Source organism: Acinetobacter sp. V91_7 (assembly GCF_031799075.1).
Classification (GTDB): domain Bacteria; phylum Pseudomonadota; class Gammaproteobacteria; order Pseudomonadales; family Moraxellaceae; genus Acinetobacter; species Acinetobacter calcoaceticus.
Window position 1 is genome coordinate 173015 of sequence record NZ_JAVQNT010000031.1, and the last position, 230686, is coordinate 403700.

The 230686-nt window shown below is 38.1% G+C and carries 224 protein-coding genes, 2 tRNA genes, 4 pseudogenes and 1 riboswitch (2 of these 231 cut by a window edge); of the genes and pseudogenes, 92 read left to right on the plus strand and 138 right to left on the minus strand.

The genetic code is table 11. The features are described from left to right. Together RMB03_RS07280 and RMB03_RS07285 are read left to right on the plus strand one after the other, a co-directional pair. On the plus strand, positions 1–153 hold the end of the coding sequence (locus tag RMB03_RS07280; RefSeq protein WP_056479072.1) for an ABC transporter permease. Its footprint begins 792 nt before the window's first position; the window shows 153 of its 945 coding nt (coding positions 793–945); its start codon lies off the left edge, out of view; its stop codon occupies positions 151–153. Continuing rightward, the gene (locus RMB03_RS07285; protein ID WP_192833610.1) at positions 153–1034 is read left to right on the plus strand and encodes an ABC transporter ATP-binding protein; all 882 of its coding nucleotides are present in this window, start codon (positions 153–155) and stop codon (positions 1032–1034) included. Before RMB03_RS07280 ends, RMB03_RS07285 begins: the two co-directional genes overlap by 1 nt. Before the next feature lie 51 nt (positions 1035–1085). On the opposite strand, the gene RMB03_RS07290 is transcribed toward RMB03_RS07285, so the two are convergent. The 5 genes from RMB03_RS07290 to RMB03_RS07310 all read right to left on the minus strand — a co-directional run bounded on the left by RMB03_RS07290 (position 1086) and on the right by RMB03_RS07310 (position 5076). After that, positions 1086–2108, minus strand: coding sequence for an ABC transporter substrate-binding protein (locus RMB03_RS07290; protein ID WP_311075022.1), 1023 nt, complete (start codon positions 2106–2108; stop codon positions 1086–1088). Then, positions 2105–3916 carry an allophanate hydrolase gene (atzF, locus tag RMB03_RS07295; RefSeq protein ID WP_311075024.1) on the minus strand — a complete coding sequence of 604 codons (1812 nt, stop codon included), beginning with the start codon at positions 3914–3916 and terminating at the stop codon, positions 2105–2107. Before atzF ends, RMB03_RS07290 begins: the two co-directional genes overlap by 4 nt. A 12-nt stretch (positions 3917–3928) precedes the next feature. Continuing rightward, positions 3929–4363 (minus strand): CopG family ribbon-helix-helix protein, encoded by a 435-nt coding sequence (locus RMB03_RS07300; RefSeq protein WP_001118705.1) that lies wholly within the window; start codon positions 4361–4363, stop codon positions 3929–3931. A 4-nt stretch (positions 4364–4367) separates the two neighbouring features. Next, complete coding sequence (locus tag RMB03_RS07305) at positions 4368–4493, minus strand: hypothetical protein (RefSeq protein WP_311075026.1); 126 nt, start codon at positions 4491–4493, stop codon at positions 4368–4370. A gap of 199 nt (positions 4494–4692) precedes the next feature. After that, positions 4693–5076 (minus strand): helix-turn-helix domain-containing protein, encoded by a 384-nt coding sequence (locus tag RMB03_RS07310; protein WP_311075028.1) that lies wholly within the window; start codon positions 5074–5076, stop codon positions 4693–4695. Between the two features lie 93 nt (positions 5077–5169). Here RMB03_RS07310 and RMB03_RS07315 point away from each other — a divergent pair, with 93 nt between their 5' ends. Next, positions 5170–5706 carry an NAD(P)H-dependent oxidoreductase gene (locus tag RMB03_RS07315; RefSeq protein WP_045125275.1) on the plus strand — a complete coding sequence of 179 codons (537 nt, stop codon included), beginning with the start codon at positions 5170–5172 and terminating at the stop codon, positions 5704–5706. Positions 5707–5746: 40 nt separating this feature from the next. Here RMB03_RS07315 and uca read toward each other — a convergent pair whose 3' ends face one another. From uca to RMB03_RS07335, 4 genes are all read right to left on the minus strand, one after another. After that, positions 5747–9352, minus strand: coding sequence for an urea carboxylase (gene uca, locus RMB03_RS07320; RefSeq protein ID WP_311075030.1), 3606 nt, complete (start codon positions 9350–9352; stop codon positions 5747–5749). A 2-nt stretch (positions 9353–9354) separates the two neighbouring features. After that, complete coding sequence (locus tag RMB03_RS07325; RefSeq protein WP_311075032.1) at positions 9355–10008, minus strand: urea amidolyase associated protein UAAP2; 654 nt, start codon at positions 10006–10008, stop codon at positions 9355–9357. Positions 10009–10023: 15 nt separating this feature from the next. Continuing rightward, positions 10024–10764, minus strand: a complete 741-nt coding sequence (locus RMB03_RS07330; protein ID WP_284089391.1) for an urea amidolyase associated protein UAAP1 — start codon at positions 10762–10764, stop codon at positions 10024–10026. Between the two features lie 28 nt (positions 10765–10792). After that, positions 10793–10888: riboswitch (guanidine-I (ykkC/yxkD leader) on the minus strand. Between the two features lie 295 nt (positions 10889–11183). Further along, on the minus strand, positions 11184–12134 hold the full coding sequence (locus RMB03_RS07335; protein WP_311075035.1) for a 3-hydroxyacyl-CoA dehydrogenase NAD-binding domain-containing protein: 951 nt from the start codon (positions 12132–12134) through the stop codon (positions 11184–11186). Positions 12135–12338: 204 nt separating this feature from the next. On the opposite strand from RMB03_RS07335, the gene yddG reads away from it, so the two are divergent. After that, positions 12339–13265 (plus strand): aromatic amino acid DMT transporter YddG, encoded by a 927-nt coding sequence (gene yddG, locus RMB03_RS07340; protein ID WP_311075037.1) that lies wholly within the window; start codon positions 12339–12341, stop codon positions 13263–13265. A 32-nt stretch (positions 13266–13297) separates the two neighbouring features. Here yddG and RMB03_RS07345 read toward each other — a convergent pair whose 3' ends face one another. Continuing rightward, entirely contained in the window at positions 13298–14371 is a 1074-nt protein-coding gene (locus tag RMB03_RS07345; RefSeq protein WP_311075039.1) for an alpha/beta hydrolase, read from the minus strand. A gap of 230 nt (positions 14372–14601) precedes the next feature. Here RMB03_RS07345 and RMB03_RS07350 point away from each other — a divergent pair, with 230 nt between their 5' ends. Together RMB03_RS07350 and RMB03_RS07355 are read left to right on the plus strand one after the other, a co-directional pair. Beyond that, on the plus strand, positions 14602–15033 hold the full coding sequence (locus RMB03_RS07350; protein ID WP_045125272.1) for an SRPBCC family protein: 432 nt from the start codon (positions 14602–14604) through the stop codon (positions 15031–15033). A 371-nt stretch (positions 15034–15404) separates the two neighbouring features. Next, on the plus strand, positions 15405–15638 hold the full coding sequence (locus tag RMB03_RS07355; protein WP_017390345.1) for a hypothetical protein: 234 nt from the start codon (positions 15405–15407) through the stop codon (positions 15636–15638). Between the two features lie 53 nt (positions 15639–15691). On the opposite strand, the gene RMB03_RS07360 is transcribed toward RMB03_RS07355, so the two are convergent. The 15 genes from RMB03_RS07360 to RMB03_RS07430 form a co-directional block, all read right to left on the minus strand. Beyond that, positions 15692–16246 (minus strand): TetR/AcrR family transcriptional regulator, encoded by a 555-nt coding sequence (locus RMB03_RS07360; protein WP_311075043.1) that lies wholly within the window; start codon positions 16244–16246, stop codon positions 15692–15694. A 601-nt stretch (positions 16247–16847) separates the two neighbouring features. Next, complete coding sequence (locus RMB03_RS07365) at positions 16848–18935, minus strand: DUF3732 domain-containing protein (protein ID WP_311075044.1); 2088 nt, start codon at positions 18933–18935, stop codon at positions 16848–16850. Between the two features lies 1 nt (position 18936). Then, on the minus strand, positions 18937–19428 hold the full coding sequence (locus RMB03_RS07370) for a three component ABC system middle component (RefSeq protein ID WP_311075045.1): 492 nt from the start codon (positions 19426–19428) through the stop codon (positions 18937–18939). A 1-nt stretch (position 19429) separates the two neighbouring features. After that, entirely contained in the window at positions 19430–20638 is a 1209-nt protein-coding gene (locus tag RMB03_RS07375; RefSeq protein WP_311075046.1) for an ABC-three component system protein, read from the minus strand. 347 nt (positions 20639–20985) lie between these two features. Next, positions 20986–22206 carry a chloride channel protein gene (locus RMB03_RS07380; protein WP_127491280.1) on the minus strand — a complete coding sequence of 407 codons (1221 nt, stop codon included), beginning with the start codon at positions 22204–22206 and terminating at the stop codon, positions 20986–20988. 303 nt (positions 22207–22509) lie between these two features. Beyond that, on the minus strand, positions 22510–24228 hold the full coding sequence (locus RMB03_RS07385; RefSeq protein WP_311075408.1) for a biotin carboxylase N-terminal domain-containing protein: 1719 nt from the start codon (positions 24226–24228) through the stop codon (positions 22510–22512). Further along, positions 24228–25811, minus strand: coding sequence for an urea amidolyase family protein (locus RMB03_RS07390; RefSeq protein WP_311075047.1), 1584 nt, complete (start codon positions 25809–25811; stop codon positions 24228–24230). Before RMB03_RS07390 ends, RMB03_RS07385 begins: the two co-directional genes overlap by 1 nt. A gap of 32 nt (positions 25812–25843) precedes the next feature. Beyond that, complete coding sequence (locus RMB03_RS07395) at positions 25844–26659, minus strand: putative hydro-lyase (RefSeq protein ID WP_080592901.1); 816 nt, start codon at positions 26657–26659, stop codon at positions 25844–25846. Positions 26660–26661: 2 nt separating this feature from the next. Continuing rightward, positions 26662–27426, minus strand: a complete 765-nt coding sequence (locus tag RMB03_RS07400; RefSeq protein WP_000496072.1) for a LamB/YcsF family protein — start codon at positions 27424–27426, stop codon at positions 26662–26664. A gap of 34 nt (positions 27427–27460) precedes the next feature. Further along, positions 27461–28714, minus strand: a complete 1254-nt coding sequence (locus tag RMB03_RS07405) for an NRAMP family divalent metal transporter (RefSeq protein WP_003650999.1) — start codon at positions 28712–28714, stop codon at positions 27461–27463. A gap of 342 nt (positions 28715–29056) precedes the next feature. After that, entirely contained in the window at positions 29057–29968 is a 912-nt protein-coding gene (gene mumR / locus RMB03_RS07410; RefSeq protein ID WP_017390332.1) for a LysR family transcriptional regulator MumR, read from the minus strand. A 95-nt stretch (positions 29969–30063) separates the two neighbouring features. Beyond that, on the minus strand, positions 30064–31008 hold the full coding sequence (locus RMB03_RS07415; RefSeq protein WP_311075052.1) for a DUF4424 family protein: 945 nt from the start codon (positions 31006–31008) through the stop codon (positions 30064–30066). A gap of 124 nt (positions 31009–31132) precedes the next feature. Next, on the minus strand, positions 31133–31477 hold the full coding sequence (locus RMB03_RS07420; RefSeq protein WP_005041708.1) for a hypothetical protein: 345 nt from the start codon (positions 31475–31477) through the stop codon (positions 31133–31135). A 312-nt stretch (positions 31478–31789) separates the two neighbouring features. After that, complete coding sequence (locus RMB03_RS07425; RefSeq protein WP_004642270.1) at positions 31790–32248, minus strand: hypothetical protein; 459 nt, start codon at positions 32246–32248, stop codon at positions 31790–31792. Positions 32249–32498: 250 nt separating this feature from the next. Continuing rightward, the gene (locus RMB03_RS07430) at positions 32499–32693 is read right to left on the minus strand and encodes a hypothetical protein (RefSeq protein WP_311075055.1); all 195 of its coding nucleotides are present in this window, start codon (positions 32691–32693) and stop codon (positions 32499–32501) included. Between the two features lie 514 nt (positions 32694–33207). On the opposite strand from RMB03_RS07430, the gene RMB03_RS07435 reads away from it, so the two are divergent. Together RMB03_RS07435 and RMB03_RS07440 are read left to right on the plus strand one after the other, a co-directional pair. Further along, positions 33208–34551, plus strand: coding sequence for an MFS transporter (locus tag RMB03_RS07435; protein ID WP_311075057.1), 1344 nt, complete (start codon positions 33208–33210; stop codon positions 34549–34551). Positions 34552–34590: 39 nt separating this feature from the next. Then, positions 34591–35454: an alpha/beta hydrolase gene (locus tag RMB03_RS07440; protein WP_311075059.1), complete on the plus strand. Its 864-nt coding sequence runs from the start codon at positions 34591–34593 to the stop codon at positions 35452–35454. 96 nt (positions 35455–35550) lie between these two features. On the opposite strand, the gene RMB03_RS07445 is transcribed toward RMB03_RS07440, so the two are convergent. From RMB03_RS07445 to RMB03_RS07475, 7 genes are all read right to left on the minus strand, one after another. Further along, positions 35551–35868 carry a hypothetical protein gene (locus RMB03_RS07445; RefSeq protein WP_005041709.1) on the minus strand — a complete coding sequence of 106 codons (318 nt, stop codon included), beginning with the start codon at positions 35866–35868 and terminating at the stop codon, positions 35551–35553. 160 nt (positions 35869–36028) lie between these two features. Then, complete coding sequence (locus RMB03_RS07450; protein ID WP_311075062.1) at positions 36029–36721, minus strand: hypothetical protein; 693 nt, start codon at positions 36719–36721, stop codon at positions 36029–36031. A gap of 2 nt (positions 36722–36723) precedes the next feature. Then, on the minus strand, positions 36724–37281 hold the full coding sequence (locus RMB03_RS07455; RefSeq protein ID WP_311075064.1) for a hypothetical protein: 558 nt from the start codon (positions 37279–37281) through the stop codon (positions 36724–36726). A 191-nt stretch (positions 37282–37472) separates the two neighbouring features. Continuing rightward, entirely contained in the window at positions 37473–38177 is a 705-nt protein-coding gene (locus tag RMB03_RS07460; protein ID WP_311075066.1) for a hypothetical protein, read from the minus strand. 268 nt (positions 38178–38445) lie between these two features. After that, positions 38446–39000, minus strand: coding sequence for a TetR/AcrR family transcriptional regulator (locus tag RMB03_RS07465; protein WP_311075409.1), 555 nt, complete (start codon positions 38998–39000; stop codon positions 38446–38448). 655 nt (positions 39001–39655) lie between these two features. Continuing rightward, the gene (locus tag RMB03_RS07470; RefSeq protein ID WP_311075068.1) at positions 39656–40819 is read right to left on the minus strand and encodes an MFS transporter; all 1164 of its coding nucleotides are present in this window, start codon (positions 40817–40819) and stop codon (positions 39656–39658) included. Next, positions 40816–42006 carry a serine hydrolase domain-containing protein gene (locus RMB03_RS07475; RefSeq protein ID WP_311075069.1) on the minus strand — a complete coding sequence of 397 codons (1191 nt, stop codon included), beginning with the start codon at positions 42004–42006 and terminating at the stop codon, positions 40816–40818. The genes RMB03_RS07470 and RMB03_RS07475 overlap by 4 nt, the downstream gene beginning before the upstream one ends. 116 nt (positions 42007–42122) lie before the next feature. Here RMB03_RS07475 and RMB03_RS07480 point away from each other — a divergent pair, with 116 nt between their 5' ends. Then, on the plus strand, positions 42123–43019 hold the full coding sequence (locus RMB03_RS07480; protein WP_311075070.1) for a LysR family transcriptional regulator: 897 nt from the start codon (positions 42123–42125) through the stop codon (positions 43017–43019). A gap of 113 nt (positions 43020–43132) precedes the next feature. Here RMB03_RS07480 and RMB03_RS07485 read toward each other — a convergent pair whose 3' ends face one another. After that, positions 43133–43732 (minus strand): TetR/AcrR family transcriptional regulator, encoded by a 600-nt coding sequence (locus RMB03_RS07485; RefSeq protein ID WP_311075072.1) that lies wholly within the window; start codon positions 43730–43732, stop codon positions 43133–43135. 180 nt (positions 43733–43912) lie between these two features. Between RMB03_RS07485 and RMB03_RS07490 the strand changes: the two genes are divergently transcribed. Genes RMB03_RS07490 through RMB03_RS07500 form a run of 3 tightly spaced genes read left to right on the plus strand, consistent with a single transcriptional unit; the run spans position 43913 to position 46782 of the window. Beyond that, positions 43913–44965 (plus strand): sugar phosphate isomerase/epimerase family protein, encoded by a 1053-nt coding sequence (locus RMB03_RS07490; protein ID WP_311075074.1) that lies wholly within the window; start codon positions 43913–43915, stop codon positions 44963–44965. Between the two features lie 19 nt (positions 44966–44984). Beyond that, positions 44985–45884 (plus strand): alpha/beta hydrolase, encoded by a 900-nt coding sequence (locus RMB03_RS07495; RefSeq protein WP_311075077.1) that lies wholly within the window; start codon positions 44985–44987, stop codon positions 45882–45884. Beyond that, positions 45868–46782 carry an alpha/beta hydrolase gene (locus RMB03_RS07500; protein WP_311075079.1) on the plus strand — a complete coding sequence of 305 codons (915 nt, stop codon included), beginning with the start codon at positions 45868–45870 and terminating at the stop codon, positions 46780–46782. Before RMB03_RS07495 ends, RMB03_RS07500 begins: the two co-directional genes overlap by 17 nt. A gap of 121 nt (positions 46783–46903) precedes the next feature. Here the strand turns inward: RMB03_RS07500 and RMB03_RS07505 are convergent, their stop codons facing one another. Then, positions 46904–48850, minus strand: a complete 1947-nt coding sequence (locus RMB03_RS07505; protein ID WP_311075080.1) for a phosphatase PAP2 family protein — start codon at positions 48848–48850, stop codon at positions 46904–46906. 363 nt (positions 48851–49213) lie between these two features. Here RMB03_RS07505 and RMB03_RS07510 point away from each other — a divergent pair, with 363 nt between their 5' ends. After that, a complete protein-coding gene (locus RMB03_RS07510; RefSeq protein WP_017390317.1) occupies positions 49214–49636 on the plus strand; it encodes a DoxX family protein in 423 nt (140 codons plus the stop codon). Positions 49637–49783: 147 nt separating this feature from the next. Here RMB03_RS07510 and RMB03_RS07515 read toward each other — a convergent pair whose 3' ends face one another. Then, positions 49784–51163, minus strand: a complete 1380-nt coding sequence (locus tag RMB03_RS07515; protein ID WP_311075082.1) for an EAL domain-containing protein — start codon at positions 51161–51163, stop codon at positions 49784–49786. Between the two features lie 369 nt (positions 51164–51532). Between RMB03_RS07515 and RMB03_RS07520 the strand changes: the two genes are divergently transcribed. From RMB03_RS07520 to RMB03_RS07535, 4 genes are all read left to right on the plus strand, one after another. Continuing rightward, a complete protein-coding gene (locus RMB03_RS07520; protein WP_004642252.1) occupies positions 51533–52039 on the plus strand; it encodes a sigma-70 family RNA polymerase sigma factor in 507 nt (168 codons plus the stop codon). 30 nt (positions 52040–52069) lie between these two features. Beyond that, on the plus strand, positions 52070–53026 hold the full coding sequence (locus RMB03_RS07525; protein WP_311075085.1) for a FecR family protein: 957 nt from the start codon (positions 52070–52072) through the stop codon (positions 53024–53026). 68 nt (positions 53027–53094) lie between these two features. Continuing rightward, positions 53095–55626, plus strand: a complete 2532-nt coding sequence (locus RMB03_RS07530; RefSeq protein ID WP_311075087.1) for a TonB-dependent siderophore receptor — start codon at positions 53095–53097, stop codon at positions 55624–55626. Between the two features lie 153 nt (positions 55627–55779). Then, positions 55780–56478 (plus strand): DUF1826 domain-containing protein, encoded by a 699-nt coding sequence (locus tag RMB03_RS07535; protein ID WP_311075088.1) that lies wholly within the window; start codon positions 55780–55782, stop codon positions 56476–56478. 43 nt (positions 56479–56521) lie between these two features. Here the strand turns inward: RMB03_RS07535 and RMB03_RS07540 are convergent, their stop codons facing one another. Further along, positions 56522–56992, minus strand: a complete 471-nt coding sequence (locus tag RMB03_RS07540) for a spore coat U domain-containing protein (protein ID WP_311075089.1) — start codon at positions 56990–56992, stop codon at positions 56522–56524. A 510-nt stretch (positions 56993–57502) separates the two neighbouring features. Between RMB03_RS07540 and RMB03_RS07545 the strand changes: the two genes are divergently transcribed. Then, a complete protein-coding gene (locus RMB03_RS07545) occupies positions 57503–57940 on the plus strand; it encodes a DUF2147 domain-containing protein (protein WP_017390310.1) in 438 nt (145 codons plus the stop codon). A 103-nt stretch (positions 57941–58043) separates the two neighbouring features. On the opposite strand, the gene RMB03_RS07550 is transcribed toward RMB03_RS07545, so the two are convergent. Next, complete coding sequence (locus RMB03_RS07550; protein WP_151745392.1) at positions 58044–58994, minus strand: AraC family transcriptional regulator; 951 nt, start codon at positions 58992–58994, stop codon at positions 58044–58046. Positions 58995–59416: 422 nt separating this feature from the next. Here RMB03_RS07550 and RMB03_RS07555 point away from each other — a divergent pair, with 422 nt between their 5' ends. From RMB03_RS07555 to RMB03_RS07605, 11 genes are all read left to right on the plus strand, one after another. After that, positions 59417–60466 (plus strand): phenylacetaldoxime dehydratase family protein, encoded by a 1050-nt coding sequence (locus tag RMB03_RS07555; RefSeq protein WP_311075093.1) that lies wholly within the window; start codon positions 59417–59419, stop codon positions 60464–60466. An 86-nt stretch (positions 60467–60552) separates the two neighbouring features. Beyond that, complete coding sequence (locus RMB03_RS07560) at positions 60553–61431, plus strand: transporter (RefSeq protein WP_045435736.1); 879 nt, start codon at positions 60553–60555, stop codon at positions 61429–61431. Positions 61432–61571: 140 nt separating this feature from the next. Continuing rightward, entirely contained in the window at positions 61572–63086 is a 1515-nt protein-coding gene (locus RMB03_RS07565) for an amidase (RefSeq protein ID WP_311075095.1), read from the plus strand. Between the two features lie 84 nt (positions 63087–63170). Continuing rightward, positions 63171–63770, plus strand: a complete 600-nt coding sequence (gene nthA, locus RMB03_RS07570) for a nitrile hydratase subunit alpha (protein WP_311075097.1) — start codon at positions 63171–63173, stop codon at positions 63768–63770. A 42-nt stretch (positions 63771–63812) separates the two neighbouring features. Then, a complete protein-coding gene (gene nthB / locus RMB03_RS07575; RefSeq protein WP_311075099.1) occupies positions 63813–64460 on the plus strand; it encodes a nitrile hydratase subunit beta in 648 nt (215 codons plus the stop codon). Between the two features lie 42 nt (positions 64461–64502). Then, positions 64503–65714, plus strand: coding sequence for a GTP-binding protein (locus tag RMB03_RS07580; protein WP_311075102.1), 1212 nt, complete (start codon positions 64503–64505; stop codon positions 65712–65714). 289 nt (positions 65715–66003) lie between these two features. Then, entirely contained in the window at positions 66004–67083 is a 1080-nt protein-coding gene (locus tag RMB03_RS07585; RefSeq protein ID WP_045435749.1) for an ABC transporter substrate-binding protein, read from the plus strand. 9 nt (positions 67084–67092) lie between these two features. Beyond that, on the plus strand, positions 67093–67872 hold the full coding sequence (locus RMB03_RS07590; RefSeq protein ID WP_017390301.1) for an ABC transporter permease: 780 nt from the start codon (positions 67093–67095) through the stop codon (positions 67870–67872). Further along, a complete protein-coding gene (locus RMB03_RS07595) occupies positions 67872–68663 on the plus strand; it encodes an ABC transporter ATP-binding protein (protein ID WP_045435758.1) in 792 nt (263 codons plus the stop codon). The genes RMB03_RS07590 and RMB03_RS07595 overlap by 1 nt, the downstream gene beginning before the upstream one ends. A 17-nt stretch (positions 68664–68680) precedes the next feature. After that, positions 68681–69703: a D-cysteine desulfhydrase gene (locus tag RMB03_RS07600; protein WP_045435759.1), complete on the plus strand. Its 1023-nt coding sequence runs from the start codon at positions 68681–68683 to the stop codon at positions 69701–69703. Position 69704: 1 nt separating this feature from the next. After that, a complete protein-coding gene (locus RMB03_RS07605) occupies positions 69705–70430 on the plus strand; it encodes an amino acid racemase (protein WP_311075106.1) in 726 nt (241 codons plus the stop codon). A 169-nt stretch (positions 70431–70599) separates the two neighbouring features. Here RMB03_RS07605 and RMB03_RS07610 read toward each other — a convergent pair whose 3' ends face one another. Continuing rightward, entirely contained in the window at positions 70600–70716 is a 117-nt protein-coding gene (locus RMB03_RS07610; protein ID WP_080592926.1) for an AraC family transcriptional regulator, read from the minus strand. After that, positions 70713–71183, minus strand: coding sequence for an Lrp/AsnC family transcriptional regulator (locus tag RMB03_RS07615; protein ID WP_003650920.1), 471 nt, complete (start codon positions 71181–71183; stop codon positions 70713–70715). Before RMB03_RS07615 ends, RMB03_RS07610 begins: the two co-directional genes overlap by 4 nt. 109 nt (positions 71184–71292) lie before the next feature. On the opposite strand from RMB03_RS07615, the gene rarD reads away from it, so the two are divergent. Beyond that, positions 71293–72192 (plus strand): EamA family transporter RarD, encoded by a 900-nt coding sequence (gene rarD / locus RMB03_RS07620; protein ID WP_311075109.1) that lies wholly within the window; start codon positions 71293–71295, stop codon positions 72190–72192. Positions 72193–72303: 111 nt separating this feature from the next. Here the strand turns inward: rarD and RMB03_RS07625 are convergent, their stop codons facing one another. The 5 genes from RMB03_RS07625 to RMB03_RS07645 all read right to left on the minus strand — a co-directional run bounded on the left by RMB03_RS07625 (position 72304) and on the right by RMB03_RS07645 (position 75286). Next, on the minus strand, positions 72304–72882 hold the full coding sequence (locus RMB03_RS07625) for a TetR/AcrR family transcriptional regulator (protein WP_311075111.1): 579 nt from the start codon (positions 72880–72882) through the stop codon (positions 72304–72306). A gap of 689 nt (positions 72883–73571) precedes the next feature. Further along, positions 73572–74198, minus strand: a complete 627-nt coding sequence (locus RMB03_RS07630) for a hypothetical protein (RefSeq protein WP_005047927.1) — start codon at positions 74196–74198, stop codon at positions 73572–73574. 39 nt (positions 74199–74237) lie between these two features. Beyond that, on the minus strand, positions 74238–74426 hold the full coding sequence (locus RMB03_RS07635) for a hypothetical protein (RefSeq protein WP_080592924.1): 189 nt from the start codon (positions 74424–74426) through the stop codon (positions 74238–74240). 145 nt (positions 74427–74571) lie between these two features. Then, on the minus strand, positions 74572–75042 hold the full coding sequence (locus RMB03_RS07640) for a hypothetical protein (RefSeq protein WP_003650913.1): 471 nt from the start codon (positions 75040–75042) through the stop codon (positions 74572–74574). A 94-nt stretch (positions 75043–75136) separates the two neighbouring features. Then, positions 75137–75286 carry a hypothetical protein gene (locus RMB03_RS07645; protein ID WP_005041751.1) on the minus strand — a complete coding sequence of 50 codons (150 nt, stop codon included), beginning with the start codon at positions 75284–75286 and terminating at the stop codon, positions 75137–75139. 477 nt (positions 75287–75763) lie between these two features. Here RMB03_RS07645 and RMB03_RS07650 point away from each other — a divergent pair, with 477 nt between their 5' ends. Next, positions 75764–75913, plus strand: a complete 150-nt coding sequence (locus tag RMB03_RS07650) for a hypothetical protein (protein WP_311075114.1) — start codon at positions 75764–75766, stop codon at positions 75911–75913. A gap of 114 nt (positions 75914–76027) precedes the next feature. Here the strand turns inward: RMB03_RS07650 and RMB03_RS07655 are convergent, their stop codons facing one another. Both RMB03_RS07655 and RMB03_RS07660 read right to left on the minus strand, forming a co-directional pair. Continuing rightward, complete coding sequence (locus RMB03_RS07655) at positions 76028–76267, minus strand: hypothetical protein (RefSeq protein ID WP_003650908.1); 240 nt, start codon at positions 76265–76267, stop codon at positions 76028–76030. A gap of 183 nt (positions 76268–76450) precedes the next feature. Next, the gene (locus RMB03_RS07660) at positions 76451–76675 is read right to left on the minus strand and encodes a hypothetical protein (protein WP_056478911.1); all 225 of its coding nucleotides are present in this window, start codon (positions 76673–76675) and stop codon (positions 76451–76453) included. A gap of 280 nt (positions 76676–76955) precedes the next feature. Between RMB03_RS07660 and RMB03_RS07665 the strand changes: the two genes are divergently transcribed. Continuing rightward, positions 76956–77189: a hypothetical protein gene (locus RMB03_RS07665; protein WP_003650898.1), complete on the plus strand. Its 234-nt coding sequence runs from the start codon at positions 76956–76958 to the stop codon at positions 77187–77189. 153 nt (positions 77190–77342) lie between these two features. Here the strand turns inward: RMB03_RS07665 and eat are convergent, their stop codons facing one another. After that, positions 77343–78758 (minus strand): ethanolamine permease, encoded by a 1416-nt coding sequence (eat, locus tag RMB03_RS07670; RefSeq protein WP_056478907.1) that lies wholly within the window; start codon positions 78756–78758, stop codon positions 77343–77345. 181 nt (positions 78759–78939) lie between these two features. On the opposite strand from eat, the gene RMB03_RS07675 reads away from it, so the two are divergent. From RMB03_RS07675 to RMB03_RS07685, 3 genes are all read left to right on the plus strand, one after another. Further along, a complete protein-coding gene (locus RMB03_RS07675; RefSeq protein ID WP_311075117.1) occupies positions 78940–79941 on the plus strand; it encodes a phosphotransferase in 1002 nt (333 codons plus the stop codon). A gap of 75 nt (positions 79942–80016) precedes the next feature. Continuing rightward, positions 80017–81342 carry a haloacid dehalogenase-like hydrolase gene (locus tag RMB03_RS07680; protein ID WP_311075119.1) on the plus strand — a complete coding sequence of 442 codons (1326 nt, stop codon included), beginning with the start codon at positions 80017–80019 and terminating at the stop codon, positions 81340–81342. A gap of 308 nt (positions 81343–81650) precedes the next feature. Next, a complete protein-coding gene (locus RMB03_RS07685; protein ID WP_311075413.1) occupies positions 81651–82685 on the plus strand; it encodes an AraC family transcriptional regulator in 1035 nt (344 codons plus the stop codon). Between the two features lie 154 nt (positions 82686–82839). Here RMB03_RS07685 and RMB03_RS07690 read toward each other — a convergent pair whose 3' ends face one another. Together RMB03_RS07690 and RMB03_RS07695 are read right to left on the minus strand one after the other, a co-directional pair. Next, positions 82840–84180, minus strand: a complete 1341-nt coding sequence (locus RMB03_RS07690) for an aspartate aminotransferase family protein (protein ID WP_002157177.1) — start codon at positions 84178–84180, stop codon at positions 82840–82842. A gap of 245 nt (positions 84181–84425) precedes the next feature. Beyond that, positions 84426–84980, minus strand: coding sequence for a TetR/AcrR family transcriptional regulator (locus tag RMB03_RS07695; RefSeq protein WP_311075121.1), 555 nt, complete (start codon positions 84978–84980; stop codon positions 84426–84428). Between the two features lie 815 nt (positions 84981–85795). On the opposite strand from RMB03_RS07695, the gene RMB03_RS07700 reads away from it, so the two are divergent. Then, positions 85796–86410, plus strand: coding sequence for a hypothetical protein (locus RMB03_RS07700; RefSeq protein WP_311075123.1), 615 nt, complete (start codon positions 85796–85798; stop codon positions 86408–86410). 30 nt (positions 86411–86440) lie between these two features. Continuing rightward, positions 86441–87637: a reverse transcriptase domain-containing protein gene (locus tag RMB03_RS07705; protein WP_311075125.1), complete on the plus strand. Its 1197-nt coding sequence runs from the start codon at positions 86441–86443 to the stop codon at positions 87635–87637. 80 nt (positions 87638–87717) lie between these two features. Here the strand turns inward: RMB03_RS07705 and RMB03_RS07710 are convergent, their stop codons facing one another. The 15 genes from RMB03_RS07710 to paaA all read right to left on the minus strand — a co-directional run bounded on the left by RMB03_RS07710 (position 87718) and on the right by paaA (position 99865). Beyond that, positions 87718–88050 (minus strand): hypothetical protein, encoded by a 333-nt coding sequence (locus RMB03_RS07710; protein ID WP_311075126.1) that lies wholly within the window; start codon positions 88048–88050, stop codon positions 87718–87720. A gap of 24 nt (positions 88051–88074) precedes the next feature. Further along, entirely contained in the window at positions 88075–88335 is a 261-nt protein-coding gene (locus tag RMB03_RS07715; RefSeq protein WP_311075128.1) for a hypothetical protein, read from the minus strand. 161 nt (positions 88336–88496) lie between these two features. Continuing rightward, positions 88497–88880, minus strand: a complete 384-nt coding sequence (locus tag RMB03_RS07720) for a PaaI family thioesterase (RefSeq protein ID WP_311075129.1) — start codon at positions 88878–88880, stop codon at positions 88497–88499. Positions 88881–88957: 77 nt separating this feature from the next. Further along, positions 88958–89563: a DapH/DapD/GlmU-related protein gene (locus RMB03_RS07725; RefSeq protein WP_311075131.1), complete on the minus strand. Its 606-nt coding sequence runs from the start codon at positions 89561–89563 to the stop codon at positions 88958–88960. Beyond that, positions 89550–90515 (minus strand): phenylacetic acid degradation operon negative regulatory protein PaaX, encoded by a 966-nt coding sequence (paaX, locus tag RMB03_RS07730; RefSeq protein ID WP_000062822.1) that lies wholly within the window; start codon positions 90513–90515, stop codon positions 89550–89552. Before paaX ends, RMB03_RS07725 begins: the two co-directional genes overlap by 14 nt. A gap of 53 nt (positions 90516–90568) precedes the next feature. Continuing rightward, positions 90569–91858: a phenylacetate--CoA ligase PaaK gene (gene paaK, locus RMB03_RS07735; RefSeq protein WP_017390397.1), complete on the minus strand. Its 1290-nt coding sequence runs from the start codon at positions 91856–91858 to the stop codon at positions 90569–90571. 40 nt (positions 91859–91898) lie between these two features. Further along, positions 91899–93107 (minus strand): 3-oxoadipyl-CoA thiolase, encoded by a 1209-nt coding sequence (pcaF, locus tag RMB03_RS07740; RefSeq protein WP_000390396.1) that lies wholly within the window; start codon positions 93105–93107, stop codon positions 91899–91901. A gap of 12 nt (positions 93108–93119) precedes the next feature. Further along, complete coding sequence (locus RMB03_RS07745; protein ID WP_311075135.1) at positions 93120–94658, minus strand: 3-hydroxyacyl-CoA dehydrogenase; 1539 nt, start codon at positions 94656–94658, stop codon at positions 93120–93122. 2 nt (positions 94659–94660) lie between these two features. Next, the gene (gene paaG, locus RMB03_RS07750) at positions 94661–95452 is read right to left on the minus strand and encodes a 2-(1,2-epoxy-1,2-dihydrophenyl)acetyl-CoA isomerase PaaG (protein ID WP_311075137.1); all 792 of its coding nucleotides are present in this window, start codon (positions 95450–95452) and stop codon (positions 94661–94663) included. Then, positions 95452–96225, minus strand: coding sequence for an enoyl-CoA hydratase-related protein (locus tag RMB03_RS07755; RefSeq protein ID WP_311075139.1), 774 nt, complete (start codon positions 96223–96225; stop codon positions 95452–95454). The genes paaG and RMB03_RS07755 overlap by 1 nt, the downstream gene beginning before the upstream one ends. Before the next feature lie 9 nt (positions 96226–96234). Then, positions 96235–97296 (minus strand): 1,2-phenylacetyl-CoA epoxidase subunit PaaE, encoded by a 1062-nt coding sequence (gene paaE, locus RMB03_RS07760; RefSeq protein ID WP_311075141.1) that lies wholly within the window; start codon positions 97294–97296, stop codon positions 96235–96237. 23 nt (positions 97297–97319) lie between these two features. Further along, positions 97320–97820 carry a 1,2-phenylacetyl-CoA epoxidase subunit PaaD gene (gene paaD / locus RMB03_RS07765; protein WP_005041603.1) on the minus strand — a complete coding sequence of 167 codons (501 nt, stop codon included), beginning with the start codon at positions 97818–97820 and terminating at the stop codon, positions 97320–97322. Positions 97821–97836: 16 nt separating this feature from the next. Further along, entirely contained in the window at positions 97837–98592 is a 756-nt protein-coding gene (paaC, locus tag RMB03_RS07770) for a 1,2-phenylacetyl-CoA epoxidase subunit PaaC (RefSeq protein ID WP_311075144.1), read from the minus strand. 11 nt (positions 98593–98603) lie between these two features. Continuing rightward, positions 98604–98894, minus strand: a complete 291-nt coding sequence (gene paaB / locus RMB03_RS07775) for a 1,2-phenylacetyl-CoA epoxidase subunit PaaB (RefSeq protein WP_004642197.1) — start codon at positions 98892–98894, stop codon at positions 98604–98606. Between the two features lie 32 nt (positions 98895–98926). Next, positions 98927–99865, minus strand: a complete 939-nt coding sequence (gene paaA / locus RMB03_RS07780) for a 1,2-phenylacetyl-CoA epoxidase subunit PaaA (RefSeq protein WP_017389019.1) — start codon at positions 99863–99865, stop codon at positions 98927–98929. 264 nt (positions 99866–100129) lie between these two features. On the opposite strand from paaA, the gene paaZ reads away from it, so the two are divergent. The 5 genes from paaZ to RMB03_RS07805 all read left to right on the plus strand — a co-directional run bounded on the left by paaZ (position 100130) and on the right by RMB03_RS07805 (position 107455). Beyond that, entirely contained in the window at positions 100130–102232 is a 2103-nt protein-coding gene (paaZ, locus tag RMB03_RS07785; RefSeq protein ID WP_311075147.1) for a phenylacetic acid degradation bifunctional protein PaaZ, read from the plus strand. 470 nt (positions 102233–102702) lie between these two features. Next, on the plus strand, positions 102703–105342 hold the full coding sequence (mutS, locus tag RMB03_RS07790) for a DNA mismatch repair protein MutS (RefSeq protein WP_003650856.1): 2640 nt from the start codon (positions 102703–102705) through the stop codon (positions 105340–105342). 61 nt (positions 105343–105403) lie between these two features. Further along, on the plus strand, positions 105404–105934 hold the full coding sequence (locus tag RMB03_RS07795; protein ID WP_311075151.1) for a GNAT family N-acetyltransferase: 531 nt from the start codon (positions 105404–105406) through the stop codon (positions 105932–105934). A 343-nt stretch (positions 105935–106277) separates the two neighbouring features. Further along, positions 106278–106601 carry a ferredoxin FdxA gene (gene fdxA / locus RMB03_RS07800; RefSeq protein WP_003650851.1) on the plus strand — a complete coding sequence of 108 codons (324 nt, stop codon included), beginning with the start codon at positions 106278–106280 and terminating at the stop codon, positions 106599–106601. A 131-nt stretch (positions 106602–106732) separates the two neighbouring features. After that, positions 106733–107455 carry a D-Ala-D-Ala carboxypeptidase family metallohydrolase gene (locus RMB03_RS07805; RefSeq protein WP_198078827.1) on the plus strand — a complete coding sequence of 241 codons (723 nt, stop codon included), beginning with the start codon at positions 106733–106735 and terminating at the stop codon, positions 107453–107455. A 45-nt stretch (positions 107456–107500) separates the two neighbouring features. Here the strand turns inward: RMB03_RS07805 and RMB03_RS07810 are convergent, their stop codons facing one another. Beyond that, entirely contained in the window at positions 107501–107947 is a 447-nt protein-coding gene (locus RMB03_RS07810) for a GNAT family N-acetyltransferase (RefSeq protein ID WP_311075155.1), read from the minus strand. 198 nt (positions 107948–108145) lie between these two features. On the opposite strand from RMB03_RS07810, the gene RMB03_RS07815 reads away from it, so the two are divergent. Next, positions 108146–108814, plus strand: coding sequence for an O-methyltransferase (locus RMB03_RS07815; protein ID WP_311075156.1), 669 nt, complete (start codon positions 108146–108148; stop codon positions 108812–108814). A gap of 116 nt (positions 108815–108930) precedes the next feature. Here RMB03_RS07815 and RMB03_RS07820 read toward each other — a convergent pair whose 3' ends face one another. The 11 genes from RMB03_RS07820 to RMB03_RS07875 form a co-directional block, all read right to left on the minus strand. Next, positions 108931–109773 (minus strand): universal stress protein, encoded by an 843-nt coding sequence (locus RMB03_RS07820; RefSeq protein ID WP_005041766.1) that lies wholly within the window; start codon positions 109771–109773, stop codon positions 108931–108933. Between the two features lie 155 nt (positions 109774–109928). Beyond that, complete coding sequence (locus RMB03_RS07825) at positions 109929–110540, minus strand: chloramphenicol acetyltransferase CAT (protein WP_004642188.1); 612 nt, start codon at positions 110538–110540, stop codon at positions 109929–109931. Continuing rightward, positions 110533–111132, minus strand: a complete 600-nt coding sequence (locus RMB03_RS07830) for a YigZ family protein (protein WP_311075159.1) — start codon at positions 111130–111132, stop codon at positions 110533–110535. The genes RMB03_RS07825 and RMB03_RS07830 overlap by 8 nt, the downstream gene beginning before the upstream one ends. A 94-nt stretch (positions 111133–111226) precedes the next feature. Then, entirely contained in the window at positions 111227–112417 is a 1191-nt protein-coding gene (locus RMB03_RS07835) for an HlyD family type I secretion periplasmic adaptor subunit (protein ID WP_311075161.1), read from the minus strand. Continuing rightward, positions 112414–114552 carry a type I secretion system permease/ATPase gene (locus RMB03_RS07840; protein ID WP_311075163.1) on the minus strand — a complete coding sequence of 713 codons (2139 nt, stop codon included), beginning with the start codon at positions 114550–114552 and terminating at the stop codon, positions 112414–112416. Before RMB03_RS07840 ends, RMB03_RS07835 begins: the two co-directional genes overlap by 4 nt. Further along, positions 114549–116015 carry a TolC family protein gene (locus RMB03_RS21060; RefSeq protein WP_155120865.1) on the minus strand — a complete coding sequence of 489 codons (1467 nt, stop codon included), beginning with the start codon at positions 116013–116015 and terminating at the stop codon, positions 114549–114551. The genes RMB03_RS07840 and RMB03_RS21060 overlap by 4 nt, the downstream gene beginning before the upstream one ends. 273 nt (positions 116016–116288) lie before the next feature. Beyond that, positions 116289–117035: an LPS export ABC transporter ATP-binding protein gene (lptB, locus tag RMB03_RS07855; RefSeq protein WP_003650837.1), complete on the minus strand. Its 747-nt coding sequence runs from the start codon at positions 117033–117035 to the stop codon at positions 116289–116291. Next, a complete protein-coding gene (lptA, locus tag RMB03_RS07860) occupies positions 117035–117583 on the minus strand; it encodes a lipopolysaccharide transport periplasmic protein LptA (RefSeq protein WP_005041776.1) in 549 nt (182 codons plus the stop codon). The genes lptB and lptA overlap by 1 nt, the downstream gene beginning before the upstream one ends. Continuing rightward, entirely contained in the window at positions 117567–118115 is a 549-nt protein-coding gene (gene lptC / locus RMB03_RS07865; RefSeq protein WP_005041778.1) for an LPS export ABC transporter periplasmic protein LptC, read from the minus strand. The genes lptA and lptC overlap by 17 nt, the downstream gene beginning before the upstream one ends. 37 nt (positions 118116–118152) lie before the next feature. Next, positions 118153–118692: an HAD family hydrolase gene (locus RMB03_RS07870; RefSeq protein WP_003650830.1), complete on the minus strand. Its 540-nt coding sequence runs from the start codon at positions 118690–118692 to the stop codon at positions 118153–118155. A 3-nt stretch (positions 118693–118695) separates the two neighbouring features. After that, positions 118696–119673 carry a KpsF/GutQ family sugar-phosphate isomerase gene (locus RMB03_RS07875; protein ID WP_151768336.1) on the minus strand — a complete coding sequence of 326 codons (978 nt, stop codon included), beginning with the start codon at positions 119671–119673 and terminating at the stop codon, positions 118696–118698. Between the two features lie 213 nt (positions 119674–119886). Between RMB03_RS07875 and cysS the strand changes: the two genes are divergently transcribed. The 5 genes from cysS (at position 119887) to RMB03_RS07900 (ending at position 125327) form a co-directional block, all read left to right on the plus strand. Then, positions 119887–121308: a cysteine--tRNA ligase gene (gene cysS / locus RMB03_RS07880; RefSeq protein WP_311075169.1), complete on the plus strand. Its 1422-nt coding sequence runs from the start codon at positions 119887–119889 to the stop codon at positions 121306–121308. A gap of 63 nt (positions 121309–121371) precedes the next feature. Next, positions 121372–121447, plus strand: a tRNA-Gly gene (locus tag RMB03_RS07885). 687 nt (positions 121448–122134) lie between these two features. Continuing rightward, positions 122135–123142 carry a hypothetical protein gene (locus RMB03_RS07890; RefSeq protein WP_311075171.1) on the plus strand — a complete coding sequence of 336 codons (1008 nt, stop codon included), beginning with the start codon at positions 122135–122137 and terminating at the stop codon, positions 123140–123142. A 10-nt stretch (positions 123143–123152) separates the two neighbouring features. Then, positions 123153–124076 carry a hypothetical protein gene (locus RMB03_RS07895; RefSeq protein ID WP_311075173.1) on the plus strand — a complete coding sequence of 308 codons (924 nt, stop codon included), beginning with the start codon at positions 123153–123155 and terminating at the stop codon, positions 124074–124076. 18 nt (positions 124077–124094) lie between these two features. Further along, positions 124095–125327, plus strand: coding sequence for a hypothetical protein (locus RMB03_RS07900; RefSeq protein ID WP_311075175.1), 1233 nt, complete (start codon positions 124095–124097; stop codon positions 125325–125327). Positions 125328–125501: 174 nt separating this feature from the next. Here the strand turns inward: RMB03_RS07900 and RMB03_RS07905 are convergent, their stop codons facing one another. Then, on the minus strand, positions 125502–125831 hold the full coding sequence (locus RMB03_RS07905; RefSeq protein ID WP_311075177.1) for a hypothetical protein: 330 nt from the start codon (positions 125829–125831) through the stop codon (positions 125502–125504). Positions 125832–125915: 84 nt separating this feature from the next. Continuing rightward, a complete protein-coding gene (locus RMB03_RS07910; protein WP_311075179.1) occupies positions 125916–126362 on the minus strand; it encodes a helix-turn-helix domain-containing protein in 447 nt (148 codons plus the stop codon). Positions 126363–126473: 111 nt separating this feature from the next. Here RMB03_RS07910 and RMB03_RS07915 point away from each other — a divergent pair, with 111 nt between their 5' ends. Further along, positions 126474–127724, plus strand: a complete 1251-nt coding sequence (locus RMB03_RS07915) for an MFS transporter (RefSeq protein ID WP_311075181.1) — start codon at positions 126474–126476, stop codon at positions 127722–127724. Positions 127725–127807: 83 nt separating this feature from the next. After that, on the plus strand, positions 127808–128212 hold the full coding sequence (locus RMB03_RS07920; protein WP_311075183.1) for a hypothetical protein: 405 nt from the start codon (positions 127808–127810) through the stop codon (positions 128210–128212). A 51-nt stretch (positions 128213–128263) separates the two neighbouring features. Here RMB03_RS07920 and RMB03_RS07925 read toward each other — a convergent pair whose 3' ends face one another. The 6 genes from RMB03_RS07925 to RMB03_RS07950 form a co-directional block, all read right to left on the minus strand. Further along, on the minus strand, positions 128264–128743 hold the full coding sequence (locus RMB03_RS07925; RefSeq protein WP_311075186.1) for a DUF6632 domain-containing protein: 480 nt from the start codon (positions 128741–128743) through the stop codon (positions 128264–128266). Positions 128744–128784: 41 nt separating this feature from the next. Next, positions 128785–130026: an NADH:flavin oxidoreductase/NADH oxidase family protein gene (locus RMB03_RS07930; protein ID WP_311075187.1), complete on the minus strand. Its 1242-nt coding sequence runs from the start codon at positions 130024–130026 to the stop codon at positions 128785–128787. Positions 130027–130048: 22 nt separating this feature from the next. Next, positions 130049–130945 carry an alpha/beta fold hydrolase gene (locus tag RMB03_RS07935; protein WP_311075188.1) on the minus strand — a complete coding sequence of 299 codons (897 nt, stop codon included), beginning with the start codon at positions 130943–130945 and terminating at the stop codon, positions 130049–130051. A 1-nt stretch (position 130946) separates the two neighbouring features. Then, positions 130947–131888: a metal-dependent hydrolase gene (locus RMB03_RS07940; protein WP_281831678.1), complete on the minus strand. Its 942-nt coding sequence runs from the start codon at positions 131886–131888 to the stop codon at positions 130947–130949. A 265-nt stretch (positions 131889–132153) separates the two neighbouring features. Then, positions 132154–134475, minus strand: a complete 2322-nt coding sequence (locus RMB03_RS07945; RefSeq protein WP_311075191.1) for a TonB-dependent receptor — start codon at positions 134473–134475, stop codon at positions 132154–132156. Positions 134476–134793: 318 nt separating this feature from the next. After that, a complete protein-coding gene (locus tag RMB03_RS07950; RefSeq protein WP_311075193.1) occupies positions 134794–136041 on the minus strand; it encodes a mechanosensitive ion channel family protein in 1248 nt (415 codons plus the stop codon). Between the two features lie 257 nt (positions 136042–136298). On the opposite strand from RMB03_RS07950, the gene RMB03_RS07955 reads away from it, so the two are divergent. Then, positions 136299–136661: a DUF3592 domain-containing protein gene (locus RMB03_RS07955; protein WP_311075195.1), complete on the plus strand. Its 363-nt coding sequence runs from the start codon at positions 136299–136301 to the stop codon at positions 136659–136661. Positions 136662–136665: 4 nt separating this feature from the next. On the opposite strand, the gene RMB03_RS07960 is transcribed toward RMB03_RS07955, so the two are convergent. The 4 genes from RMB03_RS07960 to RMB03_RS07975 are packed head-to-tail and all read right to left on the minus strand — an operon-like array spanning position 136666 to position 139676. Then, complete coding sequence (locus tag RMB03_RS07960) at positions 136666–137310, minus strand: glycosyltransferase family A protein (RefSeq protein ID WP_311075197.1); 645 nt, start codon at positions 137308–137310, stop codon at positions 136666–136668. Further along, entirely contained in the window at positions 137307–137906 is a 600-nt protein-coding gene (locus RMB03_RS07965) for a class I SAM-dependent methyltransferase (protein ID WP_311075199.1), read from the minus strand. The genes RMB03_RS07960 and RMB03_RS07965 overlap by 4 nt, the downstream gene beginning before the upstream one ends. Beyond that, on the minus strand, positions 137881–138675 hold the full coding sequence (locus RMB03_RS07970; RefSeq protein WP_311075201.1) for a PIG-L family deacetylase: 795 nt from the start codon (positions 138673–138675) through the stop codon (positions 137881–137883). Before RMB03_RS07970 ends, RMB03_RS07965 begins: the two co-directional genes overlap by 26 nt. Further along, the gene (locus tag RMB03_RS07975; RefSeq protein WP_311075203.1) at positions 138663–139676 is read right to left on the minus strand and encodes an acyl-CoA dehydrogenase; all 1014 of its coding nucleotides are present in this window, start codon (positions 139674–139676) and stop codon (positions 138663–138665) included. The genes RMB03_RS07970 and RMB03_RS07975 overlap by 13 nt, the downstream gene beginning before the upstream one ends. A 249-nt stretch (positions 139677–139925) precedes the next feature. On the opposite strand from RMB03_RS07975, the gene RMB03_RS07980 reads away from it, so the two are divergent. Continuing rightward, on the plus strand, positions 139926–140159 hold the full coding sequence (locus RMB03_RS07980) for a DUF2171 domain-containing protein (protein WP_005041820.1): 234 nt from the start codon (positions 139926–139928) through the stop codon (positions 140157–140159). A 244-nt stretch (positions 140160–140403) separates the two neighbouring features. Further along, complete coding sequence (locus RMB03_RS07990; RefSeq protein ID WP_311075206.1) at positions 140404–141348, plus strand: metal-dependent hydrolase; 945 nt, start codon at positions 140404–140406, stop codon at positions 141346–141348. A gap of 67 nt (positions 141349–141415) precedes the next feature. On the opposite strand, the gene RMB03_RS07995 is transcribed toward RMB03_RS07990, so the two are convergent. From RMB03_RS07995 to RMB03_RS08010, 4 genes are all read right to left on the minus strand, one after another. Then, positions 141416–141970, minus strand: a complete 555-nt coding sequence (locus tag RMB03_RS07995; protein ID WP_311075207.1) for a TetR/AcrR family transcriptional regulator — start codon at positions 141968–141970, stop codon at positions 141416–141418. A 642-nt stretch (positions 141971–142612) separates the two neighbouring features. Next, positions 142613–143242, minus strand: coding sequence for a class I SAM-dependent methyltransferase (locus tag RMB03_RS08000; protein ID WP_311075416.1), 630 nt, complete (start codon positions 143240–143242; stop codon positions 142613–142615). A 244-nt stretch (positions 143243–143486) separates the two neighbouring features. Then, on the minus strand, positions 143487–143825 hold the full coding sequence (locus RMB03_RS08005) for a hypothetical protein (RefSeq protein ID WP_080026617.1): 339 nt from the start codon (positions 143823–143825) through the stop codon (positions 143487–143489). Between the two features lie 283 nt (positions 143826–144108). Continuing rightward, complete coding sequence (locus RMB03_RS08010) at positions 144109–144876, minus strand: class I SAM-dependent methyltransferase (protein ID WP_004642069.1); 768 nt, start codon at positions 144874–144876, stop codon at positions 144109–144111. Positions 144877–145241: 365 nt separating this feature from the next. Between RMB03_RS08010 and RMB03_RS08015 the strand changes: the two genes are divergently transcribed. Both RMB03_RS08015 and RMB03_RS08020 read left to right on the plus strand, forming a co-directional pair. Continuing rightward, on the plus strand, positions 145242–145727 hold the full coding sequence (locus RMB03_RS08015) for an Lrp/AsnC family transcriptional regulator (RefSeq protein WP_311075210.1): 486 nt from the start codon (positions 145242–145244) through the stop codon (positions 145725–145727). 178 nt (positions 145728–145905) lie between these two features. Beyond that, on the plus strand, positions 145906–146022 hold the full coding sequence (locus RMB03_RS08020) for a hypothetical protein (RefSeq protein ID WP_004793556.1): 117 nt from the start codon (positions 145906–145908) through the stop codon (positions 146020–146022). A gap of 15 nt (positions 146023–146037) precedes the next feature. Here the strand turns inward: RMB03_RS08020 and RMB03_RS08025 are convergent, their stop codons facing one another. The 4 genes from RMB03_RS08025 to RMB03_RS08040 all read right to left on the minus strand — a co-directional run bounded on the left by RMB03_RS08025 (position 146038) and on the right by RMB03_RS08040 (position 149170). After that, entirely contained in the window at positions 146038–146847 is an 810-nt protein-coding gene (locus tag RMB03_RS08025) for a pyrroline-5-carboxylate reductase dimerization domain-containing protein (protein WP_311075215.1), read from the minus strand. Between the two features lie 384 nt (positions 146848–147231). Further along, positions 147232–147456, minus strand: a complete 225-nt coding sequence (locus RMB03_RS08030) for a hypothetical protein (RefSeq protein WP_311075217.1) — start codon at positions 147454–147456, stop codon at positions 147232–147234. A gap of 221 nt (positions 147457–147677) precedes the next feature. Then, a complete protein-coding gene (locus RMB03_RS08035; RefSeq protein WP_003652601.1) occupies positions 147678–147893 on the minus strand; it encodes a cold-shock protein in 216 nt (71 codons plus the stop codon). 344 nt (positions 147894–148237) lie between these two features. After that, positions 148238–149170 carry a lauroyl acyltransferase gene (locus RMB03_RS08040; protein WP_017390248.1) on the minus strand — a complete coding sequence of 311 codons (933 nt, stop codon included), beginning with the start codon at positions 149168–149170 and terminating at the stop codon, positions 148238–148240. 257 nt (positions 149171–149427) lie between these two features. Here RMB03_RS08040 and RMB03_RS08045 point away from each other — a divergent pair, with 257 nt between their 5' ends. Beyond that, positions 149428–150045 (plus strand): LysE family translocator, encoded by a 618-nt coding sequence (locus tag RMB03_RS08045; protein WP_311075220.1) that lies wholly within the window; start codon positions 149428–149430, stop codon positions 150043–150045. Positions 150046–150142: 97 nt separating this feature from the next. On the opposite strand, the gene RMB03_RS08050 is transcribed toward RMB03_RS08045, so the two are convergent. The 3 genes from RMB03_RS08050 to RMB03_RS08060 form a co-directional block, all read right to left on the minus strand. Then, a complete protein-coding gene (locus tag RMB03_RS08050) occupies positions 150143–150688 on the minus strand; it encodes a glycosyl hydrolase 108 family protein (RefSeq protein ID WP_311075222.1) in 546 nt (181 codons plus the stop codon). 30 nt (positions 150689–150718) lie between these two features. After that, complete coding sequence (locus tag RMB03_RS08055; protein ID WP_151799165.1) at positions 150719–151108, minus strand: hypothetical protein; 390 nt, start codon at positions 151106–151108, stop codon at positions 150719–150721. A 209-nt stretch (positions 151109–151317) separates the two neighbouring features. Next, positions 151318–151572 (minus strand): hypothetical protein, encoded by a 255-nt coding sequence (locus RMB03_RS08060; protein WP_017390244.1) that lies wholly within the window; start codon positions 151570–151572, stop codon positions 151318–151320. Positions 151573–152246: 674 nt separating this feature from the next. Between RMB03_RS08060 and RMB03_RS08065 the strand changes: the two genes are divergently transcribed. Then, on the plus strand, positions 152247–152918 hold the full coding sequence (locus RMB03_RS08065) for a LexA family transcriptional regulator (protein ID WP_017390243.1): 672 nt from the start codon (positions 152247–152249) through the stop codon (positions 152916–152918). A 150-nt stretch (positions 152919–153068) separates the two neighbouring features. On the opposite strand, the gene RMB03_RS08070 is transcribed toward RMB03_RS08065, so the two are convergent. Together RMB03_RS08070 and RMB03_RS08075 are read right to left on the minus strand one after the other, a co-directional pair. Beyond that, entirely contained in the window at positions 153069–153302 is a 234-nt protein-coding gene (locus tag RMB03_RS08070) for a hypothetical protein (protein WP_017389051.1), read from the minus strand. Between the two features lie 173 nt (positions 153303–153475). Beyond that, positions 153476–153552: transfer RNA gene (locus tag RMB03_RS08075), tRNA-Met, on the minus strand. Between the two features lie 254 nt (positions 153553–153806). On the opposite strand from RMB03_RS08075, the gene xseA reads away from it, so the two are divergent. Together xseA and xseB are read left to right on the plus strand one after the other, a co-directional pair. Continuing rightward, complete coding sequence (gene xseA / locus RMB03_RS08080; RefSeq protein WP_311075232.1) at positions 153807–155072, plus strand: exodeoxyribonuclease VII large subunit; 1266 nt, start codon at positions 153807–153809, stop codon at positions 155070–155072. After that, on the plus strand, positions 155062–155256 hold the full coding sequence (gene xseB / locus RMB03_RS08085) for an exodeoxyribonuclease VII small subunit (protein ID WP_003652614.1): 195 nt from the start codon (positions 155062–155064) through the stop codon (positions 155254–155256). Before xseA ends, xseB begins: the two co-directional genes overlap by 11 nt. A 269-nt stretch (positions 155257–155525) precedes the next feature. On the opposite strand, the gene RMB03_RS08090 is transcribed toward xseB, so the two are convergent. Continuing rightward, positions 155526–155744 carry a hypothetical protein gene (locus RMB03_RS08090; RefSeq protein ID WP_003652616.1) on the minus strand — a complete coding sequence of 73 codons (219 nt, stop codon included), beginning with the start codon at positions 155742–155744 and terminating at the stop codon, positions 155526–155528. Positions 155745–155792: 48 nt separating this feature from the next. Beyond that, positions 155793–156386 (minus strand): LysE family translocator, encoded by a 594-nt coding sequence (locus RMB03_RS08095; RefSeq protein WP_056478799.1) that lies wholly within the window; start codon positions 156384–156386, stop codon positions 155793–155795. A 442-nt stretch (positions 156387–156828) separates the two neighbouring features. On the opposite strand from RMB03_RS08095, the gene RMB03_RS08100 reads away from it, so the two are divergent. Both RMB03_RS08100 and RMB03_RS08105 read left to right on the plus strand, forming a co-directional pair. Further along, positions 156829–157161, plus strand: coding sequence for a hypothetical protein (locus RMB03_RS08100; protein WP_080026608.1), 333 nt, complete (start codon positions 156829–156831; stop codon positions 157159–157161). 487 nt (positions 157162–157648) lie between these two features. Next, entirely contained in the window at positions 157649–157999 is a 351-nt protein-coding gene (locus tag RMB03_RS08105) for a four-helix bundle copper-binding protein (protein WP_080026607.1), read from the plus strand. A 660-nt stretch (positions 158000–158659) separates the two neighbouring features. Here RMB03_RS08105 and RMB03_RS08110 read toward each other — a convergent pair. The 3 genes from RMB03_RS08110 to RMB03_RS08120 form a co-directional block, all read right to left on the minus strand. Next, positions 158660–159073 (minus strand): GFA family protein, encoded by a 414-nt coding sequence (locus RMB03_RS08110; protein WP_004642048.1) that lies wholly within the window; start codon positions 159071–159073, stop codon positions 158660–158662. 28 nt (positions 159074–159101) lie between these two features. Beyond that, complete coding sequence (gene cueR, locus RMB03_RS08115; protein WP_004642046.1) at positions 159102–159503, minus strand: Cu(I)-responsive transcriptional regulator; 402 nt, start codon at positions 159501–159503, stop codon at positions 159102–159104. Between the two features lie 75 nt (positions 159504–159578). Further along, a complete protein-coding gene (locus RMB03_RS08120) occupies positions 159579–162050 on the minus strand; it encodes a heavy metal translocating P-type ATPase (protein ID WP_311075234.1) in 2472 nt (823 codons plus the stop codon). Positions 162051–162216: 166 nt separating this feature from the next. On the opposite strand from RMB03_RS08120, the gene RMB03_RS08125 reads away from it, so the two are divergent. After that, complete coding sequence (locus RMB03_RS08125; protein WP_080632537.1) at positions 162217–162417, plus strand: heavy-metal-associated domain-containing protein; 201 nt, start codon at positions 162217–162219, stop codon at positions 162415–162417. A gap of 51 nt (positions 162418–162468) precedes the next feature. On the opposite strand, the gene RMB03_RS08130 is transcribed toward RMB03_RS08125, so the two are convergent. Beyond that, positions 162469–163428 (minus strand): LysR family transcriptional regulator, encoded by a 960-nt coding sequence (locus RMB03_RS08130; RefSeq protein ID WP_205469597.1) that lies wholly within the window; start codon positions 163426–163428, stop codon positions 162469–162471. A 44-nt stretch (positions 163429–163472) separates the two neighbouring features. Then, positions 163473–163602: pseudogene (locus RMB03_RS08135) on the minus strand (hypothetical protein). Positions 163603–163708: 106 nt separating this feature from the next. On the opposite strand from RMB03_RS08135, the gene benA reads away from it, so the two are divergent. From benA to RMB03_RS08170, 7 genes and pseudogenes are all read left to right on the plus strand, one after another. Further along, on the plus strand, positions 163709–165091 hold the full coding sequence (benA, locus tag RMB03_RS08140; protein ID WP_281831630.1) for a benzoate 1,2-dioxygenase large subunit: 1383 nt from the start codon (positions 163709–163711) through the stop codon (positions 165089–165091). Beyond that, positions 165088–165607: pseudogene (gene benB, locus RMB03_RS08145) on the plus strand (benzoate 1,2-dioxygenase small subunit). Before benA ends, benB begins: the two are co-directional and overlap by 4 nt. 52 nt (positions 165608–165659) lie before the next feature. Beyond that, positions 165660–166676 (plus strand): benzoate 1,2-dioxygenase electron transfer component BenC, encoded by a 1017-nt coding sequence (benC, locus tag RMB03_RS08150; RefSeq protein WP_311075238.1) that lies wholly within the window; start codon positions 165660–165662, stop codon positions 166674–166676. Positions 166677–166697: 21 nt separating this feature from the next. Then, positions 166698–167483: a 1,6-dihydroxycyclohexa-2,4-diene-1-carboxylate dehydrogenase gene (locus tag RMB03_RS08155; RefSeq protein ID WP_311075240.1), complete on the plus strand. Its 786-nt coding sequence runs from the start codon at positions 166698–166700 to the stop codon at positions 167481–167483. A gap of 57 nt (positions 167484–167540) precedes the next feature. After that, positions 167541–168734 (plus strand): benzoate/H(+) symporter BenE, encoded by a 1194-nt coding sequence (gene benE / locus RMB03_RS08160; RefSeq protein ID WP_311075242.1) that lies wholly within the window; start codon positions 167541–167543, stop codon positions 168732–168734. 477 nt (positions 168735–169211) lie between these two features. Further along, the gene (locus RMB03_RS08165; protein ID WP_311075244.1) at positions 169212–170570 is read left to right on the plus strand and encodes an aromatic acid/H+ symport family MFS transporter; all 1359 of its coding nucleotides are present in this window, start codon (positions 169212–169214) and stop codon (positions 170568–170570) included. Positions 170571–170615: 45 nt separating this feature from the next. Then, on the plus strand, positions 170616–171872 hold the full coding sequence (locus RMB03_RS08170) for an OprD family outer membrane porin (RefSeq protein WP_311075246.1): 1257 nt from the start codon (positions 170616–170618) through the stop codon (positions 171870–171872). A gap of 102 nt (positions 171873–171974) precedes the next feature. Here the strand turns inward: RMB03_RS08170 and RMB03_RS08175 are convergent, their stop codons facing one another. Continuing rightward, positions 171975–173081, minus strand: coding sequence for a beta-ketoacyl-ACP synthase III (locus RMB03_RS08175; RefSeq protein WP_311075247.1), 1107 nt, complete (start codon positions 173079–173081; stop codon positions 171975–171977). Positions 173082–173175: 94 nt separating this feature from the next. Beyond that, on the minus strand, positions 173176–177033 hold the full coding sequence (gene hrpA, locus RMB03_RS08180; protein ID WP_311075249.1) for an ATP-dependent RNA helicase HrpA: 3858 nt from the start codon (positions 177031–177033) through the stop codon (positions 173176–173178). 352 nt (positions 177034–177385) lie between these two features. On the opposite strand from hrpA, the gene ahpC reads away from it, so the two are divergent. Both ahpC and RMB03_RS08190 read left to right on the plus strand, forming a co-directional pair. Beyond that, entirely contained in the window at positions 177386–177949 is a 564-nt protein-coding gene (ahpC, locus tag RMB03_RS08185; RefSeq protein WP_311075417.1) for an alkyl hydroperoxide reductase subunit C, read from the plus strand. Positions 177950–178201: 252 nt separating this feature from the next. Further along, complete coding sequence (locus tag RMB03_RS08190) at positions 178202–178411, plus strand: KTSC domain-containing protein (protein WP_004793625.1); 210 nt, start codon at positions 178202–178204, stop codon at positions 178409–178411. Between the two features lie 50 nt (positions 178412–178461). On the opposite strand, the pseudogene RMB03_RS08195 reads toward RMB03_RS08190, so the two are convergent. Then, positions 178462–179654, minus strand: a pseudogene (locus RMB03_RS08195) (alkane 1-monooxygenase). 120 nt (positions 179655–179774) lie between these two features. On the opposite strand from RMB03_RS08195, the gene RMB03_RS08200 reads away from it, so the two are divergent. Beyond that, complete coding sequence (locus RMB03_RS08200) at positions 179775–180824, plus strand: AraC family transcriptional regulator ligand-binding domain-containing protein (protein WP_311075251.1); 1050 nt, start codon at positions 179775–179777, stop codon at positions 180822–180824. Here the strand turns inward: RMB03_RS08200 and RMB03_RS08205 are convergent. Next, a complete protein-coding gene (locus RMB03_RS08205; RefSeq protein WP_311075253.1) occupies positions 180801–181388 on the minus strand; it encodes an O-methyltransferase in 588 nt (195 codons plus the stop codon). The genes RMB03_RS08200 and RMB03_RS08205 overlap by 24 nt on opposite strands. A 45-nt stretch (positions 181389–181433) precedes the next feature. After that, positions 181434–181652 carry a DUF1653 domain-containing protein gene (locus tag RMB03_RS08210; RefSeq protein WP_003652655.1) on the minus strand — a complete coding sequence of 73 codons (219 nt, stop codon included), beginning with the start codon at positions 181650–181652 and terminating at the stop codon, positions 181434–181436. A gap of 268 nt (positions 181653–181920) precedes the next feature. On the opposite strand from RMB03_RS08210, the gene ahpF reads away from it, so the two are divergent. Beyond that, positions 181921–183486, plus strand: a complete 1566-nt coding sequence (ahpF, locus tag RMB03_RS08215) for an alkyl hydroperoxide reductase subunit F (RefSeq protein ID WP_311075256.1) — start codon at positions 181921–181923, stop codon at positions 183484–183486. Between the two features lie 174 nt (positions 183487–183660). After that, positions 183661–184005, plus strand: coding sequence for a hypothetical protein (locus RMB03_RS08220; RefSeq protein ID WP_311075258.1), 345 nt, complete (start codon positions 183661–183663; stop codon positions 184003–184005). A 59-nt stretch (positions 184006–184064) separates the two neighbouring features. On the opposite strand, the gene RMB03_RS08225 is transcribed toward RMB03_RS08220, so the two are convergent. Next, positions 184065–184676, minus strand: a complete 612-nt coding sequence (locus RMB03_RS08225) for a glutathione binding-like protein (protein WP_003652661.1) — start codon at positions 184674–184676, stop codon at positions 184065–184067. A 207-nt stretch (positions 184677–184883) separates the two neighbouring features. After that, the gene (locus RMB03_RS08230; RefSeq protein ID WP_311075261.1) at positions 184884–187322 is read right to left on the minus strand and encodes an ExeM/NucH family extracellular endonuclease; all 2439 of its coding nucleotides are present in this window, start codon (positions 187320–187322) and stop codon (positions 184884–184886) included. 145 nt (positions 187323–187467) lie between these two features. Between RMB03_RS08230 and trmB the strand changes: the two genes are divergently transcribed. The 3 genes from trmB to RMB03_RS08245 all read left to right on the plus strand — a co-directional run bounded on the left by trmB (position 187468) and on the right by RMB03_RS08245 (position 189662). After that, positions 187468–188184 (plus strand): tRNA (guanosine(46)-N7)-methyltransferase TrmB, encoded by a 717-nt coding sequence (gene trmB, locus RMB03_RS08235; protein WP_004642023.1) that lies wholly within the window; start codon positions 187468–187470, stop codon positions 188182–188184. Between the two features lie 172 nt (positions 188185–188356). Then, on the plus strand, positions 188357–188731 hold the full coding sequence (locus tag RMB03_RS08240) for a hypothetical protein (protein WP_005041909.1): 375 nt from the start codon (positions 188357–188359) through the stop codon (positions 188729–188731). A 304-nt stretch (positions 188732–189035) separates the two neighbouring features. After that, positions 189036–189662 (plus strand): glutathione S-transferase, encoded by a 627-nt coding sequence (locus tag RMB03_RS08245; RefSeq protein ID WP_311075266.1) that lies wholly within the window; start codon positions 189036–189038, stop codon positions 189660–189662. A gap of 14 nt (positions 189663–189676) precedes the next feature. Here RMB03_RS08245 and RMB03_RS08250 read toward each other — a convergent pair whose 3' ends face one another. The 5 genes from RMB03_RS08250 to RMB03_RS08270 all read right to left on the minus strand — a co-directional run bounded on the left by RMB03_RS08250 (position 189677) and on the right by RMB03_RS08270 (position 194928). Next, a complete protein-coding gene (locus RMB03_RS08250; RefSeq protein ID WP_311075267.1) occupies positions 189677–190456 on the minus strand; it encodes a DUF2520 domain-containing protein in 780 nt (259 codons plus the stop codon). Positions 190457–190559: 103 nt separating this feature from the next. Then, positions 190560–191981, minus strand: coding sequence for an OmpA family protein (locus RMB03_RS08255; RefSeq protein ID WP_198496206.1), 1422 nt, complete (start codon positions 191979–191981; stop codon positions 190560–190562). Positions 191982–192194: 213 nt separating this feature from the next. Further along, a complete protein-coding gene (locus tag RMB03_RS08260; protein ID WP_311075271.1) occupies positions 192195–193430 on the minus strand; it encodes a dihydroorotase in 1236 nt (411 codons plus the stop codon). A 12-nt stretch (positions 193431–193442) separates the two neighbouring features. Next, positions 193443–194459: an aspartate carbamoyltransferase catalytic subunit gene (locus RMB03_RS08265; protein WP_003652674.1), complete on the minus strand. Its 1017-nt coding sequence runs from the start codon at positions 194457–194459 to the stop codon at positions 193443–193445. Between the two features lie 124 nt (positions 194460–194583). Further along, a complete protein-coding gene (locus RMB03_RS08270) occupies positions 194584–194928 on the minus strand; it encodes a hypothetical protein (RefSeq protein ID WP_311075274.1) in 345 nt (114 codons plus the stop codon). Positions 194929–195167: 239 nt separating this feature from the next. Between RMB03_RS08270 and rlmKL the strand changes: the two genes are divergently transcribed. Next, positions 195168–197378, plus strand: a complete 2211-nt coding sequence (gene rlmKL / locus RMB03_RS08275) for a bifunctional 23S rRNA (guanine(2069)-N(7))-methyltransferase RlmK/23S rRNA (guanine(2445)-N(2))-methyltransferase RlmL (RefSeq protein ID WP_311075276.1) — start codon at positions 195168–195170, stop codon at positions 197376–197378. 18 nt (positions 197379–197396) lie between these two features. Here the strand turns inward: rlmKL and RMB03_RS08280 are convergent, their stop codons facing one another. Further along, positions 197397–197813, minus strand: coding sequence for a hypothetical protein (locus RMB03_RS08280; protein WP_017391580.1), 417 nt, complete (start codon positions 197811–197813; stop codon positions 197397–197399). Positions 197814–198083: 270 nt separating this feature from the next. Between RMB03_RS08280 and RMB03_RS08285 the strand changes: the two genes are divergently transcribed. Beyond that, the gene (locus tag RMB03_RS08285) at positions 198084–198563 is read left to right on the plus strand and encodes a CinA family protein (RefSeq protein WP_281835414.1); all 480 of its coding nucleotides are present in this window, start codon (positions 198084–198086) and stop codon (positions 198561–198563) included. 66 nt (positions 198564–198629) lie between these two features. Here the strand turns inward: RMB03_RS08285 and clpB are convergent, their stop codons facing one another. Further along, on the minus strand, positions 198630–201209 hold the full coding sequence (gene clpB / locus RMB03_RS08290) for an ATP-dependent chaperone ClpB (RefSeq protein ID WP_311075282.1): 2580 nt from the start codon (positions 201207–201209) through the stop codon (positions 198630–198632). A gap of 302 nt (positions 201210–201511) precedes the next feature. Here clpB and RMB03_RS08295 point away from each other — a divergent pair, with 302 nt between their 5' ends. Beyond that, positions 201512–202321, plus strand: coding sequence for a peptidoglycan DD-metalloendopeptidase family protein (locus RMB03_RS08295; RefSeq protein ID WP_311075284.1), 810 nt, complete (start codon positions 201512–201514; stop codon positions 202319–202321). Here the strand turns inward: RMB03_RS08295 and RMB03_RS08300 are convergent. From RMB03_RS08300 to RMB03_RS08310, 3 genes and pseudogenes are all read right to left on the minus strand, one after another. Then, complete coding sequence (locus RMB03_RS08300) at positions 202318–202743, minus strand: GNAT family N-acetyltransferase (RefSeq protein WP_311075286.1); 426 nt, start codon at positions 202741–202743, stop codon at positions 202318–202320. The genes RMB03_RS08295 and RMB03_RS08300 overlap by 4 nt on opposite strands. Positions 202744–202835: 92 nt before the next feature. Continuing rightward, positions 202836–203258, minus strand: a complete 423-nt coding sequence (locus RMB03_RS08305; RefSeq protein WP_005041936.1) for an OsmC family protein — start codon at positions 203256–203258, stop codon at positions 202836–202838. A 135-nt stretch (positions 203259–203393) separates the two neighbouring features. Next, a pseudogene (locus tag RMB03_RS08310) lies at positions 203394–203456 on the minus strand (hypothetical protein); the annotation flags it as partial. A gap of 241 nt (positions 203457–203697) precedes the next feature. On the opposite strand from RMB03_RS08310, the gene crp reads away from it, so the two are divergent. Both crp and RMB03_RS08320 read left to right on the plus strand, forming a co-directional pair. Further along, positions 203698–204405 carry a cAMP-activated global transcriptional regulator CRP gene (gene crp / locus RMB03_RS08315; protein WP_311075289.1) on the plus strand — a complete coding sequence of 236 codons (708 nt, stop codon included), beginning with the start codon at positions 203698–203700 and terminating at the stop codon, positions 204403–204405. A 159-nt stretch (positions 204406–204564) separates the two neighbouring features. Continuing rightward, positions 204565–205614, plus strand: a complete 1050-nt coding sequence (locus RMB03_RS08320) for an NADP(H)-dependent aldo-keto reductase (protein ID WP_056478713.1) — start codon at positions 204565–204567, stop codon at positions 205612–205614. A gap of 56 nt (positions 205615–205670) precedes the next feature. Here the strand turns inward: RMB03_RS08320 and RMB03_RS08325 are convergent, their stop codons facing one another. The 6 genes from RMB03_RS08325 to RMB03_RS08350 form a co-directional block, all read right to left on the minus strand. Continuing rightward, positions 205671–206450, minus strand: a complete 780-nt coding sequence (locus RMB03_RS08325) for a M48 family metallopeptidase (protein ID WP_005041942.1) — start codon at positions 206448–206450, stop codon at positions 205671–205673. A 116-nt stretch (positions 206451–206566) separates the two neighbouring features. After that, a complete protein-coding gene (locus RMB03_RS08330) occupies positions 206567–206884 on the minus strand; it encodes a hypothetical protein (protein WP_311075293.1) in 318 nt (105 codons plus the stop codon). A gap of 121 nt (positions 206885–207005) precedes the next feature. After that, positions 207006–208325, minus strand: coding sequence for an adenylosuccinate synthase (locus tag RMB03_RS08335; protein ID WP_003652692.1), 1320 nt, complete (start codon positions 208323–208325; stop codon positions 207006–207008). A 63-nt stretch (positions 208326–208388) separates the two neighbouring features. Next, a complete protein-coding gene (locus RMB03_RS08340) occupies positions 208389–209555 on the minus strand; it encodes an ATP phosphoribosyltransferase regulatory subunit (RefSeq protein WP_311075296.1) in 1167 nt (388 codons plus the stop codon). Positions 209556–209744: 189 nt separating this feature from the next. Further along, positions 209745–210827 carry a hypothetical protein gene (locus tag RMB03_RS08345; protein ID WP_311075298.1) on the minus strand — a complete coding sequence of 361 codons (1083 nt, stop codon included), beginning with the start codon at positions 210825–210827 and terminating at the stop codon, positions 209745–209747. A 187-nt stretch (positions 210828–211014) separates the two neighbouring features. Then, positions 211015–212034, minus strand: a complete 1020-nt coding sequence (locus RMB03_RS08350; RefSeq protein WP_017391588.1) for a type I glyceraldehyde-3-phosphate dehydrogenase — start codon at positions 212032–212034, stop codon at positions 211015–211017. A 270-nt stretch (positions 212035–212304) separates the two neighbouring features. Between RMB03_RS08350 and alaS the strand changes: the two genes are divergently transcribed. From alaS to csrA, 3 genes are all read left to right on the plus strand, one after another. Next, the gene (gene alaS / locus RMB03_RS08355) at positions 212305–214941 is read left to right on the plus strand and encodes an alanine--tRNA ligase (protein ID WP_311075418.1); all 2637 of its coding nucleotides are present in this window, start codon (positions 212305–212307) and stop codon (positions 214939–214941) included. 65 nt (positions 214942–215006) lie between these two features. After that, positions 215007–216287, plus strand: coding sequence for an aspartate kinase (locus RMB03_RS08360; RefSeq protein ID WP_003652700.1), 1281 nt, complete (start codon positions 215007–215009; stop codon positions 216285–216287). Between the two features lie 245 nt (positions 216288–216532). After that, positions 216533–216787 carry a carbon storage regulator CsrA gene (gene csrA / locus RMB03_RS08365; protein ID WP_003652701.1) on the plus strand — a complete coding sequence of 85 codons (255 nt, stop codon included), beginning with the start codon at positions 216533–216535 and terminating at the stop codon, positions 216785–216787. A gap of 67 nt (positions 216788–216854) precedes the next feature. Here csrA and rnhB read toward each other — a convergent pair whose 3' ends face one another. Both rnhB and RMB03_RS08375 read right to left on the minus strand, forming a co-directional pair. Further along, the gene (gene rnhB / locus RMB03_RS08370; protein WP_005041957.1) at positions 216855–217421 is read right to left on the minus strand and encodes a ribonuclease HII; all 567 of its coding nucleotides are present in this window, start codon (positions 217419–217421) and stop codon (positions 216855–216857) included. Positions 217422–217491: 70 nt separating this feature from the next. After that, on the minus strand, positions 217492–217881 hold the full coding sequence (locus RMB03_RS08375) for a hypothetical protein (protein WP_005041960.1): 390 nt from the start codon (positions 217879–217881) through the stop codon (positions 217492–217494). Between the two features lie 238 nt (positions 217882–218119). Between RMB03_RS08375 and RMB03_RS08380 the strand changes: the two genes are divergently transcribed. Then, a complete protein-coding gene (locus RMB03_RS08380; RefSeq protein ID WP_005041962.1) occupies positions 218120–218677 on the plus strand; it encodes a cytochrome b in 558 nt (185 codons plus the stop codon). A 42-nt stretch (positions 218678–218719) separates the two neighbouring features. Here the strand turns inward: RMB03_RS08380 and RMB03_RS08385 are convergent, their stop codons facing one another. The 3 genes from RMB03_RS08385 to RMB03_RS08395 all read right to left on the minus strand — a co-directional run bounded on the left by RMB03_RS08385 (position 218720) and on the right by RMB03_RS08395 (position 221703). Further along, complete coding sequence (locus RMB03_RS08385) at positions 218720–219718, minus strand: adenosine deaminase (RefSeq protein ID WP_005041965.1); 999 nt, start codon at positions 219716–219718, stop codon at positions 218720–218722. Positions 219719–219834: 116 nt separating this feature from the next. Then, positions 219835–221154, minus strand: a complete 1320-nt coding sequence (locus RMB03_RS08390) for an NCS2 family permease (protein ID WP_003652707.1) — start codon at positions 221152–221154, stop codon at positions 219835–219837. A gap of 321 nt (positions 221155–221475) precedes the next feature. Further along, on the minus strand, positions 221476–221703 hold the full coding sequence (locus tag RMB03_RS08395; RefSeq protein WP_004641992.1) for a hypothetical protein: 228 nt from the start codon (positions 221701–221703) through the stop codon (positions 221476–221478). A gap of 570 nt (positions 221704–222273) precedes the next feature. Between RMB03_RS08395 and RMB03_RS08400 the strand changes: the two genes are divergently transcribed. Continuing rightward, the gene (locus tag RMB03_RS08400; RefSeq protein ID WP_311075304.1) at positions 222274–222996 is read left to right on the plus strand and encodes a pirin family protein; all 723 of its coding nucleotides are present in this window, start codon (positions 222274–222276) and stop codon (positions 222994–222996) included. 77 nt (positions 222997–223073) lie between these two features. Here the strand turns inward: RMB03_RS08400 and RMB03_RS08405 are convergent, their stop codons facing one another. After that, complete coding sequence (locus RMB03_RS08405; protein ID WP_004641989.1) at positions 223074–223694, minus strand: TetR/AcrR family transcriptional regulator; 621 nt, start codon at positions 223692–223694, stop codon at positions 223074–223076. A 525-nt stretch (positions 223695–224219) separates the two neighbouring features. Between RMB03_RS08405 and RMB03_RS08410 the strand changes: the two genes are divergently transcribed. The 4 genes from RMB03_RS08410 (at position 224220) to RMB03_RS08425 (ending at position 228613) form a co-directional block, all read left to right on the plus strand. Then, on the plus strand, positions 224220–225179 hold the full coding sequence (locus tag RMB03_RS08410; RefSeq protein ID WP_017391594.1) for a metal-dependent hydrolase: 960 nt from the start codon (positions 224220–224222) through the stop codon (positions 225177–225179). Between the two features lie 65 nt (positions 225180–225244). Next, on the plus strand, positions 225245–226078 hold the full coding sequence (locus RMB03_RS08415; RefSeq protein ID WP_017391595.1) for an SDR family oxidoreductase: 834 nt from the start codon (positions 225245–225247) through the stop codon (positions 226076–226078). Positions 226079–226100: 22 nt separating this feature from the next. Next, the gene (locus tag RMB03_RS08420; protein WP_311075307.1) at positions 226101–227624 is read left to right on the plus strand and encodes an NAD(P)/FAD-dependent oxidoreductase; all 1524 of its coding nucleotides are present in this window, start codon (positions 226101–226103) and stop codon (positions 227622–227624) included. Positions 227625–227737: 113 nt separating this feature from the next. Beyond that, entirely contained in the window at positions 227738–228613 is an 876-nt protein-coding gene (locus RMB03_RS08425; protein ID WP_311075309.1) for a class I SAM-dependent methyltransferase, read from the plus strand. Positions 228614–228615: 2 nt separating this feature from the next. Here RMB03_RS08425 and RMB03_RS08430 read toward each other — a convergent pair whose 3' ends face one another. Beyond that, on the minus strand, positions 228616–229638 hold the full coding sequence (locus tag RMB03_RS08430; RefSeq protein WP_311075311.1) for an AraC family transcriptional regulator: 1023 nt from the start codon (positions 229636–229638) through the stop codon (positions 228616–228618). A gap of 136 nt (positions 229639–229774) precedes the next feature. On the opposite strand from RMB03_RS08430, the gene RMB03_RS08435 reads away from it, so the two are divergent. After that, positions 229775–230686 carry the 5' portion of an NAD(P)/FAD-dependent oxidoreductase gene (locus RMB03_RS08435; protein WP_311075313.1) on the plus strand. It continues 576 nt past the right edge of the window, so only the first 912 of its 1488 coding nucleotides appear in the window; its start codon is at positions 229775–229777; the stop codon falls past the right edge of the window.

Consider the following 230686-nt stretch of genomic DNA (forward strand, 5'->3'; position numbering starts at 1 on the left):
ATTACTTGGTTTATTACCCAACAGGCACGCTATCAGAACTTTGACAATGTCTATGCGGCTATTTTGATTATTGGGGTGATTGGTCTGGTCTGTGATTGGGTATTAATGAAGTTAGGTGAGCGAATGTTCACTTGGAAAGTAGGAGCAAAATAATGAACGATTCAACATTTAACGCACATGAATACTTTCAAAAAATTTATGAACGCCCTGTTATTTTAGAAGCCAAACAACTGAGCCAAGTCTTTAAGCATGGTCAAAGCGAACGTACGGTTTTAAATAAACTTAATTTGAAAATTCACAAAAGAGAATTTATTTGTGTGATTGGTCCTTCTGGCTGCGGTAAATCGACACTGAGCCGTGTCATTGCGGGTTTAGACCCATACCATAGTGGAGAAGTTTTAGTAGACGGCGAATGCATTACTGGACCATGTCCTGAACGCGGCATGGTGTTTCAGGGCTATACTCTTTTCCCTTGGAAAACTGTAAAAGAAAACGTGATGTTTGGCCCGCAAATGCGCGGTGCTAGTCAAATGACAGCCGAAGCTCAAGCCCGCGAATGGATCAATATTATTGGTTTAGAAAAATATGAAAATCAGTATCCACATCAACTTTCTGGTGGCATGAAACAGCGCGTTGCAATTGCGAGAGCCTTGGTCAATCAACCTAAAATTTTACTTATGGATGAACCTTTTGGTGCGCTCGACCCTCACACTCGCCAAAAAATGCAAAAACACTTAATGGATTTATGGCAGAACATTGATATCACCATTATTTTTGTGACCCATGACATGGATGAAGCTATTTTACTGGCAGACCGAATTGTGGCACTCAAAGCCAATCCGGGTGAAATTAAGGAAATCATTGAAGTTAATTTACCTCGCCCACGCTCACTCGATTTAATGAGTACGCCTGAGTTTAAACAGCTCCGCTCACGGGTTGATTATTTGGTACATGCTGAAGAGGACGAGCTTGACCCAGCTTTACAAGACTTACCAAAAATTCCGCGTATGACTCAGGTCAGTACAGAGAAATAAGTAAGACATTAAAAAGCCCAAGCTGAACTTGGGCTTTTTAATTTATTGGGCTTATTTGAGTTGTTCTATCAGTGTTGGATAAATCAGCCCATCTACGTTTTGTTCAGTTTTATAAATACCGTTTTCAACGTTAAATTTATTGACGTGATAGGTCGAACCATAAATTGAGTCAAACCCTTCAGATTTAACAAATACTTTTTTATTAGCATTGATATCTAAGAGATGCGTACCGCTGACCATCAACTCATATTGTTTCGGCTCAACCCCTGAACGGTTTGCCATGATTTTGACCGCATCGGCATGAGTCGCAGGGTCATTAATATATTTAACTGTTTTGTCCCACACCTGAATGATTTTTTTCCATTCTTCTTGATGGGCAGTTAAATGACTCATATTGACAGTCAGTGTGTCATAAATTAAACCTGGCTTGTCTTTAGAGGTATAGATAATTTTAGAACCAGCTACTGCTTTTAATGCTTGACCTGCAACAGGTTGCCAAACAGCAATCGCAGAAATATCTGGGCTATTAAACACTTGAGGTAATTGGTTGGTTGCTGAGTTTACCAGCATCACCTCACTCGCTTTAATGTTATGGTCGGTTAAAGCAGTTGCTAGCAAAAGATGATCAACCAAGCCTTTTTCGACACCGATTGATTTTCCCTTTAAGTCTTGAATGGTATTAATACCCTCTTTAGCAATAATGACATCATTACCCGCAGAATAATCTGTTGCCATGATCATCATGCCTTGCGTGCCACCCGAAGCGGTTACCAAGTTATCGCCATTGGTGACCAAAACGGCATCAAGCTGATTTGCTGAAAAGGCCGAAAGAGAAGCCGAATAATCAAACCATTTAAATTCTACATTTAACCCTGCTTCTTTTAACCAGCCTTTTTCAATGGCTACTTGCCAAGCCACCCAGCCCGGCCAATCACTATAGCCAATGGTAATTGGTTTTGTATTCGTGGCTGCCTGAGCATCTTGTTTAGCTTCAGGCACTTTAGCCGTATTGTCACACCCACCCAATACAACTGCCGATAAAATAGATACGGATAAAAACGCTTTTTTCATCATATAGAAACTTCCCCAACATTTTTATTAACAACACTTTGAGCGGTTTGATTGAATGACTGTATATAGGCTCGCCAGCCTCCAAAATGGCTAATATCGGTTGCATCTTGAATGGCATACGCTTCACAAATAAAGCCTTTGACCCATGTGCCATCTTTTAGTTTGAGGTTACCAATACCAAGTGGTGCGGGTACTTCAGCCACAATGGCTCCAAAATTTGCTAATGGAACATCCCAAACTTCAACTTCAATAGAAGTACCTGTTGCATCGCATTGCAGGCCGGGTTTTGGTGGTGTGGTATTTTTTAAGGCAAAGAGCTTATAAGTATCTGCTGTCTGGGTTTTCTTGAGTAAAGTGGCATTGCGGCTAGTGAGCTGAAAATTCAGTGGCATACCTGTTAAGTGCGCTCCCACAACAGCTAGCTGCACTGAATGATTCGACTGAATCTCTATATTTTTTTGATAATGTTGAGTTGATTTACCCAAGCTTAGCAATGTTTCGGTTTGCCAGAGCTGCGCAAAATTTGCCAATGCCTCATCGTGCCAAGCTGATGCAATAAAGGTTACTCCACTTGGTAAACCATCTTCACGCAGTGCATTTGGTAAGGCTAAAGCAGAAAGATCGGCAAAATTAACAAAGTTGGTATAGGCCCCCATGTGCGCGTTTTTAGTCAACGGGTCGGCTTCAACTTCGGCAATGGTATAAATGGTTGGTGCTGTTGGAACCATTAAGGCATCAAAAGGCTGTAACGCCAAATTAATTTTTCGAGCCAGAACGGCGCGGTTATATTCCGCTTGAAGTGCATCTGTTGCTTTGAATTTATCTGCCTGAGAAATAATCTGAGCAATGACTGGATGAGCCTTTTCACGCGTTGTCATGCGTTCAACGGCGATTGTTCTTTCCGCTACCCATGCATCATTATAAAGTGCAGCAGCAAGCTCATTAAACAAGCTGAAATCTATACTCTCAACTTCATAGCCCAGCTTTTTTACGCGCTCAATTGCAATTAAAAAGGCCTTTTCAGATTCAAGATCGCCATAAAACTCAAGCTGGGCAGGAATGGCAATTTTTCGTTTAGAAAACTGAGTTGGTACATTGGCTGGATGTGCTCGTGAATATTCATCTGTTTCATCATAGCCTTGCATTAAGTTGGCAACGGTCCACGCATCATCAATATGCAGCGCAAAAATAGAAATGACATCAATAGTCCGACATGCAGGAATTAAACCTGTAGTAGAAAACCAGCCCTTTGTCGGTTTTAGGCCTACAATATTGTTATGGCCCGCAGGAACACGCCCTGATCCTGCCGTGTCTGTTCCTAAACTAAAAGGCACTATACCGTTAGCCACTACTACAGAAGAACCAGAACTTGAACCGCCGCTAATATATTCAGGGTTAAAACTATTTTTTACTGCGCCATAGGGAGAACGAACACCAACCAGTCCAGTCGCAAACTGATCTAAGTTCGTTTTGCCCACCACAATCGCCCCTGCTTTTTTCAACTTGGCAACTACGACAGCATCTTGCTTAGCTAAATATTGAACCTCTTTACAAGCAGCAGTCGTGTGAAAGCCAGCGACATCAATGTTGTCTTTGACTGCAAATGGCACGCCGTATAGAGGTAGGTCAGCAATATTCTGGTCTTTTAAAACATCAATTTGCGATTGAATCTGCTCGCTCGATGCAATTTCGATCCATGCGTGGTCATCATTTTTAATTTCTGCAACATAAGCAATCAGATCTTCAAAATGGATTTGCCCGTTTTGATATGCTGTTTTCCAGTCTTGAATTGTCCATAAATTTTTCAACACGCTACTCCTCATTTAGTCATTTTGCTGTATAGGCGGCATCACGGCATCCATCAATTCTAAATGCCCTTTAATCACCCCTTTAAGCACAATAAATTGCTGGCTAATTTGTCTGAGTTCAGAGCTCGCACCCTGCATTAACATGACTTGCAATATCTTTTGTTGGTCGAGCTGGATATGAAGTGAACTAATCACTTGTGCTAAAAACTGTTGTTGTAAATCGACCAATTGATTGCGTAGGGTCATTTGGCTAGCGTCATAAAGCAGCGTCAAGGTGCCTACCATAACTTCATTGGCCTGTGCTTGCTCTGCAATCAGATGTTTATTAATCATGTCGACAATGGCTTGCGAGCGACTTTCATAGTTCTGCTCAACAATTTTTTGGTCGAGTGCGTTGAGGGTCGTTTCAGGTACGGTAATACTGATTCGAGCTAACTTTTGTTTTGCCACTGTCTTATCCTTTTGTTTTAGTCGGATAATGGTTTTGTTTGATATATACGCCTGCACGTACACTGAGTAGTTCGACTAAAAAGGCTTTTAAAGTTTGCTTTGGTTGAACCACGGGTTTTACATCGTTCATATCGCACCTCTAGCTTGGTATTACCAAATTCAGTTTTTGTATTACTGATAAGAGATGCAGAAAATGTGCCAGTTTTTAAACGTGGTTTTGATGGATTGGGCGGGTATTTATGAGTGATTTTTGGGCAAAAAAAAGCCCCATGCACAGGGATGGAGCTAATTTATGTGAACAATAAAACCAATCTTCTATATTAATTAAATCACAATAAATTGAGTTTTGATTTTGACTCTTCAGATAGATGAATCAAACTATGCGCCCATACATATAACGAATCTAAAACTAGTCTAAAAGTTTTTCCAAACTCTGTCATTTCATAGACAACTTTGATCGGTGCTTTTTCACCATAAACCGTTCTAGAGATTAAGCCGCTTTGCTCTAACTGCTTGAGTTGAAGACTTAACGTCATTTCAGTAATTGTAGGAATGAGTTGCTTGATTTCATTAAAGCGTTTCGACCCATCTTTTAAATAATACAAAATAACGCATTTCCATTTTCCACCAACTAAGTCCATAGCCATACTGATATGACATGGATAAGTTTTTCCATTTACCGTGACTTCACATGTATTTTCAGTATTAGCCATTTTTAAACGCTACCTATCAACTTTGATAGTTATTGTACGCCAATACTATAAAAATTATAGTGGCTATTATTTTTATAGTTTAAAGGCACTCTCATGGCTTTACTTATTTTGGCTCATCCCTACTACGCTCAATCAATTGCAAATAAAGCAATTGTAGAGGAGCTTGTTAAAACCTATCCAGATCTCGAAGTCCGAGATATTTTCCAGCTCTATCCGGACTATCAAATTGATGTAAGTGCTGAACAAGAAGCCTTGTTACGCCACGACACGATTATTCTGCAATATCCAATGTTCTGGTTTAATATGCCGGCAATTTTGAAATTATGGTTTGATGAAGTTTTTACTTATCAGTTTGCTTACGGCTCTCAGGGCGATAAATTAAAAGATAAAAAAGTCATTATTAGCATGACGGTCGGGCAAAAAGAAGCTGACATGGTGAACGACCGAGAAAACTTAGCCGATAGCTTTTTAAAAGCGGTTCAATATTCAATTCAATATACGCAAATGCAGTTAAGCGCCACTTACTTGCTTTATGACGTATCACCGTTATCAGGCAATCCAGAGTCGAAAATTAAATTAGAAGCTGTTGAACATGGTCATAAAGTATTAAAGCATTTGACCGAAGCATAAAATTTAAAGAGAGCATCAATATCGATGCTCTCTTTTGGGTTTAAGCGACAGGTGCCAAGGTAAAGAGTACTTGTCCCGTTTTTACGGTTTGCCCTTTTTCAATGGTAATGGTTTCTACCTTCATGCGTTCAGGCGCAATAATCGGGATTTCAATTTTCATTGCCTCAATCACCGCAAGGGTTGCACCTTCTTCAACAATATCTCCCGATGCACATTCAATTTTCCAGATTGACCCCGGCATATGCGACTCAACTGCACAGCCCCCTTCAGGAATAACTACGGTCTCACCTTCATCGACAGCATCTAGGCTTTCAGAGATATATTCTTGCAAACCGGCTTCATGCCAACGGCGTCGTTCAGCCTCAAAATTGGCTTGTTGCGTGTCTTTAAAGGCTTGAATGCTGTCTTGATGTGTTTTTAAAAACTCGTTGTATTCTTTTAAATTGAGTACGCCATCTTCAATGCGAAGTTGTAGACGGCCCGCCTTAAAGTCTTCGCGCATTTGCAGAAGTTCAGTCTCAGAAACTTCATAAAACTTAACTTGGTCAAAGAACCGCAATAACCATGGTTTACCTTCTTCGAAGTCGGCATTTTTACGGTAACGGCTCCACATTTGGGTGGTACGGCCAACGAACTGGTAGCCACCCGGCCCTTCCATGCCGTAGACACACATATAAGCACCACCGATACCTACGGCATTTTCAGGTGTCCAAGTTCGCGCAGGATTATATTTTGTGGTGACTAAACGCTGACGTGGGTCGAGTGGTGTCGCAACAGGTGCGCCTAAGTACACATCGCCTAAACCCATCACTAAATAATTCGCACTGTAAACCACATCTTTAACCGCTTGCTTTGAAGCTAAACCATTAATACGGCGAATAAACTCGACGTTATCTGGGCACCACGGTGCATCTGGACGAACAATTTGTGTGTAACGCTCAGTTGCAAGTTGAGTCTGCGAATCTTCCCAAGCTAAAGGCAAATACACAGTCCGTGAAGACACCTGCATATTTTGAATGTCGGGTAACTCGGCTTCTGCTTGTTGAAGTTTCTGTAAAAGCTCAAGTTGATCGAGCTGGATTGAATCAAAATGAATTTGTAGTGAACGGATGCCCGGTGTTAGGTCAATAATGCCCTGAATGTTTTGATCTTTGACCCATTGCATGAGTGCATGAATACGGAAGCGTAAATTTAGATCGAGTACTAACTCACCATATTCCACCAACAAATAGCTATTTCCTGCTGGACGATAGGTCACGCTTGGTAAGTCGGCTTCACCTTCTAAAGTTGCCAAAACCGCATCTTTTAAAGTGTCAGGTTCTGCCTGAATGGCTGGATTAAAATCGATATGCGTTGTATCAGCCGCAATTAAACTTTGATGATATTTTTGATCGAGTGCTTTTGCTTGTGCATAACTCACAGGCACAAATTTGACTTTATCGCCTGCTTTAAGTTGCCCGATTTTCCAAAGCTCAGAATGAATGACTACCGCGGGACATACAAAGCCACCTAAGCTCGGACCATCTGGACCCAAAATAATTGGCATATCGCCGGTAAAATCAATCGCACCAATCGCATAGGCATTGTCATGAATATTGGAAGGATGTAAACCTGCCTCGCCGCCATCTTCACGTGCCCACTCAGGTTTTGGGCCAATTAAACGAATGCCTGTACGGCTTGAGTTATAGTGAATTTCAAAATCATTGGCAAAGAACGTATCAATATCTTGTTTGGTGAAAAAATCTGGCGCGCCATGTGGGCCATACATCACAGCAATTTTCCAACTTTGGGTAAAGTGAGGAATTTGCGCTTGAGCTAAAGCCGTGGTTGATTGAACTGAATATTCCGTAATCGGCAGCATATCGCCAATTAATAAATTACGGCCTGCGTGTCCACCAAATTGCCCCAAAGTAAAAGTCGCCTGTGATCCTAAATAGTCAGGAACATCGAAACCACCTTTAACGCCTATATAGCTGCGGCAACCTGAACGGATAAGCCCACATTTTAAAACTTGGCCTTTTTTCACGTTGATGGTTTGCCACATCGGCACAAGTTCACCATCAAGTTTTGAAGGCATATCACCGCCGGTAATGACAATTTGGCTATCGCAATGAAACTTTAAAGTTGGCCCTTGCAAGGTACATTCAAGCCCTGCCGTATTTGGCCCATTGGCTAGAAGCTGGTTTGCCACAGTTAAACTGAGTGGGTCGATGGCACCTGATGGCGGCACACCAACATCCCAATAACCTAGTCGACCTGTTACATCTTGAATGGCAGTTTGAATACCAGACTGCAACACCTCAATTTTTTGAGTTTTCCATTCAAATGTATTTAAAAATCGAGTGGTTTGGGTACCTAAAGCAAACACATCGCAAGCAATAATATTTTGCAAATATTCCAGATTAGTTTCGATGCCTGCGACTTGTGTGTTGGCAAGACTAGCACTCATTGCCTGAATGGCTTGATCTCGTGTTGCTGCAGTCACAATAATTTTGGCAATCATTGGGTCATAAAAAGATGATACCGTTGAACCTGTTTCTACCCATGTTTCGACTCGTGCTTGCGGGTCAAATTTAACATGTGTGAGTAGGCCCGCACTCGGCTGGAACTGTTTAATCGGGTCTTCGGCATAAAGACGAACTTGAATAGAGTGGCCTGTTGGCTCTAACTGTTTAGTCGGTGCTGACCAGTCTCCACTTGCCAAGGTGATCATCCATTCAACTAAATCGACACCGAACACTTGCTCGGTCACGCCGTGCTCGACTTGCAAACGAGTGTTGACCTCTAAGAAATAAAATTCTTGGGTTTCGGTATCCATGACAAACTCAACCGTGCCTGCCGAGCGATAGTTCACCGACTGCATCAGTTGAATAGCAACTTTTTGAATGTATTCGCGTTGCTGTTCATTTAAATGTGGTGCGGGTGTTTCTTCAATGACTTTCTGATTACGGCGTTGCACCGAACAATCACGCTCACCCAACGCTAAAACTTGCCCTTGTCCATCACCAAAAATTTGTACTTCGATATGGCGTGCATGTTGTACAAATTTCTCTAGGTACAAACCAGCATCTTTAAAATTGACCTGCGCTAAATAAGACACAGTTTGATAGGCATCTTTTAATTCGGTTTCATTCCAGACCAGACGCATGCCAATACCACCGCCACCCGCGGTACTTTTAAGCATGACCGGATAACCAATACGGGCCGCTTCGGTCAAGGCCTCAGCTTCATCTGCAAGTAGTGAACTGCCCGGAAGTAAAGGCACGTTGCTTTTAATAGCGAGTTCACGTGCAGTATGTTTTAAACCAAAATCGAGCATTTGGCTTGAGGTTGGCCCAATAAAAGCAATGCCTTGGCTTTCACATAAATCACAAAACTCGGCATTTTCAGACAAAAAACCATAACCAGGGTGAATGGCTTCTGCACCCGACTGTTTTGCAACCTCAAGGATTTTTTCAATATTTAAATAACTTTGATGGGCAGGTGCAGGGCCAATTAGGAAAGCTTCATCGGCCAAAGTCACGTGTAAAGAATCACGATCGGCCTCAGAATAAACTGCAACCGAAGCGATCCCGAGTTTTTTAAGGGTACGAATTACACGACAGGCAATTGCACCGCGGTTGGCAATCAGAACTTTTTTAAACATGCTTACACCCCTTCCGCTTCACGGACAACCAATTGAATTTTGGTTGGGTTATAGGCATTACATGGGTTGTTTAGCTGAGGACAATTGGAAATTAAAACAATTAAATCCATTTCTGCCCGAACTTCGACGTATTTCCCCGGTCCTGAAATGCCGTCATCAAATTTAAGCTGACCGTCTGGCGTTACTGGCACATTCATAAAAAAGTTAATGTTTGGGCCGATGTGACGCACATTTAAGCCATGCTTTTTTGCAATGGGATGTTTTGCCAAGGCATACATAAAGTTGTTACGGCAACTATGCATAGGGTACGTTTCATGTGCATAGCGAACCGTATTACTTTCACATGAACAGGCACCGCCAATGGTGTCATGGCGCCCGCAGTTATCATCATGAATAACGGCAATTGGACGACCAAAGTTACTATAGAGCTTGGTGCCGTTTTCTAAATAGATTTGTTGGTTGATAGCCAAAGTGTCCATTGCGCTATAACGCTCAGTTGGATTTTCGGCACTCATAAACAAAGTATCGACCGCTTGGTTTCCCTCAAGGTCAATAATTCGAAAATATTGGCCCTTTTTAACCTCGCACATCCACGCTTCACCCGCAGGACAAACTTCATTTAAAACTGCTTTTTCAAATGATTGTAAAACTGTCATGATGCTTCTCCTGATTTAAATATTGCTAAGCGCGTAGTAGCGGGCTGTGTTTTGAAACGCACGCTGATTTTGCGAACACGCATCACGACAAATATCGCTGTCTGTTAGAGAGTTGGCTTTAAATAGACTGAGTTGAATATCAGCAGGTTGATAGATTGGGCTGGTGTCTAAACCATGCGGCGCGGCAGATAAAAATATCAAGCAGTCCATTTCAAAGCGCAATTCAATGCTTTGATTGGTGTTGTCAGAACTGACATAAGACAAAGCGCCGTTTTCATCTGGCACAACTTTAGAAAATAGGTTAACCGCAGCACTCAGGTCTTGGCTGGCAAGTCCGTATTTACACATTTCAATGAGTAAACTGTCTAAGCCGTTTTGGTACATATCATTGCGGGCATCTTGAAATGTACGCGCACCAAATTGCTTTTCAATTTGCTCAGGTCGGCTCGGGCCACAAAGTGCATCGTTCCAACCATGGTCATCATGAACAATGGAAGCCATCACACGGCCAAGGTCTGAATACAGCACATTGGAAGCTTTTAAATAGGCGGTGTGTTGCCCTTTTAAACTGTCGGGCATGTTAAAACGTTCAAGCACATCGGCAGCATTTACACAAAACAAAGAAACATTTGCCTGAGCGCCAAGCGATGTAAATCTAAGAATAGTTCCCTTTTGAATACGACCTGACCAGTGATGTCCGCCGGGTAAAAGTTCGGTCCAAATCGCCTGATTGTTATGATAACTTGCAGTGTTCATAGCTACTCCTGTCGGATAGTTTTAGACTTCCTCCCGGGCTTTTATCCCTCCGTGTAGTTCGCTAGGAACCGTGAACTCTCGGTCCAGACATACTGTAAGTATCGGAACCCTAGATCACTTTTGATTGCTTAAGACTATGCAAAGGACATGCCAGCTTAGTATTACGTTTTTGGTTAAAAGTAATACTAAACTTGGGCAATTTGAGTGCGTTTTAAGTTCAAAAATAAAAAGCTGCACTAAAAATTGTGCATTTCATAGCAGCAATACAGCATCGACACCGCAGTAATTATCTCTATAGAGATTTGAGTAACAATTAACGAATGCACAGCAATTTTAATTAGGAATGTTTTTCTTATTGATCTAACAAAAAGCCAATCATCTCTATATTAAAATGATTGGCTCTATTATGGAGACTGGTCTTAATCTAACTTGAGCTGCTGTCTGAGCTTTAAGATATCCACCAATCCTTTATCTCTGGTTTGGTATAAATCGGTATCTTTATATTGAGTTAACAGCTGATTGGTTTCTGCTTCCAATAACTCTGTTGTCTCGTCTGAATGTTGAAATGCTTGCATATCGTTCCACCATTCTGTCATTGGAGGACCTAAATGATGGATCGCCTCTTTAAAACCCTTTTGGTTTGCAAGCTGCATATTAATATAGGGACCAAATAACGCCCATCTTAAACCCGGCCCACTGGTAATAGCGACGTCAACATCTTCGGCAGAACACACACCTTGTTCAACCAGTGAGAAGGCTTCTCGCCATAGCGCAGCCTGCAAGCGGTTTGCTACATGCCCTTTGACTTCTTTATTTAAAACGATTGGGTTCTTACCTAATTGTTTATAGAACTCGGAAGCCTGTTTCAAAACTTGTGGAGATGTCAAAGTACCACCCACAATCTCGACCAAAGGTAAGAGATGAGGCGGATTAAAAGGATGACCTAGTAAAATACGTTCAGGATGTTGTGCCTCTTTTTGAAAATCAGATACTTTTAAGCCCGATGAACTTGAAGCAATAATAGTATGTTGAGGACAATATGCTGTGATTTCTTGATATAGCTGTTGTTTGATATCGAGACGTTCAGGTGCATTTTCTTGAATAAAATCAGCTTCTGAAACTGCATCTTTCAAATGATTAGAAATTTCCAGATGAAGCAGTACATCTTGTAGAGAATGGCTATGCTCAGAGTTTCCATCCAAAGCCAATAAATCATTTAAATTTGCAGATATTCTTTTTTTAAAAATCGCTTCATCTATAGGATACGGGTCATAAACCTTAACTTTAAATCCTTTATATAAAAATAAGGCCGTCCAACTTGCTCCAATTACACCTGCACCTACCACACCAACCGTCTTAATAACTTCCATATTTTCCTCGTAACAATGTTGTTTTATTCGAAATTTCTTTACCCAATTGAATGCTTAAATAAACATAGCAGATTCAACCAATCAATAAATTTAATTGTTTATATTTTATATAATTTGTCCTATATTCCCTATCTTGAAAATTTATTCCTTTCGCCAGTCTGACTTAATCTTTTACCATTTTCTAACCGTTATTTACTGAATTTTATGTCAAAAAATCTAGCAACATTGATTGGTTTAAGCGCCATTCTCATGTGGGCATCTATGGTCGGTCTGATGAAACAAGTCAGTGCCGCCATTGGACCTGAGCTAGGTGTTACGCTTATTTATTCTTTAAGTGCGCTACTGTTGCTTGCCATTTTCAAAGTTCCAGACTTTAAGCAGATTTCCAAAAAATACTTAATATTGGGTACAGTCCTGTTCGTTGCTTACGAGTTGTGTTTTTCATTTGCGATTGCTTACTCTCAAAGCCCTCAACAAGCAATTGAAGTCAGCATTGTTAACTATCTGTGGCCGAGTTTAACGGTTTTGGCTTTTGTTATTTTTAAGGAATTAAAGTTTAATTTTCTTATTATTCTCGGCTTACTTATTTCAATTTCTGGCATTATTTTTATTCAAACTGGCAGCGGTGATTTTAGTCTAAGTAGCATTGTCGATAATTTTCATAGTAACCCTCTGAGCTATATTTTGGCATTTGTAGGTGCCATTATCTGGGCTTTTTACTGTGTACTCACCAAAAAAATGAGTAATGGGCAAAACCCGATCTCTATTTTCTTTGTTTGTGTCGCACTAACACTATGGCTCAAGCTGCTTCTCTCTGGGCAATTTGCCATTCCTTCAATGGATATTCCAACTGTAATCACCCTTTTAATTGCATCCACTGCAATTGGCTTTGGCTATGCGGCATGGAACATTGGCATCATTCATGGAAACATTACCATGCTTGTGGTTGCCTCTTATTTCACCCCTATTATTTCGTCTATTTTGGCGATGTTTGTTTTACAAACTCAATTATCCTTAAGCTTTTGGCAAGGAACAGCCATGGTTACGGCTGGTTCATTTATTTGTTGGATTTCAACCAACTGGTCTGTGATTCAACCTTTCTTTAAAAAATTACGAAATAAAAAACCGTAACGAGCAGAATTAAAACGGGTCACAATTACTCGTTATTTCACCGTAGTGCTGTAAAAGCCATCAATGGCATCAACCATTTGAGATAAACCCGGCTGCTCTAATGGGTAATGCCCTGCATTTTCCAATATTACGGTTTTTACAGGTACTTTCTGAATACGGCTAAGAAATGGTGTACTTAAATCAAGTGGGGTCCAACGGTCTTTTTCTGGTTGAGTTAACAAGACTGGACACACATCAAACTCTTCAGGCATCACTTCAGGTTTGTAATGTATATATGAGTCTAAAAATGTGAGTGAAACCGAGTTACCAGCCGAGGTTTTATCTTTCATAAAGGCCTTTAAAGCGTCTTTATTGTTCACCAAAGTACTCATTTTACTTGCCCAGCTCATTGGAATCCGCATTGAGGCCAGAGGTGTTTTTGCAGTCAAATGCGCAATTGGTGTCCCTACTCGACTCATAAATAAGTTACTTGCTACTGTGTCTGTAACCTTCTGACTACTTGTGTCAAGAAAGGTCATTCCCACAATTGCTTTCACTTTTTTATTCTTTGCCGCAACGTGATACGTCAGCATTCCACCTGCGCTTAAGCCATAAAGCACAACCGGACGACTATCTTTTGCTAATTCAATATCAATTAAATCACTACCAGCCTGTACCCAATCGTTATAGCTAATAACCTTGCCTTTGCTAACTTGAGTGACACCATAGCCCGGCATATCGACTGCAATTGTTTCATATCCCCGATCAGCCAATGGTTTACCTAAAATCATCGACATTTGTCGGCCATTCGTACCTACACCATGAAATAAAATCACTTTAATTTTTGCATTTGGATTTCGATAAGTATCCAAATGGATGTTATTACCATTCCAAGCCCACCATTCTTCTTTTGGTAATTGGTCTTTGGGAATATGAAATTCTTGAGGAAGAAATTGTTCAATTTGTTGCCAAGCAGCTTGATTTTGATAACCCATTGCTGAATCTCCTGATTTTATTTCTTTAGCGGTAGATGCACTTGTGACACAGACTACAAGGCCTATTACACTCAGTTTACTTATTAAATACCGCATAACGCCTGCGGGCTTTGTTGGTTGAACAGCATTCATTTTTGTTGTACTCGTTCTTATCCCAAGCATAGATATTAGGCGTTTAAATTTTAATTAACCATGTTAGGTTAAAACAGATGTTTTAGTATTTAGGTCAATTGATCAATTCAGGCTCTGATTGCTGAAGACTCAAAACTCCGATGAAGTAGAATTCCCCCCATTGCCCAAAGCGTGCTAATATCCAAAAACTGACAATCACCAATGTCAAAATTATTTTCAGAGGGAATAAGATGTTAAAAACTCAAAAAATCAACATCGTACAAGAATTTGATGCACCCGTAGACAAGGTCTTTGCCGTCTTGAGTGAACATGAAAACCTGAGCAAACTTTTCGCTCCTGCTAAAGTGACTCGCATTAGTAACGGAAAAGACGCTCGTAATGGTGTGGGTTCTGCTCGTAAAATGTCTATTCCATTTACACCTTCTTTTGTAGAAACTAATTTAGTCTACAAAGAAAATGAACTGATCGAATATGCAATTACAAGCGGCATTAGCCCAATTAAAGGTCACCGTGGTGTGATGAAGTTTATTGATTTGGGAAACAACCGTACTCGTTTGGATTACACCATTAGCTTTAAAGGACGAGTGCCTTTTCTTGGCCCGATCATTAAAGCAGCTCTACAAAATGGCGTAAGTCGTGGACTTAAAAAACTTAAGTTTTAATCACTAACTTAAAAAGTAAAAGGCCCGATCTAGGGCTTTTTATTTGTCCACAAAAACAAAAGCCGACTCGTTAAAGTCAGCTTAATACCACAGTGTGAGAAAATTGCTTAAGTAATTATTGTTCGTGGCAATCTTCTATCTATTTTCTTTTTCTAACATTAATTTACACCTTGGTTATGACTGTTTGATTAAAAAGAAATCAGAAATACCAAATAAAATGCAAATTAATTCACTCTTAATAAAATAAATGCAAATCAATTAACATTTATTAAAAGTGATGTATATCAACTACATCTTTTACATCTTTAGAAATTTTCTAAAGTTTAGTATGCTGAAAACAACTTACTAATTAATAGAAATTAAGCAATACAATGGAACATCAGAGTTTGTTAAAGGAATTAAATTCGCTTATTGAATATTATTCCAGAAGAACAGATTGTCCACCTACCAGAATCCGTATAGGTTACAGAGCCTATGCCAAACTCATGCAGAATCCAAAATTTGCTGATGAAGTGACAAACTCTGCTTTAGATCCAAACAAGCGTAAATATAAAAAGTTGAAAATCAAAGTCACGAAAGATGACGATCAACTAGAGCTCGAATAAATAAAAAGCCCAATTACGGGCTTTTTTCTTTTAGATTATGTTTGGGTTTATCGCTAAGACAGCATTATTAAAAAATACTCGAGTAGCTTGTCTCTCTCATCTACACTGTTTTTACTTAAAAGCTGAACCATTGCCCCATCAATCACAAACAAAAACATGTGCGCATCTTTCATTGAAGCCGTAGTTTTGACGGTTAAAAGCAGTTTATAAATTTCGCTGATTAGCCAAGTTCTATATTCAATCACCACGCTATAGGCTTTTGGGTAGAGCTTTTCAATTTCAAAAATTGCTTTAAAGGGCAAATGATAAAAGCCATTTAAGTCGGCATGTAAAAGGTAAATCTGCTTGAGTTTATCAAGCACCATTTGCTCTTTGTATGAATTAAGAATGGAAAATACTTTTACTTTGAGCGCATCTTTTTGAAAAGTGAGACACATCTCGATCAGTCGGGCTTTTGAGTGAAAGTCGTTATAGAAAGTAGCTTTGGGAATTTTGGCTTCTGCAATAATTCGGTCGACACCGACCTTATGAAAGCCATCTTGATTAAATAAATCTTTTGCTACGTGAAGCACGCGCAGCGCTCTAAATGAAGATTCTAAATTTGTCATGTATACCGCTTAAAATAATTTTTTGTTGTATCTAAAAGAGATAGAAATGCCGTCACTCTTAAAATGAGTGCTAAAAACAGGCATGCAAAAGCGGCACAAAACTGTGCCCTAAGCTATCTCAGGTTTTATTGTTGCTATGATTTTTTAGTCGTAACGATTCTTAAGGCGTAGAAAACCTAGAGTCGATTAAACCGTTTTATAGACTGTTTAATTGGTATGGGCGGAGAGATTTTGGAAAAGGCCAAAAATTGAGAAGAATTAGTACGCATAGCGGACTCCTTTGTTAACAAAAGAAATCCTACCGATCACTGCTAAATGATGGTGGCAGGACGAAAGAGGGTTAGCAGACTGGCAACAAAGAAACCAGCACACCCGAAGGTGTCCCCCTTCCGCCCTACCGTAGAGAAAAAGGGGGCGAACGAGATCACGATACACAAAACTAGGTTTCGTATATCGTCTTTGTTAGATAGGGTCTGCTAAAACCCGCTAGCAATGTAGGCCAGCCCGCAAAGGATAGTATTCGCACTTGTTGGCGTCAAGCGTGCGAAATGACAATCGTATTAAAGTAGAGCGGTTGCGAAGGTAATTTTTTAAATTAAATTCATGTTCTAACCCATTCTTTTGGTATTAGACCATCTTCTTGCTTCTTCCAGTTTCTTATCTCAACGGTATTATTAAAACCACCCCAAATAGATTGATCTGCATGCTCTAATACAATAATTTGATAACCAAAATTTGATCTTTCCAAACCAAGTTCAAGCATCTCAAAGATACGTTTAGTTGCAGCGATATCATAATTTCGATCAATTTCTTTAGAAGTGAGCTGTAGATCAATATCATTTAACTTATTTGTCTCAGTAACATTAGTAGACAAATGCTCTTCACTTGATTGATCAATTTCTTGAGTAATAAGCTGTAACTTCTCAATATCATCTAACTCATTATAACCAGAGACAGTAGTAGGAAAATACACTTGGCTTGGCTGATCAATTACTAAAAAGTTAAAAACTGGAGAATTTTTCTTCTGTGAGAAATATTCATGTAAAGCTAAAAAGGTAGAAATATGGTAACCCATCCAATTTTCACCACTACCTACCTCCCATAAATACTCTTTTATCCCGTTATCTAATTGATCAAATCTCAAAGTTAACTCTGACTTATCTAAAGAAATATTCCCTCTTTGATCCAATTTAAACTCTTTAGAATATATTTCTATTAAATTACCAATTTTTTCATATGCAGTAGTTTCTAAATTAATTTTCCTTGAATTCATAAAAAAATTATCTAAATCTTGAATCTCTTTTGCCAGTTCCTTTATTTTCAAACTAAGATCATCTTCATTTCTATTTTCTTGATAATTTATTAAAAGTGCTTCTATTCTTCCTAATAAAATATAAATTTGGCTTAAGGAATCATTTTTTTTATTATGTTCGACTTCTAAGACCAAATTTTCTTTTCTTATTTCATGAAGGTTATTTTGTGCACATACCAATTCCTTTTCAAGCTTTTCAATTTCTAAATCTACAACAGGATTTTCATACAAAACACCAGACAGTTCATTCAATTTATTTACTTTTACCTCTAAATTACTGATTAAATCATTTAACTGATTACTCTCAGAACCACAGGCTATACAATGATTTTTTTCAGCTAAATTTTCTTTAAACCATTCAAAATTTACTGTACGATTTTTTTCTATATCAACAGCGGAACTAAAGTTAGTAGCAGTAGTAGACAAAGATCTAAAATTTCTTATTTTTACTCTTAACTTATCGACTTCTTGTTGAAACTTTATTTCAATTTTTTTATTTTTTTGATAAATTTCATTAGAATATAAATAATTTGGATTTTTAATTAATTTTAAAAGATTATTATTTTTCATATTTTCACATAAAAATTGAAAATTCTTGATTTTATCTTCAGTAGACTCTAAATCTTCTTTTACTATTAATCCTAATTCTATTGCCTTTAACCACAACTTATTTACATCAGCTTGCCATGCATTAATATCTCTTTGGGTTGTCTGTTGTTTTTTTATCAAGCTATCTAACTCACGTTGCTTAATTGCTCTTTGTCTCTCCTTAAGCAAATATTCATTATTAACAACACCTAATGCAAAAGGAAAAATTTTCTTTAATCTATCCTTATGTTCATAAGAATCAGCTTTATAAAAAAGTGTATTAGGATTTGCAACTATATGCTGAGGCAAGAAATTAAAAGCTGAAAGATCTCTATAAGAAGCCCTTCCATCAAATCCCCTAGTTTCCTCTTCTACTGTTTGTGGTAAATTACTAATTTTTAAAATTCTATTATTAAATAAGTCTTTTAGTTTTAAATCATTGTAATTTGAAACAAACTGATCAGGCAGTATATCTTGATTTGTTAAGTTCTTTACATAAAACTCTTTGCTTGCCTGCTTACTTTTCGGTGTTCGTCTAGCAATTAGAATATTAATTTCATCAACTACTAACACTACGCCGAACCAATCTACCTCATCTCGTATTAATCCTACTGGTATGGAGCATCTACTAGCTCCTAAACAGTAATCTATTATTGAAAGAATAGAAGATTTTCCAGTTCCACTTCTACCATGAACTATATTAATTTTATCTTTATGAAATTCAATTTCTTCAATACTATTTTCTTTATTTGTAGGCCATAAAATTAATTTTTTTAAATAAAATCGCATCTCATTTCCCCATCAACATAAAATATAATTCTTCAGTACTATGATTTTTAAACCAGTATGCTAATCTATTAATGGTATAAAGCATCTCTTTAGGTAATACTTTATAATTATAATTAGATGGCCATTTTTTAAAATTACAGATAAATAAAGTATTTTCTTGAGATTTTACAACAGAGATTAATTTTGTCGAATTTGCTAAATTTAGCCCTTGTATAGCTATTGGAGAAAATTCTAAAACTCTTTTTTCAAAATTTGCTTTTATTAAACTGTTTTCAGTTAGTATTTGGTTCAAAGATGTTGTTAATTTCCTTTTACAAATTAAGTTACAGCTTTCTTTGTGCCAAACAAGTGGCAACACTAAAAGCAACTTTAATAAATCAACACTATCTGTGTGTGAGTTTAAATCTTCATATTTTTTTATAAAACAAGTCAACAATGTACTTGCTAATAAACTATTTTGAATAAGACTTTTATCTAAATAACCTTTATTCATTTTAAGCATCCTTTTTTGCATACATTGAATGCCAATAAATATAATATTGATGTTCAGGTAAGTTAGCTAAATAATGATAATTACCAATTGTGAAATAAGGATGCATAGTTTTATTTTCACCTATAGGTGCTAGATAATTTGGATCTAATGTTTTTTGAATTGTTTGCTTGCAAGTATAAACATCATCTGTAGAAGTTGAAAAAGTCTGAACATCATTATTAATATAGGTCCATCTATTATGAAGTGCAGAATTACGTGCATCCCATTGAGAAAGTAAAACTTCTCCCTCATCTTCTAATCTAACTTTTTCAGAATAAAATCCCCAATATGCCTCTAAAGCATTATTACAATAATTTTCAGGCAATCCTAAATAAATCAATTGCTCAATAAATAAATGAGAACCTTTACTAGCACTCAAGTATTCTTTATATTTAGTTGAAATCAACGGTTGTTCAACATATTTTTGGAATTTTATATTACTTATTTCTTGATAAAGCCTATTAGATATCTGATCTTTATCAATCCATGCTGCTTCTTTTGATTTCCATCTTTCTTGACAAAAATTAGTCAAATAACCCAAGAGATTCTCATATATAAAAGTTTTATAATTTTCAAAATCTTTAGGCAGATGGAATAAATTTATAGTTGCTTCTTTAAGCTTCTCTTCATCTTCCGTCGCATTACAATCTTTTAGCTCAAGATTTTGAATTAAAAATTTTAATTTCTCCTCACTGTAGGTTAAAACCGTTTTAATAACATTAGAATTCCCGACACCTTCCTCATACTCATCTGCAATTTTTCTCATTGACGCAATACATTCATCAATTTCTTTATTTTTCATTGCTTCGGATAATGTATGAACTAAAGAATTCCTATTAACTAAACTATTAGTTACTAAACAATAATTTATCTTCGAATGGGTTTGCTGCATTTTTTCCATAGATTCTAGCCAGATATGGAGTGTATGCCATAAATTTTTACTACTATCTTGATAAGGATTTTTAGTTGGATTAACTGAATGTTTGTCTTGTTCTAATGTAATTTCTGATAAAGAGCCATGATCTGAGGATATTTCTACGACATCATCATCTGTTTCAATACCAATAACTAAATTAGAAGCATCACTCTTTAAAATTCTATAAAGTGCTCTTTGAATTTGAAAGATATAACCTGCTATTTTGGCACTAGCCTCTTTTGTTACATCTCCCATAAACAAACCTCTTTTCAGCTTTTTTCTACTAAATTTATAAATCTCACACTAATAAATTATCAAAATTTAATTTTTTATCAAGCCTTATGCTACAGATGACTTTTATTTACATAAAATCTATTTTATCTTATCTCCAAGAATATATATTAATTTATATACAAATATTTTAGATCTTCATAAACACAGAACCAACAAACGAAATAATTATTAGTGATATTACCTAAATTCAACGTATATTTTACAAAGCTTTTAATATACCAATTTTTATCTTTAATATTTTATAATAAAACCTCTATGCAGACCCGACTGAACCAAAGCCCAATCAAGCCCTATCTATAAACCACCCACTAATCCATCAACTTTTTACGGCGATACAACCCACAATTTCCGGAAAATAACGCTGCCAATAAACAGGTAATGATGGCATAAGTCGCAACATTCATTCCAAATAGCTCAACAGCTAAAATAATAGACGTTAACGGCGCCTTACTCGCTCCAGAAAATAGGCTTACCAAGCCTAAGCCTGCAAGCAATGAAATTGGCAAGTTTAAAACCGCCCCTAAAGCATTACCTAATGTCGCACCCACATAAAATAACGGCGTAATCTCGCCACCTTTAAAGCCTGAACCTAAAGTGATGGCAGTAAAAATAGTCTTGTTAAAAAAGTCGTAAAACTCAATCGGCACATAAAAAGATGAAATGATTTTATCTGTACCCAAACCATTGTATTGCTGATGCGCAGTGAACAAAGTAAGTAGCATAATCACGATACCGCCCACCATCGTTCTTAATGGCAAATAGCGAATGTATTTATAAAAGATGTCACTGGCAAAATGAATTGCGGCAATAAAGAACCGTGCAATCAAACCAAAGATCAGCCCTGCCACAATTAAGTTCATGAGCGTGCCGAAATGAATAGGCGGAAACTCACTAATCACATAAAAAATGTGTGGGTGAACGATATCGAATAGTTCAGGAATGGTCGATGCAACAAGGGCAGACACAAAACATGGAAAAATGGCTGAATATCGTAAATTACCCAAAGCAGTAATTTCCAAGCCATAAATTGCACCAGCCAAAGGCAAACCAAAGACCCCAGCAAAGCCCGCACCAATACTGGCGATTAAACAAATTTTTCGGTTATCTTCCGAGACTTTTAATATATGGCTCAAGTGGTCAATTAAGGCACCCGAAAGCTGAACTGCTGGTGCCTCACGCCCAGCCGAACCACCAAACAACTGCGTTAAAATTGAGGTGATAAAAATGATGGGGCTCATTCGTTTTGGAATGAACGATTTAGGCTGATGAATTTCATCAATCAGTAAATGCGTTCCCCGTTCAATGGGTGAACCATATTTTTTAATGAGATAACCAATACCAAAGCCCACAAAAGGCAAGAAATAGATGAGCCAGTGATGCAGACTTCTAACTTTATTTGAAATATCAAAAGCCACAAAAATTAAAGTCGAGGCCAGCCCCGCAACGACTCCAATCACAATTGATATGGCGAGCCAATAGACACTGTATTTTAGAATTTGATCATATTCAGATGAAGGTAGAATTTTCATTCGCGTTCTTCAATTCGCCTTTGAGTGAGTGCCAAATTCTCAAATTGTTTTTATGCTGCCAGCTCATTAAGTGAGAAATGCTTAAACTGGGCTAAAAATTAAAGCCCGCATAAGCGAGCTTTCGATACAGTGATTAATTTTGATATCACTAAACTGTGATAAATATCTCACAATTAGGGCTGATTTTCAAGCTGAAAATGGTTAACGAGTACTGTGAAAAATAACAAACTGAGTGAATAAATAAGCATTCGATTTGACCCAATTAAACTAATGCTTAAGTGAGCCAAATCATTTATTCAAAACTTAATTAATACTCGCAATCATAGTTTCTGCATGGCAGGTCGCACCCTTCTCTGCGCCAATCTGAATAACACCACTGCGATGTGCCAGTACCTGTACTTCCATTTTCATGGCTTCCATAATGGCAACTACTTGGCCTTCGGTGACTTGCTCTCCATTTTCGACTTTCCAAGCGCTTATCACTCCATTAATTGGGGCAAGTAAATGCTCAGCGCTCACTTCTGGCTCGGCTGTTTGCGCTTGAACGGCGGTTGCTGGGCCTTGTGCAAACATGCCCGCAGGTAAACCTAAACGGTGTAACTTGCCATCAATTTCAATGTAGCTAAGCAGCATTGGCTGTTGATGGTTTGGAATGCCACGTTTGGTTGGCTTTAACTCTTGTTTAAAGTCATTTTCAATCCAGCGCGTATGTACATTAAATTCATCTGTAAAGTCAGGTTCATTAAGTACCGCACGGTGAAAGTCTAAAACCGAAGCTACACCTTCAATTTTAAATTGTTTTAAAGCACGTTTAGCGCGGGCAATTGCAACTTCACGGGTTGGACCAGTCACAATCAGTTTTGCCATGAGTGAGTCAAAGTGGCTAGACACTAATGAGCCAGTTCGAACGCCTGTGTCGACTCGTACACCATGACCAAACGGCGCTTCAAACAAACTCAACACCCCAAACGCTGGAATAAAACCACGCGCTGGGTCTTCGGCATTAATACGAAACTCAATCGCATGGCCTTGGGCTTTTGGTGTTTCTTTAATAGAAAGCGCTTGGCCCTGCGCGACACGAATTTGCTCTACCACCAAATCAACTTTTGACGTTTCTTCAGTAACTGGGTGCTCAACTTGCAAACGCGTGTTTACTTCTAAAAATGAAAGCTTTCCATCACGACTCAGTAAATATTCAACTGTTCCTGCACCAACGTAATTTGCAGCCTGACAAATGTCTTTTGCCGAGGTTAAAATTTGTTGGTAAATCTCATCGCTAATAAACGGAGCTGGTGCTTCTTCGACTAACTTTTGGTTACGGCGTTGCAATGAACAATCACGTGTACCAAGCACGACAATGTTGCCATGTTGGTCAGCAATCACTTGCGCTTCTACATGGCGCGGTTTATCTAGATATTGCTCGACAAAACATTCACCACGACCAAAGGCAGCTTTTGCCTCTCGTACTGCCGACTCATAAAGCTCTTTTACTTCTTCGAGTTTCCACGCGACTTTTAAACCACGGCCACCGCCACCAAATGCAGCTTTAATGGCAATCGCTAAGCCAAATTGTTTGGCAAACTCTAAGGCTTCATCTGCATTGTTGAGTGGGTCTTGCGTACCTTGAACTAAAGGCGCGCCCACTGAAGCTGCAATTTTACGCGCTTCGATTTTATCGCCTAGTTTTTCAATGGCACTTGGTGATGGCCCTACCCATTTTAAGCCTGCATCAATCACGGCTTGAGCAAATTCGGCACGTTCAGATAAAAAGCCATAACCCGGATGAACCATAGTCGCTTTCGATTTTTTTGCAACTTCGATAATGGCAGGAATATTTAAATAGGTTTCGCTTGCGGTAGCACCAGCCAAGCCCCATGCTTCATCTGCAAGTTCGACATGCATGCTGCCAATGTCGTCATCTGCATATAACGCGACCGATGCAATTCCCATATCACGACAAGCATGAATAATACGAACGGCGATTTCACCACGGTTAGCAATCAATAATTTTTCTGTATTCATCATTCATTCTCAAAATCTGTAAATTCGGCAATTTTTTTAAATTTGATGCGGCAATCTGCTGGTATCTGTGCCACCAAATCCCAATGGTGTTTAGCAACAGCGCCAATAACCGGATATCCGCCCGTTAAAGGGTGATCATTCATAAACAAAACCGGCTGACCACTCGGTGGAATCTGCAAAGCACCAATGCATGTGCCTTCGCTTTCCAGTTCATGGGTAATTTTGCGCGTTAAAGGCTGCTCCCCTGAAAGTCTTAGCCCAACGCGGTTGCTTTCATTGGTCACAAGCCATTCTTGCTGACAGAGCAGTTCAATACTGCCTTGTTCGAACCAATCTGTGCGTGGCCCCATCACAATATCTAGCTCAACCACTTCACCAGCTCGTGGCAAATCGTTTTTACCCACTTCATTTACGCTAATATTGGCTGCTTTGACCTGTCCTTGATAAATGGTATCTCCAAGCTTTAAAGGCTCTGGCCCTAATACTGCCAAGCTGTCAAACGAAGCACTATTGAGTACAGGTTCAACGTCTATGCCACCACGAATAGCCAAATAATTTCGAAGCCCTGCTGTCGGTGGCTGAATTTGAAATTCATCACCTTCATCCAGATCAATCGGTTGATAGCTTTCAAAGTCTACGGTTTGACCATCAGCAAATTTCACTCGAATGTTTGAAATAGCACCTGCAACTGCAATAACGCCTGCATGCTGCATTTTGGCTTTTAGGCCGCCATTTAAAACTTCAATGACGGGTGTATCGGTTGGATTACCCACAACACGGTTAGCACTGTGCATGGCCGACAAATCCATTGCACCAGCCACGCCAACTCCAATATTGGTCTGGTTTAAACGCCCTTCGTCTTGAATGAGCATCTGTAGACTTGGCGCAGTGATCTTAAACAGTGGTGTAGATTGCTTAGGCTCAACTATACGAGTAATTTGGTGCGGTACATTCACTGTCGTTGGACGATGCGTAACATCTTCAAAATGTACAGTCATGCCCGGTAAAAGTAGTGCTGGATTTTTGCGCTCTAAATCCCACATTTTTTCCGATGTTGTACCAATAAGCTGCCAGCCACCCGGACTGTCTTTTGGGTAAATACCAGAGTATTTTCCAGCCAAGCCCAAAGAACCTGACGGTATTTTTTTACGTGGAACCGTTAAGCGTGGAATATCGGTAAAAGGCCGATCGGGACTGCTCATATAAGCAAAACCGGGCGCAAAACCAATAAAAGCGACATTCCACACGCTTTGGTGATGTTTTCTAATCACATCAGCCACAGACAAACCTTGTAACTCAGCAACCTGAGCAAGGTCTTCACCATCGTAACGAATCGGTACAATCACCTCTTGTCCGCTACGCTCAAACCCTGAATCAATCTTGAGGCTCTGAATTGAAGCAACCAGCGTTTTAAAATTGGTTTCGATCTCGTTGAAAAAAACCAAAATTGTTTTTGCAGCGGGGACTAAGTCTTTAATTCCATTCAATTGCGTATTTTGCAATTTATTGTACAACGCCAATGTTTCTTCTAGGCTCGCAAGCTCAATCAGAAAACAATCGGCGTTTACCGATAAAAAACGCATTTGCTTATCCTTTTAATTCTTCTTTAGTCCAATTAGCCAATCCAAGCGCGGTCAGGAATGTCGGTAATAAACATGTAGCCCGGTGCATGACTAATGGCAAAAGGAATTTTTGAGTTCATGACTGCCGCTTGAGGCGTTACACCGCAAGCCCAAAACACTGGAATTTCACCCGCTTCTATGCGAGAAGCATCACCAAAGTCAGGTTTGTTTACGTCCAAAATTCCTAAGCTTTCAGGGTGCCCAATATGTACAGGCGCACCATGCACACTTGGCATACGCGCGGTAATTTTCACAGCTTCACTAATTTGATGAGATGGAATTGGTCGCATGGAAACCACCATATTTCCAGAAATACGCCCTGCTGGCTGGCACTGAATATTGCTCAAATACATCGGTACATTAGTGTCATCATGAATATGGCGAACTTCAATACCCGCTTCTTGCAAAGCCGTTTCAAATGAAAAACTACAACCAATTAAGAAAGTCACCAAATCTGGATGCGCATTATAAATCTCACTTGCATCGGTCACTTCATCAACCATTTCACCATCTTTCCAAACGCGATAACGTGGGAAATCGGTGCGGATGTCTGAGTCTGCAGCAAGCTTTGTTGCATAGATGCCTTCTTCGAGCACATCAAGCACTGGGCAGCTTTGCGGGTTACGATGTGCGTAAAGAAGGAAATCGTAAGCCCACTCTTTTGGCACCGAAATCATGTTGACCTGTGTCATGCCCGCAGCCATCCCTGCTGTCGGTTTATCAAAACCAGCACGGATTTTTAAACGCGCATCTAAAGCGGCTTCAAGCTGAGCTGGGTCGACTTTAATATCCTTATACATTGTGCTCATCCTTATGCTTTGTTTACAAACGGGCGGATTTCAATATTGTTTTTTACAAGCTCGGCTTTAATGGCTGCCGACATTTCTAAAGCACCGTCGGTGTCGCCATGTAGGCAAATGGTGTCGGCTTGAATTGGGGTAAATACACCGTCAATTGACTCAACTCCACCGTTTTTAAGCATTGAAACCACACGACTGGCAACAAATGCCGAGTCATGTAAAACCGCACCTTCTAAACGTCGAGATACCAATGAACCATCGCTGTTATACGCACGGTCAGCAAATGCTTCAGACACGACTTTTAAACCAGCCGCTCGTGCTTGTTCCACTAAGTTTGATCCAGCCAAGGCCACTAAAACCAATTCAGGGTTATACATTTTAATTGCATCAATCACTGCGGCTGCCTGAGCTTGGTCGTGTGCAATGGTGTTATAAAGTGCGCCATGCGGTTTAACGTATTGCACTTTTGAGCCTGCCACTTTTGCCAAACCATCGAGTGCAGAAATTTGGTAAAGCACATCGGCAATCAATTCGTCACGTGACAAATCCATATTACGGCGGCCAAAACCAACAAGGTCTGGGTAAGACACGTGAGCACCAATGGTCACACCAAGCTCCACTGCTTTACGAACTGTTTTTAAAATGCCGAGCGGGTCGCCAGCATGGAAGCCACAAGCAATATTGGCACTGGTCACGACAGGTAAAATCTGGTCATCATTACCCATTTTCCATGAGCCAAAGCTTTCACCCAAATCACTATTTAAATCTACAAACATGGCATTATTCCTTTATCACTTAACAAAGTCTGGCTTAAAGCTTCGTCAAATAGTTAAACACTGTCGTAAACGACATATAGCCCATCCACCACGTCAACAGACATGTTAATCCACCCAAAATAAGCAACCATTTTGGATAGTTATAATTACCCATTAAATCTTTACGGCATGCGGCAACATACACAAAAATTGTAAGACCAATTGGCAACACTAAACCGTTAAAACCACCCACAAAAATGAGTAGCCCTGCTGGAGTTGCGCCCAATAACACATAGAGCAATAAAGCCAATGCGATAAAAGTAATGGTCGTATAGTTGTTTTGTTTTGGTGTTAAGTTCTTTTTAAACACATTAAAGAACGACACTGAAGTATATGCTGCGCCAATGGTGCTACTAATACCGGCTGCCCAGAAAATCAAACCAAATAATTTAAAACCAAATGTGCCCGCTGCATATTGAAATGCTTGAGCTGCTGGGTTGGCATCATGGCTGGCTAAATCAATATTTGCACCACTCACCACTACACCTAAAAATGCTAAAAACAATACATAGCGCATGATGCCGACAACAATAATGCCCTTGGTCGCAGCTTTAGCAACTTCATCAATATTTTCAGGGCCAACAGCACCTTTATCGAGTAAACGGTGTGCGCCTGCATAACAGATATAACCACCAACCGTACCGCCGACAATGGTCGTAATAATGGCAAAGTCAATCTGATCTGGAGCAAAGGTTTGATGTACAGCTTGACCAACAGGTGGCATTACGATGACGGCAACAATAATAATCAGGAGGATTTTAAGCAATCCCAACACGATCATGCTTTTATCCATGGCAAGCGTTGCTTTTCTTGAAGCAAAAATCAAAATGGCTAACGCACCACTTAAAATACCACCCCACTTTGTGTCTAGGCCAAAAAGCGCATTTAGACCTAAAGCCGCACCTGCAATGTTACCGATACTGAAGAAAAAACCACCAAGAATGACCAGAAAAGCCAGTAAGTAACCACTGCCAGGAATTGCTTTATTGGCAATATCCGATGCACGCATTTGAGTAAGTGTCACCACTCGCCAAATGTTTTGTTGAACCACATAATCAATCAGAATGGAAACTAAAATGGCAAAGCCAAATGCCGCCCCTAACTTCACTGTAAATACAGCAGTTTGGGTTAAAAATCCGGGCCCCATTGCAGAGGTCGCCATCATAAAGATTGAGGCAACAATGGCCCATTGGCGATCTGATAAAAAAGAAGATTTCAGTAAAGACATATTAATGCGTTCCTCATCCATTTGAGCTTAACAACGCTATTTGCAAGTTGAACCAAGAACACCATTTCGTTCCCAAACGATATTCTTTAATCCTTTTAAATGACAAAGATTCCCTGTTCCCCAATCAACACAATCGGTGATCAAATCTTGTAACTAAAATAAAAACATAGCTAATCCCTACGGACAATAAGACTTTTTACATAAAATAAAAAAATCAAATATTTGATTTTAAATGATTTAATGTTTATTAAAAAATCAGGATAAGTTTTACTTATCAAACTTCATAAGCTGCTTTTATGACTTTGCATGCAAGCAGCCTATTTAAAATAAGAAAAAATATTTTATAAAAAATAATAACAGCGCTTATTTTTGGATTTTTTCATTGAGGCTTTTCATGGCACTTTCCGAGACTTTAACGGCAACCTCTGTCAATTTTTCTTTCAAGGCAACGTCATTTCCTTGAATGTAGATTGAGGTGAAATGAAAGGTTTTTAATTGAATAGGTGTATTTAATATTTCTAGTCGGCCATCAGTAATTTCTTTTAAAGCGGTTAAGGTCGGCACGACAGCAATGCCTAAGCCCTGCTCAGCTAAACGCAACAGAGTTGCCAATGAATAACTGGTAATTGAAAGTGGTTCATCAATCCCTTGTTCTTTCATTCTGGCTTTCAATTCTTTATAGGGATAGGTAATTTTTGGATAAGTTAAAATGGTATGAGACATGAGAGTTTTAAAAGACATTTGAGCCACACAGCCCTTAAATGACGGTGAAGCCAAAAAGCTCAGCTCAAAGTCACACAATGCCTGTTCAATACATTCAAAAGCCAACGTTGGTCCAAGTAAAAAGGCCATGTCTAAGTCCCCTGTCCGCACACCTTCTTGTAAGTTAGGTGTCAGGTCCACCACAATTTCTACTGAAATTTTTGGAAACTCTTGTTGAACCTTTTCGATATATTCGACTAGCCATGTATAGACAATCGTTTCAGAAACGCCTAAACGAATTGTACCCGTCAGATGCTGATTTTCAGTGAGTTCAGCCACCAGATCTGTTTCTAGTCGCATAAATTTTTCGGCGTACTTAAACAAAGTTAAGCCTTTGTGCGTTGGTTTAAACTGCCGATAGTTTCGATCTAAGACTTTAAAGCCTAATTCATTTTCAAGAGATGTGATTTTTTGAGATACCGCAGGCTGGGTGGTTTGCAATTTAGTTGCAGCCTTATTGAAGCTATTTAAAGTCACAACCCAATAAAAAGCTTCCAGATTCTTTAAATTCACGTTTCATCCCGCATTAGAAATCCCTCTACTTTTATAGTATGGAATTTCTTAGCGTGATTAGGCTAGCCATTTATTCATTTTTATTTGAGTTTGGCTTATTTCACTCTCACAAAAATAATATCTAGGTCTTTTTTGGGTACAAACTTGGTTTTGGTCATCTGAAATTGAGTTGGACTAATCTTTTTAACTTGGCCATCCCAGCAAAAAGAAACCAGCTCATCTTTATCACGCTCAATGGTTAACTTAAAGTTTTCAATCGGCTTTGCCCAATTTGCACCCGTCGTCAAAATATAGCCCAAAGCACTAAATGGTGAATTTTCTGCACTGGCTTTTTTTAAGCCCTGCTTAAATTGACTATCCATACAAAATTGTCGGCTATCTTCCTCGGGATATAAGGCAACAGAACCACCCACCAAAGGTTTATATTCATGGTGAATTTTAGTCAAACTATTGGCTTTAAAGGTTTGCTTCCAACTATAGATCACTTGAGATGACCACGGGATTACATCATCTTTTTTAAAATTGGCTAAAATTTTCTGTATTTGTGGCTTATTACATTGTTTTAGCTTATCTACATAATATTCATAATCATAGTTATTACGTAGCCACGGGTTGAGCATATCTTTTTCACTAAAACCGCATTGCTTAAACTCGTCTGTTGCATCAATTAGCGGTGATTTTTCATCTTTTTGAATAAACGTTCTGACATGCATTTCCGGTTTTATATTTTTCCCATCCACCACTATCTTAAAACTTTTTAGAAGTTCTTCGGTATGGGCAAAATCAGACTCAAAAAAATTATCAATGCGCGGTAAGGGAAATAAAATGGTTTCAGTGACCTCTTTATTGCTTAGGTTTTTATAGAGGTAATCGACCTTAATCAGTTTTTTACTAATAAATAGATCTTCGCTTTGCATGGCAATCTGCGAATTTTTGAGATATTGAATTCCACCCGTACCGACATAGCCCGTAGAATCATTGGCTACGCTATAGGTCGATAGTTGAATGAATACAGCAAAAGTCATTACAAGCTTTTTCATTTTAAAGCGCTCTATGTCATTTTCTAATTATGGAGTGTCAATCTGTGGTAAATCATATTATATATTTCACCCACAAAAAACCGTCTAAAGACGGTTCATTCACACATTTAAAATCCAATTCTTTTTAATGATAATTTAGTTTCTGCCTTATCATCCTTTTTTGCACACTAATTTTTCCAATAAAATTGGTTAGCCATAAAATGCATTCATCACGATGTTCAAAATGAGGAATCAAACTTAAATCAACTTTTATATCTCTATCTGCCAAAGGCAAACTCAGGCAATATTCAAAATCGATAGAGTTATACTTTAATTTTAGATCCTTTTCTTCGGCTTGCTTTTTGATTTCAGCCATAATTCGATTGAGGTTAACAATCAAGTTATTTGAAACTTGGTTATTTTCATAAATACGTTCATATACATTTTCAGCAACATCTATGTATTTAATTAGCTCGGCATTTTCGTTCATATTATTTATATTCCCCTTTTTTTAAAGATTATGAACAGCTAAATGTTTAATTGCGTTACTTGACACATTGCTTATGTGAAAAACGTATATTTTTCTTTATTAACAAATACACTTAAGATATTGTTATTTATTATAATTCAATAGATATTTGCACATTTGTATACATTTAATATTTTCTAAAATCTAAATTTAGACAATATTAAATGTTAGTTAGGATGGGATTAAGACAAAAAAAACCGCCCCAGAAGGCGGTCGCTGAAGTTAAACCAGCAGTATATAGAAGTGTGGTGGACGGTCACTTCTATATTCTTTTTATGAAGGAGTTTTATTGGTTTTACTAAAATCTTCAGATTTAAAATAATTGATAATCATGTCTGCATGCTCTTCTTTTTGAGGAGCTACAGATACAGGAAATGCATCTTTCGACATCTTAAAACCTGGTGGAAGAAATTGCGAAATTGGTGGCAATTTAGGTTTTCCACCTTCCGTAATTCGTTCAATAAAACCAGCTAACCATAGAAGATACTCTCCTTCATTTGCAAATTTTGGCATGACACTCAAGTCAATTTGAACTTTGCATTCACTTAAAGGTTTGGTTAAGTTCTCTTCAAAATCTATATAGTTGAACTTGAGTTTAAAGTCAGTTCCCTTGATCGCTTTTCGAATCTGACTAATTAAACAGTTAAGATTCTGAGTAATGTCATCAGTGAATAAGCTATCTTTTTTAATATTTTTATAAACCTTTTCGGCTACAGCTAAATACTTTGGCATTAACCTCTCTCCGTACTATTGTTATAAAGTGCTGATCTAAAAATCTTTTATGACTTTGATTATGCTCAAAGAAGTGTAAGTAAAGGTAATCTTATAGGTGCAGTTTGTAAGTAATTAGCATCTTATGTAAAGACAGCCTAAAAAACACCTAAAAAAATTATGGTTTTGATAACTCATCCACAAAATGAATGGTTGAATAGAGATAATTAGAAACATTTACTTTCATATTATTTTTTACCAATTGGTAAAATTAATATGTTTTCATCTGTTTATCACGTCGCATCAAACCCAAAACAGATCTACGCACTCTTATTTCTTCCTCAGAAAAAGGCAAGTGTTCTGTGAGTTCGTGAATTGGGAGAGAATTATTTTCTATCAAGAAACAGTCTTGCTCTGTTGTCCAATTAGTCATAGCCGATTCAGTTTGTTTTAAATAGCGTTTCATATTTCCTAGCAGACTTGTTTGCAATCTCAAGATGCCTGTCTTTCAGACGAGCTTATCCCTTAGATTTTGTGGTGATCTTAAGCGATTATAGCAGCCTGTAGATTGGATGTTCAGTTGATCCTGTCGCTTATCTTCATTGCCTCTACCAAACAGTTTTTTTGATATTTTAAGTGCATAGAATTTCATTTAGTAAATTTAGTTAAAAGTGCAAGAACCAAGAAGACCGCTAAAATAATAAAAACAATGAGCATAATTAAATTCTAATAAAAGTATTGTGAAAATTATAAATGATGAAATCAAAAAACCCACCTTTAGATGAACTTCTGTCTAACTCCAATGGTGAGATCTAGTGAATATTCGGAATTACTGGATATAGATACGGATGAAATGGATATTTTTCATCATTGATAAAAATAAGAATAAATCTTGAACACATACGAATATCCAAAACTTATGGAGCATGCCAAAACTTCTTTGTTTCACAATAATTTTAAAATCAATTTCAGGGATGTATATGAATAAAATAGATGTGAATACTATCGTAGATAGAGAGAAATTATCTCCCCTCCAATGGGTTGTCTTTGTTTTAGGTTTTTTAGTATTTTTCTGTGATGGTCTAGATACTGGAATCATAGGTTTTATAGCACCATCTTTATTAGATGAGTGGCAAATTTCAAAGGCCGAATTAGCTCCTGTATTTGGAGCAGCTTTAGTAGGTATGAGTATTGGAGCTTTAATATCAGGTGTTTTTGCTGATAAATTTGGTCGAAAGAAAATAATGATTATCAGCATGTTAATCATATCTGTATTTACAATAATCTCGGCTTATTCGACAAATACAAGAGAACTCATTATCTATAGATTTATAACTGGGCTTGGATTAGGTGCTACTATGCCTAACGTAAGTACAATCGTTTCAGAATACATGCCTAAAAAGCATAGAGCCTTTCTTACAGGTTTAGCTGGTTGTGGATTTCTAATGGGAGTATCATCTGGAGGTTTTCTTTCGGCCTATTTATTAAAAATTTTTAGTTGGTCTGAATTGTTAATTATTATTGGCTTAATACCTGCCGTACTTACCTTTATATTAATTTTTAAACTCCCAGAATCCACACAGTTCCTTATTATTAATAATCAAAAGAAAAAAGCACTTTCAATTTTAGAAAAGATACATGGTAAAAAAATTGAAAAAGAACTTGTCTTATTATCAGTCGAAGAGAAATTTATTGAGCAGAATAATCCACTTAAGGATATTTTTAGCAAATATTTATTCGGTTCATTAATGTTATGGCTCTGCTCCTTTATGAGCTTATTAGTGTTTTATCTTTTTACTAGTTGGATGCCTACTATTTTAAAGACAGTTGGTTTTGATCTACAACAACTAAGTCTAATGTCTACGTTATTCCCGTTCGGTGGAGTAATCGGAGCCATAATCATGTGTAGATTTATGGATAGATTAAATCCAACTAAAGTGATTACTTTTTCGTATTTCTCTGCATTTTTGTTGTTCATTCTTCTCAGCTTTACCCATACCAACATCACCCTATTTTCAATTCTGATCTTTATGATTGGAGGTTTATTAGCTGGCGCCCAAACCGCATTGTTTCCTTTAGCTACTCTCTTTTATCCTACGAACTGTAGAGGGTCTGGTGTTTCTTGGATGCATGGAATAAGCCGCATTGGTGCAATTTTAGGATCATTATTAGGCTCGTTAATTTTTACTTTGAAGTTAGATCTAAGTTCAATTTTCTTAAGTTTAGCCATACCTACCCTTATTGCTTTTATTTGTTTGGCACTTAAATGGTATCGAGAACTAAATATCTCTAAGCAAAAATTTAAGGTCATCAGTACTGATTGATCACTACTCTCTATTAAGTTAAATGTTATTGAGGTTTATATGGCAGATCTATTTTTTTCTAATCTTCAAGAAAGAGAAATTCAGTACAACGCGCGAAATTCCGTAGCAGATTTTGATTCTTGTATGAAGGAATATGCACGACTTGCACAGAAGTCCAAAGACTCTATTACAGGCTTATATAATTTACATTATGGCTTAGCTAAAAGAGAAACCTTAGATATCTTTCCAGTAAAGAGGCAGCCCTCTCCGCTTTTTATCTATATTCATGGTGGATATTGGCGTGCGCAAAGTAAAGATGATGCCTGCTCTATGGCGGAAAATTTTGTCACACATGGAATAGCCGTATCTACAATTGAATATAGTCTTTGCCCTCATGCATCACTTTTTGAAATTGTACGAGAAGTAAGATCATCGATTGCTTGGATCTATCATAATGCTAAAGCCTATGGCATAGATCCTGAGCAAATATATATAGGGGGTAGTTCTGCTGGGGGGCATTTAGTTGCTATGCTTTGGAGTGATCGTTGGCAAGAAGAATTTAACTTGCCCAAAAATGTCATTAAGGGCGCTCTTGGCTTAAGTGGCCTGTATAATTTATTACCTTTATGCGATACCACTATTAATGGATGGCTTAAACTCACTCCAAATCAGGCAACAGGACTGAGTCCTTATGAGAATTTACCACTACCAGAAAACTCTGCTCCACTCCTACTGAGTGTAGGTGAGCTAGAGACGCAAGGTTTCCATAATCAAACAGATTTTTTCTACTCTATTTGCAAAGAAAAGGGTTTAAACGTTTCATTAGTAAAAGACCATGGACATAATCATTTTGATATTGTGAATACTCTTGCTGACAAAAATAGTGTGTTATTTAAAAATATGTTGGAACTTATTCATAAATAATATCTGAGCCATTTGATATTCTGCTTGTGCTTCGTCAATTTTTGTAGAGTTATGCCAAAGCATTAAAAAGCCCACACACTGTGGGCTTCCTACTTATTATTTTGCGGCATTCACCCCAACAATAAACTGACTACAATTAGAGCCTTCAGATGCGTTACCTAATTGCTTTTCAGAGAATTTGAATTTGGATGCAACAGACTCATAATCTTTTTTAAGGCTTTGACCTGTTAGCTCACCTAGCTCTTTCACTTGTTCAGGTTTCAAGATCCCATGCTCAACCGCTTGGTTTACCATTACACATGCTGTGGTCATGGCGTCATAACGTGCAGCAGTTTTAGAGTAGCCTAGAGCGCCGATTACTCCACCAACAATTAAGCCAATAATTACCGCTAAAGTTACGTGCATTTTATTCATTTTTTAAATACCTAAAAATCTAACCATAAAGAGGAGCACTTCAAAAGGTTGTGCTCAAGTTCAGTTAGGATAAATGTATTTATCTGATATCAAAAGTTAGAATGTGTCAGATTTTTTGATAGATAAAGTGAAATTTGCAGCCTCCATTAAAAGAGAAATATCATATCTTCCTACTTCGTTTTTGTTTTTTGCTTGGTACTTTTATAGGAATAGTCACCTTGCCCGTTCCTAATCCGCGGAAAAAATAATTAATGATATATAGGAATAAAAGACCAAAATAAAAAATCGGAAAAATACTAAATAAGCTGACTGCTATTTCCCAGAACATAACCCCCACTCTATAGTTATAACTAAATGCTATAAGTCCACCTTTACGTCTAGGCCTGTGCTGAGAAATATCATCATCAATAAAGTGAAAAATTCCCATAATCAAACATATTGCGAATGTACTTGAGACTAAAGTCTTTTTAATTAGAGGATTTTCTAACCAAGGATATTTTTTTGAAGATTCAAATTCGGCTTTGAAAAGGAATTTATAAATTTCTTCTTGATAGACTTTATTAATTCCATATTCTTTAATAAAAAAATAACATACTGTACAGCCTAGAAAGAACATGACTATGGTTATGTAAATGCTATAAAGAATCGTAAAAAACGGTAATGGGCCTTTCGTACCAATAGTCACATGCATAATTTGTGTGATGTATTGATATAGCTCGTACTGCCATTCGTTTTTAGGATAGGCAGGAAATACAAATAAAGGAATAATAAAAAGAATGGAACATATAGCTATACTTCCTTTGTTCTCCTTACTTTTCATTGCAATCGTAGACAGAAAGTTTTTAGAGGCCATATCTATATCTTACAATTTGGAATCATGTGTTTAGCTTTATAAAACTCGTCAAAAGCCTTCATGTCACCTAACCATGGGGTTATAGTTTCTAGATAAAGTTGATTGATATTTTTTAATGCCACTAGCCTTGGTGAAGAATAATTTTGTTGCTGAATTTTTTGATTATATTGTTGTACAAACATGAGCTTTAAACATAATCCTCGAATAGCATCTTTATCAAAAGAGGGATAGTCTGAATATTTATTCAGAATATAGTTCATTTCTGTATGTCTATTATTCCAACTATAAAATAGATTCAAAACCTTTAAATCTTTAATATATATCTCATCATTAAGAGGGCTTAATTCTAGTCCTCGTTTTAAAATAAGACTATGAATTTCACTATCCTCAGCTAGATCTAACCAAAAGAAGGAAGATAAAATTTCTTCGCCAATTTGAACTCTATTTCTTTCTGTATGCTTAGGATATAGAATAAAAAAATAATATAATCCCAGAAAAATTATAAAGAATAATATAAGAGAAAGTAATCTCCAGGAATTAGTACCTTTTATAATATTCATAACAATCCATTCATTTTATTTAATATCTTGTGAGGCAACTTTACTTCTTGTTTTAGATGAAATCAAAAATTAATGAAAAAATTTCCTTGAAAGAAATATGTGCTCATCCTTTTTAAATTTCTTTGTTTGTGCCCTTTCCTGTTCAAAAGAGCACTTTTTTGAAAGTAGCTTGTTAAGATATTTCTAAACCATTAAGGTAAAAACGGCTTTGTTAGAAATACAAATCCGACAGAGAAAAAAGTATTATCGTGATGAGACATTTGATTGCCATAACTTGCGTTTAATTGCACAAAGTCTTTATAGACCATGTATCGAAAACCTGTTTGGTAAAAGGCATCATTTCGGTCATTACCATATACTTCGGCAGTGAGCGTTAATGGATGAGTAAGTTGTGTTTCGGTTCCAATTCCCCACGTGGTCTGGTTTTTATGCGTGGTATTTTCACGTAACCAACCAAGGTTGGCATGGATTAAAAATTTATCATCGAAAGTAGAAATACTTAATGGAACATTGACCGTCCAATCTTTCTTTGAAGAATCTTTAGTATTTATTTGAGTGCCAAAAGAAAAACCAACTCCCCAATTATTGGTTTCTAAAGGCTTTAATAAGGTTTTACCTTGTAAGGTTGCATAGCTGACGTGCTCAGTATCATCACTTACTCTTCCCAACCCTACAGCAAATTCAAAATTACCCCCAAAATTACAGGCAGGCATTGCCCAATATTCTTTGTTGTCAGGATTATGCTGCATCCAAGATTCTAGTTGGCAGGTTTTTGGTGAAACAAGAGCTGCATCGTCAACAACCATAGGTCGTCCACTATGGCTAGCGTTAGATAAAGACAATAAACAGAAACCTGAAATAAGTGAGCGTTTCTTTAAAGTAAATACCACTGGCATCACTCCCATAAGTTATGGAGCATATGCGAGTACTGCAACCCGTCATGATTAAATCATGGGCTAATAATAGAAATGAAAAGATAAAAATAAAAACCTCTTCTTGCATCCACAAAAAGAGGTCTGTAAGGACTTCAGTGGATACTTAGACTATTACCGATCGACTATTGTCACTCGAACAAGTACTCACATTGAAGCTCCTAAAAATTAGTTGGGCGGATTCTAAAATTACCTTTGTTAAATATCAAGTTAAAATTTAGTGACAAACTCATCACCCAACCCCCAACAAAAAATATTCAAGCAACCGCTCTCTTTCATCTGGTTTGTTAGGATCTAAAAGCTGAACCATTGCTCCATCAATCACAAACAAAAACATGTGGGCATCTTGTTTTGAAGCATTTTCATTGGTGGTTAAAAGCAGTTTATAGATTTCATTAATGAACCAGTTCCGATATTCAACTACGGTCTGATAGGCCTTTGGATGTGTTTTCGCAATTTCAAAAATAGCCTTAAATGGCAAATGATAAAGCCCTTCTAAGTCGGCATGTAAAAAGTAAATCTTGCGCAGTTTTTCAACTAGAGTTAATTCTTTTTGAACATGGATGATTGAAATTACCTCTTGTTTAAGGCCATCTTTCTGAAAAGTTAGGCTCATTTCAATCAGCCTTTCTTTTGAATGAAAGTAATTATAAAAAGTCGCTTTGGGCACTTTTGCGGAATCAATAATTCGGTCTACTCCGACGTTATGAAAGCCGTATTTATTAAAAAGAAATCTTGAAGTGTGAAGCACGCTTAAAGCACGAAATGGAAGATCTGAATGTGGCATAGTTTTACCATTATAGAAAATTATTTTTGTATATAAATGAGATATAAAAACCGCTACCGTTTTTTGGGAGAAAAAAGGCATAGCAAAGCCCATAAAGACTGTGCGTGGCACATCTCAAGTTTTATTGTTGATTAAGTTTTTAGACGAAATAATTTAAAGCCTGAAAACCTTACGGCGATCAAACTGCTTTAAAAGTTTAAGTTGTGTCGTTATAGCTTTTGACAAAGGCTGCCAAGAAATAATGAATGTGCAAAGCCAACTCCTTTTTATTTGGAGTTCTGCCAAAACATTATAAATTATGGTGGCAGAACGGAAGAGGGTTCGCAGACTGGTCACACAACCAGCACACCCGAGGGTGTCCCTCTCCCGTCCTACCGCAACGGGAGGGAACGAGAAGGCCGCACAAAATTATTCCTCAGAGAAATAATCCTGATACGGGTGTGAATCGGTCTGCGACAACCGACTGGCAATGTAGGCCAGCACGCAAATGTTAATCTTCAATATTTGAGGTGTCAATGTGAAATTGTCTAGAAAATATTTGAATAATTATTGTTTTTCATTAAATTACATATTTAAGTAAAAGCTTAATTAAATATAGTTAATAAAAATTAAATGATCAGTTACCCTCCACATTTTTATAATGAAATATATAATTTTAGCGAAACCCATATTGCTTAGCCCGCCAAACTACAATGAATGTAATAAATAACAATATTAAAAGTACTAGAGGGAAAGAACTCACCCCGAAATTACTGAGTAAGAAGCCACCAATAATTCCCCCACCAGCAATAGCGATATTCCAAACAGTCACTAACATGGATTGAGCAATATCAGCCATATTGGTTGTAGTCTTCGCTAATGCAGTTTGAAACAATGTCGCAGCGCCACCAAACGCGATTCCCCAAATTCCGATTGCCACATAAACGATAACCGCATAATTACCCATGACCGCAAGTAAAAGAGCGGAAAAGCCAAATAACATGATGCTAGTGAGTGTTAATAGGCGTGAATGTTGGTCAATCAACACACCTGTAATGAAGATGCTGAATAATGATAAACAGCCGAATATCAGTAAAATAATGTCCGTATTTTTAGCTAAATCAGCAATTGATAAAAATGGAGCTATGTAGGTATATAGAAGATTATGGGCAAGCACAAAGCTTAGAACAGTCAATAAGATGGGTCTGACACCAGGTAAAATGAATACCTGTTTTAAAGAGATGTGTTTATCAGTAGCCTGCCCCTCAAAGTCAGGTAGTGTGAGGCTTCCCCACACCACTAAAATAATCGCAAAAATACTCATAACACCAAAAGCCATTCGCCAACCGAACAATTGACCAAGGTAAGTACCCGCTGGCACACCTAGAGACAAAGCCAATGGTGTTCCTAACATTGCTATTGCTATCGCACGCCCTTTTAAGTGCTCTGGTGCCATTCGTGTTGCATATCCAGCGAGCAAAGCCCAAAGTAACCCTGCTGAAACACCTGCCAAAAATCGGGCAACCATTGTTAAAAGATAACTGGTAGATAGCGTTGTAATTAGATTTGTCAGAGCAAAACCCGCTAGAGCAATTAATAACAAGGGTTTACGTCGAATACTTTGGGTAGCATTCGTTAATGGAATGGCTGTTAATAAAGACCCAATCGCATATATCGTGATTGTTTGTCCTGCTAAGGGTTCAGATATATTTAAACCCAAAGCTAATTGAGGTAATAACCCCGCAGGTAATGCTTCTGTCAAGATCGTAACGAATGCTCCCATAGCGAGGATGAGTAAAGGAACGATAGGCAACCGATCATTTGAGTACGAGCTGCTCATTCGACTACTCCTATCGCTTTATAAACTGCATCGCGTAGGTCTGTGACAAACTTTCCAGACATACCTTCATAAAGTGTGTTTGTAAATGCGATGACACTCAGATTATGTTTTTTATCGACAAACCATGAATGACCGTAGGCTCCTCCCCAACGCCATGTTCCCTCTGACTCTGGTGATAGTGCTTGCTGAGCATTTCTGAGTACTGAAAATCCGAGACCAAAACCAAAGCCCGGTGCATTAGGTAACTCATAACCACCCGTTTGATCTTTTGTCATTTCAGCGATTAATTCAGTGGGTAAAAATAATGAGTCTTCCTGACGAAGAGCTTCTAATAAGCTAAAAAAATCCTCAACGGTTCCGGCCATTCCTGCGCCACCTGAGAAAAATGCTTGCGAATTAAAAATACGGCGTGGACTAAAACTAATTCCAACACATCCTTCAAATGGTGAAACAACCTCTTCTTCTAATAAAATATGAGGTTCAGGACTATCACTCACATAAGCAGTTGCTACATGTTGGTTATCTGGTACAGCGAAACCAGTATTGTTCATTTTCAACCGATCAGTGACTAATTCTTTAACTGCTTGATCTAAAGGCTTGCCATATACTTTTTCGATTAATGCGCCTAATACATCTGTTGCTAAAGAATATCCCCACCCTTTCCCTGGTTCATAAAGTAAAGGTACGGTAGCAATTCGACGTACGTTCTCTTCCAAACTAATATTGGATGAATCCATACCATCAGATACATCTGCCTGTGAATATGCACCGCCGTTATCTGGTTCAAGAAACCGATAACCCAAGCCTGCCGTATGACTGAGGAGTTGGCGTAGAGTAATGGGAACAAACTTTCCATTTTCTAATTTAGGCTGAAAATATGGCAATTGGTGATGAATCGACTCATCTAAACTCAATTTATTTTGAGCAACTAAAACTAAAGCAGCTGTTGAAACAATAACCTTACTCACTGACGCTAAACGGAAGACAGTATCCATGGTCATGGACATTGATCGCTCCCGATCAGATAGTCCTAATGCTTCACGATGTATCACTTTCCCGTGTTGAGCCACAATAACCGCAGCACCTACTAACTGGTTATTGTCTATAGCTTTTTGAACAACATTTTGAACTAGGCTTAAAGAGGTCGATGCTACAGTAGTACTTGATTCAAACGCTTTGGAATTCATATTAAAAACTTCTTTTCATATTCGAGATTTATATAGTAGGAAGACTCCTATTAAAGAAAAAGTCGGTTATAGTTCCTTGTTATACGGAAGTTTTGTTCCGTAATAAGGAGAAAAGAATGGATAGCCTGAATGGATTTACAGTATTCGTTAAAATCGCTGAGACTGGAAGTATTGTGGCAGCGGGGCGTTCATTAGGAATCTCTGCTTCTGCTGTAGGTAAAAGCTTGATTCGCCTTGAAGAAAAGATTGGTGTACGACTTTTTCATCGTAATACACGCAGTATTAATCTGACTGCTGAAGGAATATTATTTTTAGAGCGTAGTCGACGCATACTGGCTGAAATTGAAGCAGCAGAAATGGAGTTATCGCAAGCAATCAAGTCTCCACAAGGACGATTACGTGTGAGTTTGCCTTTAGTGAGTTCACTGGTATTACCTGTACTGGGTGACTTTATGCAGGAATATCCAGAAATAGAATTAGATCTTGATTTTACAGACCGCTTGGTCGATGTGATTGAAGAAGGATTTGATGCTGTTGTTCGGACAGGTGTTCCAACAGATTCACGCTTAAAAGCCTTGAAACTGGGGACTTTTAGACAATTACTTGTAGCCTCTCCTGCCTATTTACTTCAACGTGGAACCCCGATAGTACCTGCTGATTTATTAGAACACTCTTGTTTACATTATCGATTTTCTCATAGCGGCAAGCTTGAAAAATGGCCCTTAAAAACAACCGAAACCGAACCGGACTTACAACTGCCAATATCGATGATTTGTAATAATATTGAGACACGAGTTTGTTTTGCACTGAAAGGTCGAGGAATTGCTTGCCTACCTGACTTTTCTATCAAAGAATTGTTGAGTACCAATCAACTAGTTCAAGTATTACCGGAGTTTATCGATAGAACTGGCGTATTTAATGTACTCTGGCCTGCAAGTAAACATCCCTCTCCGAAAGTTCGAGCATTTGTTAATTTCTTGTCTGAACGTATGTTTGAAAAATCAAGAATGTGATGTGCTAGAAAGATGGTTCTAGACACAATCTTCGTTTTAATTTCAAAAATAATATACTTTATGTTTTAAGCATTTAATGATGACTTATTTCCATTAAAGTAAACACCAACTTATTAAACGCTTACAACATATTGATCTAGATTTTTTAATGCAAAATGAATCACTTGAGAAAGCTCTTCTTGCGAATATCCATCTCTTGCCTGAACCGATAGCCCATGCAGAACGAGCGCGTAATATTGCCCTAAGATTTTAGGGTCAGCATCTGTAACCAATTGACCATCTGATTTTGCTTGAACAAATCGTTCGACCAGACTTTGGCCCCGTGCAATACGCTGTGCTTTCATCCAGTCTAAAACAGCTTGGTTTTCTTCGCCTAGCACACTCGCTGCCGACACAACCATGCACCCATACGAGTGATTGGCTTGCGTGTAAAGCGTTAGCGCATCTTGAAATAATTGGCTGATTGCATCCTTAATATTTTTTTGCTTTAAAGCATTTAACGCGAAATTACCTTCGTTCTTTTCATAGTGATTTACAGCCTCTCTAAACAAAGCCTCTTTTGAGCCAAATGCTTTATAAATTCGAGCTGAGGCAATCCCCAAAACTTCAACTAAATCTGACATTGATGTGCCTTCATAGCCGTGAAGCCAGAAGAAATCTCTCGCTTTTACGAGGGCTTCTTCTCGATCAAACTCTCTTGGTCTGCCAGCCATAATGACCCTTTATCAAACTTAGTACGTGTTTTCATTATTATTCGAAAAAAATATTTTCACAAATAAATCAAAGAGATTTATTCAAAATAGTCCAGTTTTGTTTTGATTTTCAAATAAAAAGTTGTTTTTATCCAAAATTCAGCCTATTGTTTGTCGATCGACAACTAATTAGGTTTTATTATGAAAACCATCAAAGGCCCTAGTATTCATCTTGCTCAATTTAGCGATGATGTTTTCCCTTTTAACCGTCTAGAAGATATTGCTGCTTGGGTAGCAAACCAAGGCTTTGAAGCGGTACAACTTCCTGCTTGGGATAAGCGTTTATTTGATGTCAATTTGGCAGCAGAAAGCCAAGATTATTGCGATGAAATATTAGGTACTTTAAACAATAATGGCTTAAAAATTAGTGAGTTAACAACTCATATCTTTGGGCAGTTAATGGCTGTGCACCCTGCTTATGACTCAATGTGCGATAACTTTGCCCCATCTCATTTGCATGGCAATTCAGCGGCTAGAACCGAGTGGGCAAAACAGCAAATGCTCGCTTCAATTCAAGCTTCTGCCCGCTTAGGACTTAAAGACATGGGGACATTTTCAGGCTCTTTGGCGTGGCCTTATGTATTTCCATTTCCTCAAAGACCGTCAGGACTCATCGAAACGGCGTTTGATGAATTAGCGCGTCGCTGGCTTCCTATTTTGAATGCTTGTGATGAACAAGACGTCAACCTTTGCTATGAAATTCACCCCGGTGAAGATTTGCATGACGGCATTACATTTGAAATGTTTTTAGAGCGAACTCATAACCACCCACGTTGCAACATTCTTTTTGACCCAAGCCATTTTGTTTTGCAGCAACTGAACTATGTGGAATATATCGATATCTATAAAGATTTCATTCGCATGTTTCATGTTAAAGATGCCGAATTTAATCCAACAGGCCGCCAAGGAATGTATAGCGGCTATCAAAGCTGGGGAAATCGAGCAGCTCGATTCCGTTCTACGGGTGATGGTCAAGTTGACTTTAAAGCGATTTTTTCCAAGTTAGCGCATTACGACTACGAAGGCTGGGCAACGTTGGAATGGGAATGCTGCCTGAAAAATAAGGATGATGGCGCACGCGAAGGTGCCGAATTTATTAAGCAAAATATTATTCATGTCACCGATAAAGTGTTTGATGACTTTGCGGCTGCCCCTGTGAATCAGACTCAAATTAATCAGTTATTAGGTATTTAAGGAATCGTAAGAGATCAACATGAAAACTCAATTATTCAATGAAAACTCACATAACGAATTCCAACATCATTACATTCACATCGAAAGTAAAAAATTACACTACGTCACCTTAGGGGAAGGTCCAGCTGTATTGCTTATTCCAGGCTGGCCGCAGACATGGTACGCGTGGCACAAAGTCATGGTTGAACTGGCGAAACAGGGTTATCAAGCAATCGCAGTTGATTTACCCGGAACAGGAAATTCAGCTCCACTGGATGGAAGTTACGATACTGGGCGTATTGCTAAAATTTTATCGATGCTCATGACTGAACTTGAATATCCAACTTATTCGGTTGTGGGTCATGATATTGGGATGTGGGTTGCCTATGCGCTTGCATCTGACTTTCCTGAGTCAGTGACTCGTCTTGCGGTAACAGAAGCTGTAATTCCCGGTTTGGCACCTGCACCTCCTATTTTTGTTGAGCCTAGTGAAAATATCTTTCTTTGGCATTTCATGTTTAATCAAACGCTAGATTTACCCGAAGCTTTAATCACAGGCCGTGAAGATACTTATTTAAATTATATGTTTGATAAATGGTCGTGGCACAAAGATAAAGTGGCGATTGAAACTTATATTGAAGCCTATAAAATTCCGGGTCGATTAACGGCTGGTTTTAATTATTACCGCTCTATCCCAGAGACCATTCGTCAAAATAAAATCAGAGAAACTAAAAGCTTAGACATGCCTGTTTTAGCTATAGGCGCTGAACATGCCACAGATAATGCACCTTATGAAACCATGAAAAAGGTTTCACCGCATTTAACCAGTGCGATTGTAAAAGACTGCGGTCATTTCATTATGGAAGAACAGTCAGAAACATTTAGCTCTCTCATTTTAGATTTTTTACAGCAGGAAAAAAGCGATGCCTCTACTTGCTGAAATTGAAAGCTGGCTTAAGTCCAGACCAACCACACAGGCTGTAAACTCGTTGCAAGAGCTAAGGGAACAAGTAAATAAAGACATTATTGATCAGCAAGGCATTCATCATGATGCAAGCTATCAGCACAGTTTTTATGTTGCTGTTTCAGATGATATGGAAATTGAAGTTCGTGTTTATGTTCCCTATTCACTAGAAAACGCTGAGCAACGGCCCGCTTTAGTTTTTGCTCATGGTGGAGGCTGGTGTCTGGGAAGTTTAGATGCATGGGACCGCTCGTGTCGGTTATTAGCAGAATCCACTCAACTGGTTGTGTTTTCTGTGGACTATCGATTGGCTCCAGAGTTTAAGTTCCCAACACCTTTAAATGATTTTTTTACGGCCTTCCGTTATATCAGCGAAAATGCTTCACTGTTTGGAATTGACCAAAACCGTATTGCTGTAGGTGGAGATAGTGCCGGCGCAAATATAGCTGCCGCCTCATGTCTCATGGCAAAACAACATCCAGAAATTAAGGTGAGCCATCAACTTCTTTTCTACCCAGCCTTAGATGCCACGATGAGTAGCAAGTCTTATAAGCAATACGCCGAAGGTTATGGTTTGGACTCATCCACAATGGTTTATTGCTGGGATCAATATGTGCCGCATGAAAGTGAAAAACAGAATGAACTTGTAAGCCCATTACTCGCTCAGTCTTTAGATGGACTGCCAGATGCAACCATTTTTATTTGTGAATATGATCCCGTTCGCGATGACGGTGAAAGATATGCTCAAAAACTGTGGGATGCTGGTATTCAGGTGAATTTTCATTTGTTAGACGGAATGATTCATGGCGCGATTCACATGCTGGCAATCAGTCCCGAGAATGTAAAATCTATCTATAGCAAAATTCGTATGTAGATATATTTTTCCATTATTCAAACATGTTGCTTAGTCTGGCCACTCTTCAAAATTGTTTAATTACACTTCTGGAGTGGCCCAATTAAATTTTAACTATGGATGTCGATTATCTCAGTTAAGCTTATGACACCGTGAACTTAACGCTATTATTTTGATAGATTGGCGTAATATCCTTGCCATTCAGTGTCACTTTTTTGTAGGTGCCTTGGACTTTTTTAGCTGATAACACCGTATAAGTTCCTGCCGCTAAATTGTCTTTTGTGACGAGCTGCAATGTTCCATTTAAAGTCAGGGTATTTGCCACCTGAACTGCTGGAAGTACATTCGATTTAAACGTGATGTTGAATGTGGTCCCTGCAAGCTGAGTTAAGCTACCCGCAATATTAACGGTTTTAGCTGAGTTGGTTTTTAATAGGCTATTTTCATACATATAAATATCGCCTTGACCAGCACCATGCTCAGACAATATTTCTAAACCACCCTGCTTTAAATCAATACCGCCCGTAAATGCGTTATTTCCTGTCAGTGCTAAAGTTCCCGTGCCTAATTTGGTGAGTTTACCTGCACCCGTAATATCATTACTCCATTGGTCATATTGGCTAAAGCCACCTAAACTTGCATCCATGGTCAGATTTACGTCACCATCAAAGCTGCCATAACCTGCGCCCGCTCTAAACAGGTTTAAACGACCATATCCTTCTACGTCATCCATGACAGGATAACCCGAAGCAAGAGCAGTCGATTTCAAAACTACACGGCGCTGATCGGCTGTTAAATAAGGAAGTCGGGTTTCCAGTAAAACCTCTGCGCCTTTAGGTACTATGGCTATTTTTGTTTTATCGCCAATTTGGTTAAAATCATAGGTCATCCAGTGATTCACCTGCTGTTTTAATTTTTCAAGATCGGCAAAACGGTCATTAGCGTCATACGGTGTTTTAGACAAACTATTAAACGATTCAAATGTTGAGCTATTGGTTTCTTTCATAAGCTGTGTTTGAGCTTGTAAATAAGCTTCTTTTCGTTGCTCGACAGTCATGGCATTTAAGTTTGCAACATCTGCGGCAATCGACTGAAGTCGTCCACCAATCACGTCCATCGCTGAATGCATGCCCGCAATAATACGTGAATCGCCAAGATCTAAACCACGCGCGATCAGTTCCTGATAACGTTGAGGCACTAAATAAGCCATTGCAATTGCATTTCGGCCAGCTTCGGCTGTGTGCCCACTCGGGAATCCACCGTCAGTTGCAGGCGTACTACTTTTTGCAGACTCTAAACTCGGTACAACAATAACTTCTGAACCCCAACGCCACGGGCGAGCATATTTATAAAAGCGTTTTGCTGACTCCGTCGATGAGTTATTCCCCATCGCTTGAACAAATTCAACGACTTTTCCAAAGTTGGCGTTTCCATCAGCCGTCGTCAGCCCACTATTATTTCCTTTGTCATCATATTTTACTTGTGCGGCATCAGCTGGCACTGAATTGATTGTGGTGGTCTGCCCAGTAAGTTTTCGCCACGGATCGGTCAATGCTCCCATCCCTGTCGTTACGCTATAACTTTTTCCGCGTCTATCATCTAAATAGGCACGTATAGCTTCTTCTTCTGTACGTTTATGGGTGGTCTGAATTGAATAATTAATATTGTAGTTCAATACATCTGCATTCTTTTTTGTACCGTCCGTTCTGTCACCCGGTAAACCTGTCCAGTTTGATGCGACTACAGCCGGAAAGCCATCTTTTGCCTCAGCAGATTGGCCTGCATCTACAAATAAACTTGAGGGCGTCCATACATCTAAAAAGCCACTCAGCACACGTACCCCAGCATTTGTTTCAACCGTGGCATAACGTGCATCGCCACGTTGATTGGTCACCCATGAATCTACAATGGTGGTGATATTTGATGGGACTGGAGCAGTATCCTCAAAACCTACACCCTTTGGCGCTGCGGGTATTTCTTGATTTGCTGTCGAATTATCATCAGAAGAATTGCTGTCATTACACCCTGTAAAAAAGACCGAACAAGAGATAAGAGAAAGTAAAAGTGTATTTATTTTAAAGCTTGACATGATGTGACCCGTTTAATAAATATCCGTATCTTTCATCATTAATGTTTAGTTGTTATTACATATCACCAGTTAATTTAAATTTATTCTAAATAATATCTTTTCAGTTTTATAGGTCGGAATTGCCCATAAGCAAATGGATAAGGAAATTCTTTAAAGACAAGAATATCTAGATTCAGAGGGTGCAATTGTGAAACATTCTTGGTGATACTATACTCATACTCAGGAACACCATGTTTGGTATGGGCTGATTCGGCTATCGATATAGAATTATAAGAGTGCAGCCACTCTAATTAGAACTATCAAAAAGGATTAAAGGTGCTCTCTATCACACTATCAACAATATACATATAAGGTGTATTTCATATGAATAACTTACAATATTTTGAGCTAAAAAGTGCCAGATCAATTTTATTATTACTTGCACGCATACTGCTAGTTGCTCTTTTTCTCATCTCAGGCATACCCAAATTGATGGGGTTTGAGGGCACTGTGGGTTACATGCAATCATTACATACCCCTCTTCCTGTTCTTGCAGCCGCTATTGCTGTAGCAATGGAAGTAGGCGGATCTCTTCTTATTGTGCTTGGCTTCTTTACCCGTCCAGTTGCTTTAATTTTTGCTTTATACACATTAGGAACTGCAATTATCGGCCATGCATATTGGAATATGACAGGTGATGCCGTTCATCCTAATATGATTAATTTTTACAAGAATATAAGCATTATTGGGGGATTCATTTTATTAGCGTTCACTGGTCCTGGAACTATCTCTTTGGATAAAAAGTAAGATCCTTAAATTATCAGCTAATTTAAGAAGCATTGAGCTAAACGCAATAAACAAACATAACAAAGTTAAGAAAAAAGAGAGCTCAAGCTCTCTTTTTTTATTTTAAAAACTCATAAGAATAAGAATAAAATCCAATTAAATCAAAAACTAATCCAAACTATTCAGATATGACACTTGTTTAAGAAAATCTTTTAAAGGCATGGGGCATCCCCATAAATAGCCTTGAAACTCCGTGCAGCCATTGTTTTTAAAAGCGCTAAACTGTTCAGCAGTTTCAATTCCTTCTACTAACACTTGTAGGTTCAAATCTAGTCCAATTTTAATAATACCAGTGACTAATTTATTACTACGTTTATCATCCAAAGCTGCTTGTACAAAGCTACGATCAATCTTGATTTGTCTAATGGGCATCTTCTGTAAATAGCTTAAAGATGAATAACCTGTACCAAAATCATCAAGAGAAAGCTGAATTCCATTTTTAGACAAGAAATGCATTTTTTCAATCATGCTTACACAATTCGTTAAAGCAATATTTTCAGTGATTTCTAATATGAGTCGAGATGGATTTATCTCATACTGCTGAATCAGCCCGATCACACTCTGCTCAAAGTTTGGTTGCATGAAGTGATCAGCACTAATATTGATTGAAAGCGTAAGATCTTTGGTCTCGTCTTTTTTACTCCAATCTTTTAAAACTTTGCAGGCTTGAACCAATACCCACTCCCCAATCTCTGGCATTAACCCAAAAGTTTCAGCCGCGGGAATAAAATCTTTCGTGGGAACATAACCTAAAACTGGATGTTGCCATCGTAATAAAGCTTCTGCGCCAATTAGCGTTTCAGAAGCATTAATTTGCGGTTGATAAAAAAGCTCAAATTGTTCTTTAGCCAGTGCTAAACGTAGGTCTTGCACCATGGTATTTTCTGTTTGTATCTCTAATTGCATGGTGTAAATTGAAATACAAATCATGAGCGTAGCGACACAAGTTGCAATCCATCCACCATGGTCACGAATATCTTCAGGCAAAGGTATAGCGCTATCAAGATTAAAAGAGCTGCCACTAAAAAATATAAAGCACCCGATCGACAATAGAATTAAAACGATTTGTAAAAAGCTTGGATTTCTACGGTAATTTAAATACCCCAATATCGCCCCAGCAGGTAAAAACAATTGAGCAACCTGCGGACGGTCATTTGTAGCTACATCAAAAAATAAGCAAAAAATGACTGGGAAAACAAGCAAAACGACTTGAGATAAAAGAATGCCCGCTGAAACACGGTTTATATAAATGAGAAAAAGACTAAATATGGAGATCAGTGTAAAAAAGATATCCATACCAACAATCAACCACATTTGAGAAAATGCGAAATATATGGTCCAAAACAAGCAAAAAATAATGCAAATAAAGATATTCGCTTTTGCTGCGATTGTAAGCTGCTGATCCTTTACGGCGCGGTAATTTTTCTGACGTTTTTTAAAGTAAGACGGAGCTATCATAAATAAATCAACCGTAAAATATTTCTTCATAGACCCCCATCTTGATCATTGATTTTCCTTTTCAATATTCACCAATAAAACTTCATGTTTTATTCCCTTGTTCTTTATATGATTCGACTTGAGATCAGTGTTGTTTTAATTGTGGTGGTACAGTCCAGTTGTTTAATTGAATGATGTTGCTTTTTCAATCACCCTATAATTTTAAAGTATTATTCCCTAACGATACATGCCTCAGCGACTAAGGTACAGGCTTTAAATAGTGAAAAATTAGAACATTACCATTTTTAGAATATATCGTTTCAATGATTGATATTAATAATAATTATCATTACTATTTAAGAATATCTTAAATGTTTGTTTAATTGTGCTACTCATTTCCAATTTGTGGGCTCCTCTGCTATGAACCTGAATGTAGATAAACAAGTATGGTTTAGCCAAATTTACCGTTCTCAGCAAACCACGCTCTTGTCATGGTTTAAACATAAACTTCAGCACCATCATCAATCTGAAGACCTGAGTCAGGAAGTGTTTTACCGTGCTTTAAAAAGTGAATATAGTTTTAAACAAATTAAAGAGCCACAAGCATGGCTAATGGGGATCGCCAAGCATGTCATTATTGACCATTGGCGTCGTCAACATATTGAAAATCTCTATCTCGATGCCCTACAACATCTTCCAGAAGAATATTATCCCTCTGCCGAACATGAAGTTTATATTCAAGAAACCTTGTATCAGGTTCATTTAATTTTAGAAAAACTCCCCACCCGAACGGCTCAAGTGTTTTTGATGTCGCAACTAGATGGCATGACTTATCGAGAAATTAGTGAAAAAATCAATATTTCTGAGGCCACAGTAAAAAGAGATATGAAACAAGCTTTTTTGGCATGTATAGACCTCTATAATTAAACCCGTTAAACGCACTTAAATTGCTACCCTATGTCAGATATTACGAAAATCCCTCACCATGTTTTAGATACAGCCGCAGATTGGTTGGTACTTTTGCATTCAGAGGAAATGACAGCGTTACAGCAGCAACAGTTTGAGCAATGGAAAGCTGAAAAAAAAGAACATCAATTAGCACTCCAGCAAATGGAAAAGTTTAGCCATGGTTTAACAAACCTTGCAGGTAACTTCCCTTCCGAAGCTTTAGTCCAGTCCAATCAAAAATTTAACCTCGCTGCTAAACGCAATATGCTGTTAAGTCTTTCGGGCTTAGCCATTGTTGGTTTGTCGGTATATTTCATCCCTTGGGAAAAATGGCAGTCCGACTATCACACCAAAGTCGGTGAAATTAAAAAAGTATCATTAAAAGATGGTTCACAACTCATTATGGCAAGTAATTGCTATATCGATATAAATTTCACACAAGAGACACGCCAGATAAAACTGATTGATGGGGAAATTTATATTGAAACAGCAAAAGATGCTCAACATCGGCCATTTATTGTCGAAACCAAGAATGGTTCGGTAGAAGCCTTAGGAACTCAATTTTCAGTGAGACAAGAAAATAGCGAACAAACAAAAGTTAAAGTGTATAAGCACGCAGTAGCCATTGAGCCAGAGCACTCATCTAAACGGCAGATATTAAAACAAGGTCAGCGTGCTTTTTTTGATGAAAAATATATTTCAAAATCACTTCCACTCGATAATGATCAGCCTTACTGGACCCAACAACTTTTAGTCGTAGATCAATGGCCACTACAAAAAGTGTTGGATGAACTATTCCGCTATAAAAAGGGAACCTATAGCCTCGATCCAGAATTGAAAGATATTAAGATTTCTGGCGTGTTTTCTCTAAAAAATCCTGAGCAAAGCTTAGAAACTTTGGCCTATGGCCATCAACTTGAACTGACCTATTACAGTCCTTATCTGTTAAATATTAAAAAAAGATAAAAAAACATGACCCTTTTTTTGATCTGATTCGACTTATAGAGAAATACACTCTCTGTCGAGAAGACCACATGAAGGATTATCAAGCAAAAAGTAAACTGGCTTTGGCTATACGTGCAGTGCTGTGGAGTACGCCATTGGTGGTCACGGCGCTTACCACAACTTCTGCTTACGCTGCGCAAACTTATCGCATTTCAATTAATCAAAGCACACTTGATCAGGCCATTAAGCAACTAGCGATTCAAACGGGTACAACCATTAGCTACGATAATGCCAGCCTTTCAAAAACAAAAAGCAAAGCGCTTAAAGGGAATTACGCTGTTGATGATGCCTTAAACCTTTTATTGCAAAGTCACCCATTTGAAGCCGTTAAAGTCAACAATGGCGGCTATAGCATTCGAGTGAAGTCTTCTCCCGCTCCGATTGAACCCAAAGTCTTTCAGTTGGAAACGATTAAAACCAAAGCAAATAACAATAATGAATTTGATACGGCGGGCGGTGAAGCAGGTACAGCCCATTTAGCAACAATTCATGTTAATGCTGATCATGGCGAAAACCTAACAACCGAAGGTTCAGGTTTATATACGGCGAAAGCAACCACCGCTTCTACTGGCTTAGCATTAAGTCTGAAAGAAACGCCTCAACTGGTCAGTGTAATCACCAATCAACAAATGAAAGATCAGAACCTGACACAACTAACCGATGTTGTAAGTCAGGCGGCAGGCCTCTCAATTAAACAAGGCGGAAATATTGGTAGTGATAATTCCCCTATTTATGCTCGCGGTAAAGAAGTGGATAGTTATTTACTCGATGGCGTGAAGCTCATGAGTTCATATTCAAGTATTTTCCAAAGTCAGGATATGGCTTTATTTGACCGTGTCGAAGTCGTGCGCGGTGCAAATGGCTTAATGACAGGTGCTGGAAGTGCAAGCGCAAGTATTAATCTGGTCCGCAAAAAACCATTACAGGACTTTAAAGCTTCGGTGAGTGCTGACATTGGTTCTTGGGATTCTTACCGTACCGATATTGATGTTTCCACACCACTTAATGAATCTGGGACTATTCGTGGTCGTACCCTATTTGCCTACCAAAAATCAGACTCTTATATCGACCGTTACAACGAAGAGCGTAAAGTGGCTTATGCCGTAGTAGAAGCTGATTTAACCGACCGAACCAAAGCAAGTTTGGGTGCAAGTTACCAACAAATCGATTTGACTGGTGTCGCTAGAGGTGGTTTACCAAGCTTTTATACAGATGGCACACTCATTAATTGGTCCCGTTCAGATTCAGCGGCAGCGAGTTGGACGGGTTCAGACCGTTCAACGACATCTTACTTTGCTGATATTGAGCACCAGTTTAATGACCGCTGGAAATTAAAAGGTGTGGTGTCTAGAACCATTACCGATTCAGATGAAATTGTAGGCTATACCTACTCGAGTGAAGGAATTGATAAAGTCACTGGTAGTGGAGCAATGTTATACGCAACCCGTTGGGATTATCGTCCTACTCAAGACTTATTTAATTTAACTTTAAATGGTTCATTTGATTTATTTAATCAAACTCATGATGTAGTACTCGGCACAACCTACACAAAAAGTAAAAATAAACGCCCCACCTATTCTGGCTGGAATAACGGAATGACATGGGACGGCACTCTAAAAAACATTTTTGCGTGGGATGGCAGTACACCTAACCGCCCCGAAACAAAAATAGATGGTTGGTACAGCGGAGATGACCGTAGCCAATCTATTTTTGGTGCCATTCGTCTTAAAGCAACCGACAATCTTGCAGTCATTTTAGGTACTCGAATTGAAGACTGGGAACGCGTAACGGGCAACCATTCAGATGCTAACAATAAGACCACCTACACAACACAAGAAGAAAGTGGCAAAGTGATTCCATATGTCGGCATTACCTATGATTTCACTGACAACTGGACTGCATATGCAAGTTATACCAATATTTTTTCACCACAAGATAAGAAAGCTGTTACAGGCGAATACATAGATCCATTAATAGGCAATAGTACCGAGCTGGGGATTAAGGGTGAGTTTTTTGATAATCAGTTAAATGTCGGCGCTGCTATTTATCAAACTAAAGAGGACAATACAGCGATTGCATTAACCAATGTATTTGCCCCAGATGGTTCTCAAGCCTATCGAACAGAATCTGGCACAAAAAGCCGAGGTTTTGAAATTGAAGCGACAGGTAAGTTGACTGATTTATGGCAAGTTTCAACAAGCTTTAGCCGTAACTTATCAAAAGATAGCCAAGACAACCGATTAAATACTGGTGTGCCAAATAACACAGCCAAACTGTTTACTACCTATACTCTGCCTTATCTTGATGAAGCGCTTACCATTGGGGGCGGCATTCGTTGGCAAAGCGAAATTTATGAGAAAAATGCAGTCTCTGCAACGGGTAGATTTACTCAAGAAAGTTACGCTTTAGTCGACTTAATGGCACGTTATAAGGTGAACAATAATCTTATGCTCAACTTCAACCTTAATAATTTATTTAATGAGAAATACCATTTAGCCACCACAAATAGCTATTACGGCGCTCCAACTAATTTTCGAGTGGGTGTGAAATATGAGTGGTAAATAAATTACTCGACTTTTAAAGACCTTACTTCAGAGGCAAATAATGTTCTTCTGAAGTAAGGTTAAATCTACTTAATAAGCTGGACTAGAATATTTTCGACTAAGCTCAGGTTATAATATTAGACATGCTCTATTATTTTATTTAATTCTCATATGAAGAATACGTTTTCTGACAGCAATCAAATTAGACAAGTGTCTAGCTTCCCTGAACTTATAAATACAAAGTTTCAAGGAGAGGCAAATGCGATGTGTTGGCACAGAAATTTGGTTGGTGACTTTAAAGAAATTGTGAATAAACTTCATTTAAAAGAAAATATTACAGAAGTTTCTATTGAAGACCTTTTAGCGCTAAACCTTTCAGAACAAGGCAATCTGGCAAGGGAAACTATTTTAGAAGATATCGAGCAGTTAACTGAATTTGGCGCATCACCTGTACTTAATTTGCTTAAACATTATGAGCGCGATGAAGAGCTAGATTTCATTTCAACAGACGTATATTCATTTCATGTTGATCGCTCCCCCATTGAAACAGACACCTTTTTATGTACCTATCACGGCGCTGCTAGCGATATTGTGCCCAATGATCAGGTTGAACAAAAAGTTTTAATCCCAGAAATTAGAGAAAAGCTCAAAGAATTACATGATGGCCCAGATGTTGAATTTGAAGCCTTCTTGGCAGAGTATTTTTTTGATTTGCATTATCAGCCTAAATCTAACGCCCAACCTGTAAATTTAGGCACGGGACATTTGTGGCGTCTGGCGGTAGACCATCCTACACAACAGGTTTTACCGTGTGTTCATCGAGCACCTGTTGAAAAGGATGGCGAGTATAGATTGCTGTTGATTTGTTAAATGTTTCGGTGGTTCTTATATTCATCATTACTTTTTTCTACTCTTAATATATGACATTCACACGAACCCAATCTTCATACTTGGTTGCCTGAACATTGGTACTCGATGTAATTGCCCCATGAATAGGAATAGTTTCTTTCATTCCTGTTGCGACTCCTGAACGTACTTTACTTCCTGACCCTCCCCAAATTTGGGTATGACCAGCATCTTGATAGAGTACATATGCAACAGATGCTGTGCTTGCAGCAGATTTAAGTTCAAAGTTATTGTCTGAAGTTACCGCCAATTGATACGGTGTATTTTGACTACATTGGACAGATACATCCGTTCTTGCACCAGCAACTGGCTGAGAGCGAACAACTGAACCAAAATCTAAATTTCCTTGTGTGGAAACTTCACACGTTTCTACAATAGTTAAACTGACCTTTAATGCTGTAGATGTATTTCCGGCATCTGCACTATTTATTATCAGCATTCCCATAAGAGAAAATAAGGCGTATTTAATGACTTTCATTTCTTCTCCTTATATTTTCGTTCTAATATCTATTCGTCTTTATATTGTTATTTCTCTGTTCTGGTTAAAGAAACAGTTTTCAGGATCTTTTAGTTATAAAACTTAATATTAGGTAATGTCAATCAATACCAAACACATGATTTCCATCTTGTTTTTATAAATTGTGATGAATTACACGCAATCTAGTTAATTTTAAAAGTAGTTGATGTTTTTTATTTCTTTTAAGCAGATATTTTGTCAACATTGATCACCATGTATACCAGCCTACTCGCCCTACTTCTAAAGATTATTAATAATCTGATCATCGGCTTTTAAGGCCATATTTAATAATTATGTCTATTATCGCAATTGCATAAATAAATTGATCAAAATAATATCTCGATAAATAGATTATAACTTTACATATTATTTATCTTATTGATTCAATATAAAGAAGATTGTGAAGTTAAATTTAAAATGAATCATTCTGGCGATTAAAGCCACCCGTTTTTAATTAGAGAAACTATTGATATGAAAAAATATTTATTATTACTTTTACTCAGCTTTTATTCGATTCATTCATTTGCTTCAGACAAACTACATGGCAGTGTTTGGAAAACAATTGATGATGCAACCAATGAACCCAGAGCACTGGTAAGATTTAACGAAGATAAAAATGGTAACCTCTCTGCTAACATCGAAAAAATACTCGTTCCGAGTGAAGCCAATAAATGTACGATGTGTGAAGGCACCTACAAAAACAAATCTTTAATTGGTTTAACCATCGTCAAAAATTTAAAAAGTGTAGGTCAAAATAAATATGACAAAGGATCTATCCTCGACCCACAGTCAGATAAGACATATCGTTTTAGTGCAACAATGTCACCAGATGGGAGCAAACTTATCGCTCGTGGATACATTGGTATCTCTGCAATTGGACGGAACCAAACATGGTATCGAATTAAATAAGCTTCGAGGTCTTTAAAAGACTTTGTTTATAAATTGCATGGTTTTTTGACATAATCATTTATCTCAAGAGCCATGCAATTTTTTCAAAATTGTCTGAATATTCTTAAGACTTTTTAAAATATTCTCGAGGTGTTACACCAAAAGCCTTTTTGAATGCATGGCTAAAATGTGAAAAATCAGTAAAACCATAATCTAAAGCTACTTCAGAAATGCTAGCCACCCTACCACTTTTTAGTGCGTCACGACTTGCTATTAAACGTTCAGACCAAATGACTGACATGACCGTCTTTTGATGTCTTGCAAATGCCCTACTCAATGTTCGTGTTGATACACAATGTGTCTGTGCAATCTTTTCTAAGTTAAGTTCAGGATTTTGTAAATTTCTTAAAATAAAACTCATCGCTTTACTATATAAATCCCGCTCAATATTTACCTTCGCAATATCCTGTACTTCTAAACTTAATACCAATAATTCTAAAGCTGATTTAGCAAAGCGTTCAGCAAAATCTATGTTGGAAAAATCAAATGCTTGATCTACTGATTGTCGTAGCATCTCACGCAAAGGAATAATTCCAGGCCGAGTTTCATCCAAAACTTGAGCAGTTAAATGTTCAATATTAGGAACACGATTGATTAATAAATAGCGAGGAATTCGGATTAAGTGATTTTTGTTTCCAGCCAAATTAAACTGAAAGGTTTGTGCAGCATCGTATAGCATGAGGCTATTATTTCGGTATTGTGTTGTTCTGCCACCTTGAGCTAATTGTCCACAACCATTTTCCATAAATCCAAGCCACAAATCATCATTTGGCCCAAACCGTAGATGCTTTTCAGTGCGTTCCCAAAAGTGCATAGTTGATGAAACAGTGCATATATCTATCAAACCAAGATGACGTACACTTAATTCACCATTAAAAGATTTTTCATCTTCAGGCTTGCTTTGAGCTGGAATACAGTGCCTTAACACAACATCATTCCAATATTCGAAACGTTCAGATGCATTTATATCTTGAGTTGAATAATGAATCGGATTTAATGACTGATAATGATTCATGGCAATTTAATCCCTTATACGACTACGCAAGATGTCAAAAAATATGGTCTTGCTTTTATCAAGCAACTTTCATACCACTACTCTTCTGTTATCTCTTTGCACAGTTAAAGTCTTTTCCATAAGACTCGTTTGTTTTATTCATCTACTTATACTTTTTTACATGCTGATCGAGCAATCCTGCAACATCAACAGCTCACTATAAATTAAACGATATATTTTTTTTGATCAAACTAAAACCTGTCTTTTTTAAACAAGCGATTGTCCATTCTGACCAAGTTTCGTTTTATGCCTTGCGTAATATCAATATAACAACGGTGCTCCCCCAACATAAACAACCGTTAAAACAACGCCTAATTGTTTTGATTAAGGCAATACGAATTTTGCGATCGAAACACTGCAATAAGAGATGTAGGAGAAAAGAAATGGAATCAGCAATCGACAAACATCTAAAATGTCCTCGCACACTTAGCCGCCGAATTCATGATGAATATGAACCCCCATTTGCCATGTGGGTAGCTCGGGCTGATGCAGATCTTCAGCAAGTTGTGATGGCTTATTTAGGTATACAGTTTAAACCAGACCAAAAAGCTGCGGCTGTAAAAGCGATGCAGCACATCGTAAAAAGTTTTGGTTTAGAAAACGGACCATTAAACCACGATATAACACATCATACTGATAATCAGAACTATGAAAATTATATTGTGGTTGGTTACTGGCGTGATCCCGCTGCCTACTGTCAATGGGCACGTTTAGCAGAGGTCAATGACTGGTGGAACTCAGATGAACGTCTAAATGATGGCATCGGTTATTTTCGTGAAATTGTTTCGCCACGGGCTGAACAATTTGAAACCTTATATGCATTTAAAGAAGATTTGCCTGGTGTGGGCGCGGTCATGGATCGTATCAGCGATGATATTCAAGAACATGGATATTGGGGATCTGCACGAGAACGCTTTCCGGTTTCACAGACAGATCGCATGTTAGCCAACGGCGAATTACAGATACTTTCAGGTGATCCTCAAAAAGGTGGACGTGTAATCGTACAGGGCCATGACAATATTACGTTAATTCGTTCTGGTCAGGACTGGGTCAATGCAGATGAACAAGAAAGAGCATTATATTTTAATGAAATGCTTCCTTCATTGCAGGATGGCATGGATTTCCTTCGCGATGAAGGCCAATCTGTAGGATGCTATAGCAACCGTTTTGTTCGGAATGTTGATCTGGACGGTAACTTACTCGATATCGCTTACGATATAGGCTACTGGCGCTCATTAGATAAACTAGAACGCTGGGCAGAATCACATCCCACACATCTCAGAATTTTTACCACTTTTTTCAAAGTTGTTACCGGCTTACAAAACTTGCGTCTTTATCATGAAGTTTCAGTCAGCGATGCCAAACATCAAATATTTGAATACATCAATTGCCACTCCCAAACAGGCATGATGCGGGACGCACAAACCACCTAAATAACCCTAAAAATTATTTTATTTCACAAGAATACAGGCACAGTCTGACTGTGCTCATGGCTGGTTATTGCCTAAAGGAAATGCAAATGAATTCAAAATATTATAAATATTACATGATGTTAATAGCCCTACTGGCTGCATATGCTGAAACACATGGGGCTGAAGTTATGCCAGGTGATTATGAGCAAGCTCCCGGTGGCCTAACTCTCGGTGCAATATATTATCAACATGCCACGACCGATGCACTTTATAGCAATGGTTCAACTGCCGCAAAAGATATGAAAGTCGAATCAAACATAGGAATCGCAAGGATGATCCATGTATTCGAACTCAGCGATCGCGTCACCATTGAGCCACAGTTCTTATTACCCTTTGGTCGCGTTGAAGGTAAAGACAATGCAAGCGGACTTGGGAGCACCTCTGGTATAGGAGATCTTGTTTTAACCGCTCCTGTCCGCTATCGCTTAAATGATGCTAAAGATGTTCTTGCAGGAACGCTTTATCTTAATGCTCCGACCGGAGATTACGACAATGATAAACCGTTAAATTTGGGGAGTAATCGCTGGAAATTTGATTTACAGGGTGCATATGTTAAACATTTCACACCAAACTGGGCATTAGATCTGGTGGGTGATGTGGTCTTTTACACCAATAACGATAATTACGGAGCAAATTCTGACACCCTTAAACAGGATATCTCGTTTGAAACACAAGTCATGGGACGCTATATGCCAAATGCCACAACCTCTTTGGGATTAGGCATCGGGCATAACTGGGGTGGTGAAACCAAAATCAATAATGTTTCACAAGATAACTCAACCGAAACCACCAACATTCGCTTTGCTATTAGCAAATTTATGACGCCTAAAGACCAGTTCGTAGTGCAATTGGGACGTGATCTTTCAGTAGATGATGGCCTTAAAGAAGATTTTCGTCTGAACTTGCGTTATTTACGCATTTTTTAAAAGTTAGCCCCTATCAGGATAACTGCTCATGTTGTCCTTTTCGAACAATTGTCTGGCGCTTTAAATCAAGTTTTCAAGAAAAGAACAGACTAATTTAAAACATATCTTCAGTCAGAATAACAAGTGACGGGTAAAAAATTATGGCAATTCAAAGACCAACTATCGACGATTTAAAACAGATTGCAAACAACCTGCACATGCAGTTGACTGACGTAGAAGCCGAGGAATATCTAAGTGTTATGCAGGCTAATTTTGATGCATACGATTTGATTGATGAACTGGCTGATGAAATTCCAGAAGTTCACTACCCACGTACTGAACCTTATCGCCCTGATACAACCGAAAATTATCTCAATGCATGGTATTACAAAACTGAAGTCAAAGGTGCACCCACTGGAAAACTCTCAGGGAAAACCGTTGCTCTGAAAGATAATGTCTCACTTGCTCAAGTTCCAATGATGAATGGTTCATCTACATTGGAAGGTTTCATACCCGATTATGATGCCACTGTAGTGACTCGTATGCTTGATGAAGGTGCTACGATTTTAGGTAAGGCTACCTGTGAACATTTCTGTCTATCAGGTGGTAGCCATACCTCAGACCCTGCCCCAGTACACAATCCATATCGTCACGGTTATTGTGCAGGTGGTTCATCATCTGGGAGTGCTGCACTTGTTTCAAACGGCGATGTCGATTTAGCAATCGCTTGCGATCAAGGCGGCTCAATCCGTATTCCGGCTGCTTTTTGCGGTGTTTATGGGATGAAACCCACCCATGGATTGGTTCCATATAGTGGGATCATGCCTATTGAAAATACTATTGATCATGCAGGGCCAATAAGCCGTTCGGTTCAAGATAATGCACTACTGCTTGAAGTCATCGCAGGCATAGATGGGCTGGATCCACGTCAATATGCTGTTCACGTTGAAAACTACACAAGTTATTTAAATCGCGGTGTGAAGGGTTTAAAAATCGGTGTTGTTAACGAAGGCTTTGCTCTACCCAATATGGACATAAGAGTGGCAGAAAAAGTCCGCCAAGCCGCAGCTGAGTTTGAAAAACTCGGTGCTATTGTTGAAGAAATTTCCTTGCCTGAACATCAACTCGCAGGTGCATTATGGACACCAATAGGCTGTGAAGGCCTGACTGCACAAATGATGCATGGGAATGGCATGGGCTTCAATTGGGAAGGCTTATACGATGTCAAACTACTCGATAAACATAAAGACTGGCGCCAAAAAGCCGATCAGCTTTCTCCAACATTAAAAGTCTGTATGTTTGTGGGCGAATACGGCATTCGAAACTATTCAGGTCGTTACTACGCTAAAGCACAAAATATTGTACGACGTGCCCGTGCAGGTTATGACCAAAAATTGGCTGAATACGATCTTCTATTAATGCCAACTCTACCTATTGTTGCCCAACCTCTGCCCGACTCAGACAGTTCATTAACGGAATATATTACCCGTGCATTTGAAATGATTGGAAATACAGCCCCACAAGATATTACAGGCCATCCAGCGATGAGTGTGCCATGTGGTCTCGTAGATGATCTACCTGTTGGCATGATGCTCATCGGACGTCACTTTAACGAAGGCACTATTTATCAAGCAGCAGCAGCTTTTGAAGCAGCGGTTGACTGGAAAACTTTTTAAGCAAAATCAAAACGTTCATTCAATCAAACCATTTCTTCATGAATATGGTTCGTTGACACTCATCTCTACCAAGGAGTATTACACGTGAGTACATCTGTTTCTAAAACATCAAACTCCACCCCAGACGAGAGAGCATGGGCATTACACAAAGTGCTTAGCAATAAAGGATTAATACCAGAAGGATTTATCGAAGGTTTAACCGATCTGCTTGCCAATAAATTTGATCCGGCTAACGGCGCTCATGTGGTTGCTAAAGCGTGGACTGACCCAGCCTATCGCGAACTGTTATTAAGTAATGGCACAGCTGCATGTGAAATGTTTGGTTATACCGGCCCACAGGGTGAATATATTGTTGCCCTTGAAGATACACCAACAATCAAAAATGTAATTGTTTGCAGCCTTTGTTCTTGTACTAACTGGCCCGTGTTGGGCTTACCACCGGAATGGTACAAAAGTTTTGAATTTCGGGCGCGATTAGTGCGTGAAGGCCGCACGGTACTAAAAGAACTGGGCACAGAATTACCCGAAGATATCAAAATCAAAGTATGGGATACCTCTGCCGAAACACGTTATCTGGTATTACCAATGCGTCCTGAAGGAACTGAGCATATGACTGAAGAAGAACTTCAACAGCTCATCACCAAGGACGTACTTATTGGTGTTGCATTGCCAAAATTGCCTTAGTTTTTAGTAACGCTTTATCAACTATATAGTGGAGTAATGATAATGGATGGTTTTCATGATTTAGGTGGTATGCAAGGTTTTGGCTCAATTGATCACCAAATAAATAGCAAGAGTTACAAACCTGTATTTAAAAAAGATTGGGAACACCTCGCCTACACATTAATGTTTTTAGGTGCAGGACATCTCAATAAATTTAATATTGATCAGATTCGTCATGCTGTAGAGCGTATTGGTTTACGGCAACATGTTGGAACTGAATATTACGAGCGTTATGTGATTGCAACAGCAACTTTGCTTACAGAGACTGGTGTGATTACGCAAGAAGAATTAGATGACGCTTTAGGATCTCATTTTCAACTCGCTAGCCCAAATCATTCAAATGGCCGCGCTGCAATTTCAGGACGTCCACCATTTGAAGTTGGAGACCGAGTTACAGTCCGTGATGAATATATTTCTGGTCATATTCGTGTACCTGCCTATGTAAGAGGAAAAACAGGTGTTGTCCTTCACCGCACCACAGAAAAATGGCCATTTCCAGATGCTGCGGGTCATGGTCATTCTGATGCATTACCACAACCAACGTATCATGTGGAATTTTCAACACAAGAATTATGGGGAGATGCAGGTCTTGAAGGTTCTGTAGTCGTTGATTTATTTGAGAGCTATTTAGATAAAGCTCAGACCTCTTAACCTGATTTTCTATATTAACTATCACGAACTATGAGGTCATGCATGACAGCAATATCATTAAAATCAGAATTTGAACTTAATTCCTCTCGTATTCCTGTGACGGTTTTATCTGGCTTTTTAGGTTCAGGTAAAACCACCCTACTGAACTATATTCTGAATCATCAGCAGAATATGAAAGTAGCAGTAATCGTCAATGATATGAGTGAAATTAATATTGATGTTGAAGATGTGCGCCGTCATGTAGATCTCAGTCGTGGTACTGATGAATTAATTGAAATGAGCAACGGATGTATCTGTTGCACCTTAAGGGCCGATTTACTCGAACAAATTAGTACAATCGCGCGCAAGTCACAGTTTGACTATATTTTAATAGAATCAACGGGTATTTCAGAGCCCATGCCTGTTGCCGAAACTTTTGCTTTTCTTGATCAAAATGGTTTTAGCTTAAGTGAGCTGGCCCGTTTAGATACGCTGGTCACTGTAGTAAATGGTGAAAACTTTGCTCAAATGATTCAATCCAATGACAAAGTAGAAACAGCTCATCAAGAAGAAGAGTTGTCGACAACACGCCCTTTATCGGATCTTTTGATCGAACAAGTGGAATACGCTAATGTTATTTTAGTCAGTCGTGTTGATGTGATTGGACAAGAACAATTCTATCAATTGCGATCACTGCTCAATGAACTGAACCCAGCAGCAGAAATTTTACCCATGGCCTTTGGGGAAATTGATTTGGAAAAAGTTCTAAATACTCACAAATTTAATTTACCTGATTTAGTGAAATCCCCAGGATGGATGAAACAGATGGATCCGAATGAGAGTATTCATTCTGAATCTGAAAATTATGGTATTTCTTCATGGGTATATCATGAGCGTCTTCCCTTTCATCCTCACCGTTTTCAGAGCTTTTTACAGCAAGCATGGAATAACGGTGCTTTATTGCGTTGTAAAGGCTACATCTGGTTTGCCAACAGTTATCAGGATATTGCGATGCTCGTGCAAACAGGAAATCAATTTGCATGGGAATATGTAGGCAAATGGTGGAATTTTATTAATCAGGCTGACTGGCCTCAGGATGCTTATCGTCGTAATAGTATTTTTGAAAAATGGGATGAACATACAGGCGACTGTCGACAGGAAATTGTTTTTATCGGTCAAAATATTGACTCGGAACAACTTCAACAGCAACTTGATCAGTGTTTATTAACATTAGATGAAATCGAAGACGGACCTGACGTTTGGACAAATTATTAATGTTTATCAACCCACTTTTTTTTAGAACAGGGTTGATTTTCATAAGATCAAATCTAGGACCTAATAGTTAAAAATTTTTATATAAATAATTTAATTTCACAGTTAGTTCACCCTATTTAAGTACCGATTTTAACTAAAAGGACAACTATCAAGTTTAAGTGATAAATAATGCTTTTTTATTGATAAATATAAACTCATCTTTGCATATATCCATTCCACTTTTTCATATTTTTATTAATCATAAATTTTCACTAAGATCGAGTAAATTTCGAAAATTACTGGAAATATAATGTTGTTTGCAACACATTTTCACTTTAAAAATGCGGTCTTATCATTAGGGGTTCTCAGCTTTGCACTTTTAACGGGTTGTGGAAATAATTCACAGCAAAATAATGAAACTAAGGTAGAAGCTTCTCAAACTGCGTCTGCTGCTGAACTTCCAAAAGAAGTACGTTTTGCTTGGGGCGGCGGCCCACGAGTTTGGGTTCTTGGTAAAGCTGATGGAGATTTTGAAAAAGCTTTAGGTACAAAAATTAAGTGGGTCGAATTTGCTTCGGGTGCGGATGTAATTAATTACTTCGCCGCAAATGAAATTGATATTGCTCGTTTTGGTTCAAGTCCGGCTGTTGCAGGCATCACTCGCGGATTACCAATTGAAATCATTGGTTTGGAAGGTCTAATTTCTGGTGCAGAACGTTTAATCGTCCGTCCTGACATTAAAAACCTGCAAGATCTGGTAGGTAAAAAAGTTGCCTTCCCCGCAAACTCCACTGCGCAATATGCTTTAGAACAGGCCCTTGCATTAAATAAAATTGATAAATCAAAAATCAAATTAATCCCACTTAAGCCTGCTGAAATTGTTTCTGCATGGACACGTGGTGATATTGATGCAGCCTATGTTTGGGGACCATTTACTCAGCAGCTAGAAAAAGAAGGCGGTAAAGAAATTTATCGTACAACGACGCTAAATGAAAAAGGCATTTTGGTTTACAACAACTTTGCTGTCCGCAAAGAGTTTGCAGAAAAACACCCTGATCTTGTAATTAAATTCCTGAAAGCTTACCAAGAACAAGTTGATGAATATAAACAAGATCCTAAAGCTGCTTCCCAAAAAATTTCTAAATATTTAAGCCTTCCATATGATCAAGTCGAAACCACACTTGCTGGTATTGAGTACATTCCTCTGAAAGATCAAGCCTCTGAAAAATATTTAGGTGCGACACCAAACGATGAAAACTCTGGCTTAGCTAAAGCAACTCAAGATATTGCTAAATTCTTAGTCAATATTGGCGAGTTGAAACAATCGGATGTTCCAAAGAGCTATGCGCCTAATATAAACAGTAAATACCTTATTGAAGCGACAAAATAAGGTTATGAGATGATTCAGTTGAACCCGTTTAAATTAAAAGTGATTAGTGCATTATCGCTAATCACTTTTGTGATTATTTGGCAGCTTGTGTGTACATTCAAACTTGTATCACCAATTTTGTTGCCCTCTCCACTACAAATTATAGATACAGTTTTAGATTTATTTAAAAACGGTTACCGTGATGCTCCTTTTTACCAACACATTTTAGTAAGTACGGCGCGTGCATTCTTTGCATTCTTCGTTGCAATCATTATTGGTGTGCCTTTGGGATTATTAATGGGTCGTAGCCCTGTACTTAATGCCGTTTTAGATCCATTTGTACAATTCTTACGCCCTATTCCCAAAATTGCCCTCATTCCATTAGTTGTTGTGTGGCTAGGGATTGGTGAGGAATCTAAATTTTTCCTTATTTTTATTGCGACTTTGCTTAGTGTCATTGTGGGTGCAACCGCAGCAAGCCAAAACGTTCCATATGGTTTGATTCAAGCAGCACAAACGATGGGCTTAGGAAAAACAGCAATCTTATTTCGTGTCATTTTACCCTCTTCGCTTCCTGAAATTTTCACCACCATTCGTTTATCTATTGGTATTGGTTGGACATCATTAATTGCAGCGGAAATGGTTGCAGCAACTTCTGGTTTAGGCTGGATGATTATTAATGCTGGCTCTTATTTGCGTACAGATGTTGTGATTGTCGGAATTATTTTACTTGGAACAATTGGCTTTATTTTAGATTGGCTCATTGTGAAAGCACAGCAAAAATGGGCCCCTTGGACAGGAAAAGCATAATGACTCAACCATTTATTGAGCTAAATAATGTTCAGAAAATATTTAAACAAAACAAAACGGAAAATACGGTCTTAGAAGATATTAATCTGAAAATTCCTGAAGGTCAGTTTGTTTGCTTACTTGGGCCTTCTGGCTGTGGTAAATCAACTATTTTGAACTTACTTGCTGGTTTTGAAAAACCAACTTTAGGTGACATTTATGTAGATGGTCAAACCATCTCAGCACCGGGCATTGACCGAGCTGTTGTATTTCAACAGGCTCAGTTATTTCCTTGGCTCACAGTAAAAGAGAATATTCAATTTCCACTTAAGCAATCAAAAGCTGAAGCTAAATATATTGCTGAGCAAACTGAATACTATTTAGAAAAAACGGGCTTGAAGAAATTCGAAAATCATCGAATTTGGCAAATCTCAGGTGGTATGAAGCAACGTGTTGCCCTTGCCCGTGCGTGGGTTATGAAGCCAAAGATTTTATTGATGGATGAGCCTTTTGGGGCTTTAGATGCTCAAACACGTATTTTGATGCAAGAAACACTGACTCAGCTTTGGCAAGATAATAAAACTACCGTTTTATTTGTTACTCACGATATTGATGAATCTCTACTTTTAGCAGATCGCATTATTTTAATGGCAGGCCATCCTGGGCGTATTGCTGAAGATATTCAAGTAAATTTACCTCGTGCCCGCAGCATTGAAAATATTGCGCCACAGCAAGAATTTATTGAAACCAAAAAACATATTTTAGAAATTATGCGCAAAGAAGTAAGTCGCATGATTGATTACATACACTAAAATTTTAGGACACTATTATGTTATTAAGTCATTTGCCGCGCGTTCAACTGGTTCATGCGCCTACTCCTCTAGAGTTTTTACCTAACTTAACTAAAGCGTTAAATGGTCCCCAGATTTACATCAAACGAGACGATGCTACAGGTCTGGCTACAGGCGGTAATAAAACCCGTAAATTAGAGTTTTTAATTGGTGATGCACTTGCGAAAGGTGCAACACATGTAATCACTCAAGGTGCAACTCAATCTAACCATGTTCGCCAAACGATTGCAGCAGCAAATAAATTTGGCTTAAAGGCATCTGTTTTACTCGAGCAACGCGTTAGTGATGGTACAGATGAATATTACAATAATGGAAACTTATTGCTCGACGAGATTTTAGGCGCAGCATCGATTGAGGTTGTTCCTGGTGGCACAGATATGGTGGCGGCTTTAGAAGCCAAAGCAAAAGAATTAGAACTACAAGGTGAACGTCCGTACATTATTCCGGGCGGTGGCTCAAACGCTATTGGTGCTTTAGGTTATGTATCAACAGCAATTGAATTAATTAACCAACTTAACCAGATTCAATTGGCTCCGACTCATCTTGTACATGCAACAGGTAGCACGGGTACTCAAGCTGGCCTTTTAGCGGGTATTGCGGCAACTCACTCAAACTTACCAGTACTCGGTATTAGCGTTCGTGCTGAAAAATCTAAACAAGAAGAAAATGTTTATAAACTTACTCGTGCAACTTTAGAACATCTTGGTTTAAGCGCAGATCTTATTGCCCGTGAAAAAGTAATTGCAAATAGTGACTATGTTGGCGATGGCTATGGTATTCCAACCGATAGCATGGTTGAGGCAGTCGAACTGCTTGCTCGAACTGAAGGTATTTTGCTTGACCCTGTTTACTCAGGTAAAGGTTTTGCAGGTTTAGTCGACCTCATTCGTCAGGGTCATTTCACTAAAGATGACAAAGTGATCTTCCTTCATACAGGCGGTGCCGTAGGCTTATTCGGTTATCGTAAAACCTTCTCTAGCAAAGATGCATACCGTTTGTAAGATGACAGAATTTTCAGAACTCCCCACCCTTGGAATTTTGGGTGGTATGGGACCGGGCGCTGCTGTCGATTTTCAACAGCGTCTGCTCGATGCAAGCCCTGCCACTAAAGATCAGGAACATATTCCAACAATCGCTTGGAATCATGGTGGTATTCCTGACCGACAACTTGCACTTAAAAACTTAGGTGAAAGCCCTTTAAATGCAATGATACATGGACTAAAAATTTTAGAGCGTAGTGGCGTTTCTAAAATCGCAATTCCATGTAATACCGCACATTTCTGGCATTCTGACTTACAGCAACATACCCATATTGAAATCTTAAATATGGTTGAAATTACGGTGCAACAGATTTTAAAGAACTATCAATCTGGTGATAAGGTTGGAATATTGGCAACTAAAGGTGCCCTTTCTACTCAGTTGTATCAACTTGAGTTAAGCAAGCATAACATCCCTTTTGTCATTAATTCAGATGAAGAGATAGAACAGGAATTTATGCCGGCTGTTTATGCTGTAAAACGCAATGAATCGGCTAAAGCGGGTAGCGTTTTTCAAGAATTAAGCCAAAGACTCATAGATAAAGGTGCTGGTTCGATTATTTTAGCTTGTACAGAAATTCCGATTGGGTTACATGCAATCCAATCTCCAATTTTAGATGTGAGCTTTGATACCACACAAATTTTGGCGGATGCTTGTGTAAATTGGTTTTATCGAAATACGCAACTCTAAAATGATGTTCTCCAAATCTAAAAAGCTGAATAATTGGACGGAACCAAACATGGTATCGAATTAAATCAGCTTCGAGGTCTTAAAAGACTTTATTTATAAATTGCATGGTTTTTGACGTAATCCTTTATCTCAAGAACCATGTAATTTTTTCCTAATTTTCTAAATATTCTTAAGACTTTTTAAAATATTCTCGAGGTGTTACACCAAAAGCCTTTTTGAATGCATGGCTAAAATGTGAAAAATCAGTAAAACCATAATCTAAAGCTACTTCAGAAATGCTATTTATAACTTTTTATCTATTTCTGGAACTTCTAATGTAACTTTTACTCGATCTAGTACAACAGTTGTCTTGAACCACTCTACATTAGAATTATTGTGAAATAGCTCATCACAAATCTTTTGAAAACGACTCATACTCGGTACTAACAGCACCAACATAAAGTCTGCCTCACCAGTGACATAATAACATTGCTGAATTTCTGGCCCAGAGAAGCTTTTTTTTAGATCATCTAGATCAGTCGCATGAGTTTTGTTTACTCGAATCTCGACCAGAATTGTAATCACTTGATTTAATTTATCAGGGTCTAGAACAGCAATATTTCCAATAATATAGCCATTTTCACGTAGCTTTTGGATTCGACGCTGCACTGAAGCGGTAGATAAATGAATAGCATCTGCTAATTCACGTAATGGGATATGGCAATCTTTTTGAAGAAGTTCAAGTAAAGCTAAATCAAATTTATCTAATGTCATCACAAACCATACGGTGAGAAATTTTCTCATTTATATTAAGAAATAAGAGCCTAATTATCAATCAACCTGAAATAAAATATCAATTAAAAGACTCTGCTATTAAATATCTATGCATACTCAATCGAATACGGCTCTTGGTATAACTCTCAATGTAATTGGCTCTATCCTATTTGCTTTAATGTTTGCCTATACATCTTTACTACACTCATTACAGGGTAACGAAATGTATGGTTGGCGTATATTGCTGACTTTTCCCTGTTTAACTCTTTTTATTATTTTGAAAGGAAATTGGCAACAAGTGCGTGATATATACACTCGTATATTTCTAGACCGCTTTTTCTTTTTAACTCGTATATTTTCTGCGTTTCTTATTGGATTACAACTTTGCTTATTCATGTGGGCCCCTACCAATGGTTACGGCCTCGATGTATCTCTTGGATATTTTTTAATGCCCATCATTATGGTAATTGTAGGGCGAATCGCATTTAAAGAAAGAATGTCGAGATTGCAAAAAATATCATGTATTTTTGCCATCCTTGGAATTATTAACATGTTGGTGATATCAAAAACACTGACATGGCCAACTTTACTTATTTGTTTAGGTTATCCGATTTATTTTTGGTTAAGACAAAAGACTAATACTAATCATATTGGAGGGCTTTGGTTCGATATGATCCTGAGTTTACCTATTAGCCTATTCTTTATTTTTAACGGGAATATTGGCTCAAATGAATTGATGAGCAACCCTGATACCCTTTGGTTAATTTCAGGTCTTGGTTTGATCAGTGCTCTTGCTTTAGGCTTTCAATCTCTTTCAGCACCGCATCTAAATTTGACTCTTTTTGGGCTTCTTGTATATGTTGAACCAATCCTATTATTAGCTGTATCTATATTACTTGGTGAAACCATTAAAACTGATGAATGGCCCACTTATATTGCGATATGGTTAGCGGTTTGTACTCTTATCATTGAAGGGGTAAATAGCATAAAGAAAAATACTTATGCTTAACTTTCGAGATTTATAGCTGTCTTTTAAAAAGATTACGACCCAGTATCCAACATGCACGATGAATGGGCCTAAAGTGGTTGCAATTAATCGTGCAGGATATCGCTGAACTACTCAGACATTCTGGGATAGGTATTTACATCCATAGTTGATTAAAAAACAATCCAACGCCCTTTTCCTCTGGTCCGCCCCATCCGAACTTAAAAGCTGAATAATTGCCCCTTCAATCATATATAAAAATAGTTTTGCATCCTGAAAAGTCGCATCGGTTTTAAATGCTCTAAGTTGGCTATAGATTTCATTGATTAGCCACGTTCTATATTTAATCGCAACTTGATAGGCGTTTGGATAGGTCTGTTTCGTTTCAAAAATTGCTTTAAATAATAGATAGTACAGCCCTTCTAAATCGGTGTGTAAGAAATAGAGCTTCTTAAGCTTATCAACCACATTAGTGTTACAGTCATACTCAGCAATTGAAACCACTTTTCCTTTCAAACGTTCTTTTTGCACAATCAAACAGATTTCAATAAAACGCTCTTTAGAGTGAAAATAATTATAAAAAGTCGCTTTGGGAATTTGAGACTCTTGCACGATTTGGTCGATTCCAACAACATGAAATCCGCGATGGTGAAATAAATCGATCGACTTATTTACGACTTGTATAGCACGTGTTGGAAGAACTAACTTTGGCATAGTTTTACCGTTATAAAAATTCTTGTTGTTTCTAAATGAGATACTTTTTTGGGAGAAAAAAAGGCACAGCAAAGCCGTAAAGACTGTGCGTGGCACATCTCAAGTTTTATTGTTGATGCAAGTTTTTTTGAGCCGTAATGACTTAAAGCCTGAAAACTCTAAAGGTCGTCAAGCTGCTTTATTTTTTAAGCTGTGTCGTTATAGCTTTTGGCAAAGGTTGCCAAGAAATAATGGATGTGCAAAGCCAACTCCTTTTTATTGGGAGTTCTGCCTAAACATTAAAATTATGGTGGCAGAACGAAAGAGGGGTTGACGGACTGGTCTCAGAGGCCAGCACACCCGAGGGTGTCCCCCCTCCCGTTCCACCTTAGAGGGGGGCACGAGGGGCTAAACACTAAAAGAAAGCTCTTTTAATGCTCTGAGAAGCGGTCCGTCAAAACCGACTGGCAATGTAGGCCAGCACGCAAAGGATAGTGTCCAACCCTTTTGCAGTCAAGCACACGAAATGACATTTGCTTTAAAATAGATCATTAAAAAGTAAGGATAAATAATGAGTGAGTTATTGTTAAGTGGGGGTTATAAAGCAGGCATAAATTAAAACAGCCAAGTGCAGATAAGTCTTGAGCTGAATATACACAGATGTTGTGTATGTTGCCGATTTGAACCAAGAAAATAATTTACTCTTAAATTTATTTTTTCATAGGTAGTAGTAAAACAGGGTCTTCAACATCATAACCAGTTTCTTCTGGAACCCCCAGATATTTAACGACAACTAACCTCTTATTTTGTTTAGGCACTCTATAATTTTGGGAAATTTTTATTGCTTTGGTGTAATGAACCGCAATATGGGTCTTACTTTGTAAAGACGGCGATTTTACAACATATTCAGTTTTATATTGTGTCATCTTTTCTGAAGGATCAGACCAAGCTGATATTTGATTCTGATGACTTTTTAATCTTTGAATTTTTACAGTCTTACTATTACTTACGATCAAAGGGGTTAAATTCTTTTTAATTTTTTTTATAGCCTTATTAAATCCACTACTATCTTGATCATAATCAATCTTATGGGTTTTTGGATTGATATATAGAGATCGAACTTCAATAAGTTTATCGGGTGATTTACTATTTAACAGATAATAATATAATTGTGGTAGACGTCCTCGACCATCCTCATAATGTCTTAATACATAAAGTTTCTTGTCTTTTTCCTGATAACCCAATACTTCAATTTTTTGTCCACCACCCACTGTCGCATAAGTATGTGCGGATAACGTAAAAATAGCACTAAAACTTAGAATTTTTAGAAACTTCATTAGCTGATATCCTTGTGATTTTTTAGACGGGAAAATTAATTAACGAACATAGAGTGGATCTTCTTCAACAAAAAACACTTCACCCGATGAAGGTAGAATCCATTGATAAGTTCCGTCTATTTTCTTCATTTTTTCTTTAAAAATATTATATATCGCTACAAGATCATGTTTTTCATCATATTCCCCTACATAGCCAAGCGCCTTTTCATCATGAAACTCTTTAAACATTTTATGCATTTTGACAGCTCTAAGTTCCATATCTTTTCTCCTTTTTATTATCCATACAATAATTATGATCTCTTTTTATTTTCAATACTAAAAAAAATGTACCAAAATATATCTTATAAAATATCAATCAAATATTTATTGGATTTTAATATTTATCAAACCTAAACTTTTCCATATCGTATGGTATGTCTAGCTTCACACTCCACTGGCTTAATTCTTCACTCATTATAACGGCATCAACTTCAAAGGCATCTCGCTCACTAAAACCTTTTATTTTTAAAAAATTAACAAAACTAGAGGAGTTTATTTTATTAAGATATCCGACTCTTAAAGTATCGATATATACTGCGATTTTATTTGTTTCTTTTTCGAGGCAGATTACAGCATTTTTAAAGACCTTCACGCTACCACCATTTTGGTTACCGACTAAAGTTATCAATTCTTCTTGATATAAAATTACAATTATTTCATGTTCAAAAAAGTTTTTGTTCTCTGTAAATATTTTTCCAGCTATTTTTAGGGTGCTTTCTGGGAGCTCTAGATTAACTGTAGAAAAAACCTTAAACAAAATATAAGCAAAAATAAATAAGATAAAAAGTATTATTATAAAATACATATTAAAATATTCCTCTTAATTTTATAAATTGGCAAAAAGAATAGTTATTCTTTCTACCAACCAATATTTTTAAGAAAAAATATAAATTTCTATATTATGATTTTTTCTCATTTTTATCATTTTGATTGACTTTTTCTACGTCATTTTGCTCAGGAGTTTTAGGTTCAAACTCTTTACCATCTTGTTGTTGCTGTTGTTGCTCTTTTGATTTGTCTTGATCGCTTTTAACTTGGTCCTGAGACATTAGAGTCTCTCCTATTTAATGGTGTGCAGATGATTATCTAGCACTTAGTTAACATAGTCTCTTTACCTTTATATAGATACAACGCAAGTGTATCTGAATGTGATACTGTTGTTTATTATCACAATAATATATATATTTTAATCACCACATAAAATAAATACTTCACATTAACACCCTAAGTAAAAATTCAACCCCCAAAAATAATATCATAAAGTTTTTATATTTTTGGATACAGATGCGAATATCATATTTTTTTGCAGACTATATAAATAAAATAGATTTAAAATATTTATTAATTCGCTTCCTTTATTTAAATTTTACTATTTAAATCAATGCATAAGATATTTTTTAAAAAATTATATCGATATTAAAGTATATAAAGGAACATATCTCTACATACCACTCCCATAACTACCGTAATGTAACTCAGTGAAAGGTATACTATCAAACTTCACTACTCTTATTAAGAAGCTTAAAATGTCTGATTTTAAAGACTTTTCAAAAAAAGCAACTCAGAACCAAAATGACTCCGATCCAAAACCAAATGAGGATAAAGTTGAAAAACCAGCCCAGCCATCTGAATCAGAAGATTCTTCCCCAATTAAAAATAATGAAGAAAAAAAATAAATAAAAAGATACAGTTTTAATTAATATGAAAGAAGTCCATTTTTCGGGCTTCTTTCATATTAATTTTTTATAAGCAAATCTTCCAATCAGAGCCTTTAAAAACTCAAAAACTAATTAATTTTTAAATTTACTTAAATCTTTTGAATTAAAATCTGGATCGACATGTGTTTGTATTAATAAAATGAGTTCTTCATTTACTTGTCGAATTAGCTGTGCTTGTAATCGGTTATCTTCAAGCTCATCAATTAACCGAATAATGATATTCCTCAACCATTCACACTCTATTTCTTTCTCTGCATTTTTTTGGGCAAGATAATTTAAAAGTTTATCTTTTTCAATCAATTTATCTCCCATATAGACACCTATAATCCAAACTAAATTATTTTCTTTAGATTACAGGATAAAAGAATAGATTCATGAATAATTATGTATTTATAAATTTCAAAAATTAAATCTACAAAATATTTAAATTTTATTTTAATGAAGAGGATAGCTTCAAAAACCCACCCTCTTTTATAATAAATTATTTATTTTAATTTAGGTAACTAAAAGTTTCGTATTCAGTATTAATTCAGCTCTTTTTTGTGCTTCATAAAAGTCAAGTTCTTCACTTATCCAAAAAGAATGAAGTTGCCCATCTAAATGAAAATACTCTTTATTATATTGAGAACCATGATCCGAATAATGGTTGTCTACTTTGAAATGAGTTTGATCATTCTTTCTTTTTTGACCATCAAGTATGCCGCCAATACAGATATCCATTTTAATGCCAATTATTAATCGAAATTGACTATAACACACATAGATCGGTTGCTCTAAAAAGAGTTGTTACCCGTAATTTTTCTACCATTTATCAATATATTATGGCTTTAGTGTATCTGCTTAAATTTACAGGTAATAAAAAATAATTTATATGTTTAGGATATTTAAATACGCAATATTAGTGTTTAATTTTCCAAATTTCATATTAGTGAAAATAACCCTTCTTTGATTAGATAAATCTCTATATGCTGCAATGAATCACTTAAAGAAAATTATTCGAATGGCCGAACAGACCCTGCTACAAGAGCTTAACTCGCGAATCGAATATTATTCTTCAAGAACGGACTATCCACTACGCAGAATTTTAATAGGCTACCGTGCATACGCAAAATTAATGTTATGCGCCTCTTTCTCAGATGAGGTCATAAATTCTGCAATTGATCCCAATAAACGCAAATATAAAAAGTTAAAAATTAAAATTACGAAAGACGATAATCAACTTGATCTTGAATAAATTAATTCATTCATTAGTTTTTATAGATAACTGATTTAATGAGATAAAAAAGTACAATCTATTTAAAAATAAAAAACTTTCAAATCTGGAAATACTTAGAAAAATGGACAAATAAAAGAGGCCGAAACCTCTTTATTCTTATTACTATAAAAATCAGTCATCAATCATGGCGAACTCTTGCTCAGGAGTACCTTTAACCAAATGGTGACGGCTATATAACAGATAATAAAGTATAAATCCGACATAAATCAGCGCGGCTAATAACCAAACTTTCGGATTCACCATTAGCCCTGCAACTACAGCAACGGCGGCAAGAATCAAGGCAATACAAGACGTCCAAACTCCTCCAGGCGTTTTATAAGGGCGTGGTAACTCAGGACGAGATACGCGTAATTTGATATGTGAAAGCATCATCAAGACATAAGAAATTGTTGCACCGAATACTGCCATTAAAATGAGCAAGTCGCCCTCACCTGTTAAAGAAAGTAAAAAACCAATAATGCCCGGAATAATAATTGCCCAATATGGCGCTTTATTTTCATTGGTAAGCGATAAGTTTTTTGGCAAATATCCCGCACGTGACAATGCAAAAATCTGGCGTGAATAGGCATAAATAATTGAGAAGAAACTTGCGACAAGTCCAGCAAGACCGACAAAGTTAACAAAGCTTGCCAACCATGTGTGCTGTCCATACACCGCAATGAGCGCATCAACCAAAGGTGCTCCTGAATTTTTTAAAGCATTTGAACCCGCAGCGCCTGCACCCAAAAATAAAATTAAAAGCGCAAACGATGCCAATATCAACATTGAACCAATCAAACCTCGTGGCAATGAACGTACTGGATCTTTTGCTTCTTCAGCAGCAAGTGGTACCCCTTCAACTGCAAGAAAGAACCAGATGGCATAAGGTACTGCTGCCCATATTCCCATATAGCCAAACGGCAAAAAGCTACTTGCACCTGCATGTGAGCTCACTGGAATATCAAACAACCGTGCGCTGTCAAAATGTGGAAGCATCGCGACGATAAATACGACAAGTGCAATACAAGCAACTGCGGTAATTCCAAACATGATTTTAAGCGCTTCACCTGCACCTTTAAGATGAATACCCATGAAAACTAAATAGCAAATTAAATAAACAGCCCAGCCGCCAATCCCAAAAAGTGATTCGCAATATGAACCGATAAATACGGCAATCGCGGCAGGTGCAATTGCGTATTCAATTAAAATCGCAGTTCCTGTGAGGTATCCTCCAAAAGGACCAAATGCAACACGGGCAAAACTATAGCCACCGCCAGCAGTGGGCAACATTGTTGACATCTCAGACATTACAAAGCTCATGCAGAGATACATAAACGCGACGATAACTGTTGCAATAAAGAGTCCGCCCCATCCACCTTGTGCCAGCCCAAAATTCCAACCCGCAAAGTCACCCGAAATGACGTAAGAGACACCTAGCCCCACTAAAAGTAACCAACCTACTGCCCCCTTTTTTAACTGACGTTTTGCAAAATACTCTGCGTCCTGTTGTAGAGCGCCAACATCTACACTTAATTCTGACTCTTTCATTGCCGTATTGCCTTATCGACTAAATTTACACCACCAATAGTTGCGCAAAAGATATTCATAAAACTTGACAGCAAAACATCTCCCCGACCACTTGAAGTCAAGTTGATTCATTTTTTCTTTTATAAGATCGACGGCATCTCAACACAAAACGTGTTTAAAAATTAAATTGAGGAGATGGGTTATGTCTGTAGAACAAAATGAATTTTTAAGCCAAGTTCAATTACAAATACTGGCAGAACAAGCAATTAAGCAATATCCATCAGACTATCAAGGACAGGTCAAACTACTGTGTCAGTCTGAAAATGCAACCTATCAAGTTTCGACTGGATCTGCCCGATATGCACTTCGAATTCACCGTCCCAACTATCACAGCAAACTCGATATACAAAGTGAGCTTGAATGGTTAGATGCTTTAAATGCGAGTGGTATTCAAGTTCCTGTTGCGATTGCAGATCAATCGGGTGAACGCGTAATTACCTTGAAACTATCGAATGATATTTATCGTTATGCAGTCCTTTTTAACTGGGTTGAGGGCGATATGCCGACTGTTGAAGTCGACCCCACTGCATTTGAACAATTAGGACAAATTACCGCAAAGTTGCACGTACATAGCAAAACATGGCAAGCGCCTGAAAACTTTCAACGTATTGTGTGGAATCATGAAACCATGATCGGTGCGGATGGACACTGGGGAAACTGGAAAAATGCACCTCACTTGAGACAACAAGATCACGGCGTGATTGAAGAAGCCATTGTACAAATCGCGAAAGATTTAAATTCTTTTGGCAAAACACAGGAGCGTTATGGCCTGATTCATGCCGATTTGCGTTTAACCAATCTATTACTACAACAAGAACGTATTGGCGTGATCGATTTTGATGACTGTGGAATGAGTTGGTTTATGCATGACCTCGCCGCTGCGATTAGCTTCAATGAACATTATGCAAATGCACCTCATTGGGTTGATCACTGGTTAAAAGGCTACGAACGTGTAGGTCATATTCAGTCTGAAGAATACGAAATGATCCCGACTTTTATCATGCAACGCCGCATTCAAATGATGGCTTGGAATGGTTCGCATGCGCAAACAGAAATGGCTCAAAGTCTTGGCGATCAATGGTCCAATGAAACTGTGCGTCTCTGTAAAAAATATTTAAACGGACAAATGCCTGTAGGAATTTGAAAAGTGATTTAGATCGCTTTTCCCTCATTTCCAATTTTTAGTTTTTAAATTTTATAGAATTTAAAGGAAGGGTTTATGCAAGCTACCCATCAACTGAGCCGAGTTGCCAAAGCACTATTACTCACCAGTAGTCTGGCAAGTATGATTGCGCTAAGCGCATGTAACTACAACCCTTTGCAAAGCGCATCTCCCCCAGTCGCTATTCCCAAAAAGGAATATATACAAAAAGGTCAATGGGATGCTTTTAACTTTGACCAACTTAATCAATTGATTGCTAGCTATGGAAAAGATAGCCCTAACTATAATCCTGACAAGCGTCCGTATATTGTCACTGACTTTGACAATACCTCAGTATTTTTAGACATCGAAGAAGCAACGTTAATTTATCAACTTGAACACTTAGCGTTTAATGTTACGCCAGAGCAGCTTAATCAAATTATTCGTAAAGGAATTAGCTCGCAAAATTTTGAAGCCGCCTACAATAACCAGCAAGGCCAAGCAGTCAATATTGATAAAATCGCCCCAGATATTATTGCCAGCTACACATGGCTTTATCACCACTATAGCGGTCTAAAAGGTAAGCAAAGTCTGGAGCAAATTAAACAAGATCCGCATTATCTCGATTTCATTACTAAAATGAGATATCTATATGCGGCGATTGGAGACACGTTTGATCATGAAGTTGCATATCCGTGGGTCACTTATTTGTTTACTGGGCTTACCGAACAACAAGTCCGTAATTTGGTAAAAGCAACGGTTGCTTGGCAAATGCAGCAACCGATTGGACCTGTAACATGGACCTCACCCGCAGCGCTTTCGGGCCAAGCAGGCGTTGTGAAAACCACTTGGGAAAATGGTTTAAGACCATACCGTGAAATGCAAAATCTATTTAAGGCCTTTCAGGACAATGGCATTGATGTCTATGTCTGCTCGGCGTCTTTTATTGATGTGATTAAGGAAATTATTTCTAATCCAGAGATCGGCTATAACATTAATGAAAAAAATGCCTACGCGATGGAGTTAGAACGAGATGCACAAAATCGAATTTTACCTGAGTTTCGTCATGGCTATGCTCAAACTCAAGGTAAAGGCAAAACTGCAACCATCCAGCGTTTTTTAGTCTCTAAATATGGTTACGGGCCAATTTTTATCGCAGGTGACAGTGAAGGCGATCAAAATATGATGCAAGATTTTGCGACGACTCAGAAAGTACTGATTATCAACCGATTGCGCAGTCCGAGTTCTGATATCGGAAAGTTTTCTCAGCAGGCTGTGCAGGGCTATGGGCAAGCCAATCCTAAGTTTTTACTACAAGGTCGCGATGCCAATACAGGTCAATTTAGACCTTCAATGGCCAGTTTAAGTTATGGCGCACAAACGGCAAAAACTACAAAAAATTAATATTTCACTTATTTTCTCATGCCTACAATACATGTTGTATGCATGAGAAGCCGCTTAATTTTTTGTTTTAGTTCTGCCCTTTTTGCCTATCTCTAATGCATTTTCTGCCTTCTTTTAGTTCGCTACCCAACCTTAAATACAACTCTTGATCTCTTCTTAAAGAATCAAGCCTGAAACTTAAAACAGCAACACATAAGTCATTATTTTATAAAAACTTTTAATAACACAAAATCATGGATGTAAGTAAAAACTGGTATGGCTTTTGCTTAATATAAGAATAGTTAGGAATAAATATCATGAGACTTGACATGTTACATCTCAACCCAGCTCATCTTGTCGATTCAAATATGTGTAATCAAGGTGTATTGTCTGCAGCTGCCTCTGGATTAAGCGAGTTTATTCGTCAAAAAGGTGCAGATGTTGATCGTGTTTTAGGAATTAGTGGTATTAATCCTGAACTTTTAATCAGCCCAACTTTAAGCTTACAACTGCCCAATTATTGCAAGGTGCTAGAGCAAGCAGCACTGGTTTCTGGTTGTGATAATTTTGGTCTGCATTATGGTCAACAGTTTCAACCGAAATCATTAGGACTCATTGGGTACATTGGTCTTTGCTCAAACACCTTAGAGTCTGCACTCATGAACATGACCAATAACTTTTATTTGCATCAGAAAGATACACTCAATCGAATGGTCGATTTGGGAGATAGCTGGCGCATAGATTATCAGGTTCAACACGGCGCGATTTTAACTCGCCGCCAAGATGCAGAACTGACCATGGGCATGTTTATGAATGTGATTCGTGAAGTGATGGGTCCTCATTATTCACCACGCGCGATTCACTTTGAGCATACTCGACCTGAATTCTGGCAAGAGCACAGCAAATTATTTAACGCGCCTGTTTATTTTGATCAACCTTTTAATTCCATCATCATTTCAAAAAAAGACGTCCAACATAATATGCCGGGGCGTGATTCTATTTTGTTAACAGTGATTCTAGATACACTACTCTTACTCAATCGTTCTTCACCAAGTCAAAGTCTTGCAGATCAGGTTCGCTCTCACATCCAACTTGAACTGAGTGAAGGTGAACCAAACCTTGAAAAAATCGCTCATGATATTGGTTTAACGAGTTGCACCCTTACCCGCCGTTTAAAAAATGAAGGACTCACCTTTACCCATTTAGTCGATCAGGTCCGTTGTGAGTTGGCCGAGCATTATATTAAACAAAAAAATATTCCAATTTCAGAAATGGCATTCTTATTAGGTTATTCAGAAGTAAGTGCTTTATCACGTGCATTTAAGCGCTGGTTTGGTGTGACTCCACGTCAATTAAGACACTAAAACATTGCAAATACAGGCCTTGAATAAAGGCCTTTTTATTATTTAAGTAATTCGAGATATCTTCTAAAGACGTATAAGATAATTGAACAAAAAAATACCCCTCAAATTAGATTTAACATCCAACTTGAAGGGTATTTTTTATATTTAGAGTGACTTACTTTAATTTTGTTAATGCTTGATCCAAAGCACCGACTAACCAATCGATATCTTTTATTTGGAAAGCCAAAGGTGGGCGCAGTTTTAATACATTGCCATAAGGACCTGCAACTGAGGTTAAAACTCGATGAGTATTTCTGAGCTCTTCAATAAGGTTCAAAGCCAACGCTTTATTCGGCTCTTTTGTGGCTCTATCTTTAACCAGTTCAAATCCTATAAATAAACCAGCGCCACGGACATCGCCCACCATCTCATGTTTGTCCATAAGTTTAGTGAGTTCTTTGAGAAGTAGCCCTCCCACATATTTGCTATGGGTTTGCAATTCTTCTTCCTGAATGACTTTAAGTACAGCCTGTGCCGCTGCCATAGAAACAGGATTACCACCAAAGGTATTAAAATATGGAATTTTATCGCTAAAAGCAGCGAGGACTTCACTCTTGGCTAAAAGCCCTGACACTGGAACTCCGTTACCCATTGGTTTACCTGTGGTAATGATATCAGGCACAACATTGTGACGACCAAAGCCCCAGAAAGAATCACCAGTTCGTGCGAAACCCGGTTGTACTTCATCAGCAATAAAGATACCGCCATTGGCATGCACAACATCAACCGCTTTTTGTAAGAACCCAACAGGATTAGGCATCACACCATCAGAAGAGAATATTGAGTCCGCTAAAAAACCTGCAAACTTGATGCCTTTTGCATTCATATCATCAATTTGTTGCTGGATCTGCTGAGCGAACCATGTGCCTAAATCATCAGTTTGAATCCGATAATAATCAGGTGCCGGAACTAGACGAGTTGTCGCATCTAAAGGTTGTTCAGTTCCAAGCGCTGGAGAGCATCCTGAGGTTAAGCTACTGGTCCCATGATATGACTCTTGAGACACAATAATTCCTGTGCCACCGCTATATTCACGTGCAATACGAATCGCTAAATCATTCGCTTCTGAGCCGGTACACATATACATGGCACGGTCAATTTCATCAGGAGTGGTTTGCAAGAGTTCTTCGGTATAATCCAAAATATTTTCATGTAAATAACGGGTATGCGTATTGAGCATTTTCATTTGCTCATTTACCGCTTCAATCACCGCAGGATGACAATGTCCGATACTGGCAACGTTATTGTAAACATCTAGATATTGATGACCTGCTGCATCCCATAAATATTGCCCCTGACCTTTCACCAGATGCACGGGATTACGATAAAACAAGCGATAGGATTCACCTAAAATTTTATTTCTTTTATCGGTCAGTTTGCGGGTAGCATGGTCCAGCTCAGCAGCATGTTCTGGACGAAAGCTATTGGTATCCATAATGGTTGAACGCGTACCCATGAATGACTCCTCTATTTATATTCAGCATACTTTTGCACAAGACGATGACTGACGTAGGCAACTCATACGCTGATTCGAAATATTTCAGTATTTGATTGAAGTTACGCAAACCATATTGCTGAAGTATCTTTAAAAAAACTTGACCTCAGACCACTTAAGCCACGATTTGAAGTCAACTCTCAATGTTCATCCAATAGCTATTTTAAAATTAGAGTTATATCTTTCCCCCAAATAAGCTGAAACGTCTAAAGAAAGACATTAGAAATCATATTCCAGTAGCTTTCTCTGTCGTCTGCTCCATCTGAGCTTAAATGCTGAATAATTGCGCCTTCAATCATATATAAAAATAGTTTTGCATCTTGAAAAGTCGCATCGTTTTTTAGTTTTATAAGCTGGCTATAGATTTCATTGATTAGCCAAGTTCTATATTTAATTGCGACTTGATAGGCTTTTGAATAGCTCAGTTTCGTTTCAAAAATGGCTTTAAATAATAGGTAGTAAAGCCCCTCTAAATCTCTATGTAAAAGATAAAGCTGTTTGAGTTTATCCTTCGCACTTATGCCTTGGCCGTACTCAGTAATTGAAACCACTTTTTCTTTTAAACGTTCTTTTTGTACGATCAAACAGATTTCAATAAACCGCTCTTTTGAGTGAAAGTAGTTATAAAAAGTCGCTTTTGGAACTTCGCACTCTTTCACAATTCTGTCGATTCCAACCGTATGAAACCCGTAATGGTGAAATAAATAAATCGACGTATTAATAACTTGTATAGCACGTGTTGGAAGAACTAACTTTGGCATCGTTTTACCGTTATAAATTATTGTTGTTTCTAAATGAGATACTTTTTTGGGAGAAAAAAAGGCACAGCAAAGCCGTAAAGACTGTGCTTGGCACATCTCAAGTTTGTTATTACTAAGTTTTAAATAAAAAAGACTTAAAGCCTGAAAACCTTAGGGCAATCAAGCTGCTTTAAAATTTTTTAAGCTGTGTTGTTATAGCTTTTGGCATTGAAAGCCAAGAAATAATGGATGTGCAAAGCCAACTCCTTTTTATTGGGAGTTCTGCCAGACATTAAAATTATGGTGGCAGAACGAAGGGGGTTCGCGGACTGGCCTTAAGACTCCAGCACACCCAAGGGTGTCCCCCTCCGTTCCACCATAGAGGGGGCACGAGGGTGTACACACTAAAAGTATAAAACCTTTAATGCTCCTAAGGGACGGTCCGCGACGACCGACTGGCAATGTGGCCAGCAGGCAAAGGATAGTGCTCTGTACTATTGCAGTCAAGCATGCAAAATGACATTTGTTTTAAATTAAATCGTTAGGAAAGTAAGGCTAAATAATGAGTTGGTTATTGTTAAGTGGGGGTTGTAGAAGGAGGATAAAAATTAAGTTTATTCTAAAGGATTAAATCGATTTTATCTTAGTATTAATGAAAAACCCTTTTTCTAAATAGCTTTGATAACTTGGCAGCAGAGCAATATATAATCAACTTCTTTGATTTATAAAGGGTTTTTTAATAGGCGCATTATATTACTTTTAGTACCTCTTAATATTTTTAACTAACATTTAATATGCTACAAAAATTCCAATTAAATCTATGCCTTTGATTAATTATGGTTTATAATTTTTTTGTTGAATCTGAAGCGATGCCAAAACACGGCAAAAACTTCAATGATGCGACCCGAGTACAGCACATCACACCGATTTCAGCAGGGTCCTTGACAGGATCATATACGTTCATCGAGTTATTAGTGAACAGCAGTGATGGTGTGATGCGTAGAATACTCATTCCTCTTGCTACCATTCTTAAAGAGGAATCCAACATAAATTCGGAGGTCGTGGCTATGAAGGCTCAGCAGATTCAGCATAGTGGAGATGTTTCTCAGAACATATTTCTGGCAGTAATGATTTTAATCATGATAATTGTGCTATTAATTAGCCCTTTTAGCATCGGGACACTACTGTCATGTTTTGTTACAATTTTCTGCTTGGTAAATGACTTAGTAAAATGCTATAATAAACAGGCTGTAAGTTATTTGCAAAACTGCACTCAGGTTGAATCTGAAGCGATGCCAAAACACGGCAAAAACTTCAATGATGCGACCCGAGTACAGCACATCACACCGATTTCAGCAGGGTCCTTGACAGGATCATATACGTTCATCGAAAAATTAGTGAACAGCAGTGATGGTGTGATGCGTAGAATCACTTCGTACCTGTATGGGTAGCTGCATTATAAGCATACAGAGAAAGAGTTAATGAATTTTGAGACTTACGTGAAAGAGAATTTCATTGCAACTTTCAACAAATTATTTAGAAAACAATCATCTAACCTATTAACTATTAAGTACTATCCAGAAGATCTATCTTTCACTGAATTCAATTTAAAAAAAGAAAAAATTTTAGCTGAAGTTTTAAATGACTTGGCTACTAAAACATATTCACCTAAATCCCTACATCCTAGCTTTCTAGAAAAGTCGGATGGATCATTAAGATTAATCTGTATTCCCTCTATAAAAGACCGAGTCATACAAAAACTCATTTTAAAATATATTAAAGAACATCACGAAAGTAAGTATATTTTGGCAACTAATCATGATTTCTCAGCTAAAATTTCAGAAGCTGGAGCAATAAAAGCAAGAACTAAGGCTTTAATTTTGAGAAACCAACATCCATATGTGTTAAAAACCGATATTTCATCTTTTTTTGATAATTTAGATCGTCGATTAGCTATCAAAACTGTCAAAGAAAAGCTTGATATACCTGAAATAAATTATTTACTAGAAAGAATTATTAAGGTCGAAACAAGATTTCAAAAAGATAATTTAAACAATGAAAGGGAAAATGCTCTTTTGAAATCTAAAAAGGGCAAAGGGATTAGACAAGGTATGCCCATGTCATCATTTCTCGCATCACTTTATCTACATGATTTTGACAACTTTATTGAGAAAGAAAATATTAAATGTGTAAGATATGCAGACGACTTAATTATTTTTTGTTCATCTCGTAAACAAGCCTTAGATTATCTAGAAAAAGTAACTATAGAGTTAGAAAAAATAAAACTAAATATTCCTCCTTTGGAGGATAAATCAAAAACTCAAATAGTAAAAAATAAACCTATTGATTTCTTAGGGCTGGAGTTTAGATTTGGTGGTACTAAATTTAAAGCTTATGTGCCGGATGTAGTTTTTAAAACAATTCATCGTAAATTAGAAATCTATGATTCTCTAAACAAAAATCTTAAAAATAAAAAAGATTTTTCTGATGTAATTCAAGATATAAAATACATCTCGAATGGATATAGTGCAGCTTTCCCTGATGCTTGTAATATTAGTGAACTAGAATATGAAATAAATACAAAGAAAATAATTATTTTTTCAAAGCTTTTAACATCACTTGGATTAGATATAGAACGCCTTAGTGCTCGTCAAAAGAAATTCTTTTTTAGCATATAAAATAGATATATCCCCCCCCTCAACGATTCCAAATCAATTTGAGTCCATTCAAAATAAAATCTAATTTGCAATAATTTATACTATTTATAAATTTGATAGTTCTCAATAAGATTTTTGATCGTTAAAGCACTAAATATAATTTGAAATATTAATGCAAAAGCATCTAAAATATTTTGATTAAATGATAAGTTATTTAATAGAATTATTGATATACCTACTGAGCAAGTAGCTTTAACTATTTCAGAATTAACTCCACGAAAATATTTAATACATAAAACTGTCGTATTAAATAAAACCATTAAAATCCAAGCTACCATTGGGGATAGACTCATCATTTTGACAATAATCGTGAAACCTGTTGGAATTAAAAGTCCAACTTCGACCAAAAGTGGTATATTAAAATTTCTAATCATTTGCTCAAATCCTTATTTAAGCACTTAAATTTTAATAAAAAAAATATTAAAATTAAGTCTATAGTAAAGAAAATTTTCTCGACATACTTTTTTTAGTTGCTCTTTAAATAGTGTCTTATAACCAAGAATCGTCAAAGTTATTGCGGTAGCTTCAGTCACTAAAAGAGCAATTTTTTCGGGTGCTATAAAATTTACTGATCTAAAAATTATAGTATCAAGTAAAGAAAAAAAAGTTGCGCTTAATACAGTTGCTAAAACTGCAACTAAAAATTTCCAATAATTCAAGATTAATACTCCTTAGATTATGGTGAATAATTATGAAAATAGCACAACTTCAAATTATTTTTTTGAATATGTTAAAAATTCTGAAAATTAATTTATTTACTCGTAATAAGTAAAAATGAGCATAAACAAACTCAACCACTCTGCTCAAAAACGACCACATCTTACGGCGCAAGTCTGTAACACGTAGATGTAAATAAAGCGACTCTATTATTCAAACCGTCTGTTATCAACACTTCATAATGTGCGAATTTTTTACTACTTCCGACCTTGGTTGCCGTTGCAAATAACACCCTATCTTTCGCACCGCTCATATAGCGAATATCAGCCTGTAGGCCTGTATATGGCGCATCCCCTGCATTACAAGCCATCGCAAAAGCAATATCGGCTAAAGAAAATATCACGCCACCATGCACGCCGCCCAATGCATTCATGTGTTCGTCTTTCACATTAAGCTGACAACGTGCTTCATCAAAACTGCGATGCAGCACTTGTACACCCAATAGCTCTGCGAATTGATCAACCGCAGTGGTTTCATTTTTTTGCACAAACGTCTCCCTACTCGTGCGAGTATTCCTTAAGTGTTATGAACTCATGTGTATTGAAATCGACTGATTAAAAGCCGTTAAACACTATCTTGTTTAATCTGATAGTTTGAAGAACTAAAGTCCTTATAGGTCAGGCGGTCATCCAACTCTGAGGCTAAAGGCTGAACTTCTTGCATTGAATTTAAGCAGCGCTGTGCAAGCTCAATGTATTCTTGCGTGCCTCTGGTTTTCCACTTTTTTTCTTGTTCTGATAACTCACGTGCAACCTTGGCAGGACTGCCCATTGCCAATACATTTGCCGGAATAATGTCTTTGGTTTTAACCAAACTATTTGCACCAATAATGGTGTTTTCACCAATTTCTGCATAGTCCAAAATTACGCTATTCATGCCCACCAAAACATTTTTACCAATGCGGCAACCATGTAAAGTTGTGCCATGCCCAATGTGTCCCATTTCCTCCACTAAAGTCACGCTTTGCGGAAAACCATGTACGGTGCAGTTATCTTGTATATTGGCATTTTGCTTAATATGAATACGACCAAAATCGGCACGTAATGAGGCAAATGGCCCGACATATACACCCGCTTCAATAATCACATCACCAATTAAAACAGCAGTTGGGTGTACAAAAGCCTCTGGGCTGACCACTGGAATAACACCGTCAATACTATAACAAGGCATGATTTAACCTCTCATTTGTCGCCACCAAACCTCCGAAACGGCGCCAATAATGTGCTGTAGCATTTGGCATTGGCCCTTCTGCTGTTGCGGCAACAGACAAGAAGTATTCATCCGCAGGTTCAAATACTTTTTTATAAATATTCATTGATAAAGTTCGTGCACTAATCGCAGGCCAGTCTGTAGGCAATAACTCAAGCGGTAATGCAGGGTCTTTCAATAAAATCCGTCGATAATAATGAATCAGCAAAGTTCGAATTTGAAAGGCCTGAACTGGTTCGAGTTGTTCGTTTTCTTGCATAAGCAAGACGCCAATTTCTCTAAAAATATCGAGAAACTGTAGGTATCTTTGACGTAATTCATCGATGGGCCAGTTGGTTCTGAGCATACGACCAATGGTATCGACCGAATTATTAAAGAGCTGCAATGTTTCGGCTTTAAACACCACCACTTGCTCACTCATATTTAAGTCAACTAACAAGCGTTGCAGTTCAATACGGTTACAACCCGGATAAGCCATTAAGTTTGTCGAAATATTGGCAAATCCTAACCATTCGAGTTCTTTCTTTAGCAACGCTTTATTTTCAGTGTCGAGGCTAGACATCAGAATAAGATCCCAATAATGATCCCACTCTTTCATCTGGTCATTATAAATGCGTTGCTCGGCTTGCAAATAGGTCGAACGGCTTGAATCGGTAATACGATAAAAACTGGTTCTGCCGATTTTGTCTGAACATAACCAATCATTTTTAACTAAACGAAAAACAGAGGTTCTTACAGCACGGTCATTAAAACCAAATAGCTCTAATAACTGAATCAGGCTTGCAAGACTAATGTTTCCACCCCGATGAAGTACAGAATCTCCAAAAATTGTCGAAATAAGCGAAGTTCCACTTAAGGTCTCATTCTTTACAACAGAATCAATTATTTGCTGTATTTTTGCACTCATACTCATGTCTTGGCGTTTAGTTTCAGGGTATAGATTCTATACCCTGAATGATCTTGATGTTAAGCAATCTGACGCATATCGATTACCCGCTTTGCCTTACCTTCCGAACGAGGTAAGGTCGCTTCTGTAACAACTTCTACAGTAACGCTAATCCCAATCATGGTTTTAATACGTTTCATCAACTCCTGAGCAAGTTGATTGGCCTGTATAGTACAGTTATGACACATCTCTGTACGAATATGCAAAGTATCCATATGTCCTTTTTTAGTCACCAAAATTTCATAATTTGGAACTAAATGCGGAACTTGCAAAATTTGCTCTTCAATCTGAGTCGGGAAAACATTCACGCCGCGAATAATAAGCATGTCGTCACTTCGGCCCACAATTTTATCCATTTTACGCATCGCCAGATTTTCACCCGCCAGTAAACGGGTCAAATCACGGGTACGGTAACGAATAATCGGTAAGCCTTCTTTGGTAATGGTCGTAAAGACTAACTCACCAAGTTCACCATCTTTACAGACTTCACCCGTTTCAGGGTTAATAATTTCTGGGTAGAAATGATCTTCCCAAATGGTTAATCCCTCGCCCTCACCTAAGCACTGCATGGCAACGCCCGGCCCCATCACCTCAGACAAACCATAAATATCGAGTGCTTTAATATTGAGGCGTTCTTCGATTTCACGGCGAAGTTCATTGGTCCATGGTTCAGCACCAAAAATACCGACTTTTAAAGACGTATTACGTGCAGTACCAAATTGTTGTTCCAGCTTTTCAATAATGCTGACGCAATACGATGGCGTAACCATAATTGCAGTAGGTTTAAAGTCTTGAATGAGCTGAACTTGCTTTTCAGTTTGTCCGCCAGACATTGGAATAACCGTTGCACCTAAGCGCTCAGCGCCATAATGTGCGCCTAGACCACCTGTAAAGAGTCCATAGCCGTAAGCAACCTGAATCATATCTTTGGCACTTAAACCTGCCATGCGTAAGCAACGCGCAACAATGTCTGACCAAGTATTAATATCTTTTTGGGTGTAACCCACTACGGTCGGTTTACCCGTTGTGCCTGATGATGCATGTAAACGCACAATTTGCTCTTGCGGTACGGCAAACATTCCAAACGGATAGTTGTCTCTTAAATCCTGTTTGGTTGTAAATGGAAACTTTGCCAAATCGTCTAAAGTCACGAAGTCGTCAGGATGTACACCTGCTTCATCGAACTTTTTCTTATAGACCGGACTATTTTCATATACAAAAGTCAGGGTTTGTTTTAACCGTTTAGTTTGCAGCTCTCTAAGCTCTGCAAGTGTTAATTGTTCAACATTATCCGTTGTAAGGCTGTCCATCGCCTCTCTCCTCATTATGTATTTTTAAAAACCGTCTGAATTAATTTAAGTTTTCCAAAATCAGTGCGACGCCTTGTCCCACACCTACACACATCGTGCAAAGTGCATAGCGTCCACCTCTTTTTTTTAGCTCACGTGTTGCAGTAATCACCAAACGAGTACCACTCATACCTAACGGATGCCCTAATGCAATCGCACCGCCATTTGGGTTAACGCGTTCATCGTCATCTTTTAAACCAAGTTCACGCATACAAGCCAAAGATTGGGCTGCGAATGCTTCATTCAGCTCAATCACATCCATCTGATCTAGCGTTAAACCTGTTTGCTTTAAAATTTTTTGCACAGCCGGAACAGGACCTATACCCATATATTTGGGTTCAACCCCTGCACTTGCAATGCCAATTACTCGTGCTAAGGGTTTTAAACCATGTGTATCTGCAAATTCACGGTTAGTAATTAACACACACGCGGCACCATCATTTACACCAGAGGCATTTCCGGCAGTCACCGAACCGCCTTCTTTCTTAAACGGCGCTTTTAGTTTTGCGAGCGCTTCAAGTGTCGTTTCACGCGGATGTTCATCGCGGTTCACCACAACCACGTTTTTCTTACGGTCTACAATCTCGACTGGCAAAATCTCGTCGTTAAAGAAACCGTTTTGTTGTGCCGCAGCCGTTTTTTGTTGACTACGCAATGCAAACGCATCTTGGTCTTCACGACTAATCTGATATTTTTCAGCTACATTTTCGGCAGTTTCAGGCATGCTGTCGGTGCCATATTGTGCTTTAAGTTGTTTATTTACAAAACGCCAGCCAATGGTCGTGTCATAAATTTCAGGTGTACGGCTAAACGCTTCGGTCGGTTTAGCTTGTACAAATGGTGCACGGCTCATTGACTCAACACCACCTGCCAAAACGAACTGTGCTTCACCTGCTTTAATTGAGCGTGCTGCAAGCCCTACCGCATCTAAGCCTGAAGCACACAAGCGATTGACGGTCATGGCTGGTACAGTATCAGGTAAGCCTGCCAAGAGTGTTGCCATACGTGCAACGTTACGGTTGTCTTCACCTGCTTGGTTAGCACATCCTAAAAACACTTCGTCTACCGTATTCCACGGCAAGTTCGGGTGTTTATCTTTTAAATATTTGATGGGCAATGCAGCTAAATCATCTGCACGTACAGCACTTAGGGCACCTGCATATCGTCCAATTGGGGTACGAATAAAATCGCAAATTAAAACGTCTTCCATATTGACTCCTGATTATGCAAATTCGGTCATATCACGTGAATATTGAGTAGCAATGTTTTGAGTTTTCGCTACATATTGTTTGAGGTAGATACTCGCGCGATATTTTTCCTCTCCATACAGTGCATATAAGTTATTTAAAGTTTGGAGCACATAAGCACCGCCCATTTGTGTCAACCACTGGTAAGGACCTTTAGGATAATTCACTCCATATTTCATGGCATTATCAATATCTTCCAGACTCGCAACACCATGTAAACTTGCTTCGCATGCTTCATTAATGAGTAAAGCGATGGTGCGTAAGGTTAACAGTGCTGGATGGTCCTTAATCCACATGACGCTCATGCCAAATTGCGCAAAGTAAGCTTCAATTTTAGCCAGATCACTTGCTTCACAGAGCTCGTTATGGCTGAGTACCACAGCCTCCGCCTGCTCAAAATCATGATGCCAATCCATCAAAACCACTTTACGGCTTAGGTAATGAATATTGGCTGACTCACCTTGGCTTAAACGTAAGTCGATATCATCAATTTGAAGAATATTGTCGTCGCTCGCAGATCCGCTTTTTAAACCCAAACGCGTTAGAAAAGCAGGTAGCTGAGACCAAGTCCCTTTTAGCTGAATATGGGCATCAACTGGTTTGGCGACCACAGCTTGAGGTTGAAATGTCTCGTACTGATTTTTTTCGTTATAACTATAAAAGCCCTGTTTTGACTTACGGCCCCAAGCACCTGCATCGACCAATTCTTTTTGAATAAGGCTTGGACGATAGCGTGGCTCGTAAAAGAACTCTTGATAAACGCTTTGCGTCACCGAAAAGTTAACATCTTGCCCAATGAGGTCGGTAAGTTCACATGGCCCCATCGCAAAACCGCCGCATTGCTTTAAAGCATAGTCTAGCTGGTCGTAGCTGGTAACTTGTTCTTGCAGTGCTCTAAAACCTTCTGCATAAAATGGACGTGCAATTCGGTTAACAATAAAACCGGGAGTCGACTTGGTGAGTACTGGAATTTTTTTCCAGCCGAGCATCAAGTTTTTTAAAGCCAAACATAAGCTGTTTGAGGTTTTTAAGCCTTGTACAATTTCAACCAGTTTCATGACTGGCGCAGGGTTAAAAAAGTGTAAACCCACCACGCGCTCAGGGTGAGCAATACCAGCCGAAATTGCAGTCACTGAAATTGAAGATGTGTTACTTGCAAAAATAGTTTGCGCACTACAAATTTCAGCGAGTTGTTTAAATAAAGACTGTTTAACTTCTTTTTTCTCAACGACCGCTTCAATGACCAAGTCAGTATCACGCAGCGCTTCAACTTGATTGACCACAGTTAAACGCGCTAAGGCTTCATCAGCTTGCTGTTGTGTGAGCTTGCTCTTTTCAACCAGCTTTTTAAATGTCTGCCCTAAGCCGTGAACGGCTTGTTGCGCTTTTTGAGCGTCCAGATCATATAAAACGGTCGAGTGTCCATTGACGATGGCTAACTGGACAATGCCGATGCCCATGGTGCCAGAACCAATGACGGCAATTCGGGCCCGAGATAAGTCTAAATCTGTCATGCTTAGCGCCCTTTAAAATTTGGTTCACGTTTATTCATAAAGGCTTGTACACCTTCACGATAATCTTCTGAACGACCAGCAATGCGTTGTAAGTCACGCTCTAATAGCACTTGCTCATCAAAGGTGTTGTTGCTTGACTGATGAATTGCTTTTTTAATGAGAGATAAACCAAAAGTAGGCTGTTTCGCTAAACGTTCAGCCAGTTCAGTGACTTTTGTTTTAAGCTCAGCGTCTTCAACGACATCCCAAATCATGCCCCATTCTTTTGCGGTTTCTGCAGGTAGCTTGTCGCCTAATAAGGTCAAACCCATCGCACGCGCATGGCCTACAGCACGTGGTAAAAACCATGTACCCGCAGAGTCTGGAACCAAACCTAAGCGGCAAAATGCTTGTACAAAATTTGCCGATTTGGCTGCAATCACCAAATCACATGCCAGTGCAATATTTGCTCCTGCACCTGCTGCTACACCATTTACGGCGCAAATCACAGGCTTTGGCATATTTACAATCGTTTTAATGAGCGGGTTATAGTAAGTTTCAATGGAATATCCTAAATCTGGAGCTTCAACATTTGGGTCAACTACACGGTCGCCTAAATCTTGCCCTGCACAAAAGCCACGGCCTTCGCCACTAATCACAACACAGCGAACATCTGGATTTTTGGTCCACTGGTTTAAAACCTCAGCCACTTCACGGTGCATATCAACGTTGAAGCTATTCAGTGCTTTTGGGCGGTTAAATGTTAAGTAGCCAACACCATTTTTTTCTTCAGCAATAATATTTTGATAGTCCATCACTCACCTCTAAACACTGGCTTTCTTTTCTCAAAGAAAGCATTAATCCCTTCGTTTCGATCTTTTGTAGCCGCCAGCCAGACAAAGTTTTGACGTTCAAACTTGAGTCCCTGACTTAAAGTCGTTTCATGAATACTTTTAATTGATTGTTTAATTACACGAATCGCTAAAGGCGCTTGTTTGGCAATTTTGGCTGCAAGTTGAACCGCATATTCAACAGTTAATTCAGTCGGCACCACTTGACTGCAAATGCCGTGTTGCTCTGCCTGTTTTGCCGAAATCATCTCACCTGTCATGGCCCAGCGCATGGTGAGTTGTTGCCCTACCAAGCGCGCTAAACGCTGTGTTCCACCTGCACCCGGCAACATTCCAAGGCCAATTTCAGGTAGTGCAAAACGGGCATTTTCACCGCAAACGACCATATCTGAATGCAAAACCAACTCAAACCCAGCACCTAAGGCATAGCCATTGACTGCGGTAATGAGCGGCTTACTAAATGCGTCAATTTTTTGCCAAAGCTTCGGGCGAATATCGAGTTGCAAAGACACGGCGTCCATTGCAGCTAATTCGCTAAGATCTGCTCCAGCCGCAAAACATTGAGCGTTACCCGTTAAAACCACCGCTTTGACTTGAGCATTGTGCTCAGCTTCTTCGAGTAATTCGCATAAACATTGCAATGTTGCATTGTTTAAAGCATTTCTTTTTTCTGGACGGTTTAGTGTTAATAACAAAACACCGTCAGTTGCTGTGCTGGCTTTAATCAACTCTTGCATGAGAGGCCTCTATTCATCAAAACTCAAACGAACATTTGGGCCTTTTGGTAAGGTCTGGCAACTGAGCACATAGCCTCTTTCGACTTCATCTTTTTCAAGGCTGTAGTTAAGAAACATATCGACTTCACCAGAAACAACTTTACAACGACAGGTCGCACACACCCCACCTTTACAGGCATACGGTAAATCAGCACCAGCACGTAAAGCCGCATCAAGAATACTTTCATCATCCTGAGCCACAGAAACAATCAGCTCACGACCATCTAAAATGATGTTTACTTTTTCTTCTTTGCGGTTTGCATCAGCTTCAGCGCTACGTTTACGAGCTTGCCCTGTATGGAAACGTTCAGTGTGAATTTTATCTGCTGCAATCCCATAATTTGGTAACGTGCTTTCTACAGCATTCATCATTTCGTCTGGACCACAGGCAAAAACATGGTCAAAACTTGTTTCAAGTACATCAAAATCAAAAAGCTGTTTTAGCTTTTCTGCATCAATGCGACCATTCATTAGTTCACTGTCGTTGAACTCACGAGAAAAAATATTGATGAGTTGAAAACGCTCTTTAAACTGATCTTTCAAATCCATAATTTGCTCGGCAAACATGGTTTGTTTCCATGAGCGATTGCCATAAAGCAACGTAAATTTAGCTTCATGCTGTTCAAATAGAACTTGCTTAACAATCGATAAAATTGGGGTAATACCACTGCCCGCAGCAACGCCTAAAAAGTTTTGTCCGCCAACCTTGGCTGCTTTTTGAAAAAACACGCCTTGTGGTGGCATTACTTCTAGCACATCGCCTACTTTCAAATGGTCATTTGCCCAGTTTGAAAATTGACCCTGATCAATTTTTTTAACCGCAATACTGATGTCTTCTTTACCTGCATAGCTACAAATTGAATAACAACGGCGGATTTCACCAGCGTCTGTTAAATGGCGAATTGTTAAATGTTGACCCGGTTGAAATTGAAATTGTTCTTGTTGTTCCGCTACAACGTCAAATGCAATACAAATTGCCTGATCGGTTTGAGGCGTAATACTTTTTACTTTTAATGGTACAAATTGGCTCATGGCTGATTTCCTTATCTAAAGACTTAAATACATTTGAAGTAATCAAAAGGCTCAAGACAGTCCTGACATTTATAAAGTGCTTTACAGGCGGTAGAACTAAACTCTGTTAACAGTCGGGTATGTCGGCTTTTGCAACGTGGACACTCGACACCATCAATCAAATGAACATGCGTACCACATTGATGTGCCAACCCCTCAGGTGGCGCAATGCCATAAACTTGCAATTTCTTTTTACCCGCCTCAGACATCCAGTCCGTGGTCCATGCTTCTGATAAATCGACCATCACTTTGACTGGGGTCAACGCTTCTGCGGTAAATGCCTCAACAATTTGTGCTTTCAACATATCTGTTGCTGGGCAACCGCTATATGTTGGCGTTAGACGAACTACAATTTCTTGTTGATCGTTAATGTCTACACCGCGAATCATGCCTAAATCCACAACAGATAAAACCGGAATTTCTGGGTCACTTACCGTTTGTAGAACATCCCAACATTGGTCGATGCAATGACGAATCATGTGCATGGCTCACCTCCTTGTCTTACCAGGTCATTCCTGGATAAGTTCTTTGAATACTTTGCATTTCAGCCAACAAATAACCTAAATGCTCAGTATGCAATCCTTGTTTCGCACCGCGGCGATAAGCACCGTCAACAGCAACTGTTAATTCAAAGCGCTTAAGCTCATCTGCAATGGTTTTGTCCCATTGTTCTTTTTCATTTGAAAAATCTGGAATCACGCCTTGAGCGACTAATGCTTGTTCGTCTGCATTAAGTTCAAATAACTCAGCGGTAAAACGCCATAAATTATTTAACCCATCTTGCACACGTTGGTGCGCTTCATCTGTGCTTAGACTTAACCGCTCCATCCAGCTTGTCGAAAAACGGATGTGATACTTCACTTCTTTTAAAGACTTCACGGCAAGCGCACTTAGTTCTGGAAGTGAGCTTTGGGTTAAAGCAGTAAATAAATGAAGATGGTAATGATCCATCAACCACTGGCGTACAATCGTTTGTGCAAAATCACCATTGGGTTGTTCGCATAACAATAAGTTTAGAAACTCACGTTCTGTACGGAAATACGCAAGTTGATCTTCATCACGTTGGTTTTCATCATATTGGCCTGCCAAAGTCAGAAAGTTTCTTGCCTGACCTAATAAGTCCAAACCGATATTTGCTAAAGCGATATCAACTTCAAGCTCAGGTGCATGTCCGCACCATTCAGCCAAACGCTGAGACAAAACCAGTTGACTATCGCCAATATGTAATAAGAATTTAGATAAAACTGAATGATTCATTTTCCAACCCCTTACATATGCTCAATGCCATCTGGAATATGGTAAAAAGTCGGATGACGATAAACCTTATCTAGAGCAGGATCGAAAAATTCAGCTTTTTCATCTGGCTGTGAAGACTTAATGAGTTCAGAACGAATCACCCAAATGCTAATTCCTTCATTACGACGTGTATAAACATCGCGTGCATGTTGAAGTGCGATTTCATCATCTGGTGCTCTTAAGCTACCTACATGACGGTGGCTTAAGCCTTGTTTGCTACGGACAAATACTTCGTAGAGCGACCAGTTGTTTTTATCTTCCATTTTGATTTCCTCAAATTTTTCCATAAATCTTGTTAAGCCACTTTGTTCGCTTCAAGCTGTTGCTTTTTCGCATAGACCACTGCTGCATCACGAACCCATTTGCCGTTTTCCCATGCTTTACGGCGTGCTTCGATACGCTCGTGATTACATGGTCCACGTCCAGCAATCACTTCATTAAATTCGTGCCAGTCGATCTCGCCAAACTCGTAGTGACCTGTTTCTTCATTAAGTTTTAAATCTGGATCTGGTACTTCCAAGCCAAGCTGCAACACTTGCGGTACGGTGTTATCGACAAACTTTTGACGTAACTCATCATTACCAAAGCGTTTGACTTTCCACGCCAGACTTTGTGCGCTATTTGGAGAATGCTCATCACTTGGGCCAAACATCATGAGTGCAGGCCACCAATAACGATTTACCGCATCTTGTGCCATTTGTTTTTGTTCTGGTGTACCGTTTGCCAAAGCCATCATCGCTTCAAAACCTTGACGTTGGTGGAAACTTTCTTCTTTACAAATACGTACCATTGCACGTGCATATGGCCCATATGAAGTACGGCAAAGTGCAACCTGATTTACAATCGCTGCCCCATCGACAAGCCAGCCAATCGCAGCGACATCTGCCCAAGTCAAAGTTGGATAGTTAAAGATTGATGAGTATTTCATTTTCCCATTAATCAATTTTTCCATCATGTCATCACGGTCAGCACCCAAAGTTTCTGCCGCGCTGTACAGATATAAACCATGCCCAGCTTCATCTTGTACTTTCGCCAACAAAACCGCTTTACGTTTTAAAGTTGGCGCACGAGTAATCCAGTTCCCTTCAGGCAACATACCTACAATTTCAGAATGGCCATGTTGCCCGATTTGACGAATCAATGTTTTGCGATAGGCATCGGGCATTTCATCCTTAGCCTCGATCGTAATGTCATTGGCAATATTTTGTTCAAATTTCTGGTAGTTGTTTTCCATTCTTTCATTCCCTGTAGGCATCACCCTTAAATCTATTTTTCGATACACTAAAAACAAAGTCAATCACTTTTTTAGTATCAAATTAAATCTACCCACCAAAATCACATTAAACAATTGAAATAAATAAATATTAATCAAATGTAAAAAACTTTTTTACTTTTAAAAATCAAAATAAAGTTGACTTTTAGACAAATTAATCTGAAATTATGAATCATATTTTTGCAATTTTTATAATTGATGTATCACATAAAAAGGAGTTTGGTCATGCTTGAACAAGCACACCTAGAAGGAACCACAACTGACACAGATTTTCAGCAGTCTGAGCATCAACTACCTCACCTTGCTTCTTATGTCTATGGAACATGGCATTCGACGGGCGAAGAACTACGTCCTGTTTACCATGCCATTACAGGTGAATCGATTTATGCTGTAAGTAGTCATGGCATTGATATGAAACGTGTTGTTCAATATGCCAAACAAAATGGTTCAGAACTGGCAAACTGGACGTTTCACCAACGTGCAAATGCATTAAAACAAATTGCCCAATATTTACTTGAACGCAAGGAAGAGTTCTACAAACTTGCTTATGCAACAGGTGCAACTCGTAAAGATGCATGGATTGATATTGAAGGTGGTATCCAGACCTTATTTGCTTATTCGAGTCTGGTTCGTCGTGAACTCAATGACGAAAAAATTATTACTGAAGATAGCTGGATTCAATTATCTAAAAATGGCACTTTCGGCGCTAAACACATTTTAAGCCCTAAAGCGGGCGTTGCCGTTCACATTAACGCTTTTAACTTCCCAATTTGGGGAATGCTTGAAAAGATTGCACCAACTCTACTTGCTGGCGTGCCTTGTATTGTTAAACCTGCAACCGATGGTTCTCAATTAACACAAGCTGTTGTAAAAGCCATTGAAGAAGCACATGTGTTACCAAAAGGCTCGCTACAATTGATTTGCGGTCAGACTTATGACCTGTTAGAGCATCTAGGCCCACAAGACTGCGTCACATTTACAGGTTCTGCCTACACAGGCCAAAAACTACGCAACCACCCTCACCTCAATAAATATTCAATTCCATTTAGTATGGAAGCTGACTCAGTAAACAGCGCAATTTTAAGTCCTCAAGCAAATAAAGAAACGATTGATTTGTTTGTGCGTGAAGTCTTCCGTGAAATGACGACAAAAGCAGGCCAAAAATGTACTGCGATTCGTCGTGCTTTCGTTCCTGAAAATTTGTTAGCGACTGTGCAAGAAAAGCTAACTGCCAAACTTGCTAAAGTTGTGGTAGGTGACCCTCAAAAAGAAGAAACTACAATGGGTGCTTTAGCGAGCATTAAACAAAAACATGACGTTGCAGAAAAAGTTGCTGAACTCAGCAAAGATGCAAAAATTGTTTTTGGTGGCAACGATAGCTTTACATTTAATGCAGATCATCCTGAAAAAGGTGCTTTTTTCGCTCCGACGTTATTGCTCTGCGAACAGCCTTTGCAAGCGACACATATTCATACGACAGAAGCTTTCGGTCCAGTATGTACACTCATGCCATATCAAAACATTGAGGAACTTGCCGATCTCGTTTCACGTGGTGAAGGTAGCTTAGTGGCTTCAGTTGTTAAAAATAATGATGAAAATATCGAACAGATTATTCAAAAAATTGCGCCTTGGCATGGACGTGTGCATGTACTCGATACAGAGTCAGCAAAAGAAAGTACAGGACATGGTTCTCCACTGCCTCATCTTGTACACGGCGGACCTGGTCGTGCAGGTGGAGGTGAAGAGTTAGGTGGTATTCGTGCTGTTAAACACTATATGCAGCGCACCGCAATTCAGGGTTCTCCAAATAGCTTGACACAAATTACCCACTCGTGGACTGCTGGTTCTAAGGTCAACGAAGACCGTGTACATCCATTTAAAAAATCTTTTGATGAGTTAGTGATTGGTGAACGTTTACTAACGGCGCGTCGCACCGTAAGTGAAGCAGATATTGTCAATTTTGCTGGTTTAAGTGGTGATTACTTCTATGCACATACCGACAAAATTGCAGCTGCCGAGTCTTTCTTTGGTGAACGCGTTGCGCACGGCTACTTTATTGTTTCTGCCGCAGCAGGTTTGTTTGTAGATGCAGCACAAGGCCCTGTTATCGCTAATTACGGTATGGACAACTTACGCTTTGTTGAACCAGTTAAAATCGGTGACTCTATTCAGGTTGAATTAACCTGTAAACAAAAAACGCCTAAGCCACAAAAAGACCCGTCTCAGCCTGCTCATGGGGTTGTGGTATGGGATATTAAAGTCAAAAACCAGCGTGGTGAACTTGTCGCAACCTACGACATTTTAACTTTAGTTGCTCGTGATTTATAAATAGAACTCAAACTGATGGATATTCAATTTATCCATCAGTTTTTTATCTTAAATAGAAGCTGAACGTACACAATAAGGAATAAGCGTCAAAAAACTATATGTGGCTGGCGCTTGTATTCCTGCATTATTAGACACAATATGAAATATTTAGATATAAAAAACATCCTAATCAAAATTAATAATTAAAAAATATTTATATTCAACACTCTTAATTAGCTATTTATTTTCTTACTCATTTTAGGAATCCTTTTTGTCAATCAGCCTCAATTTGTTAAGATAGCAACCGTGAAAAATTAAGTTAAGTTCTCACACACTGTTAACTCAATATTGACACTAAAAAAGGTACACTACAAAGGTATACTTTTTTCTTAGATTAAGTCAGATTTACACAGAAGTTGTTAGAATTGGTTCGATAACCAGACTTTCAAAGTTAACTTATTTATTATTGATTTTTTAAGGGTTTAATACGCATGAATAGCGCTGAAATCATGGCTGACTTATCTTCTCATACACCTATGATGCAGCAATATCTCAAAGTCAAAACGGACTATCAACATGCGTTGCTGTTTTACCGTATGGGTGACTTTTATGAGCTCTTCTTTGAAGATGCTCATTTAGCAGCCAAACTTTTAGGCATCACCTTAACCCATCGTGGTAAAGCGAGTGGGCGACCTATTCCAATGGCGGGTGTTCCCTATCACGCGGCAGAAGGTTATCTTGCACGTCTTGTCAAAGCTGGGCGCACTGTAGCCATTTGCGAACAAGTTGGAGAAGTGACAGGTAAAGGTCCGGTTGATCGTAAAGTTGTTCGTATTCTTACTCCAGGTACGTTAACTGATGATGCATTACTCAGCAGTTATCAATCATCTAACCTAGTCTCTTTATGCATCCATCAAAATCAGATTGGTTTTGCTTTACTCGACTTAAGTGCAGGCATTTTTAAAGTTCAACAACAAGATTACAAGCCAGAACAATTGCCTATCGAACTTGCACGTTTAATGCCAAGTGAAATTTTGATTGATGAAGACTTGGTCGACACGAATATTATCGAACAAATTAAAAAACACTTAGATTGTCCCGTTACCAAACGCCCGAATGTAGACTTCAATCAAAATAATGCACAAAAAACCTTATGTGATCAGTTTACGGTATCAACGCTTTCAGGTTTTGGTTTAGACCCATTGCCTTTAGCCAAAGCTGCTGCCGCTGCACTCATTCACTATGCAAAAGAAACACAAAAAACTGCATTACCGCATATTCGTTCAATTCAACTTGAACAAAGCACAGACTTTATTGCGCTTGACCCAATCACACGTCGTAACTTAGAAATTATTGAACCATTATTTGAACACGGCACGTCATTATTCCAACTGGTGAATGATTGCCAAACTGCAATGGGTGGCCGTTTATTAAGCCGCACACTCATGCAACCTGTTCGTGATACCGCATTACTCGATGCTCGTTTAGATGCCATTGAGCAATTAATTCAGGGATATCATGAAAGCCCAGTTCGTTTAGTCCTTAAAGAAATTGGTGATATTGAGCGTGTGCTTAGTCGTGTTGCACTGGGCAGTGCGCGACCACGCGATTTAGTGCAACTTCGTCATGCATGTGCACAAATTCCAGCATTAAGAACGGCATTAACTCCAGTCATTCAAGCGAAAAAATCCAAACTATTAGTTCAACTTGATCAAGAACTTGGTGATTTTAAAGCGCTTCATCAACATTTGATGGCAGCCATTGTTGAAAACCCACCTGTATTACTTCGTGATGGCAATGTAATTGCAGAAGGCTATGATGCTGATCTCGATGAATTACGCCAAATTCGCGATCACGCAGGTCAATTCCTCATTGATTTAGAAATTAAAGAGCGTGAACGTACTGGCATTAACACACTTAAAATCGGTTATAACCGTGTAAGTGGTTACTACATCGAACTCACTCGTGCTCAAGCAGAGCAAGCTCCAGCTGACTATATTCGTCGCCAGACTTTAAAAAATGCTGAACGCTACATTACGCCTGAGCTAAAAAGTTTTGAAGATAAAGTCCTGTCGAGTGAGTCGCGTGCATTAGCACGTGAAAAAGCATTATTCGAAGCTTTACTTGAAAACCTTCGTGAAAATATTGCTCATCTCCAAATGATGAGTTCAGCAATTGCTCAAATTGATGTGGTTGCTAACTTTGCTCATCAAGCACGCTTAAACAATTGGGCGCGTCCTGAATTTACCCCAGAAACGGGCATTAAAATTCAGGCAGGCCGTCACCCTGTAGTTGAAGCATTAAATAAAGCACCATTTACACCAAATGATACTTTTCTTGATAGTCAACATCGCATGGCAATCATTACCGGCCCAAACATGGGCGGTAAATCAACATTCATGCGTCAAACGGCATTAATTAGTTTATTGGCTTACTGCGGCAGTTATATTCCAGCCAAAGCAGCCAAACTCGGTCCAATCGATCGTATTTTCACTCGTATTGGTTCAGCCGACGATTTATCTACAGGCAAATCGACCTTTATGGTTGAAATGACAGAAACCTCTCAAATTCTGCATCATGCGACTAATCAATCGCTTGTTTTGATGGATGAAGTTGGCCGCGGAACCAGTACCTATGATGGCTTGTCTTTAGCATGGGCATGCGTGGTTGATTTAACCAAACGCGTCAAATGTTTATGTCTATTTGCCACGCATTATTTCGAGTTGACTGAACTTGGTGGTGAAGCAGGAATTGATAACTACCATGTCACGGCACAAGAGCTGAACGGTAACCTGATTTTATTGCATAAAGTTCAGCAAGGTCCTGCAAGTCAAAGTCATGGTTTACAGGTCGCAAAATTAGCGGGTATTCCTGCCAATGTGATTAAAGAAGCTCAAAAACGTTTACGTATTTTAGAGAAACAGCAGCAGCAACATCTACAAACAAGCTTTCAAAATGATTTGTTTGCGCCACCAGATGCGAACGCTGGTTCACAAATCATAGAGAAAGTTGTCGAAATAGAGGTTTCATCCCCTGCTCTAGATTTACTTAAACAAATTGAAGTCGATAACTTATCACCTCGTCAGGCGCTTGAGCAGCTCTACGAGTTAAAAGCTGCACTTAAATCCTAATAAATCACGTCTGAATAAGCAGGCTTAGGTCTGCTTATTCATCTCGGAGAATAATATTTATATGATTTTAAGATCTTTGCAAAGTTCAGAAATTGATCTTATTTGGCAGCAGATTAGCCGCCGTGAATTAATCACTCAAATGTATATTCAAAATCAACAACACTTAGAATTGGTTGATTGTTTTTTTGATGTCCAACATTGGGACCCATATCACTTAGAAAATGACCCACCCAAACTAAAACAACTTTATGAGCAAGGTGCTTTATTCATCGGTGCATTTGATGCTTCTGAAAAACTGGTTGGTGTGAGCGTAGTCTCAAATCAACTTATAGCGGATTACCCTCACGCGAAATTACTCCACTATTTCTATGTCGATGCAGACCAACAAGGTAAAGGCATTGGTGCCAAACTTATGCAAGCCGCAAAAGAGTCCGCCAACCAACTCAGTGCAAAACAACTGTATATTTCGGCGACCCCAAGTCGGCGCACTGTAGATTTCTATATCAAGCATGGCGCACAACCTCTAAGTGCTCCAGATCAACAACTTTGGCAGCTCGAACCTGAAGATATCCATTTGCTCTGTACCCTTTAGTTCTACAGATTTAAGTGTTTTTCAAAAAAAAAGCAGAAAATCAAAATTTGTAAAAGAAAAATGAGAAATTAAGGCATTTAATAAAATTGATGGCTTGACTTAAATGACATCTAAATATTTAAAGTAAATATTTTTTAAGTAATTGTTTTATAAAATATATTATTATTTTAATTTTATAGACTAACATATCTTAAGGGCGGAAGATCCGTTTGATTATCAACGTATTAACTTATCTTCATATGCATGAATAAAGAATATCAATAAAAGCAATTGTTTGTTTACCCCTTTTTTGCCTAAAATAAGCTATTCGAAATGAAACCATATTTTTTAGGTAGCTGTCGCCATGACCTTTGTTGTCACTGAAAATTGTATTAAATGTAAATACCAAGATTGCGTAGAAGTTTGTCCTGTAGACTGTTTTTACGAAGGTCCGAATTTCCTAGTGATCAATCCGGATGAATGTATTGACTGTGCATTATGTGAACCAGAGTGCCCGGCAAATGCAATTTTCTCTGAAGATGAGTTACCAGAAGGTCAAGAAGTGTTTATTGAGCTCAATGCTGACCTTTCTCAAAAATGGCCTAACATTACTCAAATTGGTGATCAACCGGCTGACCGTGAAGAATGGAACGGCAAACCTGATAAATTACAATATCTTGAAAAGTAATTTCAAAAAAGATCAGCAACCGCTGATCTTTTTTTATACCCTATTCAAACATTTCATTGCAAATTCCTCGTAATTTGTGCACTGTTTTGCATTAAAATAGCCGCAATATTTATAAGTGCTTAATTTTTCTTATGCGGAAGTTTTTGCAGAGTATGGTGCCCTTATGCATAATCCCAGCGGTTATGGTAGGTTGTGTCAGCTCTCCCCAACACACAACAACAGGCAAAACCTCTCCAAGTGGTAAACGAATCTTTATTCCACAAGAGCGCGTTATTATCGAGCGCCCAATTCCTCCTAAAGTTGAGCCTACATCTTATCGAGGTTGGTTAAGTTCTGGTGAAAATTACGAACGTGTTCGTGAATACGAAAAATTCTTAACCCGAAATAATGTCGCGGGCATTGTGCCAAGTTTTGAGTTATTACGTTCAGCACGAGATTGGCAAAAATGTGGGCGTTCAGAATATGCTGTGCCTAATCGCGAACTTTGGGGAAATTCTTTATCGACCCTTCGCGTATTTAAATATTTAGTTGCATCAAAAGTTTTAACCGACTTTGAAGTAACCTCGGTTTACCGAGATTTACCTTTAAATGAATGTGCTGGTGGCGCAAGCTCTTCTAAGCATTTATTTAACTCCGCAATCGATTTCCGTATTGGTCCTGAGTTTCCACAAGCTCAAGATTACGCATTTATTGAAAATACTAAGTTTAAACTCTGCCAATTCTGGGCTCAGCATGGCCAAAGCTTAAATATGGGTATTGGTTTATATAGCTCCGGACAAATTCATATCGATACTCAAGGCTATCGTACTTGGGGACCTGATTTAACTCGAAGCAGTTCGATGTGTAATTTTTAAATTAAAAAACTCCTTTCAATCGAAAGGAGTTTTCACTTAGACCCATTACAAACGTTTGGCTAAAGAGATGAGTTTTGAGCGGTTTTTAAAGCCATGCTTTTTATAAAAATCTTCGGAAATAGATGCTCTTAACGTGTGCAGAACAATAGTTTCTATATTATTTTCTCTACACTTTCCTTCTATATACTTTAAAAGCTTAGAACCAACCCCTTTTCCCTGATATTGGGGATGAATAAAAAAATCATCTAGATAATAACGAAGCCCTTGTATAGTTGGGTGAATATGCCCCATTCCCACACCAATTAATTGGTTTCCCCATTTTGCACAAAAGCCAAAAGAAGATGAGTATTGAAAATATCTCTCAAAATATTTTCTAATTGATTCTAAATCATCAAACTGCTCATTCCATGGCTCATTACTAAAAGCTGAACAATAAACCTCAATACCCTCTTCAAAATCTTCACTTGTGAAAGCACACAACGTAATTCTCATTTATACATCCCTAACTACACATTGATAAAAATAAGCAAGAAATGAACCTTTTTATACTCCTTGTTTAATTTAGGTTGGTAACTCAGAAAAAGTAATTTGCTCATTCAATAATCAACCAAAATTTCCTGAAACGAAGATTTTTGCACTCTAGGCATAAACGTTTAAAATACCCCTATCAACATATAGGTAAATTTGATTATGCAGCAGATGTGGACAGACATTGACGAATATATCGATTCACATTTAATTCCCGAAGACCCGCGACTCGAATATGCATTAAAAAATACCGATGAACACGGCTTCTCAAATCATCTTGCAGTGGCTCCTAACCAAGGAATGTTCTTGCAGATGCTTATTCAAATGAATAAATGCAAACGAGTTTTAGAGATTGGAACCTTTGCTGCATACAGTACAATTTGGTTAGGCCGTGCGTTACCTGAAGATGGTTATTTACTGACCATAGAAGGCCGCGACACTCACGCAGAAATGGCACAAAAAAATATCGACCATGCGAATCTTCCTGTAAAAGTTGAACTTAAAACTGGCCGTGCCGCAGATATTCTTTCTGAGATTGATCCTCAATCTATCGAGCCTTTTGATTTTATTTTCATTGATGCAGATAAACAGGGATATCCGGAATATTTAGAATTGAGCCTAAAATTTTCTAAATCAGGTACAATTATTGTGCTTGATAATGTGATTCGCGCAGGTGATATTTTAAATCCACATAATAAAAAACCAAGTATTGAAGGCATCCGTGAAATGTTTAAAGCACTTGAAAACCATCCACAAATCTTGTCTTGTACAGCATTACAAACCGTTGGCTCAAAAGGCCATGATGGCTTCGCAATTGCAATTGTGAAATAATGGTTAAAAAATCGTCTTTTTTATTTTATTATTTATAATCAATAAATTACTTTTATTACAGTTGCTTTTCCATATAGTTATCCACAAGATTTGCGGATAACTATATGCAAATCTAATTATTTAGCTACTAGCAATGGTACAGTCGCATTTCGGAATACGGTTGTTGCAATACTTCCCAAGAAGAACTGATGAATTTTGCTATGACTAAATGCGCCTAGCACAATGATTTGAATACCGTGTTCTTGTTGGTACTCTAAAATATTTTGTGCAACATCACCATAGCGATATACGGTCACTACATCTATACCCGCTTGTTTAAGGTAATGCTCAGGTTCATTGAGTACTTCTGGGTGATCACCGACATAAACCAAATGACATTGCAGTGTTCGCAATAAATCACTTTGAGCAATGCGGCGCATCATTTTTTGACAAGTTGGTGAATATTCATACGCAAAAATAAATCGTGTCGGTATTTTAAAGTTTTCACCAATGGTCAAAACAGTACAGTTGGCTCCACGAATAAAGTTTTCAACATTACTACCAATTGGTTTCTGTTTTTCGGCAGCTCTTTCCCCGACTCGACCTAAAATTACGATGTCATTTTCATGTAAGAGATTAAAACTTTGCTCTAAAAAATCACCTTTTTCTTGAATTTTTGAACATGTAATATCGTATTTTTCTTTAATAAGATCAGAAATATGACGGAGTAAATTATTGCTATAGTCTAAAGCGAGTTCACTTTGTTTTTGTTCCAGCTCAGCTAACTCTTTTAGCAGCATTGCATTGCTTTCAAAGCCAATTACTCCACTAATTTCACCAAGATGATAACTTGCAGGGTAATAGTCTAGAATTTGTAATAATACAAGTTCTCGTCCGGTTGCTTTAGCAACCCATGCTGCTGCATCGGCAATAGCATTAATACACGGTGATGAGTCAATACACGCAATAACACGGTTCATGTCAGCCTCTCTTCTTCAGGTCTTTTGCCTTGGAGATTATTCTTAAAACTTAGCTTTAACTTAACATAGATAAAAATTGGTATGTTAAGGTTTATGTATAAAAATCAACTTTTTTGTTTAAAGATCAAACATTTTATTACATTCTTGAGACTGTATTATTCCCTTAAACGAATAAATTTTGCGGGATTGCCACCTACAATATGGTACGGCTCCACATCTTTTGTCACCATACTATTCATGCCAACTACAGCATGCTTACCTATTTTAATACCATCTTTAATACCCACATGTGCACCTAACCAAACATCCTGCTCAATTTCAATTCCTTTGGAAGTGACAGGTTGCTGGTAAAGTGGACGGTCTAACTGCATGCCATGATCAAATGCATATAAGTGGCAATATGCAGCAATACGTACCTGATCATGCAACTTTATGCCAGCTCGCCCCCCATCTAAAATACAATGATGATTTATCGCGACCTCATTACCTATTTCAAGGGGTCCATGCAAACTGCAATCTGCTGCAATAAAACAATTATCACCAATAATAATTTTTCGTCCCGGTTCAGCAAAAATATGAGCTAAGGGCGAGATAAAACAGTTTTTACCAATCTCAACTGTTTCCATCTCCATCAAATAAGCCTGATATTCTTGTTGCCACTCTTCGGCCCAAGCACGATTTTTAGGTTTTAAAGTCCAATATAACCATGGCATGTAATTTAAACGGTGCTTATGTTGTTCCCGATATTTGAGTAAGGAATCAGTCATCAGTTAATTCATCCTCAATTTTTAATTCTTCACGACCACGCGTTACATCTCTGAGTTTTAAGGCAAGTGGCTCAATTTGATGTATTTGTAGTCTTGCTTCGATATCTACACCCGTTGCAGTATAGGCTTCTTGATATTCAATTTGTTGTTGCGTGAGCTCATATTGAAATATGGCCCATTCATTAAAGTGACAGGAAAAATAAATTGTTTTCTTTGCAATGAGTTCAATACGCTCAGCCAATAGCAAACATTGCCCAGCACAACCGCCATATGCTCGAACAAGGCCGCCGGTCCCTAGCTTTATTCCACCATACCAGCGGTTAACCATTACAATGATATTAGTTAGGTCGTTCCCTTCAATGGTTGCCAAGATTGGACGACCTGCTGTTCCTGAAGGTTCACCATCATCGTTAAAGCGAACATTATGGCCAATTTTCCATGCCCAGCATTGATGAGTTGTCGAGATATCTTTGTTTTGTTCTAAAAATTCTTTAACTTGCTGTTCATTTTCTACTGGTGCAGCGATAGCTTGAAATCTACTTTTTTTAATTTCTTCTTCAAACGTAATGGGTGATGCAATCGTAAAAGCCATAAATTAAATAAAGCATAATAAAAATCAAATTATAACGTGAATTTAATAGAATCAAACCCATAAAAAAAAGCCCCGAATCTCGGGGCTTTTTTTATTATCTTTCTCGTAATGCTTCTTTGGCTTTATTAAATGGTTTAAGCAAGTAATCCAGTACCGTTTTTTGACCAGTACGAATATCTACAGTTGCCACCATACCCGGTGTAATACCGTATGCCTTACCTTGTTTATTATAAAGCTTGTCTGAATCGGTTCGAATATAAACACGATAATAGAATTGGTCTTGTTTAACTTCATCACGAATCGTGTCTGGGGAAATAACCGTAACCTTACCTTTTAAACCACCATAAATTGAGTAGTCATAGGCAGTAATCTTAACCAGTGCTTCTTGTCCCGGACGAATAAACGCAATGTCACGCGGTAAAATGCGCGCTTCAATGAGCAGCTGTTCATCAATCGGTACAATGGTCATCAACTTGCCGTTTTGCGGAATAACACCACCATGGGTTGTGACTGCAATTTCTTTCACAACACCGCGTACTGGTGCTTTAAAAATAGCACGATCTAAGCTGTCAGTACGACCCAGTACGACTTGTTGCTGCGTTTCAATATCGGTATTGGCTTTAGATAACTCTTCACGAGCCTTTACGAAATATTGGTTCTGCGCATCATTCATTTTATTTCTAAGGTCGTTTGCTTCACGACGTAAACGTAAAACTTCAACCTCACTGGCCGCACCTTTAGCAACTAAGGGTTCGGTCATTGCCAGCTCTTGTTGTACCAGTTGTAAAGCTTGTTTTAAGCCTGCAATGGTCTGTTCTAAATCTGCACGACGAGACCGATATAGCGCTGTTTCTTCATGTACAAGTTTTGGTTCTTTCAGCACAATCTCAGGAAAAACCAAGGGCGTACCGTTTACTTCTGCACGCAAACGTGAAGCTGTTGCCTGAGCAGAAATAAGCAAAGATCTTGACTCACCGACATTCGATGCAAAACGGGTTGGATCTAATTGCGCAAGAATTTCGCCTTTTTGAACAATATCGCCTTCTTGTACATTCAGCTTGGTTAAAATACCGCCTTCTAAAGACTGGATGACCTGCTCTTTAGACGATGGAACTACTTTACCTGTGCCTGTAGAAACTTCTTCAAGTTTAAATACCCATGCCCAGATAAAGAAAATAACTAAACCAATCCCCACAATCCAGATCACTAAACTGGCACGTGGTAATGGTGGCTCACTATAAGAGACATTCATTGAACGGGTGAGTTCTTGTTGTGGCTCGCTCATGAATTACCTCCTTGCACTTGTTTTTGTTGGGCTGTTGATTGATTAAGGACCTGATCTCTTGGACCATCCATCACGATTTTGCCTTCGTTAACGACAATAATACGGTCCACCAGTTCTAAAACAGCTCGGCGGTGAGTCGCAACCACCAAGGTTCGATGGGCCAGCCATCCTTTTAAATGATCAATCAGTTGTTTCTCTGCCACATCATCAATTGCTGCTGTCGGTTCATCCAGCAATAAAATGTTGGGTTGACGAATCAATAGACGGGCCAATAACAATGCTTGTTTCTGACCACCCGAGAAACCAACCCCACCTTCTAAAATCAGGTGATCGAGTCCTTCTTTTTTCTCTTGAACAAAAGGTAATGCACCTGTCACCACTAAAGCCCGAACAATATCTTCATCCGTTGCAAGTGGCGCACCTAAAGTGAGGTTCTCACGAATCGTACCGTAGAAAAGTTGTGCATTCTGGTTGAGTAAACCCATATCACGACGTACATCAGATGGGTCAATTAAAGAAAGATCCAGACCATCTAAATGTACTGCACCTTGAGTTGGGACTTGCATGCCAGATAGAAGCTGAAGCAGGGTCGATTTACCAGCACCATTACGCCCTAAAATTGCAATTTTTTCACCAGCACGAATTTTTAAATGACGAATTGCCAAACTTGGTTTCGGGTCTTCTTCTCCATATTGGAATAAGACATTTTTTAACTCATAGTCACCATTTAAAGCAGCCTTATGTACCAGATGTGAATGGTCAGCCTGATCGATCGGACGTTGCATGAGTTCATCCAGACTTTGTTTAGCAACCTTCGCCTGCTGTAAACGTCCTAAAACGCCAGTAATTTGTGCAATCGGCCCTAACATTCGTGAAGATAAAATTGAACAGGCAACTAAAGCACCCGTAGTCATTTCACCCTCCATTACCGCAAAACATCCTACCAAAACCACAATCGCATAGGTCAGACCCTGAAGCATTTGGGTCCATGCCATTAAAGTACCAACAATTTTACGCTGTCTCATACCGATATCGGCTGAAACTTCATTCATGTGGTTCCACTGGTTCTGGAAACGCGATTCAGCACGCAACAACTTGATATCTTCAATACCCTGCACCGCTTCAACCAGAATGGCATTACGAATTGAAGATTCTCTCATACCCTCTTGTGCGAGTTGCGCAAGCTTCTTCTGTGCCAGAATACCCGGCAAAAGCATAAGTGGCACAACAAGCAACATCACCCAAAATAGCTTTCCGCCAATAATGGCAAAAATTACCAGGAACAGGAAAAAGAATGGGAAATCGGCAATTGCACTAATGGTGGTAGAGGTCACCAGTTCACGAACACCTTCGAGTTCACGAATCTGCGAAATAAAACTACCTGTAGACTTTGACCGATCTTTATTTTTGATTCGTAAGGCATGACCAAATACACGATCAGAAACACGCAAGTCAGCACGTTTACCAATAATGTCAGATAAATACACCCGTGATATACGTAAGGTAAACTCAAAAATAGCAGCAATGAGTACACCACCTGCCAGAACCCATAAAGTCGGGATGGACTGTGATGGCACAACGCGGTCATAGACTTGCATTGAGAAAATAATGGTTGCCAGTGCCAATACATTGGCAATGAGTGAGGCAAACATAATATCAACGTAACGCTTCCAGTCTCTTAGAACAATTGACCAGAACCAGCTTGCTTCATAGGGTTTAATATATTCATCAATACGCGCATCGGGAATGGAGCTTTCAGGACGCAGAATATAGACATTCTTAATCGTATTTTTTAAGACATCTAGGCTTAAATTTTGAGAAAGTCCCTGATCCCCACTAAACTGGATACTGACATTACCTTGGGTATCGGCTTTATCAATAATGCCGACCTGTCCGTCATGAAACTCGACCATAACAGGTAGGCGCCACGGGTTCAGCAGCTCTAAAGAAAACGGTACTTTACGTAAATTTAGTCCAACCTGACGTGTAATGAGCTGTAAAACATCATCAAGATTTTGATTCTGGTTCCAGTCAAGTTGTAAACGGATTCTTTCTTCTGAAGGCTCAATTCGATAATGTTTAGCAATCGTTAAGACCGCCTGTAACCAGGGCTGGTAGTTTATTTTTGTCATCATGGTTGTACTTCGAACCCCTGAATTGAAATATTATTTAAGTCATAAGCTTGGCGGGAACGTCCTGTTGCCGAGATGTATTGCACAATACTGTTGTAGATGTCATAACGTGCCGTTTCGAGTTCTGAATTAGCACTATGAATGGCCTGCTCTGCATTCAATAAATCGACCAATGAGCGTGTACCGAGTTTGTACTGCTCTTGATAAAGTTCACGTGTACGAACCGTAGTGGCTTGGCGATTGGTCAGCACCTGCATTTGGCGTTGTTTATTTTCAATTTGTTCACGGCTGGTTCTGATCTGATCCAGAACATCCATATAAACTGAATTAACTTTAGACTTTGCAGCTTCTTCTGCATAACTCGCCATTTTGACCTGAGAAGAAACTGCCCCACCTTGATAAAACTGACTGGTGGCTTCAAGCATGACCGAGCTATATAAACCATCGTCTTCATCATTGTTTGGGTTTCTACCATTAATGGCCTGACTGACCGAGCCTTTTACTGCCAAAGTTGGATAACGTGTTAAACGGGTCTGTTCCTTTTGCGCTTTGGCTACTTCGATGCCCGCTTGTGCAGCGATCATTTTTGGGATGGTATTGAATTCAGGTTCACCATATAAATCGGACACTTTCACCAAATCATCTGAAATAATCCAACCTGTTCGTGAAACATCTCCACCTAGTAATGTTCTTAAATGTTGCTGGTACTGACGTAATAAAGATTGCTGTGCAATCAAACCAGACTGTGCAGCTTGTAAATAAGACTGAGCTTGGATGGGGTCAGCTTGGCTACTAATACCAGCATTTGCACGTAAATTAGCGATTTCCTGAATTCGCTGAATACCTGCAATTTGCTGCTCGGCAATTTTATTTAATTGAAGGTAGCGCTGAATATTGATAATCGACTGAGCCACATCAAGCGCAATATCGTCAATGCTGACCAGCACATTGGCCTGCTCGACTTGGAGCTTGGCCTTCTCAACCGATACACCTGATTTGACTTTACCAAAATCATAAAGCATTTGAGTTGCGTTTAAAGTCAATAACTGCCGACCACGTTCACCACTACTCAAGTCACCTGTGGTAATACCACCAGAAATTTGAGGATAATAACCCGCCTTCGCAACATCAATACCCGCGTTTTGGCCAGCTAAAGTTGAAATGGCTTGGGAAATATCAGGATTACGCTGGATTGCGATTCTCACCGCTTCCTGCAAAGTCATTTTCCTTGATGGCAGATTTGAATAAGATGAAGCTGCTCTATCATTGAGTTGAACAGTCGGAAACTCCTGCACTCTAGAACGATCTAGCTTAAAATTACTCAAGTCTTGCATCTTGGCAACTTTAAATTCATCACTACTTTTAGGGGCAAAAAGTTGTGATAAGTTGTCTTTTAAGGTGTGATATTGCTCACTAGGTTTAGCAGCATATATCACTACTGGTACATGCAATGAAGTTAAAAGCATCAACCCTTTCAGGAAAGCCGGCTTTTTACATGTCCTTTCTACTTTTCTTTGGTTATATCCAATCATGCTTGTCTTGTTGATCTTGTTTGTTATCGTTTAAAAGCTTTTACATTCTACATAGTTTTTTGCATAAAGAAGCATAATTACTTGAATAATTTACACATTACTTTTTCATCAAATGAGCAATTTAAATTATTGTTTTTAATAAATAAATATAAAAAAACTAAAAAGAGGCATTGACCTCTTTTTAGACAAATAGATTAACCATTTTATTTAAACTGTAAAATCGTCACCTAAGTAGACTTTACGGACTTGTTCGTTATCCAGAATTTCTTGTGGTGTACCTTCGGCAATGACAGCCCCTTCACTGACAATATATGCGCGTTCACAAATTGCCAGAGTTTCACGTACGTTATGGTCAGTAATAAGTACACCAATACCACGATCTTTCAAAGTCTGAATGATATCTTTAATATCACCAACCGAGATTGGGTCAACGCCAGCAAATGGCTCATCAAGTAACATAAATTTAGGATCAGCAGCCAATGCACGTGCAATTTCAGCACGGCGGCGTTCACCACCAGACACACTCATTCCCAATGAATCTTTAATATGACTAATTTTAAAATCATTTAATAATTCAGTAAGACGTTGTTGGCGCTGTTGCTTATTTAAGTCTTTGCGTGTTTCTAAAATGGACATAATATTTTCAGCAATGGTCAGCTTTCTAAAGATAGAAGCTTCTTGCGGAAGATATCCGATTCCTTTACGTGCCCGTTCATGCATTGCCAAATCGGACATATCAAGATCATCAAGGTGAATTTCACCTTTATCCATACGCACTAGCCCTACAACCATATAGAAGCTTGTTGTTTTTCCTGCACCGTTAGGGCCAAGCAAACCAACAATCTGTCCACTTTGCATACTAAAAGATACGTCTTTGACGACCCAACGCTTACTATAGTTTTTTCCTAAGTGCTTAATACACAAAGTTTGGGGTTGTTGAAGAGCTTGTTGCATTAGTCACGCGCTCCTGGAAAGCTTTTTGAACTTGATGGCGGAATAATAATTTGCACACGATTTGACGATGAGCCTTGAGCTTCAACATCACCTTTGTTCATACTATATTTCAATGAGTTACCACGAATACTTGAACCATCTTGATATAAATATGCACCACCAGTCAATGTAATAATGCCCGTATCTGCATTATAAACAATGGTCTGTCCTTCACCACGTGCCACGCCCTTATCAGCACTTATTTGTTGCTGAAATTTAGACGGTCTACCCTTAGCAGTAATCGTTTGAATTTCACGTTTAGAGTTTAACGTAGCAACAATTGAGTCGGCTTGAAGCTTCATCGTGCCTTGCTCAATCACGACATTGCCGGTATAGGTCGTCAAACCGGTTTTTTCGTTATAAGTTGCACGGTCTGCCACGAGTGAAATTTGTTGACCACGGTCAGATGGTAACGCAAAAGTCGAAGCTGATGATAAAGCAACGAATGTAATTACCGCAGCTTGTTTTAGGAAAGCTGAAGAACGTTTTAAATTAAGACTTTGGTGCATACTTTCCTCGAACATTAAAAAATTCGTACTGACCGTTATTCAAATTGGCTTTTAATCCTTTGCTGACAAAGTCGGCTTGTGGAGAATGAACAATCACTTGATGATCAGTTTCAATTTCCCTGGTCTTTGGATATCCGGTTAATTCATCGGTCTGGAATTCAATTTTTCCCTGTGGAGCCAGTTTAGTGGCTACCACATCACCCGATAATATAACTTTACGGTTATCATCATAGCCATTCGCCTGCTTCGCAAAGAACGTTGCATCAACTTTGCCATCTTTATACATAGATGCATTAAGTTGATCCAACTTTGATGTTTTTTGTTGCATATCCTGTTCAAGCTGACGAACTTCAGCACGAATATACAAATTGCCTTGATCATCAGTTTGAGTCAAATGGACGCCCCGCGCTGAATATGTCATATTCTTCGCAGAACCAATGTCTAGTTTTTTTGCCTTGCCACTATAGTAGTAGTAACCACCACTTATAGCAGCAACAACTACAGCAACAATAGATAAAACTCTGGTATCCATGAGCAGGAATAGCCTACCTTTTTAAGTAATCTTATTATTAATGCGGTACTGCAAGATATTTTTCAAGAAGTTCTTGGTAAATGCCTTTTGCGATCAGCAACATATCACAGACTTCTCGTACAGCACCACGTCCACCCATCGATTGGGTAACTAAATGCGCACGACGACGCACTTCTTCATGACCATTTGGCACAGTGACGCTCATTCCTGCGATTGCAAAAGCAGATAAATCAGGCCAGTCATCGCCCATATATAAGCAATCAGATGGCAAAATATTAAACTGTGCACAAGCTTCACGTAGCGCAGAACCTTTGTCTTCACGCCCTTGAAAAACGAGATCTACACCTAAATCAGACATACGTTTTTCAACGATATTACTTTTTCGGCCTGTAATAATGATGATTTTCATACCCGCTTGCTGCGCAAGTTTCATACCTAAACCATCACGAATATCAAACGATTTAATCTCATCGCCACTATTCGTTAAAGTTACAAAACCATCACTCAAAATACCATCAACATCCAGAACCAATGCCTGTAAATGACGTGCTTGTTCTAACAATGCATAAGATGCCATTGATTAATTTACCCCTGCCTGAATAAGGTCATGCATACTAATTACACCAATCACTTTATTTTGGTCATCCACCACAACAAATTGACTAATTTTTTTCAGGTTAAGCTGTTGTAGAGCTTCTACCGCACGTGCTTCTTGAGAAATAGTTGACGGTTTTTTTGTCATTACTTCAGAAACAGGTAAATTCACATCGAAACCTTGCTGTTTATCAATTAAACGACGTAAGTCACCGTCGGTGAAAATACCAAGCAAATGTTCCTCATCATCAACAATAGTCGTCAAGCCTAAACGCTTATTAGAAATTTCGTAAAGCACTTGATTCATTGGTGTGTCTGGTGAAACTTTTGGCAATTCATCGCCAGTGTGCATCAGGTGTTTTACATGTAAAAGTAAACGCTTACCCAAGGCTCCAGCAGGATGCGAACGCGCAAAATCATCTGCGGTAAAACCACGAGCTTCAAGTAAAGCAACAGCCAGTGCATCACCCAATACTAAAGTCGCTGTCGTGCTCGATGTCGGAGCTAACCCTAATGGACATGCTTCGTCCGACTCACCTAAAGTTAAAGCGATGTCGGCATTTTGAGGCATTGGCCCTTTATCGGTACGGCTAATGGTAATAAGAGGTACGCCAAGATGTTTGATGAGTGGCATCAACATCATGATTTCATCACTTTTTCCAGAATTGGAAATTGCAATTAAAACATCACCACGAACCAACATACCCAAATCACCATGCCCAGCTTCGCCTGGATGCATAAAGAAAGATGGTGTACCGGTTGAGGCAAAAGTCGCAGCCATTTTACGGCCAATATGCCCTGACTTACCCATGCCAGTAATCACAACACGGCCTTTACACTGTAACAATATTTCACAAGCCTGATTAAAACTGTCATTAATTTGTGTTGCTAGCACGTCTAAGGCTTGCTGCTCAATACGCAATGTTGCTAATGCGCTGCTTTGAAAATCTGTAGGATTGGGCATACGAGTTTGACTCAAAATAATTGATCTGATCTCTTGTGAAGATCGGTGATTTTAATCAAAAGATTTGGGGGCATTCTAACATAACTCAATCATTTACACGTTTTTAAATGTATAAGATTTCACAAGCTTATAAAATTCTTGTATAAAACTTTGTGAAAAATGATGCATCAGTTATGATGTAACACTGTTTTTGTTGAGTGTTTGAAAACCCTTATGCAACCGTTTGTTTTATATAACTCTGAGCAACGAAAAAAAGTTGAATTTGTACCTCGCAAAGAAGGTCACATCGATATGTACGTCTGCGGTATGACCGTTTACGATTACTGTCATATCGGGCATGCTCGAGTTATGGTTGCATTTGACTACATTATACGTTTCTTACGTAGTCAAGGCTGGAATGTTCGTTATATTCGCAACATTACCGACATTGACGACAAAATTATTAAACGTGCGAATGAAAATGGTGAAACCATTCAGCAGCTCACCACTCGTTTCATTGATGCAATGAACGAAGATGCAGCCAATTTAGGCTGTGCTGCACCCGATGAAGCACCTAAAGCGACTGAATATATTGATCAGATGCAAAATATGATTGGCAATCTGGTGAATAAAGGTTCTGCTTACCCTGCTTCAAACGGCGATGTTTATTTTGAAGTTACCAAATTTGAAAAATATGGTCGCCTCTCTGGTCGTAAGCTTGATGATATGCAAGCTGGCGCGAGTGAGCGTGTCGACGTAGAAGTTGAAAAGAAACATCCGTTTGACTTTGTACTTTGGAAACATGCCAAAGAAAATGAACCATCGTGGGCGTCACCTTGGGGCAATGGCCGTCCGGGTTGGCACATTGAATGTTCTGCAATGTCGACTTGCTGCCTAGGCAACCACTTTGACATTCATGGTGGGGGTTCAGATTTAATGTTCCCACATCATGAAAATGAAATTGCTCAAAGTGAAGCGTCAACTGGCGAACAATATGTGAACTACTGGATGCATGTTGGCTTCATTAACGTTGATGGTGAAAAGATGTCTAAGTCTTTAGGCAACTTCTTTACTATTCGTGATGTGATGGAGAAATTCCACCCTGAAGTGATTCGCTACTTTATTGTGTCTTCGCACTATCGTAGTCCTGTGAACTTCTCTGATGTAGCATTGAAAGAAGCAAAAACTTCTTTAACTCGCTTCTATCATTCATTTAAAGCCTATCAACAAGTGTATGGTCAAACGACAACTGAAACGCTTGATCAAAGCTTTGTTGAACGCTTTAACAATGCAATGTGTGATGACTTCAACACAGCTGAAGCAATGGCTGTATTATTTGAACTTAACAAAGAATTGAACCGTGCGGTAAAAGAAGAGCAAGCTGATCAAGCAACTGTGCTTTATTCGACATTACGCCACCTCACCAACATTTTAGGTTTGGTACAACACGATGTAGATGCTTTCTTAAAATCAGATATTGGACAAGAAGCGCTTACTTTGTCTGATGCTGAAATTGAAGATTTTATTCAACAACGTGTTGATGCGAAAAAAGCAAAAGATTTTGCTAAAGCAGATGGTATTCGTCAGTCTTTGCTCGACCAAGGTGTTGTATTAGAAGATACGCGTCAAGGTACAGTTTGGCGTCGTGCTGATTAAATGTTCAATTAAATCACAAGAGTGTTGACACTTTAGTGAAACACTCTATAATGTGCTCACATTGCGGGAATAGCTCAGTTGGTAGAGCATAACCTTGCCAAGGTTGGGGTCGCGAGTTCGAGTCTCGTTTCCCGCTCCAAAATTTAAAAACCACTTAATTCGAAAGAATTAGGTGGTTTTTTTATTGTCTATTGATTAGTTTTGACTAGGTAAAATTGATATTAAAGAGCGCTTTATATTCTGCTGCAACACCACCCTCTTGCTTGGCTAAATTTCATATATCAATTTCAATATGAGATGAGTTTTATATAGTTTATAGATAGATCAATGAGCGCCTAAACCTATCACTTTCGAGCAATTTTTTTACGTTTGAGATCTGTATTAACTCGTAATCTAACTGTATTCTCTGATATCAATAGTTTCTCGTCGGATGACTTGAGACTTCCTGCACTCGATTAAACTCTCGCCTACCACACAGTTATTCTACGCAAGCTTCTTTTATCCAATTTGCCTTCTTAGGGCTACTAGTTTTGCTACACATTTGATAGATTCATCAGACAAGTTTACTTGCATATGGTTATGACATTACGATACATGAAACTTCAAAAACCTATTTTTGGCAAATTTTTAAATATTTTTTCAAACTGGCTATAGGTAAATATGGGTGAAAAATAAGTTTCTTAATCAATATTGTAAAAATTTAAGAGAAAATATTATTCACTTTTAATTGACAAATTAGAATAATTTTTTAAAAATAAAAAACTTAATATAGATTTATTAAAAGTTCAAGAAATCATTACACTTAGTGATTAAATAAGGGGATAAAATGTTTGACCTTAGTTCTTCAACCATTGAAAAGGTAATTATTCATAAGGTCGGCAATAAATTAAGAAGCGAAGATTTGCTACTATCTGATGACATCACACCAGCTTCAGAAAACATCAATGATATATTATTAAGACACTATCTAAAACCTATAATAAGTAAAGATAATATTTATGAATTTTTTCATGATATAGATATTAATTTAAATGAAGTATATCACTTCACAAATGAAATATTTACGACACAAACCGAATTTGTAGAAAAAAGCAAAAATATAGCTACAACTTTATATAATGTTTCAACACACCCCAATATTGCAGCAGGAGAATTAATTATAATTCTTTTCAACAATATTATATTTAATAACTCTTCTCACTATGCAATTGGACTGTATAAAACTGAGATTAAAGAAAATTATTTAGATATCAAACAGGAAAATAATAGTCTAATTATAAAGAAAAAGAATGGGATATCTATCAACAAACTGCAAAAAGCTGCTTTAATATTAGATAATAATCAAATTTTTGCAATTGATAACTTAAGCCAAAAAACAAAATACTGGCATAACAATTTTCTTCAAATTAGACTTCAAAAAAATTCGAAAAACAACGCACAAATTGCCAATAAAATTTTAAAAAAAGTTTTTTTAGAAATTAAAAACCCGGTAGAAGCTATAGAGTTAACTAATGAGATAACAAAAAAAATAGAAGAAGAGCCTAAACTATTTTTAGAAGATATAAGAGATATTTCTAAAAAATATATTATAGAAGATTCTTTTGATGAAATTATCAAAAATATTAGTAAGAAAGAAGATATAGATCTTCAATTAACGGATGATATTAACTCAGAAGATCTCCAAAAATTAAATAAAGCGAAAAAGCAAAAAATCAAGATTATCAATAACATTGAGTTAATTATTAATTCATTAGACTTTACAATTGACAATATGAAACTAGTAGAGTCTGAAGAAGGAACTCTTGTTTCATTTAAAATTTCAAATATCGAGTAAGGGAATTAATATGTCTGGTGAATTATCAAAAGCTATTGGAGAACGCGGCGAAGAAATAAGTCGAAATCTCCTTACATTATTAGGTTGGGAAAAAACAATCACTAATCTTTCAATAGACTGTATAAAAAGCCACCACATCAATAAAAATAAAAATAAAAAAATTAGTCATGGAGAGGATGAGCTTTTTATTTATAATTGTCCTATCATTGATACAAGAACTGTAGTTGTCCATGTGTCAGTAAAGCATACCATGGAATATAATGAAAACTTATCTGAACGCAAAAAAACGTTAAAAAAGCATATTCTTGAGTTAGCTGAAATAATAGAGTGTGGAAAATCAACACACCAAATAAAAGATTGTATAAATGAATATCAGAATTGCAGACCAGATATTATTCATTTTGGTTTATTAATTTATACAGAAAATAAAAAAGACAGTCAAAATAATTGTTTAACACATGAAATACCTACTTTTAATTTTGAAAACAAAATTAAAGATAATATAATAGTGTTAGACAATTATAGAATTGAGTTTTTATATAAAGTTTTAACTTACATGAAAAATAATTTTAAAATTTTTAGTTTCACCGTTCCAGATTTTGGTTACAACTTATTAAATTCCCAAAAAACACAAATTAACCACTTAAATATTAATATGATGTGTTCTGATGTACTGCCCTTTAGAATCGACTTAGGTGATCGTTTTGAGGTAGTAATTTTTGTTAATGAATCTTTTAATATTTTAGCTTTCAAAAGAGTTATTTCATATGCTATAGGATTTTCAAAAGAATTCTCCAAAAAGATAAAAATTGGATTTCCTGACTTTGACAAATTACTTCATCTACATGAGCAACAAAAGGTTTTAAATAATTTAAATAATCTTGGCATAGAGATTGAAACGTTTTGTTTTAATGATAGTTTCTTAAACTTATAATTTTAATAGGGTTAAATCATGAGTAAACCTCAACTCAATCACAATGGAAATGAAATATTTTTTGGTGAAAAAATATTAACACTTTTAAATAGTGATTTAATTTCACCAGGAGATATTAGTGATATTTTAAAAAGAAAAGGAATTATCCCACTAAATTCACAAAAAATTAATACTGTTCCCTTACTCACATCCTTGCTTTTATCACCTATGGAGTTTGATGAACTCTTAAATAAAGTAATTAATAGAGAACAAACACCAAAAATTAGACGTATAAAATATAATTTAAAGACCAATAATAACAACTGGACTGAAGAAGCTAGTGATGTAAACTTCAACAACACTATTCATGAAATTGAAAATGAATTTCCTACTATTAAGTTTTTAAAAAAACCTGAAGTTATTACTGATGATTATGGAAAAAAAGTTTCTATAAGCTATTCTATCGAGAGAAAAGATCTATCTAAAGATTTCTTATTACAAGAGTTAAATTTTGAAGCAAATATAACTATTGAGAAAATGAATGACAATATTAAAGTTAAAGCCACCTCTAAATATTCTAGCAGTGAAACTGCCATTATAAATAAGAAATTGCTTAGTCAATTTGCTAAAAATTTAAAAGAAAAAAATATTATTGAGAAAGAAGAGCCGGAAAGTATTCTCTTTGGTGATTTTTCTCATGAAGAACGTATTAAATTTATGAATCGCTTATCTGACTCATTAAATGAAAATTTCTCTTTTGGTCGTATTATTGATTTATTAATAACTATAGATAAAAAAGTACCTAATTTCCCAAAAGATAAAGAAATATATTGGTTACATAAAGTTATCAACAATATGAGAATTGATGGTGATGAACTAAATGAATTATTAATTATTACTAACTCACATTATCACAAACATTTTATTATTACTGATATCAATATCTGTTATGAATATAAACTTGATGCCAATGAGGGAATAGTAAAAGTTAATTTTTTCTTTTCTGGTAGTTCTCGTAAAAATATTTTAGAACATGAATTAACCTTTGAGATAACTCAGACAAAACCTAAAAACCGTATTAATGAACAATCCAGAAAAGAAATTGAAAAAAAACTTCATACCTATATTGGTGATCTTATTGAAAAACAATATGAATCTATTATTCAATTAAGAAATAAAAAAATTGAAACAGAAGTCTTTAAGCAGCCTGAGATATCAATAACACCGGATATTCCTGCTAAAAATGACAACCCTCAATTTAATCTTTTTTAAAATTAAATTGTCGAAATTTAAAAATATCTTAATAAAATTAAAATCATGATTTATCTTATAAACAACAGAAAGTCCCCTACCTTTGAACTCATGGGGGCTTTACATAAATACTAGATAATTAGGAAATAAAACCCTATTCTTCAAAAACTAGTGAGCCATTTCCCACTAATCCTCTCACATATTCTTAGCCAATTCTTTTGCTAAACATTGTTCATGCCATGTGGTTTGAAAATTTTCGACAGCTTTTGACTTGATGAGAGGGTCTTCAAATAATTTTGAAGAATATGCAGATTTGATAAGCTCTTGATAAATTTGTTTGGCTTGTTCCTCTTCAAGATGATTCGCTATGTCATGTAGCTCTTTAGCTGGCACCTCATGTTGTCTAGCATCCATCACGCCACTTGCTGCTTTTTTTACAGTTTCGCAGTAATGAAGCTGCATTGCTTCTGACGCTGCATAACATGGAATAGAAATTGCGCTGATAAAGAGGAATATAAATCTCATAGTCTCACCTTAATTTGACGCGCAAGGGTACCAACTAATCTGCCCAAATTTAAGTTAAAAAAGTTATTTTTGTTTTCTCTTCTTTTATTTCACCTTTTGCACTTGAGTATTAGAAGCTCTCAGCACTGTTCCATCTGCCGCGACTGGCGCCATAAATGGAATTTTCTGGCCTGTATTTTTATCAATTAAAAGAGAATGACGCTCACCATTTTCAAATAAGTTGTGCTCCCCCCATTGTCGTAGAGCCACAACCACTGGAAACAAACTCTCCCCTTTAGCGGTCAACACATATTCTTGATAAGCCGTACCATCCGAAGCATCTTGCATTTCAAGAACGTCTGCATCAACTAACTTTTTCAGTCGATCAGAAAGAATATTTCGCGCAACTCCCAGACTCCGCTGGAAGTCTCCAAAACGGCGCATTCCATCAAAAGCATCACGCACAATAAGCAGTGACCAACGGTCTCCAATGAGATTGACACAGCGTGCAACAGGACAAGGTTCTTCTTTTAAAGCTGTAGAGTTCGCCATCAGATTTCCTTAAAAATAATCAGGAATAAAATATCTAGTTGCATTTTAAAACTAGTCAATCTAACATTCAACTAGTTTCATTTTAAAACCAGATTGAATGGATTTAGGATTATGAAAGCCTCTCTTGCATCTTCAACTTCACCCACAGAAAACAATAGACCGCTTTCGAGCATGCCTCGTGGCGTCATATTGCTGTTTGCTATTGCAAGTGGTGCAAGCGTAGCAAATGTCTATTATGCACAGCCCTTGCTCGACATATTGGCTAAGGACTTTAACATTAGCCATGCCGCCATCGGTGGTGTAGTTACAGCCACGCAAATTGGTTGTGCACTGGCCCTCGTGTTTCTGGTGCCGTTGGGTGATCTTGTAAATCGGCGTCGATTAATGGCTATACAGTTACTGGCTCTGGTATCTGCATTGCTAGTTGTTGCATTTGCTCATTCTGTTGTTGTTCTTTTGGCAGGAATGCTTGCTGTGGGTTTACTGGGTACAGCCATGACACAAGGGCTTATTGCTTATGCTGCGAGTGCTGCTCTCCCACATGAGCAAGGACATGTGGTCGGCACTGCACAAAGTGGTGTGTTTATTGGTTTACTGCTTGCCCGAGTATTTTCAGGAGGAATTAGCGATTTGGCTGGTTGGCGTGGCGTTTACTTTTGCGCAGCCATCATCATGCTCATGATTGCCTTACCACTCTGGAGACGACTTCCTCATTTAAAAGTTCAGCCCGTTTCAATGCGCTACCCGCAGCTTCTGGCTTCTATGTTAAAACTGCTACACCAAGAAAAAATACTTCAAGTGCGCGGTGTCTTAGCTTTACTCATGTTTGCGGCATTCAATATTTTTTGGAGCGCACTAGTATTACCGTTGAGTGAGCCACCTTATAGTTTTTCACATACGATTATTGGATCTTTTGGTCTTGTCGGAGTCATTGGTGCTCTGGCCGCTGCACGTGCGGGACAGTGGGCCGACCACGGATATGCTCAGCGTACAAGCGCAGCAGCACTCGTTATATTATTAATCGCATGGGGACCACTTTCACTCATGGCGTACTCACTCTGGGCACTGGTGATTGGCATAGTATTGCTAGACTTGGGCGGACAAGCTTTACATGTGACCAATCAGAGTATGATTTTTCGTACTCGTCCAGAAGCTCATAGCCGGCTTGTTGGGCTCTACATGCTATTTTATGCAATTGGTAGTGGACTGGGTGCTATCAGTACAACCGCGACTTACGCATATGCTGGATGGCTTGGCGTGTGTGCTCTAGGTGCAGGTGTGAGTCTGTTGGCACTATTATTTTGGTGGATGACACGTCATATTTTGCCCAAAAACACAGACGAAAAAGATAACAATATATAAATTAGTAAAATATAATAAAATGAAATCTTCTCTAACAATCTAAATGTTGATATGCAACGTTAGTCCATTACTATCAAAAATATATGGAAGCCCCTAAAGGAACAAAATTGGGTATTAATAATAAATTGATTTGCATAGTTGTGTTGGTAGCCCTTACCGGATGTCAGCGGCAAGAAGCGAACGAAAATACAAGCGCTGTAAAACTCCCTGTTTATCAGTTTAATGGTGTTTCAGCTTCAGCACGCTTAAAAGGAATATTGCAGCTAAAACAAGAGTGTCTTTATGTGAACGATATACTCATTATCTTCCCAGAACACACCGCTCAGTGGGATTCTGAAAAAGAAACTTTAAGTTATAAAGGCAAGCATATCGCTCTAGGCAGCGAATTAGATATTACTGGAGGGGGCGGTGATTTTGAGCAAGACAACCTACGCATTAAACATTTAAGCCCAATGTGTGATCATCAAAACATTTGGTTTGCTGGATAATCTACAGTGAAGGGTTCGAATTCAATTTTCGCGCCCCCCAATCTCTAGGTCTTAAACGGAACGATTCAACTCACTATCAGATTTATATATTTTCCTGACAGGCAACCAGAAATAAATATAAATTAATAGCATGACCCACCCCAAAAATACATCTCCAATCAAATGTGGAGACTCATGTGTCATCACCAAACCCATAATAAGCATTGCACCGAAATGAGCAATATTTGCAATCATGGTAAATTCAAAAAACATATAGTTTTTTAAAGGTTCATTGGCGGCTTTTAATAGAAACCAGCCCCATACAATATAGATGGCTGAGATCATCAACTCATAAAGTTCACCGCCGCCATGCAACTCCCCCCAGCGAACTAATCGAACAAGAAATTTACCCCATTCGAACTGAAGTAAAATTGCAGGAATATTTAAAAAGATAAGAAGTGCTGCACCTGCAAAAAATAGTAAAAAGCTAATTCCCATAAACTTTGCGGCTAGGCTAAATCTCGATATTTTTATCTGATAAGTGGTCGACATAACTTATATCCCCATTGATATGAAAATTTATTTCATAATTTTTAAGAAGCGCGTAATCGACGAGTCTTGAAAATACTCAACCCTTTATCTTTAATATCCAGAATAAGAGATTTAAGGCCATTTTCATTGGGGATTGGTAAATGTCCACGTCCTAATCGATGCATTTGACGCGTATACCACGTAACTTCTAATGCCCCCAAGTTATCAATGAATTTAATACCTGTAGTTAAGGGTTTAACTTGGTTTATTGTTTCAAGTCCTTGTAGCAACCGTTTTGATGCCAACGGTTCAATTGCAAAAATACGCCCCAGTCCAACAAAATCTAAATCATCATTTAACAGAGCACTTTCAATACCTTGTAGGCTTCTAAAACCGCCAGTCACCATCAAGGGAACTTTACTTTGTTCACGGGCTTTCTTCGCAAAGTCTAAAAAGTAGGCTTCGCGAGACAGTGTTGAATCTTTAGGTTTACCCAACTGCATAATCGGTTTTTCATAGGTTCCACCAGAAATCTCGATTAAGTCAATTCCTACTTCATCTAGTGCTTGAATGGTTGCCAGTGATTCTTCTTCGGTAAAACCGCCTCTTTGAAAATCGGCTGAGTTTAATTTAATGCTTACTGGATAATCGGGTCCGACTCGATTGCGAATTTCCTTGTAAACCTCAAGAACAAATCTACGTCGATTTTCGATAGTTCCGCCCCACTGATCTGTACGGCGGTTATGGTGTGGGGAAAGGAACTGGCTAATTAAATAACCATGAGCACCATGCAACTGAACACCAGAGAAGCCTGCTTTCTTGGCAATCTCTGCAGTAGTTGCATAGCGTTGAATGAGATCTTCAATTTCTTCCTGAGTCAGCTCTCTTGGTGTGGCAAAAACTGCTGCCATTTTAGGCCCGAACGGTACTGCTGATGGTGAAACTGTTTCTTGATTTAATCCTCGAATTGCCTGTTTACCTGGATGGTTTATTTGCATCCAGACGTCACTGCCACCAGATTTAGCAACATCTGCCCATTCTTTGATTAAGGCAAAATCTTTTTCGTTTTCAATAATGACATTGCCCGGCTCGCCGATTGCTCTAGAGTCAATCATCACGTTACCGGTAATCAGAACTCCGACTTCAGATTGCGACCATGTTCGGTATAGTTGAATTAGTTCTTTACTTGGTCGCCCATCTGTATGCGCCAGCCCTTCACTTAAAGCCGATTTAATAAGCCTATTCTTGAGTGTAAATCCATCTTTTAAAACAAAGGGTGATGCCAGCTTTAATTCGTTTTTCATCTTAGACCTCCAGCTTTATTTTTTATGCAGTGAGCTTTTGAATATAGTTACGAATAGGTACTGCGATTAAATCAGGATGACTTGCAATCCCCCAATGACCCGCATGAATATCAGTACGTGTAAAAGATGAATTTACCCATCTGTCTTGATTATCTATGATGTGTTGAGGCACAAAGCGATCTTTGGTCATTGATAAAACATGTACAGGTACCGAGGTATAACGCTTTTTAGAGTTAATTAATGGCTTAAATAGATTCAATCGATAGAAACCTAACCCACGTACCGCATTTTTGAGTTGATTAGGATGTGGTCTAACTTTCTTACCTTCGAGTTGCGAAACCACTTGTGGCCATATTTTTGATAAGCCCAGATACCAGCTTAGCTCTGGAATAATTGGAATATTAAAAAACAACATATAACTCGAAGAAATCATTTGCTTGATAGCAGCAAACTGTCTCACCAGCTCTTTACTGTTCAGATTTTCTTTAAACCACATGCCAGCATGATCAATGCTAGGTGCTAAAGCCGTATAACTTTTGACATATGGTTTTAACTTATCGTCTAAAATCGCTTCCCAACCTTGAAGAGCACCAAGGTCATGGCCTATCAAATGCACGGGCTGTTGAGGACTAGTTTGTTCAATAACAGTTTTTAAATCTGAAATGAGGTAGTCCATGTGATACCCCGCTTCAGATAGTGGAGTTCCTGATAAACCTGTACCTCTTACATCGTAAGTCACAATATGAAAATCTGATTTCAGTAATGAAGCTAGTTCATCCCAGATTTGTGCTTCGTCAGGATAACCATGAATAAACACCAGTGTTTCATTATGATCTGCCGCTGTGCCCCATTCATATATTGATAGCGTGACATCAGCCGACTGAATATATCTTTGTTGTTTTTCAATATTCGTATTCATATTAGCTCACCAATCCTTTTTGCATTTCTTCATAAAGTTTGACTGCTGGTGATCGATTTATATAATCCAATGCGAGCTCGGTTGAGCCTTCATAGTAAGGGTGGTACGAAGGTTTAAAGAAGTTTTTAGCTGTAGTCATAAACCACACAGGACTTGGTACTAACTCTTGGGAACTTGCTTTAAACCATTGTTGCCAGAAACCAAAGCGAGCTAAGCTTTGTTGAGATTTAGGTAAACTACGATCTACTGCCGCAAGCTCTTGTGTGCCTTTAACCATTAAATAAGTGAAAATTGGTGCCACCATACTCATGATTGCAGCACGCAATGCATAGTTACCGCCTAAGTGCTCAAATAAATCGAAAGCAACCGTTCGATGTTCAACTTCTTCCGCACAGTGCCAAGTAAATAAATCACTTACTGCTGGGTCACAACCTTTTTCTTCCCAGTGGGCTTTCGTCAAAGCATATTGGCCTAATGCGCAAGTGTAATGCTCTGCAGCAGCGACAATACCTACACGGAACAATAACCAAGATTTTTGCATGCGCTTAGGGAGAACTTTTCCAAACGGCTTATCTGCAAGCATGTAATCAAAGAGTTCAATTACACGCTCGTATTGTTCTTCAATATCAACGCCATAACGCTGTATATATTTTTCGATAGATTCTTTGTGTGCTTGCGCATGAATCGCCTCTTGGCGAATAAAAGTTTCTACGTCTTTTTTTAATTTTTCATCGGTTACGAATGGCAATGCCTTATTAAAAATACGGCAGAAAAAGTACTCTCCTCGCACAAGTGTAAAACTGAAATGGTTTACAGCATGACTTCCTACTGGAGATTGTGGCATCCAGTGGAGTGGTGAGTCATTCCAATCAAAAGCGACACGACGTGGAAATAAAGGCCATAAAGTTTTAGAAGCCATATCTTTGAATGTGTTTGGGTACATGTTCTTTTTCTCTTCCTTAAGATAGCTACACATTAAGTTCTAAAAGAGAACTTGTTAATATCATTAAAGGACAATTCCCATGTCAAAACGGTAAAAATCATTTCATCAAATCGATAGGTCGCAATAAAATGGAGGTCGTACTTCTACTTATGCAAAGTCATTAAAAATAAAAAAGTAGTGCGTAAGGTGCTTGTTTCAATATTTACATTCAGCTTTTAATGAATTGAGTGAAGTCCTTTTCAACCCAATGAATCTTTACATCAAATTATATGCTCATCATTATTCCAACTTGAAAAGCTCGGCCAGGTAACGGTGCAATATATTTTAAAGGTGAGTTCTGGGGACGTGCTTCTTCATTAAGTAAATTTGTACCATTTAAGAAAATATCAAACGATGCATTCTTTAAATTCAAATTTTTATTAATTTTGAAATCGACTAGATTATATGCAGGTAAAGGGACTTCTTGACTAACATTCTTACCTAAATATTTTGGTTGCGCATAATAAGTACTTGATACTTGTGCTGACCAAGAATTATTTTGCCATTCGAGATAAGATCCATAACGGTTTGTTGGCATATTTGGTAAATAAACCCCATCATTGTTCAATCTTATATTCGAAGGGTCAGTAGCTTTATTTTTAACTAAATCGGCAAAACCACCAAGCTTTAAGTTTCCATATTGATTAAGATCAAAATCATAATTTGCATCAACTTCAAAACCTGTAATTTGTGTATCTGTCTGTGTCCAATATTTCAAAGGTAAGCGGTTTGCCATAGAAGCACCAGAATGCGTGAGATATATGTAATTATCAAAAATCATTTGGTAACCGACTATTTTTAGTTCAGCTTCTTTCCAATTCACGATCATGCTTAATTCTAAACTTTTGACTTTTTCTGGCTTAAGGTTCTGATTACCCTCTTCTTGGGTCATCACTGAATAGTGAGCATTACTTGAATATAGTTCATTAATTTCAGGAGCACGCTCTGAAATTGCATATTTTGCCCTTAGATTAATGTAATCATTAATATTTAGTCCTCCCCCTATATAATAATGATTTAAATCGAAAGATTGATTTTCCAGTTTTGAATTACGAGCATTACGCGCTAACTTAAATGTTTGGTCTTGAATTTCATGTTCAATACTCTCAAAACGGTAACCAGCATCAAAATAAAACTTATTAAAATTTAACTGTTCTTGGAGAAATATAGCTTTATTACTGGTATTCACGTTCGGCAAATACCGCTGCTTGCCATCACCTTTAATTTCTTTATTTCTTAAACTTAAACCTAGCGTACCAGTTAAACTCTTAAATGACTTTTGTGTCATTAAAACCTCTGCTAATTGCTCATCGATTTTATATTCGTTGGCTTGCGTTGCACCTAAATACTCACCTGACTTGTTCGAAAGCTGTTGTAGATTGAAGTGTATATTCTCAAAAATAGAAATTGGTTGCTTCAATAATGAATCTAAAGCAAAGCGATTCTGCTCAATTTTCACGCCAACAGGAAGCATCACATAGCGGTCTTGAAATGATTGATTTTGCATTGAAAATCCTGGCACACCATATTCGCTTTTTTTTCGATCTGCGCTTATCCCAATGTAACCTTTATCAAAAAAATATGTTGTACCCACTCCCACATTTTCGCTTTGAGCATAACTATTTCCTAATTTTTTGTAATAATTAGGTGTCACATCATTATTAATCTTCTTTACTGTATTCTGTGGTGTATTAGGAATATATTCAGGATTCTTCGGGTTGATATAGGTTTTTCCGCTCCAGATTGATGATGGTTTATCACTATAAAATGAGAATTCCCCATCAGCCCAATCAGGGTTTTCAGTCATAAATTGATCTATATAAGGTTGTGAAGACTTATTGTAAATATGCTGAATCCGAGTGTCTTTTTGACACGAATCTGCTAATGCACTGTTCACACCTCCAGTCTCAGGGAAAACCTGATTTTCACAGACATTCGCTTTACTATTTCCTGGAATTTTATATGAAGAAATTTCTTGCTTTGAATATCTAACATTTGTCGACCAATTATTTTGATTGTTAATGTTGAATTTGAATCCCTTCGCATCTAAATCATTAAACCCTTTTCTATAGGCTATATCTAATTTATGCTCTTTATGTTCTATTTCTTTAGAAATTAAACCAGATTCTATTTGAACACTTCCACCAATTGAATTGCCTCCATAACGGATACTATCCGAGCTTTTATTCACTATAATTTGTTCTGTAAAAAGTGGGTCGAATGGAATGTTAATATCTCCACTTATCGCATTCATCCCACTGACTAATTGACCATCTTCAAAAACACCAACTCTATTACCCGACAAGCTACGAATTATTGGTGCACCTGCATTCGGTCCAAATGCTGAATTTTGCACACCAGAAATTTTTGAAAGAGCATCCCCTAAAGTCTTTGCAGCTTTTATTTCTAACTTATTAACTTCAACTACATTTTCTGTAGAAGATGCTTTTATTCTTAAGGGTGTAAGTTGTGTGACATTATTATATTCCTCAGCCTTAATTTGTTGCATTACAAACAACATACTCAACATACAGGTGGTATAGCGCATTCTATCCTCGATTAAATGATGTTATGTTATAACATTACATTATTTAATCACTATACTTATCAAAAATCTACAATCTTGTTTTTTGGTATGTGCTTATAAGTGCCTATGAAAAAGACCCATTGTGTCTTGTGTCTTGTGTCTTGTGTCTTGTGTCTTGTGTCTTGTGTCTGAAAAGAGTTAATAAAGAATAAAAAATAAGTCAGCTCTAGAGAGCTAACTTATTTTTACTCACTGAATATCTCTGCTTTGAATTGTAAGAATATTCGACAGCTTTAATCATTCTAATTGACACGCAAGTGGATCAATTAGCTTTAAATCTTAGTTGGGATTAATCTCTGAGGTTAATCTTTGCAAATCATGCCCCGAAGGCGCTTGGTAAACACGTAAACCAAATTCGGGAAGAATCGCAATTAAATGGTCAAAAATATCGGACTGAATTGCTTCATAGGAAACCCACGCAGTTGTATTGCTAAATGCATAAATTTCTAACGGCAACCCTTGGCTAGTCGGCTGCAATTGACGAACCATAATCGTTTGATTTTGAGCAATCCCCTTATGTTGGCGCAAATAAAATTCAACATAGGCTCTAAATGTACCGATATTGGTTAAACGGCGTTTGTTATAACGAGATTGATTGCTTAAATGTTTATTGAATTCTTCAATTTCAGAATTCTTTGCGTCAAGATATTGATCTAATAATAAAAATTCTTTGAGCTTTTGTTGCTCTTCATCAGTCATAAAATGAACACTACTTTGATCAAGAAAGAGTGAACGCTTCATACGACGGCAACCCGCATTGCTCATGCCACGCCAGTTTTTAAAAGTATCGGTAACGAGCTTATTGGTTGGAATGGTGGTGTAGGTTTTATCAAAATTTTGAACAGTCACTGTATGTAGTGAAATATCGATCACATCACCATCCGCATTCAATGAGGGCATCTCAATCCAGTCACCAATACGAACCATGTCATAAGATGCAATTTGTACACTGGCAACCAAAGACAAAATCGTGTTTTGGAAAACCAGCATTAATACTGCTGCCATCGCACCAAAACCTGCGAGTAAAGTGAACACATCTTTTTTAAGGAATGTGCCCAAAATCATAAGGCCACACACAACGAATAAAATTAATTTAACAAGTTGTAAGTAACCTTTAATCGGCTTGTTTCTAGATTTTGGATTACGTTGATAAATGAGGTTAAAGATATTTAACAGTTCGCTGACTGTAAGCGCGAGCGTGAGGAAAATAAATGCTTGTGCCCCCATTTCTACAAAAGCAATAAACTTTGGAGATAGATGAGGCACTGTTGCAATCCCGTTCATAATCACAACAGCTGGAACAATATTTGCAAATTTCTTTATGACACTATGCTGAGCAAAAATAGATTGATTGGGTGATTTGAACTTTGTGACTAAGTGACGAACGCCCCGAACAATAATGCGTTTAGCAATAAAATTTGCTATTGCTGCAAATAAAATCAAAATCGTGAGTGAAACAAACATTTCTAGCCAAGGATAGTGGCTTAATTCAACCCGAATATCACGAAAAAAATTTAAAAAATCCAAACTCATACCCCTTAAAACTTTATTTTCTAGGATTTTAAGGGTTAAAGCATTTGATAATAAGACTTGTTTACATATGTAGTCATAAATACAACAACTAAGTTATATACCCTGCCCAAATTTAATTACGAATTTCATGATTTTTGACGCTTAACTATGATGTCTTAGCTACTTATTTTTTAGATCGTTTATATAACGTAGATCGAACCTCTCGGTTCATTTAGAATAATGCGTTAAACGGGTAATTCTGGTTTTAGTGAGTGAAATTTTCTGACTTTTTGACTTTTATTGGAGTGGTCTGGTTCAGCTTATTCTTTATCTATATAGCTTGGACCTTTTTTCTTAAAAGTCTGGTTTATAAATTTTTTATTTATAAACGAGGAATCATTACCTCTGCCGAAGTTGTGTATTTTCAAGACTCTCTCGTCAAGGTTCAATATCGCCCTTTATGTCACATAAAATTAAAATTCCAAGCTGAGCATGGCCAAATCATGACTGAAAATCTGAAGGTGCTTATTGCTAAACAAAATCACGATCAATATAAAGTCGGTAGCATCATCAAAATTAAATATGACCCTAAAAATTTAAAGAATATTTCAATATTGGGAGAAGTCATGGTTTAAGTTATCAGAGATTATTTAAAAAGTACGATAAACCCTGAGGTGCCCGTCCGTTTAAGCGACTACTCGTTGTCACTCTAACCAAATTACTCCAAGTAATATTGCAACAATGCTTGATCAATTTTTTGATTAAAGATACATCTTCATGACATGAAATAGGCTCAAAGCCACCTACCAAAAGATAGACTTCTGCACTAAAACTTAAATTTGCCCCATGAATATGTGCGTGATCCATCTGATCTTTATAATGTGCCAAGTATTTCTGCCGTTTGGCTATCGATAGATGGCTCAAGTCATCTAGGGTCACCGTACCGCAAATTGCATCTGTTGGTTGATGCTGTATTTGATAGCGCAGCCAATCAGGACTAACCACCGTGTCTGCATCCGTACACGCAATCCATGTTACTCCACGCCCAATTAAATGACGAATACCTAAATCTCGTGCTTTTCCTACACATGCATAATGACACTCAATCCAATTGATTTGATGGCTTTGTGCAATGAGTCGCGACTGATCTGCACAGTTATCAAGTACAACAATGACCTCTACGTCATAACCGCTAATATTATCTATGGCAACCTGAATCGATTGCAGGCAGGCCGATAGATATTGCTCTTCGTTATGTGCTGGAATGACGATACCTATTTTCATCTTAGTTTTTCCTGCTGTGCTAAAGAGGAAGTGTTCGCCGTCCAAACATCTATCATAAAATCTGGGTCGTTTAAGCTTAGATAATGATGAAATGGAAAATGTTGCTGAAAAGCTTGATGGACTTGTTCGGCGTTTAATTCAAAATCTTGAATTTCATGACGCCAGTGACAACAAAGAATTTCACCGTCGTCATTTAAACTATGCTTTAACTTTTCAATAAACTGATGCAATTCGTTTGCCGACAAGTAATAGGCCATCTCACTAATTAAAATTAGATCAAATTTTTGAATTGAATAGTCTTCGGGTATTTTTCTATTTTCAACAACAACATGCTCAAATTCTTGTAGGCGCTTGGAAGCTAATTGAACAGCGCACTCAGAGACATCTATACACAACAATTGCTCGGCTCTTTGCGCCAAATGAAAACTTAAATGTCCATTTGAACAACCCACTTCTAACACTTTTGGGTAGCGAGGTCTTATGAGCAGCGCGAGACAAATTTGCCTTTTACGGGCTTCATACCAGTGTGAGTCATAGCCCCATGGATCACTGTTATGACGATATAAATCTTCAAAGTACATGCGAGAATGAATCACTCAAATACACCTCATAAGGCATTAAAAGACGTTTAATAGCACTTGAAGAGAGAACCGCAGCATTCCCCGTGGTTTCATCTGCTTCAAGTTGGGTTTTAAACTGCAAAATTGCTTGATGTTTTTTAGTTAATTGTTCTTCGGTTAAGTGGTACGCTTTTGCGCGATGCCAATCAATTCGTGGGTCTAAAGGCTCTGCCCAATGCCAAGCCCATATTAATACGTGTAAACATAGTAATTGCTTATCATTTGCATAAGCTTGCACTGTTTTACCTACTGCTTCATGGTCTGGGTGACCATCAAGTGCATAACTACAAATCAGAATATCGTCGGCTTGCACGGTCTGCTCTAAACTCTGCCAAAGTTGATGGGTTTGAAAATAGATCTGACCATCTAACAAATTAAGCTCTGCCCGTTCGGTTGACTCTGCTGCCCCTAAACACTTTAAGGCTGCCAAGCTTTCTTGCGGACGAAGAATATTGAGCTGATCTGGAGGATATTTTGTCGAGTTAGGATGACTTTGTGTGCCGTTAGTCACAGCTAAAATTAAAATCTTAAAATTCAGTGCGATGAGCTGCTGCATTAGACCGCCACAACCGAGCACTTCATCATCAGGATGTGGAGCAACAATCACCACCCTTTTAGAGCGAAATAACTCAAGATCTAAAGGTGCTAAAGGTTGTTCATTAAATGCCTTTAACCATTGCTCTTTGGACGTACCCTCACCAAAAATAACGCGGTCTTCTACTAAAGGATGTTTTAAAGTTCCCATAAGCTTTGCTCCGATAAACAGAGTTCTGCAATTTGTTCATAGTCAAAAGCGGCATGACTTTGTCGCATGAACACAGGCAAGTCAGCCATGAGCTGAGCAAAATTCGCATCTTCACAAAAAGGACGAGCACCTAAGGCTTTCCCTACTCGTTCAATCACACTTTGACAGCATTGTTCAGTTTGGGCACGTAATATCCGTATTTCCCTCTCATGACTTAGCAATGGTTGATGGTCAATCAGTTCAGCAACGTATTGAAAATATTGCTTGGTGATCGCTAATTGTTGAGCTAACTCTCCTAAGTACAATTTCTTAAAAGGGTTAGGATTTGCCTGACAACTTTCCTGCAAAAAGCTGGCTAAACGCACAGCGGCACCGTACCAACAAGCAGCGACTCCAGCCGCACCATGCCAAAACCCTGGACGCTCTAAATAACTGTTTGGCTGACCTACTGGCTTAACAGGCGTATTTTCAAAAGTGACTCTAGCTGTCTGTGTGGCGTGCATTCCGACTGCATGCCAGTAGCTCAAATCGGTAGTAATTGAAGGATGTTCTAAGTTAACAATACAAAGCTGTGCTTGGCCTTGCTGGTCTTTATAACTCATTAAGGCTTTTTGGATAAACTCTGCACCGGAGCACCAAGGTTTTATGCCATTACAAAGATTATCTTTTATTTGCAATGGAGCTGGTCCACCGTCTGCTGCCCAAACCGCCCAAATCTGGTCATCTATTTCTTCTTGATAGCCCAATTCATTTAAAATACTTAAGGCATCACAATGAGACTCAAATAGTTTAGCCAAACTTAAATCTGCCCCAGTAATCTGAGCAAAAAGTTGCCAACGTTGATAGGTGTGGCCCGAAGCTGGATAAGGTAAATTTTTGGCTAAATTTACCAATTGAGAGAGTAAATCTATACGAAGCTTACTTTTATCTTCAGCTAAGGCAGATTCAAATTCACTCAAGATGCTCAATATCGTCATATTTATAGATATTTTAATATTCATTGCAAATAATTATTTATAAGACTTGATTTAACCATATCTAAATACTTCTGTTTAAATAAACACATTAATTGTAATAAAAAGATAATTATTATTAGTTTTATATCTAATTATTTCATTGTTACTCAAATATATTCATTAAGTGAGTTTATAAACCTATCCTGTAAGGTTTATTAAAAATTCAACATTTAGCTCATTATTTAAAGTAATTTAGTTTCTACCGTTTTTCTATTTTCAAAGAAGAGGTCTAAAATGAATACTTTAAATATTACTGACATTCAAAAACACGCAGATGTTATTGCTTCTTGCGGTACTAAAGTAGGAACAGTCGACCATCTCGATGGTGAAAATCAATTAAAGCTGACTCGAGACGAAAGTGGTCAACATCATCTCATTCCTACTGCGTGGATTGGGGAAGTGAAAGAAAACCAAGTCATACTCAATAAAAATTCAGAAGAAGTTAAAGATCAATGGCAAGCAATCTAGGCTTTTAAGCACGGCGAGTTACTTACCGTAAGCTTTATAATAAAAAGTTTTAGCTTATAAAAATGAAGGCTCCTTTTAATAAAGGAGCCTTTTTTATTGACCGAACCTCTCACTTAGACCTTTTTTATCTCTATAAGCCCTTTGTAAGATGTTTTTGTCCCTTAAGCACATGGTGATCGATTTTACTTAATGCTAAAAATTGTGCATTCGCATTAAATGAATAATTATGAATAGGGTGACGTATATGATCACAGGGAATCATCAGCTTAAAGCTCGAAAAGTATATTTTGATTTCGCGGAGTCATCTGTCTGCTGGATGCCGAATGATCCGTTATGCTCACATGTAGCAAATGGTATCAATATGCTTTTGCCGGCTGGCGAGTTTTGGTTCTGCCGAGTGTTTAATAAGACCCTTCCCTACATTACCGATGAAACATTAAAACAAGAAGTAGTAGGCTTTGTCCGCCAAGAAGCGGCGCATGCACGTGCCCATGAAAAAGCTCAAGACTTTTTACGAGAAAATGGCTACGACATTCAAGACCCACTCAACCGTGCGCATTTTGTTTTTAATATTTTATTGGGCGATAAACCCTTTGGTCTGCCGCTTGTAAAAGGCAAAAAACTTGAAGAATATTGGTTACTTTTCCGAGTAGGTGTTATTGCTGCAATTGAGCACTTTACGGGAACTATTGGTCAGTGGACACTTGATAGCAAGTCTTGGGATAGCGCTGACCCTGCAATGGCAGATTTATTCCGTTGGCACCTTGCCGAAGAAGTTGAACATCGCTGTGTTGCTTACGATTTATTTGAGCATCTATTAACGAACAAATTTGGTTTTTATGTGTCGCGCCAAGTGATTATGGCTGCTGTTTTCCCACTGTTTATTTACTTCCTTGCTGATTTTGCACGTAGTCTAGGCAAGCAAGATTTAGAGCACGAAGACATTCAAAAATTGATGCGTCGTGGCTTCTTTAATTTCATTCGTGAATTTGAAAAAACGGCTACTCGCTCAGACAACCTACCGACCATTAAATATTTATGGAAAGCGACTTTAAGATGGGTTTCTCCAAAATTTAACCCAATTCATGAAGGTGACACTGAACAGGCTTTGGCTTATATGGCTCGTTCACCTGCGGTTCAATATTTTGAACAAATGGCCCATTCTGCAAAACCTGCGACATTAAGCTAAGCACTTATTTTATTTCAAAGAAAAAGCCTCCTTAATAAGAGGCTTTTTTCTATTTAAGTTCTAGCAATTAGACAAAGTTTAAAAAGAAATAATCCAACAGCCGTGCGCTTTCATCTACCCCATTTTCACCTAAAAGCTGGACCATTGCTCCATCAATCATAAATAAAAACATGTAAGCATCTTGGAGTGAAGCAGTAGATTTTAAGGTTAAAAGCAACTTATGGATTTCACCAACAAACCAGTTTCTATAATCAACCACGACTTTATAGGCAACCGGATAGAGCTTTTCAATTTCAAAAATTGCCTTAAATGGCAAATGATAAAAGCCATTTAAGTCGGCATGTAGAAAATAAATCTCCTTAAGTTTATCAAGCACCATTTGTTCACGGTAAGAATTAGAAATTGAAAATACCTTGTCTTTGAGTGCGTCTTTTTGAAAAGTGAGACACATCTCGATGAGTCGTGCTTTTGAGTGAAAGTCGTTATAGAAAGTAGCTTTGGCAACTTTGGCTTCCGCAATAATTTGGTCGACTCCGACCTTATGAAACCCATATTGATTAAATAAGTCTTTTGCTGCGTGAAGCACTCTGAGCGCTCTAAATGAAGATTCTAAATTTGGCATAGATATACCGCTTAAAATAATTTTTTGTTGTATATAAAAGAGATAGAAATGCCGTCACTCTTAAAATGAGTGCTCAAAACAGGCATGCAAAAGCAGCACAAAAATGTGCCTAAGCTATCTCAGGTTTTATTGTTGCTATGATTTTTGAGTCGTAACGATTCTTAAGGCGTAGAAAACCTAAAGTCGGTTAAACCGTTTTAAAGACCAGTTGGGCGGTATGGTTAGAGAGACTTTGGCAAAGGCCAAAAATTGAGAAGAATTAGTACGCATAGCGGACTCCTTGTGTGTAAAGAAGTTCTACCAGATCACTGTCAAATGATTATGGTGGTAGAACGAGAGAAGGTTGACAGACTGACACACAAGAATCAGCACGCACAAGGCGTCCCTCCCTCGCCCTACCGCTACGAAGGGGGACGAACGAGTTCGCCACCAAAAAGAGAACTTTTTGATGTCTTGTGTGTTAAATCGATCTGTCAAAATCGACTGGCGATGTAGGCCAGCACGCAAAGCATAATCGGAGGGGTTTTAGGTGTCAATGTGATATTGGCTAGAAATAAAGCTTTAAAATAATTTTAGTAAAATGGTTTATTAATCCAATACAGAAGATTTAGTTTATAAAATGGAATAATTATTGAAAGCAGCTTAAGAAACTTTGAAAGAACATAATGCATTCCTTTCTTTTAATAATTCAACATTCTTAAAACCAGCTAAAGAAAATGTATTTATATGCTCATCAATAGTCATATATAAGTCTTTATTTTTCATCCCTTCCTCATCTTTGACTATATGGTCCGTCACTATATATAAAGAATTTGTATTTAAGAGATGATTTCTAACTTGGATATGAAACTCTTTAGCAAAATCTTTATGCCTTAACTCATGTAAAGCTTGATGGATGATGACCACATCGAAAGTTTCTTGCTGGCATACGTTGTACCACCCAGAATCTTTAAAATTGGCAGTTAAGTAGTTAGCTTTACTCGCAAATGATCCTAAGTTTTTTCTGGACAACTCATGCATAGCTTCAGAAAAATCTAAAGCTGTATATTCCAGAGACTCTATATTTTCTAATAGAATTTTTGCCAGATAACCAGGACCAGCACCTATCTCAAGAATCTTAGTTTTTTTGAGATTAAGTGACTTAATCTCAGCCACATACATACTAAAAAATTCATATCTCCAAGGGCGTTTCACATTTACTTCTTCAGCCCACTCTAAAGCATCAGCCGCTTTTCTTAGGTCAATTGGACTTGCAACTTCCTTTATAGTCATAATTTTACGCCCTTCTAATAGCTTTTTTAGTATTAAAAAATGAATATACCTTTTAAAATATATCTCTATTAATTCTTCAGTTCTATTCATTTAAAAGAGATTTTAAGTGTCAATGTGGTATTGGGTAGCTTCTTAAGGCTTGTTTTCTGGTTTAATTGGCGAATTATATATGGTGATACACCGATAAAATGAACAATTAAATCCATTCTATCGGCTTGCTAGAAGAGGTTTTTAAAACCTTATTTTATTTTTTAATATAGTTTGGAAACTCTTTTAAAACCCGACTACATAATTGGCCTTTTAAATCCTCTTTCTTGCGTTCTTCAAATTGGTTCATGCCGAATCTCATGACTTCTCTACCGTATTTATCACCTAACTCATGTTTAGTGCATTTTTCTGCTTCATGAATTAATTCTTGTGAAGAATAGTGATAATTACAATCAAGTTGAGCACGGCTTAAAAAACCATGTAGTTCTACTGTTTTCTCGCAGTGTGTTTGCCCTACAAGACTTTTAGGTTCTTGACCAGCATAAATTGATGTTCCTACCAATAAAGTGAAAACCGTTACTAAAATATTACGCATTATTTCCCCGACAAAGTTATTAAAAGTATTAGTGGTAATGTTGCGCGCGTATTAAATAATAATTATTTATAAGTGTCTATTAATAAAAAGAAAATTAAATAAATCCTCTCCTCTTTTGAATACTTAATCACCTTATAAAAATTGTGTGATTAAGTTTTATCAAATAAATGATATTAGATTTGTTTTATATCTATTTTTAATATAATCCAAGCTATTCAATAAAAGAGTTCTAGTGACATTTAATTCATTTTTTATCTACTAAAACCCTTACTTATTACACCACTTAAAACCCTAATTTCTTAAAAACAAAATAACCCACATGGCTTTCAAAGCTACCATCATTTTGAATTTTGAAATATTTCTTAACGAGGTCAGATGAACCTTCCTGCAAATAGCGCAAAGTTTTGATTTGATCTTCAGGTGTTTTCATACGCTTTACCCAACTATCAAAGTCTAACGAGAGCGTTTGTTTATCTAAGCCCACTAAGTCAAAGCCAGCATCTTCGATAAAATAGACCCACTCTTTCACACTGTAGTTTCGTACATGACTCGGGTCTCGAATAGTTTCGATCGTCTGTAAAAACGTATCTAATATAGGCGAGCTAGAACTAATAATGTCTACAAAAATAACAATACCGTCAGGCTTAAGAACACGGTTTACTTCTTTCATTGCGCTAGGAACATGTTGCCAGTGATGAGCAGAATATCGGCTAATGACCACGTCAAACTGATGATCACTAAAAGGCATATCTTCAGCAATGCCCTGCTGCACAAAGATATTTTTTAATTTTCGTTGGCTGGCAGCCTTAGACACAGTGTCTAACATTTCATGAGATAAATCGTAAGCAAAAACAAGGTCTGCATGCGGAGCAACATTATAAGAGACATGGCCACCACCACAGCCTAAATCAAGAACGACAGCCTTTTCAATTTTCTGAATTTCATTAATAAATTTATTAAATTCAATTCCTTCAGAATGAGCTTGGCTATTCAAATAGTCGAGGGACTTATTTTGATATTGTTTTTGATTTATATCATGCTGGGTGATCATAACCTTGCTTCCTTCTATGCAATGAAAGCACCATAAAGGAAAAGTTAGATAAAAAATAATGATTAGTTTTTCTTCAATTGATAAATAAAAGTTATTATTTAATTTGTTTTAATACACTAAGACGATTAATAAAAATAGATTTTAAAATTTATAAGAAATCCGCAAAGAGCACTGTTTAGTCACCCTTACTGAAACAGTGCTCTTTGCTCCATCACAACCCCTATCCAGAAAGGTTCAATGCATAGAAATAGTGTATGTACCTTTAGCTCAAAATGTTTCCTGTATTTTTTGCTTTTTTTAAATGATGGCAGCATAAAAATGAATTATATTTAGTTTTATCAGAAGATTCTTCTTTGGTTTATATTTTGAACAGAACAGAATACACACTAGATCGTATAGATCGGAAAATTTTATCTGCCTTACGTGGTAATGGTCGTTTAACCGTTGCTCAATTAGCTGAAGAAATCGGTCTTTCATCTTCTCCATGCTGGACACGGCTAAAACGTCTGGAAACTTTAAAAATTATTGAAGGCTATACGGTAAACGTAAACCCTAAAGCGATCGGCATTCATGAGGTATTTTTTATTGAAATTACTTTAGAACGCCATGATGATGAAATGTTAGAGAATTTCAGCGAAGCATTAGCAGATATACCGGAAGTTGTAGAAGCCCATCTGGTTACAGGTGACTATGATTATTTGGTCAAAGTAGCCGTAAAAGATGCTGACCATTACGAACGTTTTTTACGGAAAAAACTCTATTCAATTAAAGGTATTCGACACACACGCTCAACCTTTGCCCTGCGTCCTCTTAAATCTGCCAATACAGCCGATTTAATGTTAATTGAATAAAAGATGTAGCACCTATAGCCCATCGACTTAAAATATTGATTCTAAAATCTTTATTAAGTTAAGCGGCTTAGACCATAACAGATTTAGACTCTGTTATATTTTTTTTAAAAAATTCTGTATCTATGATTACAGCCTCCTCATCTCCATAATAAAATTAATCTGAATTGGAGGCATCGCCATGAACATTTTGAAGAAAAAAAATAAGGCCAGTTTTGTATTCTTTATTATTACTCTCTACTCTTTTATTGGGTTTGGCTTAGGTTTCATTATTTGGGAATACTTTTTAAAGGCCTAGTTTGCTAAAGATGAGTTAACCAATTTCAGAAATAATTTCTGAAGTAATTTCTTTGCTACGATGATATGCGGCTTTCATGGCTAAACGTATATCATCAGACACATTGCCTAAATCGAACATGCGTAAAGCAGATTCGGTAATTCCGTTGGCTAAAGTGACCTTTCCACATAAATCAGCAGGTGGAACATTGGTTTTGCGAATCATTTCAACTGCACCACTCGCTGCTTGAAGTGCTAAATCTAAGGCAAACTGTTTGTCGAGTCCTAATGAAACGCCCGTCTTAATCATGCTATCTAAAATATAAAAAAAGTAAGCCGGCCCTGAGCCCGATAATGCAATAATTGCGTCAGTTTGTGTTTCCGAAGCTGCCCAGAAAGTCTGTCCCGTTGCAGAGTACAGCATTTCGATGACATCTTTATCGAGCTGGTCCATTTGCTCAGAAGCAATGAGCACGTGAGTACCCGTATGCGTAAGCACAGGTGGATTTGAAATTACACGAACAACTTTTTTTGAGCCCGTAATCGTTGATAATTTTGCAATATCAATCCCCGCCATCATAGAAATAATGACTTTAGGTGCTAGATGTTTTTTAAAAGGCTCAAGCATTCCTTTTAAGTTTTTAGGTTCCAATAATAAGATAACAATATCCGCTTTTTTTAAACTATTTTCCTTTTGCTTCAATGTATTTGTATCACTAATTTTTTTATCTTCAATAAGATGTATCTTTTCTTTTTTAAAACCTTTTAAAACCAAGCCTCCTATTAAGGCTAACGCCAAATTACTACTACCAACAAAACAAATATTAGGTTGTACTGCATTTACCATTTAAAATGTTTTCCTTTCTTAAGGTAGACTATAAGAATAAATATTATCTATAATTTAATTATGAACACTGAAATAATGAATAACCGTTTTTGAATAAAGAACCCACTCAAATAAATAATATTTAAGTGGGTTTGTTTTATTTGCGCAATAAATAAAACAACTTTAGCTTATGCCTAATGTATAACTATATATAGCAAATTCCACACACAAATTGTTAAAGTCTGTAACTACTACTAAACTATTGTAAATAACGATCTAATACCATATAAATGAAATATTTACTTTCAAAAGCTATCTTCAATTAAGCTATTAATAAAATATCTCACATTAAATAATAAAATATTTAAATTAACAGACCGTAACACATGTATTGTGATTTATTAGCTAAATGTTTTCTTTTTTCTTCTTTAAAATTCTCTCGGCTTTGCTTATTGCTTGGGTTAAATCAACATCTTCACAAACCCAGAAAGTAAAAATTTGTCCAAACAAGTGGAAGTGCTGTTTAATATATTTAGAACTATGATCTGAATAATGCTCTTCAACCTTAAAGAAATCATTATTATTTTCTATTTTTTGACCGTCAAAAATACCGCCGATACAAATATCCATTTTAATACCATACACCTAATTAGTTATGTTATAACATAAAATTTTAAAAACCTTTTATAAGAGTATTTTTATACTTCTTTTTTTTTAAATATAAGTTGAATTAAAACTTATAAAAAACCCACAAAATATAAAGTGGGCTTTTTCAACTCTAATAAAATGTTTTAGACTCAAACATATTTTATTTAAATAATATATTTAAATCAATTAAACGCTCTATTTATTTATGAGTTTTGAACAATCACAATATTTGAAGCTTGCGGGCCTTTTTTACCCTGTACTACAGTAAACTCAACACGTTGACCTTCCAAGAGAACTTTAAAACCAGGTGTTTGAATATCGGTAAAATGAGCAAAAATATCTTTACCTTCATCAGTCACAATAAAACCAAAACCTTTAGTTTCATTGAACCATTTTACTGTACCAGTAGTAGTAGACATATGTTATATCCTAAATCTTAAAATATTATAACTTATTATTGGGGAAACCAATTTAACTAAAAAATAGACGTCAAAACTTAAATATCTGAAAAAACCGAAGGATTATAAATAAAACTGCGCAAATAGAAATTTATGATGACAAGAATATTTTGTTAGTTATGCTCGATAATACACGCTTCAGAAGCATTTGCAATCGATATTCAAAATAATTAAAGCAAGAAAAATTCTATACCTCTCGCCCTTCACCTTTCATATTGATTTAATTAAGATTACTTTCAATTAAAAGTCAAATTTTGTTTCATTTTAATTGAAAGAAGTACCTCTGCTATTTCCCCATAAGACCATCAATAAAATTTCTTTTCACCAGCTGGGCGCGTCTTAAAACGTCGATGGAACCACATGTATTGCGTTGGTGCGATACGAATTTGATTCTCAATAATTTTATTTACTCTTTCAGCATCACTAACTTCACACCCACTTGGAAAATTCTCTAATTTGGGTTCAACGAGAACATGATATTGAGGATTTCTAATATTGCCACTTCTGTAAAAGTATAAAGGCACTGCTGCTGCTTTTGAGATATCCATAAGTCTGCGGTGAGCTGTGACAGTAGCTGCCTGTACCCCGAAAAATGATGCCATTACACCTTGCTTTAAGCCAAAATCCTGATCTGGGCTATACCATATGGCATGACCATGTTTAAGGTTTTGGATAAGTCCACGCATGTTGTCTCGAGCAATCTGGTTTTTATACACTCTTGCACGGCTACGATGAATCAGAAAATCTAAAAAGGGATTGTTTTGAGGTCGGTAAACCACGTCCATATTAAAAAATAAGGTACACGCGGCTCCGCCTGCATCTAAAAGGGTGCTATGAGTGCCTAGTAAAAGTACGCCATTTTCCTGATTGTTGGTTAAATTCTCTAATCCATCTATGTGAACACGGTTTTTAAACCAGTTTGGACTATACCAAGCATTTAAAGCCTCAAATACACCCGTTAAAGTATCAACAAAAACCTGTTTGGCTTTTACTTCAATTTGCATAGGTGTTTTTTCAGGAAAGCATGCTTCTAAATTACGTAGTGTTGTTTTTCTTCTTGAACCTAAAGATTTCCATGCTATTTTTGAAAGAAAATCGGCTAGACGCCATTGAATAGCCCAAGGTAACATCGCGAATAACATTAAAATAAAAGCTAAAACCCATAGCCCCCAATATTTAAACGATAAAAAGGAAAATTGAAATTCGCCAGATTTAAACTGCCGTTCTTTTTTCGTCATACTGTATATTTCTTGAGGTATAGACTTAGCATACTAACACGCCTACTTGTCAGGGTTGTATGTTTATGTTGCAATAACGGCTATGCTTTTAAATACATTATCTATTTATATAAATGCATATTTTATTTCGAAACTTTCAAATTTTAATATTTAATTTATTTATTTTAAATATACATAACCTTCTGTATACATAAATTATTTTCTCATTTAAAGTAATCACATAATTTTGTCTCAATTGATAAATAGGATATATCAGCGTGAGCGGTCTTTTAGTTTTTATAACAATTGCATTTCTTACCCTATTAAGCCCCGGCCCCGGTGTTTTATTTACTGTCACAAATTCAATCAATTATGGTATTAGAACCGCTTTATTCGGTATTAGCGGCTTAATTATTGGTATGTTTGTAATTGCTGTAATTTCGGCCAGTGGTGTAGGTCTTATTATTACGAGTAACCCTACTATTTTTACGGTTTTAAAATTTATTGGTGCATTTTATTTAATGTATCTCGGATATAAAAACTTTAGCAAAAAAATTCCATCGCAAGATTTAATCACAGATCAGCAAAGCGATAAAAATGTCAGTAAATCTAAACTATTTTATCAGGGTCTACTCGCATCTTTGCTTAACCCTAAAACAATCGTATTTTTTATTGCTCTTTTCCCTCAATTTATCGATATAAAGAAAGAAATTTTAAATCAGTTTTTAATTCTATCTTTAACCTTTTGTTTGATTGGTTTTTTAATTCATCTAGTCTATGCAAATTTCTCTTCAATTTTTAAAGAAAAGATGTTGGCTGGAAATAATTTTTCTATACTCAATAAAATCAGTGGGGCTATTTTCTTTCTTCTTGCCATCTTACTCATCGCACAATAAATCATTACTTTAAGAATTATGCTTTAAAAGCCTTAACTCATGTTTAGACTTTTAAAGCATTTCGATGATTCAGCATATTTTTATCTAATTACAATTTTTACAACGATACCCTGTTTAAAATCCAACCATAAAAGAAGTCTTCATAATTTGGGTTCTTCTCTGTAATTTCGATATAGTGCTGCCCTTGCATAATATTTAAAACGCGTACCAATACCTTTTCTCCTTCTTTATTACGCCTGTTCAAATAACTTCTAAGAGCTTGAAAAGTGAGAGGACCATACTGACCATCTAAAGCAAGATCTGACCAGCCTTCTTTTCCCTGCTTATTCAGCAAATTTAAAGCACGCTGCAACAAGGGTTTTGCAAAATTGACACCACAATTGACGCCTGTATCAAATAACTCTTCTGCAATAGTCGGGCTAATCTCATTGATCTGGTCAAATTGGGGTTCAAACCAATATTGTTTCTTATAAATAGATTTGGCCACAGCTAATGTTAAATCCTGCATATCACCCTGATAGCCTTGTGATCGAGCCACTGCTTCTGTAATGCCAAATTTGGTGGCATGTCCATGGTCTGATGGATGGTTAACGTACCCACCTTCTCTGTTTATGATTGCTTCTAAGTACTGGTCGATATTCATTTTATTTTACCCATATGATTGAAACTGTTTTTAGCTATTTTGCAGATCATCTTTTGCTTTTTTTAAGTCTTTCATAACTTCCACAATCGTTTTACCTTCTTGTTTATTGATGAAGTTAAATATCCATCTCACAATAGCCCAACCAGGCAAACCGCAAATGAAGAAGAATCCACAAAGTGTGATCATTCCCCAAATATCTAAGACCCATTCTTGTAAATTCCATTTCATGATAATAAATGAGCCACCTGTTAAGCTTGAAACCACTGTACAGATCAGCCCAACAATCCATTCCTGCGGTGAACGAGGAAAACGCATCATTAACACGACTGCGACAACTAAGCTGACTGCTAAAGCCACCATAATTGCAATGCTATAAAAATTTAAAAATGTGGCTAATCCATTTATTGGAACTATTTTCATAATCTTGTCCTGCTTTAAAGGGTAAAACTTGAAAATCCATCACCATGACCAGCTTGTTGTTTTTCAGGTTTTATAAATACCCTTAGTTTTCTTTATTACAGTCAATAAAAAACACTAACGCTTTAATGCCGCGCTAAATTGCAAGACGAACTTACCTTGACCCGCTTAATTTCAGGGCCCAAGAAAGAATGTTTGTGTGCTAAAGCTGGTTAGTGTGCACTGTTTAAGGCTTGTTCAATCAACTCAATCACGGTGATTGCACCTATCGCTTTTTGCATCGAGACTTGATCGTCGAATTCGAACGCTTCATCTTCAAGCTCACTTGCAATTTGCTTCGCCTCTTCAAGTGCCCTTTTTATTTTTTGTACCTTAAGTTTGTTTATATCTTTTGCAATTGTTGGGACATACCCTCCACGTTTTGCATTTTTAAGTTGTTTAGCTCTGTTCTGCATTGCTGTAGTCATTCACTATCTCCAACTCAACTTACTCGTTTAATAAGGCATCTTTATCGTTTGTTATTCTTGAAGTTTTGACGCATTTTTTGAGCAATATAGCTAAGCTATGGCTACAAATGTGTGTTCGAAACGTTTCAACTGGTACAACAAACATATAGAACCAAACAATATGCGTTTAAAGCATTAATTTAAAAATAGATATTTCCTTTTCTGAAATTGTAAAAAAGTATTAAAGCTCTTAGGTTTAAGCCTTTTTCGGACTTTATTTTTTTGACCAAAAAGTTCAAATAAGGCTTTGCCGTATATCGGAAACTTTTGTTATGACTCACAATCTTTGTTAAATTCTTCATGTTCTTGATACCCTTTATCGACGAACATTAAGCCTGATCCACGGAATCGGGCTTTTTTTTATTCCAATTTTTGTTTTGATAGCCTATCTGCACATCATAATTGAGCTATCTCTCTTTTATTTTGTCTCCTATAAAAACAAAATAAATTTAGCTTTCATCTCAACACTTTGATAAACCTATAAATAGAGACTTAAACACTACTAAAACTTTATCTATTCATCTTAAGATATAACTGATACTATAACTATAGTTATTATTAGTCAATAACTATAGTTGTTTTACTCGATATAACTTAAGTTATATATTTGTTATAAGTTTGCAGGTGTGACCGTTATGGCTCTTAAAGACCGTTTAAAAGACTCTAGGCTTAAAGCGAAAAAAACTCAGGCTGAAGTAGCAGAAGCAGTCAAGATGTCTCAGCCTGCCTATCAAGCTTTAGAGTCAGGGAAAAATTTGAAATCAGCGTTTCTTCCATTAATTGCCCAATTTTTAGGTGTAGATGGTTATTGGCTAACCACTGGAAATACTGAAGATTCTTTTAGAGAAAGTGATGTATTTAGCCCTACTGTTGTGAGTGCTGAGTCCACCGATCAATATGTCTGGGTTGAAGTTGTAGAAGCTAGCTTTTCTTGTGGTACGGGTGAATCTATCGAGTTTCACTTCGATGCAATTAATGGAAAAATTCCTTTTCCAGCATCATTTTTTAAAGAAAAACGGGTTGCTCAAGAGTGCATGCGTATTATCAAAGCTAAAGGCGATAGCATGACCGATTACATTAAAGATGGAGATTTAGTCGGCATTGATATCTCTCAGACTGAAGTGATTGATGGCGAGATTTATGCGGTTTACTTTGCTGGGGAAGGAATGATTAAGCAAATTTTTAAAGAAGCAGATGGCTCTTTAATTTTGCATAGTTTAAATGAAAAATTTAGAGACCGACGTGTAACAGAAGAAAATGGAAAGAACTTTAAAGTCATGGGCCGTCAATTCTGGCGAGCAGGTTAATTTAGTTATAAATATAATTAAAAGAATAATTCTATCAATTTAATACGTTTTTGCTTTTTATAACTTTAATTATTTATAAATCGTATAGATATAAAAAAACCTATCTCCATTAAAAGAGATAGGTTTTTAGCTTGAGAGCTAAACATTTTATTAGCAATACGTACTTAAACGATAAAGCTGGTTAAATGCAGCATAAAAGCTTTTACCATCTTGGTTCAACTCGATTTCTTCACCAGTTTGAAGTTGAATTTTCTTACCAACTTCGACCCAACGATAACCATCTTGAGAGTTTTGCTTACGCACGTGGGGAACCACTCTCACATTAATTTCATTGCCATTTACGGCTGTGGCAATTTGCCACTCATTTACTATATTCACAATCATTCACTCATCACTGAGCTCATGTGATTTAACGGTATTTAATTAGAACGCTAGATTTAAGGTATGGACAGTCAGTCTAGAATTTAATATTTAGCTTGATATAGGGTTATTTATAAGCTAATGCTTTTCATAATTTTTGCATTATGAAAAGTGGTACATCACAGAGCATAATATTTTGGTTGCGGGGGTCGGATTTGAACCAACGACCTTCGGGTTATGAGCCCGACGAGCTACCAGACTGCTCCACCCCGCAATTGGAAGTAAGCTTTATACGCTTATATATTTTATAAAGCAAACTTTATTTTTTAATCTGTTGTAATTCATCAGTTTTATCTTTTTTAATTAATTTTATATTTTGAATTAACTAATGATGAACAAGCTAAATTTAAATTTAATCTTTTGAATTGTTGTATTTATTTTAAACAGAACCCTAAATTCACAGACAGCAATTGCCTTGGGTGGGTTGCTTTTATACTATCTAAGTTAGTCTTTTAATGTTTAGTTCGTATGTCTGAACCTCAGTTTTCCCTTAGTGAATATCTCGGCACAGTTCAGGAAGTCATACGTTTGGCTTTTGATGAACCAGTTTGGGTAAAAGCAGAGATTCGAAATTTAAATATTAAAGGCGGTCATTACTATTTAGAGCTTGCAGAAAAAGATGCTGATACCGATAAGGTCATTGCAAGTTGTAAGGCCACAATCTGGAAATTTTCGGCAAGTAAAATTGTTCTAAAGTTTGAGCGTGAAACTGGTATTGAGATTTCAAGTGACTTAAATGTTCTCATAAAAATTCGCGCACGTTTTGATCCTCAATATGGATTTTCAGTCAATATTGAAGAGATTGACTCAAGTTTTACCTTAGGCGAAATTGCTAAACGTTATCAGCAAATTATTGAACGACTCACTCAAGAAGGTTTAATTCATAAGAACAAACTACTCTCAACTCCTTTTGATATTCAAAATGTTTTAGTGATTGCGCCTCAAAATGCTGCGGGCTTAGGTGACTTTAAAAAAGATGCCGATGCGCTAGAAAGAAATGGTGTTTGCCATTTTGTGTATCACACTGCTACTTTTCAAGGAAATACAGCCGCAACCAGCTTAATCGAGTCTTTAGGTGCAGGTTTAAGGCAATGGGCCAGCACATTTACATTTCCGCCGGACTTGATTGTAATTATTCGTGGCGGTGGATCTGTTAATGATTTAGCCTATTTGAATGATTATGAACTTGCAGCTCTGCTCTGCAAACGCACTGTACCCATTTGGGTCGGTATTGGTCATGAAAAAGACCGTACTATTCTTGATGAAATTGCCCATCGTTCATTTGACACACCAAGTAAAGTGATTGCTGGTATTCGTAACCATATTGTTGAACGCGTACAAGAAGCGGTAGATAGTCTGCAAACCATTAAGCTCCTTTCGCAGCATCAAATCACGACCTATCAAAGCAAGAATGACCAACTGCTTCACCACATTAAATCTTCAGCACAAAGTCAACTTAACTCGGGGCATCACCTACTTGACCAGATGAAAGAACGTATTCAGTTTAGTTCACAGCAACAAGTTAGATTTTCATTAGCCCAAATCGAATCTTTAATGAAAGAAGTCCTTTTGCAAAACCCGAAACAGGTTCAAGCCAAGGGCTATGCAATTGTTAGATCACAAGGAAAAGCAATTCGTTCTATACATCAAATTTCAAACCCAGCCATTGCCATTGAAATGCAAGATGGTGTGATTGAAGCCAACATTACACAGGTAATTCCAAATGAAGAATAAAGAGTTAACATTTAAGGATGGCCATGACATTTTGAAGAAAAATGCCGAACTACTTGAGTCTCAAGAAAGCCCAGATATTGATAATTTAATGAAAATTGTTGAAGAATCGATTACTGCCTATAAAGCTTGTAAATCACGCATTGAAGCAGTTCAACAAGCCTTAGATGAAACATTTAAAGAATAATATGCAATAAAAAAAGCCCATTCCTACTTCTCATTGAAGAAATGGGCTTAGTGAAAACCACTTAGTCCTGAAATGCAAAAGTGTGGATTAGGTCACACTTTTACAAAAAGCATGGTCCCACAACAATTCCTGATATTCAATATTTTAATTGTATTCAATGGTTAATTTTGCTCGTATTTTCATCAGATTCTAGCTAAAAACTTTCTTACTAAAATCGTGATGAAATACAAATGTGTTCTAGGTGTTATTTTCCAAAGTGAATGTAAAAATTATTCCTCGTTGAATGGTCCAATCAATTGATAAATTTTTCCGTCTTTAGGATTTTCATAGAGTAAATCCATATTGGGTAAAATAATGTCATCATCAATTTCAATATGTTCAACGCTTTTATGAAGCTCAAGGGCGTGGTCGTTCATAGGACGAACTTTTGCCAAAGCAATCGTTTCTTGGTTAAACTGGTCCTTAATAATTACTTTTAATCTTTTCATAAAAATCTCCTAAAAATTAAAATTTTTAATACTAATAATGGGTTAAATCTAAAATGAGCTAATCGCTGAATAGCCGATTGGCATAGCAAAAAAAGTTAAAATAAATGCAGCCGTACGTTGTAAATTACGTTGGTTTAACCAAGTTACTTTGTTTGAAATTAATACGGTTCCAAAAGCAATCCATAAAAATGCAATGGGTGTAATTAATGATAAAAAAATAGCAATATGCACAAAATAAACGTGAAGCACTTCCCATGCTGCATGTGGAAAAATAGCAGAAGCAAAGAGTAAAGCTTTAGGATTCAAAAGTGTTGCAACAAATAAAGCCTTAGGCGTAATAAGTGGGTTGTCTAATTTGGTGTCATTTGTTGATGTTACCCAAAGTTTAAATGCAAGGTAGAGAATGAAAGTTGCACTTATTAACTTTAATAAGGCAGGAAGCCAAGGGATTAAATGTGAAACTGACTCAAGCAAAACACCCCATGAAGTAATTGCAATGAGATAACCCATCACTTCAGCAGGAATAAGTTTAAGAGACTGCTTCACCCCTGCCTGTATTCCAGCCGAGGCTAACAATGTGTTTGTGGGGCCTGGAGTCAACAAAATGGTGACCACTAGTCCAATAAACAGAAATGACACCATAGGCAACGAACTCTTTAATTATGCTAGGCGAAATATGTCAAAAATGAGCATCTATTGTCGACAAAATGGTTGTAACAAGAAATATTAAAATTAAATTAATTAATGTTAAAACAAATAAATAACTCAAACCGACTGTAAATTCACTTACGATTTAAATAATTTTAAATGTGCAAAATCGATCACATAAATAGAGAATAATGAGCTATTATTACAAGTCTCTACCACATTAACTTGAGAATTTTTTACTCAAAAAATCTGCTGTTTTTTAATATTTTGAACTTTATATAACTGAGTAAATAGCAGCTTTTTGCCTCACTTGAAATTTTAAAATTGAACAATATATAAACAATTAGAAATCGTGATTTTACTGAATATGATGCCTCACTCCCCATCAATTCATTGATTGTCGCTTTCATCAAATAAATCAAATGATGGAGGATGCATGATGAATGCTTATGTTCGCCCTCATCCAGATGGTTTTAAATCTTACTTAGGTAAAAATCCAAAAACTGGCCTCTATGCTGTGCGGCTCGGTTGGACGGTTTATGAAACGAATGGCAATGGTTCTGTGCTGTACATTGTCAAGAATGAAGATAAGATTCCATTGGATGTAAACAAGTTTAAAACTGATCGTCCCAAAATCTATGCTGCGCTTTTAAGTGAAGTGCAGTTTCAACGTAAAAAACAGTTAGCTATTGATTTGCAACAATCTAATATTCCATCTTATGACCGCCAAGCCTACAAAAAGCGTCGTGGGTTTGCAGGGTCTTCATAAACTCTTTCATTCAACCCGTTGTTAGATTCAAATATAGAAAAAGCACCCTCGGGTGCTTTTTCTTTTAACGACCAGTTGTAATTAATACGAACATACTCAGTATTAATGTGCTTAATGATCGTTTGCAATGGATGTGGACTTCATGCTCAGCTCCGTGAGCGTATTGATTAACGTTTTCCATTTCGTGTCCTTCAAAGTTCACATTCCTAATTTGCCTAATATTCACACAATAAGAAATTAGCCAAAAGTATTATATGCAATTAAATTTAACACAATCCTTAAATTTTATTGATACTTCTTATCATCAAGAAATAAGCGCTTTTAAGCTAAAAACTGGATGTAACATTCTACTACGAGGTTAATTATGTAGTGGGTATTTGTACCCCTTTCATCTCAAATGCCCATTGTTTGAAAAATGATCTATAAAATAGAAAAACATAGCAATATTCCATTTTTTAATAAAAAATTTTGGAATAGGAGAATTCGTATGCAAATCAATCAAGAAGCAAATAATTCATTATTTTGCCAAGCCTCTAGCTCAATTCAAGCCTGCGTAGAATGTATGATTGCTTGTAAAACCTGTGCAGCTGCCTGTTTGCAAGAAGAACATATGATGCGCGAGTGTATTAAACACTGTCTGACTTGTGTAGAAACCTGTCAGTTATGTACTTCTTTAGAGTTAAGGCATTCTGAGTTAGCTGAACAAGCGATGCCATTATGTGCCCATGCATGTCAACTTTGTGCAGCAGAATGCAGCAAACATGAACATGAGCACTGCCAAATTTGTGCTAAAGCATGCCTAGCTTGTGCTCAAGCGTGTCAAGCCTATCGTGCATAGTCGCGTAACGCATAAGGAAGTTTGTATAGCTGATTTATAGTCGGGCTATATATGGTAAGAAAATTTCTAAAAAACTTAATGACTTAAGATATTAAAAACTAATAATTTATCTTTTTTATTTAAGAGAGGTTAATAATAACTTTTCTTTAGGCATAAAAAAAACCCGCATCTTGGGGAAGAATGCAGGCTCTTAGATCTCCCACAACGATCATGAGTCCATTATTAAACTTGAACTTTAAACCGTTAAGTAAATGTACCTATAAATAAATTAAATTGCAATACAGAATAGTCTGTATGTTTAAAATATTTTATTATTTCTTCAGAGTTTTATTTGCTGAAGAAGAAACAGACAAAAGTAGATTCATAAAAACTTTATTTATGGCGTGATAATCCAATAAATAGCTTTTTTACAGGCATTAAAAAAGCCCGTTTCACGGGCTTTTCTGCAACGGTGAGCAATCTAAGATTTGTGTCTATCCATCTCTTACATGCTCTTTGCTAGCTATATGTAAGGTCTTATCGTATCTTTTGCCCTGTCCCAAGTTTCCCTGTGGATCGAGGAGATATTACGATTACCTTAAGTACAGTTATAGCACATTATTTATTCATGGCTAGTCTTGTTCACGTTTTTTTACAAACAAGCCCTACCCGATTAAATGACTATTTTTGAACCCCATCTGTTGCTTGTAAATATTGTTGAGCATGATCACCAATGGTATGCCAAGAGGCCTTTGAAGCGACATAGGCATGAGAGCTAACTTGGGTAGATATTTCTTCATTAATGAGCCCCACCCTTAAACGCACCACGGCGGGTTTATCTAAACGTTCACTCCAGACAGGTGAACCACAAGTTTTACAGAACACTCTCTTTTTATTGGGAGACGCAAAATAAACCTGTAACAGGTTTTCTCCCTGCACAATATTCAAATCACTTTTCTGTACTTGCGTAATGGCAGCAAAAGCAGCGCCTTGTGCCTTTTGGCATTGCGTACAATGACAAACCATGATGGGTTCTAATTCGGAATTAATACTGAGTTGAATCCCATTACAAAGACAAGAAGCTGTATAAGCCATGATTTTCCCTTTTTTATTTTAATGAAACTTAGCTTACACCCACACCTTTTTCAATGTGATCTAAGATCGCACAAGAAGCTTGCTGGTTGCCGCAGCAATCATCGGCTGAAGCCTGCAAAATATTGACCATTTCTTGGAGATGGGCAATTTTCTGTTTTAATTCGGCAATGTGTTTTACGGTTAAGGCTTTCACCTCTGCACTCTGCCGATCGGTATTTTTCCAAAGCGAAATCAGCTCTTTCATCTGTTCAGATGAAAAACCTAACTCTCTGGCATGTTTTAAGAAGTTTAAAGTCTTTAGGTCAGTTTCTGAGTAAATACGATAGCCTGAAGCAGAGCGCTGAGCGGCTTCAAGTAAACCGATTTCTTCATAGTAGCGAATCATTTTCGCCGAAATGCCCGAATGTTTGGATGCCTGACCGATATTCATCTCACACCTCAAATATTAAATTTGGTTTAAGACCTGCTGTCATGATCTTAAACCAAAAGTTGATTTTCAGCACCCTTACTGTACTGGCGCATGAAAACGTTTTAAGCGTAATGCATTGCCTAAAACAAAGACCGAAGAAAGTGCCATCGCACCTGCTGCAAACATCGGTGAAAGTAATACACCAAATGTTGGATAAAGCGCACCTGCCGCAATTGGAATAAGTGCAACGTTATATACAAATGCCCAGAACAGGTTTTGGCGAATGTTGCGCATGGCGGCTTTACTTAATGCAATTGCGTTCGGTACGCCTTTTAAACTACCTGACATCAACACAACATCGGCAGCTTCAATAGCAACATCTGTTCCTGTACCAATCGCTAAGCCGACATCTGCTTGCGCCAAAGCAGGTGCATCATTAATGCCATCCCCTACAAAGGCCAAACGACCATATTGTTTTTGCAGTTGGCGAACTGTGTCCACTTTGCCTTCGGGTAAAACCTCTGCTACAACTTCATCAATATTAAGTTTTTTAGCAATTGCTTGCGCCGTATGACGGTTGTCTCCTGTAATCATGGCAACTTTTAGACCTAATTGATGTAAGGCCTCAATCGCAGCATAGGTTGTTTCTTTAATTGGGTCCGCAACGGCAATAATTGCAGCAAGTTTCTGATCAATAGCGACATATAGCGGTGTTTTACCTTCTTCACCCAACTGTGCAGCAATCGCTTGAAATGAGCTGGTGTCTAAACCAAGTTGGTGCATATAACGGTCTGCGCCAATTTGTACTTTTTGACCTGACACTTCCGCTTCAATACCTGAACCTGTAATCGAGTTAAATGCTGTTACGGGTAATAAAGTTATTCCCTCGCCCTCAGCAGCCTGAACAATGGCTAGAGCAATCGGGTGTTCAGACTTGGCTTCGACCGAAGCAACTAAAGTTAGTACTTGTTCACGCTCAAAACCTTGTTGCACATTAAAGTCTGTCAGTGTTGGTTTGCCTTCAGTAAGTGTGCCCGTTTTATCAACTGCCACCACTTGTGCTTCTTGTAAAAGCTGCAAAGCTTCACCTTTACGAAATAACACACCTAACTCAGCACCACGTCCAGTACCGACCATAATAGAAGTTGGCGTTGCAAGCCCCATCGCACAAGGACAAGCAATAATCAGTACCGCAACAGCATTCACTAATCCAAAAGTTAGCGCCGGCTCTGGCCCAAAAATAAACCAGACCAAGAAAGTAATTGCAGCAATGAGCATCACCGCTGGCACAAACCACATGGTGACTTTATCGACCAAACCCTGAATCGGAAGTTTAGAACCTTGGGCTTGTTCAACCATGCGAATAATTTGTGAAAGTACAGACGAAGCTCCCACTGCGGTTGCTCGAATGTTTAGGGTACCATTCTGATTGACTGTACCACCAACCACTTGCTGCCCTACTATTTTTTCAACTGGAACAGGCTCACCCGTAATCATAGATTCATCAATGTAGCTGTGCCCTTCAACTACTTCACCATCGACAGGCACACGCTCACCCGGACGAATTTCTACAATAGTTCCACTGACCACTTCGGCAACGGCAACTTCAACCATTTGACCGTCACGCTGAATACGAGCTGTTTTAGGCTGCATTCCAACTAAATGCTGAATAGCTTGTGAAGTACGTCCTTTAGCTTTTGCTTCGAAATATCGTCCGAGCAAAATTAAGCTGACAATCACGGCAGCCGCTTCAAAGTAAACATTGACCGTGCCTTGGGGTAACACATGCGGCATAAAGGTTGCCACGACAGAGAAACTGTAGGCGGCCAAGGTTCCAACAGCCACCAGCGAGTTCATATCTGGTGCTAAACGCCATAGGGCTGGAATACCTTTTTGGTAAAAACGGCGACCGGGAAAAACCAAGACCAGTGTTGTCAAAACAAACTGTAAAAGCCAGCTATTGTATTGACCAATCGTGTGCATGACCCACATGTGAAAAGCTGGAATGAGATGTGAACCCATTTCCAAAATAAACACAGGTAAGGCCAAAACAATCGAGATGATCAAATCTTTTTTAAGCTGATCTAACTCTGAAGCTTTTTTATCGAGCTGCTCATCTTGATTTTTTTCAGAGGCTTTTGCGTCGTAACCTGCTTTTTTAACAGCGTGAATTAGGTCTTCAACATTGACTGAATTATCTGCCTGAACCCAAGCCTGCTCTGTGGCTAAGTTAACTGTCGCTTCTTGAACGCCGTTTACTTTTTTAAGGGCTTTTTCAACTCGTGCAACACAAGATGCACAGGTCATACCCTCAATAGACAGCTCCACTGGTGCAGCTTTGGGAACATCATAACCCGCTCGTTCAACTGCTTTAACCAGTGCTTCACGCTGAATCGGTTGACTTGAATAAACAACAGCTTTTTCTGTTGCCAAATTAACGTTAGCAATTTCTACATTTTCAACTTTCTTAAGTGCTTTTTCGACACGACCTACACACGAGGCACAAGTCATACCTTCGATTGGTAGAGTTTCACTATATGCTGGCAATTTTGTGTTTTTTGAGTCCATCAAACACCTCTGCAAATCTGCAAAATTTTATCAATTACATTGAGCATACAGATTCCCATCATGGGAAGGTCAAGCATATTTTTTAAAAAAATTGGTCTTGACCTTACAATCATGACAAGGTTTAGACTTAGGGTTATCCAAACAAATATCTCGTTCTTGATGGAGTATGAATATGAAACTACTTATTGAAAATATGACTTGTGGTGGCTGCGCTCGTGGTGTGACAGCAACGATTCAAGATGTCGACCCAAATGCAAAAGTAGATGTAGATTTAGCGACAAAAATCGTAACTGTAGAAACCAGTGAAAGCCTCGATAAAATTACCGAAGCGCTGGACGAAGATGGTTTCCCAGCTCAAGTGCAGTAAGAATTTACATAACGCATAGCTTCAAACTTTGAGGCTATGCATTCGTCTTATTTAAAAATCGATGCCGTTTGAATCATCTATCGGGTTTTGATCAAGTGTAAAAACAGTGCGTTGATAAGGTATCCCTTCTAAATCGTAGACCTGATAAATACAATCAAATAAGAGTTGTAAGTCCTCACTTTTGTCCATTGCGCGTGCAGTAATAAAAATCGGACTGACTGCCCCATTGTCGAGAATTGGAATGTAATTTAAATGAGGAAAGCGAATGGTATCGGCACTGGCAGGAATAATACATAAGCCTTCTCCCGCTGCAACCAAGCCCAAAGCCAACTGAATTTCCCGTATCTCATGCATATTTTTTGGAACCAAACTATGCTCGGCAAAAATATTTAAAAGCTGGGTCGAAAAATTGGGTTTCGGCGAAGTGGGATACATAAACATCTTTTCATCAATGAGATCGGCTAGATATACCCCTTCTGTACGCTGAGCAATTGGGTGGCTCGTATGGGCAGCAACCACCAAGCGTTCTTTACGTAGCAGAATGCGTCTCACCGCAGGATCACTAATTCTTAGGCGCCCAAACCCAACATCAATACGCCCTTCTTTTAATGCCTGTAGTTGCTCAGTCGTACTTAACTCCATCAATTGAATATTCAGATGCGGCTGCTGCTGGCGAAATAAATAGATAATTCGCGGCAGTAAACCATAAAGTAAAGACCCGACAAAACCAATCGTCACACTACGTTCAATCAGACCAATACGTTTGGTCATACTTTTTATTTCTTCAGCATTCGACAAAAGTTTAAGGGCATGCTGATAAAAGAAATGTCCAGCTGGGGTTGTCTGTAAAGGACGGCTGCCACGCTCAAACAGTTGAATTCCAAGCTCACTTTCCAAATTTTGAATCTGTCGACTCAAAGGTGGTTGAGCGATAAATAGTTTTTCCGCGGCTTTTGTAAAGCTCTGCTCTTCAACAACAGCCACAAAATACCGTAAATGTCTTAGTTCCATAAGGCTTCCATACCTTTAAGATATAAAAAAATGCAAATTCAGTCTTAGACACAGTTTAACCATTCTTTTAAGGTATATACAAGCAACAAACCGATGAAGTGATGAATTGCTTTGTGAAAAAGCCTTCTTGCCAATCTTCCAGTGATTCATCTTCATCAATTCACGGTTAAACACCCAGCGCGCTCATGCGCTTCATTGACAATATTAGGATATCAAGACCTTTTAGATCGTAGCTAAGGCCTTGGTGACTTCCACACTTTTGGAAAGTCGGAGAACGGACATGCCACGTATTCCTGTAATCAATACCAGCCATCTTGACCGTATTGATGAATTACTTGTCGATAACATCGATACAGGTGAATTTAAACTTCACCGCTCAGTTTTTACTGACGAAGCCCTATTTGACCTTGAAATGAAATACATCTTCGAAGGCAATTGGGTTTACTTAGCACACGAAAGCCAAATTCCAAATAATAATGACTACTACACCACTCACATTGGTCGTCAGCCCGTCATCATTGCACGCAACCGTAACGGCGAATTGAATGCCATGATCAATGCGTGTTCACACCGCGGAGCACAACTTTGCCGTCACAAACGTGGTAACAAAGCAACATATACCTGCCCTTTCCATGGTTGGACTTTTAACAACTCAGGCAAACTTCTAAAAGTTAAAGATCCAAGCGAAGCTGGTTACTCTGACTGTTTTAATCAAGACGGCTCACACGACCTTAAAAAAGTAGCTCGCTTTGAGAACTACAAAGGCTTCTTGTTTGGCAGCTTAAATCCGGATGTTCCTTCACTTGAAGAATTTTTGGGTGAAACCACCAAAATCATCGACATGATTGTTGACCAGTCTGAACATGGTCTGGAAGTTTTACGTGGTTCATCTACCTATACCTATGAAGGCAACTGGAAACTCACCGCTGAAAATGGTGCCGATGGTTACCACGTTTCTGCTGTTCACTGGAACTATGCAGCAACGACTCAACACCGTAAAGAAACACAAGCTGCCGATAACATCCGTGCGATGAGTGCAGGTTCTTGGGGTAAACAAGGCGGTGGCTCGTATGGCTTTGAAAATGGCCACATGTTGCTTTGGACACAATGGGCAAACCCAGAAGACCGTCCAAACTTCCCGAATGCAGACGAATACACCGAAAAATACGGTGAAGCAATGTCGAAATGGATGATTGAGCGCTCACGTAACCTGTGCCTCTATCCAAACGTTTATTTGATGGATCAGTTCGGTTCGCAAATTCGTGTACTTCGCCCACTTTCTGTCAATAGAACCGAAGTCACCATTTACTGTATCGCACCTAAAGGCGAAGCACCTGAAGCTCGCGCGCGTCGTATCCGTCAATATGAAGATTTCTTTAATGCCTCAGGCATGGCAACACCAGACGATTTAGAAGAATTCCGTGCTTGTCAGGCAGGCTACGCAGGTATTGCACTTGAATGGAATGACATGTGCCGTGGTTCAAAACATTGGATTTATGGGCCAGACGATGCAGCAAACGAAATTGGTTTAAAACCAATGTTAAGTGGTATCAAAACTGAAGATGAAGGTCTTTATCTTGCCCAACATCAATATTGGTTACACACCATGAAACATGCGATTGCATCAGAGAAAGAAATTGCTGATCAGGGAGAAACAGCATGAGCACTCAAGACAAAGCAACTTTAGAAAATATTGCTCAGTTTCTCTATCGCGAAGCTCGCTTTTTAGATGATGAACAATGGGATGACTGGCTTGCATGCTATGCACCGGAAGCCTCTTTCTGGATGCCAGCTTGGGATGATGACGATAAATTAACTGAAGATCCACAATCTGAAATTTCACTTATTTATTACCCAGACCGTCAAGGTTTAGAAGATCGCGTGTTCCGTATTAAAACTGAGCGTTCATCTGCAACCATGCCAGACACACGCACAAGCCACAATATTGCCAACGTTGAAGTCGTAGAGCGCGATGGAGATAAAGTTACTGTTCGCTTTAACTGGAATACCTTGAGTTTCCGTTACAAGACAAATTACAGCTATTTCGGTATGTCACGTTATGTGATCGATTTTTCAGGTGATCAACCAAAAATCTTGAGCAAATATGTCGTTTTGAAAAATGACTACATTAATCAAGTGATTGATATTTACCACCTTTAAGACATACCCCCTCAGTTAAACGGACTGTTGGCTGAGGGTAAAAGTTTCAAATATTTTGTAGGATACATGCCATGTCAAACCACAATATTGCACTTCAATTTGAAGATGGTGTTACACGTTTCATTAACGTAGCTCAAGGAGAAACCTTATCTGACGCAGCCTATCGCCAAAAAATTAATATTCCTTTGGATTGCCGTGATGGTGCATGTGGAACTTGCCGCGCATTTTGCGAGTCAGGTCATTATGACATGCCAGAAGAAACCTATATTGAAGATGCATTAACACCAGAAGAAGCCGAGCAAGGTTATATTCTTGCTTGCCAATGCCGCCCAACTTCAGACGCCGTATTTCAAATTCAAGCATCATCAGATGTCTGTAAAACAGAAATTCATAGCTTCCAAGGCACATTAGCCCGCGTTGAAAACTTATCAGATTCAACCATCACGTTTGATATTCAACTTGATGAAGGCCAACCGGATATTCATTTCCTTGCAGGCCAGTACGTCAACGTTGCAATTCCTGAAACTGGCGAAACACGTTCATATTCATTTAGCTCAAAACCGGGTAATCGTTTAACTGGCTTTGTGGTACGTAACGTACCGAATGGCAAAATGAGTGAATTCTTAAGTAAGAACGCCCAAGCTGGTGACAAAATGAAATTTACTGGTCCATTCGGTAGCTTCTATTTGCGTAATGTAGCACGTCCTGTGCTGATGCTGGCAGGCGGTACTGGCATTGCCCCATTTATGTCGATGTTACAAGTGCTTGAAGAAAAAGGTTCAGAACAGCCTGTTCGTTTAGTCTTTGGCGTAACTAATGACTTTGATTTGGTTGCCCTTGAAAAACTCAATGAGTTGCAGGCGAAATTCCCATGGTTTGAATATCGTACTGTAGTTGCAAGCCCTGAAAGTAACCATGAACGCAAAGGCTATGTCACTGGTCATATTGAAAGTGAATGGTTAAACAGTGGCGATGTCGATGTTTATCTATGTGGACCAGTTCCAATGGTAGAGGCTGTACGGGGCTGGTTAGAAACTGAAAATATCAAACCCGCTAATTTCTTGTTTGAAAAATTCTCTGCAAACTAATTCAAGGTGGAGAAGTTATCTATGTCAAACCGTCAAAGATTTACCGATAAAGTCGTGATTGTTACGGGTAGTGCTCAAGGTATTGGACGTGGCGTGGCCCTGCAAGTCGCGGCTGAAGGTGGACAAGTCATCATGGCTGACCGCTCTGAATATGTTGAAGAAGTTCTCAAAGAAATTCAGAGCATAGGTGGCGATGCTGTTACGATTAATGCCGACCTTGAAACCTATGCAGGTGCACAAGCGGTGGTTGCAAAAGCGATTGAACACTATGGTCGGGTAGATATCCTGATTAATAATGTAGGTGGCGCGATCTGGATGAAACCTTTTGAAGAGTTTTCCGAAGAAGAGATCATTAAGGAAGTGAATCGCTCATTGTTTCCAACTTTATGGTGCTGCCGCGCTGTGTTGCCCGCCATGATTAAGCAACAATCGGGGGTTATTGTAAATGTATCTTCAATTGCAACCCGTGGTATTAACCGTATTCCCTACTCGGCATCTAAAGGTGGTGTAAATGCTTTAACAGCATCTCTTGCTTTTGAACATGCTAAAGACGGGATCCGAGTCAATGCCGTTGCGACGGGTGGAACCGAAGCACCACCTCGCAAAGTACCGCGTAACGCCAACCCATTAAGTCAAAATGAAAAAAACTGGATGCAGCAAGTGGTTGATCAAACAATAGATCGAACATTTATGGGTCGTTATGGCACAATTCAAGAACAAGTGAATGCAATTTTATTTCTTGCATCAGACGAAGCATCGTATATGACCGGATCGGTTATTTCGGTCGGAGGTGGAGATCAGGGTTAACCCTGATCTTTTTATATGATTGGGTAAATAACATGATTTGCATGGAGGCAATCACACATGGCAACCCTGTTAAAGACATTAAAAAATGACTGGTCCATATCAGCAACAGTTGCTGGCTTTCTTGCGGTTTTAATTTCTTACTCAGGCCCACTGATTATTTTCTTTCAAGCTGCTCAGCGTGCTCATGTATCCACCGATATGATGGTGTCATGGATTTGGGGAATTTCAATTGGTGCTGCTGTTTCAGGTATTTATCTTTCGATTAAATATAAAACTCCTGTTATAACCGCATGGTCAGCACCGGGTACAGCCCTGTTAGTTACCCTATTTCCAAACGTCTCGTTGAATGAAGCGGTAGCCGCCTATATTACTTCTGCCATCGTTATTTTTTTAATTGGCGTTACAGGTTACTTCGACAAATTACTTAAATGGATTCCGCAAGACGTCGCTGCGGGCATGATGGCAGGTATTCTTTTTCAATTTGGTATTGGCCTATTTACCGCATCTGATAGCATGCCTTTTATTGTCTTTAGCATGCTGATTGTCTTTTTAATTGCCAAGCGTTTAATGCCACGCTACACCATGATTTGGGTGTTGGCTGCCGGAGTTTTATTAAGCCTCATTTTAGGCAAAATGAATCCTGTTGATGTGAGTTTTAGTTTAGCGATTCCGCAGTGGATTAGCCCAGAGTGGACATGGAACTCAACTCTTAACCTTGCTCTTCCTCTCATTTTAGTCAGCTTAACTGGTCAATTTTTACCGGGTATGGCGATCATGAAACTCAGCGGTTACGACACGCCAGCCAAACCGATTATTAGCGTTACCAGTATTGCCTCTTTAGCTGTTGCCTGCGTCGGCGGTATTACCATTGTGCTTGCCTCAATTACCGCAGCTTTATGTATGGGCAAAGATGCACATGAACTGAAAGAAAAACGCTATATCGCGGGTATCGCTAATGGAATTTTTTATATTTTAGGAGGCTTATTTGCTGGCAGTATTGTCATGCTATTTAGCTTACTTCCTAAAGAGTTGGTTGCAGCACTGGCAGGTTTAGCTTTGCTTGGTGCAATTGCTACCAATATTTCTGTTGCTATGAGAAATGATAGTCAACGCGATGCTGCACTTATTACCTTTTTAGCAACAGCATCAGGCATGCATTTTCTTGGATTAAGCTCAGTTTTTTGGGGTATTTGCATTGGTGTAATCGCCCATTTCATTCTCACACCACGATCAACTCCAGCCACAAATTAAGTTTTTTATCTAAACACTCCAACCAAAATAAAGCCTCAATCGCCAAATCAGGATGCAAATAATTTGCTAACCCTGATTTGGCGATTTTTATTTAATATCAATTAAATTTCATTTTCAAAGGTCAATTTCTAAAATAATTAAATAATAGACTTTAATCTCCTATCTTAATATTTTCATTCCAATTCATAATATAAATTTAGCTCTATTTTTATCAGTGATTCTTAGCAAGAAAATCAAGAATAAAACACCAATAAAAACATTGAAATTCTCACCATATAATATTTACCATCATTTAATACAGATAATAAAACCCATCTCAAAAATAAAAATAAATTCATATTTTCAAATAGTTAAATTAATAAAAACACAATACCTTAAAGACATAAAGATATATCAATTAGGTTTTTGACTCTAACTGAATAACAAAATAGTTTATTAAAAAATAACGCGATACTTCACAAATTGGAGGTGAAGAAAATGGATACAAGCAAGGTTAATATTAATGAGCTAATTGATAAGGCCAGTTTTACTTCTTTTCATTGGAAAGTTTTAATCTGGTGCTTACTTATTATTATTTTTGATGGATATGATTTAGTCATTTATGGAGTAGCACTCCCTTTATTAATGCAACAATGGTCATTAACTGCGGTAGAAGCAGGTTTGCTGGCAAGCGCGGCTCTATTTGGCATGATGTTTGGTGCCATGATTTTCGGCACACTTTCGGACAAGCTCGGGCGTAAAAAAACCATCCTGATTTGTGTGACTTTATTTAGTGGATTTACCTTTATCGGTGCTTTTGCCAAAGGGCCAACTGAGTTTGCTATTTTGCGCTTTATTGCAGGTCTTGGGATTGGTGGCGTGATGCCAAACGTGGTCGCACTCATGACCGAATATGCGCCTAAAAAAATTCGTAGTACATTGGTCGCAATCATGTTTAGTGGTTACGCAATTGGTGGCATGACATCTGCCCTACTCGGTGCATGGCTCGTTAAGGATATGGGCTGGCAAATCATGTTTTTACTTGCAGGTATTCCACTGCTATTACTCCCACTGATCTGGAAGTTTTTACCAGAGTCTCTCACCTTTTTAGTGAAATCTAATCAGAGTGAACAGGCTAAAAGTATTGTCAGCAAAATTGCACCTCAAACTCAGGTAAATGCCAATACACAACTGGTGTTAAACGAAAGCACAACAACTGAAGCACCTGTCCGTGCGCTTTTCCAACAAGGCCGTACCTTCAGCACATTTATGTTCTGGATTGCTTTCTTTATGTGCTTACTCATGGTGTATGCCTTAGGAAGCTGGTTACCTAAACTTATGCTGCAAGCGGGCTATTCGCTAGGTGCGAGCATGTTGTTCCTGTTTGCACTTAACATCGGTGGCATGGTCGGTGCTATTGGTGGCGGTGCTTTAGCAGACAGATTCCATTTAAAACCTGTTATTACCATCATGTTTATTGTAGGGTCAGCAGCTTTAATTTTACTTGGCATCAATAGTCCACAATTTATTTTATATAGCCTGATTGCTATTGCTGGTGCTGCCACAATTGGTTCGCAAATTTTACTCTACACTTTCGTTGCACAGTTCTATCCGACAGCACTTCGTTCAACTGGCATGGGCTGGGCATCTGGAATTGGTCGTATTGGCGCGATTATCGGCCCCGTTTTAACTGGAGCTCTACTTACATTTGAGCTTCCTCACCAAATGAATTTCTTAGCAATTGCAATTCCGGGTGTGATTGCTGCACTTGCAATATTTATGGTCAATCTAAAAGCCTCTGTTGCCGCACAAACGCCATCAACATTTAACACTCAAAACACGCTTACCCAGCAGTAAACATACATGCGCCTAGGACTGGCGCATTTATCACGGAAATGGATTATGGAATTATTACATTGCTTTAAGCCACATGCTTTAACCTTTGCAACCTTAGTATTGATGTGTGGCAATTCATTCGCTGCAAATCCAAATCAGCAGGCTGAAGATGAATGGAAATTCACTTTAAAAAACGCCTATATCAACCGTAATTTTGATAATGATGCGCTCAAAGATACAGGTAGTTGGTCTCAGGCAGCATCATTATTTTATAAATCGAAAATGCATGACACTCCGCTGCAAATTGCAGACAAACCTATTACGATTGGTGCAGATGCTTCTGTTCAATACGCCGTGCGCCTAAGTTCGGACAAACATGTTGCGGACACAGTTTTGCCTTTTAACAAGGAAACGCAATCTCAGGCATCTGACTATTTAAAATACGGCGCCACTTTAAAACTGGGCTATGACAAAACCCTTTTAAGTGTCGGTGAACTCTGGCTAGACCTGCCTGTAACCGCTGTCGATGCCAGCCGACAATTGCTCGCTTCTTATTGGGGAACCAATTTAAAGTCGCAACTTTCGGATCAACTTTATGCCGAAATTGGTCGAGTTGAAAAAGTCTCGCCACGAAATGAAGAAGACTTTAAAAAGTTTTCTTTTACGGCAAATGGAATTACCAAAGAATCTGATGGCTTAAACTACGTTGATCTACGTTATCAATTTACGCCGTCACTCAAGGGTGAATACTACTTTGGTAATTTAGAAGACCTCTATAACAAACACTATGTTGGGCTTGAGCATAATTGGAAACAACCTAATTTCGCTCTTACTTCTAAGTTTAAATACTTCAATGCAAAAGATGATGGCAACACTTTTGATATCGATGCACAAAACATTGGAGTGCTGGAAACTGTTAAAGTAAAAAACCATACTTTCGGCTTGGGCTACCAACAAATCATGGGTGAGTCAGCTTACCCATTACCGGATGGTTTCTTACCAGAAACCTATTTCATTAACTGGAATGCTACTGGTTTCTTTAAAGAAGATGAAAAGTCTTACCATGTCATGTATGGCTACGACTTTAAAGATTATGTGCCGGGTTTAAATGCGATGGTGAAATATGTGTATGGCCATGATTTTAAAGCAGCCAATGGTGAGAAAAACCACGAAACTGAGTCGAACGTCATTCTTAACTACGCATTTCAACAGCCGTTCTTAAAAGGTGTTGCTCTGCAATACATTCGCATTGATTACAATGTTAAACATGGCAATGATTTTGGTGAAGACCGCTTGTTTGTAAACTACACCAAAAAGTTTTAATAACTTTTAATTCAATCTAAGCGGGCTATTTTGGCTCGCTTTTTATATTATTTCACTCATAAAAAAAACGCCCTTACGAGCGTTTTTAATTAATCTAGCAACTTAAGCAACGTGCTTTTGTACAACAATCGAACCTACTGAATAACCAGCACCAAAAGATGAAATCACGCCATACTCGCCATCATTCACTTCATGCCCTGTACGGTGCAAAGCAATAATCACACCTGCTGAAGAGGTATTAGCAAACTCATCTAAAATAATTGGTGCGCGGCTTAAATCTGCCTCTTTACCAGCAACATATTTCAAGATTAGTTCATTCATGTTGGCATTAGCTTGGTGTAACCAGAAACGTTTAATATCGTTTGCAGTTAACTGCATTTTTTCTAACTGCGCATTAATGATTTTTGCTACGAGTGGACAAACATCTTTAAATACTTTGCGGCCATCTTGACGGAATAATTTGTCGTCAACTACAGCATCTTCGCTACGGTTTAAGAAGCCGAAGTTATTACGAATGTTATTTGAAAATTGAGTAAATAGATGAATATCTAAAATTTCAAAACCAGTTTTAGTCGTAGTCTCTTCAATAATAGAAGCAGTTGCAACATCACCAAAAATGAAGTGACAATCACGGTTACGGTAATCTAGGTGACCAGAGGTAATCTCAACATTCACCAATAAAACACGGCGAGCGCCTGAACGAATTGCATCTGCCGCTTGTTTCAAACCAAAAGTAGCAGCTGAACATGCAACATTCATGTCATATGCATAACCTTGAATACCTAGCGCCGACTGGATTTCAATCGCGACTGCCGGATAAGCACGCTGCATGTTTGAACATGCCAAAATTACGACATCAATATCTTCAGCAGTAACCCCTGCATTTTCCATTGCTTGTTTAGCCGCAATAACGCCCCATTCGGCCTGAAGAGACAGCTCATCATTTGAACGCTCAGACAAACGAGGACGTAAACGAGTCGGATCGAGAATTCCTGATTTTTCGATTACGTAACGGCTTTTAATACCAGAAGCTTTTTCAATAAATTCAGCACTTGAACCACGTAATTCTTCAAGCTCGCCAGATGCAATTTGCTCTGCATTGTCTTGGTTATATTGTTCCACATAAGCATTTAAACTGACGGCCAGTTCTTCATTAGAAATGGTTTCTGTTGGATGAAATAGCCCAGTACCTGTAATACGAATGCCCATGTAAAACTCCTAAAAAAATGAAAAGGGTCTGTTAATCTTTCATTTATAAATTGCGTTGTTCGCTAAAAACAACATAAACAGACCCATATCTATTTTAACTGATTCCCAAACGATCCCATAACTTTTGCAGTCGAGTTGGTGAAATAGGCATCTTGGTTTTCATCGGTTGAGAAAATAAAGAAATGCGAAATTCTTCCAACATCAAATACAATTCTTTGATTTTAGGATCATTTTTCAATTTAAACACCTTGTCCATCCATGGATCGACATCGTCAATTGCTGCATGATCTCGCTGTAGATTATTGGGCAATCGGTCTAAACGCAATAGCAGCGCTTTCAAATAACGCGGGTATTCCTGCCAAAGATCGACAGGCTGGCAATAAACAAAATTGCCAAGTGACATTAAATCTAACTGATCTTCAATATCATCAATACTTCGACCAAATATCTCTGGATCAAGCACCAAAAGCTGACGGCGAATTTGCTGCCATTGAATATAAATCTCGCTCAATTGCTCAAGAGCCTGCTGACCATAACTCAAAAATTGCTTTTTGACCTGTTCTAGCAGTTTATTAAATTCATCTGCATTAATTGGCAGAGTCTTAATTGCCATTTGCAAAGTTGCATAGACCAACATCTGCTCAAGTTTAGCTTTATCGCCCAAAGGTGAGTAAGCTAAAGCAAGCGGTTTTGAAATCTGCTTTTTCAATTGACGAACCAAGTCACCAAGTTGCATGTGTACCAGGCGGATAATGCCTTCACGATGGTGTTTAATGGCTTCAGCCTGATCATTAAAGGTTTGTATGACAATACCAGAATCATCTTTAGCATCAGTTTCAGCAAAAGCTTTGGTCGGCACTAAAGCCTGATATTGTTTCACAACAACACCTGTGACCTTGTGCGAAGCCTCAAAAGTAAAGTTGTCAGGGAAGTTTTTAAACTCACCTTTTTGCTGTTTAACAGGGCGATGCGTTTCCACACGACAACGTGCTTTTAACTCTGGCAGATCACGGCCTTTGGCAATCAATTTACCTTTTTCATCAATGACTTTAATGAACGGCACCAAATATGGGTCAATGCGTTCAAACGAGAAATCTTTGTCTGTAATTTGCTCGCCACGTAAGGCAAAAGCTAAATAACTAAAAATATGTTCGCGTAAATGTACTGCATCAATACCCTGCATGAGCTTACGAGCTGTATCAGGAATAGGCACTACATTACGACGCTTGTCTTTAGGTAACGCTTTGAGTAAAGCCTCAATTAAGTCTTGGCGCCAGCCCGGAATTCCCCATGACCAAATATTTTCATCGACTTGAGGTAGTGCCTGAACAGGAATCTGAACAGTTGCGCCATCTTCGTCATGGCTTGGGTCAAAATGATATGTCGTCGCTAAACGTAGCTGCCCATTATGCAGATGATCTGGAAATTGCTGCGTAGTTGGTCGATCATTGAGCCAAAGCGCATCATCCTCAACAAATAAATAACGTGGATTATTTGCTTCTACCGTCGCTCGCCAGTCTTCAAAACTACGACGGCTTGCAATTTCTTCGGGAATTTTAGAGGCATAGAACTGATAAATTGTTTCTTCATCAACCACCAAATCACGGCGACGCAATTTATCTTCAACTCGCTCCACTTCTTCAAGTTTAAGTAAGTTGTGTTTTAAAAATGGTGGAACTGTACCCAAATTACCTGTAGTTAATGCATCACGTAAGAAAATCTCATGTGCAGCAGGCTGGTCAACTTTTTCAAAATTAATTAAACGTTTTGGTTCAATAATTAAACCAAACAAGGAAATTTGCGCGTAGGCATTTACAATACCGGATTTTTTAGACCAATGCGGTTCAAAATAGTGATATTTCAACAAGTCACGTGCAGCGAGCAAAATCCATTCAGGATCAATTTTGGCTAAAGTACGTAAATATACCTGAGACGTTTCGACCATCTCAAAAGCCATCACCCAAGAGGTATTGGTTTTGTGCAAAGTACTTGCTGGAAAAACTTTTGCCTTTTGCTGACGCACCGCCATAAAGGTGTTGCGTTCATCTGTTTTATTGGCAATGAAAGAAAGTAACCCAGTCAGCAACGCACGATGCAAATTTTCATAATTTGCATCTTTTTCATTAAAGCTGAGTTTTAAACCTTCTGCTAATTCAACCAATTGCTGATGCGTTTGTTTCCACTCACGTAAACGCAACCAACTTAAAAAATTCTCCTTCGCAAAGTGACGTCGTTTATTTTCAGACATACTTGCTTCATCTTTAGGATTTAAAGTATCCCAAAGTTTCAAATAAAACAGAAAATCTGAATCTGCTTCTTTGAACAATGCATGCTTTTGGTCAGCCTGCATCTGTTTGTCTGCTGGGCGTTCACGAGGATCTTGAACTGCTAAAGCACTCACCACAATCAAGATTTCTTTGAGTACACCAAAATGTGCACCGCCAATAATCATACGCGCTAAACGTGGGTCAATCGGCATACGTGCCATCATTTGCCCGACTTTGGTCAGCTCATTTTTCTTCTCATTCATTGCCCCTAACTCAATCAAGAGCTTTCGACCATCGTTTACAAGACGGAAATCTGGCGGTTCAATAAAATCGAAGTTTTCTAACTCACCTAAGCCCAAACTTTGCATTTGCAAAATAACGGAAGCTAAGTTAGTTCGTTTAATTTCCGGTTCGGTAAATTCTGGACGGCTTAAAAAGTCTTCTTCGCTGTATAAACGAATACAGACACCAGCAGCAATACGACCGCAACGTCCTTTACGCTGATTGGCAGCGGCTTGGGAAATAGCTTCAATCGGTAAGCGTTGAACCCGTGATCGATAGTTATAACGAGAAATACGAGCAAAACCGCTATCGATCACATAGCGAATATTTGGAACAGTAAGCGCGGTTTCGGCTACGTTGGTCGCAATAATAATACGACGACCTTTACCACCTGGACTAAAAATCTTTTGTTGTTCAGAAACAGCTAAGCGCGCGTATAGAGGAAGAATTTCGGTATGTCTTGGCCCGTACTTTTGCAAGGTTTCCTGTAATTCACGAATTTCTTGCTCTGTGCTTGAGAAAATCAGAATATCGGCATGTTCAGGATGACCTTTTGCTTCGGCATCGGCAAAACATTCTTCAACCGCTTGTACCACTGCACGTGGTAGATTTTCTTCAAAATCATCAAACTCATCGTCGTCACTTCCGCCAATATTCATCTCTGAAATTGGACGATAAAGCACTTCAACAGGATAACTACGCCCTTCAACTTCAAAAATTGGTGCGTCATTAAAGTAATTACTAAAACGATTTACATCTAAAGTTGCAGAAGTCACGATAACTTTAAGGTCTGGGCGTTTTGGCAGTAACTGCTTTAAATAGCCCATAATAAAATCGATATTGAGTGAGCGTTCATGTGCCTCATCAATAATGATCGTGTCATATTTAGACAAAAAGCGGTCATTGCCTAACTCGGCAAGTAAAATACCATCGGTCATTAACCGGACAATCGAATCTTGCGAACCTTGTTCATTAAATCGGATTTTAAAACCAATCGACTCGCCAAGCTTTTCGCCGACTTCCTCAGCAATACGCTGCGACACACTACGTGCTGCTAAACGGCGTGGCTGTGTATGACCAATCATACCTGTTAAGCCACGACCTGCTAACATTGCAATTTGGGGAAGCTGAGTGGTTTTACCGGAACCTGTTTCACCTGCCACAATAATGACCTGATGCTTTTGAATTGCATCAATTAGACGGTCAGCATATTGAGAAACCGGTAGTTCCTGATTTAGTTTAATTTCAGGTAAACGTGCAAAGCGCTGTCTTACTTTGGCATTAGATTGTTCAAATAATTTTTCAATCTCTGCTGTATTGGCTTTTTTATCTTTACGTAAACGATTTAAACGGTGACGATCTCTTGCCATCACCCACTGATCTATATTTAAACCATTCTGCACAAACAAACTTTCCTGAAAATACAACAATCCGCTATTTTACGCTTTAATGTGCATAAGGTAAAACAATTGGTTTTTGATATATTTTTAATTTTTTTACATTTTACCCTTGAATTCTCACTAACGAGACTTCATGTTGTTAGGCAAGTTTCTTTTACTATAACTGTCATTTGATTTACATGTTTTTGCAGTCAAATCGAGTACAGTGTTTGGGGACTTAAAAATCGCAAATTTATCACTTATTCAATTTTCCGATTTTAGTCATGTAAAAATACTATTTCCCCAATAAAGAATTTTTATTTATTCTACATCTCGTAAACAAGTTTAAATATAAACCTCAATCATGGAGACAATGATGAGCTTGATTAATACTGAAGTTAAACCATTCCAAGCAACTGCTTACCACAACGGCCAATTTGTTGAAGTTAACGAAACTAACCTTAAAGGTAAGTGGTCTGTTGTATTCTTCTATCCAGCTGACTTCACTTTCGTTTGTCCAACTGAACTTGGTGACTTAGCAGACAACTACGCTGAATTCCAAAAACTTGGTGTTGAAATTTATGCTGTATCTACTGATACACACTTCACGCACAAAGCTTGGCACGACACTTCTGACGAAATCAAAAAAATTCAATATCCATTAGTTGGTGACCCAACTTGGACTCTTTCTAAAAACTTCGACGTTCTTATCGAATCTGAAGGCTTAGCTGACCGCGGTACTTTCGTTATCGATCCAGAAGGTAAAATCCAAATCGTTGAACTTAACGCTGGTGGTATCGGCCGTGATGCGTCTGAACTTCTTCGTAAAGTAAAAGCTGCTCAATACGTACACTCTCACCCAGGTGAAGTTTGCCCAGCTAAATGGAAAGAAGGCGAAGCAACTCTTGCTCCATCTATCGACCTAGTTGGTAAAATCTAATTTTTTAGATTAGACCAATACGTCTGAAACCACCCTTTTTAGGGTGGTTTTTTTATTGGTTATTTTTATAAATCTAAGCCCTACTCCACACCAAAATTTTATAGCTAATTTTTTACAATTCTTATACTTATAAATTTATAGCAATATTCATTTATGAATTGTCAGCCTGCTTAACTTAGAGTACTGTCAAATGATGAAACAAAAGAGTTTTATATATGTATTAAAAGATCAAACAAAAGTAGGAGTAGTTATATGGAAAAATCTGTTGTTGTAACCTCTTGGAAATATGATGTTTCTTCACGCTATTTAAAAATTTTCTATAGCAATGGCTCAGGTGAGCTCTACCATCCAGTTCCAGAGTTTATCTACAATAATTTGTTACGTACCAATGATAAAACTGCATTTGTTCACAAATATCTTGAGTTTGATCTGCATTTTAACAGACTCCGTATTTCTGCTTAATCATAAAAAATCAGCCCGCTGGGGCTGATCTGTTTTATATCTTTTGGCTATTAAGCTGCGTTATTTTGCTCAATATATTTCTCTAGCATTTTTTCCTTCACATCAACATGCATATTGATTTTACTGAGGTCGCCCTTATAGTGCTCGACAACTCGATCATCCATAATTTTTGACCACCAAGATGGAATAAATGCAGGCAGAATCATTGCACCATAACCCGCTGGTAATTGCGGTGCATCTTCAAAGTGACGTAAAGTCTGAAAGCTGCGAGTTGGATTAGCATGATGATCTGAATGGCGTTGTAATTGATACAAGAACAAATTGGTCACCACATTATTATTGTTCCAGCTGTGCTCTGGCAAAGTACGTTCATATTGGCCATTTTCTTTCTTTGCACGCTTTAAACCATAATGTTCAATATAATTCACCGATTCAAACAAAGTTACTGCATAAGCGGCTTGAGTGACTTGGAATGGGATGGAACGCGTACCAAATTTCGTCAACATGGCTGCATGGTACACAGCAGACATCGCCCAACCATGAATCAGCTCATTTTCCTTACAGAAGAAAGGCAATTTCTTACGCTCTAAACGATTCTTTTCAATTTCGATCGCCGACTTAAAGCTACCGATCACGGTACGTGGTAAAAATTTCCAAAAGGTTTCACCAAATTGTGAAGATGCTGGGTCTTCAGGTGTCGCAACGCGACGGTGGTGTCCATAAGGATGTTCAATTCGGAAATGGTTATAACCCGATGGCGCTAAAGCTAAATGCGATAATAATGTTCAAGTTGCCCATTCTTGTGGCTAAGTTCATGGGCAGTATTAATCGCAATCCCATTGACCATTCCCACCAAAGTTCCCAGTAAAACCTGATCAGCAAGAGATGTATTTTTACGACTGGCTAAATATGCCCCATAGATATTGGTTGCATATTGCAAAGGAATAAAAAGTTTAACTATACGAGCGTAATACGGATCAGCTTCTAAATCCGCGATTGCATCTAATGGTGGATTTTCGGTGTCTTCACCAATCAATTTATCCAATGCTGGAATAACACCATGAAGAAATAATGGCCCAAATGAAGCAAAGAACTTTTTAGTTTTTTTAGGACCAAATTGATAGCCAGCTAGGCCACCCATGGCAATGGTCGGTACAGCCAAACCCAATAGCCATAAATGACGTTTTTTGTCCTTAAATGTTGTTGTCGCTTGCTCGACATCCAGTTGAGTATGCATATTCATTAGAGACTCCAATCAAACACAAAATGTTTTTCTTGAATTGATTGTGCTCGTTCATAACCCCTCTATATTATCATTTTAAGACTTGCTATTATCATTTTAAGACTTTACTGAGTTTTTCTTGTGCAGAAGCAACAGATCCCTGTTATTCCATCACGTTATTATTTACGGCTGATTGAAATTTTAATCAGCACGCATCAATACGATAATGAGTTGTTGGTGACATTGCAGCAAGAACTGGCAAAAACAGAATTATTATCGATTCAACAAATTGAACAATTCATTGAGATTGGTTTGAGTCTGCCCAATACTCAAGATTTGGCCTTTGAACTGGGTAAAAATATAAAACTCAGCTCACATAGTCTGGTGGGTTATGCGCTAATGACCAGTCCTAATTTGGAACATGCACTGAGGCTGATTGCCCAATATTTTAGACTGATTATGCCGAGTTTTAAGCTTAGTATTCAGTTTCCGACCAATCAGCAAAAGGTTGAACTATTATTCGAACCGATTTTGCAGATGAATAAGCAGTGTTTAGCCTTTCATATTGAAGCGATTGCCGTGGCGTTTTACTACAGCCTGTTAGAGTTAGCAGGTCAGCAATTACAACGCTACCAAGTATATTTGAGTGTTCCAGAGCCGAGCTATCAAGAACGTTACGTATCCTTAGTGAAAGCCAATTTCCACTTTAACTATACGTGGCTTTCAGGTATACGCGTGGTAATTGATCAGCAACAATTGGCACTGCCCTTGCCTTTAGCTGACGCGCATAGTTTAAAAATAGTTGAGCAACGCTGTCAGGAACAAATCCAAAGGATCTATCATCAAGGTGAAATTGTGGAATGGGTCAGCATGATGTTGCGACAAGCTAACCAAGTCCCAACTCTTATGGAATGTGCCAAAGTATTAAACATTTCTACCAAAACTCTACAACGCTATTTGCAGCAACAAGGTGTTGAGTTTCAAGCTTTAAAGCAACAGATCAGCACTGAGCGTGCCATTGATTTATTAGAGAATTCTGTCTTTACCATTACCCATATTGCCTATGAGCTGGGGTATTCCAATCCTGCCAATTTCACCCGTGCATTTAATAAAGTACAGGGCTGTAGTCCGCAAGCTTATCGGCAAGAATATCTAAAGAAAGTGAACCTACTTCAGAACCACCATACATAAACCAGCGCCTACCGGCAAAATACTGCTCATAAAGTTTTGATCATTTTTGATCAATTCCAGAAATGACTTTACTTCAGCCGCATGTGAAATGACGTTATCAATAATGAGTACGCCACCTTTTGGCTTGATCAACCGTTTTAAATCTGGCCAATAATTCTCATAAGCATTGCGCTCAGCATCTAACAAAATAAAATCAAACGTATCCTGCGCTTCTTTTAAATAATCAGCTGCATCGCCCACCCAAAATTGAACGATTTCACTAAGCTCTAACTCAGCAACATGGCGTTTCGCCTCAGCACTTCGCTTTGCATCAATTTCAACTGTAGTCACCTGTCCACCAGTTGCCTGAGCGGCTTCAGCTAACCATAAAGTTGAGTAACCCGTTGAAGTACCAATTTCTAAAATAGCCTTGGCTTGCTGCATGCGAATAAATTGCGACAGTAGTTTTGCAGACTCAGCCTCAATATTGCGATAACGCAGCAAGCGATCTGCCTGCTGGGCATCATGCCGTTTAAAGGTGTCATATAAATCTGCAACTCTTTGTAAGAAAAAAGTATTTGGCATCTATTCACCCTTTAAACTCGTTATTTTATATGACAGCCATTTAAGTTAAGTGCTTTGAATTAACTTAAACCGCGGTACGATACTTCCATCAGCCACTTGAACCGTTTCAGTAAACATATCTAGTGGACGTACCCAAGTTGAATAGTCACCATAAAGACACTGATAAACGACTAGTTCCTCTTCAGTCTCACTGTGTTTTGCCACAGAAAAAACTTGATAGAGATTACCTTTATAATGCTGATAAATGCCGCGTTGCAATGACATGAAAGTACCTTTTAATGTTATGACATAAAATCTTTACAGCCATATAACATATATAAATTTTTAAATACTTTCACTTTAAAAGATAAAAAAGAGTAATAAAGGACACCTAAAGACAAATTACCGCTTTAAATTATTGATATTGTTTATGAGCACCACATTACATTCAAAAAACCGATTAAATATATAAAAACATACTGTTTCACCTATTTTATGTTTTAACGTACTATGCATCTATTGAAAGAATTTGGATGCATTGGAGTAAAAACAGATGTTAGATCAAAACATTAAAACTCAATTAAAAGCTTACTTAGAACGTTTAGAAAGTCCAATCGAATTAGTTGCTGCTTTAGATGAGTCAGATAAAGCGGCTCAAATTAAAGAGCTGGTTACCGAAATTGCTGAACTTTCTGACAAGGTCACTGCACGTTTTGATGGCAACAATACACGTCGTCCAAGCTTTGGTGTGGCTAAAGCAGGTGAACAACCTCGTGTGTTCTTTGCCGGCTTACCGATGGGCCATGAGTTTACATCTTTGATCTTGGCGCTGTTACAGGTGTCTGGCTATGCTCCTAAAGTGTCTGATGAAGTATTGAACCAGATTAAAGGTTTAAACCTCAAAGCTGACTTTGATGTGTTTGTATCGCTAAGCTGTCATAACTGTCCGGACGTGGTACAGGCACTTAACCTGATTGCGATTTATAACCCGAACACAACTACAACCATGATTGATGGTTCATTCTTCCAAGACGAAGTGGAACAACGCAAAATCATGGCGGTTCCAATGGTGTTCCAAGACAATGAACACATTGGTCAGGGTCGTATGACACTTGAAGAGATTGTGGCGAAACTTGATACCAACTCTGCTGAAAAAGATGCAGCGGCATTGAATGCCAAAGATGCATTTGATGTGTTAGTGATTGGTGGTGGACCTGCGGGTGCAACTGCTGCTATCTATGCAGCACGTAAAGGCATTAATACAGGTATCGTGGCTGAACGCTTCGGTGGTCAGGTCATGGACACCATGGACATTGAAAACTTCACATCTGTGCAAAAAACTCAAGGTCCTAAGTTTGCTGCCGAGATGGAAGCACATGTACGTGAATACGATGTTGATATCATGAACCTGCAACGTGTCAGCAAAATCGTTGGTGCAGATCAAACAGCAAATGGTCTGGTTGAGGTTGAACTTGAAAACGGTGCAAAGCTTGAATCGAAAACTGTGATCCTTTCAACAGGTGCGCGTTGGAGAGAAATGAATGTACCGGGTGAGCAAGAATACCGTACTCGTGGTGTTGCGTACTGCCCACACTGTGATGGTCCATTGTTCAAAGGCAAACGTGTTGCTGTGATTGGTGGTGGTAACTCGGGTGTAGAAGCTGCGATTGACCTTGCAGGGATTGTTGAGCATGTGACTTTAGTTGAGTTCGACACCAAACTTCGTGCAGACCAAGTCTTGCAAAACAAATTGCATAGCTTGCCAAACACAACTGTGATTATGAATGCCTTAAGTACTGAAGTGTTAGGTGACGGTTCACAAGTGACAGGTCTTAAATATAAAGACCGTGCGACTGATCAAGAGCATGTAGTTGAGCTTGCAGGAATCTTTGTACAGATTGGTTTATTGCCAAACACTGACTTCTTAAAAGACAGTGAGCTTGAGTTAACCAATCGTGGCGAAATCATTGTGAATGACCGCAACGAAACCAATGTAAAGGGTGTATTTGCTGCGGGTGACTGTACTACAGTTCCGTACAAACAAATCATTATTGCTACAGGTGAAGGCGCTAAAGCATCGCTATCTGCGTTTGATTACATCATCCGTTCGGGGCAATAAAATTTAGTCAAACCAGTACGATTTAACCCAAGCCTAGCATTACAAAATGCTAGGCTTTTTTAATATTAGCGTTACAACTCTTTAACAATTTTCGATCTTTATTAATCAGTTAGTTTATGTTTATATTTTAGACATCCATAATTTTGGATGCCATAAATTAGAAGGAAAAACACAATGAATAAATTACTTGTTGCTTTAGGTCTTGCTGCGACCGTTGCTCTTGTTGGATGTAATAAAGATAAAGCTCCAGAAACAGGTGCGACAACGGGTGAACACTTAGAAAATGCAGCTCAACAAGCAAGTGCAGATATCAAATCTGCTGGTGACAAGGCTGCAGACGATATTGCAACTGCAACTGATAATGCTACTGATAAAATCGACGCTGCAACTGACCATGCTGCTGATGCAACCGCTGAAGCTGCTGCAAAAACTGAAGCAACTGCTCGTAAGGCAACTGCTGATGCTGCTCAAGCTGTTGAAAATACTGCTGCTGATGTGAAAAAAGATGCTCAACACTAATCTCTAGAATTAAAAAAGCCCCTGTTCATACAGGGGCTTTTTTAATGTCTGAAAACCAATTATGAAATTAGACCTTCATCACGCATCGCAATTTGTACAGATTGACGTTCTGCTACCTTATTACGTAGAGCAATAATATGTTTATATGGTGTTAAGTCATGCTCAATTGAGTTTGACCAGTTTGTTAAAACAAATAGATAAGCATCTGCTGGGCCAAAATTATCATTTACTAAATAATCATAATCAGATTCAGCCAAATAATTATCGATATATTTTAAAAGACGATCAATTTCTGCATAAGCTTTGGTTTTTTCATCAGTTGTTAAAGGCGCCCCAAAGAATACCGCATAAGCATCATGTAATTCAGAGTTCAAATACCCCAACCACTCTAATACTTTCGCACGACCCATCCCAGATGGTGGAATTAAATCCTGCTTAGGATCATGCTGAGCAAGAAACGGTAAAATCGCAACGTTTTCAGTTAACATTAAACCTGGATTAATTTCTAAAGCAGGTACATATCCTTTTGGATTAATCTCGTAATAATCTGCGCCTTTTTCTGTTTTATGAGTTTTTAAATTTACCCGTTCTAAGTCAAAATCAACATTAATTTCATTTAAAATAATATGTGCAGCTAAAGAACATGCGCCTGGCGAATAATATAATTTCATATCTGATCCTTGTTATCTCATATTAACGTTTTAAATTGCTTCTAGAAAACCTGCAAGGTTTGCACAATTCTTTAATTGTAAAAAAGCGTAAACTTATAAAATACTTACACCATCTAATATTCTTGAAAAAGTCATTCCTTGCAAGTTGTCTTGCGTGACGATTGTTTAAAATATGATAAAACACATTTGCGTCACACAATTTTTCCGTTAATTACGCTTAAAAAGCTGGCTAAGCCAGTTCATTAATTCAGATAAGAAATCAAAAATACCATTTTTCTTATCATCATCCGGATGGCTTGAGTCTTTTCCATTTAAATCTAGATCTACAATTACAGGGTCATGATCCGACGAACGATAAGCATCTTCACCATAGAACAACGCCTTTTGCTCATCCGTTTTATATTCTTCGTTGTAATCTAGAACTGTTGGCTCATCTGCATTGATATGCCATGCAAAGGTTCTCACAACTTTTGGATATAAAGCTGCATCAGCAATTGCATGGTCTAAGTTACCTGCTCCACCATTACCATTGGCATCACTCGCAACCCCATATACATAACTATATGCTTGAGTACCCTGACCGATCTTAGCGTCGTTAAGTAAAACTTTATAGTTCGCTTTTTCAAATGACAAAATAGGTTCTTCTTTTGCGTAACTGTTCATATCCCCGACAAGTAAAGCATTTTGCTTAGGCACTTGAGTTGGATTTTTCGCTAACCACTGCACAATTTGATCAACTGCTTTCACCCGAGTTGAGTTCCAGCAGCCTTGACCATCTTTCTGATCGGCGTCAGTAGAGCTAGCATCAACCCCACTACAGCTTTTCGATTTCAAGTGGTTTGGAATAACAGTAAATGTTCTATTACCGCGAACTGCTTGGAAACTTTGAGCCAGTGTTGTTCGGTTCTTGTCGCCCAAATCAAGCACAACAGGCTTATTTAAAGGCTTAACACGCTTACTGTTATAAATAATAGCAACCGCAATTGCATCACCACCTAAACGGTCTAAATTTTCAGGAACAACGTATTTCCAATCGCTACCTAAAGCTTTGGTCAAATTAGCAATAGCACTGTCTGGGCCATAACCATTGTTGGCAATTTCCATCAAACCGTATACATCGGCATCAATCGCTTTGAGTGCGCTCACAATTTTACGATGCTGTTTATTAAACTCCGCTTGTGTCGTCGCACCACGCTCTGTTGGAAAACCTGTTGCGCCATTGTCATAGTTCAAAACGTTAAATGAAGCTACACGAATGTGATTAGCATTTTTAGTAAGGACGCTTTGACGCGGGTTTGGTTGAGTAAGAACCTCAGGTTGATTGCGCCCAAGCACAGGTTGCACACGCCAACCATTAAAACGGTATTCTAAAATACCTTCAGCATTTTTAAGTTGATAACCCGAACGTAGCGTATTAGCAGCACTAAAATTGCTTGGTAACCATGGCGTACGGTTTTGATTGTTATAGCCATCATCAAAAATAATTTTTGATAATAAGTTTTTCTGAGCTAGAGCCTTAGCTTCTGGAGATAATGCTGGATATAAGTTGGTTGGAATATATAAGCGGCCTAAGCTCAGCGACAATTCACCATAACGACCATAATTGTAGTTCTCGCTGACCGTTAAAGTCTGAGGTAATTTGACCAACATACCTTGATAACGCTGCGGTGAATTGATTGAGCCACCCGTTAAACTAGCAAATGGAAGTTCAAGGCTAATCGGCTGAACCTGATTTGCCATATTGCTATTACAGGTTTGAATATCTTGTTGTAATTGATCGATCTGTAGCTGATTTTGATAAGACGTTAAACGACCACGCAAAATAACTTCATCGCCAACTTGTCCACCTTTTACCGCACTACTATTTGGAATATAAACAAAAATGGCATTGCTAACATTTGCTCTAGCCTTCGTGTCTGGGGTCTGAACATAAAAACCAGAGAATCCATTGGCATAACGATAGTCAGCTGTAATCACACCACGCACAGTATAAGTCTGGTCTTGAGTTGCTGCCACCAAGTCAGCAATGGCTGTATCTGAGCTCGAACAACTTACTGTTTCAACAGGAGGCTGAGTTGTAGAACTTGATAAATTTGAAAAGTCATTTCGGTTTGTCCATGCCGACCATGAATGATCCAAATCAAATGCTGCGGTTGCATCAACACTTAAAGCTGGGTTTTCTGTTTCAATACGCTTAAAACTATTTCCTAAGCTTGAAACTGCCGTCCCCCATCCCGCTGCTGGGCGTTCACCAATACGGCCAAAACGGTCTACAGGTGTACCTTTATAAACAAGTACGACTGCATCATCACCATTAAAAGATAGTGCAGCGACCTGATTAACTTTACTTCCAAGCTCAATTTGCAACTCTGAACGGCCTACTAAAAACTTCTGCTTACTCGCCAATGACCCTTGTAAACGAAAAGCCACTGTCTTTGCTGTTCCACCATTATTAAATTGTTGAATCTCATAATCAGCTAAATTAACTGTAGCACCATCTGGGTTATAAATTTCCAAACCTTTTTTATTGCTGCTGCCATCAACATATTGGCTAAACATGAGCTGTGCCTGAGCAACTGAGCTATATGAAAATGCACCTAATGCACTTAAAAAGACCGAAAGTGTTCTTAATTGAAAAGTTTTCATGAGTAAAAGTGTTCATATGAGTTTTAATTAGTCTCTTAGAGTAAATATTGATCATGACATCTACATGAAGAAAAACACCGAAACATTTGACTTGATCACCTGAAGACTTAAAATACCGCATTTGAATTTCAATATTGCCAAGGTTATGTCGATCGATCAGTTAGAAACGCAAATTGCAGACTTAGACAATTTGCCTGAACACCGTGAAATTGTGACGTTTATGCGTCGTTCAGCACCACTTAATACGTCTCAACGCACGGCATTAGAACAACATCGCGATTTAATTTTGGAATATCCTGTTGGCGACTTACGTCAACACTTCGAACATCCAGAGCGCCCTTTAACTGTTGAAATCGGTTTTGGTATGGGCCGTTCTTTAGTGCTTATGGCTAAAGCGAATCCTGAACGTAACTATGTGGGTATTGAAGTTCACGTACCTGGTATTGCTCAATGCCTATATGAAGCAGGTATAGCAGAAGTTAAAAACTTACGTGTACTTGATGCAGATGCAATTCAGGTTTTACGTGAAATGCCAGACAACAGCATTAACTGCGTACAACTTTACTTCCCAGACCCTTGGCAAAAGAAACGTCATTTTAAACGCCGTTTTGTTGCCCATGAGCGTATGCCATTGGTTGAACAAAAACTTGAGCTTGGCGGTACGTTCCATGCTGCAACAGATTGGGAACCGTATGCTGAATGGATGTTAGATGTATTAGACAACCGTCCAGATCTTGAAAACTTGGCAGGTAAAGGCAATAGCTACCCACGTCCAGATTGGCGCCCAGTGACTAAGTTTGAACGTCGTGGTATTGAGTCAGGTCATAAGATTAATGACTTTATCTTTAAAAAGATTAAGTAAATAATAAAAAAGGCCTAGTTTATTACTAGGCTTTTTTTATTTTAAAACCAATCTAGTGAATAAGCGGAATTAAAAATTAGCTGAGCATAAAGATTTAAATGAAAATAACCTTTGAATTATTAGTTATATAAATATAATAACAACCACCATTTTAACTAGACAGAAAATAACAATGAAGCTTTTCGCATTTCTAATTTGCGTAATTGTCTCAAGTGGCTGCTTTGCCTCAACTCAAGAAGACTTTGAACTTAAATATTACAAGTTAATGGAACGATACATTCAAACACAATCGGACAGAAATCAAATCATTTCTACAGAAGCAAAAACTGAGCAAGAAGATCTTGTTAGGTCTAATAAACTCAAAGCTCTTGATTGCAAAGGATGGAAAGAAAATATTGAACTTTTTGACTTTATCTTAAGTAGATTTAAAGAATATGAATCAGCCTCAGAAGAGGTTAGAACAATGGGATATACTAAAGAAAATCTACAAGAGGATTCTGAATGGTTGCATGAGCAATTAAACCAACCAGAAAACCAATGTAGATAAACCAAAATTTAAAAAACCGCCGAAGTGCGGTTTTTTTATTGCCTGCTAAAAGCAGATGCAGACAGCATAACGAGCGAATATTCATTTTGTTTTCACGTAACAACATCCCCCTCTTGAGGTATATTGAATTTTCCTTTATTCACATATCTCCCAAAAAACAAAAAGCTCACAAGCAATATAGTTTTCTTTAAATATCACTTTAGTTAATCTCTAGACTTATTAATATTCATAAATCATGTTAAAAATATAGAAATGAACACTTCACTAACTAATTACTTAAACTCAGGAAAAGTCAGAAAACAATATGTTAAAAATTTTAGGGCGCGATAACTCAATTAATGTTCGTAAAGTCTTATGGCTCTGTGAAGAATTAAATCTTGAATATGAAAGGGAAGATTGGGGAAGAGGCGTTCTTTCAACACAATCTCCTGAATTTCTACAATTAAACCCCAATGGACAAATTCCTGTTGTCTTAGACGGTGATTTAGTACTTTGGCAGTCCAATAGTATTATCCGTTATCTCGCAAATGCCTACGATAAAGAGAATCAGCTTTACCCTCCTCAAGCAAAAGAAAGATTTTTTGTAGACCAGTGGCTTGATTGGCAAGCGATAGAGCTGAATAACAGCTGGACTTATACCATTATGTCTCTGCTTAGACATTCACCAGATCATCAAGACCCAAACTTATTACAACAAGGTATTGATAAGTGGAATCGTCATATGCAGATGCTTGATCAACAACTTGCAAAAACTCAAGCCTATGTTGCAGGTTCACAATTTAGCTTAGCCGATATTCCAATTGGTCTATCTGTACAACGCTGGAAGGCAACCCCTTTTGACCATCCAACGCTTAGTCATGTCGACCAATATTTTGAACTTTTAAATCAACGTGCGGGCTTTTTAAAATGGGGAAATAACGGCGAACCTTGATTTTTAACTAACCTTTAAGCTGAGTGATGGCGTTGTAAGATGCCATCACTTAAAAGTTGATACACCTGTTTTAAATCATCTCGTTCTGCTTGAGCTAATAAGTCTTGATGCATGGCCAAAATATTTTGATCTCCTCGCATTGCAGGCCCTGTCTGCATTTGCTTTGGATCATTTTCAGTGGCTTTTTTTGCTGTTTCTATAATTAAAGGGTGAAGCAAACTAAAGTCGACTTGCTCTACATCCACTATCTGCTTTGCCATATCAAAACAATAATTACTAAAGTTGCAAGCAAACACAGCCGCTAAATGTAAAGTTAAACGTTGTTTTGAGGTGTATTGATATACTCGATTGCTTAGGCTATTTGCTAAATCTGAAAGTAGTTTCTGATCGACATCTGCTACTGCTTCAACAAACAACGGCGTTGCAGTCCAGTCAACATCTCTTTCAAGACTGAAAGTCTGCAAAGGATAAAACACCCCTGCTTTCTCATGCACATGACTGATGACTTCAATATCTGTACTACCCGAGGTGTGAACCATAAGAGTTTCAGGGAATAATTCATGAACCTGTTTTACAAGCTCTGCAATTGCGCTATCTGAAACTGCTAGAATGATGAGATCGGTCGATTGAAATTGCTGTAAAGACTGACATGCTTTTGCTTGAATTTTCTCTGCAAATTTCTGGTTTTTATCAAAATCACGTGCATAGACTTGTACGATGTTATGACCTTGAGCCAATAAAGCCTGTGCCAAATGAAAGGCAACTCGTCCACTTCCTATCAAACTGATTTTCATATTAACCCAACAATATTTATCTCTATGAAAAAAGCTTCTCAAAATGAGAAGCCTTTTTCAAATCAAAAGGAATAAAATCAATAATTTTTCATAAATTATTTCATTATTGAGCTACTGAAAACTCGATGCGACGGTTTTTGAAACGTCCTTCATCAGTTGTATTTTCAGCAACTGGTTGATCAGAACCATGACCTTGTGCAACTAATTTAGAAGCATCTACACCTTTAGATGTTAAATAATCTACTACGGCTTGAGCACGGCGTTGAGACAAAGCTTTATTTGAAGCTGCATTGCCAGTTGAGTCTGTATGACCGCCAACATTTAATTTCACTCCAGACACTTTATTTAAAAGTGTTACAGCTTGATCAAGAATAGCTTTGTTATCCGCAGGGATTTCACTTGAACCACTCGCAAAATTAATAATTTGCAAGTTAAGGGCTTTCACCAAAGCATTTACATCGACATTGTTCGGGTCAATTGCTGTTAGAGCAGTTTGTGATGCACTCAAGCTATTGCTCACAGATTGTTCAGCTGTTACTGGTGCTGCGGCTACAACCTCAGTATGTGGCACCAATGCTTTTACTTTTGCAGTTAAAGCTTCTAATGCTGCCGCATCACCCGCTTTCAAAGTAATTTTATCACCCACCCATTCTAAAGATGCATTTGGCACACCTTTTAATGCGCCAAGCACACCAGCAAGTGCATCTTTGTCTGTAAATGAAGCCGCATAAGTTTGGCTTGTATCCACATTACAATCTTGAGTTGTCGAAAAAACCTTTTTAACGTTTGTTTGCAGCGTTGCCAAGAAGCCTTGGTCGCCAATCCCAGCCTGACACTGACTCACTGCCCCTTTATCATCTGTACTTAAAGTTAAACTAGCTGGTGCAGCAGCGGCTTCAACACCACTTGCAGCCGACGGTTCTGGTGCTGGTACAGCTTCTTTATGCTGGCAAGAACGCCATAACCACGCAATGATAAGACCCAGAATAATTAGAGCAATAATGGGCAAGAACCCACGAGACTTACCCGTTTTTTCGCTGGCTGCAGCTAATGGTGGAGCTGTTGAAGTTGAGTGTGGAACCGAAGATAAGCCTGCACCCACACCTAAAGGCGCTAATAGACCCACTGCCCATGCAGGTAAATATGAACGAATAGTATCTGCATGCTGGCGCAAGTAATTCACAATACTTTGCTGGTCATTTCCAGCAACATCTGAAATTGCAGTAAGACTCGGTTTAATTGCACTGTTGAGTGTGCTTTCAATTTCATTATTTGGTGCTGTACCGCTTAAATGAGTAAGCACGGTATTCTTGATTTGATCATTATGAGAAAAAAGATCGGATAATGATGGAGCCAGACTATTTTTCAATTGTCCAATAAGATCAGGTTTAGCAGCTAATAATGAAAGTAAAATTGGATAAAACTTAGATAAAGCATTTGATTTTTCGCCTAGGTATCCATCCTGTTCATCTAATAATATTGAAGATACTTTTTCTTTAAGCAATTCTATAGGGTTTATCGACATTGGTTATTCTCCCGAATTTATACGTCGTAACCAGCAACTTTTGATTATTCAAATAGTTCTTCTTTGCTGATAGTTTTTTATTCTAATCTGCCTAGAATCTTTTATTGTTTTTTATATAATTTATATACAATTTTCCATCTAGTATTTACAAAACAGGTAGATCTTATTGATCTACCTGTTTATATTTTAAATTTACTTTAACTAAGTAGTTTATCAGTTAGCAAAAGTTTGCAGCACTTTACCTGTCAAGGTTTGGCTCAACAATGGGGTATTTTTCCCTTGCGATAAAATTGTGTCTTTGCTTACTGTCCAGCTTAAAGCAGGATCTACCAATACCCATCCAGCTTCATTTTCCCAACGCGCGGTCATATTCGCAACCTGCGCTGGCACGCTGGTTACTTTAGCAACCCATTCTAGAGGTTCAAATAAACCTTCATTAATGAGTTGAATCCCTAACGATACATAGGTATCAAAAGCTGAAATGCCCGGCTGAGTTTCAGCAAATGGCGCCATTTTTGCCGAACTGCTTAAAGGCTCATGGTGCGTACAGATTGCATCAATTACGCCTTCTTTTAAACCTTGACGTAAAATTTCTTTATCTTGCTCGGAACGCAATGGTGGGCGAACGTGTGCAAGTGAATTGAAACCGTCTGTTAAGTGTTCAGTTAAATGCAACTGGTGCATTGCAACGTCGGCAGTCACAGGTAAGCCTTTTGCTTTTGCAGCACGAATTAGCTCAACCGATGCACCACAAGACAACAAACCAAAGTGAGCTTTTACGCCAGTTGCTTCAATCATAAGCAAATATTTTGCAATCGCTACAGTTTCAGCAAGTGCCGGAATCATCGGCAGACCTTGGCGAGAAGCAATAAAGCCTTCGTGTGTACATCCATCTTTAGCAATCTGTGGTTCTTCGGCATAGAACACAACCGTTAAGCCAAGACCTGCTGCATATTCTAAGGTACGAATAACAACATCATCATTTTCAAAAGCAGCGTTGGCATTTGAAACAGCAGTACAACCGCCCTTTTTCAGGCCAGCCATATTTGCAGGTTGTTTACCATTTAAGCCTTGCGTCTGGGCACCAATAATATGCATGTGAATGCCACCATCAAGCCATGCCTTTTCAATCAAGCCATGAATGAGGGCACCGTTGTCTTGTACAATCGGCTTTGAGTCTGGCGGGGTAATGACATGCAAAATGCCATTAGCACGTGCCGCCTTCCCTTCAGATTTAAGTGTCCCGTGTTGCTGTTGACCAGGCTCACGCAAACGTGCGCACAAATCAACCATGGTTGGCATTAACCATTTGCCTTGACCATCAATGGTTTGCTCAACTTGTTCTACTGGAGCAACCAACTTGCCATTTTGAATATATACAGTTTGTACGTTGTCTGTTTTCTGGATTGGGTCTAACACACGTACATTTTCAATTTTTACAATACTCATGTGATCCATTCCTTACAACGTAATCGCTTCAATTAAGCCTTGTTCTTGGAGTTGGCCTTGCATTGACAACGCCAACACAGCCATACGAACTGCAATACCGTTGGTTACTTGTTTCAGAATAACCGACTGGTCTCCATCCGCCACACTTGAGTCAATTTCTACACCACGATTCATTGGCCCCGGATGCATTACAATACAGTCCGGTTTAGCCAAACCAAGACGTTCTTTGTTTAGGCCATACATTCTGTAGAATTCAGACTGTGAAGATAATGCTGGAGAGTCAATACGCTCATTTTGAATACGTAAAGCAATAATCACATCACAATCTGCGATCCCTGCATCCATGTTGTTAAACAAACGGACATGCTCGCCATATTCTGAAAAGCCCACTGGTAATAATGTATTCGGTGCAATCACACGAATATCCTTACATCCTAGTGTTTGTAATGCTGCAACATCCGAACGTGCTACACGAGAGTGTTTAATGTCACCAATAATGGCAACACTCAACTCTTCAAACGGTTTTTTTGTTTCACGGCGAATGGTAAGCATATCGAGCATCGCTTGCGTTGGATGGGCATGACGTCCATCTCCTGCATTAATAATCGCGACCTTTGGACACACATCTTTGGCAATGAAATGTGCAGCACCCGAAGATGAATGGCGTACAACAAAAATATCGGCAGCCATTGCTTCAAGGTTCCAGAGCGTATCTCGTAGCGTTTCACCTTTTGATGTACTTGAACGTGCAATATCAATATTCAATACATTTGCAGACAAGCGTTTTGCTGCTGCTTCAAAAGTAGTACGAGTACGGGTGGAGTTTTCAAAGAAAAGATTCATAACCGTCAATCCCTCTAAGAGCGGACGGTTAATTAAATTATTATTATCATCTAAAAAGCTTTGTGCGGTATCTAAAATCTTAGTGAGGTTTTCTTTTGAAAGTCCCTCAATCGTTAAAAAATGTTTTAAATTTCCGTCTTGATTGAGCTGAACCTGGCTCGGTTGATGCAACGCTGCAATATGCATAATGGATTCCTATGGGTCGAATCGCGAAAACGTGCATAGTGTAGCTGAATTCCGCTCTTTTCGCAGAAGAACTTTACAGAATAAGGCCCTAAATTGACCAGAAAATTTAGGACCGTGATCTGGACTATCTCAATGCACCTATATAATGGTGTGGAACTTGTGCCCGATAAATGTCTTCGGCGGTGATTTCTGAATCCTCATCGACTTTAACATCAGCAAGTTTTTCTTTTTGAGAAGGCTCTGGCAGTGTGTCAACCAACGATCTTAATCGCTCAACGCATCGTTTTAATTCGTCATCCTCTGTTTCTAACGCTACCGTAATTACATATTTTGCATAATCTTTATTTTGAATCACGTACATTGCATCTATTACCCGCCCAGTCACCCTACGCATACGTACATATATTTGTGTAGCCACAGAGAAAGCATCTGCATTAGTGGTAAAACTATTCCCGATCATGTCTTTCATTTATAACGTCCCCATCCATTAAAATTATAAAAATGGTTAAAAACCGACTATGTCTATTAAATAAATAACCATCGATAGTATTGGCCTAGCAAAATACATACCAATTTCAAGGTATTACTCATTAAAAATCAGTTTATTGGTTGCTAAATGATAGGTTGCAATAATTTAAAAACCTTTAGACATCAAAATACGTTAAACTTTGCATCGTTAATATTTATATGTTTTGGTCAATCGAGTTTATGAATACCTCTTTACGTTTAAACCACTATTGGATTACTTGTGCTGATGGTTTAGAACCCCTCTTACAAGAAGAAATAGAACAACTTGGCACCAAAGTGACAGAACGTAAAGCAGGACGTTTAATCATTGAAGGAACGCTTGAACAAGCTTACCGCATTTGTATGTGGTCGCGTCTCGCTTCTCGTGTTTTACTTCCTATTCATACTTATGAACTTGAATTTACGCATGATGCCCGTGATGTAGCAGAAGAGCTCTATGAAGGCGCGATGAGCTTTGATTGGTCACTTATTTTTGCACCACAAAGTACTTTCGCAATCCGCTTACATGCAGAACGTGAAATTATGGTAAATACGCAATTTGCTACACTGCGTGTAAAAGATGGCGTTGTTGATTCCTTTATGGAAGCTGTAGGTCGTCGCCCTAGCATTGACACCAAACAACCAGAAATTACGATCTATGCTTTGGCAGGTAAAACTGAACACACCTACTGTCTAGATTTATCAGGTGACTCGCTACATAAACGTGGCTACCGCCGTTTTATGACGGATGCACCAATTAAAGAAAACCTTGCTGCGGCAATTTTACAAAAAGCTCAGCTCAAACAGCGTAATCCAGAGATTGTGCTTGACCCAATGTGTGGTTCGGGCACATTTATCATTGAAGCATTAATGATTTTAACTGACCGTGCACCAGGACTTGTTCGCCGTTTTGGATTTAATGGCTGGCATGGTCATGACCGCGAACTTTGGCTTTCACTTAAAGCAGAAGCAGCAGAGCGTCACGAAAAGGCACTTGAATTACCTTTACCTAAATTTTATGCCTACGATGCAGACTGGGAAGCAATTAAAGCAACTCGTGAAAATATTATTGCGGCAGGCTTTGAAAATTTATTAGGTCAGATTCAGATCGAAGAGCGCACTTTAGCTGACTGGCCGGATTTTGCTGCTGAAGGCAAAACTGCATTTATTGTGACTAACCCACCTTATGGTGAACGTTTAGGTGAAAAAGCTTCTAACCGTTCTCTATATCTAGGTTTATCAGCGCTTTTACAAAAACATTTCCCAAATCAATATGCGGCAATTATTGCAGCTCAAATTGAACAATCCGATGTTTTAGCATTTGAAGCACCTGAAACTTTACGTTTAATGAATGGTAAGTTGCCAATTTATATTCGTTTCGGTGTAATCAAACCAGAAAAAGTGAGCCAGCCATTTTTAGCGACTTGGCAAGCCCAACCTATTGAAATGGAAGAAGCACAAGACTTCGCTAACCGTTTGCAAAAAAATATGACAGCCTTGAAAAAATGGGCAACGAAAGAAAATATTTATTGCTTACGTTTGTATGATGCCGATTTACCTGACTTTAATGTCGCTGTTGACTTATATGGTGACCGTTTACACGTTCAGGAATACGCTCCACCAAAAACAATCGATCCAGAAAAAGCTAAAAAACGTTTTAATTTAGCGCTTGCTGCAATTCGTGCTGTTACTGGTTTAAACCGCGATGCCATCTTTATTAAGACACGTGCACGCCAAACTGGTACAACTCAATATACGAAACAAAGTACAGCTTCAAAACGTTTTATCGTGCAAGAAGGTAAAGCTAAAATTTTGGTTAATCTGACTGATTACCTAGATACAGGTTTATTCCTTGACCATCGTCAAATGCGTTTACGTATTGCTCAAGAAGCACGTGGTAAACACTTCTTGAACTTATATAGTTATACGTCTACTGCAAGCTTACATGCTGCACTTGGCGGTGCCGCAAGTACGACAAGTGTGGATTTATCTAACACTTACTTAAACTGGTCAAAAGAAAACTTCGTGCTAAATGGTTTAACTGTAGATCATGCAGATGAACAACACATGTTCTTTGCCAGCGACTGTTTTGAGTGGTTGAAAGAAGGTCATGAACAATACGACCTTATTTTTATTGACCCACCAACATTCTCAAACTCGAAAAAATTCTATGGTACATTCGATGTACAACGTGACCATATCTCACTCATTAAACGTGCAATGAACCGTTTGCACAGTGAAGGCACGCTCTATTTCTCGAATAACTATCGTGGTTTTGAAATGGACGAAGAGATCGAAGCTATTTTTCAGGTCGAAGAAATCACTTCTGAAACAATTGGCCTTGATTTTAAACGTAATCAAAAAATCCACCGTGCGTGGAAAATTCAGCACCCTGCTCTAGATCAATATTAATGAAACTAGAGGTTATTATTACTTCACGGTAATAATAACCTCGCCATGAACATTTTTTGACTCAAAATCATATTTGGTAAATCGGTCTGCTCTTTCCGGTAGCGCAATCATTTCTAATCTCTTCTTTTCTTTACTATCAACAACACGATTTTGTTTTTGTTCTTGATAAGGAGAAAGTACGCTAGTTCTAAGCGCATCCCATCGAACCTGCTGTAAATAGTTATCTCCTAACGCCTGACGTACTTGTTGTTGTTCTATCGCAGGTTTTTTTGCATCGTCCTGAGCTTTCGCAATAATGACGGGTAAAGACGTGGTTATCGCTCCTGTTTGAGTTGCAAGCGCACTTTCCGACATTGGTTGTGCTGCCCATGTATTTGATAATAATACAGATACACCGCTCAAAATTCCCAGCATACACCCTTGTTTATTGTTCATTTCATTCATCCTAAAATTGTTATTGTTTGTTATATCGAACAAAATTAACAATTTTTTAAACATGTCGCAATGTTATAAACAAACTTCCCGACAATTAACATTGATCATTTTAAAACCTGATTTTTTTCACAAGCATTTTGTGAATATTCGAGTAGTTTTATAGATTGTTATCTCAGACTTGAACCACCCCCTTAAATCCCTTACTGTGATTTTATAATTTATCTGTAAATTGATTTTATTTATAAATAAACACCATTCGAGGTGAAAATAATGCTTCAGCACTGCTGCCAAATATTAGAAACTCGTCAACTTAAAATTGCCTTTATTGAAAGTGCCAGTTCGGGTTATTTAACTAGTCAATTTTCCATTCATAAAAATAGTGGTGCAGACATTTTACTCGGTGGTTTAGTGAGTTATGACCCCAGCATTAAAGTTAGTATCTTAAATATCGATCCAAAGTTAATAGAGACTTACACAGCTGAGTCACCACAAGTCACAGAAGAAATGTGCAAGCTAGGCCAAATGTTATTTCCACAAGCCGATCTTATTGTAAGTTGTACTGGTCTATTAAAATCTGGAGGAAGTGAAACCGCAGAAAAACCTGTAGGTACTTTTTTTATGTGTATTTATTACCAAGACCGTATTTATCATTACCATTATTTTTTATCGGGCCACCCCGAACAAAAATTAAAAACATTAACTCAGAAAGTTTCAGATGCCTTAGTTGCTTTACTCACATCAACAACATAAACAGCTTCACCATAAAAAAAAGAGAATATGTTTCCATATTCTCTTTTCGGTTTTAGCAGAAAAAGCTTAGCTGAGTTTCATTTTATCGAAGACTAAGTGACCATTTTCACCTTTAACTAAAATGGTATCACCTGCGACAAAATCACCCGACAAGATTTTTTGAGCTAATGTGTTTTCAATCTGTTGTTGAATCGCACGTTTTAACGGACGCGCGCCATATACAGGGTCGAAACCAGCATCAATCAATAAATCAAAAGCAGTATCATCTACAGTTAAACTCATATCACGATCAACAAGTCGTGAACGTAATCGATCCAACTGAATATCGGCAATGCCTCGAATTTGTGCTTTCTTGAGTGAATGGAAAATCACAAGCTCATCAATCCGGTTAATAAATTCCGGACGGAAATGCTGACTTACCGCATTCATTACAATAGTACGCACTTCATCGTCTGTTGCCCCCTCACCTAGCTCACGTACATCTTGTGAACCCAAGTTCGATGTCATCACAATAACCGTGTTTTTAAAGTCGACTACTCGGCCTTGTGAGTCTGTTAAGCGTCCATCATCCAATACTTGTAACAAGATATTGAATACATCAGGATGCGCTTTTTCAACCTCATCAAACAACACCACACTATATGGTTTACGGCGAACAGCTTCAGTTAAAACACCGCCTTCTTCATAACCCACATAACCCGGAGGCGCACCCACCAAACGGCTAACCGAATGTTTCTCCATGAATTCACTCATGTCGATACGAATCATGGCATCATCACTGTCAAATAAAAAGTTCGCCAGTGCTTTTGTTAACTCGGTTTTACCAACACCTGTTGGACCCAAGAACAAGAATGAACCACTTGGACGGTTCGGATCAGACAAGCCTGCGCGTGAACGACGAACAGCATTCGAAACGGCTACAACAGCTTCATCTTGCCCTACAACGCGGTCATGTAAAAAACCTTCCATATTGAGTAGTTTTTCACGCTCGCCTTGCAGCATTTTAGCAACTGGAATTCCTGTTGCTGCACTCACGACTTCAGCAATTTCATTTTCAGTTACTTTAGTACGAATAAGTTTTGGCTCTTCGTTCTCTTCTGCAATTTCATCTTGCTCAAGTTGTTTTTGAAGCTCTGGAATTACACCATACTGTAAACGTGCTGCTTCAGCTAAATCACCCTCACGCTGAGCCTTTTCAAAAGCAATACGCGCTTTATCAAGTTCAACCTGAGCTTGTTTGGTGCCTTCTACCAAAGTTTTTTCAGATTTCCAGATTTCTTCAAGATCGTTGTATTCTTTCTCGACTTCAGCAATCTGTTTTTCAAGATGAGCGACTTCGGCTTTACTGCCTACATCTTCATCTTTTTTTACAGCTTCCAATTGCATTTTCAACTGGATTAAACGGCGGTCGAGCTTATCAAGCGCTTCTGGTTTAGAGTCAATTTCCATCTTAATACGAGAAGCTGCTTCATCAATCAAGTCAATTGCTTTGTCTGGTAATTGACGATCTGTAATATAGCGATGAGACATTTTTGCGGCAGCAATAATCGCTGAGTCTAAAATCTGTACGCCATGGTGAGTGGCATATTTCTCTTTTAGACCACGCAAAATCGCAATAGTATCTTCAACGCTTGGCTCATCAACCAGTACTTTTTGGAAGCGACGTTCTAAAGCTGCATCTTTTTCAATATATTGGCGATACTCATCTAAGGTTGTTGCACCCACACAGCGCAACTCACCGCGCGCCAATGCAGGTTTTAACATGTTCCCTGCATCCATTGCGCCATCACCCTTACCTGCGCCTACAAGCGTATGTAGCTCATCAATAAACAGGATGATTTCGCCTTCGTGTTTAGCCAAATCTTTTAAAACAGCTTTTAAACGTTCTTCAAACTCGCCACGATATTTAGCACCAGCCAGTAATGAACCTAAATCTAATGATAAAACTCGTTTGCTTTTTAAGCCTTCTGGTACTTCACCATTTACAATACGCTGCGCCAAACCTTCAACAATAGCGGTTTTACCAACACCCGGCTCACCAATGAGTACAGGGTTGTTTTTTGTACGACGTGATAAGACCTGAATAGTACGGCGGATTTCATCATCACGCCCAATCACCGGATCAAGTTTTCCCGCTAAAGCACGCTCAGTTAAATCAATCGTATATTTATTAAGTGAGTCACGTTGATCTTCGTGATTATTACTCATGACTTTGTCACTACCTCGAATATGTTCAATAACTTTACGTAAGCTGTCTGGAGTTACACCTACAGCACTTAAAATATTTTTAGTTTCACCTGTCTCTGCCAACCCTAATAGAACCCAGTCAGTTGACAAAAATTCATCGCCTGCTTTTTGCGCATATCTATCTGCCAGATTAAGCGCTTTAACGGCTTCAGGGTTTAAATTGACATCTCCAGTCGGATTCGCAATGGTCGGAGCATCTTTTATCGCTTGCTCAAGCTTTTTTTTAAGTTCAGGTAACCGTGCACCTGCTTGTTGCAACAAACTAATGTTTGATGGCTCTTCTAATAAGGTACTCAAAATATGAATACCTGCGATCGCGGTATGGTCTTTACCCATTGCTAAGGATTGGGCATCTGAGAGAGCTTGCTGTAAGCGGTTCGTAAATTTTTCAAAACGCATTCTTGTTATTCCTCACAACAAATTTGTACTTGTGTAATAAATGGGAACACTTTTTCGGATTTCAAATAAATTTTATATATTTTTCATAATGTTATTAAAATAACAATGAGTAAAACTCCATTATAATATGGGTTTGTTTATTGTATATTTCAAGTACACTTCTGCTATATTTTATAAAATATCTTTAAACTTGAGCTGAGCTATTCTTTTTAAACTTATAGTATTCACAGAGACTTCATTGAGAACTCTACAATTAAGATTTAGTCTATATTTCTAATCATTCATTAATTTTGATATTTGCTATGCTTTTCAAACAAATTATATTAACAACAACCTGTCTTTTTACAGCTACTCTGGCAATGGCCGAGCTGCCACAAGATTCTAGAAGAGCAGGTGGAATTGCGGTTATTCCTTTAACTGCTGATATTACTCAGGTCAACTTCCAGCAAAAACCAGTTTTAATCAGTCAAGAAGGTCATCAGCGTTATGCTGTGTTCGGGATCCCTTTATCTACACCTCTTGGTACTGTACAGCTTGATACGAATAAAGCCCCAATTCAAATAGAAATTAAATCCTATCCTTACGCTGAGCAACGGATTAAAGTTACTAACCAAGACTATGTAAATCCAAATCAAAGTCAGTTAGACCGTTACGCTCAAGAAGCTAAAGAACAAAATGATGTGTATAACTCATTTACACAGAGCTCATGGCAAGCGTTGCCAAAATTTATACGCCCCACTTCAGGGAAATTCAGCAACTCTTTTGGGCGAAAACGTTTCTTTAATGGCGAAGAGCGCGCGCCCCACTCAGGTTTAGATATCCCTGCACCAGTGGGACAAAAAGTAGTTGCACCAGCAGATGGTGTTGTAATCCAAACTGGATCTTATTTTTTTAATGGTCAAACTGTATTAATTGATCACGGGCAAGGCTTAATTAGTATGTTTTGCCATTTAAGTACAATTAAAGTAGAAAAAGGCCAACATATCCGCCAAGGAGAAACTTTAGGTTTAGTGGGTAAAACTGGACGTGTGACAGGTCCGCACTTGCATTGGGGCATGAGCCTTAATAATGCACGAGTAGACCCTCAGTTATTCTTAGGCAAAACGCGCTAATTTAGTTTTTTTCGGAAATATTTTGGCGCATCTACATAGCCTTCTCGTAAGTAAAATTGATGCGCCAATGTTCGCTGTTCGCCCGAATGCAGTTCCATTCGATCACAACCACGTTGTCTTGCCAATTGCTCAGCCTGCTGCAAAAGTAAATGTCCAATACCTTTACTTCGTATATTTTCATCAACACATAAATAGCATACTTTGGCAAAGTCACCTTTCAAGGCGATTTGTGGAATAAAATAAAGGGATAAAAAACCACACACTTTATCTTCATCTTCAGCAACCAAAAGTTCTGCTTTAAGATCGCTATGCAGTATTTCAAATTTTTCTTGGATAAGAGCGAGTGGTTGTGGGTACCCCATCTGTTTAAGTAAATCGCATATGGCCTGAGTATCTTCCCATTTAGCAGTACGAATATTCACTTTCATTTATCCTCTTATTTTTTAGTTATTTTTGACAATAAAAAAGCCAACTCTAATGTCAGCTTCTTTTTTCTACCTATCAAAAAAACACCTTATTCAGCTTCAATAATTTCGAAGTCATGGGTAATTTCAACACCACCATCAGAAAGCATTTTACTCGCTGAACAATATTTTTCGGCAGATAATTCAACCGCTTTTGCAACCTGTTTTTCTTTTACAGCTTTACCCGTTACCACAAAATGCAAATGGATTTTAGTGAAAACAGCGGGAATTGTGTCTGCGCGCTCAGCTTTTAAATTACATACAACATTCGTCACATCTTGACGAGATTTCTTTAAAATGGTCACAATATCAAACGAAGCACACCCACCAAGTCCCATTAATAGCAACTCCATAGGACGTGGACCACGGTTTTCACCACCATACTCAGGTGAGCCGTCCATGATGACACTATGCCCACTATCTGATTTCGCTTCAAAAGCAACATTCTCTAGCCAATGTACACTTGTTTGCATTGCAACTACCTAAAAAAAATTATAAATTTAAGCAGGGTCTGTTGACATTTCATCTATGGATTGCGTTAGAGCTAAAAATTAATCCAAATAAGACGCAAAACCCAGACAATTGCAATCCTTTGTCCAGTTTTGTTATATAGTTTGTGAAATTTCAGCCATAATCTGAGTTGCCATTTAAGCAGCGCAGGCATAGCGCAAGACTATGTTATTTTGTACGTTCCGTTGTTAAGATCTATTTATTTAGAATGGCTAAATTTCATAGCTCTTGCTTGGTAACGTCTAAAAGAATTGTCTTATGTCGCAACCATCTGTGAAATGTCAACAGACCCTTGTTTTGTACACTAACATAAAATGAGTTGATAAGGAATTTCATCTCTTCTGTGTAATAGCTCATCTCGGGCTTGTGTGAATTGTTTACCCTATTCGGAACATATTAAGCATGACTTCAAATTTTTCACAACTCAGCACAGATGCTTTATCCCCGGGGCAACTACCTGAATCCGTTAAAGCATTGTTAAAACGTGCTCACATCAACAGATATCCAAAACGAACCACAATTGTTGATGCCGGAACAGAGTCGAAATCTTTATATTTAATTTTAAAAGGCTCAGTTTCAATTATTTTACGCGAAGATGATGAACGTGAAATTGTTGTTGCATATTTGAATCCGGGCGACTTCTTTGGGGAAATGGGGCTTTTCGAACCGAACCCTCAACGTACAGCTGAAGTTCGTACTCGTGATGTCTGTGAAATTGCAGAAATTTCTTATGACAACTTCCACGAACTTAGCAAACAATATCCAGACTTAAGTTATGCTGTTTTTGCACAACTCGTTCGCCGTCTAAAAAATACGACCCGTAAAATGACAGATCTTGCATTTATCGATGTGTCTGGCCGTATTGCACGTTGTTTAATCGACCTATCTTCACAGCCAGAAGCAATGATTTTGCCAAACGGTCGTCAAATTCGTATTACTCGTCAAGAAATTGGTCGTATTGTTGGATGTTCACGTGAGATGGTTGGCCGTGTGCTCAAAACTTTAGAAGATCAAGGCATGATCCAAACAGATGGTAAAGCTATTCTTATTTTTGATGTTTCATTAGAAGATGCACCTGTTTCTGATGACGACTATGATGATGAAGAATAATATTTATTAAATTTTTAATCAAAAGCAAACTTCGGTTTGCTTTTTTTATATGCAACAATGAGTTAATACACAAAACTTACAAACTATTCTAATTTTATGATTTAAGTTGAATACATATTCTCAGTTAGGCTAACTCAAAATTTCCAAGGATTCCGCTGTATGCAATTTAACCCACTTAGTCGCACAGGCCTCAAGCTTCCAGAAATTTGTTTAGGCACCATGACATTTGGTGAGCAAAACTCCCAGCAAGAAGCATTTCAACAACTCAATTATGCTTTGGCACACGATTTATATTTTTGGGATACGGCAGAGATGTATTCGGTTCCGCCAAAACCTGAAACTTACGGTGCAACAGAAACGATCATTGGCAATTGGTTTGCCCAAAATGGTCAACGTGACAAAGTCTTCCTTGCCTCTAAAATTGCCGGACCTGGCTTTGGAGGAACACACATCCGAGAAGGCCATACGCGCTTCAACAGCGATCATATTGCGAAAGCCCTGGATGGTTCACTCAAACGCCTCCAAACCGACTATATCGACCTATATCAACTCCATTGGCCTGAACGTCACACCAACTTCTTTGGTACGTTAGCTTATGGCAACCAACAAGCTCAAAATGATTACGACACAACACCTCTAGAAGAAACATTACTTGCTCTACAAGAAGAGATTAACCGCGGACGCATTCGCTATATTGGTTTATCGAATGAAACCCCATGGGGCACCATGAAATTTTTACATTTGGCTGAAAAATTAGGTGTCAGCAAATTTGTAAGTGTTCAAAATCCATATAGTCTACTCAACCGTACTTATGAACTAGGTATGTCTGAAATTGCAAAATATGAAGATGTTGGTTTACTGGCATACTCTCCTCTTGCGTTTGGCTATCTTTCTGGCAAGTTTAGAAATGGCGCACGTCCGGCTAATGCCCGTGTCACATTATTTCCTCGTTTTAGCCGCTACAGTAACCCTCAAAGCGAATGGGCAACTGAACAATATGCACAGCTAGCAGAGAAACATGGGTTAAGCTTAACCCAAATGGCATTAGCATTTATCAAACAACAATTCTTTGTGACCAGCACAATTATTGGTGCCACGAATCTAGACCAACTTAAAGAAAATATTCAGGCATTTGAAATTGAATTATCTACTGAAGTTTTACAAGGTATTGAAGCCATTCACACTCAACAGCCCAACCCTGCGCCTTAAATAAAAAAACGGATGCTTAAGCATCCGTTTTCTTTATCTATAAAAAATTTTATATCTTATTTACGGCTATTATAAACTGCCATTGCTGCAGGCAAGTTTTTACGCATTTCGCCAATACGCTGAGAGTTAGATGGGTGAGTAGACAAGAAAGATGAACCACCACCACCTTCAAGCTTGTTCATTTTTTCCCAAAGTGTAATCGCAGCATTTGGGTTATAACCTGCACGCGCCATTAGCATTAAACCGCCTTGGTCAGCACGACTTTCCAAGCTACGAGAATATGGCAAGCCTACACCCACTTGCGAACCCAGTTGAGCCGCAGCAGTACCAAGTTGGCCGACATTATTACCAGCATAGCTTAGACCAATACCAAGAGCTAAATCAGTTAGAGCCTGAGCGCCAATTTTACTTTTTGCATGCTCTTCTAAAGCGTGAGTCATTTCATGCCCCATAACTGCTGCAATTTCAGCATCAGTCAGGTTCAATTTATTGACAATACCGGTATAGAACACAACTTTACCGCCTGGTGCTACATAGGCATTAATCGTGTCAGACTTCAACACTGCCAACTGCCAGCTAAATGGCTGACCTGTCTGGTTCATCTGGTTCGCATACGGTTTCAAACGGTTGAATACAGAATTAATGCGGTTATATGTACTAGAACTAGTATCTAGCGCACCCTTACCACGTGCTTCCTGCACCATTTTATTAAAACCTTGAGCAGATTGAGCATTTAAAGTCGCTGTATCTGCGCCTGCCATGTCAGCTACTGTTGTACACCCAGAAATTGTTACAACACTCGCAGCACATAAGCTTAAAAAAAGTCTTTTATTCATCAATTGGATCACCTAAATCGTTAGAAAAGCTGTTTATTCTTTTGCACTTATTATAAGAAATCCCGAGTATGCTTTGAATGTCTCATTTCTTCATGATCATAGTATTTATGTAACGATCAAGTAGATAAAGTCATCAAATAAATCCAGAAAATCAAACATATTATATTTAAGCCAAGATAGATATGACTTAAGGTCTTAACTTTCTCTTCAAGATTAGGACTTTCTCTTTTCCAGAGTAAATAACTATTTTGTATGAATACCACAGGAATTAACACGCATGCGAACAATACTGACAAGCTCATAAAAGCAGTCATGAAGAAATCTTCATGATATGCTTGTCCATAAATGACCAACATCGCTAATGTTGGAGAGCCACCAATAGCAAATAAAAAAGAATAAAAAATTGTTTTTGAAATAGTTGGTTGCAGCTTCATCCTGAGCCCATCATTCCTTATCGATATATAACGTTTTAATCTGAATCGAATCAAACAAAAACTGCACTTTAGTCGGGTATAAAAAAGCCCCCTTTCAGGAGGCTTTTTTAATCTTTGCTAATTAAGCAGAGAATGGATGACGTAAAACAATTGTTTCTGCACGGTCTGGACCAGTTGAAACGATATCAATCGGACATTCGATTAACTGTTCAATACGCTTCACATAAGCCAAAGCATTTGCTGGTAATTGGTCGATACTAGTTAAACCAACAGTCGACTCACTCCAACCAGGCATAGTTTCGTAGATTGGTTTCAAGCATTCAAAAGAAACCGCATCAGAAGAACCCACACAACCTGAATCTGTATTTTCATAGCCCACACAGATTTTCACTTCTTCTAAACCATCTAAAACGTCAAGTTTAGTTAAGCAAATACCAGAAAGTGAGTTTACATCTACAGAACGGCGAAGGATTTCAGCATCAAACCATCCGCAACGACGTTGACGACCAGTAGAAGCACCAAACTCATGACCTACTGTACCCAAGTGTTTACCCACTGGATCACCAGCATCAGCTGCTGCATCGTAAACCAATTCAGTTGGGAATGGGCCAGCACCTACACGAGTTGTATAAGCTTTAGTAATACCTAATACATAATCAAGATGTAAAGGTCCCATACCTGAACCAGAGCTTACGCCACCAGCAGTTGTATTTGAACTTGTAACATATGGATAAGTACCGTGGTCAATATCTAGAAGAGAGCCTTGAGCTCCTTCAAACATTACAGCCTTACCTTCTTTGCGATAGTCATGCAACACTTTAGTCACATCAACCACTAATGGAGCAAGAACTTCACGCCATTGGTTGCAAAGAGCCAATACATCTTCAAATTTAACAGCTTCTACACCGTAGAACTGAGTTAACTGGAAGTTATGTAACTCAAGCATTTCAGACAGTTTTTCTTCTAATGCTGCACCACCACGAACAAGGTCAGCAACACGCACTGCACGGCGAGCCACTTTATCTTCGTATGCAGGACCAATACCACGACCTGTAGTACCGATTTTAGCATTACCACGTTTCTTTTCACGTGCCTGATCAAGTGCAATGTGGTTAGGCAAAATGAGTGGACAGTTTGGAGAAATACGTAGGCGTTCTTTAACAGGAACTCCTTCTGCTTCCAAAATTCCCATTTCTTCAATTAATGCGGCTGGTGAAAGTACCACACCATTACCAATTAAGCACAATACGTTTTCACGTAAAATACCTGATGGAATGAGGTGCAATACAGTTTTTTTACCACCTACGACAAGAGTATGACCTGCGTTATGTCCGCCTTGATAACGTACTACCGCAGCCGCCTGATCTGTGAGCAGGTCGACGATTTTACCTTTACCTTCGTCGCCCCATTGGGTACCAAGTACCACAACATTTTTGCCCATAATAGCCTCATTACATCATGCTGTTAAAATTGGAAACCACCAGTAAAAACTTACCGTTGGCGATTAAATCTTTTCAATATTCCATTGACCATTTTGCGACACGAGTTGATGGGTCGCGTATGGAATAGAACTTAAATCATCATTACCTAACAATTGAACGACACGTAAACCTTGAGCACGTGCATTAGAAATTGCTTTGAGTAAATCCTGTTCTGTACCTTTTGGAGCAACAACAGTTTCGATCTCTGCGAACTGATTTGCGCCTAAGGCATATAAATCACAACTAAAGCCAGTAGCAGGACGTGCGCGACCAAAATGCTCACCAATACCATCGTAACGGCCACCCTGCGCTAACGGCGCAGCACGGTTCGGCGCATATACTGCGTACATTAAACCAGTGTGATAGTGATAACTACGTAGCTCTACGACATCGATACCGATATTGAGATTTGGCCAGCGCCCTTTAATTTGCTCAAGCGTCGTCTTAAGCGCATCTAATGCTGACTTAAACTCTGCATCTTGCAAGATATTGGCACTTAAATTCGACTGCAATGCTTCTAGATCACTAGAATAACGACCAAGCGCATAGAAATCAGAACCCATATTTAGGCTTTGAGTAAATTCTGCTAACTCTGGCAATGCTTTTCTTTGATAAAGATCAGACAGTTCATGCTCTTCATTTTTTGACAGTCCAGCATACTTGACTAGACTACGGAACAACCCTACATGGCCCAAATCTAAATGCGCGCCTTGCAAAGTATAGATGTTCTCAATCAACCCCAGCATAACACCGACCATTTCGACATCAGCTTCGATACTATCGTGGCCATATAATTCGGCACCTAATTGTAAAGGCGCACGAGTGGCATTGAAATTTTGTGGTTTAGTATGTAATACAGTCCCTGAATAACAGTAACGTGCAACGCCTTCAACTGGTCTTACATGTGCATCAATACGTGCAACTTGTGGCGTCATATCAGCACGAACACCGAGTAAACGGCCTGAGAGCTGATCAATAACCTTAAAAGTTACTAAATCTAAGTCTTGATTTGATTCTGATAATGAAGACAACGATTCGATGTATTCGATAAATGGTGTATATACCAATTGATAACCTCGTACCGCGAGGAAATCTAAAGCTTCACGGCGAAGTTTTTCAATGACTTGTGCCTGTTCCGGCAATACATCGGCTACCCCGTCAGGCAGCAACCATGTCTCTGAAATGGTCATATTTCAAGCCTAAAATCTGATCAACGTGGAACGACCCCACATAAAAAAATCGGGAACACACCCGATTTCTCTTAGTGTAGCATGATACTTTCTGCCATGCACCTGACAATTTGCATAAATGTTTCTTAATAAACTATGAAGTCAAAAAGAAGTTTTTATGAATTAGCAAGTGGATTCAATATCTTACTATCACTCACTTAAATTATAATCAAAAGTTCTTCGACCAAAGAAAGGGCCAATAACTGAACTATCACCTTGTTTCCAATTCACCAAATTTAACTTTTGAATAGCTTGAGCTGCTTGAGTATTAAAAGCAAAGCAACCTTTTTCAAGATTTGCAATTTTTAATTTCTGCTTCAAAGCATTTGAGGAGTGCACATTATTAAGCGGGTTATCTTCTATAGAATAAGGATGAGACTTTTCATAAGCCAAACTTTTGTCAGCATCCCATAAGTTGCTTGACTTAAACTCTATAAAAGCAGATTGATCATTATTATTACCTAGTACACTTTGAGTATCACCAGTTTCTAAGTTTTCTAAAACAGTTAAGTTATAGCCGTACCACTGCGAATTTAGAAGCCTAAAATACTTTTTATCTTGACCTAAGTTATTATACCTTTCGATGATTGACTGCTTTTTCTCACTAAACGAGGGATTTGCATTAAAACTAGATATATCTGAAATATAAGATTGATTCCATTGAGTCTCTTTTAAACGATAACAATAACTATTTTTTGGAAACGTAACATTCTTATAGTTTTGATAAAATTCAATTAAATTTTTATCAAGTTGACTATGAAGGCCCGTTTCTAGATTTTTATTTTCTTTATAGCCCGGTAATACACGGTCAAAGATATTTTCACCATCCAACTTCACAATTTCAAACTTTAAATTCTTTTTCAAATCAGGCGTTAATTCATAAGCCCAACTGCTAGATGTTAACCTTTTCACAATATTGGTTTGTAACGTCCCTTTATTTAAAATTTTCTTTTCAGTTAAAAGTTCAGTTTCTAGCGGTAGGTTATGTGACTTTGAAAAAAATATTTCATTATTTTTAATTGGATATTGAGTGATTTCAAAAAAATCACTATAAACCTCTGAAGAAAAATTAGAAGGTTGGTAATAAACTTGGTAAATTGCATCGTCTTTTTCTAAATTACTTTCAGCTTGATCATTAGTATTTTGATCTGAGCCACCACCACCACAAGCGGTTAAAATAATAGTAGATGTAATAATTAAAAAACCACTTATTTTTTTTGATTTAAATTTCATATGAACTCTATAATTAAAATTTTAATGTTTGCGAATCATACAAATAGAGATAGTTTTTCACAATATAAATATTTAAAATTTTAAAATAAATTTTCTTTTAAGTTATTTCTATAACTATTCAGATCATAAATTAGTAATTATAAAAAAGGATGTCAATTTAACATCCTTAAATTATTTCAATTGACGTTTAGAAAGAATCACACAAATCTAATAATCGATTTGCATAGCCCCATTCATTATCGTACCAAGCAAATACTTTAGCTTGATGCCCCACCACCATTGTCTGGGTTAAATCAACAATAAGAGAATAAGGAGAATGGTTGAAATCACTTGAAACTAATGGTTCATCAGTAACAGCCATAATTTCTGCATAATCTGTTTGAGAAGCTTTAATCAATACTTCATTAATATGATGCACAGTAATTGGCGATTGAGCGATAAAAGTTAAGTCAATTGCAGCTACATTAATAGTAGGTACCCGAATTGAATAACCGTCTATACGGTCTTCCATTTTTGGCATAACGCGCTTTAATGCACCTAATGCACTAGACGTAGTTGGTATAATATTTTGTCCAGAAGCTCTGGCACGACGCAAATCACGATGCGCGTGATCAAGTACAGACTGGTCTGCTGTAACAGCATGAATTTCTGTCATGAGCGCTGTTTCAATTCCAAACGCATCATCAATGATTTTAACTAAGGGTACTAATGCCTGCGTAGTACATGACACACTTGATATGATCTGATCAGTCGCTTTCACATCTGCATGGTTAACACCATAGACAATTGCTGCATCTACATGATCAAAAGGTGCTGCACCAATAATTACCCTTTTTGCTCCAGCTTGTAGGTGGCGGGTTGCATCAGCGTGGGAACGGAACAGTCCGGTACACTCAAGTACGACATCAACATCCAAACTAGACCATGGCAAAAGCTCAGGTTTTTCCTGTTTTAAAACTTCAACTTTTAGTGTTCTTTGATTTGATTGAATGTTCAAAAAAACTTTTTCATTTTCAATAAATATTTCTACATTTCCATTAAAACGGCCATGTGTGGAATCATATTTAAATAAGTGCACTAATGTTTGTACATCTGCTATATCGTTAATCGCCACGATTTCAAATTGAAATTGTTTTGAGCTCTCGAACCAAGCACGTAAAACATTACGTCCAATCCGCCCAAACCCATTAATGGCGATACGTTGCATGACCTATCCTTATCTACAAAACTAAAGACTAAAGAAGGCATATAGTAAAGCACGTCACGCCCAATTGAATATAGATTTTTAGCCAAATCACAGTTTTGTAAGATATTCCTTTTAAAATCGTTGGTTCGGTGGGGTTTTTCCGCTACAATTTAGCGTTTTTAAAAAATAAGCCCCGTATCAAATGCTCAGGTTTGACATAAAACAAACAGGCATTGATACATTTAGCCAAATTCGAAAATATGGAGTGACTTGGTTGTGAGTACTCGTTTAATGACATCTGCTGAAATTCGTGAAGCATTTTTGCGCTACTTTGAGACGCAAGGGCATACACGTGTCGCGTCGAGTTCTCTTGTTCCTGCCAACGACCCAACTTTATTATTTACAAATGCTGGGATGAACCAGTTTAAAGACTGCTTCTTAGGTCTTGAAAAACGTGACTATGTACGTGCAACTACATCACAAAAATGTGTACGTGCTGGCGGTAAACATAATGATTTAGACAACGTTGGTTACACTGCACGTCACCATACATTCTTTGAAATGTTAGGAAATTTCTCATTTGGTGATTATTTCAAACGTGATGCTCTTAAATTTGCTTGGGAATTTTTGACTAGCGATGAGTGGCTAGCACTTCCTAAAGATCGTTTATATGCAACCGTTTATCACACCGATGATGAAGCTTATGACATCTGGAATAAAGAAATTGGTTTAGCACCTGAACGTATTATCCGTATTGGTGATAATAAAGGCGAAAAATACGCATCTGATAACTTCTGGGCAATGGGTGACACAGGTCCATGTGGTCCATGTTCTGAAATTTTCTTTGACCATGGCGATCATATTTGGGGTGGCTTACCAGGCACACCTGAAGAAGACGGTGACCGTTTCATTGAAATCTGGAATAACGTTTTCATGCAGTTTAACCGAACTGCTGATGGCGTACTTCACCCTCTCCCTGCTCCATCTGTTGATACAGGTATGGGCTTGGAGCGTATCTCAGCTGTATTGCAACATGTTAATTCAAACTACGACATTGACTTGTTCCAACACTTATTAAAAGCTGCTGCAAACATTATTGGTATCGAAGACGAAGGTCAGCCTTCTTTACGTGTAGTTGCAGACCATGCGCGTTCATGCTGTTTCTTAATTGCTGATGGTGTAAACCCAAGCAACGAGGGCCGCGGTTATGTATTACGTCGTATTATCCGCCGCGCTGTGCGTCACGGTAATAAACTTGGTGCAACTGGTACGTTCTTCTACAAAATGTTGCAACCTTTAATCGAAGTTATGGGTGATGCATATCCAGAACTTGTAGCGCGTAAAGATGTGATTGAAGCAACTTTAATTCGTGAAGAAGAACAGTTTGCTAAAACACTCGAGCAAGGCTTAAAACTACTTGAAGGCGAGCTTGCTCAATTAAAAGATAAGACTATTCCTGGTGCGACTGTATTTAAACTTTACGACACTTACGGCTTCCCAACAGACTTAACAGCTGATATTGCACGTGAACGTGACTTTATTATTGACGAAGCTGGCTTTGAAGTAGAAATGGCTGCACAGCGTCAACGTGCTCGTGATGCTGGTAAATTCGCAGTTGATTACAACAGCATTGTACAAGTTGAAGGCGAAACCCAATTTGACGGTTACATCAACACAACTGGTCAAGGCCAAATTGTAGCGATCTACAAAGATGGCGTACAAGTTGATGAAGTTTCTGAAGGCGACGAAGCACTTATCGTTTTAAACCAAACTCCTTTCTATGCAGAAAGTGGTGGTCAGATTGGTGATACAGGTATCTTCAAAAACGAAACTGGTATTTTTGAAGTTCAAGATACGAAAAAATCAGGCGGTGCCTTTGTTCATCAAGGTATTGTGACTGTTGGTAATCTTAAAGCCGATCAAAACGTTGAAGCGATTGTTAAAGCAGACATTCGTGAGGCAACAGCTCGTAACCACTCGGCAACTCACCTATTACATGCTGCCCTTCGTCAAATCTTAGGTTCACACGTACAACAAAAAGGTTCGTTAGTTGCAAGCGATATCTTACGTTTTGACTTTGCTAACGACCAACCAGTAACGTTTGAACAGTTACAACAGGTTGAGCGTTTGGTAAATGCAGAAATTATTGCAAATACCGCAGTAACCACTGAACTCCTTGACATCGAAGCGGCAAAAGCCAAAGGCGCAATGATGTTGTTCGGTGAAAAATATGGTAGCGAAGTTCGTGTTCTCGCTATGGGTTCAGTGATTGATGAGAAAAACTTCTCAATCGAACTTTGTGGTGGTATTCACGTTAAGCGTACAGGCGATATCGGTTTATTTAAAATCACTTCAGAAGGTGGTGTGGCTGCCGGTGTACGCCGTATTGAAGCAGTTACAGGTACTAAAGCTTTAGATGTAGTACAAAAAACCGATTCAGATATCCAGCACATTAATAGTTTATTAAAAGCACAGAAAGACCAAACTGTTGAGCGTGTACAAGCCAATGTAGAACTTGTTTCTACATTACAAAAGCAGATTGAACAGCTCAATCAGAAATTGGCAAACTTCCAAGCGTCAGAATTGATTGATCAGGTACAAACGATTGCTGGTCGTCAAACGCTTATTACCACTGTTCAGGGTGTAGATGCGAAATCACTTCGCAACTTGCACGACAGTGTTAAATCAAAATTAGAGAACGCAGTCATTGTGTTAGCTGGCGTAGAGGGTGACAAAGTTAGCCTGCTTGCTTCAGTTGCATCACAATACACTGCAAATCTAAAAGCAGGTGACATCATCAAGCATCTAGCAACCGAGTTAGGTGGTAAAGGTGGTGGTAAACCTGACTTAGCACAAGGTGGCGCGCCACTTAACGAGAAGTTTGGACAAGTTATTGCTGCATTACCTGCATGGCTTGAACAAAAATAAGACTTCACTTTTTGTGTAACTGACCCTGAAAAGCCTCTCAGGGTCATGGCTTATATGGAAAAACTATGGCATTAATCGTTCAAAAATATGGCGGTACTTCTATGGGTACCCCCGAGCGCATTTTAAATGTTGCTCGTCGTGTTAAGCGTTGGCATGATCACGGTCACAAAGTTGTTGTGGTCGTATCTGCAATGAGTGGTGAAACAAACCGCTTACTTGCTCTCGCTAAAGCCATTACCGAAACACCTGACCCACGCGAGTTAGACCAAATGGTTTCAACCGGTGAACAGGTGACGATTTCCATGTTAGCTATGGCACTTAATTCGATTGGTGTGGAAGCTAAATCCTATACCGGACGTCAAGTCGGTATTAAAACTGACAGTGCATTTACCAAGGCGCGTATTGAGTCTATTGATACAGATGTCATGACCAATGACCTTGATGCAGGGCGTGTTATTGTTGTTGCTGGTTTCCAAGGCTTTGATGCTAATGGAAATATCACAACTCTAGGCCGTGGTGGTTCAGATACTTCAGGTGTTGCGCTTGCTGCTGCTCTAAAAGCAGATGAATGCCAAATTTACACTGATGTAGATGGCGTTTACACCACTGACCCTCGTGTTGCTCCTAAAGCCAAAAAAATCGACCGTATTTCTTTTGAAGAAATGCTAGAAATGGCTTCATTAGGTTCAAAAGTTTTACAAATTCGCTCAGTAGAATTTGCCGGAAAATATCAAGTTCCTTTGCGTGTATTATCAAGTTTTGATAATGATAACGACGGCGTGTTTGACGATGAATTTAAAGAAAATGTAGGTACACTCATTACTACTGAGGCGGAAGATAATATGGAACAGCCAATTATTGCAGGTATTGCTTTTAACCGTGACGAAGCAAAATTAACGATTTTAGGTGTACCTGATGAACCAGGTATTGCTTCTAAAATTTTATCACCAGTAAGTGATGCCAATATCGAAGTCGATATGATAGTGCAAAATGTTGAAGAAGATGGCACAACAGATTTCACTTTCACTGTAAACCGTGTTGATTTAGCTAAAGCTGAAAAAATCTTAAACGAAACTGCCAAAAATATTGGTGCACGTGAAGTTTCAACACGTGATGACATTGTTAAAGTGTCTATCGTGGGTGTAGGTATGCGTTCACATGCAGGTGTAGCGAGCAAGATGTTCACTGCCCTTGCTGATGAAGGCATTAATATCCTTATGATTTCAACATCTGAAATTAAAGTTTCTGTCATTATTGATGAGAAATACTTAGAACTTGCTGTTCGTTGTCTACACACCGCTTTTGGTTTAGATCGTGAACATGGTGAAAGCAGCGCCCGCGCTTAATTTTACCAATCGGTCAATTATTCATTAAAAAATGTTTACTTGTCCGACAATAATTAAAGAAAACACAGAGCCGCTATAGTTTTTTTTATAGCGGCTCTGTTATATTAAACGGAAAGTTTTTTGGCAGTGATTATCAAAATATGACTTTGTTCTCATATTTCTGTTAGAATCTGACTGAAAACTGAGGTTGAGCTTTTATTTGGGTACCAATATTGCAGTTTTAAGCGTTTAGCAAGGAGATAAACATGCTGATTCTGACCCGCCGTGTCGGGGAAACATTAATGATTGGGGATCAAGTCAGTGTTACTGTGCTTGGCGTCAAAGGAAATCAGGTTCGTATTGGTGTGAATGCACCAAAAGAGGTTTCTGTTCATCGCGAAGAAATTTATCAACGTATTCAACATGAACGTGCAATGCATGAACACCTTCAACATCTTGATCAAGATTATCAAGTTTCTTTTGAAGATGATAATTTTGCACAGAAAAACTTCAATCGTTAACATGAAGTTATTCTCTCCCTAATTAAAGCGACTTTATAGTCGCTTTAAATTTTTTAGGAAGTTGTATTTATAAGCCTAGAGCACGTTTAACAGGTGCGTAACTACGGCGGTGCTGATCAATTACACCATGCGCTGCAATCGCTTCAAAATGCGCTTTAGTTGGATATCCTTTATGTTTGGCAAAACCAAATAATGGATATTGTTGATCTAATTCTTGCATTTGTCGATCACGCGTAACTTTTGCCAGAATACTCGCTGCACTGATCTCAGCATGGCTCGCATCTCCCCCAACAATCGCTTCACAAGGAATAATGATTCCTTTTGGAATTTGATTACCATCTACAATCACTTTTTGTGGTTGAGTTTTCAAACCATCAACTGCACGTTGCATAGCCAAAAAAGTCGCTTGTAAAATATTTAATTCATCAATTTCACTGTGCGTTGCTTCTGCAATTGACCAAGCTAAGGCTTTTTCTTGTATTTCAATAAACAACTTTTCACGTTTCTTTTCAGTTAATTTTTTAGAATCATTTAATCCCGCAATTGGATTATTCGGATCTAAAATAACAGCCGCTGCCACAACAGAACCTACCAAAGGTCCTCGTCCCGCCTCATCTACACCAGCAATAAACATCAACTCTCTACCTTTAAACAAAAGAGGCTGATCAATAGTAATCAGCCTTCTTTAATACAAAAATCATTAATTACTTTTGTAAAGCTTCTGCCACACACTCATTTACAGTTTTTGAAACCACTTGGTTTACAATTGTAGCACGTGCATTTACATCAAATGCAGCCGCAGCCAATTCTACTGCTGTCACACTATTTGGTGCTTTTTCACTCACACAACCACAAACATTGGTTTGAATGCTGTCACGTTGGTCAGCAGTCATATATTTCGTTGCTGTTTTCCAAGCTGAAACATTATTAATCTCTGTAATACATTTTGCATTTACAGCAACTTTTAATGCAGCAACACCCAACTGTTGAGTTGTAGTTTGTGCAGAAGTAGCGCCTGTACCCGTACCTGTAGTCGTTGCACACGCTGTTAAAGCTAAAACAACTGGCGCTAGAGCGAGCATCAATTTTTTCATCATTTTTTCCTTTGATTGAACGTTGGCAGCGCGTATTGTGCCTAAACTCAACTTTATAAGAAACAAATAATTTGATGCATTTATGCAATCTATTTTCCCCTGCAAAACTCAGCTCAACAAATGTATTTTTTCTTAAACGTTCTGTTTTTAGCACGCTCTGTTACATTTAAAACATTTCTCAAAATCAGCGCTTTCCCATAAAATTAAAAATCAAAACGACAAAAAAATAGGGTCTTTTATGCCTGCTGTTTCATCTCAGTATTACACCCGTACCGCACAAGTCCTGCATTGGGTGATGGCAATCATTTTCATCGCAGCGTGGGCTATTGGCTTCTATAGTGGAAATTTTTTAAGTTATGACGTTGATGGCCCCTTTAAAGGTGATGTCATTACGTTGCACAAGAATATTGCGACAACCATTATCTTTTTGGTGATTATCCGTATTTTATGGCGCTATACACATCCAGCGCCAAAATTACCAGATACGATGTCACCAACCATGAAAACACTGGCACATATTGGTCATCTATTCCTTTATGTGATTTTGGTGGCGTTACCTGTCACTGGTTGTTTATTTAGCTGGAGTGCTGGTCACCCTGCCCCTGTTTTATATTTATTTGAAATTCCGCGTTTAGTACAAGATAACCCAGAGCTTTTAGCTGTCGTTAAACCATTACATATTTATATTTCTTGGTTTGCAGGCTTTCTTATTGTTGGGCATGTGCTGGCCGCTTTAAAACATCACTTTGTTGATAAAGACAATATTTTAAATAGTATGACCAAACAACCAAAGTAATTGTATGTATAAAAAACCGCCTGAGATAGGCGGTTTTTTTATTTAGATTTTTTTGATTTCTGCAATCCACTTTTGTTTCTCTTCATCTGAGATGAAAGAGGCTTCAAAAGAGTTGATTGCGAGTTTTTTCAACTCATCATTTGTTAGGTCTAAAGCTTGCTGAATTGCAAAGAAGTTATCATTCATATATCCACCGAAATATGATGGATCATCTGAGTTTACAGTCACGTGTACGTCTTTTTGTAGCAAACGACGGATATTATGATCTTTCATATCCTTTACGACACAGAGCTTTAAGTTACTTAAAGGACAAACCGTTAGAGGCATTTTTTCGTTAATTAAACGTGCCATTAACTGTTCATCTTCTTCAGAACGTACACCATGGTCAATACGGTTCACTTTGAGCAAGTCTAAAGCTTCCCATACATATTCAGGTGGACCTTCTTCACCAGCATGAGCAACGATTAAGAAGCCCTCTTCACGCGCCTTAGCAAAAACACGTTCAAACTTAGCTGGCGGATGCCCCACTTCACTTGAATCAAGCCCTACAGCAATAATGTCTTGCTTAAATGGTAAAGCCTGCTCCAAGGTCTCAAAAGCTGCCTCTTCGCTTAAATGGCGTAAGAAACACATAATAAGCTGAGAACTAATACCAAACTTAGCTTTGGCATCAGCACAAGCACGTTTTAAACCGTTAATCACTGTTGAGAAAGCAACGCCACGATCAGTGTGAGTTTGCGGGTCGAAGAACATTTCTGTATGAACCACACGATCTTCGGCACATTTCTCAAAATAAGCCCATGCTAAATCATAAAAGTCTTGTTCATGTACAAGAACATTTGCACCAGCATAGTAAATATCTAAAAACGACTGAAGATTATGGAAGTTATAAGCTTGCTTAACTTCTTCAACAGATTTGTAAGGAATCTGAATCTGATTGCGCTGGGCAATTGCAAACATTAATTCAGGTTCAAAAGTCCCTTCAATATGCACATGCAATTCGGCTTTTGGTAAGGCGCGAATCAGCTCGACTTGATTCATATTAACTCCACGTCTAAAGAAAAAAGGGTGTGGTAAAAATCACACCCTTCTATAATTTTCTTCTTATTAAAAACTATGACTAAGACAGCTCAAGAAGAAAATTATAAAAAATCATATTAACCGCCAAACGCGATAAATTTAAATACCCAAAGTGCAGCAATAATCCACACCATGTACGGTACAGTTTTTGCCTTACCTGTGAATAATTTAACTAATGCATAGCTGATAAAGCCCATTGCAATACCATCTGCAATTGAATAGGTAAATGGCATAAATACAATAGTCAAAAATGCAGGAACAGCTTCTGTAATATCATCCCAGTCAATGTGAGTGATCCCTTGAATCATCAACACACCAATGAACAATAAAGCTGGTGCTGTTGCAAAACCTGGTACAGATTGAGCAAGAGGCGCTAAAAATAAACAGCAAATAAATAAGACCGCAACCACAACAGCAGTTAAACCAGTACGTCCACCTGCTGCCACACCTGAAGCTGACTCAATATATGGCGTAGTTGAAGATGTACCTAACGCTGCACCAGCAACAATTGCAGTAGAGTCAGCAAATAATGCTTTTTTCAAACGAGGTAATTTACCATCTTGCAAAAGACCAGCACGGTGTGAAACGCCAACCAAAGTACCCGTACTATCAAACAAATCGACAATAAAGAATACGAAGATTACGCCAACCATACTTGCAGTAAATAGACCTTTAAAGTCCATTTGCATAAAGGTTGGTGCAATTGAAGGAATTTGACCAACTACACCCTTAAATTCATTTAGACCTAAGGCAGTCGCAATGGCTGTAACAACCAAAATACTAATAATGATTGCGCCACGGATTTTTAATTGGTGTAAAACCACAATCATTAAAAATCCAAATAACGCTAATAATACTGTAGGTTGTTTGATATCACCCAAGCCAACTAATGTCGCTTGATTATCAACAATGATGCCAGCATTTTTTAAAGCAATAAGTGCGAGGAATAAGCCAATACCACCACCAATCGCAAACTTCAGCGACATTGGAATGGCATTTACAATCGCTTCACGAATTTTAAAGAAGCTAATTGCAAGGAAGACAAGACCTGAAACAAAAACAGCTGCTAAAGCTGTTTGCCATGGCACGCCCATACCCATACAAACTGAATAGGTAAAATAAGCATTTAGACCCATACCAGGGGCCAGTGCGATTGGATAATTAGCAATGATCCCCATCACTAAACAGCCGATTGCTGCTGCCAAACAGGTCGCAACAAATACGGCGCCATGATCCATGCCGGTTTCAGATAAAATGAGTGGATTGACAATAATGATGTAACACATCGTTAGAAATGTAGTTACACCAGCAAGAACTTCAGTCCGGAAAGTGGTTTTATTGTCGCTTAACTTAAATAAACGCTCTAACCAGCCTGCCGAAGAATTGGGCGCCGCCATAAGTAGCCTCTATGCAAAATCTGAACTGTGGAATATTTACTTCTATGTAGGTCGCTGAACAATATTGTTTTTCTGTTCAGGCCTATCAACAAGAATCTCAAATTTAAGAAGCAACAAATATGCCACTCATTTGGTTTCTAGTTCATACATAGGAAATAACCACAGCCCCTCTTGAAACACAAAAAAGCTGCATAACCCCTATGCAGCTTTTTTACTATACGTTCAATAAGTTTAACAGATTCAACCGAAACATGATCAAAATTTATGAAAAGATATGACCAATGACGATGCAAAAAATCAGAAATTTAAAGCGCGATATTTTTAGAAAATAATTTTTTTCTCGCTTATATAGCCTTGCAAATTATAAGAAGCCAAATTGCTGTGATGAGCATGATTAGGATTGCGTTCGATACTTTGTAAATTTTGTTCTGCTTCTTGAATGATTCGCATCAATTCCTGATGTCTTTTATTTTGGGTATCTAAATAAGCCCAATACCCTAATACAAAGACGATACTCACACACAACACGATTAATACTTTATTGATCATTATTATTATCTCTATGTTTTTAATGTTAATGATCTTAACAAAAAAAAATAGCTTTGTGAATGTTTTCACATTTATTTACAATAACACACATTTACTCAAATATTTGAAAATAAAGGTGATTTTAAATCTATCACTACAATGATTGATAAATACAAAACATTTCCATTGAAAAGTAACTTTATTTTAAAACAGTTCATGTTTAATTATTTTTAATATTAGCTTTTTATTCATTTCCATTATTAAGTTCATTTAAATATGCAGTGTAGACAAATGTGTATATTGCATGAAAGATCTCTAAATTTTCTATCTACTGAATAAGATAAAAAGATCGATTTTTCTTTCAATTGTTATATTTAAAATTGTTTTTAGCTAGCCATTTCCCTTTTTCATCTTTAGCTTTAAAAGTAAAATTCCAATTTTAACTAAAAGAACCCTTTTTCTTATTTGAGAAATAGCTTTCTATTTCATCGTTCTATAAATCGTACCAAGCTTTCCATTTTTAGAGATTTATTACAATAATCGCTACGATAAACTGCACTCAGAGAAAAAATTAAATTAGGAGAGTAGATCATGTTTGATATGCGTTTATCTCATGAACGTGGCGCAGCACATCACGGCTGGTTACAATCAAAACATAGCTTTTCATTTGCTAACTATTGGGACCCGAAACAAGTCGGTTTTTCAGATCTACTTGTAATTAATGATGATAATGTTGCGCCGTCTAAAGGCTTTGGTACTCACCCTCACCGTAATATGGAAATTATTTCCTATGTACTTGAAGGTGCATTAGAGCACAAAGACTCGATGGGTACAGGTTCTGTAATTGTACCTGGCGACATTCAGTTAATGAGTGCAGGTCGTGGAGTGGCTCATAGTGAATTTAACCATTCTACGCAAGAAGGCGTACATTTTTTACAAATTTGGGTCGTTCCAAATGAAGTAAATACAGATCCAGGTTATCAACAAATTCATATTGATGAAGAAGACAAACGCGGTAAATTGCATTTGATTATTTCACCAAAAGGCGGTGAAAAAACTTTATCCATCAAACAAGACATTAATATTTACTCAGGTCTTTTTGATGGTGAAGAAACTGCCGAATTTACGATTCCTGATGGTCGATATGTGTACCTACATGTTGCCAAAGGTCGCGTTGATGTAAATGGTAAAACCTTTAACACAGGTGATGCAGCACGTATCCGTGATGGTGGAAACTTATCGTTTACCAATGGGGATCATGCTGAAATTCTGATTTTTGATATGCGTCCGGAAGAAGTTCCAACCATGCCATAATGAAGCTAAGCCCTCACATAAATTTTTATGTGAGGGCTTTTTTAGCATTTATACAAATTGAAAAAGTCTAACTGTGATCAATGCTCTTCTGAGCGCGACATCTCTGCATTGATATAACTCATGATCATAGTGGTTAACCCCTGCACCATTTCATCAAAACTGATATAAGGGTTTGGCAAAATAAGATGCCGCGCCACATTAAAAATCCCACTATTAATACAAATATAGGTAATTACAGCCAAATTATTAATTTTTAAATATTTAGGATTGTGCATCATATATTTCATGATGACTTCCACTAAAGCCTGCTCAATTTTGGGAATGTATTTATCGTACTGTAACTCGCCTGCATAACGTAAAACAGTCAAATAGCGGTCGTTATTTTTCTTTAATAAATCACTAAAAGTATAAAAAATCATTTCAATAACAGGTTCTAACTCCAGCTGTAAAATAGTTGGCGTAAGTTCCGTAATCATGTCCAAAATTTCTCGAACAAAATAGTGATTCATCGCATCGTAAATTTCTTCTTTATTTTTAAAATATTCATATAAAGATCCGACACTCACCCCTGCAATTTCTGCAATATGACGTGTGGTGGTGCCACTTGGTCCATGAAGTGCCACTGCAATAAAACCTGCTTCAATAATCGTGTCGACAGTGACTTTGGCTCGAGTTTGACGAGGTTTACGCGTAGTCATAACGATCTAATCAATAATCCGAACATAAAGTCAGATTAGCATGTAATTTGACTCAGAAGAAATATAAAAACAAAATCCGAATAGTTGTCAAACTTGATCAAAAAAAGCCTTCAAAATAGATGCAATTAAGGATATCTAAACATTCTTATATTTACTCTAACGACCTTAATATAAATAAATTATTTATTATTTTTCAAAAATATAAACAAATTTTATGAAAGTTTTTCTTATTCAAGAAATTGATAAATTACTTTTATATATTTAAAAAATTTACCCGAATTGAATCCGAACATAAAGTCAGATTAATATGAAAAAATTAAAGAAGAGTCACTGAGAAATTCTGTGTGTCTCAACTCTTCTTTCCGTTATTCAGCCAAATAATCAAACAAATAACGGAGCAACAACACCGTAGTCAATCCAGAGAACACTCTGCTTTGAAAATGGAATTTACAGTGCCTTGTTGAACATTAAGTTTATTGATTTTCATCAAAATGCACTACTACTGATTTGTCTCAAGGTGTCGCTATGATCTCGACCACAGTAAAAAAATCATTTAACAAACTTAAATTTCAACGTGAAATTGAGTTGCCGGATTTTGCCAGTAAAAGCACTATTCCAATCCGTCATTTAAATATTGGTTTTGATGGTAAGGAAATTGATGTCAGATTCTATATGGACAATCAATTTGCCACCTTGTTTTTTGCCACACTTTCAGTTTTTTTAACTTATGGTGAAGATCTGGTGATCGAAACCGCTCGCCATCACCGTGAGTTTATTAAAGACCCTATCTTAAAACAGCGAGTGACTTCGCTCATTGGTCAAGAAGCAATTCACTCAAAATTGCACAATGAATATAACGATGCACTTCAAGATGCTGAATATCCTGTTGCCCTATACCGTTTTCTTGGCTCGAACTTCTTTAAATATGTGTTTTTAAAGTTTCCGCAGCCACTCAAATTATCGATGATGGCGGGTATTGAGCATTTTACCGCAGTACTTGCTGAATACATGATGAAGCATGAAAAAAACTTTTATTATTCAGATGATGCGAAGAGTCGTGCTTTGTGGATGTGGCATATGCTTGAAGAATCTGAACATAAAGATATTGCCTATGATGTCTACCAAATCTTAAATGGCAGCTACCCATTACGAGCGTCTGGTTTCGTCCTTGCTCTAATTACCATTTTAGGACTTATTCCTGCGACGACCTTATTTGTCCCTGTTTTAAGAAAACCGCAAGAGATGTTCACCTTAAAATTCTGGAAAGATGCCCGTCGTGGTGTAGGTTTAATCTTTGGCCCGAAAGATGGCGTTTTCGGAAGTACAATTGGTCAAATTCTTGACTATTTACGTCCAGACTTTCATCCAAATGACCATGATACGACTGAATATCTTGAGTACTACAAAAAGAAATTGCTGAACGAAGGTGGTGCAATTGCTCCTTACTTTGTTAAAGAATTTACCCCACCAGTACGCATGTCTTAATCGTCCTGCATTTCCAGCTATCAAACAGATAGCTGGTATATCTTCAAGTTATTTATGGATGAATCATGATTTTATTTGGCAAAAAGAAAGTTAAACCAAGCCAAAAAGCTTATGCCGTGGTGACAGGTGCAGGCAGTGGGATTGGTCGAAGTTTTGCAATTGAACTGGCAAAACGTGGTGGCAGTGTGGTTTGTGCAGACATTAATCTCGAAGCTGCTGAAGAAACCGTAAAAATTCTTGAACAACAAGGCGCGAAAGCTTTCGCTATACGTTGCGATGTCGGTAACTCCGAACAGGTTACAGATCTAGCAGAAACTGCTGAGATCTTACTTGGGCACCCTGTCACCCTTGTCATTAATAATGCAGGTGTAGGTTTAGGCGGAAAATTCGATGAAATGACGCTCGAAGACTGGAATTGGGTCATGAATATCAACCTTTGGGGTGTTATTCACGGTTGTCATGCTTTCGTCCCAAAATTTAAAAAGTTAGGTTATGGTGCAATTATTAACGTGGCTTCCGCTGCCTCTTATACAGCTGCACCAGAAATGACCGCCTATAACGTGACTAAAGCAGGTGTACGCGCGCTTTCAGAAACGCTTTCTGCCGAGCTGCATAAGTTCAATATTAAAGTTAATGTACTCTGCCCCACTTTGGTTCCAACCAATATCATCAAAAATGGTCGGATTCCAGGACGATATTCAAAGCTTGCAGACCATGCACTCATGAATTATGCCCTCACCACAAGTGATAGTGTAGCCAAATTAACACTGAACCGCCTTGATCAGAATGAGCTTTACACCATTCCTCAAATCGATGCGAAGTTATTCTGGCTCATGAAACGTGCATCACCAAACTTGTATAACAAGTTCCTTGGCACGTCTTACAAATTATTTAAATAAGAAATTTATAGGTAGTACACATATGACTGCTCAAATGAAAACAAATGCATCAGCAAAAAAAGCTGTCAATTCACCCAACCATATTTTCGACACCTTTATTGTAGGTGCCGGCATTTCAGGTATAGCTACTGCCATTCGCCTAGATCAAGTTGGCTATACCAATTATAAAATTATTGAAAAAGCTGGCCGTGTGGGTGGCACATGGCGTGAAAATACCTATCCAGGCTGTGGCTGTGATGTGCCATCTGCGCTTTATTCTTACTCGTTTGCACCAAGTGCAAAGTGGAGCCATTTATTTGCTCGCCAACCAGAAATTTTAAGTTATCTGGAAGATGTGAGTAATGAGTTTAATGTCTCATCTAAAATCGAATTTAACAACGAATTGCTGAACGCCGCATGGGATGAGTCACGCCATGTGTGGGTACTTGATACCACTACTGGTCAGTATTTATCTAAAACTGTTATTTTCGCTACAGGTCCAATTACTGAAGCACAAATTCCACGTCTTGAAGGTTTAGATACGTTTAAAGGTGAGATGTTCCATTCAGCTAAATGGAACCATGATTATGATTTGACAGGTAAACGCATTGCCGTGATTGGTACTGGTGCATCTGCCATTCAGTTTGTGCCCCAAATTCAACCAAAAGCGAAAGAGCTTTTTGTGTTCCAACGTACAGCACCTTGGGTACTACCAAAACCAGACACAGACTTGGGCGAATTTAGTAAATCAGTGATTGCTAAGTATCCATCTATTCAAGCAAGCTGGCGTAAAAGTGTAGCGTTAACTCTGAATGCAATTAACTTTGGTTTACGTAACCCGCTTGCACTTAAACCGGTCAATGTACTGGGTAAGCAATTACTTAAATTGCAGATTAATGACCCTGTGCTGCGTAAAAATGTAACGCCAAACTTTGATATTGGTTGTAAACGTATTTTGTTTGCTAACAATTACTACCCTGCATTACAAGCACCAAATACGACCCTTATTCCTCATGGCTTGGTTAAAGTTGAAGGCAATACTGTTGTTGCTGCCAACGGTGAACGCCATGAAGTTGACGTAATTATTTGGGGCACTGGTTTTGAGGTATCTCACCCACCAATTGGTAAACGTGTTCATAATGAAAAAGGTCAATGTTTACAAGATTTATGGAAAGATAGTTCACCTGAGGCTTATTTAGGTACCAACATTGAAAATGTGCCGAATGCATTTTTAATTTTAGGACCCAATGTCTTGGTTTATGACTCTTTTATTGGCTTAGCTGAGGCTCAGCTAGACTATATTGTAGATGGCTTATTGAAAATTAAGAACAAGGGTATTAGCAAGTTCAACGTTAAGCCCGAAGTTATTAAAAAGCATAATGATTTGGTACAAAAGCACTTAAAAACAACTGTATTTAATAGTGGTGGTTGTAAGAGTTATTACCTTGATGCAAATGGCCGTAACTTCGCTGCATGGCCATGGTCATTGAAAAAGCTGAAACAACGTTTGAAAAACGTCGATTTGAAAGATTATGAAGTGATATATCAAACGACAAAGACTCATTAATTTGTAATTTTGATCAAATCCGTTGTAAGAAATAGGCGGTGTATTTTAGGTTTTCATGAAATACACTGCCTTCTTCGTTGAATATCTTCAAGAAATAAAAAAACAGGATAAAGATGAAAGAAGGTCAATCAAGTCGTACCGCCGAAGCCGCCGCTGCATTACGTGCAAATCACTTTAAAAATACGGTCAGCCCTGTATTTTCAGACCCTTATGCTTTTGAACTGACCAGTAGAAGCTGGAAAAAACTTCTATCAAGCCCACTTCTTGTTAAATTAATGAATTCTGCGGTTTTAAACCGCACTTTAGGTTTACTCACTGGGCAAGTGGTCGGACGCTCTCGTTATGCCGAAGATTTACTTGATCAGGCTATCCAATCAAACACTCAACAATATGTTTTAGTAGGTGCCGGCCTAGACTCTTTTGTACTACGTGAGTCTCACCATTACCCTACTTTGAAAATTTTTGAAGTGGACCATCCTGATACTCAAGCGGCCAAACAAGCCAAGCTAAAAAAGCTAGGAAATATTCCTGCTAGCGTTGAGTTTGTTGCCATTAATTTTGAAAAAGAGTCTATTTCGGAAGCCTTGACCAGAAGTCTCTATGAGCGATCCGCTCCTGCATTTTTCTCATGGCTTGGAACAACTCACTATTTAAACCCTCAAACAACCTTGCAGACCTTAAAAAGTATTGCTGAATTTGCAGCAAACGCTAGTGAGGTGGTACTCGACTATTCGACCGATTTTCAGGAATTAACTGGTATCGAACGTATTGGTAGCATGGGTGTTGCCCAGTTTACGCATTTGCTGAAAGAACCATTATTAGGTCAATTTAAACCGACTGATTTACATCATGCCGTGGAGCAGATGGGGTTTGAAGTCGTTGAAGATTTGTCAGGTGAAGCCATTACTGAACGTTATTTTAGTGCACGAGTAGATGAGATTCGCCATACTTCAGCAACACGCTTATTGCATTTGCGCTTGAATAAATAAAGTCAGCTTGATGATTTACCACTTAACCGTACTGCATGCGGTGTCTTACCATGCCATCTTTTATATGCATGAATAAAACTGGCAGGTTCGGCATATCCCAACCATTCGGCAATTTGCTCAATAGAGGCTTTCGGTAAAGTCAGATATTGTTCTGCTAAAACCTGTCTGACTTCTTCACGAATTTGAATAAAGGTCATACCTTCTTGAGCCAAATGACGGCGTAAGGTACGCGCGTTTAAGTGCAAACGATCGGCAACCATGTCCATAGATGGCATTTCCCCTCGTACCTTCATTAACTGCTGCTGCACTAAATTAATAAATTTCTTTTGTGTTTGGCGCCTATCTAAAATTTGCCGACATTGTTCTTCAGCCGTATGTAAAATCAGGTCATTGGCCATTTGTAGTTTTTGATCTACTTTGTGCGGATCGAGTAAAACAAAGTTCTTAGCCGCGCCAAACTCCGGCAGAATTCCAAACAAATCGATATAGGGTTGTACCTCAGCTTTAGGCTGGAAAGTGAAAGCCATATATTGACAAAAATTATCTTGTACCAAGTCCCGTTGCACCGTAATGAGCGCCGCGGCGTCCCGTTCAAGAATAAACTGGCGAACTGAAGGTGGTACGCCCTCATCTTCAATCTCAATCCGAATACCTTCATCTGTATCTGAAACTAGAAATCGGGTAAAAGCAAAAGTAAGTGAAAAATAGGTTAAAGCTAAATCAAGTGCTTCACGAATGCTGGCACTGCTCATGAGGGCCATGCCTAAAGGCCCAAATGTTGTAAAGTGATAGCGTGTACCTACATCTAAGCCTAATGTCGGCCTGTCTCCAAGCTGCTCAACCAAGTTATGAATAACCTGCAATTCTTGCTGACCTGTCACCACCATATTAGGGTCAAGCAATTGCTGTTGACTGATTCCAGTCTCTTCTAAAATGGTCTGATAAGAAATGCCTGATTCCACCGCAAAATCAGCCATTAATCGAACACTATGTACACTGCGTTCAAAAGCCCATGCATACTTCACTGTATTGCTCAGAATGTCCTCGAATCACAATATTTTGTCCTCATCCATCCTCTAAATCAAGCAAATAAACGACTATTCTGCATACAGGAAATTGCGATTCTTTCGCCCACTGTTTTTAAGGATTTTAGAGCAGCCTATGTTTAATTCGTCAGCTAATTCAAATAAAAATGTACGTATCGCCATTATTGGCACTGGCTTTGGTGGTCTAGGACTTGCCATTCGCCTCAAACAAGCAGGTTTTGAACAATTTACTCTCTTTGAAAAAGCTGCTGATGTGGGCGGTGTCTGGCGCGACAATACTTATCCGGGTGCTGCGTGTGATGTACCTTCACATCTTTATTCTTTTTCTTTTGAGCAAGAGCTGGGTTGGAAAAATCGCTACGGGACATCTCAAGAGATTTATCAATATTTACGCCACTGTGCCGATAAATATGACATTCGCCCACATGTTCAATTTAATACCGAAATTGCCAGTGCCGAATTTGATGCTCTGCAAGGTGTATGGCACATTCAAAGTACTTCTGGTGAACAGTTCGAAGCTGAATTCTTAGTGGGCGCGGTAGGCCAACTCAACCTCCCAGCCTATCCGAAACTCAAAGGCATTGAAAACTTTAAAGGTAAGGCTTTTCACTCCGCGCGTTGGGATCATGACTACGATTTAAATGGAAAACGTGTTGCTGTAATTGGTACAGGTGCAAGTGCCATTCAGTTCGTACCTGAAATTGCTAAACAGGTTGCTCATCTCGATGTTTATCAACGCTCGGCACCTTACGTGATTCCTAAACCAGATCGGGTTTACCAGCCTTTAGAGAAAAAAGCATTCCGCAAATTACCGATTTTGCAAAGTCTAGATCGTGCCTTGCAATATGGACATCACGAAATTCGTCTGCTGGCTTTCACCACTTCGCTGAATGAAATGCCTTTGGTGGAATATTTATTCCAGCGCCACATCCGTAAAGTCGTTAAAGATGGTAAGTTGCGCCACCGCTTAATGCCGGATTATCCAATTGGTTGTAAACGTATTTTAATCTCTAACCACTGGTATGAA

What these genes read in the sequence shown, in the direction of transcription:
- RMB03_RS07285 (WP_192833610.1), top strand. Translation starts at nt 153, where the DNA reads ATGAACGATTCAACATTTAACGCACATGAATACTTTCAAAAAATTTAT.
- RMB03_RS07290 (WP_311075022.1), bottom strand. Translation starts at nt 2,108, where the DNA reads ATGATGAAAAAAGCGTTTTTATCCGTATCTATTTTATCGGCAGTTGTA.
- RMB03_RS07305 (WP_311075026.1), bottom strand. Translation starts at nt 4,493, where the DNA reads ATGAACGATGTAAAACCCGTGGTTCAACCAAAGCAAACTTTAAAAGCC.
- RMB03_RS07310 (WP_311075028.1), bottom strand. Translation starts at nt 5,076, where the DNA reads ATGGCTAATACTGAAAATACATGTGAAGTCACGGTAAATGGAAAAACT.
- RMB03_RS07315 (WP_045125275.1), top strand. Translation starts at nt 5,170, where the DNA reads ATGGCTTTACTTATTTTGGCTCATCCCTACTACGCTCAATCAATTGCA.
- uca (WP_311075030.1), bottom strand. Translation starts at nt 9,352, where the DNA reads ATGTTTAAAAAAGTTCTGATTGCCAACCGCGGTGCAATTGCCTGTCGT.
- RMB03_RS07325 (WP_311075032.1), bottom strand. Translation starts at nt 10,008, where the DNA reads ATGACAGTTTTACAATCATTTGAAAAAGCAGTTTTAAATGAAGTTTGT.
- RMB03_RS07330 (WP_284089391.1), bottom strand. Translation starts at nt 10,764, where the DNA reads ATGAACACTGCAAGTTATCATAACAATCAGGCGATTTGGACCGAACTT.
- RMB03_RS07335 (WP_311075035.1), bottom strand. Translation starts at nt 12,134, where the DNA reads ATGGAAGTTATTAAGACGGTTGGTGTGGTAGGTGCAGGTGTAATTGGA.
- yddG (WP_311075037.1), top strand. Translation starts at nt 12,339, where the DNA reads ATGTCAAAAAATCTAGCAACATTGATTGGTTTAAGCGCCATTCTCATG.
- RMB03_RS07345 (WP_311075039.1), bottom strand. Translation starts at nt 14,371, where the DNA reads ATGAATGCTGTTCAACCAACAAAGCCCGCAGGCGTTATGCGGTATTTA.
- RMB03_RS07350 (WP_045125272.1), top strand. Translation starts at nt 14,602, where the DNA reads ATGTTAAAAACTCAAAAAATCAACATCGTACAAGAATTTGATGCACCC.
- RMB03_RS07355 (WP_017390345.1), top strand. Translation starts at nt 15,405, where the DNA reads ATGGAACATCAGAGTTTGTTAAAGGAATTAAATTCGCTTATTGAATAT.
- RMB03_RS07360 (WP_311075043.1), bottom strand. Translation starts at nt 16,246, where the DNA reads ATGACAAATTTAGAATCTTCATTTAGAGCGCTGCGCGTGCTTCACGTA.
- RMB03_RS07365 (WP_311075044.1), bottom strand. Translation starts at nt 18,935, where the DNA reads ATGCGATTTTATTTAAAAAAATTAATTTTATGGCCTACAAATAAAGAA.
- RMB03_RS07370 (WP_311075045.1), bottom strand. Translation starts at nt 19,428, where the DNA reads ATGAATAAAGGTTATTTAGATAAAAGTCTTATTCAAAATAGTTTATTA.
- RMB03_RS07375 (WP_311075046.1), bottom strand. Translation starts at nt 20,638, where the DNA reads ATGGGAGATGTAACAAAAGAGGCTAGTGCCAAAATAGCAGGTTATATC.
- RMB03_RS07380 (WP_127491280.1), bottom strand. Translation starts at nt 22,206, where the DNA reads ATGAAAATTCTACCTTCATCTGAATATGATCAAATTCTAAAATACAGT.
- RMB03_RS07385 (WP_311075408.1), bottom strand. Translation starts at nt 24,228, where the DNA reads ATGAATACAGAAAAATTATTGATTGCTAACCGTGGTGAAATCGCCGTT.
- RMB03_RS07390 (WP_311075047.1), bottom strand. Translation starts at nt 25,811, where the DNA reads ATGCGTTTTTTATCGGTAAACGCCGATTGTTTTCTGATTGAGCTTGCG.
- RMB03_RS07395 (WP_080592901.1), bottom strand. Translation starts at nt 26,659, where the DNA reads ATGAGCACAATGTATAAGGATATTAAAGTCGACCCAGCTCAGCTTGAA.
- RMB03_RS07400 (WP_000496072.1), bottom strand. Translation starts at nt 27,426, where the DNA reads ATGTTTGTAGATTTAAATAGTGATTTGGGTGAAAGCTTTGGCTCATGG.
- RMB03_RS07405 (WP_003650999.1), bottom strand. Translation starts at nt 28,714, where the DNA reads ATGGATGAGGAACGCATTAATATGTCTTTACTGAAATCTTCTTTTTTA.
- RMB03_RS07415 (WP_311075052.1), bottom strand. Translation starts at nt 31,008, where the DNA reads ATGAAAAAGCTTGTAATGACTTTTGCTGTATTCATTCAACTATCGACC.
- RMB03_RS07420 (WP_005041708.1), bottom strand. Translation starts at nt 31,477, where the DNA reads ATGAACGAAAATGCCGAGCTAATTAAATACATAGATGTTGCTGAAAAT.
- RMB03_RS07425 (WP_004642270.1), bottom strand. Translation starts at nt 32,248, where the DNA reads ATGCCAAAGTATTTAGCTGTAGCCGAAAAGGTTTATAAAAATATTAAA.
- RMB03_RS07430 (WP_311075055.1), bottom strand. Translation starts at nt 32,693, where the DNA reads ATGAAACGCTATTTAAAACAAACTGAATCGGCTATGACTAATTGGACA.
- RMB03_RS07435 (WP_311075057.1), top strand. Translation starts at nt 33,208, where the DNA reads ATGAATAAAATAGATGTGAATACTATCGTAGATAGAGAGAAATTATCT.
- RMB03_RS07440 (WP_311075059.1), top strand. Translation starts at nt 34,591, where the DNA reads ATGGCAGATCTATTTTTTTCTAATCTTCAAGAAAGAGAAATTCAGTAC.
- RMB03_RS07445 (WP_005041709.1), bottom strand. Translation starts at nt 35,868, where the DNA reads ATGAATAAAATGCACGTAACTTTAGCGGTAATTATTGGCTTAATTGTT.
- RMB03_RS07450 (WP_311075062.1), bottom strand. Translation starts at nt 36,721, where the DNA reads ATGGCCTCTAAAAACTTTCTGTCTACGATTGCAATGAAAAGTAAGGAG.
- RMB03_RS07455 (WP_311075064.1), bottom strand. Translation starts at nt 37,281, where the DNA reads ATGAATATTATAAAAGGTACTAATTCCTGGAGATTACTTTCTCTTATA.
- RMB03_RS07460 (WP_311075066.1), bottom strand. Translation starts at nt 38,177, where the DNA reads ATGCCAGTGGTATTTACTTTAAAGAAACGCTCACTTATTTCAGGTTTC.
- RMB03_RS07465 (WP_311075409.1), bottom strand. Translation starts at nt 39,000, where the DNA reads ATGCCACATTCAGATCTTCCATTTCGTGCTTTAAGCGTGCTTCACACT.
- RMB03_RS07470 (WP_311075068.1), bottom strand. Translation starts at nt 40,819, where the DNA reads ATGAGCAGCTCGTACTCAAATGATCGGTTGCCTATCGTTCCTTTACTC.
- RMB03_RS07475 (WP_311075069.1), bottom strand. Translation starts at nt 42,006, where the DNA reads ATGAATTCCAAAGCGTTTGAATCAAGTACTACTGTAGCATCGACCTCT.
- RMB03_RS07480 (WP_311075070.1), top strand. Translation starts at nt 42,123, where the DNA reads ATGGATAGCCTGAATGGATTTACAGTATTCGTTAAAATCGCTGAGACT.
- RMB03_RS07485 (WP_311075072.1), bottom strand. Translation starts at nt 43,732, where the DNA reads ATGGCTGGCAGACCAAGAGAGTTTGATCGAGAAGAAGCCCTCGTAAAA.
- RMB03_RS07490 (WP_311075074.1), top strand. Translation starts at nt 43,913, where the DNA reads ATGAAAACCATCAAAGGCCCTAGTATTCATCTTGCTCAATTTAGCGAT.
- RMB03_RS07495 (WP_311075077.1), top strand. Translation starts at nt 44,985, where the DNA reads ATGAAAACTCAATTATTCAATGAAAACTCACATAACGAATTCCAACAT.
- RMB03_RS07500 (WP_311075079.1), top strand. Translation starts at nt 45,868, where the DNA reads ATGCCTCTACTTGCTGAAATTGAAAGCTGGCTTAAGTCCAGACCAACC.
- RMB03_RS07505 (WP_311075080.1), bottom strand. Translation starts at nt 48,850, where the DNA reads ATGTCAAGCTTTAAAATAAATACACTTTTACTTTCTCTTATCTCTTGT.
- RMB03_RS07510 (WP_017390317.1), top strand. Translation starts at nt 49,214, where the DNA reads ATGAATAACTTACAATATTTTGAGCTAAAAAGTGCCAGATCAATTTTA.
- RMB03_RS07515 (WP_311075082.1), bottom strand. Translation starts at nt 51,163, where the DNA reads ATGAAGAAATATTTTACGGTTGATTTATTTATGATAGCTCCGTCTTAC.
- RMB03_RS07520 (WP_004642252.1), top strand. Translation starts at nt 51,533, where the DNA reads ATGAACCTGAATGTAGATAAACAAGTATGGTTTAGCCAAATTTACCGT.
- RMB03_RS07525 (WP_311075085.1), top strand. Translation starts at nt 52,070, where the DNA reads ATGTCAGATATTACGAAAATCCCTCACCATGTTTTAGATACAGCCGCA.
- RMB03_RS07530 (WP_311075087.1), top strand. Translation starts at nt 53,095, where the DNA reads ATGAAGGATTATCAAGCAAAAAGTAAACTGGCTTTGGCTATACGTGCA.
- RMB03_RS07535 (WP_311075088.1), top strand. Translation starts at nt 55,780, where the DNA reads ATGAAGAATACGTTTTCTGACAGCAATCAAATTAGACAAGTGTCTAGC.
- RMB03_RS07540 (WP_311075089.1), bottom strand. Translation starts at nt 56,992, where the DNA reads ATGAAAGTCATTAAATACGCCTTATTTTCTCTTATGGGAATGCTGATA.
- RMB03_RS07545 (WP_017390310.1), top strand. Translation starts at nt 57,503, where the DNA reads ATGAAAAAATATTTATTATTACTTTTACTCAGCTTTTATTCGATTCAT.
- RMB03_RS07550 (WP_151745392.1), bottom strand. Translation starts at nt 58,994, where the DNA reads ATGAATCATTATCAGTCATTAAATCCGATTCATTATTCAACTCAAGAT.
- RMB03_RS07555 (WP_311075093.1), top strand. Translation starts at nt 59,417, where the DNA reads ATGGAATCAGCAATCGACAAACATCTAAAATGTCCTCGCACACTTAGC.
- RMB03_RS07560 (WP_045435736.1), top strand. Translation starts at nt 60,553, where the DNA reads ATGAATTCAAAATATTATAAATATTACATGATGTTAATAGCCCTACTG.
- RMB03_RS07565 (WP_311075095.1), top strand. Translation starts at nt 61,572, where the DNA reads ATGGCAATTCAAAGACCAACTATCGACGATTTAAAACAGATTGCAAAC.
- nthB (WP_311075099.1), top strand. Translation starts at nt 63,813, where the DNA reads ATGGATGGTTTTCATGATTTAGGTGGTATGCAAGGTTTTGGCTCAATT.
- RMB03_RS07580 (WP_311075102.1), top strand. Translation starts at nt 64,503, where the DNA reads ATGACAGCAATATCATTAAAATCAGAATTTGAACTTAATTCCTCTCGT.
- RMB03_RS07585 (WP_045435749.1), top strand. Translation starts at nt 66,004, where the DNA reads ATGTTGTTTGCAACACATTTTCACTTTAAAAATGCGGTCTTATCATTA.
- RMB03_RS07590 (WP_017390301.1), top strand. Translation starts at nt 67,093, where the DNA reads ATGATTCAGTTGAACCCGTTTAAATTAAAAGTGATTAGTGCATTATCG.
- RMB03_RS07595 (WP_045435758.1), top strand. Translation starts at nt 67,872, where the DNA reads ATGACTCAACCATTTATTGAGCTAAATAATGTTCAGAAAATATTTAAA.
- RMB03_RS07600 (WP_045435759.1), top strand. Translation starts at nt 68,681, where the DNA reads ATGTTATTAAGTCATTTGCCGCGCGTTCAACTGGTTCATGCGCCTACT.
- RMB03_RS07605 (WP_311075106.1), top strand. Translation starts at nt 69,705, where the DNA reads ATGACAGAATTTTCAGAACTCCCCACCCTTGGAATTTTGGGTGGTATG.
- RMB03_RS07615 (WP_003650920.1), bottom strand. Translation starts at nt 71,183, where the DNA reads ATGACATTAGATAAATTTGATTTAGCTTTACTTGAACTTCTTCAAAAA.
- rarD (WP_311075109.1), top strand. Translation starts at nt 71,293, where the DNA reads ATGCATACTCAATCGAATACGGCTCTTGGTATAACTCTCAATGTAATT.
- RMB03_RS07625 (WP_311075111.1), bottom strand. Translation starts at nt 72,882, where the DNA reads ATGCCAAAGTTAGTTCTTCCAACACGTGCTATACAAGTCGTAAATAAG.
- RMB03_RS07630 (WP_005047927.1), bottom strand. Translation starts at nt 74,198, where the DNA reads ATGAAGTTTCTAAAAATTCTAAGTTTTAGTGCTATTTTTACGTTATCC.
- RMB03_RS07635 (WP_080592924.1), bottom strand. Translation starts at nt 74,426, where the DNA reads ATGTTTAAAGAGTTTCATGATGAAAAGGCGCTTGGCTATGTAGGGGAA.
- RMB03_RS07640 (WP_003650913.1), bottom strand. Translation starts at nt 75,042, where the DNA reads ATGTATTTTATAATAATACTTTTTATCTTATTTATTTTTGCTTATATT.
- RMB03_RS07645 (WP_005041751.1), bottom strand. Translation starts at nt 75,286, where the DNA reads ATGTCTCAGGACCAAGTTAAAAGCGATCAAGACAAATCAAAAGAGCAA.
- RMB03_RS07650 (WP_311075114.1), top strand. Translation starts at nt 75,764, where the DNA reads ATGTCTGATTTTAAAGACTTTTCAAAAAAAGCAACTCAGAACCAAAAT.
- RMB03_RS07655 (WP_003650908.1), bottom strand. Translation starts at nt 76,267, where the DNA reads ATGGGAGATAAATTGATTGAAAAAGATAAACTTTTAAATTATCTTGCC.
- RMB03_RS07660 (WP_056478911.1), bottom strand. Translation starts at nt 76,675, where the DNA reads ATGGATATCTGTATTGGCGGCATACTTGATGGTCAAAAAAGAAAGAAT.
- RMB03_RS07665 (WP_003650898.1), top strand. Translation starts at nt 76,956, where the DNA reads ATGGCCGAACAGACCCTGCTACAAGAGCTTAACTCGCGAATCGAATAT.
- eat (WP_056478907.1), bottom strand. Translation starts at nt 78,758, where the DNA reads ATGAAAGAGTCAGAATTAAGTGTAGATGTTGGCGCTCTACAACAGGAC.
- RMB03_RS07675 (WP_311075117.1), top strand. Translation starts at nt 78,940, where the DNA reads ATGTCTGTAGAACAAAATGAATTTTTAAGCCAAGTTCAATTACAAATA.
- RMB03_RS07680 (WP_311075119.1), top strand. Translation starts at nt 80,017, where the DNA reads ATGCAAGCTACCCATCAACTGAGCCGAGTTGCCAAAGCACTATTACTC.
- RMB03_RS07685 (WP_311075413.1), top strand. Translation starts at nt 81,651, where the DNA reads ATGTTACATCTCAACCCAGCTCATCTTGTCGATTCAAATATGTGTAAT.
- RMB03_RS07690 (WP_002157177.1), bottom strand. Translation starts at nt 84,180, where the DNA reads ATGGGTACGCGTTCAACCATTATGGATACCAATAGCTTTCGTCCAGAA.
- RMB03_RS07695 (WP_311075121.1), bottom strand. Translation starts at nt 84,980, where the DNA reads ATGCCAAAGTTAGTTCTTCCAACACGTGCTATACAAGTTATTAATACG.
- RMB03_RS07700 (WP_311075123.1), top strand. Translation starts at nt 85,796, where the DNA reads ATGGTTTATAATTTTTTTGTTGAATCTGAAGCGATGCCAAAACACGGC.
- RMB03_RS07705 (WP_311075125.1), top strand. Translation starts at nt 86,441, where the DNA reads ATGAATTTTGAGACTTACGTGAAAGAGAATTTCATTGCAACTTTCAAC.
- RMB03_RS07710 (WP_311075126.1), bottom strand. Translation starts at nt 88,050, where the DNA reads ATGATTAGAAATTTTAATATACCACTTTTGGTCGAAGTTGGACTTTTA.
- RMB03_RS07725 (WP_311075131.1), bottom strand. Translation starts at nt 89,563, where the DNA reads ATGCCTTGTTATAGTATTGACGGTGTTATTCCAGTGGTCAGCCCAGAG.
- paaX (WP_000062822.1), bottom strand. Translation starts at nt 90,515, where the DNA reads ATGAGTATGAGTGCAAAAATACAGCAAATAATTGATTCTGTTGTAAAG.
- paaK (WP_017390397.1), bottom strand. Translation starts at nt 91,858, where the DNA reads ATGGACAGCCTTACAACGGATAATGTTGAACAATTAACACTTGCAGAG.
- pcaF (WP_000390396.1), bottom strand. Translation starts at nt 93,107, where the DNA reads ATGGAAGACGTTTTAATTTGCGATTTTATTCGTACCCCAATTGGACGA.
- RMB03_RS07745 (WP_311075135.1), bottom strand. Translation starts at nt 94,658, where the DNA reads ATGACAGATTTAGACTTATCTCGGGCCCGAATTGCCGTCATTGGTTCT.
- paaG (WP_311075137.1), bottom strand. Translation starts at nt 95,452, where the DNA reads ATGGACTATCAAAATATTATTGCTGAAGAAAAAAATGGTGTTGGCTAC.
- RMB03_RS07755 (WP_311075139.1), bottom strand. Translation starts at nt 96,225, where the DNA reads ATGCAAGAGTTGATTAAAGCCAGCACAGCAACTGACGGTGTTTTGTTA.
- paaE (WP_311075141.1), bottom strand. Translation starts at nt 97,296, where the DNA reads ATGAGCCAATTTGTACCATTAAAAGTAAAAAGTATTACGCCTCAAACC.
- paaD (WP_005041603.1), bottom strand. Translation starts at nt 97,820, where the DNA reads ATGCACATGATTCGTCATTGCATCGACCAATGTTGGGATGTTCTACAA.
- paaC (WP_311075144.1), bottom strand. Translation starts at nt 98,592, where the DNA reads ATGAATCATTCAGTTTTATCTAAATTCTTATTACATATTGGCGATAGT.
- paaB (WP_004642197.1), bottom strand. Translation starts at nt 98,894, where the DNA reads ATGGAAGATAAAAACAACTGGTCGCTCTACGAAGTATTTGTCCGTAGC.
- paaA (WP_017389019.1), bottom strand. Translation starts at nt 99,865, where the DNA reads ATGGAAAACAACTACCAGAAATTTGAACAAAATATTGCCAATGACATT.
- paaZ (WP_311075147.1), top strand. Translation starts at nt 100,130, where the DNA reads ATGCTTGAACAAGCACACCTAGAAGGAACCACAACTGACACAGATTTT.
- mutS (WP_003650856.1), top strand. Translation starts at nt 102,703, where the DNA reads ATGAATAGCGCTGAAATCATGGCTGACTTATCTTCTCATACACCTATG.
- RMB03_RS07795 (WP_311075151.1), top strand. Translation starts at nt 105,404, where the DNA reads ATGATTTTAAGATCTTTGCAAAGTTCAGAAATTGATCTTATTTGGCAG.
- fdxA (WP_003650851.1), top strand. Translation starts at nt 106,278, where the DNA reads ATGACCTTTGTTGTCACTGAAAATTGTATTAAATGTAAATACCAAGAT.
- RMB03_RS07805 (WP_198078827.1), top strand. Translation starts at nt 106,733, where the DNA reads ATGCGGAAGTTTTTGCAGAGTATGGTGCCCTTATGCATAATCCCAGCG.
- RMB03_RS07810 (WP_311075155.1), bottom strand. Translation starts at nt 107,947, where the DNA reads ATGAGAATTACGTTGTGTGCTTTCACAAGTGAAGATTTTGAAGAGGGT.
- RMB03_RS07815 (WP_311075156.1), top strand. Translation starts at nt 108,146, where the DNA reads ATGCAGCAGATGTGGACAGACATTGACGAATATATCGATTCACATTTA.
- RMB03_RS07820 (WP_005041766.1), bottom strand. Translation starts at nt 109,773, where the DNA reads ATGAACCGTGTTATTGCGTGTATTGACTCATCACCGTGTATTAATGCT.
- RMB03_RS07825 (WP_004642188.1), bottom strand. Translation starts at nt 110,540, where the DNA reads ATGACTGATTCCTTACTCAAATATCGGGAACAACATAAGCACCGTTTA.
- RMB03_RS07830 (WP_311075159.1), bottom strand. Translation starts at nt 111,132, where the DNA reads ATGGCTTTTACGATTGCATCACCCATTACGTTTGAAGAAGAAATTAAA.
- RMB03_RS07835 (WP_311075161.1), bottom strand. Translation starts at nt 112,417, where the DNA reads ATGAGCGAGCCACAACAAGAACTCACCCGTTCAATGAATGTCTCTTAT.
- RMB03_RS07840 (WP_311075163.1), bottom strand. Translation starts at nt 114,552, where the DNA reads ATGATGACAAAAATAAACTACCAGCCCTGGTTACAGGCGGTCTTAACG.
- RMB03_RS21060 (WP_155120865.1), bottom strand. Translation starts at nt 116,015, where the DNA reads ATGCTTTTAACTTCATTGCATGTACCAGTAGTGATATATGCTGCTAAA.
- lptB (WP_003650837.1), bottom strand. Translation starts at nt 117,035, where the DNA reads ATGCAACAAGCTCTTCAACAACCCCAAACTTTGTGTATTAAGCACTTA.
- lptA (WP_005041776.1), bottom strand. Translation starts at nt 117,583, where the DNA reads ATGCACCAAAGTCTTAATTTAAAACGTTCTTCAGCTTTCCTAAAACAA.
- lptC (WP_005041778.1), bottom strand. Translation starts at nt 118,115, where the DNA reads ATGGATACCAGAGTTTTATCTATTGTTGCTGTAGTTGTTGCTGCTATA.
- RMB03_RS07870 (WP_003650830.1), bottom strand. Translation starts at nt 118,692, where the DNA reads ATGGCATCTTATGCATTGTTAGAACAAGCACGTCATTTACAGGCATTG.
- RMB03_RS07875 (WP_151768336.1), bottom strand. Translation starts at nt 119,673, where the DNA reads ATGCCCAATCCTACAGATTTTCAAAGCAGCGCATTAGCAACATTGCGT.
- cysS (WP_311075169.1), top strand. Translation starts at nt 119,887, where the DNA reads ATGCAACCGTTTGTTTTATATAACTCTGAGCAACGAAAAAAAGTTGAA.
- RMB03_RS07890 (WP_311075171.1), top strand. Translation starts at nt 122,135, where the DNA reads ATGTTTGACCTTAGTTCTTCAACCATTGAAAAGGTAATTATTCATAAG.
- RMB03_RS07895 (WP_311075173.1), top strand. Translation starts at nt 123,153, where the DNA reads ATGTCTGGTGAATTATCAAAAGCTATTGGAGAACGCGGCGAAGAAATA.
- RMB03_RS07900 (WP_311075175.1), top strand. Translation starts at nt 124,095, where the DNA reads ATGAGTAAACCTCAACTCAATCACAATGGAAATGAAATATTTTTTGGT.
- RMB03_RS07905 (WP_311075177.1), bottom strand. Translation starts at nt 125,831, where the DNA reads ATGAGATTTATATTCCTCTTTATCAGCGCAATTTCTATTCCATGTTAT.
- RMB03_RS07910 (WP_311075179.1), bottom strand. Translation starts at nt 126,362, where the DNA reads ATGGCGAACTCTACAGCTTTAAAAGAAGAACCTTGTCCTGTTGCACGC.
- RMB03_RS07915 (WP_311075181.1), top strand. Translation starts at nt 126,474, where the DNA reads ATGAAAGCCTCTCTTGCATCTTCAACTTCACCCACAGAAAACAATAGA.
- RMB03_RS07920 (WP_311075183.1), top strand. Translation starts at nt 127,808, where the DNA reads ATGGAAGCCCCTAAAGGAACAAAATTGGGTATTAATAATAAATTGATT.
- RMB03_RS07925 (WP_311075186.1), bottom strand. Translation starts at nt 128,743, where the DNA reads ATGTCGACCACTTATCAGATAAAAATATCGAGATTTAGCCTAGCCGCA.
- RMB03_RS07930 (WP_311075187.1), bottom strand. Translation starts at nt 130,026, where the DNA reads ATGAAAAACGAATTAAAGCTGGCATCACCCTTTGTTTTAAAAGATGGA.
- RMB03_RS07935 (WP_311075188.1), bottom strand. Translation starts at nt 130,945, where the DNA reads ATGAATACGAATATTGAAAAACAACAAAGATATATTCAGTCGGCTGAT.
- RMB03_RS07940 (WP_281831678.1), bottom strand. Translation starts at nt 131,888, where the DNA reads ATGTACCCAAACACATTCAAAGATATGGCTTCTAAAACTTTATGGCCT.
- RMB03_RS07945 (WP_311075191.1), bottom strand. Translation starts at nt 134,475, where the DNA reads ATGCGCTATACCACCTGTATGTTGAGTATGTTGTTTGTAATGCAACAA.
- RMB03_RS07960 (WP_311075197.1), bottom strand. Translation starts at nt 137,310, where the DNA reads ATGAAAATAGGTATCGTCATTCCAGCACATAACGAAGAGCAATATCTA.
- RMB03_RS07970 (WP_311075201.1), bottom strand. Translation starts at nt 138,675, where the DNA reads ATGGGAACTTTAAAACATCCTTTAGTAGAAGACCGCGTTATTTTTGGT.
- RMB03_RS07975 (WP_311075203.1), bottom strand. Translation starts at nt 139,676, where the DNA reads ATGAATATTAAAATATCTATAAATATGACGATATTGAGCATCTTGAGT.
- RMB03_RS07980 (WP_005041820.1), top strand. Translation starts at nt 139,926, where the DNA reads ATGAATACTTTAAATATTACTGACATTCAAAAACACGCAGATGTTATT.
- RMB03_RS07990 (WP_311075206.1), top strand. Translation starts at nt 140,404, where the DNA reads ATGATCACAGGGAATCATCAGCTTAAAGCTCGAAAAGTATATTTTGAT.
- RMB03_RS07995 (WP_311075207.1), bottom strand. Translation starts at nt 141,970, where the DNA reads ATGCCAAATTTAGAATCTTCATTTAGAGCGCTCAGAGTGCTTCACGCA.
- RMB03_RS08000 (WP_311075416.1), bottom strand. Translation starts at nt 143,242, where the DNA reads ATGACTATAAAGGAAGTTGCAAGTCCAATTGACCTAAGAAAAGCGGCT.
- RMB03_RS08005 (WP_080026617.1), bottom strand. Translation starts at nt 143,825, where the DNA reads ATGCGTAATATTTTAGTAACGGTTTTCACTTTATTGGTAGGAACATCA.
- RMB03_RS08010 (WP_004642069.1), bottom strand. Translation starts at nt 144,876, where the DNA reads ATGATCACCCAGCATGATATAAATCAAAAACAATATCAAAATAAGTCC.
- RMB03_RS08020 (WP_004793556.1), top strand. Translation starts at nt 145,906, where the DNA reads ATGAACATTTTGAAGAAAAAAAATAAGGCCAGTTTTGTATTCTTTATT.
- RMB03_RS08025 (WP_311075215.1), bottom strand. Translation starts at nt 146,847, where the DNA reads ATGGTAAATGCAGTACAACCTAATATTTGTTTTGTTGGTAGTAGTAAT.
- RMB03_RS08030 (WP_311075217.1), bottom strand. Translation starts at nt 147,456, where the DNA reads ATGGATATTTGTATCGGCGGTATTTTTGACGGTCAAAAAATAGAAAAT.
- RMB03_RS08035 (WP_003652601.1), bottom strand. Translation starts at nt 147,893, where the DNA reads ATGTCTACTACTACTGGTACAGTAAAATGGTTCAATGAAACTAAAGGT.
- RMB03_RS08040 (WP_017390248.1), bottom strand. Translation starts at nt 149,170, where the DNA reads ATGACGAAAAAAGAACGGCAGTTTAAATCTGGCGAATTTCAATTTTCC.
- RMB03_RS08050 (WP_311075222.1), bottom strand. Translation starts at nt 150,688, where the DNA reads ATGAATATCGACCAGTACTTAGAAGCAATCATAAACAGAGAAGGTGGG.
- RMB03_RS08055 (WP_151799165.1), bottom strand. Translation starts at nt 151,108, where the DNA reads ATGAAAATAGTTCCAATAAATGGATTAGCCACATTTTTAAATTTTTAT.
- RMB03_RS08060 (WP_017390244.1), bottom strand. Translation starts at nt 151,572, where the DNA reads ATGACTACAGCAATGCAGAACAGAGCTAAACAACTTAAAAATGCAAAA.
- RMB03_RS08065 (WP_017390243.1), top strand. Translation starts at nt 152,247, where the DNA reads ATGGCTCTTAAAGACCGTTTAAAAGACTCTAGGCTTAAAGCGAAAAAA.
- RMB03_RS08070 (WP_017389051.1), bottom strand. Translation starts at nt 153,302, where the DNA reads ATGATTGTGAATATAGTAAATGAGTGGCAAATTGCCACAGCCGTAAAT.
- xseA (WP_311075232.1), top strand. Translation starts at nt 153,807, where the DNA reads ATGTCTGAACCTCAGTTTTCCCTTAGTGAATATCTCGGCACAGTTCAG.
- xseB (WP_003652614.1), top strand. Translation starts at nt 155,062, where the DNA reads ATGAAGAATAAAGAGTTAACATTTAAGGATGGCCATGACATTTTGAAG.
- RMB03_RS08090 (WP_003652616.1), bottom strand. Translation starts at nt 155,744, where the DNA reads ATGAAAAGATTAAAAGTAATTATTAAGGACCAGTTTAACCAAGAAACG.
- RMB03_RS08095 (WP_056478799.1), bottom strand. Translation starts at nt 156,386, where the DNA reads ATGGTGTCATTTCTGTTTATTGGACTAGTGGTCACCATTTTGTTGACT.
- RMB03_RS08100 (WP_080026608.1), top strand. Translation starts at nt 156,829, where the DNA reads ATGATGAATGCTTATGTTCGCCCTCATCCAGATGGTTTTAAATCTTAC.
- RMB03_RS08105 (WP_080026607.1), top strand. Translation starts at nt 157,649, where the DNA reads ATGCAAATCAATCAAGAAGCAAATAATTCATTATTTTGCCAAGCCTCT.
- RMB03_RS08110 (WP_004642048.1), bottom strand. Translation starts at nt 159,073, where the DNA reads ATGGCTTATACAGCTTCTTGTCTTTGTAATGGGATTCAACTCAGTATT.
- cueR (WP_004642046.1), bottom strand. Translation starts at nt 159,503, where the DNA reads ATGAATATCGGTCAGGCATCCAAACATTCGGGCATTTCGGCGAAAATG.
- RMB03_RS08120 (WP_311075234.1), bottom strand. Translation starts at nt 162,050, where the DNA reads ATGGACTCAAAAAACACAAAATTGCCAGCATATAGTGAAACTCTACCA.
- RMB03_RS08125 (WP_080632537.1), top strand. Translation starts at nt 162,217, where the DNA reads ATGAATATGAAACTACTTATTGAAAATATGACTTGTGGTGGCTGCGCT.
- RMB03_RS08130 (WP_205469597.1), bottom strand. Translation starts at nt 163,428, where the DNA reads ATGGAACTAAGACATTTACGGTATTTTGTGGCTGTTGTTGAAGAGCAG.
- benA (WP_281831630.1), top strand. Translation starts at nt 163,709, where the DNA reads ATGCCACGTATTCCTGTAATCAATACCAGCCATCTTGACCGTATTGAT.
- benC (WP_311075238.1), top strand. Translation starts at nt 165,660, where the DNA reads ATGTCAAACCACAATATTGCACTTCAATTTGAAGATGGTGTTACACGT.
- RMB03_RS08155 (WP_311075240.1), top strand. Translation starts at nt 166,698, where the DNA reads ATGTCAAACCGTCAAAGATTTACCGATAAAGTCGTGATTGTTACGGGT.
- benE (WP_311075242.1), top strand. Translation starts at nt 167,541, where the DNA reads ATGGCAACCCTGTTAAAGACATTAAAAAATGACTGGTCCATATCAGCA.
- RMB03_RS08165 (WP_311075244.1), top strand. Translation starts at nt 169,212, where the DNA reads ATGGATACAAGCAAGGTTAATATTAATGAGCTAATTGATAAGGCCAGT.
- RMB03_RS08170 (WP_311075246.1), top strand. Translation starts at nt 170,616, where the DNA reads ATGGAATTATTACATTGCTTTAAGCCACATGCTTTAACCTTTGCAACC.
- RMB03_RS08175 (WP_311075247.1), bottom strand. Translation starts at nt 173,081, where the DNA reads ATGGGCATTCGTATTACAGGTACTGGGCTATTTCATCCAACAGAAACC.
- ahpC (WP_311075417.1), top strand. Translation starts at nt 177,386, where the DNA reads ATGAGCTTGATTAATACTGAAGTTAAACCATTCCAAGCAACTGCTTAC.
- RMB03_RS08190 (WP_004793625.1), top strand. Translation starts at nt 178,202, where the DNA reads ATGGAAAAATCTGTTGTTGTAACCTCTTGGAAATATGATGTTTCTTCA.
- RMB03_RS08205 (WP_311075253.1), bottom strand. Translation starts at nt 181,388, where the DNA reads ATGCCAAATACTTTTTTCTTACAAAGAGTTGCAGATTTATATGACACC.
- RMB03_RS08210 (WP_003652655.1), bottom strand. Translation starts at nt 181,652, where the DNA reads ATGTCATTGCAACGCGGCATTTATCAGCATTATAAAGGTAATCTCTAT.
- ahpF (WP_311075256.1), top strand. Translation starts at nt 181,921, where the DNA reads ATGTTAGATCAAAACATTAAAACTCAATTAAAAGCTTACTTAGAACGT.
- RMB03_RS08220 (WP_311075258.1), top strand. Translation starts at nt 183,661, where the DNA reads ATGAATAAATTACTTGTTGCTTTAGGTCTTGCTGCGACCGTTGCTCTT.
- RMB03_RS08225 (WP_003652661.1), bottom strand. Translation starts at nt 184,676, where the DNA reads ATGAAATTATATTATTCGCCAGGCGCATGTTCTTTAGCTGCACATATT.
- RMB03_RS08230 (WP_311075261.1), bottom strand. Translation starts at nt 187,322, where the DNA reads ATGAAAACTTTTCAATTAAGAACACTTTCGGTCTTTTTAAGTGCATTA.
- trmB (WP_004642023.1), top strand. Translation starts at nt 187,468, where the DNA reads ATGTCGATCGATCAGTTAGAAACGCAAATTGCAGACTTAGACAATTTG.
- RMB03_RS08240 (WP_005041909.1), top strand. Translation starts at nt 188,357, where the DNA reads ATGAAGCTTTTCGCATTTCTAATTTGCGTAATTGTCTCAAGTGGCTGC.
- RMB03_RS08245 (WP_311075266.1), top strand. Translation starts at nt 189,036, where the DNA reads ATGTTAAAAATTTTAGGGCGCGATAACTCAATTAATGTTCGTAAAGTC.
- RMB03_RS08250 (WP_311075267.1), bottom strand. Translation starts at nt 190,456, where the DNA reads ATGAAAATCAGTTTGATAGGAAGTGGACGAGTTGCCTTTCATTTGGCA.
- RMB03_RS08255 (WP_198496206.1), bottom strand. Translation starts at nt 191,981, where the DNA reads ATGTCGATAAACCCTATAGAATTGCTTAAAGAAAAAGTATCTTCAATA.
- RMB03_RS08260 (WP_311075271.1), bottom strand. Translation starts at nt 193,430, where the DNA reads ATGAGTATTGTAAAAATTGAAAATGTACGTGTGTTAGACCCAATCCAG.
- RMB03_RS08265 (WP_003652674.1), bottom strand. Translation starts at nt 194,459, where the DNA reads ATGCATATTGCAGCGTTGCATCAACCGAGCCAGGTTCAGCTCAATCAA.
- RMB03_RS08270 (WP_311075274.1), bottom strand. Translation starts at nt 194,928, where the DNA reads ATGAAAGACATGATCGGGAATAGTTTTACCACTAATGCAGATGCTTTC.
- rlmKL (WP_311075276.1), top strand. Translation starts at nt 195,168, where the DNA reads ATGAATACCTCTTTACGTTTAAACCACTATTGGATTACTTGTGCTGAT.
- RMB03_RS08280 (WP_017391580.1), bottom strand. Translation starts at nt 197,813, where the DNA reads ATGAACAATAAACAAGGGTGTATGCTGGGAATTTTGAGCGGTGTATCT.
- RMB03_RS08285 (WP_281835414.1), top strand. Translation starts at nt 198,084, where the DNA reads ATGCTTCAGCACTGCTGCCAAATATTAGAAACTCGTCAACTTAAAATT.
- clpB (WP_311075282.1), bottom strand. Translation starts at nt 201,209, where the DNA reads ATGCGTTTTGAAAAATTTACGAACCGCTTACAGCAAGCTCTCTCAGAT.
- RMB03_RS08295 (WP_311075284.1), top strand. Translation starts at nt 201,512, where the DNA reads ATGCTTTTCAAACAAATTATATTAACAACAACCTGTCTTTTTACAGCT.
- RMB03_RS08305 (WP_005041936.1), bottom strand. Translation starts at nt 203,258, where the DNA reads ATGCAAACAAGTGTACATTGGCTAGAGAATGTTGCTTTTGAAGCGAAA.
- crp (WP_311075289.1), top strand. Translation starts at nt 203,698, where the DNA reads ATGACTTCAAATTTTTCACAACTCAGCACAGATGCTTTATCCCCGGGG.
- RMB03_RS08320 (WP_056478713.1), top strand. Translation starts at nt 204,565, where the DNA reads ATGCAATTTAACCCACTTAGTCGCACAGGCCTCAAGCTTCCAGAAATT.
- RMB03_RS08325 (WP_005041942.1), bottom strand. Translation starts at nt 206,450, where the DNA reads ATGAATAAAAGACTTTTTTTAAGCTTATGTGCTGCGAGTGTTGTAACA.
- RMB03_RS08330 (WP_311075293.1), bottom strand. Translation starts at nt 206,884, where the DNA reads ATGAAGCTGCAACCAACTATTTCAAAAACAATTTTTTATTCTTTTTTA.
- RMB03_RS08335 (WP_003652692.1), bottom strand. Translation starts at nt 208,325, where the DNA reads ATGGGCAAAAATGTTGTGGTACTTGGTACCCAATGGGGCGACGAAGGT.
- RMB03_RS08340 (WP_311075296.1), bottom strand. Translation starts at nt 209,555, where the DNA reads ATGACCATTTCAGAGACATGGTTGCTGCCTGACGGGGTAGCCGATGTA.
- RMB03_RS08345 (WP_311075298.1), bottom strand. Translation starts at nt 210,827, where the DNA reads ATGAAATTTAAATCAAAAAAAATAAGTGGTTTTTTAATTATTACATCT.
- RMB03_RS08350 (WP_017391588.1), bottom strand. Translation starts at nt 212,034, where the DNA reads ATGCAACGTATCGCCATTAATGGGTTTGGGCGGATTGGACGTAATGTT.
- alaS (WP_311075418.1), top strand. Translation starts at nt 212,305, where the DNA reads ATGACATCTGCTGAAATTCGTGAAGCATTTTTGCGCTACTTTGAGACG.
- RMB03_RS08360 (WP_003652700.1), top strand. Translation starts at nt 215,007, where the DNA reads ATGGCATTAATCGTTCAAAAATATGGCGGTACTTCTATGGGTACCCCC.
- csrA (WP_003652701.1), top strand. Translation starts at nt 216,533, where the DNA reads ATGCTGATTCTGACCCGCCGTGTCGGGGAAACATTAATGATTGGGGAT.
- rnhB (WP_005041957.1), bottom strand. Translation starts at nt 217,421, where the DNA reads ATGTTTATTGCTGGTGTAGATGAGGCGGGACGAGGACCTTTGGTAGGT.
- RMB03_RS08375 (WP_005041960.1), bottom strand. Translation starts at nt 217,881, where the DNA reads ATGAAAAAATTGATGCTCGCTCTAGCGCCAGTTGTTTTAGCTTTAACA.
- RMB03_RS08380 (WP_005041962.1), top strand. Translation starts at nt 218,120, where the DNA reads ATGCCTGCTGTTTCATCTCAGTATTACACCCGTACCGCACAAGTCCTG.
- RMB03_RS08385 (WP_005041965.1), bottom strand. Translation starts at nt 219,718, where the DNA reads ATGAATCAAGTCGAGCTGATTCGCGCCTTACCAAAAGCCGAATTGCAT.
- RMB03_RS08390 (WP_003652707.1), bottom strand. Translation starts at nt 221,154, where the DNA reads ATGGCGGCGCCCAATTCTTCGGCAGGCTGGTTAGAGCGTTTATTTAAG.
- RMB03_RS08395 (WP_004641992.1), bottom strand. Translation starts at nt 221,703, where the DNA reads ATGATCAATAAAGTATTAATCGTGTTGTGTGTGAGTATCGTCTTTGTA.
- RMB03_RS08400 (WP_311075304.1), top strand. Translation starts at nt 222,274, where the DNA reads ATGTTTGATATGCGTTTATCTCATGAACGTGGCGCAGCACATCACGGC.
- RMB03_RS08405 (WP_004641989.1), bottom strand. Translation starts at nt 223,694, where the DNA reads ATGACTACGCGTAAACCTCGTCAAACTCGAGCCAAAGTCACTGTCGAC.
- RMB03_RS08410 (WP_017391594.1), top strand. Translation starts at nt 224,220, where the DNA reads ATGATCTCGACCACAGTAAAAAAATCATTTAACAAACTTAAATTTCAA.
- RMB03_RS08415 (WP_017391595.1), top strand. Translation starts at nt 225,245, where the DNA reads ATGATTTTATTTGGCAAAAAGAAAGTTAAACCAAGCCAAAAAGCTTAT.
- RMB03_RS08420 (WP_311075307.1), top strand. Translation starts at nt 226,101, where the DNA reads ATGACTGCTCAAATGAAAACAAATGCATCAGCAAAAAAAGCTGTCAAT.
- RMB03_RS08425 (WP_311075309.1), top strand. Translation starts at nt 227,738, where the DNA reads ATGAAAGAAGGTCAATCAAGTCGTACCGCCGAAGCCGCCGCTGCATTA.